Here is a 230686-nt window from a genome sequence, read left to right on the forward strand (position 1 = left end):
GTAATAACGTGTAAGGTGACTGGAAACCAGCCGGGAGATGAGCGGGATCGTCAACTAATCCAATGACAACGGAATGCGTTTTGTCATTAGCTGTGTAGTTCGTGAAACTATCACCTAACGCAAACGCCTGCGGCAATTGTTGGATCGTACAAAGAGTTATCAGCACAACAGAGTCAGAACTAGTTATTCAAGCACATCGCCGAAAGCGGCCAGATAAGGAGCATACCAGTTAGCGGCAGCGTCGGCATAGCGGTTATAGTTACCCTGTCTAAGGCTATCCAGAACCGGTTTCAATCGTCGCAGCCGATCATGTGGTAAGCAACTACGCATTGTATAGTGAGAAAGCCGTCGATGGAGCTGTTGAAGTCCAGGGGTATCCGGCGATACACGCTCGGCCAGCAGTTGACTGATGGCGGCTAATTTAGCTTGCTTTTCGCGTAAAGGAGCCAGCTTTATGGTCCGATTCCGGATAAACCGATCACGGACCCGCACCCGTTCACCGGGCTCCTCCTGCCGCACACCGACCTGCTGCTTGATATGGGTTCGGTACAACTGCAAAGGCTGATCAATGAATTGGATCGTATTGTAAGCGGCTGCTACCAGACCAATCCAGCCATCATAAATATAACCGGGTACGTCATCAGGAAAGGGTAACACTTTACTCAAAAACGAACGGCGAATGGCGGTGGCACAGCCCATAACGCGATTTCCGTCAAGCATTATCTCCATCATTTCGCCTTCCCGCCAGCGTCTCTGAGCCTCTTCATCGAATCGAATCCAGGTCCAGAATCGATTCTGTCGACCCTGTAAGTGCTCGTCCGTTACCCACGAATCGCAGAAAGCAAGTTGATCATCAGGGTGATTGCCCATATACTCAACCATTGTACTGATCTTGTTGGGAAACCAGTAGTCGTCCTGATCGCAAATGAAAATCAGGTCGCCTGTGCATTCTGACAGAACACGTTCAAAATTTTTATTGGAGCCCAACTGAGTTTCATTAACCAGAATCCGCACAGGGAACGGTGCTTCGGCTGCTAACCGTTCAAGCAACGAAACCGTGCCATCTGTCGAGCGGTCATCGCATACGACCAACTCATCGGGTAGCTGTTGCTGGTCGAGTAGACTTTGCCACTGTGCAGGCAGGTAAGCTTCCCCGTTGTATGTACACAAGGCAACGGATACAGTCGGTCGAACCGGATTTTTCATTCTTAACAATCAAATTTGGTAACCATACTGAGCAAAAATCGGTCGCCAGTAATCCGTGCCATGGATATCCCAGGCATGACATCCAAACGGCAGCTGTCCGTTATTATAATGTTCAACGGCTCGTTTTGGGTAGAATTCGATGGCAAACCGCATGGCTATCTGGTAATCAGGAATACGCAGCAGAGGCCAATACCGATTTATTTCGATGCCCCAAAAGATATCTTCGTTGTAGTGATAATTAGGAATCCGCTCGTATCGTTCAATGCGACGCTCGAAACGATGTAACCAGCGAAGCATAGCAGGAATTCGCCTAAGCGAAAGTCCACCGTTTCCAACCCCGTTTAGACTGATTATTTCTTTCGGTGTCACGCCGTCTGGCTTTTTTAGGTCAAGCAGCGTTGCCACCTTTTTTTTTAGGTTGAACCATAATTCGTCTGACCGGCTGGTGAAGTCCCGGTCGCGAAGCCACGGCGCTCCAATATAATCGTATCCTTTTTTACACCAGTCAGCCAACTCATCGCGGAATACAAACGCGTCTAATTGATGAATAAGAATATACTCAACGTCCGTAAATGCTTTGTAAAACTCTTCGGAAAGCATCAGCTTATTGTAAGCCTGAATATCAGTAAAAAAGCGATCGGCAAACGTTCTAACCTGCAAAATTGGATATAATTTCCGATAAAGCGAAATGTCGAGCGATTCAGGTGCCGCCAACCATACCGGATAAGTACCCAACACCCGCATGCATTGCGTTAGCGCAATGTGCTCATACTCAGTTAGGGTCGGTTTATATACAGGAATGACTATGCCAGCGCTTACTATTGCTGTGTTCTTCATACAAGTTTAGGTTGGCCTAATCGCTGAGCAGCAGCTTCCTGCACCCAGCCGTATGGAAGCTCAGAGCATGGATGACCAAAATTATTCAAAATGGTGATATCTTCTCCGCGCTTGTACCGGCCGGAGTAGGGCAGGTAGTCGACAAAGTCGAACAGTTGACCAAGTAAAAGAATGCTGGTTGCTCCTGTTGCGTTGGCCATATGAGCCGGTCCACTATCGATACCGATAAACAAATGAGATTGCCGAATAACCTCCGCTGTTTCCAGCAGACTTAACTGGCCGCACAGGTTTCTGAAACCGGGGTGTTTTTCGGTAATTACGGACTCCAACCCAACCTCGATAACTGGATACGGATAGGTGTCGAGCAGCCACCTGACGAGCCTGTTCCAATTTTCGGGTGGCCAGTCTCGCATAACATGACTGGACTGACAATGGATAACAATGGGGGCTTCGCTGATGTTCAGCGATGATACGCGCTGACGGACTTTCTCCGGGATGTACATTTTCGGATCTGCGGTCAAAGCTGGCAAGCCCGCAGCCTGTGAAAACATATAGAGCAGATCACCACGATTGTAATAATTATCGAACGTGAGATCGATTTGGTCGGCAGTGGGGTTGATGGGGTCTTCGGGGCAGTATTTGCACTTGCGATGCGAAATATGCATGTTGTAAACGGTATCGAATATACCCGTTCGTAGCAGATACACCCGTTCGCTAGGGCACTTCTCAACAAGGTAATTATCCAGATCAGGATGGTATTTGACCAGTTCGACGTACTGTTTGCGCACGAGCCAGATGAGATAGGCATCTGGATGACGCTGGCGCACTTCGCGCACTACGGGTTCACAGGCAATGATATCGCCCATTTGCTCCGACAAAATAATGGCTACCAATGGCCGATTTCCCGCCTTATATTTCAGCCAGCGCAGATAAATGTATTTCCATACGAATGACCGGAACTTGCCCACAATATGGGTGTATTTGTTGTACCGGTGAATCCAAAGTGCTCGCTGTTTCGACCATGAAGCCATATTATTGAGTTTCTAACAGCGCAATTAGTTGGTTGAAGGGCGCTTTCAACACCTTCCTGACCCGTTTGTATCGCAATACTTTTGGGGGCTTTATGTAAACACACGGAAATTTCCGGTATTGTTCATTGTGGTTTGCCAGTAACCGATTTCGATATAAATCAAAGAGCGGCTTGGCATCTGGCCTTTCTCTGCCGGGTGTTTCCGAAGGAGCAAAACTATAACGTGTCTGATACTTAGAGACATCGTCTGGCTTATCCGGATTGTAGCCGCTGTAATGAAAAAACTGTAAAAATTCGGTCTGGTTTACGCGCCATTGTCCGTTCTCATCGGTAGACATATATCGTTCATGCAGATTCCAATACGCCGTATTATAACCTACATGTTTATCGATCAAAACATTGTCGTAATAAACCGGTGCAAAGTTAACCCAATGCTGGTCTACAAAGAGACCATTGCATAAATCAATCCGACATTCATACACCAACCGATCTTTCCACCAGTCTACAAATTCCTGAGCGGTCGAGTCCTTTCGCAGGCCAATGAACCCAAGGTTGAAAATGCCGGTGCTTAAATGATGCTGTTCATTCGGCCGTTCCCAGTCTGGCGTTGGCGAACAGGTATGCGGGGTCAACACCAGACTATGTTTCTGTAAATCCTGATTCAGTTTCTGAAGCGGCTGATAAATAATGATGTCCGGGTCGAAATAAATGACTTCGGTGGCGTCAGGATTATTCTTGAAGAAAAAGTCGATGTAAAAGGGCTTGACGGCTGTATTCAGTTCTGTAATATCGTACCGATCACACATGGCTGCGAAATCGGGAATGCCAATCTGATCGACCTCAAGCATCGGGTAAACGGGCATGAGTTCGTCGGGCAAATTAGCTTCGCTGAGTTTATCGACCAGACCAATTATGTAGTAATAGTCAGGGTTCGTCGCCTTTAATGAATCACCCAGCGTTCGGGCTTGAGCCAGATAGTTTATAGAGCAGATAGTGAAAGCAAGTGTCATAAGTACGGGTAAGAAGCTGGTCAGTTAACGAACGGTGTAAGCAAAGACGTCTATCCCTGCCCGACCGATTGACCAACTGGCTTACTGGCTGATTTGGTGTACGAAAAATACCGTTTTAAGTCGTTAATCGGCTTTTCAAAGAGATACCAGGATAGCGAAGCGATAATCAGTAACGCAGCCAGACTAACGAGTCTGTGAGACCAGTAGCCGAGTGTTATGGTAAGGCCAACCCGGTTGGCAACGCGCATCAGAAACGGGGTAACGAAACCGGGCACGATCATGTGAAAAACATAGATACCATAACTGATGCGACCTACGTATTGCAGCGCCTTACTGTCGAGCACCTGACCGACCACTCCTTGTATACCCAGGCTGGCCCGAACGATGATGAACAGAGCCAGGATCGAGATAAATAAACGCTGTAACAGGACGACCAATATACTGTTTCCGGGCAGAAACAGAAACGTGACGAAACCAAGGAGAGCCAACCCCGAGGCCGTTGTCAGCTTTTTCAGGAAATCGGGAAGCGTGTCCGGACGTTCGCTGACGATGTAAGCCCATAAGGCACCCAAACCGAAAGCATCGAAGCTGGCCGGTGTCAGTACCCCGTCCAGATCACCGACCGAATAGCCGTAACCCCGGAATAAAACACCACAAACAACCATTCCGATAATAACCCATCGAAAGGAAGCCTTTGGCGTCAGGAGCACAATCCAGGGCCAGACGAAGTACAGCTGTTCTTCGACACCAAGCGTCCAGAAGGGGGAAAGAATATCGGCCCAGTTGCCAGTCTTATGCAGTAAAATGTTGTAGCCGTAGAAGTAATAATAGAGTGGGTGATCGTCAATGTCCGATGTATCGGGGAAGGCCAGCCATACGACCGTGATGGCCAGATAATACAGCGGAAAAATCCGTAGAGCACGCCGTACGAAGAAATTACGATACGTGTCGGTCAGCCTGGATTGCCCTGCTTCTATGCGATTCCGGTTGTCAATAAGAATCCGGGTGATCAGAAAACCACTGATCACAAAAAAGACCATCACACCAATCGTGCCGTTGGGTAACCGGTTGACACCTTCGCCGGTCGGAAACCAGTGGTATACGATCACCAACAGCACGGCAACGGTGCGCAGGGAATCTAACTGGGGCATGTGACCGGTCGGGACCTTGGGCATCGGTAATGGGTTACGTTAGTTTCGCGAACAAAGTTACGAGAGTTTCAACGCTTTGATGGGCAGGATGTCGTTCGAGAATCTTCTCGCTGAGTCGTTTCCCCATCGTCCGACGCTGGTCTGGTTGATTGAGCAAGTCTACGACACGACTGCTCATGGCATCTAGGTCGAGGTAAGGGACCACAAATCCACCATCATCCTCAACCAGTTCGGGCGAACCTCCCGCATTGTCAAAACACACGACGGGTACTTCACTCAAACCGGCCTCAAAGACAACAAGCGGATACGGATCTTCGCGCGAGCAGAGCACGAACACATCGAACCGGCTCATATAACGCAGCACGTCCGGCGTTGGTGAGATCAGATGAACCTGTTTTTCCATACCTGCCTTCCGAATATCCAGCAGCAGGTCGTCGCGTAACGAACTGGGTGGAACGCCAACCCAAACAAAATGGACTGGTGCTCCGGCTGTCCGGCCAATGACCTGCCGGGCCAGCAGAATAAACAAATCGTTACCCTTGCGCCATTCTGCATTTCCACAACCTCCAACAATCAAGGCGTTATCGGGCAACCCCAGTCTCTCATAGATACTGGGTTGCTGACGAGCCTGCTGGACAGTACGCTCCAGCGTTGGGGTGTCAATGAGTGTAAACAGTGTTATTCGCGCCGGATCAAAGCCGTGTTCCTCCTGATAATACCGGGCCGTTGCCTGTGATACGGCCAGCAAATGATTCGTTCGGTGCAGTAGTTGAGCCAGCTCCGCCGGGCGGGTGTAGATGCGAACCGACATGTCCAACTCGTGAACAAATGTGACAATGGGCGTTTTGTCCGGAACACCGATTTGGCTAAACCAACGGCTGCTGGTAACCGTATTGACCAGTACCAGATCTACCGAATCCAGATCCAGCAATGCGCGAATCGCCTGCTGGCGTTCCCGCATCTGACGCTGGTAAAATTGATTCCACAAGCCTAGTTTTCCCAGCACCTTATCGGCTAGAACCCCGACAACGTAGCGATCCGGCGTTGGCCAAAGCGTAACGGGGCATATTGACCGATAGTCGTCCAGCAACGGGCCACCTTCACCCAGCAGCAGATGCATCTGAAAGCCTTCCTCTTTCAGAAGGCGCATGATGTTCAGCAGTACAAGTGGCGCTCCGGCTCGATTGGCGTCATGGCCGATTAATAGTAGCTTTTTCAGAAGACAATGTACGGTTTGTAAGGCTGTTTACCGTTCCTGGTTACCGGCACTACAACTTGTGATGACGGTAACCAGGAACGATAGCCCTAGTAAGTTTCGTGACTTGGCTTGGGCAGCTTCTTGGCCGGATTGCCAATATAAACGCCCCACTCATCCGTGTCTTTATAGATCGCGGTGGCCATACCAACTAGGGTGCCCGTTCCAATGTGCAGAAAATCACGAATGGTAGCGTTCACGCCGAAGAAGCAATACGGTTCAATCACACAATGGCCCGACATAACGACGTGCGACGTGAAAAAGACGTGGTCTTTAATTTCCCCGTGGTGGCCGATGTGGTTACCGCTCCAGAGCACAACGTTATTGCCGATCGTGGTGAAGGGCTGAATCGTGTTGTCTTCGAGGATAAAGCAATTTTCGCCAATTTTATTACCAAAGAGCGTAGCTTTCGAGCTGATGTACGAAATGAATTCATACCCCTTTGCTTTCGCTTCTAGATAGACGCGTTCGCGATTGCGGTTCATATTGCGACCCGTCATCGGCGCAAAAAATTTGTGATCCTGCGGAGGGAAGAGGGTTTCCACGTCTTCGAAGGCTACCAGCGGCAATCCCTTATAATCCGTGCCGGTCAGGTACTCCCGGCTAACGGTGAACGCCACTACCTCATGGTCTGAATCGTTGGTCAGATAGAAGTGTGCCAACTCGGCGGTATCCATCACACCGAAAATGATAACTTTTGCCATTTTTCTAGAGTGAAAAAGTGAAAGACCAATCTGGTAACTAGTCCAGTCGTTCGCTCTTTGGTTAAACTAGCTCATACTCGCCTAGCATCGTCCGAACGGCAGCCACGTCGTTGAACATAAGGGCATCCAATACCGACAGCCAGGGAATGAACTCATTGCCGCTCCGATTAAACTGCGGGTATTCGACCCGTTTCGCTTTTATGAAATTCAGTTCGATGGAAGCCGCTGTAAAGGTTGGCTTGTCATACAGCTCGGTTCCACCAATGGGGTTAATGTAACGCGATGCATTTTCCTGCCGACAAATATCCAGAATCCGTTCCTGTGCCCTCAAATGGCCGTTGTTGTAGACGGTGGAGGAGGCAACCAACCGGGTTGTCAGGCCTAGATACTGATTTAATTCGACTAAGCTGAAATGAATTAGATCCGCGATTGAATCGGTCGCAAAATTGATGATTTTTTCGGTCAGCGGCATTACCGTTCCGTAATAGGGTGCTTTCCGATAGCCCTGCTCGATCGTTTTCAGCAGCTTACTGCGCCATTTAGGATCATCGGCCAGATGAACTTCGTTGATACGTTTGTTCTGGCTGGCATCTTTCAGCGGGACCGTAAATAGGTGTTCCTGCCCGTTGATGAGCAGTTTATTTCGATTGATCCAACCCCGATTGATAAAGGCTACATCGTCGTACAACACGAACGTATCGACAGCACTCATTAGCTGCATATAGCCGATGTAGGGCAAAAAATAGGGCTGCATGATCGCTAAGGTCATAATAAAATCGGGTATGGCCGTATTGGCGGGCTGGTCGCTACTTGAGTTTTCGTAAATAATAATCTTCACCCGGCACGATGACCTCCCTACGCATAGTCGTGTCAGTGCCTAGCCGTATATCGCCGGGTTGGGGCGTAATGACACTTTTATCGAAAAAGAGATAATCGGCATCTTTCGGGATTGGCTTTAATCCCTGCTCAAATGGATTGATCGCGATAAGCCGTCGCGATAAGTGCTGACCGTAGAGCGGGTACTCGTAATCATCATTTATGGTGCCAAGAGCAACCGTGGCTGTAGCTGGTACAAGTTCGTCAAATCGCTTGTAAGGCGCGTAAACGTCCGGTCGTCCAAGCGTCATTTGCTGGATGCGTTCTGATTTGAAAGCCGAGGGAAATGTTTTGCCATCGGGTGCAGTCCAACCGAACGGTAAGGCACGCGTATTCAGAAACACGGTCAAAAGGGCGGAAACGCAACCCAAGATTGTAACGAAGCCGACGTAGCCTTTCCAGACCGCGCGCTTTGGCGTAGCTACGGTTGTTCGGGGATGCAAGAACAGCAGGGCCAGAAACGTAACGCCAAACAGGCCCGTTTCGATGAAATAACGGCCTTTGAATGGATCGTAGGGGGCTGAATAGGAGAGGGCCGCAAAATGGAGCAGTAAGGCTATTCCCAGGAAAACATGGGCGGTCGATCGAATGTAGCCTATCAATACCAGAAACAGTAGGGGGAAAATCAGGCCAAAACCGAATACACCCCAATAAGGGTTGGCATTGTAGAAAACGAAACGCCGGTCGAAGGCAAACGGCTGAATCGAGAAATCGGTTTCTTCGTCCAGACGCATGTGTAGTTTGTCTTCCAGCATAACGAGCGGTTTCCGCATCGTGTGATTCAACGAAGCACCAGCCTTAAGGTTACGAATACCGTCCAGGTTGACGTGATCGTACCCATAGCGAACCACGTTGCGGCTACCCTGTTCAATCAAGTTTTTAAAGGAACCCGCTCGCTCCACCGACTGGTGTTTCAGCGCCGTTGGTGGTCCGATGGGGTGACCGAAGACTTCAATGTTTTTCAGATAGCCGGTTGGTAGCGTCCACAGGCAAACCGATAGGCCAATGGCAATGGCCAATCGCCAGGTGCGACCAAACGTAATAGCCAGTGATGGCGACAGAAAAACGGTGTAGATCATGATCACGAACACCGACGGCAGGAGCAGGGCAAACGTGATTTTGTGCCCGAATGCGATACCAAACGCCATACCAGCCAGCCAGAGGTACCGATTGTCCGGGTGACCTTCCGACACGGTCTGCCGGTATGTGAACAGCATATACAAGAGCACGCTCAGGTATGCTGTCAGAACAATGTCGGTTTCCGTTGTAATGGCCTGCATCAGAAAGTCAGGCAACAGGGCATAAGCCAGGGCACAGAAAAAGCTGGCAGATAACCGAACGCCTGCCGGGCGATTGGCACCGATTCGCTGCACAATCCCAAAAATGGAAACGATGGCAGTCCAGTAGCTCAAGTGATGAATGAACTTGAACCCATTCTCGAAGCGGCCTGTCATCAGAAAGGCATAGATCTGAAGCGTACAAACGCTCTTTGGATAGGTATCTATGTTCCAGTTCGTACCACCAAAATGCCGCATCGTTCCACGCTGCACGTACTGCATGACCCGGTTCAGGTGGCCAGTCATGCTATCCCATTCATTGGGTACTGTGAAGAGTACAATCAGTATGTTCGTAAACGCGATGATGAGCAGCGTTCCGAAAAGAAGGGAGAACAGAAATTTTGGGAACAGCGATAACTCGCCAAACCAGCCGACGAACGTTTTCCAACGTTCCTGGATAAGCTGCAAGGCAGAAAATCGCTGCTGCCGGGGATGATCGTTGGTTGCTGTCAGCCGATGCAGAAGCTGCCCGATGATCGTTGCGATGATAAACGTTGACCCTGTCCAGGCTAGCGGATTTGCTGTCTGATACAGAGCGGACAGAATAAACCCGCTCAGTATGACGCTGCCAGCACCCAGCAAAAACGTTATTAACAGCCACTCCGTCAACGACTTACGACAGATTCCGGTTGCAAGTCGCCCGACGTAAACGAGAAATAGAAAAAAAGGAATAAGATAGAAAACAGTCATGATAACGAATGAAAGATTGACGAAAGTGGCCAGTCACTTCATTACACAGGTTCGCTCAGGACAGAAACGATCTCGTTTACAATGGCTGCAATTCGATCGACGTCTTCTTCTTCCAGGCTCGGATATAAGGGTAAGCAAAGTACGCGCAGGGATACATCTTCAGAAACCGGGCAGGGCTGGTGGCCAACCGAAAAAGGTAGCGTGTTGAGCGAGGGGAAAAAATACCGCCGGGGTACGATATCCTGCGCTTTCAATGCATCGACTACGCGTAATAATGTCGATTCTGAATCGAATACGACAGGGTAATAGGCATAGTTGTAGTCCACACCGGGGGTCAGTGCTGGTCGGGTAATTCGCTCAGTGTTCAGGCGGCTGTCATACCAGCTAAACACCTGTTTTCTGGCGGCAATCAGCGCTGGAACTTTGGGAAGAACACACAGGCCCATTGCGGCATGAAATTCCGAGTTTTTTGCGTTGATACCTATGCTGTAGTAGTCATCATTGCGGTGACCGAACGAGCGGTAGAATTGCAGCTTTTCGGCCAGCGCATCATCGTCCGTAACGATACAACCCCCTTCGACGGTATGAAACACTTTCGTTGCGTGGAAACTACAGGTGCTTACATCACCGTAGCTCAGAATCGAACGACCATTATAAGACGCCCCAAATGTGTGGGCGGCATCGTAAATAACTTTTAAATTGTGTTTTTCGGCAATCGCCTGGATCTGTTCAATCCGGCAGGCGTTTCCATAGACGTGCGTGGCCATAATGGCCTGCGTGTTTTCGGTGATAAGCGACTCGATCTTATCTGGGTCGATGTTGTAATCGTCGGGTCGAATGTCAGCAAAAACAGGCGTACAACCTTCCCAAAGTAACGCATTGGTGGTGGCCACATAGGAGAACGGCGTCGTAATCACTTCCTTCGTAATGTCCATAGCCTTAAGAGCCATTTGAAGGACGATTGTGCCATTTGTGCAGAATTTCAGGTGTTTTACGCCCAGAAATTCCCTCATTTTTTCCTCCAGTTCACGCAGCAGGGGGCCATCATTGGTTAGATGTACACGTTCCCAGATACCTTTGAGATAGTTCGTGTACTCGTCAAGATCGGGCAGGTATGATTTTGTGACGTTAATCATCGGTCAGGTTTTCAGTGTTCAACAGTCAACTGGTGAACACTCATTTTAAGGATGCTGGCTCCAGCATACCCATCTCGAACGGAAACTGTGGACGGACATAGCCCGGCCATTTGCCGTACCAGGCAATGCCTTCGCGGAAATCTTCCACATCGAAGGTAATGCCTTCTTCCATAACATACAGGGGTGTAACGGTATCTTTTACAACCATGATAGAGATGGTGTATGAACCGTCATTCAGAAAAAAGCCCGGAATAGTACACTCCCCGGCGATCAATCCTTTTTCGTACGACTTCGACTGTGTTCCGACGTTGAAAATACATTCCCCCGTCAGTGAATTCAGGTGCATGGACAGATTCAGGTTGGCCCGATCCATCATGTTCCAGAACTCGAACCGGAATTTCATGGGCGTCCGTACATCAATGTGCGTCAACTCATCCTGATAATCCGGAATCAACTCGATGCGTTTGATGCGTACGAGGTCGTTGCCCGGTGCTTCTTCCGGCGTATCCCAACTCCGGAGCAGTCGGGTTTTGGAGACTTTGCTCAGATAGGTGGCAATGACCTGATTGGTTTCGCCCTGCTCCAGCAATTGCCCTTTTTCGAAATAGAGCGTTTTGTTACATAGGGCCTGAACTGCCGTCAGGTTATGACTCACAAAAAGAATGGTCCGGCCACTGGCTGAATTGTCACGCATTTTGCCAAGACTTTTCTTCTGGAATTCAGCGTCACCAACGGCCAGTACCTCATCCACGATCATAATTTCGGGATCAAGGTGAGCCGAAATGGCAAAACCTAAGCGGACGTACATACCAGATGAGTAGCGCTTAACGGGCGTATCAAGGAATTTTTCAACACCGGCAAAGGCAACGATCTCATCGAACTGCTTCTTGATCTCACCACGGCTCATGCCCAAGAGTGAACCGTTCAAATATATGTTTTCGCGACCCGTAAGTTCCGGGTGGAAACCAGTACCTACCTCAAGCAGGGAGGCAACCCGTCCACGAATGCGTACAGACCCGCTACTAGGCTCAATGATTTTACTCAGAATTTTTAAGAGGGTCGATTTCCCCGCACCGTTATGCCCAACAATACCAACGCGATCACCTTGCTCGATCGAAAAACTTACGTCCCGTAATGCCCAGAATTCTTCCCGCGTCTTCGTTTCCTCTGCTTTTTTATTGCCGAAGAATTGCCGGAAGTTTTCAGTTAATACATCACGCAGGGTATTCACACCCTTGCCCTTCTGGTGGTCAATGATGTAGTGCTTACTTATATTTTCGACAGTAATGACGGACATAGCTTGTAGGTATTAGTCATGAGTATCGGTCGTTGGTCGTTTGCTTTACGTGAGCATGGGACTAGTGACCGATACCGATGACTATTATATATCATCAACAAATGTGTTTTCGCGTTTCCGGAAAAAGTAAAGAGACAAAAATAAGCAAACGCCTACAATTGTGGCTGATACCAGGAGACTCTGTGGGTTAAAATACGCTCGTTCGCCAAGCAGCGACCAGCGAAAACCATCGATAATACCAACTAGCGGATTGCACCAGTAAAAGGGGGCCCACCATTCATTGGATTTCTCAGCGACCAGCCGGCTGCTGTAAGCAATCGGACAAACGTAAAAACCGACCTGAACAATGAACGGAATCAACTGACCAATATCGCGGAATTTGACATTGACAACGGCAAAAAATAGTCCAAAAGCGAAAGATGCCAGCAGAGCCATTACAATAAACGCCGGTAAAAGCAACAGATGCCAGTCAGGAACAAACCGATACCAGATTGCCAGCAGAATAAATAAACCCAATGATACTAAAAAATCCAGAAAACTGACAGCCACCGAGCTGAGTGGCATAAGCAATCGGGGGAAGTATACTTTGGTGACAAGGTTCGAATTCAGGGTCACGCTGTTACTGATCTGCGTAAAAGCCGTGGAGAAAAACGTCCAGACCGTGATCCCGCCCAGTACCATAAGCGGATAGGGAACGCCCGGATCGGCAGGAAGTTTGGCAATTTTACTGAAAACGAATACCATGATAAGCATCGTTGTCAGAGGACGAATCAACCCCCAGGCCGTGCCGAGAGCGGTTTGCTTATAACGAACCGATACGTCACGCATCGACAGAATATAGAGCAATTCACGATTGCGCCATAAATCGCGCCAATAATGCCGCTCTGCGCGACCGGGTTCTATAATTACTTCCTGTGTTTTCATTGTATTGGTTATAGTGACTAGCAGGTGGATTTCCTAGTTACTATTCTTCCCGCATGACTGACCGATAAGCCTCCCGTAAAAATATAGCGATAAATGCCAGTATCAAACCGAGCGCAATACCGGCCTGCATCCCAATGGGTGTGATCGTTTCTTTGTAAAGCGGCAGCTCGACTGGTTCAATGATCGTAAACAGGGGCGCTTCGCGAATAAGCGACAAACGCATGTTATCCGCACTCTGAAGCGCCTGGTAATAGATGGTGCTCAGAAAGGACGAATTACGGGTTAGTTTGGTCTGATTGATCTGTCCCTGTGCCACAACCATTTGCTGGTTCTGGTCCATGTATTGAGCCAGCTTGTTTTCAGTTCCAGCCAGCATACCGGCAATAGAGTCGGCGCGGGTTCTGAGCAGCTGATACATCTCGCTCGTTTTCTTGGTCTGTTTCTGCCGGTAATCTTGCTCGATCGTTTCCAGATGGTTTTCCAGAAAACTCGCTGCCAGCATCTCATCCTGCATGGCGGAGCGCAACTCCATGAACGACGATTTGCGTTCTGGCTGAGTCACGCTCATTTCGCCCTTGATGCGCGTATAGATCTGCGACATCGCTATGCGCTCCAGCTTGCTATACTCTTCGGGTTTTTTACTCTTCCCGAATCTAAAAGACTGTAACGTATCGCTTGCCTCCCAATCTTCATCGAGGATACCGCTGTGGCGAATGTAATAATCGACTAGTAAGGTATCAACGCCGTTGATCTTAACGGTTTTCATCAGTGTCTTTTCGACAACTGGTCTTGACTTGGCGTAGATCAGAAAGTTGTCCCCTACGAAAATACTGGCATCCGGCGCACCCTGACTCAAGCCAAATGCACCAGCCAGCGAACTTAACTCGCCAAATGAATTACTGCTGCCACCGCCACCGAGATTGAAGGTCATCGTCGCATTGTAAACAGGCTGTTTCTTATGGGTTATGTCATAGATGAACCCAATTACTCCGCCAATAGCGGTCAAAATCAGGAGAAGCTTCCAGTTACGGCGCGCTATATCTTTAATCTTAGACAGGCGAAGAACAACGGCCTTCGGTGAAATTTGGTCGGGTGGTAATGGGCGGCCAGCCATACCCGTTTGGTTCGTATTCGGAGTAATAGGTTGCATTGAGTATGTTGTCAAAACCAAATAGGACTCTACCTAACGCTACGGAAGGCTAACACGCCCAGAATCAGTGTCAACACTGATGACGTAATTGCTGTTGCCTGACTCAGCACCTGTTGAGGAGTAAGCGGAGTACTGGTCTTTCTTGGAATAATAACCTCAGAGCCGGGCTCAACACGGGGGTATATGTTGAAGAACATAAACTTCCGCGTCCGATCCACGGATCCGTTAGCGTAGACAATAAACGATTTCTTGCGTTGCGACCGGGCCGTAAAACCACCCGACTGCGATATGTAATCCTGAAAGCTTTGACTGGAACGGAATTTTACGGTCGTTGGCAGCAGCACTTCACCCTGAATCCGAACCGTCTCCAGAATTTTAGGAATACGAAGGATGTCCCCTTCCTGAACCAGAATATCCTCAGAAGACCCCGGTTTAGACAGAATTTTCTTCAGATTAATACCGATCGATTCGGGCTGATCCGGCGACAGCGTTTCTGTCTCTACCACAGATCGGCCTGATGTCGTCGCCTGAGCTAGGTCATCGACTGACTTCTGCCGGCGAGATAGTTCGTCAGCACTCAGTTGCACGCGACGAATAAGCGTAGCCCCTTCAACATAAGCCTGTGGGGTCAGACCGCCTGATAAACTCACTAGATCCGAAATCTTCTGATCTTTGCTACGAATCGGGTATGCACCCGGAATGATAACTTCCCCTTCGACATTTGCGTAGGTCTGTATGCGGTAATTGGGCGACCGGCGCACCATAACCTGGTCGAAAGGCTGCAGGATAAATTTGTTTTCGTCGACGCCGAGCGACAAGTCACGATTGACATTGAAGCGGAATGTCTCGGCTACCTGAGCTGACGTTGAGCGGGGATCGGCGTCTTTTTTCCGGCGAACGACTTCGACCAGCGATGCGGCTGCGGATTCTTTCAGACCACCAGCACGCAGCAACGCATCTTCAAGCGTCATGTTCGCCAGATACGGAATGCCTTCTATCGGCTGATTCACTTCGCCCTGTACCGATACGCCAGCCTGTTCGGCCAGATCGAAGCGGGACGTAATGATAATTTGATCTTCGCGTTGAAGCGTTACGTCAGGATCTGTTCCGGCCTGAATGTTGGTCAGATTAACGGTTATGTTCTCCATCGCCAGATCCTCGCGGGTACGAACAATACTGACGCGACCCGTGAACGCATCACCTTTAAGACCTTCAGCAGAACTAATAAGCTGCTTAAGCGTCTTGTTCTGATCCAGCGAATACTGACCCGGACGATATACCGCACCTTCTATAGTAACCTGGTTTTCAAAACGCTCAAGTAGCTGTTCTACAGTAACGATGTCACCATCCTGCATCACGAACGTTTTGAACTCCGGGGCCGTTACATCGATCACTTTTAGCTCGCGATCCGTCAGGCGTCTTACTTTAATCCGGCCTTTATAGGCATTGGCCGCAAAATCACCAGCGTAGAATAACAGACGATCAAAGGTTTCGCCAGGCAACATCTCGAAAATGTTGTTACGTTTCACGGTTCCGATAATCTCAACGCGTTCCAGATACGTCGTAAAGCGAATGTTGTCGTTGTCCTGTAGGCGGAAATCATTCCGTTGTGTGCCGTTCAGTAGGTAATCGTATAAATCGAGGGTAGCGATAACCTTGTTGTTCCGAATCAACTGCACTTTCCGGAACGAACCCAATTCATTCGGACCACCCGCCTGATAGATGGCGTTCATTGCCGTTGACAGGGACGACATCGTGTATGTACCGGGTCGGATGGCATCACCCGTTACCGTTACCCGAATGCTCCGGATACTACCCAGTGACACTTCCAGAAAGGTATTGGCCGGACCATACGAGGAATTGCGTAAGCCAACAAATTTAGAGGCCAGCCGACTGATCATGCGGGCTCTGGCCTGCTCAACTGTCAGACCGGATACCGAAATTGGTCCGACACCCGTTTGATTCGCGAAGTAAACGGCACCTTCCGGCGATACTTTCTGAGAAAAGTCAAATTCAGAAAATCCGTACAGGCGGATGTTTAGTTGATCACCCGGTCCGACAATATAGTTTCGGGGGGTTGCCATGCTGATGTTCGGCTGAAAAGCGCCTTGCATAGCCGGATCGTTGAAGAGGGCATAGCCAAATATTTTCTGGCGAATTTCTTCCCGCTCCTGACGGCGGGCCGCTGCGTAGCCACTCTCGGTAGCCTCCGTAGTAGGGGTCTTTTCGACGCCAGTGCCCGCTGAATCAACGTTGGCGGTCCGTTCTGACTGACCGGGCGACTGATCGGCCGTGCCATTCGTATTGGTCGCTTTGCCCGGCGTTCCCTTGCCTTGCTGTAATTGTCTAAGCTGTTGTTGTTGGGCGGGGGAAAGATTATTGACATTGACCCCGGCTGGTAACGCAACGCCCTGACCAGCGGTAGCTGCGGGTGTTGCCGCAGGTGATGTGCCACCGGAACGAACGGCTCCGGGCGAACTTGTAGAGCCGTTACCGGCGGCTGGAGCAACGACCTGTGCCTGTACAGAAAGGCTAACTAAACCTAAACACATCACGGCCACACTGGCGCTCATCTGGCGCGAGAATTGAGCTGTAATGTCATAAAAATATTTTACCACGAAGTTGTGATTATTTCGGATTTTTTGCATATTTTTAAGATGTCGGAGCCTACTAACTGACCAGTTATTAGGGCCTTTATGTAACGACATAATTGCCTGCGTAGTACGTTTCTTCTATTCAGTCGGCAAAGTAAATGAACTTTTGCCGGATTATGAACGATTTCTTACTGTGCGGAAACTTTTATTGCCATGCCCGCCTAAGGTATGATTTTTCTAATGTTTTGATTTGACCCAATGGTATTGAAACCGTTTGTCTAATCACAAAATGCCCATAAACCATCCATGACAGAACAGGTAAATCCGCCCGTACAGTACAACGAAGATAGTATCCGATCACTCGATTGGCGTGAGCACATACGTCTTCGGCCGGGCATGTACATTGGTAAACTCGGGGACGGAGCTGCCGCTGATGATGGCATTTACGTCCTGATAAAAGAAACGATCGACAACTGCATCGACGAACACGTGATGGGCTTTGGCAAAAACATCGACGTGCGCGTAACGGATCATCGTGTTGAAGTACGCGACTACGGCCGGGGTATTCCACTGGGTAAAGTGGTTGAAGTTGTTTCCAAAATTAATACTGGCGGTAAATACGACTCCGGGGCGTTTCAGAAATCGGTTGGCCTCAACGGTGTCGGTACGAAAGCGGTCAACGCCTTGTCGAGCTATTTTCGGGTGCAGGCCTTCCGGGAGGGACGAACCGTATGGGCCGAATTTGAGCGGGGTGAGTTTACCGCTCAGGGTGATGAAACCACCAATGAGCGGAACGGAACGCTGATCTGCTTCGAACCGGATGACACTGTGTTTAAGCATTTTCATTATATACCGCAGTTTCTGGAAAACATGATCTGGAATTACTGCTATTTGAATGCGGGTCTGACCATTACGTTTAACAAACAGAAATACGTTTCGCAAAATGGGTTGCTCGACCTGCTGCGCGACAAGACAAAGAAGGACGAAGATTCGTTGCGGTATCCGATTATTCACCTGAAAGGGAGCGATCTGGAAATCGCTATGACCCACGGTAACCAATATGGCGAAGAGTATTATTCATTCGTTAACGGGCAGTACACGACGCAGGGCGGAACACACCTCCAGGCCCTGCGCGAAGCGGTTGTTGAAACCATCCGCAAGCACTTCGACAAGAACTACGAGGTAGCCGATGTGCGGGCATCGATCATTGCCGCCATCAGTATCCGCGTTCAGGAGCCAGTGTTCGAATCTCAGACCAAAACCAAACTGGGCTCGATCAATATGTCGCCCGAGCCCAATGCACAGTCGGTCAACTCGTTCGTCAAGGATTTCGTGAAAGAACGGCTGGACGATTTCCTGCACATGAACCCTGCGGTTCGGGATGCGCTCAAAAAACGGATCGAACAGTCGGAGCGGGAGCGGAAAGAACTGGCCGGTATCAAAAAACTGGCGAATGATCGGGCTAAAAAAGCGAGTCTTCATAACAAAAAACTTCGTGACTGCCGTAATCACCTGCCCGATTCGAAAGCCGAAGATCGCTATCAGTCGACACTGTTTATTACGGAAGGCGATTCGGCCAGCGGTTCGATTACAAAATCACGGAACGTTCAGTCGCAGGCGGTATTCAGTTTGCGCGGTAAGCCACTGAACTGCTTCGGCCTGACCAAAAAAGTAGTGTACGAGAACGAGGAGTTCAATCTGCTTCAGCACGCGCTTGACGTAGAAGATGGACTGGATGGTCTTCGCTACAATCGAATTGTGATCGCCACCGATGCTGATGTCGATGGGATGCACATCCGGCTACTGATGCTCACGTTCTTCCTGCAATTTTTTCCCGATCTGGTTCGTAATGGTCACCTCTATATTCTTGAGACGCCATTATTCCGGGTGCGTAACCCGAAAAACCACAAAGAGACGAACTATTGCTATTCGGAAGAGGAGAAACAGACGGCCACTAACAAGTTGATGAAAGGGGGAAAAAAAGTCGAAATCACCCGGTTTAAAGGATTAGGTGAAATCTCTCCCGAAGAGTTCGGTCTGTTCATCGGCGAAAATATGCGGCTGGAACCTGTGATCATGGAAAAAGAGACCTCGGTTCCGAAATTGCTCAGTTACTATATGGGTAAGAATACACCCGACCGTCAGCGGTTTATTATCGACAATCTGCGTGTCGAGAAAGATATCGAAGATGCGGCTTTAGTTTAGCCGGAAGTTTGCAGTAGGCAGTAGGTGATGTACTTTTGCGGTATACTGCCTACTGCTTTTTTATTGTGCTGACTGACGACGGCACGCTACTGACAAAAAATGACTCTTGAATCCCTCCGTAATGACATCGACACGCTTGATGATCAAATTCTGACGCTCCTCAATCAGCGAATGGAGCTTGTGCGTCGGGTAGGCGAACTCAAACGTTCGACCAACACCGTTATTTATCGGCCTGAGCGCGAAAAGCAAATCATTGAGCGGTTATACGCCCAGAATAAGGGCTTGATGAACCGCACCGCCATTGAAGCCATTTTTCTGGAAATCTTCGCGGTATCCCGGAATCTTGAGCTACCCGAACGGATCGCCTTCCTGGGCCCCGAAGGGAGCTTCACGCACCAGGCCGCCGAAAGCCGGTTCGGTGCGATGAGCGCTTACATGGCCCTGCCAACGATCCGGTCAGTGTTTGAGAGCGTCGAAACGGGGCGGGTTCGGTTTGGGGTCATACCCATCGAAAACAACCAGGAGGGAATCGTTGAGGAAGCAATTGATCTGCTGCTTGAGAAGGATCTCTCCATTGCCGCTGAGGTTCAAATTCCGGTGCACTTTACGTTTGCTACCCAAACCGAGAATCTGGCCGATATCACGCATATTTATTCCAAAGACATCGCGTTCCGGCAGTGTAGTAAATTTCTGAATGATTCTTTTGAAGGGCTAAAAGCGGAACTGGTCCCGGTTGAATCCACATCGAGAGCGGCTAAGATGGCGGCTCAGCAACCGAACACGGCAGCCATCTGTTCGCACATTGCCGCCAAGCTATTCGATGTGCCTGTCCTGTTTGATAACATTGAAGACAGCGATCTGAACCGAACCCGTTTTCTGATTTTGGCCAAAGATTTCAAGAATCAACCGAGTGGCAGTGATAAGACGACGATCATTGCCAAGCTGTCGAATACGCAATCGCCGGGGGTGCTGGCCGAATTTCTACAGGAGTTCAATGCCCGACAGATCAACCTGACCAAAATCGAAAGCCGACCCTTACGTGATGGCGCAACCTTCCGCTATTGGTTCCTGATCGAATGCGAGGGACATTCGAACGAACCGGCGTTGCAGGAAATCCTGAATCACCATGCCGCCGAAGTAAAACTGCTGGGCAGTTACGTGCGGGGAACCTAAACAGGGCTTCATCGTTGTTGTTCTAGTAAAAACAGTGCTCGTATGGAAGCCAACACATCAGCCGAAAATCCCGATAAGCTCGACCGTATCATTGACGCGCGCATGAAGCTCAAGCGTCGGTTCGAAGAGAAAATGGCGCAGACGCCATCTATGACCGATGAAAAACCGCGTGGCTCCGGCCCGCAAAATCGGCATGGTATGCCAGCGGTACCGGTTGGGCAAACAGTAACGACAAAATGGCCGGTGCTGGATTTGGGGTATCAACCCAACATTCCACTCGATAAATGGCAGCTCAACATCGACGGCGAGGTAGAGAATCCGGTTCGATTGAAATGGGACGATTTAATGGCTTTGCCGCAGGTCGAAGACACCAGCGATTTTCACTGCGTCACAACCTGGTCTCGGCTGGACGTACCGTGGGTGGGCGTACGCTTTATGGACCTGGCAGCTTTGGTCGATCCGAAAGCAACCGCAACGCATGTGATGTGCTACGGTTACGACGGGTATTCAACCAATCTCTCATTGGAAGAAGCGCTGAAACCTGATGTATTGCTTGTTCATACGGCCGACGGTCAGCCATTAACACTCGAACACGGCGGTCCGTTACGTATGGTCACTCCCCAACTGTACGCTTGGAAAGGATCGAAATGGATCAAGCGAATTGAGTTTCTAACTAAAAATCAACTCGGCTTCTGGGAAGAACGCGGTTATTCCAATACGGCCTATCCGTGGCGTAACGATCGGTATTCGTGATTGTGAGTGTATTGTAGAGACGCATGGGAATGCGTCTCTACAATACACTTATGACTCAATAAAGCCATAACACAACATGTGGCAAATCGTCATCTGGGCGTCTTCGACCCGACCGTAGTGTTCGTCCTGAACAATAATGACCTCGTCGGCAATGGCCGCTAACCGACCCCCCTTGCCGCCAACCAGTGCGACGGTTGTCAGTCCGTTTTCGTTCGCCCAATGCACAGCCTTCACGACGTTTGGTGAGTTGCCGCTGACACTTAGCGTCAAGACAAGGTCACCGGGTTGCGCGTAGTTATGCAGTTGCTGCACATACACATCCTCGTAGGCGTAATCATTGCCGAGGGCCGTGATCCACGAAATACTTTCATTGAGCGACAGGCAACGAAACCGCTTTCCCATCCGGTCGGAGGCACTTTTGCCCAGGTCGGTGATGAAGTGCGACACGTTCGACGCACTCCCACCGTTCCCGAAAGCGAAGAGTTGCCGATCTTCTTCCCAGCATTTTTTGATCAGGTTGATGATTCGTTCAACCTGATCAATTGGGATCGCATCGTAAACGGCTTTCTGCCGTTCCAGATACGCATCAAAATAGGCTTTATTCATCTATATGCAGAGCGATTAGCTCATGATCTTGCCTAACGCATTGCCGTGCAAATTCTTTGCTTCAGCAAGTGTCAGAACCGCCGTATCGTCAACGACAAACCCGCCGGGCGTTACCGTACCCAACGCGAAGAACGGAAGAATCGTATCTTTCAGGTAGGCTTCAACGTGTTGCTGGTTATCAGGCGAAACGGAAACGACAACTCGGCTCTGGCTTTCCCCAAAAAGGAACGCATCCGTGCGATACCGGTCGTCCGTTGCGATCTGGAAGCCTGTGTCACCCGCCATCGCTGATTCAGCCAGGGTCACAAATAGACCGCCATCCGATACATCGTGTGCCGACTGAATCCAGCCGTTGCGAATCATGGTTTTGATCGACTCCTGAACGCGCCATTCGGTCTCGAACTCAAAATTTGGCGCAGGAGACCCTTTGATACCCCGGAAGGAATACAAATATTCCGACGAGGCTATGTCATCCGTTGACGGTCCAACCAGATACAGTAAATCACCTTCGTTTTTAAAGTCGAGCGTCATCCGGTGGTCCGGATGTTCCATTAATCCCAGCATACCGATGGTTGGTGTCGGGAATACCGGTCCGTCATCGGAGCTTTGGTTGTAGAAACTGACGTTACCGCCCGTAACCGGTGTGCTGAACCGACGGCAGGCTTCACCCATGCCCTGAACAGCCTCCACAAACTGCCAGTAAACTTCCGGTACGTATGGATTCCCGAAATTCAGGTTGTTGGTCACGGCAATCGGCTCACCACCCGAGCAAACGATGTTACGGGCCGCTTCGGCTACCGCAATCATGGCACCCTGGCGTGGGTTGGCATTGACGTATCGGCTATTGCAATCGACGGTAATGACGATTGATTTGTCCGAGCCTTTTACCCGTACAACTGCGGCATCCGAAGGGGCATTCGTACTCCGGTTTGCCGTACCAACCATGGAGTCGTACTGTTCGTACACCCATTTACGGGAACAGATATTGGGGTGAGCCAATAAATGCGCTGCTACTTCCTTAAGCTCGTCGTTTTCCAGATCGTCGACATCCGACGGATCGAATTTGGCAAACTCCTGTATATAAGCGGGCTCGCGGTATTCACGGTGGTATTGAGGAGCACCGCCACCCAGCACGAGGTCATAGGCAGGAACGTCGGCAACGAGTTCACCGTAGCGATAAAAATGCAATCGACCGGTATCGCCTTCGCCGGGGGGCGTCACCTCACCGATCTGGGCGCAGTTCAAATCCCACTTATCGAAAATTCCCTGGATGATATGCTCTTTTCCTTTTTCGATAACAACCAGCATCCGCTCCTGTGATTCAGAGAGAAGAATCTCGAACGGAGCCATGTTGGGTTGGCGCGTGGGTACTTTATCGAGGTCGATAATCATGCCATGTTCACCCTTCGCGCTCATTTCGGAGGTTGAGCAGATGATACCAGCCGCGCCCATATCCTGAATACCGACCACGTAGCCAGTCGCGATGATTTCGAGCGTAGCTTCGAGGAGTAGTTTCTCCATGAACGGATCGCCAACCTGTACCGCCGGTAGTTTGTCGGTCGAAGCGGCCGAAATATCTTCTGATGCAAACGTTGCTCCGTGAATACCATCTTTGCCCGTTGCCGAACCAACAATAAACACCGGATTGCCGACACCATACGAAGTCGCCTTAGCCACTTTGCCCACTTCAACGATCCCCGCCGAGAAGGCATTCACGAGTGGGTTGGTGTTGTAGCACTCATCGAAGTAAAGCTCCCCGCCAACGGTCGGTATGCCGAATGCATTGCCGTAGTCACCGATTCCTTTAACCACGCCCCGCAGCAACCGCTTGGTCTTGGGCAGATCAAGACTACCGAAACGAAGCGAGTTCAGTTGCGCAATAGGGCGTGCGCCCATCGTAAAAATATCGCGGTTGATACCGCCAACGCCGGTTGCTGCGCCCTGGTAAGGCTCAAGGGCCGACGGGTGATTGTGCGATTCGATTTTGAAGGAGCAGGCTAGTCCATCGCCAATGTCAACCAGTCCGGCGTTTTCATCTCCGGCTTTAGCCAGCATCCGATCCGAATCGCGGGGAAGCGTCTTAAGCCAGATGATCGAATTTTTGTAGGAGCAGTGTTCCGACCACATCACCGAGAAGATACTCAGTTCAGTAAAATTTGGCCGACGACCCAAAATCTGAGCGATGCGGTCAAATTCATCGGGTAGGAGACCCAGTTTACGGGCGGTTTCAAGCGAGGGTAGCGATTCTGTAGCGTCCACGGGAAGATGAATTGTTGAACGATTGAGGTATTGACTACAAGCTGTTTAGCCTTGAATCAATCGACCTGGAGGCCGTTCGTGTAGTAAAATGACTCCCAAAATTACGGTTTTTTGCCTGAATACGACCCGCTATGGGTTGACAAATCTCAAAACGTTCGTATATTTGCACCCAGAAAGAGAGATGGCAGAGTGGTCGATTGCGGTGGTCTTGAAAACCACTGACTGTAACAGGTCCGGGGGTTCGAATCCCTCTCTCTCTGCAAGAGAACAAAAAAGCACTCCTAATCAATGATTTGAGTGCTTTTTTGTTGGTGCTTACTACAACGTACAGCCTATCAATTAAGGTAGACTTTACCATAACAAGGAGTTGAACTGAAAGACATTTCAGTTCAACTCCTTGTTTCATTTATGCCCTGATCTACTGCTTGATCAGCTTAATCGTTTTACGCTCGGTTGGGGTGCTTACCGTTAGCAGTAACAAGCCCTGACGGCCTCTGATGGGTAGATTGACCCGTTCTACAGCAGCCGCTTCTGTAATCTGGTGTTCGTGCATAACCCGTCCCCCGGCATCCAGTAGACTGATTGCAACAGGAACACCAGTCGTGCCCTTGATCTCTATTTCGGCTACCTCGCACGGTACAGGATTACCTAATACCCGCACTGATAAACCACCTTCGGCACTTACACCGATACGCGCTGCGCTGGTTGAACTGCCGCAAGCGGCAAACCAGTTGTACGTATAACTGGCAACCGTGGCTGTACCTGTTTGTGCTGCTTTCAGAACGATGACCGGGTTGTCGGTATACAAATTCAGTGTGTAAGGGCCTGGAGCAGTCGTGGGCAGCAACTCATTGACTACTGAGAAACTGATGGGCTGACCCGTTGTACCGGAATATTGTGGTGTGAAACTGACCGAGCGTTGACCGGCGCTGATGGTAGTGCAACTCACCGTAGTCACGCCAACAATGGTAAAGTCCGTGGAGGGGGGCGGAGTAGGTCCGCCACAAGCGCCCAGCCAGTTGTAGTTGAAACTAGCTTCACCCGCCGTACCCGTTTGGGTAGCTCTAAGGATGATGACTGGGTTATCAGTGTACAGATTCAGGGTGTAAGGTCCCGGAGCCGTGGTTGGCAAAGACTCATTGGCGACCGAGAAGCTGATTGGTTGTCCGTTTACACCCGAATACTGGGGATTGAAGGTCAAGGTCCGCTGTCCGGCGCTGATGGTGGTACAACTCACCGTAGTCACGCCAACAATGGCGAAGGAGCCCGATGGTGGCGTTGAAGCTGCTGGATTAACGGTGAAGGTAAAGGTGGTGCTGGCCGACAAATTGCCCGGATCGGTGGCCTTTACCATCACCGTAAAGGGTGATCCGGCCGTTGTGGAGGGTGTACCACTGATCGTTGTCGGAGCGGTAAAGCTCAATCCCGCCGGTAGACCACTCACCGAAAGGGTCAGCGAGTTTGGTGTTTCGGCATCGGTGAAGGTGTTGTCGGGAATGTTGTAGGTGAAAGCCACACCCACCGTTGCTGACTGGGGCGGGACGGCATTGGCTACCATCGGTGGTGTATTGACAGGAGCAATAGCCTGTAGCGCCCGGTCGGCCTGGATAAAACCAAATCCCGTGCCATAGTCAAACCCTGTATCGAAGCCTGCTGTCGAGGGGTCATCCATATCCAGAGCGGTCGACTTCAAGGTAGAGAGAATGGTGGCCGCCGTAATGCCAGGGACTTTCTGTTTCATCAAAGCACCTACCGCAGCGGCATGGGGAGCTGCTGCTGATGTACCGAAGAAATTAGGCTTGCCATTACCATCAATATCTGAGCCGAAGAATGTATTGTCTCCCCCATCGACTGAGGTAATCTCCGGCTTTTGGTACACGGTGCCGGTAATGCCATTGATCCGCGTACCCGAAGTCGTAAAAAGAACAGGTGTACCACCCGCCGAGGAGAAACCCTCAATGGTAGCCGTAGCTGCACCATTAAAGGCGGGTGTGTTAAAGTAAGGAGCCGCTCCTACACTGATAGCTTTGGCTGAATTAGAATGGCCTACTAAGGTGCTACTCTGTGTATCGTACTCGACGGTGGGTCTAGGGGCACCATTGCCAAAATTTACCCATTTGATAAAGCCCGGGTCTGGCCCTGACCGTTTGACGATAACCAGATCGACACTGGCTGCTACAGGATTAGTGTTGGTAAGTTGTCCAAAATATTCTACTGGGTCGCCACCATTAGCCTGAGAGGTTGTCCCAGCGGCTAGCACGGTACCCGATGTGCTGAGAATATAATAGTCTAGATCCGTTGTTGCTCCCGTTCCGCCACTGACCGATTGAAAAGGGTTATCCCATTGTAATACCAGTCGAAGTATACTGCCTGCCGGAATGGTCAGTCGTTGTTTGTTGTCAACGGTGCCGTTGCCAAAATCATGGGTTGGAAACCCATTGTATGTTCCGCCACTTTTGTAAGGAGCCTGGTAGGAAGAGCGGGCATGATTACCCGCTAATGAAAAATAAGTTACGCTATTGTTGTTGGCTACCTGAGTAATGGCCTGGGCAATGGGGCCATCCTGAAAAAAGGGCTCTAAATAATAAAAGACATCATCGACAATGATCTGACAACCAGCCGCAGCTAGATTGATAATGCCTTGGGCAAAGCCTGCCTGCCCTGTGAAGGCCGTATTGAAGGCGATGGCCGATCCAGGTGCTAAATCATGCACGATTTCGGCCATTGCCCGCCCTTCATCCGATCCTCCGGAAGTCAAGTCCTGAAGCACCTGTACGCCGGCAGCGGGCAGATCATTCGTGCTTACACCCGTTGCTGCTCCGCCCAGGTTATTATACGAATCAGAGAGTACACCTACCTTGACGCCTGCACCTGTAACACTGTATGTCGAACGGGCGGTATTCGCTCTTAACGATACATCACCCTGTGAGGTGACCGATCCCGTATTTGTCAGGGGTTTGTAAGATGAGCGGGCAAAACTCAGTGACTGCACATTTTTTAGTTCATTGATCTTGTCGATTGGTAGGTAACCAAAGACAATTCGCTTATAGGCTACCCCATCGGTTAAGCCCAATGCTTTTAGCTGATTAAGCAGCTCTTCTCCATCCTCATTGTTAGCAATAGCCTCGATCGCGATCTTGTTGTCAACAAAAACCTGGTTAGTTTCTAGTAAGAAACCCTCAATCAGAGCCGGAGCCGCCTGCCCTCTGTTTTGCATGACCTGGTAGAGATCAGGAGTCACTTTGGCCGCCAGTGCTGCTTCTTTGGTCGTTGTCTGCGCCATCGCGCTAAAACAGAAGCACAGTAGGGCCGCAGTCATTAGGATAAATGACCTGCTTGTTTGTAATAGTTGTACCATAATTTAAGTAGATAGTAAAGTTGGGATAATAGGTAAATGAAGATTCTAGTTATGTAGTAGACGAAAAGCCTCAGCAGGTTGCTGATGGTCAGCTAATTAATACGATAAATAGATGGGGTTAAAGTAGAATGAATAAAAAGATTTAACCTATAATTATTCTTATGTTTTATTAATCGGATATAATGATTAGTCAATGTGTTTGTTAACGTAGCACTATGTGAAAATGTGTATTGTTGCTGCAAGACAAACGAGGTAGCAAAGCAGGTAAAGCAAAGACTGTTGAGACCGCTTGTTGACGAGAGTTCGCCGGCAGTAGTAGCGTTGGTGAACTCTCGTCAGTAGACTTCTGAATCCATTAACTTCTAATGAAGACTTCGTAGCTCGCCATTGTTATGAGTGTAACGCACGGATATTTATTGCAAAAACGCAAAATAGGTGAACACGGAATAGTATAAACGAAAAATGCCCTCACGAGTTCGTGAGGGCATCATAACTTTGTATTATACAAGGTAGTGGAGAATATCGGAGTCGAACCGATGACCTCTTCCATGCCATGGAAGCGCTCTAGCCAGCTGAGCTAATCCCCCTTAAACACGCTCATCTGCGCGTTTGTGGATGCAAAGGTGCGAAAAAAAACAGACCATCCCAAATCATCATCTAAAAAAAATGAGGTGTAACTCAAATCGCGACGCTCCCTCAAACAATGTTTGTTTTATGTTAACAATTAACTAGTTTTGATACTAGTCTACGACATCGTATGCATACAGTTTATATAATCTACAGCCCCTCAACTGACCAGTACTTTATTGGTCAGACTAAAGATCTGAAAATCACGTTGTGGCAGCACAACGCCAAAACAAATCCAGCTACGGCGGGGGGCAAACCGTGGGAAGTGAAATTTACCCGACCGTTTGCTACGCGAAACGAAGCACTGAGCCTGGAAATGAAACTGAAAAAAAAGGATCGGGCCTTTTGGGAAGAACTGATCGGTAATCCTGAGCCGACGATCTGATAACGATGCACTCAAAACGAAGAAGCCGTTCCCGACAGGAACGGCTTCTTCGTTTTATAGTAGCGCGGACATCCTGTTCGCATAAGTATACTCGTAACCACTGGCGAACAGGATGGCTACGTTGCCTGTTCAGAATGGTCTCAGTGCTTTGACGAACCTGCCTTTGAAATAATCGGTAAATAGATTATCCTCGCGAACACCCCGCGACGACGATGCGTGAATGAAGCGAATGTTGGTCGTGCCATTTACTTCCGTGACAATGCCCGTATGCGAAACGTAACCCGCCTGTCCTTTGTCTGGTACGAAAAAAATTAGATCGCCCGGCAGAATCTCCTTTACTTCCACTTCCCGGCCTACTTCTGATTGCTGCCACGAAATCCGGGGCATTTTCAGGCCAACCGTACTGAAAACGGTGTAAACCAGGCCCGAGCAGTCAATACCATCGGACGTGTTCCCTCCTGATCGATAGGGCGTTCCTGTATAAGTACGGGCGATTTTGACGACTTCGGGGACGTAGCGATTTTCGTACGTCCGGCTATCGACTACTTTGCCCGTTGTTTTTGCCGGAACCGCTGGTGTGCGGGCAGATACTCTACCCGTTGGTGACCGACGGGCAGTTGAACTTGACGAAGCTGGACGACGGCTGACCGACGGTCCGGATGAACGGAGGACTTCGCAGGAGGTAAGGAGTGAAAGCAGGCAAGTGCTTAGCAGAACGGAGCGCCATAAGCCCCGTGAGCAGCATTGTTGCATACGGATGGGATTAGGGTTGCACTTGTGACAAATGTTTTTGAACAGAAATAGACATGCAACCTATTAAATTTTCATTGATAACGCAATTCGTTTGCGGGTCGTATCCACTTCCAGCACTTTTACTTTTACTTTCTGGTACACTTTCACGACCGTTTTCGGATCGGAGACGTATTGGTGCGCCAGTTGCGAAACGTGAACGAGACCATCCTGCTTGACGCCAATATCGACAAATGCCCCGAAGGCGGTAATATTGGTGACGACGCCATTGAGCACCATTCCTTCGTGTAGATCGGTTACAGACCGAACACGGCTGTCGTATTCAAATACCGAAAGCTGTTCCCGTGGATCACGACCCGGTTTTTCCAACTCAGCGATAATGTCGCGCAGGGTAGGCAAACCCACCGTCCCGGAAACGTACCGCTCGGGTTGGATTTGTTTGCGCAGTTCGGGTTTCTGAACCAGATCAGCGACGGTGCTCTTCACATCAGCCGCCATCCGCTCAACCACCGTGTACCGTTCGGGATGAACGGCGCTATTATCCAGCGGATTTTTTGCCCCTTCGATCCGAAGAAAACCTGCGCACTGTTCGAACGCTTTCGGACCGAGCCGGGGCACTTTTTTGAGCTGCTCACGCGAGGTAAACGCGCCGTTCTGTGCCCGATAAGCCACAATATTGCCGGCCAGTTGCGGTCCTAAACCCGATACATAGCGCAGCAGATAAGCACTAGCCGTATTGAGCGATACGCCAACCTGGTTAACGCAACTTTCCACAACCGTATCCAGGCTGTTCTTCAGATCGGTCTGGTCAACGTCGTGCTGGTATTGGCCAACGCCAATCGACTTGGGATCAATCTTGACCAGTTCGGCCAGTGGGTCCATCAACCGGCGACCAATGCTAACTGCTCCCCGCACCGTCACATCGCGGTCGGGAAATTCTTCCCGAGCCACCTCCGACGCTGAATAGATGGATGCCCCCTGTTCGCTGACCATAAAAACAGGTTTCCCTAGGTTCACGCTCTGAACAAATTCCTCCGTTTCGCGTCCGGCTGTACCGTTGCCGATAGCGATGGCGTCGATCTTGTACTGGGTAACTAGCTTCTGAATCTGTTGAACGGCCTGTTGTTTCTGGCTTTCAGATTGAAACAGGTATAGAACGGTATCGGTCAATAAGTTGCCCTGCGCATCCAGACAAACAGTTTTGCAACCCGTGCGATAGCCGGGATCGATAGCCAATACACGTTGCTGACCGAGGGGCGAACTGAGCAGGAGCTGGCGCAGGTTGTCCGCAAAAATGACGATAGCTTCCGTATCCGCTTTTTCTTTCGATCGATTGGCAAACTCGGTTTCGAGCGATGGTTTGAGCAGCCGTTTGTAGCCGTCCCGGATTGCCAGGTTAACCTGCTCTTTGCAGTCGGCAGCCGCTGACTGGTTGTAGACAAACTGCCGTTCGAGCCGTTCGATAGCGGCTTCTTCGTCGGGACTAACGCTGACGTTCAGAAAGCCTTCGGTTTCGCCCCGACGGAGCGCCAACAAGCGGTGGGAGGGTACGCGCCGAAGTGGTTCCGCAAAGTCAAAATAGTCTTTAAATTTCGCACCGTCTACGTCTTTGCCTTTTTTGACAACGGAGCGAATAATAGCTTCCCGCTCAAATAGATTGCGAATACGCTGGCGGGCGTCGGCATCTTCACTGATCCGTTCGGCCAGAATATCGCGGGCACCCTGCAAGGCATCTTCCAGGGTTGGAACGGCATCGGTCAGATAGCGTTGCGCTGATCGTTGCAGATTCGTTTCCCGCTGGATTAGAATGAGGTTAGCGAGTGGTTCGAGTCCCCGTTCAATCGCAATGGTTGCTCTGGTTTTGCGTTTTTGTTTGTAAGGAAGATAAAGGTCTTCAAGTTCGGTCAGGGAGGCTGTGGCTTCAAGCTTCTTGCGCAGGTCGTCCGTTAGTTTTCCCTGCTCTTCAATGGATTTTAGAACCGCATCCCGGCGTTTATCGAGTTCCAGTAATTTCTGGTACGTATCTTTAATTTGTCCGATCTGAATTTCGTCGAGCTGTCCGGTGGCTTCTTTCCGGTAGCGGGCAATGAACGGGACAGTAGCTCCACCGGTAAGAAGCTCAATCGTAACCGCTACTGACTTGGGGTTCAAACCAAGACGCGCGGCTGTACGCTGTTCGGGTGATTGGGGCATTGGTGATTAGGTAAAGCGGTACTTGGTTGAGTGAGCAATTTTGCGAAAAAACTAGTTTTCCTGTGCTTCGGTCGCCCAATTTATGACGTTCGTTCACGGTGGGCTGCCTCAAACAGGGCTCGTGCTGGCGGGAATGAACAAAACCAAGTGGCTGGTTCGGGTACTGTTTTATCGAAACTATAGAGCAAAAAAAAACATGCCGAGTGGCATGTTTTTAACAACTTTTTGTCTTTATATCTTACAATTAAGCTATTTCGACATTAACGGCGTTCAAGCCTTTCTTACCGCGTTCGACATTGAACTTAACTTTGTCGTTCTCACGGATTTGATCGATGAGGCCAGAAGCGTGTACAAAAATGTCTTCGCCACCTTCATCGGGTTTAATGAAGCCAAACCCTTTGGTTTCATTAAAGAATTTTACAGTTCCTGTTTGCATTGCTTGTGTTAAAAAATTTAAGCGAAGGACGGCACAATAATATTTATTTCCAAATGTAAATGAGGTTTTTCAGCATCATTTCGGAAAAATATTTTTGAAAACGTCAGTTTATGCTTGTTTTAGGGGTAAGCAGCCTCTCAGAGCCGTTTTTTCGCTTCCGTTAGGCGCTAAAACACCAATAAAAATGAACCGATTTAGGCCAGATAGGGCAGATAAGGCTCTAGCTTGTCGGTGTTGCGGAAAGCGGTAACCTGATTCAGATGGCTGTTGTAGGCATCGTAGCAAAGCTCGACGTAAAAATCCCGAAAGTTGTAAAGCAGAAAGATGGAATCACCCTCGTATCGGTTCGCCAGAATGTCACCGGCAAAGTAAAGAGTGTCTAGTTGCTGCTGAGCAGGAAGTTTGGTGAAGTCGGCAGGTTGCATAAAGAACGGGGTTGACAGGCGAAGTACGCAAAAACCCGAAGGTTAGGCAAATCGTCGCTCCGACTTTATGTGTGACAACTAAAATATAGCTAATGTACAGGTAAAATAGGTTGCTGTCTAACTGTCTACAAGACAAGACTATTTTCAGGATCGACAGAACGCATCGATCCTGAAAATTTTTAGCTGATTTTTACCTCCCGGCCAGAGTGGGCAGCGGCATAGATCGCTTCGACAATTTTGATGTCGCGAAGACCTTCCTCGCCCGGAGCCAGAACCGGTTTGTTCGCCATGATGGCGGCAGCATCGTCATCCATTTGCATCGTTTGCTGCGATGGAACCTCATACGGGTGCTCAATGGTGTTTTTACCCCCCCACAAACCCTTCTGCCCGTTATAGGCCGAGTAGGGCTCTATACGCATAGTGCCTTTCGAGCCGATCACATCCAGAAAATTCATGTTCATGCCGTAACTGGTCTGAACGGCTGCCCGCGCTCCACTCGGAAACAGTAACTGGGCCATCGTTGTCTCGTCAAGGCCGTTCTTGTACACATCAGGCCGGGTGGTATATTGCTGGGCTGTCACGGCGATCGGTTCTTCGCCGGTTGCCAGGCGAGCGCCCTGTAATACATAGACGCCCATATCATACATGACGCCACCACCCATTTCTTTTTTCTGTTTCCAGTGCGTTGTCCGTGCGTCGTAGTAGCCCGCCGAGCAGCTTACCATCAGGATCTTGCCAATTTTTCCGTCGCGTAATACCTTCACATACTCCTGCGTATTCGGTTCGTGATGGAGCCGGTACCCCACAGCCAGCGATCGTTTGTTTTTGGCGCAAGCATCAATCATGTTCTGGCACTCTTTCGCGGTTACAGCCATCGGTTTTTCCACCCAGACGTGCTTACCCGCTTTGGCCGCTCTGATCACATACTCCTCGTGCATGGACGGCGGCAGAACGACATAGACAACATCAATATCGGGGTTATTAGCGATCTGGTCGAATGTCTGGTACGAATAGATATTCTTGTCCGGAATATTGTACTGTTTCTTCCACTTCTCGGCTTTCTCCGGCGTACCGGTTACGATGCCGGCGAGGTAACAATTTTTGGTTTTCTGGAGGGCCGGGGCCAGTAGATCCGTGCTGTAATAGCCGAGGCCGACCAGTGCCACGCCAAGTTTGTCTTTGGCAGGACGGGTTGCCGACCAGAGTGCATTCGGTGCGATCGTTGCAGCCACGCCACTAAGGGTAGCCGTATGCAGGAAGTTTCTGCGAGAGGTCATAGGTACTGCGTTTGCGGGTCAAGAATTAAGTGGTTAAACTACGAACATCCAGCTACAAACTCTTACTTTTTTACCGAACCCGCCGGATAAGAGTTTTGTTGGATGTTGGCGTTGACACTAAAGAACGTCCTACTTTTGTATCATGTCTAAAAAAGTCAATATTGGTTTAGTGCAGATGAGTTGCTCGGCCGACGTCGAAGCAAACGTTCAGAAGGCGATCAACGGGATTCGGGAGGCCGCTCAGAAAGGTGCTCAAATCGTTTGTCTTCAGGAGTTATTCACCTCGCTGTACTTCTGTGACGTAGAAGATCACCACAATTTTAGTTTGGCCGAAGCCATTCCCGGACCCACGACCGAGCGGTTGGGTAAGCTGGCGGGGGAGTTAGGCGTCGTCATTGTCGCTTCCCTGTTCGAAAAGCGGGCGCAAGGGCTCTATCACAATACTACAGCTGTTTTGGATGCCGACGGTGCCTATCTGGGAAAATACCGGAAAATGCACATTCCTGACGATCCGGGGTATTACGAAAAGTTCTACTTTACACCCGGTGACTTGGGCTACAAAGTATTTGATACAAAATTCGCCCGTGTTGGCGTTCTGATCTGCTGGGATCAATGGTATCCCGAAGCGGCTCGTATTACGGCCCTGATGGGTGCCGACCTACTGGTTTATCCGACGGCTATTGGCTGGGATACCAACGAACCCGATCCGGCTCAGAACACCGAACAGTACAACGCCTGGCAAACCATTCAGCGCAGTCATGCCATTGCCAATGGTATTCCGGTAGTGGCTGTCAACCGCGTTGGGCGGGAGGCTGATCAGCAATTCTGGGGTGGTTCTTTCGTGTCGAACCCATTTGGCTCGTTGCTCTATCTGGCCCCACACGATCAGGAGGTCGTGCACGTGCAGGAACTGGATCTGGAGTTATCGGAAAAATACCGGACGACATGGCCTTACTTCCGCGATCGGCGTATCGACTCATACCAGCCAATTACAAAACGCTATATTGACGAATAAACGGAGCCTTAATTCCCGTCGTCATGCTGCCGTTCGTAGCTATAGACTGCCGCTCGGCCTAACCGATAATCTGGCTATAGCCATGAACAAGTTTCTCTCTATAAAACGATCGTGAAGCTACCTATGAAAATAGCTGCCTCTTTTTTAGTAGCCAGTATGGCTGGTTTAGGCTTTTGGTACGCGCGTCCAGCCCGGCCCGCTGATCCGGTTGCCGTTGCGTTCAAAGGCCAGCTACCCGCTCAAACGCCCATTGCCCCCACGCCACGCGCCCGGTTCACCCCAACTACCCGCAAAGGCTACTACAATATTGATGTTGTCGGCGATTTCTCATTACCCGCTACGAAGACAGTTACGTTTTGTGGGGCTGGTCGTAATTTGCACGTTCAGCAGGATCGCACGAAGCTGTTTCGTCGTGGTTTTTCCGCCGTTGATCAAACGCGGATGGTGCCTAACGTCGAAATCTGGACCGAGGGCGATCCGCCAAGAAACTGGAAAAGTACGTTGCAGCAAAGTCAGCGGTCATTGATCGTTTACCAGGCTTATTTTGCTAATTCCTTTGGGCTGCCGTGGGCGAGCAACAGCGAACTGGCCCGTGATGTCACGTACCGCACACCACCCGGTGCCCGTGCTTCGCGAAACACACTCTTTCAGGCATCGACGGAACTGGGCGGTGGCTGTTACGGCTTTGGTGACTGCGCACCGGGTGCGATGAAAAGTACGTTCGGAAAGATCTTTCTCGACATTGAAAACGAAGGTACGAGCCGCGGCAATCAGCAGGAACAGGCCAATCTGTACACGTTTATGGCAAAAACGCTGAAAGATAACGTTAGTCCACAGACCGAGATTGGTTCCATCGCACCCGTACCGCACAACAGTTTTGGCAATTCGAAAGCGGAACATTACATGGCTCAGCCAGACTGGCTCTGGAACACGCCCGCCCGCCAGACCGCTACCAGCAAACAGCGCGGCATGCCCGACAATATTGTGGGAAAGTCGTTTGCCGATTACGTAGATTTTCAGATGCCCGGCACGTATTATTTATACCCGGATTTCGATTATGCTGCCCAGCATACGGGCGATGGTGACCGCCACTGGTTAGCGTCGCTGCTAGCCGAACAGGAAGTCAACCGGAAATTATCGCCGAAGAAACGAATCGCCTGGCACTGGACATTCAACACCCAAAGCGGAGATTACCCGAATAGCGCCAAAGCCGAGCATCCGGCTCCCCCTGCCGTCGCCGAGGGCATGGCCGTTTTTTACTGGTTTACCGGTGCGTATGGTGTCTTATTCTGGGATGATCACACGAATCTGGTTCCCGATCAGCCGTCGCCCGCCGATCCGCAGCAGAAAGGGCTTGGTAACGACCGCAACTACGCCTGTTATGAGCATTATATTCACGGCCTCTGGCGTCTGTTCAAACACCACGGCGATCTGTTCAATGGTCGCGAAACGTACCTCAATGAAGCCACCGAGTGCTCGTATGACGGCGGGAAGACGTGGGTGAGTTATAATGCCAACCAGATCAAAACCCGTGACTTACCGTTTGTTCGGGCTATTGTCAACGGCGATCAGATTCTGATAGCGGCCACCAAAGCTTATGCCCGCCCTAACCAAACGACTCAGGTAATGGTGCGGTATATCCAGAACGGCTACACGTTTTATACGACCGTTTCGCTCAAAGGCGATGAGATATTTCTGGGACGATCCACTATGAAGCCGGGAACTGGGAGTCGGGGATAAGCCGGATCAGAAAAGCGGTTTTAGAGTGACAAAACAACCGCAACGCTAAAGTAACGCTAAGCAGCACGTCGGATGAATCTTGGTATTGAAATTGGAGGAACGAAGCTACAGGTCGTAACGGGTGATTCGACGGGTCGGATCGATGCGCGGTTTCGCTATACCGTTGATCCGATACAGGGGGCTGCCGGTATTCTGGCGCAGATCGATGCTACCCTAGCGCAATTGACCGAACAACCGCAAACGATCGGCGTAGGCTTTGGCGGACCCGTAGATTGGAAAACGGGGCGTATTGCCACATCGCACCAGATTGGTGGTTGGTCCGGAGTCAATCTGGCGGGCTGGCTGCGTGAACGGGTTCCGGGAGCAACGGTCCATATCGATAACGATGCCAACGTAGCGGCTCTTGGTGAAGCGGGTAGGGGTGTTGCTACCGGATTCGATACGGTATTTTACATAACGCTTGGTAGTGGTGTTGGCGGAGGGTTGATTCAGAACGGACAGATCTATCACGGTGCTACGCCCGGCGAAGCGGAGATCGGGCATTTGTGGCTTGTTCCACCTGACGAATCAGGTTCGCCCGGTCAGACCATTGAGCAGACCATTTCGGGCTGGGCTGTCGACGGGCAAATCCGGATGCTGTTACCCCAGTTGCCCGACGATTCTGTCTTGAAAGCCCTTGTTCAACAAGCCCATTCGACTGGTTTTACCGGCGGAGAAGCCCGCTTTCTGCACCCTGCCTACGAAGCCAGTGACCCCGTTGCCCGGATGTTGATCGAACAGATCGGCTCGGTAGTGGCCCTGGGATTGTCGCATGTCGTGCATCTGTTTCACCCCGACGCTATCGTACTTGGGGGCGGACTGTCGCTCATTGGCGAACCGCTTCGGGCGGCTGTCCGGCAGGCATTGCCCCGGTTTATCATGAACTCATTCCAGCCAGCCCCGCTACTGCTACTGGCGAAACTTGGCGAAGATGCGGTTCCGGTTGGCGCGTTACAGCTGGGAGCCGCCGACTAAGTGCGGGCGCGGATGATTGTTGATGCCGTAGTATGAGTCGTAGGCCGCTGCTGAACGTCAATTCGATTTGTATATGGAACAGGGGCTTCGGTAAACAAACTTGCTTTTGCCGTGCTTACTTGTATTTTTGGCCTTATCAACGTGCTGGCTATAGGGTGATTTCTGCACGCGCACCATCAGACGCCCGGAAAACGCTCGCTGCTTAATTGTTAATATTATGTTCGCCAACAAAACTCCCTGGATAGTCCTGCTGGTATTGTGGATGATCAGTTCGACCTGGTGGCATCTCTGCAAAATCAAACAGATATGCGCAGATAATACCCAACCTTCCTCGTCCGAGGTTACCCCCGTCGAGTCATCCCCTGTTGCAACGCCCACCGAAACGCCCCCCGGCGCGGATGGCTACACAATTGCCGATGGCAATCTGTTTCGACTAGACTTTCCCGGTAACTTTCGCTTTGCCAAATCGGGCAGCAATGCCGACATGAATACATTGGGTGGCTCATTGGAACCGCTGGTGAGTTACCTTAAGGCTAATCCTGGTCGAACGCTTTCGATAATAGGGTACTATTCCTCGACAGAGACGAACTCCAGCACATTCACGAACTTGGGGCTAGCTCGCGCTGAAGGAATGAAACAATACCTGATTCAGCAGGGGATACCAGCCACGTCGCTGACTATCGAAGGCATTGAACGGTCGATACCGATTACGGCTAAGGGAGACTCGCTCGAGGGTGGTCTTGATTTTGCATTTACGGGAAAACGAGTTGTTACGCCAACCGATACACAGCCTGCTGTTCTCACGCTGACCGCTCCCAAGACGGAAACTGAATTGGCGGAGTCCGAAAAGTATACGTCCGTTTTTGAACCGATCGATCTGTACTTTTCGCTTGGCGGGTCTAACTACATAAAAACGGATGCTACCCGGAAGTTTTTTAGTGAAGCGACAACGTATCTCCGTGCGCACAAAGACAAAAAACTCCGGCTCACAGGCCATACGGATAACTCCGGCCCCGATGCTACGAATATGCGGCTCTCCCGCGACCGGGCCAGTGATGTGAAAGCAAAACTGCGGCAGTCGGGCATCAGTTCAGACCAGATCCTTGTAGAGGCTAAAGGAGAAACGAACCCTAAAGCGGATAACAGCACGCTATCAGGTCGTAAGGCCAATCGGCGCGTAACCGTAGTCGTGGTACAGTAACGTAGGCCAACCTGTTTGGGCTTGGCCAAGACCCGATAATTCCAGCGATAAACTTCCTGAATCATGTTTGAACTGAATCCCCTTAACCTCCCCGACGCTGCGCTTCAACACCTGATCATGGGTGTTGTAACGCTGATTCTCGGCTTTATTGTTGGCTATTCATCCCGGCAACGACTCGTTCGTTCTCTTGAAAGTACGCTCAATAGCACCCAGCAGGACGTGGACGATTGCCTGCGGAAGCCCGTTAGAGTAACCGGTACCGATGAAGAGAGTGTGCTCAACCGGATTCGGTCCCGCGCGAACGAAATAGCGTTCACCCGGATTGGTTATGCCACGGCTGCCGAAGCCGATGATCTGAAAGCCATTGCTGGTATTGGACCATTTCTGGAAAAGAAGCTCCATGCGGTTGACATCTACACGTTCCGGCAAATTGCCAATTTCACCCGTGAGGATGTAGATCAGGTGAACGATATTATCGAATTTTTTCCCGGTCGTATCGAACGCGACAGATGGGTTGATCAGGCCAGAGAGTTAGCAAAGAAGAAATAAGGTTCAGCTGTTCCGGTTGCAGTCGTTTACCAACGCGGTAGCTGCAACGGTAGCCCTACACTATAAATTACAACCCTATCATGTTTGGATTAGATCCCTTTAGTCGTCCGGTAGCTATCGCAGAAATAGTGCTGCTACTGGCATTTATAGCGTTCGTTGGCTGGTTGCTGGGTCGGTTGGCACTGAGCGGACGCATTAGCACGCTTCGTAGTGCCGTTGCGGATAAAAAAGCTGAACTGGAAGAATGCCGTCACGCCAAAGCGACGGGTGGCGTTCCGGGAACAGTTACCCGGAAGACGATTGTGCCGGATGATTTGCCCGCTTTCGTTCATGCCGACCCATTGTTGCCCGCCATTGCTCCCGACGATACCCCCGAGTTTATTGATGCCGATCCGTATCCGCTTGCCTCTGGCACAGACGGAACACCACCAAGATCGATGCTGGAGGCTGACCTGCCCGTAACGGAACAATCGGAAGCTGGCGTACTGAGCCGAATTGCGGCTCGTTCGGGTGAACTGAACTTCGACCGTATTGGCCGCGCTGTGGCTCTTGATGCCGATGACTTGAAGGATATTCTTGGCGTTGGCCCGTTTCTGGAGCGTAAGCTGCAAAGTCTGGGAATTTTCACGTACCGTCAGATCGCCAATTTTACCAAAGAAGACATCGACAAAGTAAACGAAATTGTTGAATTCTTCCCTGGCCGTATCGAACGCGATAATTGGGTACAACAGGCCAAAGAGTTTCACAAACGAAAATACGGAGCAGGAAGCTGATCGGGCTTAACACCACGTATCCAGTGAATCAAAGTAGGCTAGTTTCGTCACTATCGACGTAGACTAGCCTATTTCGGTTTTGGTCTGGTTGGGGTGCTGCTGAGTACCATTTTCCCGTCCGCATGGTAGAAATCGCACTGATCCTGTAAAACACATTCCGAACATTTCGGATAATACCACGTACAGGTTCGTTGGCCGTGCCAGTAGAAATGTTTATGGAAATTGAAGAGCACACCGGCATCCTGCGGCAAATAAGCCAATAAAATAGCGTGGGCTTTTTCGGCGCTCACTTTCGGGCCAATCACGCCCAGTCGCTGCGTCACCCGATAGACGTGGGTATCGACCGGTAAAACGGGTTTCTTGAAGTTGAAGAGCAAGACCAGTGTGGCGGTTTTCAGGCCGATGCCCGGCAGATCAGTGAGCCACTTCATCGCGTCTTCCGTAGAAAGCCCGTCCAGAAAATCGATGTTGGCGGCTCCCGTCTCACTAATCAGTTTCGTCAATAAATTCTGAATATACGGAGCTTTGACTTCCGGGTAATTCGCGGTCTTGATCGCGTCCGTCAAGTCTGGCAGCGGTGCATCGCGGACGGCTTCCCAGGTTGGAAATCGTTCACGCATGGTTCGGTAAGCGGTTACTTCGTTGGCGTGGGTGGTTCGATGCGACAGAATGGTACCGACGAGTTCGTGCATTGGATCGGCCCGTCCGTAGACAGCCTGTACGCCGTATAATTCGTTCAGCCGATCATGGGCCGCGAGGGTTTTGGTGGCTAGGTCAGAAAGGGGTTGCATAGGAACACAAACGTTGAGCGTTCGTGTTGAACCTGATGTGCCGGGAAATGTTGGACCGATCGTCAATTACTTCCACCTGAGTGAGCAAAAATTGGGGGGCTTTTAGGAGGCAAGTGCAGTGCTTATGAGCTGATCCGCTAGCTTGGTGAGCCCTGTCGTGGCTGGTTCGGCCAGAAACGTCACGTTCGCGCGACTATGTACAGTTGGACTGTTGGGGTCCACAACGTAGATCGGCACACCTTTTCGAACGGCATACACCAACCCCGCTGCGGGATACACATTCAGCGATGTACCGACAACGATAAATAGATCGGCCTGATCCGTTACCTCCAGCGCAACATCCATCATCGGAACAGCCTCCCCAAACCAGACGATATGCGGGCGTAACTGAAACCCTTTCTCGCAAAGGTCACCCCGCTTGAGTTCCCATCCTTCGATGTCGTAAATCAGTTCCGGATTACTGGTACTACGGGATTTAAACAACTCCCCGTGAAGATGAAGAACTGTCGATGATCCCGCTTTCTCATGAAGATTATCGACGTTCTGGGTAATGATCGTCACATCAAAAAACTGTTCCAGCTTCACCAACGCAAGATGACCCGCGTTGGGCTGAACGCTGAGGGCTTGTTTTCGGCGCTGATTATAAAAATCCTGAACCAGATCGGGGTTGCGTTCCCAGGCTTCGGGTGTGGCCACGTCTTCGATACGGTGGTTTTCCCACAGCCCGTCTGAGGCACGAAACGTAGGAATTCCGCTTTCTGCGCTGATTCCAGCACCGGATAAAACGACTATTTTCTGACGTGGTTTCATATAGACAAGATACGAAAAGTTCTTCAGTTTACACCGCTAAACCGACGCGTAGACTTGGTTAGCTTAGCATATAGTCAAGAAAAAGTGGTGCCACGGTTCGTCTGGATTGATCCTGAACCGGGGCACCACTTTCTATGGACCACTTATTCGACTACTATTTCGTCCGTCGAAAAATACGTTTTCTGGCCAGCGTCGGGATGATCAGCCGGGCAGACACCCGCGTTTTTGGCCCGAATTCGAACGTAGCGTGCCCGTGCCGTTTTGAAGTCAGCGACGACGGGCAAAATATCCCACGGTCCGGTTAATTCGTAGGTGATAGGCTGATCAATCGCTTCTTTGTAGTCCTTGCCGTCGCGGGAAATAGCAATGGACACGGAGGTTGGTGGGAAGTTCTTATCTAGAATTACTTTCAGGAAATTCAACGAGACTTTCGTTACGCTCGTCACATCGCCAAGGTCAAGTGTGACGTCCATATTCCCGAAAAAATTCGCCCATTCCCGACGACTGCGTGGCGTGTCACCCCGAACGCCATCCGTCAGTTTGTTGGTTTTGGCGTCGCTGTCATTACCCAGTTCCGTAGCGTAGGTATAGGGTTTATTTTTGCCTTTGTGCAGGGTGAATGTTTGCGTCAGGTTGCCGCCGGTAGGCGTCATGGCGCGAATCGTGGTCGTTTTGGTCAGCGTAATTGGCCCAATGTATTCGGTCGTACGTTCGCTAGGTTCCTTGCCATTGGTTGTATAGAAAATCTGGCTGTCGCTGTCCAGTTTGGTCAGGCGCACCTGAATCTGTCCCTGCTCGTTCGGTTGGGTAGTGGCCGTAATATCGAACAGGCGTTTGGCATAATTGACCGGAACCGTGTTCAGGCGTGGCAAGTGGTTCTTGAGCCGCTGCGCAAAATCCTCGAAATTACGGGGACCTTTTGGTATCCAGGCGATTTCGGCGAGGGCAAGGGCACGCGGGAAGACCATGTACTCCACGTGGTCGGACGTAGGCATGTACTCGGTCCACACATTTCCCTGCACCCCCAGAATGTAGTTTTGCTCAGCGGGCGACAACTCGGCGGGTGTTGGTTCGTAGGCATACACCTGATCGAGCGGGAGGTAACCACCAATGGCTAGCGGTTCCGTTGCCGGATTGCCCTGGTAATGATCCAGGTAGCAGGTTGCGCCGGGTGTCATGATAACCGGGTGTTTCTGCTTCGCAGCCGCAATGCCACCCGCCGTACCGCGCCAACTCATTACGGTTGCATTAGGCGCTAAACCACCTTCCAGAATTTCGTCCCAGCCGATGATCGCGCGTCCTTTGCTATTGACGAATTTTTCGATGCGACGAATAAAATAGCTTTGTAGCTCGTGTTCGTCCTTGAGCTTATTTTTCTTCATCAAATCCTGACAAAACGCGCTATTCTTCCAGGCCGTTTTGGGGCATTCGTCGCCCCCAATGTGAATGTATTTTCCGGGGAAAAGCGTCATTACCTCGGCCAGCACGTCCTGTAAAAAGCCGAACGTTTTATCCGATGGGCAAAATACGTCATCGAAAACGCCCCACTTGGTCGCTACCTGATAGGCTTTTGTTGGTTCGCAGCCGAGTTCAGGGTACGCGGTCAGGGCCGCCAGCGCATGACCGGGCATTTCAATTTCAGGAACGATGGTTACAAACCGGCTTTGCGCGTAACGCACCACATCCCGAATCTCGTCCTGCGTGTAGAACCCGCCATGGGGCTTACCATCAAACTGCTGTGGGTAGTTCTGGCTATACTGGCCAATCAGCGTTTCCGCCCGTTTGCTGCCAATCTGCGTTAGTCTTGGGTACTTTTTGATCTCGATGCGCCAGCCCTGATCGTCGGTCAGGTGCCAGTGAAACGTATTTTGTTTATGCATCGCCATCAGGTCGATGTATTTCTTGACGAATGCTACTGGCATAAAATGGCGCGACACGTCGAGGTTAAGGCCCCGGTAACCGTAGCGCGGTTTGTCCGTAATGGCACAGGCGGGCATCGTCACCGGTGTTGACTGAGCAACGGGAAGCAATTGCCGCATGGTTTGCGTGGCATAAAACAATCCCTTGGGCGTCGCTGCTTCGGCAATGACACGGGCAGGGGTAACGGTTAGTTTGTACCCTTCGTCACCCAGTGCTAGTTTTTTGTTGATGGATAACGTGATGTTCGCCCCCTTTGCCAGCGCAGGACTGGTTGTGACAACAGGTAAGGCTAATCCGTTCGTTGTTTTAACCTGACTAACAAATATTTGCGCTACTGACCGGGCGGCTGCATCTGTGCCGGGAGACACTAAAACGCGGGTACTGGCGGAAAGCGTAAACTGCCCATCCTGACCGACGAAACGCGCCGGAAACGGAATCAGATTGTATTGATTAGTGGTTTGGGCAAACGTGGAGAAGGAAACTAGAAGACAAAAAAGCAGATACTTCATGCGTTAGAGATAGTTCAGACGGCAAAATAACGATGATTTCGCAAAGGGCGTAAAACAAACGACCTTCCGGTAAGGGAAGGTCGCTGGAAGAACCGTCGTTAAAGCATTGACCAGTTGGTGGTCAATACAGGGTTTCTGGTATTCTCGCTGCGGATAATTCTGGGCTTAAAGTGAGCGATTCTATGATCGGACGGATGCTGGTATAGGAAAACCGATCAGTCACGTTTTGGCTCGTAGACGAGTAGAACGATGCCGCAGCTAAACGATTGACATTTGACCAGGTTCAGAGTCAGTCTGTTCTCCGGATTTTTAAAAATCGCCATTCCATTTCCCAGCGCAACCGGATTCATAAAAAGGTGATACTCATCAATTAAGTTATGCTGGATAAAATAGGATGCTAGTCCAGCGCCACCATAAAACATTAAATCACCGCCGGATCGCTGTTTCAATGCGTTCACGTCTTCCCGAAGGTCGCCATTCGCCAGTGTAGTATTTTTCCAGTCAGTATTGGTAAGCGTTTTCGAGAAAACAACTTTGGGTAGCTCGCTCATTCTCCGGGCACTAACATCGGCTGTCTCCGGATTTTCAGCTCTGGATGCCCACGTAGGAATGAAGCCCTCGGCCAGCACACGACCAAGCAAAAGGCAATCGACAGGTTCAGTCAGCTCCGTTACGTATTTTTTAAGTTCATCATCCCAATTCCAGACCAGCCAGTCCATTTCGCCGTTTGGCCCCGCTACGAAGCCATCCAGACTCACCTGCATTTGCAATTTTACTTTTCTCATGTCCGTCCAGTGCTGTTTGCTTATTAATGATGACTTCTACATACCAAGCTATTGCTGTTGATCGTAACTTACCATCCACTGGACACCAAATTTATCCGTGAACATTCCGAAGTAGGCACCCCAGAATGTTTTATCCAGGGGCATCATTACCTGCCCACCAGCCGATAGGTCGTTGACTAGTTTTGTTGCTTCTTCTTCACTTTCTGCGTTGATTGGAACATAGACATTCGTGCCTAAAATTGTCTTGCCAAACGCCGATGGAACCTCACTACCCATCAGTGAACCGCCTTTGCCAACAGGTAAGGAAATATTGATTAGTTTATCGGCTTCACTTGCTGAAACGGGTTGGTCAGACGGCCCATCTTTGAAGCGCATGATACCGGAAAATTCGCCACCAAATACAGATTTATAGAAGTCAAACGCTTCTTCACAATTACCATTAAAATTTAAATAAGGGGGAGTTAGCGTTGCCATGTTTTCTGATGTTAAATTGTTGGTTTGATCGTGAAATTTATAGCGATAACCGAGTGTATTTTTCGCTATGTTGACTAGACAAAATTACGCTCGACTGCACGGACGAACCAGGGTAAATGCGGCAATATAAGGGTTGATTGCGACATAGATTTTCGCTAGTTTTAACTTATGAAACATGTATCGATTATTGTTCCGCGCGGGCATACCAGCCTGACTAATATTGAAGGTGCCTACCAGATACTCGCCGAAGTGAACGACCTTCAGGTAGCAATGGGGCAGCCTCCTTCGTTTGTCATTCAACTGGTGGGACTGGCTAAGGAAACAAGTCAACGAAACGGGCTTTTTACGATCAATCCGGATGCATTGATTGAGGATGTGCAGAAAACGGACCTGATCATTATTCCCGCTTTATTTGGGGATCAGCAGCAGGCTCAAGCCTTGAATCAGGACCTGGCTCCCTGGCTCATAAAACAGTATAATGACGGAGCCGAGATTGCCAGTTTTTGCGTGGGAGCCTTTTTTCTTGCATCGACGGGCCTATTGGCAGGTAAGCAGTGTGCAACGCACTGGCGGCTTGCCAACGAGTTTAGGGCTATGTTTCCGGACGTGAATCTGGTCGATGATAAGATCATGACCGAAGAAGATGGTATCTATACCAGCGGTGGAGCTTATTCATACCTGAACCTGCTGTTGTATCTGGTCGAGAAGCAGGCTGGCCGTGACATTGCTGTTCTCATCGCTAAAGCATTCATGATCGACATCGACCGAACCAGCCAATCGCCCTTTATTATATTTCAGGGCCAGAAAGCACACGAAGACGATTCTGTGCGAAAAGCGCAGGAGTTTATCGAGACTAATTTTCAGGATAAAATCACCGTCGATCAACTGGCCGATTTATTGGCTCTAGGACGGAGAAGTCTGGAGCGACGGTTCAAGAGTGCTACGGCCAATACGGTAACAGAATACATTCAGCGCGTAAAGATAGAAGTGGCAAAAAAAGACCTGGAAAATGGTCGAAAAAATGTCAACGAAGTTATGTTTGATGTAGGGTATTCGGACACGAAGTCGTTCAGAACAATATTTAAAAAAGTGACCGGATTATCGCCAATTGACTATAGAAATAAATACAATAAAGAAGCTATAGCTTTACATTATAATTAACGATTAAATTCAGGTGATCAGAAGCCGTCTTCGTTGAGCCATGATCACCTGAATTTGTGCTAACTAGGCGTTGACTGCTTCTTCCCATTGGATCGTTACTGCCTGCTCAATATCAGGGTGCAGACTAATCGCTACCGGGCAGGTATGTGCTATTTTTTCCAGTTTGGCGCGGGTGTCATCATCGGGAAGGACTTCAGCCCGGATTGTTAACGCAACCTCAATGCGGGCAATCCGTCGGGGCGGTTGGGTCGTCATTATCTTTGTTACGTCCAGCTCGCTGCCTTTCAGTTCGATGCCGTCGCGCCGGGCAAAAATTGCCATTGTTGTGATGATACAGGTGCCCAGCGCATTGGCGACCAGATCGGTTGGTGAAAACGCTTCGCCCCGGCCCTGATTGTCGGTCGGTGCATCGGTATTGATATGCGTACCCGATTGCAGATGGGTGCAGTCAGTTCGTAATTCGCCCAGATAATCAATGTGAATCGTAGCCATAAATTAATGTCTGTTGTGTGCCGGTAGGCCGATAAAATGAGAGTATGGTAAGTAAGCAGCTAATTTACAGCCTAATCGGCCTAAACATAAAAAATCTCAGTTGGTTAGACTAATGTGCCTGATGGTTTAGCAGGAATTGGTGGAAATTTTGTAGTTTTAGTCAAGAATTAGACGAAATGCGAACAATATACAAATTGAAAGCAATCGCTCTAACGAGCTGGTTGTTAGTGAGTGGCAACGCCTGGGCGCAAAACGCTGATTCGGACGATGAAACGTATCGAACCATCACGACTTATGGCATTACATCAAATACCAATTCAGGAGTGCTGGGTGGTTTGTCATTCCGGCAGGCAAAGCTTCTCTCGGGCGATTTTTTCGGAATGCCTCAGTATCGCTATCTGAGTGTCGAACTTGTCAACGTGAAGCATCCCAAAGAGCTTCAGACGACCAGCAATTTTGCCAGTTCCCGCTATATCTACGGGAAAGAAAATTACCTGTTCGCACTTCGGGGGCAGTATGGCCGCGAAATTAAATTGTTTGATCGCAATACCGATGAGGGTATTGCGGTGAGCGGAATTTTTGCTGCCGGCCCTACGCTCGGTATCATCAAGCCCTATTACGTAAAAATTCAGGAAGGCAATCAGACACGTTCCGTAGCCTATAGCTCACTGAATCAGGGGTCGGGTAGTCCGCAGGGTGCGCCCATTGGCTCCGGCGGTTTTTTCCAGGGGCTTGGTGAATCGCAACTAACGGTGGGTTTGAACGTGAAAGCGGCTTTAAGCTTCGAGCTGAGCACCTTTCGCAATAATACCACAGGAATAGAAGTTGGCTTTTTGGCCGAGGCTTTCCCAAATAAAATCATCATCATTCCTAATCCCGGTCCCAATGGAGTCAGGGAGGACGGGAACCGTAGTTTCTTCACATCGGCTTACGTGACGTTGTTTTTCGGTAATAAGAAATAAAAAGACAAAAAAGGGAGAAACTGGAAGTGAGAAAAATGATGGATTGATCCATTGATTTCCTGCTTCCGGTTTCTCCCTTTTTTACTGAACTTTACGCGCAAAAAACGAATTCTGTTGAAAAGGATTGAGGAGCCATGATTGAACTACCCGTAATACCCTCCGAACAACAACGGAAAAAACGTCCCGACTGGCTGCGCGTGAAATTACCAATTGGTCCAGAATACGCCAAAGTCCGTAAACTAGTCGATGAACATAAACTTCATACAATTTGCGAAAGTGGTAACTGTCCTAACATGGGCGAGTGCTGGGGCGCAGGTACGGCTACGTTTATGATTCTGGGGAACGTTTGTACCCGAAGCTGCACGTTTTGCGCCGTGGCAACGGGGCGTCCGAACGAATATGATACCGATGAGCCTCGTCGTGTTGCCGAAGCCATTGTGCTGATGAAGGTTAAACATGCCGTTATCACATCTGTTAACCGGGATGAACTGAAAGATCGGGGTGCCGAAATCTGGTACCAGACAGTACGCCTGATCAAAGAAGCATCGCCAACGACAACCATCGAAACGCTGATTCCTGACACCAAAGGGAACTGGGAATCACTCGAACGAATGATTTCGGCCGGGCAGGAAGTGGTTTCACATAACATGGAAACGGTGGAGCGGCTTTACCGCCGGGTTCGGCCACAGGCTCGCTACGAACGCAGTCTGGAGCAGATTCGCCGGACGAAGGAGTACGGCCAACGTACAAAATCAGGTATTATGCTTGGTTTAGGTGAAACGCAGGATGAAGTTTTCAAAGCCATGGACGATCTGGCCGTGAACGGACTGGATGTGTTGACACTGGGCCAGTACCTGCAACCGACCAAAATGCACCACGAAGTGATCGAGTGGATTCATCCCGAAACCTTTGCGATGTATAAGGAAGAAGGGTTGCAACGGGGTTTGAAATACGTGGAATCGGGTCCGCTGGTCCGGTCTAGTTACCACGCCGAAAAGCACGTGAACGTATAAAGTTTATAAATAGAGTTGCAAACAATTCAGTATTCTTGCTATTTACTATAAAGGTCCGGGCGGCTCGTCCGGACTTTTTGTTTACTGCATGAAAAAATACGACTTCATCATTGCGGGGGGAGGCATGGCGGGTTTAAGCCTGGCCTATTATCTGACACAATCTACTCTACGTGACCGATCTATATTAATTCTGGACCGTGATACCAAAGATCGCAACGATCGAACGTGGTGTTTCTGGGAACCTAATGCCGGGCCATTCGAGTCGATTGTATTTCGGAAATGGGATCAGGTTAGCTTTCATGGAACAACGCACGCCAAGCCACTGGATATGGGCGGGTATCAGTACAAAATGCTGCGTGGTATTGATTTTTATGACTTTATCCAGAAAGAGCTCGCCAAACACCCGACGGTTGAGCGCAAACAGGCAACAATCAATCGCATTAAAGAGACACCACAGGGCGGGTTTGTGATCGCCGACGATGAACCGTACATCGCCGATTACGTTTTCGACAGCACCTTTGCGTTAAAGCTCGACCAGCCCGAAAACCACAACCTGCTTCAACATTTTAAAGGCTGGGTCATCAGTACCGAAAAAGCCTGTTTCGATCCGAAAATGCCTGAAATCATGGACTTTCGGGTTGAGCAACACGGCGATTGCCGGTTTTTATACGTGTTGCCGTTCGATGAAAAAACGGCGCTGGTGGAGTTTACCCTGTTCAATGACAAACTCCTCACCGACAGTGAATACGAGGCTGATCTGCGTCAATATATCGATCAGTTTCTGGACACCGGTTCGTATCAGATCGCCGAAACGGAATACGGTGTTATTCCCATGTCGGACGAATCGACTCAGGAGAATCCAACTGAACACATCATTCGGATTGGTACGTCAGGTGGGTTTACCAAGCCCTCGACCGGATATACATTTCAACGAACGCAGCGGTACCTGCAAGGGATCGTTACGAATCTGGCCGAGACGGGTAAGCCGAACCGGACGCAATCCTGGTTCAAAGGGCGTTTCAAACTCTACGACAGTATCTTCTTGAACGTACTCGAAAAGCACCGCTACCCTGCCGATGACATGTTCACACGGCTGTATACGGACAATCGACCGGCTAAAGTCTTTAAGTTTCTAGACGAAGATACCCGATTGACGGAAGAGTTGCGCATATTCTGGAACATGCCCTGGGGGCCATTTACGGTGGCGTTTTTCGATGTTTTACGACGAAAAATGTTTGGCTAGAGAACCGTTACTAAACAGAGTACAGGGAGTCATAACAGCCACTAAACAGAATGACGCAGACCGCCCCTAGCGGAGGTAGTTGTGGCCCTGTATCTCTAACGTCTATTTTTACTATCGTGAATCAATACATACAACCGTATACCTTCTACCTGATCGTTTGGTTGATTACGCTTTCACTGACGCTGGGAGCGGGTTTCTTGCTTGGCTTTCTTATGCGTGACAGGCGATCCGCAAAACTAGCCCCAAAATCCGGACCATCTGCTGGTCGACATGCGCTCATTCAGGCGCGTAAATCGTTCTTCTCGTACCGGTAGATACAGTGGGCGCGGGTCATATGCGCTTCGTTTGTTGCCCCTTGTAAAATATCTCGTAGATTTGCATATACAAACCAAGTCATACGAAGCCGTAATGCCTTATCTTTTCACTTCCGAGTCTGTTTCTGAGGGACATCCCGATAAAGTCGCTGATCAAATCTCCGACGCACTTATTGATAATTTTCTGGCTTTCGATCCATCCAGTAAAGTAGCCTGTGAAACGTTGGTTACGACAGGACAGGTTGTCCTGGCGGGCGAAATCAAGACTGATACCTATTTAGACGTTCAGAAAATCACGCGCGACGTGATTCGCAAGATTGGCTACACCAAGAGCGAATACATGTTCGAAGCCAATTCCTGCGGTATTTTTTCAGCTCTTCACGATCAATCAGCGGACATCAATCAGGGTGTTGACCGGAAGTCCGATAATCAGGATTTCGAATCACTTGCCAATGCCCAGGGTGCGGGTGATCAGGGGATGATGTTTGGCTATGCAACCAACGAAACGGACAATTACATGCCGTTGCCGCTGGATCTGGCCCATGCCATCCTGCGTGAAATGTCGAACATCCGTAATAACGAAGTTCATTTGATGCCGTATCTGCGGCCGGACGCGAAGTCGCAGGTGACGATTGAATACTCAGACGATCACCAGCCGATTCGGATCGATACGATCGTTGTGTCGACGCAGCATGATGATTTCGCTGACGATGCCACAATGCTGGCTAAAATCAAAGAAGACATCATCAATATCGTGCTTCCCCGGGTTAAAGCTGCTCAGAAAGCGGAGCTACAGGGTTTATTTACGAATGACATCACTTACTATATCAACCCAACGGGTAAGTTTGTCATTGGTGGTCCGCACGGCGACACCGGCCTGACGGGTCGTAAGATCATCGTCGATACGTACGGTGGTAAAGGGGCTCACGGCGGTGGTGCTTTTTCGGGTAAAGATCCGTCGAAGGTAGACCGGTCAGCAGCCTATGCTACTCGCCATATCGCCAAGAATTTAGTCGCGGCTGGGCTTTGCGATCAGGTTCTGGTACAGGTTTCGTACGCCATTGGTGTTGCTCAGCCCTGTGGTCTTTACGTGAACACTTATGGCACGGCCAAAGTAGAGCTGCATGACGGTGATATTGCCCGCAAAGTTGAAGAACTGTTCGACATGCGCCCGTATGCGATTGAACAACGACTTAAACTCCGTAATCCCATCTATTCGGAGACGGCTGCTTACGGACATATGGGCCGTAAAAATGAAGTCGTAACGAAAACGTTTGGATCGAACGGTCAGACAAAAGAAGTTGAAGTTGAACTGTTTACCTGGGAGAAACTTGATTTTGTTGACAAAGTGAAAGAAGCTTTCAAGTTATAATAAGCAGTACTTCCCTTACAAAGCGAAAGCCACTCGAACAGGAGTGGCTTTCGCTTTTTCAATAGATTACAATCTATAACTCATCGGGTTCGTAAACCTCGTCTTCTTCTTCGCTCATCCGGGATTTGGCCTCGGTGATGGCCGGACTAAAAATATCGTTCCTTTTTTCTTTGAAGCGAACGAGTTTGTCTTTCAATACCTCAAGCACCTTATCGGTTGCGCTCTCGAAACTTTTGTCGTGTTCTTTCACGAACAGTTCCTTTCCGGGGATTGTGAGTCGTACTTCGACCACTTTTTCTTTGACTTTGTTCGAGTCGGCCCCATCTAACTTGAGGAACACCTCCGCGCCAATGATACGGTCGTGGAATGTGTCTAATTTGTTCAGTTTAGCCTGGACAAAGTCTAACAGGCTCTGATCTGCTGTGAACCTCACAGCGTGAATTTGTAGTCTCATTGTGTCGCTTTTAAAAGTGAACTGAAACAGAACATCAATGGACTGATCAAGTTTGGGCATAAAGACCGTAATGTCAATACCTGCTACGAAAGATGCAATCGTGTTCCACGGACTATGCACGCTGAATACCGGTACTGCTTTTACGTGAGCGATTTACAGCTGTCCGTGGAACGGTTCCATACGAAGATTCTTCAGAAAGTATAATTTCCGGGTTTTAGGCCAAATAAATGGCTACTGCCTGCTTTGGTCGCAGAGTAATTAGCGGCTGGGTGGTTATTTTCTGACCCAATACTGGGCGCAACTCAAAACGGTGGAGCAAGACGCTCAGTAAGGCCTGCATTTCCAGAAGAGCGAACTGATTCCCGATGCATAAGCGTGGTCCGCCACCGAAGGGGAGAAACGCGTATGGATGACGATCGCTACCAGATTCAGGAGCGAACCGATCGGGGTCGAATCGTTCCGGATCAGGCCAGCTGGCAGGATCGTGATGAAGTACATAGGGGCTAATCAGTACACCCTGATTTGCTTCGAGCGCGTAGTCACCGAACCGGTCGGGTCCGAGCGACAGACGACTCATGACCCAGGCTGGCGGGTACAGCCGCATCGACTCATTGATGATTTGCGAGAGGTAGGGCATGGCTCGTAAATCATCGGTCGAGGGACGATCGCGCTGGCCGAGCGTGGCATTTATCTCGGTTTTGGCCCGTTTGACGACATCGGGATGCTGCGCCAGTAGATATAGTGTCCAAGCCATTGAGGTAGCTGTCGTTTCGTGGCCAGCGGTGAACAGCGTCACCATTTCATCGCGAAGCTGCGCGTCTGACATGCCTTCGCCCGTTTCTTCGTCGGTAGCGCGGAGCAGCATATCCAGCAGATCATCGCGGGACTCGCTGGTCTGGCGTCTCGTGTTAATAATACCGAAAATCAGGTTGTTGACCCGGTTAGTAGCATCGACAAACGCTCGGTTATCGGGCGTGGGGACCCATCTTGGGAAGCGAATGGGATTGATAACTGCATTATTGGCGACGTGATTTAAGTTCGACAAGGCACTGGACAAACCATCTACCTGATCGCCCAAACTACTGCCGAATAAAGTTCTTGTTACAATTCTTAACGTAACGTCGATGGTGGCAGCGGAAATGTTTACCGGTTTATCTGTCAGCGATTTTTCCAATCGATCGACCCAGGCTACGGCTTCGTCAATCATTGTTTCGGCCAGAACAACCAGCTTTTGCCGGTGAAAGGCCGGTTGCGCCAACCGACGCTGACGACGCCAGAAATCGCCTTCGCTCGTCAGCAGACCATTGCCTAGAAATTCGCGCAGAATAGCAAATGACTTACCTCGGCCATAGTTGCGGTTATTTTCCTGAATGACGTGTTTCGCTTCTTCGGGCTTGAGCATCAACGTTGTCGTGCGCCCGCCGACGCTAATGCGAACCATGCGTTGATGGCCATACTGCTGCTGAAGCCGGCGAAGAAAGGCCAGTGGGTCGCGCAGGTATTCGAACGAGTTGCCCACCAGGGGTAAACCCGGATGTACCGGAATAGGACGAGTAGGAGAGGTGATAGTTTCCATACACTAACTCGGTTGAGTTGTGCAAAGATGCCGAATTTACGCCGTTTCGCCCTGTTAGCATGGCGAGTTTTCTACCGAAGCAATTTGTAGTTTCGATATTCGCCCATCCGCCATCCGGTCAGACGTTCGACAAATGTCTTTAGCTGATTTTTGGCCGAATATCTTTTTTCCCGAATGTCGAAGTCAAACTGCCAGTTCTGCGCCTTTATTCGGGGCTGCATCACCGCCGGTTGCGTATCCTTGAACTCGGCCAGTGCATCAATGGTGCTGTAGTCAAAATCGCTGAGCGTCTGGTGCGCCTGTTCGATTTGCTGATCGCCGTTCCAGAAGCGTTGTGTACCGGCCAGCTTATGCTTTTGAACCTCAGGTGGTTTTACCCAGCCATAATGATAGATGTAGGCATCGATCAGTTTGACGCGTAATTTCTGGTTATCGATTGTTCGGAATCCCTGCGCATCCCGATAGGCTGTAACATGTCCGGTGTTACGAATGACCCGGATTTCGTGTCGATACCACCGGGGAGAATCGCCAATGTAGCGGTATGATCCGTAAAAATGAAGGTAGTTGAACAGAAGTCCTTCTACTATAGGCTGGTCCAGGTACTGCTCCATAGCCTGCCGGACAACCGGTATATAGCGTTCATGGAGCACCTCATCCCCCTGGATGTAAAAGGCCCAGTCGGTATCTGCCGAAACAGCGGCCAGCGCCTTGTTGGTTTCTACCGCCAGTACCTGCCCACCGGTCCGAAGTGAATCGTCCCAGACGGTTTCGATGATCCGGATTTTGTCTGAACCTATACCCTGAATCAGCGCCAGCGTGTCATCATCCGACTTACCAACGGCCACAACAAACTCGTCGCAGAGGGGTAGAACGGATTGAATGGCTTCGACGATGGGATAATCGAATGTAAGGGCGTTTCTGACGATGCTGAACCCGGTAACTTTCATGAGCTATAAATAACGACGGATGCAAAGATACAAGCCCTGCACTGGTCTGTTATATTGACCTTACATATTCCGGATAAACTCTTCCAGCGCGTTGAGGTGGTCGGCAAAGGCCTGTCGCCCCGTGTCGGTAGTGGAGTAAGTCGTATTTGGTTTACGCCCGATAAATTGTTTCTGCACGGATACATAGCCCGATTCTTCCAGCGCCCGCAGATGGGTAGCCAGATTGCCATCCGTGAGACCGAGCAGTTCTTTAAACGCGTTGAAACTCATGGAGTCATTGACCATCAGGACCGACATGATATTCAGCCGCGCTTTACTCTCAAATGCTTTATTAAACTGAGCAAGCAGGTCTTTCATGCGGTATTGCGTTCGTATTTGAAGTACATGGCCAACCCATAAACGATGTGCAGGACACCGAAACCAATGGACCAGGTCAGTAAATTATACCCCGGCCGGAAGAGCGAGAGAAGGCCGAGGGCAATTTCACAGTAAGCCAGTGATTCAACGTCCCGAACGGTATACTTACTACCATTGAGCAACGCCAAGCCGTAAAAAATAAGGGTCGCCGGAAAGGCCAGCCAGATGAGGTTATACTGAAGCAGTGCCAGACAAAATACGCCCCCGGCTGCCAACGGTACGGCCAAAGCCCACCACAGCCGTTGCGATGATCTGTTCCAGACGCTCAGTCCTTGCCGCCGGGCTTTGCGAATCGTAAAATAACTTCCGGCCAGTAAAGCGGATACCAGGACAACGATGGCCACTGTGATCAGAAATTCACGAATAGACTGGTGCGCGGCATTGTCATAGAGTTCGAGCCGCTGGTAATTCAGTGCCTGAAAAGTGTCCGTTCGCAGACGAGCGTAAATAACGCCTGCCCCAAGCAACGCGATGATACCGGCCGATACGCCTGATAAACCACTCAGGGACAAGAATTTGGAGGAGCGTTCCATCAGGCTTCGGATCTCCGTCAGCGTCTGTAGATGTTCGCGGGATTCGTACATGAAAAGAGTATATCGTTTATTGATTATACGAATTGATTGTAACGCTACCAGCATAACAGCCCGTCATTACGGTTGTTTGGTACCGACTGGTGTTAACTAATGATATGAATGCCAAAAATAGCCAGTAGTTTACTGCCGAGAATAAGCAGTCCGACAACGACGGCTGCGATGGCCAGAATAAGCACCGCTCCCGACGAAAGATCCTTGATCGCTTTGATCTGCGGATGTAGTCCGGGGGAAACAAAATCGCATAATTTTTCGATGGCCGTGTTGAACGCTTCGGCAGCCCAGACCAGCCCAATCTGAGTAAGCAGAATCGACCACTCCACAAGACTAAGGTGTAGCCAACATCCCGCCAGAAGCACCAATCCGGCGATGAGCAGATGGACCCTGGCGTTGTTTTCGTAGCGAAACAGAGCAACAATACCTTGTCCTGCAAATCCGAAACTACGCCAGACCTTACGAACATTAATCATGTGGCAAACTTACTATTAAAATAGAAGTGAATTCCACCGTGCCATCAGTTAGCGTGATCGGCCTCGTAGTCGACATACCACCAGAAGGCTACGTACAGAACCACCAGCACAAAGCCGTACGCTAAAGTAAGCTTTATGCTCAGGTGATTATGGGTAGCATCGGCAATCGCGCTGAACAGATTCAGCGGGTTTGTCAGCACATCCCAGCTGTTCCACCGGCCAAATCGACCCAGATAAATACCGAAACCCGATAGCAACTGACCGGTCAGCAAGACGAGCCAGGTTAGCTTGGCACCAATAAGCGGACGAACTAGACGATGAACGATCAGAATCGAGTACAAACCGATCAATAGACCCGTTTGCGCAAACAGGAAAATGGTCATGGTGTCGAACCAGAGCAATGGATTGTCGACGTTCTTGATGTGGTACAGGTCGGTGATGATGTAGGGGGCATTAGGTAAAAACGCGAGCCAGATTGCCAGGCAGGATCCAAACAACCAGCGACTTAGAAAACCACTTCGTCGCAAATCGCGCAGGATGAGGACAACGCCCAGTGGAAAAAAGGCTAGAAAGAGGTTCCAGGTTAACATGATGAAAAACCACCAGTTACCGGTGAGGAGACCACGCGTGATGACTAGACATAATCCGGCTGCCGTCATTGCGGCTATTGCCTGTAAGCCCTTGCCCGTCTTGGGCTGGCCCGTTCGATTAACCAACCCACGTTGGGGGAAGTATACTATCTGTTGCATATATAAAAGTACTTTGTTTTACAAAGTAAAACAAAAAGATACAGAGTTGCCCAACGCTACCACAAATTATTTATGGCGGTAACGCGCTTTACTTAACGTCAAGGAGCCTAAATACGAATTTCGTCCCCAAACCAGTGAACAAATTGGTTCGGGGACGAAATGAATGCCTGAGTTTCAGGTAGCCGATCAAGAGGCTGTATGATGGGTAGTATCAACTGGATAAAACAGACGAATGAGCTGTCTAACCTTGTCCGTTGGTTTGGTCACATCGTCAAGTTTGTCAAAAGCCGCTGTTTTATCCGGCTGGTCGTAATAAATATCCTTCAGGTTTTCGCTTGTAATGAGGTGAATGGGCGAATTTGCCTCCCGACTGAAGTAATACAGCGTTGCCGAAGAAGCAGACCCGCCACTGGCTAACCACGTATTGGCTGGCTTGCTGTAGATGACTATACGATCGGTGTGCTCAACGCGAAAGAGATCGTTGTTAAAACTCCGGTAATCGACACCTTCTTTGCGCTCTCCCCACAAGTTTGAGAGTGGTATTTTAGCTTCCGGCGCATTGGGCTGATCGACCTTTATCGCGTTCCCGAAGGCTTCATCGCGCAACCGATAGCCCGGCTGGTCGTCATTGAAACCATCTGTCAATTGGTGTGTCGAAAAATCGGTGGCTGACAAATAGATACCATTGTCGGGAAACAACGTGAACTGATCAGCCTGTTGAGCTACAACAGAAAGGGGCAACGCGGCTACGAAGGCCAGCATTATAGTTTTCATAACAGTCGAACGAATTAGTGAAACAACATTAAAAGATCTGTGCAGCCAAACGGGGTACTGATTCGTTGTAGCTGACTGTGTTCCTGTACTTGTGTTTCATCTGTGTAATTCGCGTTGCGTTGTTAGGCGCTGTAAACCTCGCTGGATGATATTATAATGAGATGATTTTCAGGTTAATAAGCTGTTAAAAAAAGAGTCAAGCACAGCAAGGACCGAAATCCTTGCTGTGCTTGACTAAAGAGTAAAGTCAGGGCTACATTAGAGGGCTGCTTTGGCGACTTCGGGTTCGAGCCAGCCATCTTTCAGCCGGATTATGCGCGAACCGTATTGGGCATTTACTTCCGAGTGGGTCACCTGAACAATAGTTACGCCGTCTTTCTTATTTAACTCACTGAAAATTTCCATGATGTCGCGCGCCTGATCGGAATGCAGATTTCCGGTCGGCTCATCGGCGAAAATAACGGACGGTTCAGCCGCCAATGCACGGGCAATACCCACTAGTTGCTGCTGCCCCCCTGATAGTTGGGCGGGAAATAAATCCTTTTTGGCGACAATATTGAAGCGATCCAGGAGTTCAGCCACGCGGCTTTTGCGTTCTGACCCGCTCAGTCCTTTATAGAGCAGTGGCGTTTCAATGTTCTCATAAACCGTCAGTTCGTCGATCAGGTGATACGCCTGAAATACGAAGCCGATCTGAGTTCGGTGGAGTTCGGTTCGTCTCTTCTCCGATAATTTTTGAACGGGCTGATCTTCGAACAAATACTCACCATCCGATGGCTCTTCGAGCAAGCCCAGAATATGCAGTAACGTTGATTTTCCCGACCCCGATGGACCCATGATCGACACGAACTCGCCCTGCGAAATGTCGAGGCTTATGTTCCGCAACACATAGATTCGGCCAAAGCCAGCCGGGTAGTATTTAGAGACGTTGTTAAGATGAATCATAATCGGTTATCGTAGAAAGACGTTCGTCGAGGTTTAAAGAAGCAATGCGTTCTTCACCGGCTTTTAGCCTGCACCGGGTGAATTTGTTTCGGTCTATCGCGCTCAAGTGTCGTGCCAGACTTATAATGCATTGTTTACTAGCTAATTACTCTAAACTAATTCCGGTTCGTCGTCCGTTAGCGGACAAAGCCACCCCCGAAACCGGACAGAATTTTTGGACCGTTATGCAACATAATAACCTTTTCGTGCATCTTCACATAAATCAACTCATTTTGTAAACTATGAAAACTATAGCTTTATCGATCCTGGTAATGACGGCTGGCATGAACTCGGCCAGTACCGATTGGAAAAAAGATCGTTCGGTGTCGGGCTTTACAAGCCTAAGCGTCAGCAGTGGCATTGATGTTTATTTGACGCAGGGCGGTTCGGAAAAGCTGTCACTTGAAGCCAAAGGGATCGACGAAGAAGATGTCAAGTCGGAGATAAAGAACGGTGTCCTGAAACTCTACATTGACCGTAAAGGCGTTATGAACTGGTCTTTCGGTCGCAGTAGTTATGTAAAAGCGTATCTAACCTTCAGGCAGTTGACCAACCTTCAGGCATCAGGTGGTGCCGACGTGTTTGGACAGGGCCGACTGTCGTTTAACGATTTAAATCTTGAGGCATCGGGTGGTTCGGATGTGAAACTGGATCTTAAAGCCGATGACCTGAATGTATCTGCGTCGGGCGGTGCTGATGCTATTCTGGAGGGTTCGGCGCGGTCGCTCAACGCCAAAGGTTCCGGAGGAGCCGATCTCGATGCGCGTGAACTAACGGTTGAAGTCTGTAATGCCAGTTCATCGGGTGGCTCAGATGTATACGTTAACGCAACCAAAGAATTGAGTATGAAGGCATCCGGTGGTTCCGATATTTATTATTACGGCTCGGCTAAAGTGCTGTCAAAGAGTGAGTCTGGCGGATCAGACATCAAGCACAAAAATTAACTACATTGTCCGTCTCCTAATTAAGCGGCATGAGTTAGTAGGGTAATTGGTTGATTGAGGTAATTTTACAGCCTAGTTGCTGACGCAGCTAATACTCAGGTACGATTCAACCAATTACCCTCTTGACACCGACTATTGGTATTCTTGGCGGGGGCCAGCTTGGTCTGATGCTGCTGCAAGCCGCTATAGACTGGAACCTCCGCGTTCATATTCTCGACCCCGATGCGGAAGCACCCTGCCGACATCTGTGTACGCAATTTACGCAGGGCGCGCTTACGGATTACGACACCGTATATCAGTTTGGACAAACGGTCGACGTACTGACCATCGAAATTGAACGGGTCAATGTTGAAGCGCTCGAAGCGCTGGAACGGGAAGGAAAGAAGGTATTTCCGCAACCAGCCGTTATTCGTGTTATTCAGGACAAACGGCTTCAGAAACAGTTCTACCGCGATCATAACCTCCCCACCGCCGATTTTGTGCTCACCGACAACCGGGCGGATGTTGCACTCCTGGAAATACATCAGCCCGATTTTTTTCCGGCTTTTCACAAACTGGGTCGGGATGGTTACGATGGGCGGGGCGTTCAGCGAATCGCATCGGTCGCCGATGTTGGTAAGGCATTCGATGCGCCGGGCGTACTGGAAAAAGCCGTTGATTTCGAGAAAGAGCTGGCCGTTATCGTTGCTCGTAACGAACGGGGCGAGGTACAGACGTTTCCAACGGTTGAAATGGTCTTCCATCCTGAACTGAATCTGGTCGAATATTTATTCGCTCCGGCACAGATTTCAGCAGCGATCGACAAGCAGGCGCAGGACATTGCCCGTCGTACTGCCGATGCCTTCGGTATTGTTGGTGTGCTCGCTGTTGAGCTATTTCTGGATAAGATGGGAAACGTACTGATCAACGAAGTAGCTCCGCGTCCGCACAACAGTGGTCACCAATCGATTCGGGCGAATGTTACGTCGCAGTTCGAACAGCACTGGCGGGCTATTCTCAATTATCCTCTTGGCGACACAACGGCCTACCAGCCAGCCGCTATGGTGAACTTGCTTGGTGAGGATGGCCATACCGGTCCGGCGATATACGAGGGGCTGGAAAATCTGTTGGCTATGCCGGGTGTATTTCCGTTTTTTTATGGGAAAGCGATCACCAAACCATTCCGCAAGATGGGCCACGTAACCGTTATGGATGATTCACTGGAACGACTACGCGAGAAAGTGTCGGAGGTTAAAGCAGGAATTCGTGTCGTGACTTGATGAAGTGAACCGATGTACTAGCCCAAAAAAGCCCCACCTTTTCAGGTGAGGCTTTTTTTTAGTTGATTTTCAGAACGGCCATAAACGCTTCCTGTGGAATTTCGACGTTGCCAACCTGGCGCATCCGTTTCTTCCCCTTTTTCTGTTTGTCGAGCAGTTTGCGTTTACGCGATATATCACCGCCATAACACTTCGCCAGTACGTCTTTACGCAAGGCGCTTAGGGTTTCTCGGGCAATAATCTTCTGTCCAATGGCAGCCTGAATCGCTATCTCGAATTGTTGACGGGGAATCAATTCCCGGAGCTTTTCGCACAGTTTTTTACCCCACTCATACGACTTTGACCGGTGAACGATGGCCGACAACGCATCAACTTTGTCGCCGTTGAGCATTACATCCAGCTTTACCATGTCGGATTCACGGTTGTCCATGAACTCGTAGTCAAGCGATGCGTAGCCGCGCGAAATTGTCTTGAGTTTATCGAAGAAGTCGAATACAACCTCGGCCAACGGCATCTCAAACTGAAGTTCGACCCGATCGGCGGTCAGGTAAACCTGGTTTTTGAGAATGCTTCGCTTGTCCATACACAGGCTCATAATGCCGCCAACGTACTCGGATTTTGAGATGATCTGCGCCCGAATAAACGGTTCTTCAATATAATCGATCAGGTTTGGTTCGGGCATTTCGGCTGGTGCCGATACCTGAAGTTCCTCCCCTTTTGTGGTCAATACCTCGAAGCGAACCGATGGAACAGTGGTAATAACGGTCATATCGAACTCGCGTTCCAGCCGCTCCTGCACAATCTCCATGTGGAGCATTCCCAGAAAACCGCAGCGAAAGCCAAAACCCAGCGCTGCCGATGTTTCAGGCTCCCAGACCAGAGCCGCATCGTTCAGTTGCAGCTTTTCCATCGCGTCACGCAGGTCTTCAAATTCGCTGGTCTCCACCGGATAAATACCGGCGAATACCATTGGCTTAACCTCCGAAAAGCCCTGAATGGCAGCACTGGCGGGATTATCGATAGTGGTAACGGTATCGCCCACCTTGACTTCTTTCGCTACCTTAATACCTGAGATCAGGTAGCCTACGTCGCCACATTCAATGACATCTTTGGGCTCCTGCGACAGGCGTAACGTTCCAATCTCGTCGGCAGTGTACTCTTTGCCGGTATTCATGAACTTTACTTTGTCACCTTTGCGAATGCGGCCATTCTTTACTCGGAAAATAACCTCAATACCCCGGTAGGAGTTGAAGTGTGAGTCAAAAATCAGGGCTTGCAGAGAACCGTTTGGATCGCCTTTCGGTGCGGGAATCCGCTCGACAATGGCCGCCAGGATTTCGGGAACGCCAATGCCTTCTTTGCCCGATGCGGGAATGATGTCGTCGCGCTTACAGCCTAGCAGATCGACCATCTCATCCTTGATCTCTTCGGGCATGGCACCGGGCAGGTCAATTTTATTCAGCACGGGAATAATGACCAGATCGTTGTTGAGCGCCAGATAGAGGTTGGAAATGGTCTGCGCTTCGGTGCCCTGCGAGGCATCAACGAGTAGTAACGCACCCTCACAGGCCGCAATCGACCGCGACACTTCATAGCTAAAATCGACGTGACCTGGCGTGTCAATCAGGTTTAGCGTGTACAACTCACCGTTGTACATATAATCCATTTGAATCGCGTGACTCTTAATGGTGATGCCCCGCTCGCGCTCCAGATCCATGTCGTCGAGCAACTGAGCCTGCATATCGCGTGACCCTACAGTCTTGGTGAATTCTAACAGTCGGTCGGCCAGGGTACTCTTGCCGTGGTCGATATGAGCAATAATGCAAAAATTACGGATATGTTTCACGTTGGAAAACGGAGGAGTCTTTACTACTAAACGGCAAAAATAGGTAAAAAAGTCCGCGTTTGGGCTAGATAAGAACGGCTACAAAAAAACAAACGCCGGACTCATCAGGGAGCCGGCGTGTTCAATTACACTTCATCAACAAACTAAAATCGTATCGGCGAACCGCCGGGCCGCCGAAGCGGCAAAATGCTGTAGGAGGGGGACTCGAACCGCCCACGGTGCAGTTAGCTACAGTACAACTCTGGTGGTCAACCCCAGTCGCCTTAGCAGATGAATCCACATCGGGCGGCATTATGCTGCGTTTATCCCTTATCACCACCCCCGAGACAGGAGGGCACGTCTGCCAATTTCGACATCCTACAGTGTGAGAAAAAGAATCAAGAGGATCGGCGTGTGACCCCGCTCGATCAACTTGACAATACAAAGGTAATGGATTAAGGTATTTTATTGCAAATTTTACATGAAAATTTCTTAAAATTTACATCCTATTCAAAAAAAGGCTATTTTTGTTGATACTTCTGAAAAATAAACTAAAAATGACCGAGAAAAATTTAGAAATTGATAATGCCGATCTAAAGAAGGTTGATAAAACGGATCTTAAGATCTTGAAATTACTGATGAAGGACGCTAACATGCCTTTCACCGAGATCGGTAAGGAAATTAGTGTATCGGGTGGGACGGTTCACGTCCGAATGAACAAATTAAAGCAGATGGGCATAGTTCGGGGCTCTCAACTGGTTATTGATCACGCCAAACTTGGCTGGGACATCAGTGCTTTTCTGGGGATTTATCTCGATAAGAGTTCACTCTATAGCGAAGTCTCCGAGCAACTGGAAAAGATTCCGGAAATTGTTAATGTCCATTACACGACAGGCATCTACAGTATTTTCGCTAAAATAGTCTGTCGCGATACGCAGCATCTGCGTGAGGTGCTGCACGACAAAATTCAGAAAGTTGCTGGTATTCAACGGACCGAAACGTTTATCTCGCTGGAAGAAAGCGTCAACCGGCCCATTCCCTTTGCCGAAGTCCGGGAGTGAATAGTCTGCCCGTCGCTGATGAGCGAATCCCCGGCTTTAGTGTCCGCCACCGACAATGATGAACCGTAAACGAATGTTTGTACGTTATAGGGGCTGACAATTTTTATTCCATGCAACCCACAATTCATGCCACTACGGTGGTCGGTATCCGGCATAATGGCCACGTCGCACTTGGTGCTGATGGCCAGGCTACAATGGGCAACACTGTTGCCAAAAGTAATGTTCGTAAAGTTCGCGTGCTGATGGGCGGCAAGGTGCTGGCCGGTTTCGCCGGTTCAACGGCCGATGCCTTTACGCTGATTGAGCGATTTGAAGAAAAACTGAATGCTTACGGCGGTAATTTAAAGCGAGCCGCTATTGAACTGGCGAAGGACTGGCGCACGGATCGTTACCTGCGTAAGCTGGAAGCCATGCTGATTGTGGCTTCCAAAGAGGACTTGCTGATGATTTCGGGCACGGGTGATGTGCTCGAACCCGACAACGATGTCGCGGCCATTGGGTCGGGGGGTGTTTATGCGCAGTCGGCGGCTATTGCCCTGAAAAAGCACGCTACGTCCCTGTCGGCGGAGGAAATGGTTCGCGAAAGCTTGCATATAGCCGCCGATGTCTGCATCTACACCAACCACAACCTGGTTGTTGAAACACTGTAACAAGTAGAAGTACTGGCTTATGGCTCGGCATGCTGACGGAAATAAGTTTGCCCATTCTTTAGTTATATTTGCGCAGTAGAGAACTCTCCGGCGTTTATGAAATTTCTTAACCAGTCAGCTCCGAAGATTATGAACCGACGCATTGCGTTAGGCTTCTTCGTGGCAATGGTTTTGATGGCTTCAGGGTTTACGCTGTCTTTTTACAGCTATAACCAATACGGAAACGATACGGAACGGGTCCGGCACACGTACGAGGCCGTTAGCTCGCTCGAAACGGTTCTGTCGCTGGTCAAAGACGTTGAAACGGGCTCACGAGGCTATATTCTGACAAACGATACCGCCTATCTGGCTCCTTATAAAGAAGCGCTGAGGCTCCTGCCTGCCGAACGTAAGCAACTGGATACGCTTATGAACGAAAATGCCCTACAGATTCAGCGGGTGGCAACACTGAACGAACTTGTCAAGGCAAAACTGGCGATTTCGCAGATGCGGGTAAAAAACCGGGCCAGTAACGTACCGGTGACGCTGAAGCTAAGCGACGAGGGTCGGATTCGAATGGAAGCGCTCCGGCGACACGTGGCCATCATGGTCGATACCGAACGGACGCTGATGGAAGCGCGAAACCGACAGGCAGGGCGATCGTTTCGGAACACACTTATTATTATTTTTGCGCTCTCGTTACTCACGTTTCTAGCCCTGGTTGTATCCTACCGATTGCTGGAGCAGGAACTGATCAGTCGACAGCGGAACGAAGACCAGCTCCGCGGGTACGAAGCCCGTTTAAGGGAGCAGATTCGACAACTGGAAGCCTCTAATGAGGAATTGGAGCGATTTGCGTTCGTGGCCAGCCATGATTTGCAGGAACCCCTTCGGAAAATCCAGTCGTTCGCTAATCTGATCACCGATCGGTATGGCAATCTGTTCGATGGCGATAGTTTGCTGTTTATGGACAAAATTGTTAATTCGGCGGGGCGAATGTCGAAGTTGATCAAGGATCTCCTGAATTTTTCCCGAATTTCGAATCATCAGGAAGCGTTCAAAAGTATACCCCTGAACACGATTATTCAGCGGATACTGGATGATCAGGAACTACGCATCAATGGATTGGACGTTCGGGTGGAAGTCGGTGATTTGCCCGTCATTCAGGCGATAGGGAGCCAGATGGATCACTTGTTTACGAACTTGATTTCTAACGCGCTGAAATTTACGCGGGCCGATGTGCAGCCATTACTTCGCATACAGGCAAAACCCGTAGACGGTTCGTCGTATCCCGAGTTAATCGCCGGCCGACCTTACTTCGAAATTAATGTAGAAGATAACGGTATCGGTTTTGACGAAAAATATTTAGAGCATATTTTTAAAGTTTTTCAACGCTTGCACGGTAAGAGTGAATTTGAAGGTACTGGCATCGGACTCGCCATTTGTAAGCGGGTTGCGGTTTCCCACCAGGGCCACATCACAGCCCGAAGCCAGCCGGGGTCAGGCACAACGTTTATTGTGGTCTTACCCGAAAGCCAATCACTACAAGACTATGACCGATCAAATCCAACAGAGAGCTATTCATATTCTGCTAGTTGACGATGATGAGGACGATCGTTACCTCACACGTGAAGCCTTCCATCAGCATTATCCGGCAAGTCGTATTTCGTTTGCCGAAGACGGCGAAGATCTGCTCGATTTTTTGAATTATCAGGGCCGTTACAGCAATTCGGGGCATACATTACCGGAGTTGATTTTGCTGGATCTGAACATGCCCCGTAAGGACGGGCGCGAAGCGTTGCGCGAGATAAAATCCAGCGAGCAGCTTCGTCATATTCCAATTGTAGTGTTGACAACCTCTGATGCCAAAGACGATATTGAAACCTCCTATTTCAATGGTGCCAACAGCTTCATTACCAAGCCGCCAACGTTCCAGCGGCTCAGCGAAGTGACGAAAGCCATTGGCCAGTATTGGTTCAATGTCGTTACGGTTTGTGATAACGAACTGGGAGAGTAGTTGTATAGACTACTTCCCAGGCAGACCCACCAGCCCGACAAATATTTTCTCTAGTTCAGCCGTAACCGCACGATTCTGGCCGGGGGTAAACTTATTGACAAGTACGCAGAAGCTCAGAAGCTCGCCATCTGCCGTTCTGAAGTAGCCAGCATACGCCCTGACCCCTTCGATTGAACCACTTTTTGCCCGGATTTTTCCCGCTGCAACAGTCCCTCGTGCCAGACTTCTGACGGTTCCCGTTTGTCCGACGATCGGAATGGTTTCGTAGAATTGTGGAAATGCCTTATCGCGACTCATCGCGCTCAGAATGCCCGTCATGTTATCGGCGGTAAGCGCTCCCACGGCTGACAGACCACTGCCGTCCCGAATGCGAAACCCATCTAAAGTCACCCCTTTGCTCTTCCAGAAGGTGGTGATCGCGTCAATACTGCTGCTGGTCGATCGAACGGTTTTGTTCAGCGCCAGCGCCGTGGTTCGGAGGAGGGCTTCTGCATAGAGATTGATACTCTGGAAATTCGTTTGCTGGACCAGTTCGACCAGCGTGGGCGAACGGTGTTGATTCAAAAGAGTTCGTTTGCCCAGGGCAGAAACGGTGTTTGGCAGCCCACCACCTACCGATAAGGGTGATCCAGTAACAACTATTTTATCTTGTTTTAATTTTTCCTGGAGCGCAAAAGCAGTAAAAAAAGCCGGATCGGGCATAGAGCCTTTCACGCTAAATTCATTCGCTGGTTCACCGATCGGCACCTTGCCTGTCAGCCATTGCTGGTTCATAAAAGGCGTGCCATAAATGTTGACATGATCACCCGTATTAGGCGCATCGGTTACGACCATGTTGCGAAACGTAAGGTAGGGGAGGACGGGATCGGTTCGTAAAACACTGGCTGGAACATTGACCGATTTGCCAGTTTTGAAAAAAACGCGGTACAGATTCTCATTAATAGTCAGTGCGCTCAGACTGGCTCCGTAGTAATTGCCCAGGTCACCAAACGGCCATGTATCGGGTGTTGTCAGGTCATCGTACAGGCTGGCATCACCGACAACGGCCCCTTCAATTCGACGAATGCCTGCGGCCTTAACGGCTGTAGACCAGTACGTAAGCAACGCGTTGAGGTCAAAGTAATTCGGAAATCGCCAGCTTCCCAGCGAAGGATCTCCTGAACCCCGGATATAAACGTTACCCGTTAAAACGCTGTCTTTAATCGTCCCATCATATTCCAGTGTTGTTGTGTACGTATAGTTGCTACCCAGCACGGATAGGGCTGTCGCTGTAGTGATAAGCTTGAGCGTCGACGCTGATGGCAGGCTCTGGTGGGCATTGAAACCAATAAGTTCGAGCCCATCACTGGCCCGCCGAACAGACAGGGCTACTGTACCAAATCGAGCGGCCGGTCCCGACTGAAAAGCTTCCACGCTGGCCAGCAACCGCTGGGTTGCCAGCGAATCGACGGCGGGTTGCCGGGTCGCCGGGGTGTTCCCCCGTGTATAAAAACAAACTGAATAAGTGATTAACGAAACGAATAAGAGCAAGCGGGGCATAAAGAGCATTCGGAGACGGTTAGGCGATTCGGGGTCTATTTCGTACTTTTGCAAACTTACATAATACGCACCACCTAGCTTGTGTTAAGTCCCACCCATTACGAGACATCAAACAAACGACATTGGTTTTTTTTAAGCTGTACGCATGAAATTATCGTTTATGGGGGCGGCCCGGCAGGTAACAGGCAGCATGTACCTGCTGGAACTGGAGGATGATTACCGCATCCTAATTGACTGTGGGTCGGATATGGAGCGGCCCAGCGCTAACGGTCAGGCCGGATCGCACGAGATCGCCCCAACTACTCCTCACCTGGGCTTTTTCCCGTTTGAGGCTTCAAGTATAAATTTAGTGTTGCTGACCCACGCCCATGTGGATCACTCCGGCAATCTGCCTAACCTATTCCGGGAGGGCTACGAAGGTCAGATTCTGTGTACGGAACCGACCTTTTCACTCACCAATGTGCTGCTGAAAGATGCCGCTTCGCTGAACCAAAAGCGGATAAACGAGCTGAATGCCAGTAAAAAACAGCGTGTACGGGATCGACAGGCGCAAATGCAGAAAGATCTTTTTCTGGATCGGCAGGTGCGTGAAACGATGGAGAGCGTGGTTCCAATTGCGTTTAACCGGAAATTTCGCGTGGCTGACGGCGTCGACGTTACGTTCTTTCCCGCTGGTCACTTACTCGGTGCGGCTCACATTGTGATCAATGTGATCGAGAACGGGGTGAAGAAAAGCATCTGTTTCTCCGGCGATATTGGTCGTAAAAACTACCCGTTGCTGGTTGACCCCGCGCCCGTTCCACAGGTCGATTACCTCATCTGCGAAAGCACGTACGGCAATCGGCTGCATGAGAACATGCAGTCGCCCGAAGACGCGCTGGCCGATGTTATCCAGCGGACCTGTATCGATATTCCGGGACGACTCATCATTCCTTCGTTTAGCGTTGGCCGAACGCAGGCGCTGCTATATACACTGAATCGACTCTATACCGAGCGTGATTTCCCGCCTATCCGGGTATTCTCGGATAGCCCAATGGCTTTCGAAAGCTCTAAAATCTATAATCAGCACATTAGTATGCTGAACAAAGAAGCCAGAGAGTTCTACAAAGAGAACGAAGCGTTGTTCGATTTCCAGAATTTCCAGTTTCTGGAATCGTCGAAAGCCAGTAAAGCCGTTTCAAATTATGGTGAACCCTGCATCATTATCTCGTCATCGGGTATGGTTCAGGGTGGTCGGGTTGAATACCACGTTGCCGAAAATATCAGCAATCCTTATTCAACAATCCTGATGATTGGCTACTGCGCCGAGGGAACCCTTGGCTGGCGGTTATTGAACGGTCAGCAAACGCTCAGCATCAAAGGAAAGGACCACCAGGTACTGGCCAGTATCGAAAAGATTGATGTGTTCAGCGGCCACGGTGACCGGAATGATCTGATCAATTTTGTCAGTATGCAGTCGCCCGAACTCCTTAAAAATATTTTTCTCGTCCACGGTGAATATGGTAGTATGGAAACGTTCAAAGCCACGCTGGCCGAAGAAGGGTATCCGCAGGTCATAATCCCGAAGAAAGGCGAAAGCTTTGACTTATAAATGATGACTGATGACGACTCAATGGACCCTAAACAAGCCGTTTGGCCGCCATCAGCCAACTCACTCATTCCATGAGAACATACCTCGATTTTGAAAAGCCCATTGCCGACCTCGAAGCGCGGCTGGAAGAAACCAAACGATTGGCTCAAACCAGCAACGTAGACGTCAGCGAAGCGGTCAAGGTACTAGAGCAGAGCATTGACAAGCTACGTCGGGAAATATTTCAGAACCTTACGCGCTGGCAACGGGTTCAACTGTCGCGCCATCCCGACCGGCCCTACACGCTCGACTATATTTCGCTCATGTGCGATCAGTTCATCGAGTTGCACGGTGACCGGACTGTCCGTGACGATCCGGCGATGGTTGGCGGCTTTTGCGATCTGGGCCGCAACGGCGGACCGGACCAGACGGTCATGATCATTGGTCAGCAGAAAGGCCGTAACACCAAGCAACGTCAGCACCGCAACTTCGGTATGCCAAACCCCGAGGGCTACCGGAAAGCACTGCGGCTGATGAAACTGGCCGAAAAATTCAACAAGCCAATCATTACACTGATCGATACGCCGGGCGCATTTCCTGGCCTCGAAGCTGAAGAACGCGGACAGGGAGAAGCCATTGCGCGCAACCTGAAGGAGATGTTCATGCTGACCGTACCCGTCATTTGCATCGTCATCGGTGAAGGCGCATCGGGTGGTGCCTTAGGTATTGCCATCGGTGATCGGGTGCTAATGCTCGAAAACACCTGGTATTCCGTTATTTCGCCCGAAAACTGCTCGACAATCCTCTGGCGAAGCTGGGATTTTAAAGAACAAGCTGCCGAAGCCATGAAGCTCACGGCCCGCGATATGGAGATGTACAAATTGGTGGATGGTATTGTGGAAGAGCCGCTTGGTGGTGCCCACAACGATCACCAGGAAATGGCGTATATCCTCAAAAACGTTATTCTTGATGCACTAGCTCAACTGAACGCGTTAGAACCGCAGGAACGTATCAACCAGCGAATTGATAAATTCTGTTCGATGGGCGTCGTGCTGGAGTAGCCGGTTGAACCACCCCGATACACATAAACAAGCCGCTGGGTTGGTCTCAGCGGCTTGTTTATGTGTAAACAAACCGCCAGTTGTCTAGTGATAGATCAGTAAATGATTCTCCTAATCAGTTTGTCTGCAAATCTAACCTTATCTTTGATTTCCGGTTAATAGAACGTTTAACGATCCGGTTTTGAATGGATTCTGCAACTACGACAACGACGCTTAAAAATCTCATTTTTGACCTCGGTGATGTCATTATTCCGATTGATCTGACGGCTCCGATCCGCAACTTTGCCAATCTGGCTAACCTGCCCGAAGCGGACGTTGCGGCTATGTGGAAACAATTCGATATTCTGAACCAGTACGAAACTGGTCTGATCGACGACGATGCCTTTCGAAACCACGTTCGGAAACTGTTAAAGAGTGACAGTTGGGCCGATGAGGTTATCGATACCGCCTGGAATACGGTACTGCTCGATCTACCCCTCGAACGTATTGAGCGAATTAAAGAACTGAAACAGAACCACCGGCTTTTCCTGCTCAGCAACACCAGTCCGATTCATATCCGGAAGGTCAATTATGTGCTTCAGACTATGAACCAGCCTACGCTGGAGGAACTCTTTGAACGCGTATTTTATTCCTATGAAGTCCGGCTGGCCAAGCCCTCGCCCGAAATCTATCAGCATGTGTTGAGCGAAGCCGGACTGGAGGCAAAGGAAACCGCTTTTTTTGATGATAATGCTGCTAACATCCGGGCTGCTGCCGGGCTAGGTATTCAGGCCGTTCATGTCCAGCCGCCCAAAACGATTTTAGATTATCTAAACGACGTGGTTTAAACGACACGTTCACAAGTTGTTAATAAAGCGCGGGACTGGTCCCACGTTACTCCGGATGAATCAACGTACCAAAACATACCTCCTCCACGGAGGTCTTTTTTTAGTTACCCTCATCACCACCACCATGGCCGGGGCCGAGTGGATGTTTGGCCGGTTGTTCATACCGATCGAAGGGATGGAAACGCTGGGATGGAAGGAGTTTGTTGCGGGTTTTCAGTTTTCGGTGCCATTCCTGGCGATCCTGACCGTGCATGAATTTGGTCATTATTTCACCGCCAAAGCTAATCGGGTCCGCGTATCGTTACCGTATTATATCCCACTCTGGCTGGGAATCGGGCAAAGCATTGGCACACTGGGAGCGTTTATCCGGATTCAAGACTATATCAACAGTCGTAAAAAGTATTTCGATATCGGGATTGCCGGACCATTGGCCGGCTTTGCGCTTGCTCTGGTCGTGCTTTGGTACGCGTTTACGCACCTGCCACCGCCCGAATTTATCTTCACCATTCACCCGGAGTATCAAAAGTGGGGGCTGGATTATGGACAGTATGCGTACCGTAATATGCCAGCGGGCGGGGCTGTAGGGCTTGGGGATAATCTGCTGTTTACCTTTTTCAAAACGTACGTGGCCGATCCCGCCCGAGTGCCGCATCCGTATGAGATGATTCATTATCCGTATGTGCTGGCTGGCTATCTGGCGCTATTTTTTACCTCGCTCAACCTGATTCCGATCGGGCAACTGGATGGTGGCCATATTCTTTATGCACTGATTGGCCGGGAGCGTTTCCGCTGGGTAGCACCGGCCTTGTTCATTTTGTTTGCTTTCTATGCCGGGCTAGGTGTTTTCAAGCCAGCTGATTTTGCCATACCCAGCGACGACGCCTTCTTCTCCGAATTGGGTTCCTTCGGCTTATATATCGGTTTCCTGTATCTGGCTTTCTCTCGTATCAGCGAGAATCGCATGACGTCTTTGCTTATTACACTCAGCGTTGTGGTGACCCAGCTGGCTTTTTCCTGGATTCGGCCAGATTGGGAGGGCTACTCTGGTTTTCTTGTTTTTGTATTCGTCCTGGGCCGTTTTCTCGGCATCTATCATCCGGAAACAGAATTACAGGAGCCTCTTGATGCGAAACGGAAGATACTGGGCTGGTTCGCGCTGGTCGTTTTCGTCCTGTGCTTTAGCCTGAAACCTTTCCTGATTTCCTGATAAATACAGCCGGATCGCACTGGAAGAAATACAATCTGAATCAGTACGTTTCACTACAGGGATCGAATTTGTCAACCAACTTTTAAAGGAAAGACTACTATCTGTATGTCATGATCTGAAAAATGTTTGGCCAATTCCTGTTTGCATAGGTTCCTTTCCAAAGCTACCATAGCGACGAAATTTTTTCCAGCTTGCCTGCTGGCTGCACAATTACCGTCATCCGTCTTTTATCGCTAAGAATAGACGTGTAAAACTGGCTATCAGTTGTGCCCAAGACTATCCGCGTAAGCAAACGTATTCGTGGGATGACTAAAAAAAGTCATCTCATGAATACGTTTGATCAGTCACATCAATAATTTTCAAAAATCTTTATTTCGCAGCACCAGACAGGGGCACAAACTGGGCTGATAAGTCCGGGGTTTTCATGTTGGCGTCAAAAGGGAACATAGGCCGTTTGATCCGCTTGTAAGGTAAGCGGGCTAAATCCTGATTGACTCCACCCGGTGTCAGCGCCATGATCCAGTCGGCTTGCATTGCATACAGTTCAGGTTCGAGGTAACCAATTTTCACCACGACAATATCGGACTTTCTGGGATTGAGGCCCAGTCTGGTAAAGTCCTTTTCTTTGTGATAGGGTTTGCGCTTTTGGGTAACGATGACATGAACGCTGCCTACTTTCACAACGACTTCAACCTTGGCATCTTTGTCGCCATATTCGATAGACTCGACCATGCCCTTGAGCCGGATCGGTGGTGAGAAACGAGCATCTACACTCGCCCCGGCATTACCGTCAACCTGGCCGCCAACGCCAGCCGCTATGGCTTTTTTGACCAGTTCCGGACCGGGGATAGACGCATAAATCAACGAAGGGCCATCTGCCCGCTGAAACTCCGGACGAGCCAATATCTGCGTGAGTGTCCAGGTCACATCACCTGCGCCACCAGCAGTGGGGTTATCGCCCGTGTCGCTGATGAAAAATGGGTGTTTCTTACTAGCCAGTGCATTGGCCAGACATTTTTCCAATGTGCCGGTAGGTGCCACGAAGTCAAACTGTTTGCGTACGTTCCAGAAATTGAGAGCCAGTTTCTCCGCTGCCTGAGTCACTTTTTGCTTGTCATCGCCCGTTACCATCACAACCGCCTGATTGCGTGGCTCGTCGGCCCAGGCATACCCGATCCAGATGGCCGCATCAACGATACCGTCCTGGTGATCGGCAATGGGTTCAACCTGTTGATAAAGGCTCTTGCCCGGTTCAATGCGCGTACTTGTTTTCTCCCCCGGTAATAGTATGGGTATGGGTATCCAGGCTTTGTAGGCTGGTTTGCCTTTCCCGTTTTTGATGCGCTCGAGTAAGTTTGTTACTGCTCTTTCTTTTGTTTGCATTGCATCTTCATGGGGTGCCATCCGGTAGCAGGTTATCAGATCAGAATTTTGAGCCAACCGCCAGGATACGTTGCCATGCAAATCCATTGATGTGGAAACCAGCGTTTTGTAGCCGATCACGTTTCGAATTCGGGTGATGAAATCGCCTTCGGGATCATCCAGACCGATGACGCTCATGGCCCCGTGAATATCAAAATATAGACCATCGTAGGGGCCGTACTTCCTGAGTGAGTCCAGCGTTTTATTGACCAGCGATTCGTAGGCTTCTCTGGTTACCGCTCCTCCCGGTAGCGATTTACCCACGATAGCAGGGAGCCATACGGCCTGTTTCCGAAGGGGCGATATCGCCATCATGAATGGGTAAGCGTTGAACACTTCGGGCCCGTAGCGGGCATGGAACGCTTCTTCACGCGTAACGGCGGGAGAGAACGTACTTGATTCGATACCCAGACCTGCTATACCAATGCGAGGTAATTTTGCTGCTTCGCTATGGCTGTTCGACTGGGCAAAGCTTCCTCCAAGGGCTAAAAAACAGGCGGTGAATCCTAAAATAATCTGTTTCATGCCCCAATTTAAGGCATTCAGTAGATTGGGCAACTATTCATGAGCATTCTGATTGATAGGGTCGTGTCCGTTTTTTCGCCGATCAGCCAGTCGAGTCGATAAATCAGTCGAGTTTGCGGGTACAAACGCAAATTCTCGGAAAACAAAAAAGCAGATTAACAAAGTCAATCTGCTTTTCGCTTCTATCCACACCATAAGGGAATCGTTAAACTCCCTTTGATGAACGAATGTAATTCATTTCGACGCGTATACAAAGTATAGTGCCATAATTCTATTATAAGAATAGTCCAACTGAAAACTTGCCTCTATTTTATCGGTATTCTGTTCCTTTATGTAGTCTTAATTAGCCAGCAGAAGACCTGATTCTGTGTGGACAGTGTAAATGGGCCATCAATACTCCTGCCCAATGCTTGCTCAACTGATTGTAAGCTGGTCAAAGACCTATACTAAAAATTATATTTCAGTCTCTGCGCACAGCGCATCAATATGCAGACATTAGATAGCATTATAACAACCCTTCGTCGGCAAAGCTAAAATAGGCTTTGTCCGTAAAAATCAGATGATCGAGCACCGGAATTTCCAACAACCGTCCGGCTTCTTTAAGTTTTCGGGTCATGTCCTTGTCGGCTTGCGAAGGCGTAAGATTACCGGACGGATGGTTATGGATCAGAATGATCGATGATGCCAGGTGCTCGATAGCCTGCTTGAAAATAAGTTTGGTGTCGGCTACCGTGCCCGATACGCCCCCTGAACTGATCTGCACGGGCCGAAGAACTTCGTTGGCCCGGTTCAGCAGTAAAATCCAGAATTCTTCGTGGGGTTTATCGAGCAGGTGCGGCAACAGTTCGTTATAGGCATCGCGCGAGCAGGTAATCCGTGCCCGCTGCGGTCGGTCCTGCTCTTTCCGACGGCGACCCAATTCGAGAGCGGCTACAATAGTAATGGCTTTTGCTTCACCGATACCGCGAAATTTAGAGAGGTCTTTGATGCTCAGCTTCGCCAGTTCGTTTAAGTTATTACCAATACTTTTGAGAATAATCTTCGCTACATCGACGGCTGTCATGTCAACGGTACCCGAGTTGATCAGGATGGCAATCAATTCGGCCTCGGAAAGGGCGGCCTTGCCTTTCAGCATCAATTTTTCGCGTGGGCGGTCTTCTTCAGCCCAGCTTTGGATAGTACCGGAGGTTTCGTAAGTCATGGAAATGGGTGCGTTACGGAAGCATTTTCATTTCCAAGGTGCATAAAAAAACCTTATCCGCAAAAAGATAAGGTTTCATAAACAGTAAATTCGTTACTACATAATGAGTAACCTACCGCGCACTAAGCCGAAGCGACTTTCAATCCGTTTACCAGACGAGCCAGTTTCGATTTGTTGTTAGCAGCCTTGTTTTTGTGGATGATGTTGCGTTTCGCAAGTTTATCCAGTGCCGAAGCTACTGTTTTGAACAACTCAACGGCCATTGCGTGGTCGGTAGTGGTACGTAGTTTTTTTACCATGTTCCGTGTTGTTACGTTCTGATAACGGTTCATTAACCGCTTCTTTGCGCTAGACCGGATTGCTTTTTTTGCTGACTTATGGTTTGCCATTTGTATGTGATATAAAAATCGTTGTCGCGATAAGAGGGCGCAAAAATAAGAAATTCGGTTGGGAAAACCAATAGCTCCCACCGAATTTCTCTAAGTTTATGCCAATTATGGACGAATGTCAGCGTTGACGATCAAGGTTTTATCCCAAACGCCCTTGTTCTGGTTGATGAACTGTTTGTAGGCTGCGCTCTGCTCAAAGGTGTGGATATCCGATTCGCTCTGAAACGTCAGATAATGGACAACATCGTAGTCTGCAATGGCTTGATTCGGCAAAATTGTCTTTCCCGACGTGTAACCTACGATCTGTGGAATTTCGTGCTTTAGGGCTGCGAAACCGTTCATATGCTGTTCAACAGCTCCCATTTCCACCCCTTTTTTGAATTTTACGCATACAATTTGCTGTTTTTGGGCTTTTCTTGCAGGTGAATACGCACCGTAGATTGTCAAAGCAAAAGCGCACATTAGCACAACGATGAGAGCATAGCCCCGTGATTTAGCATTCATGATTATTTGTGTTTTACTCGTTATTTAAAATTATGTTTTGTTTGACATGGCGATTTATGTAAATAGTTAAAAACATTAACTGTAAAGTACCATGATTAATCAAAGCTACCATCGTTTTATTTGGTTAAGCCTTATCGTATCTATTTTTATTGGAAGTTTATTAAACGGTAGGTACAGTCGTGCAGAAAAAGGCCCTGGTTGTGCTATTGATAATCAGAAAGCATCCCGGAAAAATCATATTTGTGGAAGAAATGCGGTGAGGCTACGACCAGTGTGGGGTTTTTTCGCGCATCAGCAGATTAACCGGCTGGCCGTATTTACACTCCCGGTCGAGATGATGCCTTTCTTTAAAAAACACATCAGTTTTCTGACCGATAACGCCGTAAATCCAGACAAACGACGGTATGCAGTAGTAGGGGAGGCTCCACGGCATTTTATCGATCTTGATGCGTACCCGGATACGTCAGCTGCCACGCTTCCCCGGTATTATAAGGATGCTACCAGTCGCTATGGTGCGGATTCGTTGGCCCTACATGGACTGGTACCCTGGCAAATTCAGCTGACGAAGTACCAGTTGACGGAAGCGTTCAAACAGCGAAATGTTCGACAGATTCTCCGCGTTGCTGCTGATTTGGGGCACTACATTGCCGATGCGAACGTACCGCTGCATACAACACGTAATTATAACGGCCAGTTAACGAATCAACAGGGAATTCACGGATTTTGGGAGTCGCGCCTGCCCGAACTGTTTAGTACCGACTACGATTTTCTGACGGGACAGGCTGAATACATCTATTCTCCTCAGAAAGCCGCCTGGCGGGCCGTATTTACTGCCAATGCTGCTCTCGATTCGGTTATACGCTTTGAAGAGAAACTTACGGAGGAAGTAGGAGAAACGCGTAAATTCGGTTTTGAAGAACGCAATGGGCTGACTACGAAAGTTTATTCGGTCAGTTTTTCGCAGCAGTATCACGAGCGACTGCACGGGCAGGTTGAACGGCAAATGCGGGCGTCGATTAAAATGGTTGGTGATTTCTGGTACACCTGCTGGGTAGACGCCGGACAACCCGATCTGCGCGCGCTGGCCGATTATGAATTTACCGAACAGGAAAAGAAAGAAGAAGTGACTGAACAGACAAGCTGGCTAAAACGTCTCTTCTCCGTTCGATCCGAAAATTGACGCGTCCTTCATCGACCCGTCGGTGAGGGAAATAACACACAAGAAAAGCCACCTGAGAGGGTGGCTTTTCTTGTATATCGATGATAATCGAGTCTTACCGTGCGACTTCAATATTTACCCGGCGTCCTTTGATCGTGTTGCCTTCCATAACGTCGAGGACGCGGTTAGCTACCTCTTTCGGTACGTCAACGTAGGTGAACTTATCGAAGATATCAATGCTGCCAATGGTATTGCCTGGAATGTTGGCTTCGCCGGCAATGGCACCAACAATATCACCCGGACGAACATAGTCTTTGCGGCCAATGCTCACCATCAGGCGAGTCATGTTCGCGTCACGTTCCCGTGGGGTACGTTGTTCATCCCGATCAAAGTATGGCTTACGCTCGCGGTCTGGTCCGTCAGAACGTCTGGCCCGATCACCGAACGCTGGCCGGTCGCGGTTGCCACCGCGATCACCAAAGGCTGGCCGATCTCGGTCACCAAAACGGCTACCACCCCGATCACCGCCCCGACGGTCTTCGAAACGACCCGATGAATCACCACGACCATTCCGATCGGCATAGCGATCTTTTCCTTCGCTACGTTCACGACGGCGATCGTCTTCAAGACCAAGGTTCTGATCGGCAAATTCGTTTTTCTCAAGACCCATGCTACGTTTTACCAGTGCAGCCACGATCTGTTCGGTCGACAGACCAGCGTGTTGCAACTGAGTAAGCATATCGGCATACAGGTTAAGGTCCTGGCTATCCTGGATTGTTTGTTGGATCTGTTCGATAAAGCGAGCTTTCCGAACACCAACGATATCTTCAAACGATGGGATTACGCCTTTTTCAACCTTCACTTTCGTGTACGACTGAATTTCGCGGAACCGGTATTTTTCATCACGACCGACCATTGAGAACGCCCGGCCTGATTTGCCAGCGCGGCCCGTCCGGCCAATACGGTGTACATAATATTCTTCGTCGAGCGGAATGTCGAAGTTGATAACGGCGTCAACATCGTCAACGTCGATACCACGAGCGGCTACGTCCGTGGCGACCAGAATGCTGGTCGTACCGGCGCGGAACTTGCTCATGACGTTGTTCCGTTGTGCCTGCCGCAAATCACCATGTAACCCTTCGGCCTGATAGCCCCGGATTTGCAGGTCTTCAACGATTTCGTCAACCTTGCGTTTCGTGTTACAGAAAACCAGCAGCAGTTTCAGGTCATACATGTCGATCAGACGGCACATTACCTCAACTTTTGCTTTTGGCTTCACTTCGAAATAAACCTGTTCGATGTTCGTGTTTGTCAACTCACGTTTGACAACTTTCACCAATACAGGATCTTTCTGGAATTTCTGGGTGATCTGCATGATCGGCTTTGACATCGTAGCCGAGAACAGAATCGTCTGCCGCTCTTCGGGCATTTCGGCCAGAATGCTCTCAATGTCTTCACGGAAGCCCATATCCAGCATTTCATCAGCTTCGTCAAGAATCATCATCTTAACACGCTCGAGTTTCAGCGTGTTACGCTCCATGTGGTCCATTACGCGACCGGGCGTACCGATTACGATATGCACACCACTTTTAAGCGAACGGATCTGCCGCTCAATCGAGTCACCACCGTAAATAGCTTCGATGCGAACACCACGCTTGTATTTAGCCAGTTTCTTGATCTCTTCGGCTACCTGTAAGGCCAGTTCGCGGGTTGGACACAGAATAAGCGCCTGCACCGAACGGTCCTGCACATCAATCAGATCAAGGGCAGGAATACCAAAAGCGGCTGTTTTACCAGTACCGGTTTGGGCCTGACCAATCACATCGCGACCGGCAAGGATTGGTGGAATAGCTTCGGCCTGAATTGGGGATGGACTAACAAAGCCCATATCCGTAACAGCCCGGAGTACATCTTCCGAAATATCGAGACTGGAGAATAAGATTTGATTAGGATCAACTTTAGGAGCACTGGGTGCTTCTGGGGTGCTGTCTGCTACAGGCGTAGGCTCGACAACCGTTACTACTTCGGCTACTAGTTCTTCAACTTCGGTGTTGGATACAGGAGTTTCCAGATCGTCGGCGTCGCTTTCGGCACGTTCCACTACAGGTTGATCCATTGTCAGGGTTTCATCCTGAATGTCGGTGTTTGTTTGTTTCGTTTTCATTAACTTGGGAAAAAGATTGTAAAAATCATCCAAGCGAAGACGAGTCAGTGCCAGTGAACGGCGCGATAATGCGAGAATTGCCCAACGAACGATTGCCCCAACGACCCAACAAGGACCACACTCCCGACCTATCTATAGGGAGAAGACAACAGACCAACAACTGGCCCGAACAATTAGACGATTAGCCCACGCGCAAGTGCCCCACCCGGGAGCGTCCACACAGAAACCCATCCTGTACATCCATACTGGACTCTGTCAGACCTAACTCAGCGTGTAAAAGGAGAGAAACAGAGATACGACGGATGTCGCTTGTAAATTCTAGTGCAAAAGTAAGGAATGATTACGTAAAAAGCAAGCCAGCCCGTAAAGTAATTGTATTTAAGTCAGAAATACGCCACACCAGCTTCTACTTCACCAAGCTAGTTCACGCCTATCTGCACGATAGACAGGCTGGAGTTGATGCCCCCTTTTTATGTACTGTTGGTCAAAGGCAACAGGCGGCCTAACTTTGTTCTGGCTCTATACTATAGCGAACAACCCCAAATAGCACCCGATGAACTCAACGATTGGTAAATACATCATAGTAACCGGACTGGCGCTGGTTGTGATTGGCGCTGCTGTCTACTTTCTGGGTGATCGGCTGAACTGGCTTGGCCGCCTGCCCGGTGACATTCGGATCGAGAACAAGGCCGGTGGAGGCTTCTATTTCCCCATCGTTACCTGTATTGTCGTCAGTATTGTACTGAACCTGATCATCGTTTTGATCCGTCGTTTTTTCGGGTAGTTGCTTCTGCCGAGCCAGAAGGTGAGGTGTCGTGCGTATACGTTAGCTTGTTGAGGTAGAACACTTCCCGCTGGCTCGTGTAATTTCGTGAAGGCGCAATCTTCTGAAAACCGTAGGCCAGAAAATGCCGATCATACCAGGCCATCAGGTTCTCCTGCGCCGAAAACGTCACGCGTTCGTCCTGTGTATTAGTCTGGAGTTTGAACTTCTCCGTTTCCTTTAAGACTTTGTTTTTCTGAATAACTTCCGTGTTTATTTCGCCATCGTTGGGGTAAGCCAGCACCATTCGGTCGCCCTGCTGCGATACCTGTACCATCTCGGTCAGCTCAGGACTAAGCAGCTCTTTGATGGGCAGGCAATTGTCCCAAAGCAGTTTTCCCTCAATATCGAAGCCACAGATGAACGCATGCGTATAACGGAACCCTTCATACCGGTCGGCCCCGCGCAAATAACCCCCATACGCCAGCGTATTACCCCGGTATTGTGGATAATACACTTCGGCAACCAGCGTCAGACCATCGGGCGTCGGCTGAAGATCGTGGACGAGCAGCCGGTAATGAAACTTATAATCTTTCCCTTCTTCCTTCTTTTTCATCGCTCGCGCCAACAGTTTCTGCTGCCGGTGCGGTTTCATATAATTAAAGAAGTTCTGAAGCTGCGAAAACTCGATATATTGGATGTTGCTGACCGCTTCGGCTGACGCATCGACCTGATCGCCGTGATGAATTCGGGATACGTAGATACCCTGCGAGTAAGGCGTGCAATCGGTGGAATAGTTGCCTACCAACAGCGATTCGTTTTTATTGACGGGAAGTAACTTACCGGATATCAGCGTGTATTTGGCTTTGTCGAAATCGACGGTCCGGAGCAGTTTTGTGTCGTATGCATACGTTCGGACCGAGAACCGGCAATTGCGTTTGGTCGAATGAACCAGCACATTGACCTCCTGGCGGACTTCGTCAACTTCCAGGCTGCTGATTTCCATGTGATTGACGTACATGCCGGGAAGTACTTTAGCCGAACTGTCAAAAAACGAGAAGGCCATCACAACCGGTCTTCCATGGTGGTAACCGCCTACATACGCTTGCCCACCCATGACCTTAAATTGACGTATATCAAACTGATCGAGCAAGATGCCGTCAAATAGTTCAACAACACCGTCGTCGAGATGCAGCCGCAAGAACTGAAATTTATCGGTATCGTACTCCCGGAAGAGGTGATAAGCGTACCGGTCGTTGTTGTAGGTCTGTATGAGACGAAATTTGATATCCAGCTTAAACTCGGTTCGCCAGATCTGTTTCAGGTCGGTGTTATACCGCTGAAAGCTGAATACCTTGGGCGCATTGTCGTAATAGCTGCCCGTCCGAATGGTCATCAGCACACCGCGCTCCGCCAGCGGAGTTACATCGAAAGCCTCGGACGCGTTGGGATCAGACGGAATCTCAAGGCGTAATGCCTGCGCCAACTGAGCCCGCACGGGCAAGGCCGCGGTTCCGAAAACGAGCAGGCAGAGTATGTATTGAATCCGAAGCATACTATCAAATTTACAAAGTATGACACATGGTTTAGGCGATAACACAAAAACCATACAGTATGGTTTACTGGCCGTCAGCCCTCATACCTGCCACCGTTTTTTCAGGTAATCCTTCATGAACACATTGATGTCCCATTGACTTGCTACCGGCTGTTGCGTGAAGGGTAGCGTTGGCAGATAGCCCGCTGGTCCAAACTCGCAGGTGACCGTTAAGGTAGGGGCATTAGCTTTCTGCTGCCGCGCCCGGATGGCATCCCACCACCTGGCATGGCTTTCGAGTGCGTCCTTCCACTCCGGTGCGCGCGGGTCGTTCACCTGCGGTCCTTCCGGATGCCCCACCCGGCAATGGATATGATCGCTGACGGCGATAGCCCGGTTGACATTCTCGGCCTGATCGCTCAGGTACGATTCAGCAACGTTGACCCAGTGCGAATAATCAGCGGTCAGGCGAAGTTCCGGTAGTTTGAGCAGGTAATACTGAATGGCCGGAGCGCTGTAGGAGAAACGGCCCCGGTGGGTTTCGTGTAAAATCCGGACGCCCGTTTGCTTCTGAACATCGATTGCCACCTGGATTAGCTCCGTATTTTGCTCGAACGTAAAAAAGTCGTGTCCGGTATGTGCGTTGATAAACAGAGGTTTATAGGAAGCAATGTCGAGCAGGTCGTCACGGTATTTTTTCTTGTGCTCCACAAAATTGCTACCGCCCCCAAAAGCCATCAGAATCAGGTCAAGGCCATTGTCGTGGGTGACCTGAACGGCTTCGTTGCGTTTGTCGGCCCCCGCCGAAATTTCCATACCGTCGTAGCCCGCGGCTTTTACGCGCCTGGCAGCTTCAGAATACGGTAGACTTTCCATGCCCCAGAGTGGACAGAAAAAAAGAGTTTTCACGAGTGTAAGGGCTTAGTTTAGTAATCTAAAGTTGGCAGAAAAAATGCATTGGAAAAAGGGGGCTTACCAATATTCGAACAACCGGATAGAAACCGCTGTCTGGTGAGCTATAAGTAATACTAGCAATATTTCCAGAATATCCCCAACTTTACCCCTCGAAATTAGATAGGTTAGCCGGTCGCCTTTTCGGTAAACTATTTCTTGAAAGAATCTAAAAAAACATCCCAATTATGAGCGAAGTAGCCACTCGTTTTGCCCCCGGCGTTGTGACCGGCGAAGGCGTTACCGAACTTTTCCGTCACGCCAACGAAAATGATTACGCCCTGCCCGCCGTCAATGTTGTCGGTACGGATTCTGTGAACGCTGTGTTGGAAACGGCTAAAGCCGTTAACTCACCGGTTATTGTCCAGTTCTCGAACGGTGGTGGTATTTTCTACGCTGGTAAAAGCCTGCCCAATGATAAGCAGCAAGCTGCCATTGCGGGCTCGATCTCAGGGGCTTTGCACGTTCATCGCGTTGCTGAACTGTATGGTGTTCCGGTTATTTTGCACACCGATCACTGCGCCAAAAAACTGTTGCCTTGGATTGATGGTCTGCTGACGGCGGGCGAAAAACACTTCGACCAAACGGGTAAGCCCCTGTACTCGTCGCACATGCTCGACCTGTCGGAAGAGCCAATCGAAGAGAATATCGAAATTTGCTCGAAGTACTTTGAGCGGATGGCCAAAATCGGCATGACGCTGGAAATCGAACTTGGTGTAACGGGTGGCGAAGAAGATGGCGTCGATAACACCGACGTTGACGATTCGAAACTATACACCCAACCGTCGGAAGTTGCATATGCTTACGAAGAGCTGAGCAAAATTTCGCCGAACTTCACCATTGCCGCTGCTTTCGGAAACGTACACGGTGTGTATAAGCCCGGCAACGTGAAGCTGTCCCCAATCATTCTGGACAACTCGCAGAAATATATCCAGGAAAAATACGCTACGGGGCCTCTGCCGGTAAACTTCGTTTTCCACGGTGGCTCGGGATCAAGCCGTGAGGAAATTCGCGAAGCAATCCGGTACGGAGCGGTGAAAATGAACCTCGATACGGATATGCAATGGGCGATGTGGGAAGGTATTCTGAAGTACTACAAAGCGAAAGAAGGCTACCTGCAATCGCAGCTGGGTAACCCCGAAGGAGCCGATTCGCCGAACAAAAAATACTACGATCCACGCGTGTGGCTTCGCAAAGGTGAAGAAAGCATGGTACAGCGCCTGAAAATTGCTTTCGAAGATCTGAATTGCATCAACCGGTTAGCGTAACCGTTTACGGAATACGTTATTCAGAAGTATCGGACTTGCGGGTCCGATACTTTTTTTATGCCTTTTCGGTGAGTACACGAGTCGTGCTCTGGTTAGTTCACTCGGAAAAATACTAAGTGCCTGCTGGTTTATAGGTTGATTAGAAGCCCGTAGCGCTTTGGGGAACTCCCGTTGATATAAATGGTGTAAGGTAAAGGAAGGCGATTCATAAGCAGACTGAACTGGTAGTTGATCAGTAGGCATTTATACGGGCAACCGATCGTAAGTAGATCATGCATAAGGCTTTGCCGCGGTGTTTGGCTCGATTAATTCTCTCTTAAAACCGGTCGGGCAAAGGCCGGAAAGTATCGGACAAATTCGTAACTTTTAGGATTGAACAACGCCAGATGTAACGTATTCCGGAAAAAGTTGGGCAAAATCCGATTAAGTATTCAGATCTAGCAACGTCTGAAAGTAAAACCATCTAACTAGTTTTAGTCGAGTAATGAATTTAATACGATCCGCGTTACGAAAGCCAATTACGATTCTGGTTCTAGTGGCTAGCTTGTTCTTCTTCGGTATAAATGCAGTCCGTAATATCAAGATTGACATTTTCCCGAATTTGAATTTGCCGGTCATTTACATATCACAACCGTTTGGTGGCTACACGCCCAACCAGATGGAAGCCTTTTTCGGGAAGCAATACGTCAATCTGCTGCTTTACGTATCGGGAGTGAAGAGTATTGAAACCAAAAACATTCAGGGGATAACCTTACTGAAGTTATCGTTTTACGAGGGTACTAACATGGCCCAGGCCGCTGCCGAAGTATCTGCCTATTCAAACCGTGCGCAGGCGCAGTTTCCGCCAGGGTCGCAGCCCCCGTTCATCCTGCGCTTCGATGCATCTACGCTGCCGGTCGGCCAACTGGTTTTGAGTAGTCCGAAACGAACCAACAATGAATTGCAGGATTTAGCCAACGTTTATATCCGCTCTGGGTTTACCTCCATTCCCGGCCTGGTATCTCCGGCACCGTTCGGTGGAAACTCGCGTTCCATTGTCATCAAGGCGGATCCGGAACTGCTGCGAGCCCACAACCTGACGCCCGATCAGCTGGTGGCTGCGCTACGTATCAACAACCAGGCAACGCCCGCCGGAAACGTGCGGGTTGGGGACTTAAACTATTTTACGCCTGCCAATACCACGATCCTGAACATTGCGGATTTTGGCAACATTCCGCTCTATACCGGAACGGTGCAAAACCTGACACTGAAAGATGTGGCAACGATCGAAGACGGAGCTGATATTACCCAGGGGTACGTACTCGTCAACGGAAAACGATCCGTATATCTGCCCATTACGAAGTCGGCGGATGCCTCCACATGGGAAGTCGTACAAAATCTGAAAGCGGCTCTGCCTCGTTTTCAGGCGCTTCTGCCGGAGGATGTAACCCTCACGTATACGTTCGATCAGTCGGTGTATGTAATCAATGCCGTAAAGAGCCTGATGACCGAAGGTGCCATTGGTGCCATTCTGACGGGGCTGATGGTCTTGTTGTTTCTGGGCGACGTGCGGGGCGCATTGATCGTTATCATTACGATTCCGACCTGTATTATTTCGGGCGTTCTGTTCCTGTCGTTATTCGGGCAGACGATCAATATTATGACGTTGAGCGGCCTTTCGCTGGCGATCGGGATTCTGGTCGATGAGAGTACGGTAACGATCGAAAATATTCACCAGCACATGGATATGGGTAAACCTAAGGCCCTCGCCATCTGGGATGCCTGTAAAGAGATCGCGTTTTCTAAACTCCTGATTCTGTTCTGTATTCTGGCCGTTTTTGCGCCCGCGTTCACGATGACGGGTATCCCCGGAGCCTTGTTCCTGCCGCTGGCGTTAGCCATTGGTTTTTCGATGGTCACGTCGTACCTGATGGCTCAAACGCTGGTGCCGGTACTGGCCAACTGGATGATGAAAGAACACCATCCGACCAGTAACGGGAAGGCCCATAAGCAGGAAAGTACGAATCTGGATCTGCTAAAGGCCAACGGTAAAAACGGTAATGGAAGCGTTAATGGGAAACATGAGCCCGACGACATACTCCGCCAGAAAGAAGAACTCGCCCACCAAATTGACCTCAACAAGGACGGAAAGATCAGCTTTTTTGAGCGGGTGCGGGCGCGGTTTGTTCGCTTTATCGACCGGACGCTTCCCTACCGGAGACCCATTGTTCTGATCTACGTCCTCGGTTCGCTCGCCATTGCTGGCCTGTTGATTACCACGATTGGACGGGATGTTCTGCCTAAAGTCGAAGGAGAGCAGTTTCAGGTTCGGTTGCGCAATCCCGACGGCACCCGACTGGAGAAGACTGAATCCACAATGCTCAAAACCATCGATGTGTTGAACAAACTGGTTGGCAAGGAAAACGTCGAGATAACGTCCGCTATGGTCGGCATGCACGGCGCTCAGTTTTCTACCAGCCCTATCTACCTGTTCATGGCCGGTCCTCAGGAGGGGGTTTTGCAGGTGAGTCTGAAAGAAGGCTATGATGTCGATATGGACGAGTTAAAAGACAAGTTTCGGGCCAGTATGAAACAGGCGCTGCCTGATGTGAAGCTGTCGTTTGAACCTATCGAACTAACGGATAAAATTCTGAGCCAGGGGTCGCCGACGCCAATTGAAGTGAAACTATCGGGTAAGAATAAAAAACAGAACGAAGAGTACGCCAACAAGGTAATTGCCAAGTTGAATAAGATTCCGTACCTGCGTGATGTTCAAATTGGCCAGTCGACCAAGTATCCGACCATCAACGTGACGATCGATCGCGTTCGGGCGGCTCAGTTAGGAACTGACATATCGGCTATTTCGCGCTCGCTGATTGCCTCTACGTCATCGTCGCGTTACACGGAGAAAAGCGTCTGGATTGATCCGAAATCGAGTCAAAGCTACAGCGTTCAGGTGCAAGTGCCGGAAAACCGGATGACGACCGTAAACGATCTGGGTGAGATTCCCGTGTTGCCAAACACAAACCGTCCGGTACTGAGTGATGTCGCTACCATTCAAAAGGGCACGACCTACGGCGAAAACGACAACATTGGGGCTATTCCGGTGCTGTCGGTAACGGCCAATCTGAACGATATGGATCTGGGAACCGCTGCCAGGGATGTGCAAAAAGCGATTGACTCGCTAGGCGAACTACCGCGCGGATTAACCGTGAAAATGCAGGGACTGACGCAGGTGCTGATCGATACACTCGATAGTCTGCAAACGGGTCTGCTGACGGCAATCGTGGTTATTTTCCTGATGCTGGCGGCTAACTTCCAGTCGTTCAAAGTATCGCTGGTCGTTTTGTGTACGGTGCCGGCCGTATTGGTCGGTTCATTGGTTCTGCTGATGATTACGGGCTCAACGCTCAATTTGCAATCGTATATGGGCATGATCATGTCGGTGGGCGTATCCATTTCCAACGCCGTTCTAATGGTCACCAACGCCGAAGAACTACGAATGCGAAACGGTGATGCACTCAAATCAGCTCGCGAGGCTGCGTCGGTGCGGATGCGCCCCATTGTGATGACCAGCGTTGCGATGGTGGTCGGTATGATTCCGATGGCATCCGGTCTGGGCGAAGGGGGATCGCAATCGGCTCCACTGGGCCGCGCCGTCATTGGTGGGCTGATCGCATCGACATTTGCCGCGCTGTTTATTCTGCCGCTGGTATTTGCCTGGGTGCAGGGCAAAACATCGACGGACTCCGTGTCGCTCGATCCTGAAGACAAAGAAAGTAAGTTCTATATTCCAACCTCCTATGAATCGGTTAATTAATAAGCCATACCACACGCTGTTTGTCCTTGCCGGAGGATTATTCCTGTTCAGTTCGCTCACCAGTTGTCATTCGTCGGAAGGCAAAGAAGAAGTGGCGGAAAAAGCCGAAGCACCGGCAGCTACGGAGGTATTTACCCTCACGAAAGGCAAGCTGTCTTCGACACTACAGATACCGGGCGAACTGGTGGCGTTTCGTGACGTTGATATTTACGCTAAAGTGAGCGGCTTTATTAAAACGCTGAACGTTGATGTCGGTTCCGAAGTGCGGCAGGGTCAGTTGCTGGCCCTGGCCGAAGCGCCGGAGCTGAGCGCCCAGTTATCGTCGGCGCAGTCAAAGCTTAAAGGACAGGAAGCGGTTTCTATCGGTAGTAAGGCCAACTACGAGCGGATTCTGGAAGCCAGTAAATTCTCCGGGGCCGTTTCGAAAAATGATGTCGATCAGGCACTGGCAAAGCGGAATGCTGATCTGGCCCAGTTAGAGGCCGCAAAATCGGCTTATCGGGAGGTGGCCGATTTGAAAAAGTACCTGGAGATTCGCGCACCGTTCGACGGAATCATCAGCGCGCGGAACGCCAGTACGGGTGCGTACATTGGCCCGTCGGGTAAAGGGTCTGAATTTCCATTGTTCGTACTGACCGAGCAGAAAAAGCTACGTCTGGTCATTTCCGTTCCTGAAGCCTACACGGGCTATGTGGACCAGAATGATGCAGTGAGTTTCAGCGTCAAGGCATTTCCGGATAAGAAATTTACGGGACAGGTGAAACGGCAGGCCGGTGCACTAGACAAACGACTGCGTTCGGAGCGGGTAGAGATCGATGTGGCCAATACTGACAAAAAACTGCTGCCCGGTATGATTGCCGAAGTGACCGTTCCGCTGCCTACCAAAAATAATACGTTTATCGTGCCTAAATCGGCCATTGTCAATTCAACGACAGGAGTCTTTATCATTAAGAATAGTAATGGTAAAGCCGAATGGGTTCCAGTAAAACGAGGACTGGAGGCTGACGAAAAGGTCGAAATATTTGGACAATTAACCGAAGGAGATCAGTTCGTTAAAGCCGCCAACGAAGAGATCAGAGACGGATCTTCGCTGAAAGCCAAATAACTGTAGAGACGCAAGGGATTGCGTCTCTACAGACGACATTGATTATTTGACGTAACCCAATTTTCTGGGGATGGTGTAGATTTCGGTTTGGCGACCGTCGATGTAGCGAAACGTCTTCCCGTCGAAAAAGCCATCTTCTTCGAGCATGATCCGGACCACTTTCTTCCATTCCGGTATTTCGACGGCTGCGTTGAGTTCAATTGAATAAGCCGTGTTCGCTAACAACGGATAGTCACCGGGGCCGGGAACGCCTTTTTGCTGATCCCATAGGCCGATCGTCGGGCCCGCTGCATGCCCGTGAACACCAATTGGGTGCGAGTAAATTGTGCCTTTGATACCCTCTTTTTTCGATTGTTCCAACGCTGCGAGCAGCATCTGATTTCCCGTTTTTCCCGCGCTGAACTGTTCCGTCAGAATATCCTGTAACCGGTTGCCCTGCTTGAAGGCCGCTTTAATCGATTCGGGAACATCGGTTTCGCCGGGGCGCAGCACGTAGGCGTGTTGTTGCTGGTCGGTGTTCAGGCGCAGGTAAGTAATCCCAAAGTCAACATGAAGCAGATCGCCCGGCATGATGACCTGCTTGTCGGGTCGTTTGGCAAACGTGCGGAGGTGATTGAAGTCCTGATCGTCGGCCCGTTGCACATCGACGGTTGGGTGAAACCACGTGTCTAAACCTAGATTGGTGATGCGTTGCCGAAACCACCAAACCACATCGTCGGTCGTGGTAACGCCCGGCTGAATCACTTGTTCTGAAAAGCCTTCCTGAATGATCTGGTGCGATAACCGGCAGATGAGCGGATAAATTGCCATCTCTTTTTCCGTTCGGGTTTCGAGCCAGCCTACGGCCAGCTTCTCCGCTGAAACGATGCGTTTCTGATAGTCAGCTGGTAATTTTTTTATGAACTCTTCGTGTTCCGAGAACGACAGACCATCTGCATGACCATAATTGGTTGACATATTCAGGCCAATCTTCTTGGGCTTGCGGTCTTCGATAATCTTCGCCAGTGCTTCCCACTGGTTCGGGCGAACGTCAATATCCCAAGCTCCCTTGAGCAGGTTACCCACGTCATAGCGGGCAATGGCCAGCTTCTCAATGCCTTTGTCATCACCCTTCGCACCAGCGGACTGATTAGGATCGTAGAAAACGATGATCGTACGCCGACGCGCCGATAACCAGGTTGACGGTAGCATGGTCCGCAGCACCGGATCTTCGTTGTACTCACGGGAAATGATGATCCACATATCGACCCCTTCCCGGCGCATGAGCTGGGGGAGAAAATTAGTGAACCGGTCATCCAAAATATCGTCGATCACCCGAGCCCGGTCGCGTTCGGGTAAAACCGTTGAGGGCGGAATGGATTGGGCCGTTGCCGTTGAAATGAACAAGGAGACTATAACTAATTTGAGGAGAAGATGTACTGATTTAAACATACGGGGCAGGTTGTGAGCTGTTTGAAGCAAGATACGCAAAGACGTTATAGTTTTTTAACAATGCCCTGGACAACCTTTTACTTCATAGTTGCATCTACCTACTTGTGTGGAACACGCTACCAACTACTCGAAATCCGTTTTTGGGTATAAAATGCTGAAAGACGTTCGTTGGTTTAGATAAGTGCGTCACAAGGGCTCCCCGCAGAGGTACAGAGGCCACAAAGAAGTACATCTCTACCATTTTGATGATCATCCTCTGTGTTCTTTGTGCCTCTGTGGGACTAATACAGTTTATCTTTGCCTGATCACTGACCACAATCTGACAGTGAATACAACCTATTCGTTTATGAAGTCTACGTTACTCGTTCTGTTTGTTTTTCTTCAGTCAACCATAAGTTTTGCGCAATCGGGCGGTACAGGTCTGCGGGGGACCATAAAAAATGCGCAGGGTGAAGCGCTGCCCTATGCTGCCGTTGTTGTGAAGGGAACGCCAAGCGGAACAATTACCAATGCCGAGGGTCGCTATGAGATCGCACTGGCACCGGGTAAATACACGATCGTTTTTCAATACCTGGGCTTCCAGACCGTGCAGAAATCGGTGGACATTGAAACCGGGTTTACAACGCTGGATGCAACCTTGGAAGAGCAGGCGTTGCGACTGGCCGAGGTGGAAGCCAAAGCAGGCAATGAGGACCCGGCCTATACCATCATGCGTCGCGCTATTGCCAAGAGTCGGTTTCACCAGCTACAGGTGCAGCGGTTCAAGGCGCGGGTCTATACCAAGTCGTCGTTCACCGTAACCGATCTGCCTAATCTGGCCGAGATGGCGTTTCGCAAGCAACTGAAAGAGGCCGAAAAAGAAGCTAATTTTAAGGTTGGTGTGCCACTGTTGAATGAAACGGTGGCCGAAGTCTCATTCAGTCAGCCCAATACCTACCGCCAGCGGATTATCGCCAATCGAAACTCGCAGGGCGATTTCCTGAGTCCGAATCAATTCTATAACGCGAGTTTTTACAACCCTACCATTGCCAATACGGTATCTCCGCTGTCGCCCAAAGCGTTTGCTTATTACAAATTCGAGTATAAGGGCACCTTTCGGGAGACGGGTCCGGATGGCAAAGCGATCGAAATCAGTAAGATTCAGGTCATACCACGGCAATACGGTGAAGGTGTTTTTCGGGGCAGTATCTACATCATCGAAAACACATGGGCTATCCATAGCCTGCAACTGGAGACAATCAACAACATTGGTGTTTCATTTACGATCCGGCACGTATGCACACCGATACAGGGCGTCTGGATGCCAACGAACCAACGCTACAACGGCAGCGGGTCCTATCTGGGCGTGAAAGCAACGGGCTATTACATTCGTAATCTTACGTTTACTGAGTTCGTTGTTAACCCGGCTTTCGTAGAAGATATTGAGGTGGCCGACGAGAAAAAAGGACCGCCCACAACGACGCTGTCGAAAGGGGATATTAAAGGAAAACAATTCGATGAGCTGGTAAAAAAACAGAAAGAATTTTCGACCAAGAATTTGAAACAGTTGGTCAAAGAATACGAAAAGCAGGAGAAACAGGCCCGCAAGAGCCGCAAGGAGGACGTAACGGTTATGCGTGATGATTCACTGGTGGTCGATTCGCTGGCGCGCAAACGCTCGAACACGTTCTGGGATTCGCTGCGATCGGTACCCCTGACCTCTGCCGAAGTGAAAAGCTACCGCAAGGCCGATAGCCTTGGGCTGGTTCGTGAAATTAAAGCGCCCGGTACAGATACCACCAAACGCGACACTACGAAGAAAAAGAACCCAAACCGGTTTTCGCCGGGACAACTCATCAGTGGCAATACGTGGCGATTGAGCAAACAAAGCTCGCTGATTTACACCAGCCCAATAACCCGAATCGAATACAACACCGTGGAAGGCTATTCGTTGGAAGGGGCGCTGACTTTTCGCTACCGGGCCCGGGTCGATTCTGTAAATAGGTTCCGGCAGATTCCGCTGGGTGAATGGACACTTGGGGGAACGGGTCGTTATCAGTTTGGGCGAAAGCAGTTTGTGGGCTACGGGCAGGCAGGCTACCAGTACAAAAATACGCGCGTCAACCTGTCGGGAGGGCGGTATCTTTACCAGTTCAATCCGGACAACCCGATCAGCCCGTTTCTGAACTCGCTGACGACGCTCCTGTTCGAACAGAATTTTGCGAAACTCTATCAGAAAGATTTCCTGAATCTGACCATCAGCGCCACGCCGTTCAGACAGCGCCTGAACCTGTCGAGTAGTCTTGAATACGCCCAACGCTCGGAACTGGCCAATTATAAAGAAGACCTGAAACCCTGGATCAACTGGCGCAATCGGGTCTACACGGCCAATCGGCCCGAGAATGCCGAATTGGTGAATACGGGTTTCCTGACACACAACGCACTCGTCTTCAATCTGACTGCATCGGCGCGGTTAGGGGCTACGCAGTACACGATACGGAACGGACGGCGGACGGCCCTGCGCGACAACGATAGCCCGTTGCTGACCGTCAACTACCGGAAAGGTATCAATGGCTTGGCTGGTTCGGATGTCGATTATGATTTTTTGCAAGCAACGATCAGTCATTCATTCGAGACCGGAATCCGCAGCCGGTTGAACTACCAGATCGGTGCCGGTGCTTTCCTGACGGATAAGCAGCTCTATTTTCCTGATTTCAAACATTTCGCAGGCAATCAATTCTTCTTCCAGCAGGGCGACGTGGTATCTACGTTCCGTCTGTTGCCCTATTACCAGTACAGTACGGGTAAACGGTTCGTTGAGGGGCATGTGCTTGGTGAGTTTCGTAAGTTGCTGGTTACGCAGTTAACGTTGGTTCGACTTATTGGTCTGAAAGAGAACCTGTTTGTTCACTACCTCTACACACCCAATTCACAGCATTACACCGAAATTGGGTACGGGCTGGACGGACTGATTCCGCAGGTTTTTCCGTTTTTTCGGGTAGAAGTTATTTCCCAATGGCAGGACGCCAAGTATCAGGGGTTGGGTTTCCGGATCGGCACGACGCTGAAATTTGGCCGTTAGATTGACGTACGCTCTCTAATTTCAGCGGTATGAAAGCCTATTTTTGACTGGAATCGTTTACTACCTAGTTAATAATATGCATTCTACACAAACTGTCTATGCAGCGTCGCTTATTTCTGCAAACATCGCTAACCGCAGCCGCCGGACTAAGCCAGCTTACGCCAGTCGTGACGGAAGCCGATCCTCTGCTTCTGCCCGATCCTAAACCGGGTAAGTTGCCCCGCTGGCGAGGTTTTAACCTACTGGAAAAATTCGTGGCTGGTACAACCGGACCAACACCAGCCGGGCCGTATCAGGAGCGTGATTTCGAGTGGATCGCCAAGTGGGGGTTTAATTTTGTGCGGCTGCCCATGTCGTACCATTGCTGGTCTACCCCCGATCCGGCTCATTGGACCGAGCTGAACGAGCGTGTGCTGAAAGAAGTCGATCAGGCGGTTGATTTTGGAAAACAGCACAAAATTCACGTCAATCTGAACCTGCATCGTATTCCCGGTTATTGCGTAAATCCGCCCGCCGAACCGCTAAATCTCTGGACTGACGAACAAGCTCTTGAGGCTGCCGTTTTTCACTGGAAACATTTGGCCGAACGATACAAAGGGCGCCCAAACCGGGAGGTTTCGTTTGATCTGATCAATGAGCCCAATACCGACGAAGCGAGTTATGTCCGGGTTATTACGGCGCTGGTGACCGGTATTCGCTCGGTCGATCCCGACCGGCTGATCATTGCCGATGGCTTGCAGTATGGGAACCAACCTGTACCAAAACTGGCAACGCTTGAGGTTGGACAGAGTACCCGCGGTTATTTGCCCATGAATGTCAGCCACTACAAAGCCGAATGGGTGCCAATGCTGAACGATTCGCCCCCACCGACCTGGCCCGCTACCTGGATGAATGTGGCCTGGAACGCCGAGACGTTACAGAAAATTACCATTGACCCGTGGAAGAAGCTACAAAAACAAGGCGTTGGGGTGCACGTGGGGGAGTGGGGCTGTTATAATAAAACGCCACACGACATTGCCCTGCGTTACATGGAAGATCACCTCAAACTCTGGAAAAACGCGGGTTGGGGGTGGTCCCTCTGGAATTTTCGGGGCGCGTTCGGTATCCTTGCTAGCGATCGGGCCGATGTGACCTACAAAGACTACCAAGGTGTTCCACTGGATGAAAAGATGCTGGCCCTGCTCCGAAAGTATTGACGCACTGTGAACAAACCAACCGGAACAGGCCTGCCTGCTAACAGAAGCATAAAACGCACGTAATCAACAGTTCATATACCAAACCGTACTTTGCGCAAACCAATGTACGCATGAATCGTCGGGATGTTGTCAGGAGTATGAGTATGGGCTTAGCGGCTCTTTCCTCAACAAAATTGACGGCTGCTCAGCCAGTAGCAGCGAAGCAACGGGTATTGAGGATCGCGCATTTGACTGACATACATATGCAGCCGCTGGTGGGAGCGGCCAAAGGCTTCGAAAAGTGCTTGCACCACGTACAGAACCTGCCCGATAAACCCGATTTGATCATCAACGGTGGTGATGCCATCATGGAAGCGCATGGCCGGGGGCAGAACAGTGTTCGGCGGCAATGGCAGCTTTACCAGGACGTGCTTCGCAACGAAAATGCAATGCCGATACTCAGTTGCATCGGCAATCACGACATCTGGTGTAAGCAGGAAACAAAAACACACTTTGAGGACGGGCGTAACTGGGCGATGGACGAGTTGCAACTAACGACCCGGTATTTCAGCCTGGATCGGAACGGCTGGCACATCATTGTACTGGATAGTGTTCAGCCAAAACCCGATGGAAGCTGGTACACGGCCCATTTGGACGATGAGCAATACCATTGGCTCGAAGCGGATCTGAAAGCTGTATCGCCAGAAACACCAATACTGATCGTCTCACATGTGCCGATTCTGGCGGCCTGCGTTTTTTTCGACGGACAGCGCTTTACGGGTGAGAACTGGAACATACCGGCCCGCTGGATGCACAGCGATACGATTCGGCTGACCTCGCTGTTTCATACTTATCCAAACATAAAGTCGGCTTTGAGCGGTCACATTCATCTGGTGGACCGGGTCGATTATAATGGCATCTCGTATTTCTGCAATGGCGCTGTCAGTGGCGCGTGGTGGTTCGGCAAATACCATCATACTGCTGCCGGCTATGCGCTTGTTGATTTATACGACGACGGTTCTGTAACTAACACGTACGTCAACTATTAGGAGACAGAGCCAACCGAATTGCTGGTGCATCGGTTGGCTCTGTCTGATTTTACTGCTTTACAACTTTCCAACTGGCTTGCTGGCCATCGCTGGTTTCAATGAAAAGAATGTATTGGCCAGTCGGTAATGTGCTGATATCCCACTCATCCCGACGGGTGCGCTGCACAGGTTGTCTACTCCCGACCTCACGTCCCTGACTGTCGCGTAATCGAAGCCAGGCAAGGGGAGCCCTCGCCGGACTTACGTCAATGGTCAGCCGGGACGTGACCGGATTGGGATAGACCGAAATACCGTCGGCGGCAACAGGCTCATTGGCCAGCGCCAACGCACTAACGACCACCGAATTTTTTATCGTACCAGTTGCACAGTTGGCATCGCTAAGGCCGCTCAGGGCAATGCTATAATTAGTGGGTTGGGTCGCTCGAATCACAAATTGATACGGCGATGCGCTGGTCTGAATAGCCAGCCCATCCCAGCGCGTGAATTTCCAGGGAGCCAGCCCGGTTAACGCTACTGAAATGCGGGCACTGTCGCCGAGTGGAAAGGTTAGCTTATTGCTGCTTAATTCAGCTGTTGGCAGGGCTGACACGTTAACCTGAATGGAGTCACGGGCGCGAACAACCGGCTGGGTCGTTTCAACGTAAACTGTGTAGCGACCTGGGGCCAACGTGCCGGGTAGCAAGGCCGACAGACCCGCTCCCCGTACCGTGGCTGGTAGCGCAGTCAGCTGATTGCCGGACTTAAAGACAAATGAAAACTGATTGGTGGTTGATACTTTTCCCTGCAAGCTGTAGGTGGCCGTAAGCGAATCGCCCAGGCAATAAGCCGTTTTGCCCGGTTTAGTAAAGGTAAGTTTCGGTAGTACCATTACCGTCAGGGTCGTTTCGTCGCCTGAACAGCCACTCGTATAACAGCGGCTGCTATAAGTGATGTTTGTCTCGGGCTTAATGATCAATTGATTCGTGCCCTTGATGAGCCTGTTCGTAACAGTTTCCGATTCACTGGCCCAGGACCATACCACATCCGAACAGCCAGCCGCCTGTAACGTTACGCTTTCCCCGATCTCAATCGTTTGTTTAGAAGCTGTCAGGGTAGGGATTGGGACATTGGCACAGGCTGCGTATCGGATCAGTTGATAGGGACCATTAAACCATACATTGCCCTGATAATCAGCGGTCATTGTGCCCATGTTGGCATAGATAGACATGTCGGTAAGTTTTTTCCAGGTTTGTCCATCATACTTGTAAAGAACACGGGGGGAGGAATTATCGATGACATACAAATTTCCGACTGGATCATTCGCCATATTGAGCACATACGAGACAGGCATCGTCGCACTTTTGTCGATGCTGGTCCAGGTCGTCCCGTTAAATTTGGCCAGCGGTGGAAACGGAAATGTTGAACTCGATTGAGAAACCCACAGATTGCCGAGTCCATCCGTGGCCATATAATTGAGGTATTTTCCCAATTGGGGTGTGTTGTCGGCACTAAACACCTGTGTAGCGCGGGTGATTGTATTTACCTGAACCAGTTCATAGGGTGCCGTACTGCTTGCCGAATTATACTGGATCATCCAGACAACGCCCGGTCGGGTCAGGGTTTGATTGATAAAGTGATTGGTCGGTAGCGAATAGATTTTGTCCAGACTGTCGGCTTTTGGCTGATAAATGCTGTTGTAGGAGTAAAACAAGCGCTGGCTGGCATTGAACTCCGAAAAGCTGTTCGTAGCGTAAAAACTGGTTCGGTCGGTTAAGGTATTCGTTTGCTCCGAAATTTTGCCCAGCTGATAATACGGAACAGCGAAGCCAGCTTTAAAAACATTGACCGATGTTCGGTTTGTTACCCATATAATCCCAGTACCGTCGCCACTGAGTGCCGCACCGAAGTTACCAATTGCTCCTTTCGTCGTTTCCCGGTTAAATACCCGGATCTTCAGACTGTCCTGACTTATTCGGGTGGGTCCATCGGTATTAGCATACCAGGCCGCTTCTTTACTGAGTTCTAGTGTGCCACTGGCATACCCCTGTGGCCATTCCGGGTAGGTCGTATTGTTAATTAACGACCAGCGCGGAGAGAGTGAGGCACTACCCGTTTTGAAGGATTGAACGAGTCTGGAGAGTATACCCGTCGGGAGGCCATAGTCCTTACTTGTTTCGTCGAATTTTATGTAATACTGCGTATTTGGCGATAAATCAGTCAGCGTACCGGTATAAAATCCGCCATCCCGGAACGTGCGGGTGTAAACAGGTTTCGTAAAAAGTGAGTCGGTTGCTACAGTAACCTGAACAATAGCGGAAGAGATCGTTGGGTAATAGGAATAGGGAAACGTGAGCGGGGCCGTATCATAAAAGGGACGGTAAAAATAGCCGGGAAGCTGATTGACGAAAAAGCGTCCTACCGCTGACCAGGGCCCGTTTTGCGTGCCAAACACGGCCCGTACCCGCCAACGGACAATACCAAATGAAGACGATGCGACGGTGAACGAAGCCGTAGGGCTAATCTTCGTGGTAAATGGCGTCTTGAATGACTCGTCGTAGCTGCTGGTCAGTTGGATCTCGTAGGCCGTTGCTCCGCTCACTGGCTGCACCGAAAAATGACGGCTGGTATTCGTGTAGGGAACCTGCGTCTGATCGGGCGTGGGTGAGAGCAGTACGGGGGCCGCCAGACTGCCAGCCGGTGCTATCTTTAGCTGACTAACGCCAGACCAGTTCGATACGCCGAATTTATTGGTTGACCGAACCCGTACATAATACACCTGTCCGGTTACGAGTTTGCTCATATCGTACCCGTTGATAAGGGTCGTATCGCTGATAACTTTCTGCGCAAAGCCAGCGTCTGTTGCTACATCAATGTCGTAGCGTTCGGCTTGTGGCTGACCGTTCCAATACAAAAACGGTGTTCCTGAGACGGTTAGTTGAGGGGCCAGAACCGGCGCTTTATCCGGTGTTGTCAGCGTGGTGAAATTCTTGACCGCGTGGTCGGTCATAAGCGTCTGACACAGCGGGTGGAACGACAGTGAGCTCTTGCCACAGTAACTCATGATCGTACCCGTAATGTTCTGAAGTGACTCTGTATAACACCCACCTTCCGTGGTAGAGCAGAAGTCAATCGGACCACCCGGCCATGTGCAGCTATGTGTGTGAGGAGAGCCGAAGCAATGGCCAATTTCGTGAGCGAGCGTATTTAGGTCAGTCTGATTGCCCGATATTGCCTGAACGCCCCCGCCCAATCCACCTGCACCGTAAATGGCTTTTGTTGGAAAATAAACTCGTTTGTCGTACGCTATCTGGTTGAACTTGCTTAACCATGCGTTTGAAAAAATAGGATAGAGTTTATATATATCCAGTTCACCTCGATATGGGTCGGGCTCAGAGTCCTTCCATATGTGAAAATAGACAACAACAAGTTGCGTATTGATTTCACGCTCATAAATTTTTGATGCCTGCTCAATACGATTTAGGAAAAAACTGCGGATTCGGTTTGTGTCTTTCTCAAATTCCAGGTAGGTGTCAGAATCGATCTCGACCGCTACCCGACAGATTCTGCGTTCACCGGCTGTTTTCCGGGCGCGCTGGTCGGCCATCAACCGGGGAAGTTGCCCCATAAGCCGAACAGTGCTATCCGGCAACTGACGATCATCGACTCCGCATTGAAGCGGAGTCTGTGCGTGCGTTAATAGGGAAAATAGAAGGAGGCAACCCAGTAACGTTGCTACGGAGAGATTTTTCATGTATATGGTGCGGTTAAAATAAAGCCGCAACCAACTAAAAAATCGACGACTAAGAGCAGAGAAATAGAGCCATGTTAGTTATCGGTATCTATATAAACGAATACGGCAGCTAATTCAGAATTAGCTGCCGTATTCGTTCGTAAGTGACTGGCATTACAACTGTTGCCGGATCTTGTCGGCTGTCTCGGCCAGTTCATCCTGACTAGGTTTCAGCTTGTTATTGAAGTTCATGTCGGCCATCGAATTGAGTGGAATCAGGTGGATGTGGGCATGAGGCACTTCCAGACCAACGACCGCCACACCAATGCGAAGACAGGGAATCGCCTTCTCAATGGCGGGAGCTACTTTTTTGGCAAAAGCCATCAGTCCTCCATATAGATCATCGTCCAGGTCAAAAATGTAATCGACCTCTTTTTTTGGAATAACCAGCGTGTGGCCCATTGTGGTGGGCATTACGTCCAGAAACGCCAGATAATCGTCAGTTTCAGCGATCTTATGCGCCGGGATTTCGCCAGCGACGATTCGGGAAAAGATGGAAGGCATAAATCAAGGTCGATTAAAATCGAAGACGATAGCCCTGGAACCGTGTTGCCACGATCGCGAAGTCCATCGTCTTCATACTGTATTACCGGGCAATGTCAACAACTTCAAACTCCACGATTCCAGCGGGAACTTTGATTTCTGCCGTGTCGCCGACGCGCTTGCCCAGAAGGCCCTTACCAATAGGAGAACCCACCGAAATACGGCCCGCTTTCAGATCGGCTTCTTCTTCTGAAACAAGCGTATAGAGCATCTCTACGCCGTTTTTCTTATTCTTGATTTTCACTTTCGACAAGACCGATACCTGAGACGCATCAATCGTCGACTCGTCGAGGATGCGGGCGTTGGACAATACTTCCTCAAGTTTCGATATCTTCAGTTCATGAAGCCCCTGCGCATCCTTGGCGGCATCATACTCGGCGTTTTCACTAAGGTCACCCTTGTCGCGGGCTTCTGCAATCTGGTGAGCAATGGCGGTCCGGCCTTTCGTTTTCAAGTCATTCAGCTCACTCTTGAGCCGATTGAGACCTTCTTCAGTATAATAAGAAATCTTTGCCATAATGATATGTACGTACTTACTTTTTCACATTGGTTTGGGTTGCCGTAAAACAAAAAGAACGGTACACCGACCGTTCTGCAACCAAATTGGTTTTCTTTGCAGCCGTGTCAGCGTCGCCGTCGGATTTCCGAAGCGAGCGGTTTTGTACTATGGTAATTTGTTCGTCGCATGGGCAGGCAGTTTGCCGGTCAATTCGTTTTACTATGACATGTAAAGCAATGCATCGTTGATACAAAAATAGAAATACTTCCCGGCTATATCAACAATTTACGCATCTGCCGGGTCAAAAACTGAGTTAGTGATTCATGAATAATTCGCTACGTATTGTGTTTATGGGTACGCCTGATTTCGCCGTTGCCACGCTACAGCGGCTTCTGGGCGGTGGTTGTACCGTCGTGGCTGTCGTAACCGCCCCTGACCGACCATCGGGCCGGGGTTTACAGCTTACGCCTTCGGCAGTAAAGAAAGCAGCAGAAGCCGCTAACATACCGGTCCTGCAACCTGAAAAACTTCGTGACCCGGCGTTTCTGGAACAATTGGCGAGTTACAACGCTGATTTACAGGTTGTCGTCGCCTTCCGGATGCTGCCTGAAGTTGTCTGGGCCATGCCCACTATTGGAACGTTCAACCTGCATGGCTCCCTGCTTCCGCACTATCGGGGGGCGGCACCGATCAACTGGGCCATCATCAACGGCGAAACGCAGACGGGTGTCACCACATTTTTTATTGAGAAAGAAATCGACACCGGGCAGATGATTTTTCAGGATTACGAACCTATCTACCCGGACGATACGGCCGGAACCGTCCATGATCGATTGATGGAACGGGGTGCCGACCTGGTATTAAAAACGGTTCGTGCCATTGAAGCCGGTGACTATCCCCGCACACCACAACCCACTGCCGATGATCTGAAGCCTGCCCCGAAATTAAGCCGGGAAACCACCGAAATCAACTGGAACCAGCCTGTGCTGACCATCCGGAATTTCGTGCGGGGCCTGTCGCCTTATCCTACGGCCTGGACAATGATCAACGGGAAGTTTTTTAAAGTCTATCAGGTTACGGTAACCAATGAATCTCCCTTCGCGGCTGAAATTGGTGAGGCTTACAGCGACAATAAAAAGATAATTATGGTTCGGGCGGCTGATGGCTGGCTGAGTCTTGATCTCATACAGGCCGAAGGAAAACGACGTATGACCGCCGAGGAGTTTTTGCGGGGAAACCGTATTTGATCCTATCTGCCGAACGGCGGTAGCGGTAGCGATGCGTGATGAAAGAAAGCACAGTTACCTACCACACAATCCTCAATTACATCGTATGAAAATTAGTCTGATCGCTGCCGTGGCGCAGAATGGCGTTATTGGTAATAACAATGATATGCCCTGGCATTTACCGGATGATTTTGCCTTTTTTAAGCGTAAAACGCTTCATCATCCGATCATTATGGGTCGTAAGTCGCTCGACGCACTTGGCAAGCCACTACCAAAACGCACGAACATAGTCATTACCCGCAATCCTGATTTCTCCGCTAGTGGCGTAACGGTCGTGCATACACTCGACGATGCCCTTGCTGAAGCGAAAGGCGCTATGCAAACCGATTCGGACTTACTGTCCGATGAGATCTTCGTGATTGGTGGAGCCGAAATTTACACGATTGCGTTACCTCTTGCGACAACGCTATACCTGACCGAGATTCATAAAGCGTATGAAGGCGACGCTGTTTTCCCATCGTTCGATAAAGATGAGTGGCAGGAGGTGAGCCGACAGCCGCACCCCTCTGATGAACGTCATGCGGTAAGTTTCGACTTTGTTGAATACGATCGAAAACCCGTCTAGCCGACACGCCGAAGTACTATACATTGAACGTAGTCCCGCTTCCTTGGGAAGTAACAGCACAAAAAAACGTCGGTTCGACTCGCAACGAATGAGAGTCGAACCGACGTTTCGCCTAAAAAAGGGAAGGGGTTCCCTGATTGAGAGGCAGTAGTTTAGCCTTTCATAAACCGGACCAATCCAACTTCAACCAGCAGGAAGGCCAGAGCTGCCAGCAGGAAGTACTTCCAGAGACTGCGTCCTAGGTTTTCCTGCTCAAGCACCTGAACGAAATCGTTGTCCTGAATGCTGTCAAACACCTCAACATTAGGCTGACTGGCAAAGGCCCGCCGTAGTTCATCGGCCGGATAAAAGTCCATGACCGATTCTTTATTACCGTGATTGAATGCTAACAGACGCTCGGTTTTGCCGTCAAGCTGCAATTCGTAGTAACCGGCTTCCACTTCCTGACCAGCACTCAATTCGTTGCTTTTTGGCATTTCGAGTAGTAGCTGATTCCCAACCGTGCGCTGCACCGGAATGATTTCCAGCTTATCGTGTTTCAATTTGTAAACCGACCGTTCTGATGGATTTTTGACCGGAATGGTAATCAAATTATCGTCGAATGAGTAGGCGGTCCGTTGCGCCCGGACACTAAGAGCGGCCATTTTATACATTACCGGCACAAAAAGAGCATGTTCGGCCAAGTTTCCGTAAGCACCTGACAACGGGTTCGCCAATATGTAAACATTGCCCTGACCCGCCTTCGACTGCGTTAGCAATGGGCTTCCGTCGCGCAGGCTGAGCAGCCGTTCGCCTGCGTTCCACCGCCAGACAGGGGCTGAACTGGGCATGTTCAACGACTCCGACTGATAACTCTGCTGAAACACATCCCGGAAAAATGGATTTCGTCGGTCTGGATCGGCAACGGGCAGGAGGGAAGGTATAGTGCCTACCGCAACGGCTGTGCTCTGTACGCCACCTACGCCCAGCGTGTTCAGAAAGGGTCCGTAAGAAGCCAAATCCGGGTTGGTGGGGGGAATAATCGTCAGACTACCGCCCTGCTGAACAAACCGTTCGAGTTCGCTTCGTAAGGTGCCGCTTATCTGCGAAACACCTTCCAGTACAATCAGATCAGTCTCTTTCAGCTGACCGACATCGAAATTCTGCGCATTGAAACTCCGCCGGACAAACAGACTGTCATTTGAGTAAACGGCATCGATATAATCCGTTGAGCGACCAGGCGAACTGCTTTTTTGCTCAAATAAATGCAGCACCCGAACAGCGGGAGAGGCTTCGATGACAAAAAAAGACTGATTGTCGAACGTGATCGGAAAATCTTCAAACACAATGCGTCCCCGGTGGTAGCCCTTTTTCGTTACATTGAAGTTGAGTGATACCGTTACCGAACCGCCGGGTGGCAGGGTTGCCGAGGCCGTCGACGTCTGCGTATCATCTAGGTACAAGCGCACCGGGAGATTCTTTACGTTTTCGCGCCCGCCGTTGTTTAGCTTGACATTCAGGCTATTATTCTGCATTTCGCGGATAAAGGGCGTACTGAGCCAGACAGAATCGACGTATACATTTTTGGTCGCCTGAGCGTTTAGGGGCACGATGAATAGCCGATCGGTCGTGTCGATTTGCAGACGGGACAAATCACCAACTGTACTTTTCTGAAAATCAGAGAACCAGAAAATCTGGTTGCGTCCGCCCGGATTTAAACTCGACAGCAGGTTTCGCTGTCGTCGGTAAACGGTTTCCAGCGTTCTTGGCGTATGTGCAAAACGAATGGATGTAACGCGGTCGCGTACCGACTCAGCGCTTCCTGTTTGCTGTTCAGCCGCTGAAAAATCGTTCGTAAGCAACTGTAGCGACGTTGCGTTGCGGAATAACGTTAGTAGTTCATCTAGTTTAGTCGTCGCTATATCCAGGTAACGCTTGGTGTTCAGCTCGTTCTGCATACTAAATGAGTTATCCAGATACAGACTTGTAACACCTTGCCGCGAGAGGCCCAGCTTATTCTTACTTGGAATGAACGGCTGGGCAAAAGCCAGCACCAGACAGATCAGAAACAGGCAACGCGCAACCAGAATAAGCCAGTGCTTCAGCCGCCTGAACGACTTGGTCTCGGTCTGAACCGTACGCAGAAGGGCTACATTGGTGAAGAACACCCGACGCGTTCTACGGAAATTAAACAGATGAATGGCAATCGGGACCGACACCGCCAACAGACCGAAGAGAAAAGAGGGATATAGGAAATTCATTCAGGATGGTTTCGACGAAATTAGGGCTGCGAACGAATAAAGGTCATTGTATTAACGACTCAACTCCGAACTTTGGTTTCTACACCCTAAGTTAATCAGGGATTATGAGTTCATAAAATGCTGTTTTTGTTTGTAATACATCTATGTACGTAATTGAACCGCTGCTGGTGCCAACCGTTTTAAACTTTTCGACTGGTGTATGGCCTACCGTCTGGTGAAACCCAAGCAGATAATCTACCTTACTTTCGGACTGATCAGCCCAGATGGGGCCACTGAACGGATCATAACCACCTCGCCTTGGGCCAACTTCGAACAAAATACGCTGTGTTTGGACAGGCCGCTTGTGAACGGAATTGAGTAAATCAGCGAGCGCATAACCGGACGTGATCGACACTGGATTTCGGTCCGTTTTAGCCAACAGTCGTGCCAGCCATTTGTTGGTCACACCAGCATGGCTGAATAGATAAGCACCAATCTGATGGGCTATCTGAAAGTAATCGGCATACGTCTCAAACAACGTGCTTAATTCGGGTTGTGCCCGAGGCCGAAAACCAGAGCACCGGTAATTTGGATAATGGAGATACTGAGCGTCGTGATTACCAACGAGCAAAACAAATTTATCGGGTTGTTGCTGTTTTAACTCTATGATCGACAGCAGATTAGCGTAGATAGTTTCGTCATCTGCACCATAACCGTCTGTATAGTCGCCCAGAAAAATGATCTGATCATACGCATTGAAATCCGCTTCCCGCCAGACGGTTCGACCGTGTAAATCACTGACGGTAAGAATGTTCATAGGCTTACTGTGAGTTCGGGATTGGACGCAATTTCCAGCAATGGTAACGCGCGGACTTCCTTCAAACCAATACTAAACAAAAAGCCCCAACCGGAAACCGATTGGGGCTAAATTCTGATCGAAGAGTCAGACTTACAACGTCCGTTTCACTTCTTTGATTTCAAATGCTTCGATGGTATCGCCAACCTCGATATCGTTGAAGTTCCGGACACTCAAACCACATTCGTAGCTCGAACGAACTTCACTGACATCGTCTTTGAACCGTTTCAAGGCACTGATTTCACCCGTGTGGATCACGATAAAGTCGCGGATAACACGAATCTTATTATTTCGTTTGATAACACCTTCTGTCACATAGCAACCCGCTACTGTTCCGACTTTGCTGATCTTGAACACGTCACGGACCTCTATGTTACCCGTTACAACTTCTTCCGATGTTGGTGCTAACAGACCTTCCATAGCATCCTTCACTTCGTTGATCGCGTCGTAAATGATCGAGTACAGACGAATCTCAATTTGTTCCTGTTCTGCCAGTTTACGGGCATTCGCTGATGGCCGGACCTGGAAACCAACGACAACCGCATCCGAAGCTGAGGCAAGCAGAATATCTGATTCAGAGATCTGCCCGACCGCTTTATGAATGATGTTGACCTGAACCTCTTCCGTCGAAAGCTGTAGCAGCGAATCAGAAAGGGCTTCGACCGAACCGTCCACGTCACCTTTTACAATCACATTCAGCTCTTTGAAGGTACCAATCGCTTTTCGGCGACCAATTTCTTCAAGCGTAATGTGCTTGCGGGTACGCAGTGTCTGTTCGCGCAGGAGTTGCTCACGTTTGTTCGCGATCTCGCGGGCTTCACGCTCCGTTTCCATCACGTTGAACTTGTCACCAGCCTGCGGAGCGCCCGGAAGACCAAGAATCTGAACCGGTGTTGCTGGCCCTGCTTCTTTGATCCGTTCGCCACGGTCGTTTGTCATAGCCCGGATGCGACCGTAGTGCGCACCAACAAGCATGATATCACCCTGCCGCAACGTTCCATTCTCAACCAGTACGGTCGAAATGTAACCCCGGCCTTTGTCGAGCGAGGCTTCGATGACGGTACCAAACGAACGACGGTCTGGATTGGCCTTCAGTTCGAGAAGTTCTGCCTCAAGCAGTACTTTCTCGAGCAGGTCATCGACACCCATACCGGATTTCGACGAGATTTCCTGTGCCTGATATTTACCTCCCCATTCTTCAACGAGCATATTCATCGATGCCAGCTCAGACCGGATTTTCTCCGCATCGGCACCTGGTTTATCTACTTTCGAGAAGGCAAATACGATAGGAACACCAGCTACCTGAGCATGGTTGATCGCTTCGCGTGTTTGTGGCATGATGCTGTCATCGGCAGCGATCACAATAATAACAACGTCTGTTACCTTGGCTCCCCGTGCACGCATGGCCGTAAAGGCTTCGTGACCCGGTGTATCAAGGAAGGTAATCATCCGATCATCCGACGTTTTTACACTGTATGCCCCGATGTGCTGCGTAATACCCCCGGCTTCACCCGCTGCTACTTTCGCACGACGAATGTAATCAAGCAACGACGTTTTACCGTGGTCAACGTGACCCATGATCGTTACGATCGGAGCCCGTGGCTGCAATTCGTCGGGTTCATCCTCATCAACATCGATACCTGCCTCGGTTTCATCTTCAGCCGATACAAACTGTACATCGTAACCAAACTCATCGGCGATAACTGTAATTGCTTCAGCATCTAACCGCTGGTTGATCGAGACGAACATGCCCAGGTTCAAACAGACCGAAATTACTTCGTTGATCGAAACGTCCATGAGCGAGGCCAGGTCGTTTGCGGATACGAACTCGGTAACTTTCAGGATTTTTGCTTCCAGTTCCTCCTGTTCGCTGGCTAAACGATCGCGCTCAACACGGTCGGCACGACGGTCACGACGGCGGTCGGCACCACGATTAGGCGTGTTACCCTGCATCCGGGCGTTGGTCTGCTGGATAGACTTCCGAACGTCGGCCTGCGTAGGTGCTTCACGGCGGTTACCACCTCCGCGATTGGCTGTACTGCCTCCCCGGTTCGCATTGTTGCCTCCCCGGTTCGCATTGTTGCCTGCACCTCCACCACCTGTTCGGTTGTTAGGCGTTGCATTCGCATTGCCCTGTCCACCGCGGTTAGCTGTGTTGTTGCCTCCCTGACCTTGTGACTGGCCGCTTCCTGCCGGAGCGGCTGCCGGACGATTTGCATCGCGCTGACCACCGGCCGGACGATCACCCTGTGGGCGTTGACCATCCCGCTGCTGGCCGGGTTGAGTACGATCGCCCGCTACCCGATTTGCCGGGCCTCGGTCGCTTTGGGCATCCCGTGGTCCACGATCGTTACGTGGCGCATTCTGTCCACCCTGGCCTTGTGGTTGATTGCCACTCTGGTTTGGCTGAACACTGCCACCGACTGCACCTTCGCGACCTCCGCGAATACGCTTACGTTTCTTCTTATCCGCATTACTGTTTCCTCCCCCCTGACGAGGGTTGTTAACAGGTAATTCGATTTTACCAAGAATTTTCAACCCGCCAAGCTGGTGACTGCCAGCCGCCCGAATTGTTTCGGTAGTGGCCGTTGGTTCGCTAGCGTTTGCATCCTCCGCAACTGGCGAAGTCGGCTGTGGCGTGGCTGGTTTTGGCTGATTACTCGTGTTTTTGGAGCGATCGTCCTGACGTGGTTGTTCTGCCTTAGGTGCTGTGCTACTCGCTGGTTCAACGGGTTTAGGCGTTTCTACGCGAGGTGCTTCGACTGGTTTCACTTCCTGTGGAGCGGGCGCTTTGGCAACTGGGGTAGGTTCCGGCTGTGCCTGAACGGGTTCTACTTTTGGCTGAACAACCGCTTGTGGCGTTTCTACTTTTGGTGTCTGTACGGGAGCAACCGGCTGAACCGGAGCTTCTGCAACCACCGGTGGCGTAGCGACTACCTTCACCTCAGCAGGTGGCTGTACGGGCTTCGGTGCTTCGACAGGCGGCTGAACAGCAACAGGCTGTGGCACAACAGGTTTTGGTACTTCTGCCTTAGGCGTTTCTACACGAGGTGCTTCGACTGGTTTCACCTCCTGTGGAGCGGGTGCTTTTGCAGCCGGAGCAGGTTGTGGAACTGGTTTCGCATTAAGATCAATTTTGCCGATCACTTTTAGCCCTGGCAAACCGGTTGATGCGGTTTGTGGGGATGGTTTTGACTCGGTTGGCGCTGGAATAGGCGCGTCAGCCCGAGGGACGTCTGTCTTAGGAACGTCCGCCTTCGCGTCCACAATGGGACGACCTGCGTCATCACGACGGTACAAAATGACATCTTCCTCCCGACGACGCGGTGGCTCGGCGACCGCAACCGACGGTTCGGATCGGCGAGCTCCGTTCAGGAGTTCCGTTGATTTATACTCCTTCGCTAACACTTCCAACTGTTCTGTGTTGATTTTGGTGTTAGGATTAATTTCAACCTTAAACCCTTTGGCAGACAGACTATTCGCAACAGAGGAAAGCCCTTTGTTGAGAATTTTTGCCACTTGGCTTAGGCGCATTGACTTATCTTCTGCCATACGTTAGGTCTATATTCGGCAAATTTAATGGTTGTTGATATAGTATGAACAACACTTACCGCAATAAAAATCCCTCATTTTGATAATGAGGAATGAAAAGTGCAAAGTGAAGAATAGTTGAACTCCACTTTGCCTGAAAACTTACTCAAATTCCTGTTTGAGGATATTCAAAATTTCCTCCACTGTATCTTCTTCCAGATCGGTTCGTCGAACAAGTTCTTCCTTGTTGAGGGCCAATACGCTTTTGGCAGTATCGAGGCCAACCTTACGAAGCTCATTGATCATCCATTCGTCGATCTCATCGGAGAACTCCATCAGGTCAACGTCTTCATCGTCTTCGTGTCCTTCGTTATCGCGGAAAACGTCAATTTCCATGTCCACCAACCGGCCGGCCAGTTTGATGTTTTGACCACCTTTACCGATCGCCAGTGAAACTTGGTCTGGTTTGAGGTAAACAGAGACACGCTTAGTTTCACGGTCAATCTGCATCGAACTGATCTTAGCCGGACTCAGAGCCCTGCTGATCAGCAATTCGAGGTTTTCCGTGTAGTTAATGACGTCTATGTTCTCATTGCCCAGCTCCCGGACAATACCGTGTATACGTGACCCCTTCATACCGACACAGGCACCAACCGGGTCAATGCGATCGTCGTATGATTCGACAGCGACTTTGGCCCGCTCTCCCGGCTCCCGAACGATCTTACGGATCGAAATGAGGCCGTCATAAATTTCCGGTACTTCAATTTCAAACAACCGCTCAAGAAAGACGGGCGATGTGCGGGACAACACAATTTTGGGTGTGCCATTCAGCATGTCGACGCGACTTACGACCGCTTTCACGGCTTCACCTTTGCGATAACGGTCTTTCGAGATCTGTTCCGTACGGGGCAGGCTCAACTCGTTACCCTCCGAATCGACCAGAATGATTTCGTGCTTCAGCAGTTGATAGACTTCTGCCGTGAGCAGGTCGCCAACCTGATCCTTGTATTTCTGATAAAGGAGTTCTTTCTCCATATCCTTTATCTTCTGAATCAGCGTTTGGCGAGCGGTTTGCACAACCCGACGGCCAAAATCTTCCAACTTCACTTCTTCAGCAACTTGTTCGCCTACTTCAAAGTCGTCCTGGATTTTGTGCGCTTCCGTGAGCGGGATTTTGTCATAATCCCAAATATCTTCAGAATCGTCGTCCACGATTTCGCGTGTGCGCCACATTTCCAGATCACCGCTTTCCGCGTTGATAATAACATCAAAATTTTCGTCGGTGCCGTATTTTTTACGAATCATTGTCCGGAAGACTTCTTCCAGAATAGCGATCATGGTTGGCCGGTCAATATTCTTCGACCGGGCGAAATCGGCAAACGATTCGATTAATAATCCACTGGTCATTGTCAAATTAGTAGTTTATAGTTCACAGATCACGGTCCATTTAGTGCACTTGGTACTAGCTGGTAATTACCTGCTGACTACTATTTAAATGATATTTCTACATTAGCAGTTTTAATCTGTTCGAACGGGACGACCGTGGGGCCACTAACCGGAACTTTTATAGACAAATCCGCTTCTTTCTTCTTTTTACTCTTCGACTTCTTTTCTGGTTCGATCAGCAGCATAATGCCGTTCTCATCAACAGACTCCAACTGGCCCTTATAGATTGTGCCATCGAGTAAGGTAACACTAAGACTCCTGCCTATGTTGCGAACATATTGACGCGGGAGCGTCAGTGGATAATCTACGCCCGGTGAAGAAACTTCAAGTATGAAGGGAGATTCACCGAAGAAATTTGACTCATCCATCTCCAGACCAAGTCGGCGGCTAATATCAGCGCATTCGTCAATCTGAATACCGGTGTCGCTGTCTACTAAAATTGTGACTTTGATTCGGCCACCCTGTCGACCAACTACCTGAACGTCAATGATATAAAGCTGGCCGTCGTTCAGATAGGGTTGCAGCAGTTCGGTGATTTTTGCTTTGTCGTCCATAAGGTAGGGCTAACAAAAAAGGGAGTCCGACTCCCTTTTTTTACTAACGCCATACGGTAATTATGACACAAACATACAATATACTTCGGTGCTTTGCAACTCCTGTTGTCCAGTCGTATAGCAGGTTTATACTCTTAAAGCTTTATTTTTAGCCCGAAAACAAACTTTGGGCTGCTCAACGATATTATGAATGTAGGCTTCCAGATCAGGCGCTTCACTACTTTTTTCTTTCGTTCTTTATTTTGGTCGCTGAATTTACTGCTCGCTTTATATACGCTGTTAAGCTACTGGCTATTATATAGTTTGCCCAGTCAGCATTGGTCGGCGGGTATGGTAATGATCTCGATCCCGATTGTCTGGTTGTTCAACCTAGTGTGCCTGGTCCTGTGGCTTTTTACGCGTCCTTGGCGGAGCTGGCTGTCGGGGGTAGTGCTTCTTATTGGCGTTGTGCTATTTGGCCAGCGTACGTTCGTCTGGAATTCACCCAGAAATACACCGGGAGGTGGTACATCCGTAAAAGTGTTTAGTTACAATGTTCAATCGTTTGGACTGGACAATGACTGGGCGCGGGTTCACAGCTCGCCTAAAGTTCGGCGCATCGTTAATTACGCACTTCGCTACGATGCGCCCGTAAAATGCTTTCAGGAATTTCATACGTCAACGGCGAATCCCGATTATGACGTAGTTCGGCGATTTCGGCAGGCAGGCTACAGCTATTCTGCGCTGCTGCATCCCGAACTGGCCAGTGTTACGGATGGTAGCGTTGGTGTCGCTATTTTTTCGATCTACCCAATCATTCACTCGGGTAGGGAGGTATTCAGTCGGGGGAATGGCTTGGTTTGGGCCAACATAAAAGTCGGACAGGACACAATCCGAGTCATTAACGTCCATCTACAATCGATGGGCATCCGGGTTGGAAAAGTATTCAAGCAGGATAAATTAACGGGTGTTCGGCACGAGACGAGAGGTGTGCTGAGTGCGTTGCGGTACGGATTTATTGAACGCCGTGAACAGGTCAAGCGGGTGGAGCGGCACATTCGCGAAAGCGAGTTTCCAGTCATTATCACAGGCGATCATAACGACACACCGTACAGTGTTGTCTACGAAGAAATGCGCCGGGTACTGCCGAACAGTTTTGAGGATGCCGGACGCGGCTTCGGCTTCACGTATAACCGCTTACCAGGCTACATTCGCATCGATCATCAGTTCCATGATCCGAAATTGCCACCCCTCAATTTCGAGACAATCAATTACGTCAGTTATTCCGACCATTATCCAATTGCCGGCACGTATCTAATTGGTGGTGCAAGGAAGAAAAAATAAGGTGTTAACAGTCTTTTCTCAATTCACCAAGTACTGTTTTGCCATTATGGATGGGCATTTACCCACACTTCGCCATCCGTAAATACTTCTTTTTTCCAGATAGGGACCGTCTGTTTGATGGTATCGATGATGTAGCGACAGGCCTCGAACGCATCAGCGCGGTGGGCTGTGGCCACACCAATCAGTACTGCAATTTCGCCCGTACCCAGTACGCCCTTTCGGTGAATGATCGCATACCGAAGAATAGGCCACCGTTCGTGGGCCTGATCGGCAATTTTCTGCATTTCGCTGATCGCCATTCGATCGTAGGCTTCATACTCAAGTCGATCGACGGGACGATCCTGCGTATTGTCACGCACGACACCCAGAAAGAGGTCAAGTGCTCCCGCCTGTTCAGATTGAAGGTATTGAAGTGCCGCCGTAACATCAATGGGATCGGTGGTAAGCGTAATCATAAGCTAATTGAATTTAACCACCACTAACGGGAGGAATCAGAGCAATTTCATCTTTACTGCCAAGCACTTGGTCGGTTTCGGCATATTCACCATTGACCGCCACTAAAAGTGATTTGATGCCAGCTAGTGGGGGATAGGCCTGATACAGCTGGTCGAGCAGATCGCAAACACGAGCGCCTTCGCCAACCGGTACCGATAGTGCCGATTGACCCGTAAGGTCGCGAGTGATGCCAAAAAGAAGTACTGAGACGGGGGTGTTCATCAAGCAAAAAAAGGCTATATACGAGTAGTACACAATGCTACTTGATTGGTTAACGTCGTATCTACAGCGTGAAGTTTCTTCATGGAGCAATAAAAAACGGTGCCATCACTCATCGAGCAGTGTCACCGTTTTCTGGTTAAAAGAGAAAGCTGTTGATTACTTGGAGTTATCCATTTTCCGTTCAGCTTTTTTCATTTTCCGGTCCGCTTTATCAAGCGTTTTGTTCGTACCTTCTTTTACGTCTTCTTTCGTATTTTTAGCGGCAGTCGATATTTTCCGACCCGCCTTTTTTGTTTCGCGACCTGCTTTGTCGGCAGCTGCGTCAACGGTTTGTCCAGCCTGTTTAGCTGTTTCTTTTACTTTAGAATCCTGAGCCGAAGCAACACCGATTGTAAAAACCAGTGCGGCAGCTACCATCATTACCTTTTTCATTGCCTTTGAGTGATTGTGTATGATAGTATCATAACTGCTCAAAGCACAGATTGTTTGCCGACAGCTTACTCTTTATGCTTGAAAACTTTTACCTGGTAAACATACGCCTGCATCCGTTTGATTTGCAGCTTACGCGGCAGATGAGCCAGGGTATTTTTTCGATTCAGTCGCAACGGCAGGCCTTTCAATGAGTCGGTGGGAATATTGTTGAGGGCTTTTAGCAGGTAATTCGTTTTTACAGCGAAACTTACCCCTTCCGATGTAGTTTGCTTACCGCTGATTATGCCAATTACGTTACCTTTTTCGTCCAGCAATGGTCCACCCGAGTTACCGGGATTCACACCAATTGCTACCTGATAGGCGGTTGTGTCGCCACCGTAGCCGGTCCCGGAACTGAGATAACCTTCACCGTAGACAATCTCTTCCCGTGGGTAACCGAGTGTATAAACCCGCTCACCTAAATCGGACTGTTGCTCGTCGAAACTATAGGGGAGGGGCGTCAGCGTACGAAAGGCGCTATCGTCGCAAAGTTGCAAAAAAGCCAGGTCATACGTCTGGTCGGCATGAACAACCCGCGCCTTGTAAACTTCACCGGTTGGGCTTTGTACATATACCGAATCGGCATCCCGAACAATATGATTGTTGGTAACCATATACCCATCAGCCGTCAGCATAAATCCGGAACCTGACACCTGCGCGGGATTTACAAAAAGGGAGCGCCCACGACCGTTAAGATCACTGAGCAATTTTCGCTGTGATGATTTAACCGCCTGAATTTCTTTGCTTAACAGGCTATATTGCTGTTCCTGCTGCCGGTGGCCCTGCTGGTAGGAACGGTACAGGAAAATTGACCCGAATGTGGTAATAACGGCAACGGAGGCTGCAACTGCCAGCGTAGTACGGTAGGTATTCCAGAGCGAACGGACCTTACCTGATTGCTGATATAGACCAGCCTCATCACGCACGGCGTTCATGTCAAGATCGGCATGGATAGCCGCCAGTTTCTGCTGAAGCCGGCTGCGTTCACCATACGCTACTAAGGTGTTCTCAACGTCTCTTTCGTCATTAATATCCATTGTCGTAGTGCAGATTTACATTAGTATGTTGAAAGACCGAAACCGCTGTAGTCTCTCTTAGGTTGGTTTATACTCAGAAAAAAACAATCGCTTCAATCGCATAAGGCACTTGTATTTCTGCGTTTTCGCGTTGTCGGTATTCGTATAGCCAAACTTGTCGGTTATCGCCTGCATGCTCAGATGCTGAATGTAAAAATCGTCCAGCAGTGTCCGACAGGGTTCGCCAAGTCGATCGAGTGAGTCGGCCATCAGATCAAACTGCCGGTCTCGCTCTTCGTGTTCGGTCAGATCAGAATCAAGCTGCTGGCCGGCAAAGTCATCAGCAACGGGTGCTTCAATATCGCGTACCATGTACCGATTTCGTTGCGCTAACTGCTTCAGCCAAAGTCGCCGGCTAACAGAATACAAGTATGTTTTTAGCTGACAGTGCAGTTCCAGTGAACCGCTTTGCGCCTTCTCATACACGATGACGATGGTCTCCTGATAAATATCTTTGGCGTCGTCTTCATTCCCGTTGTTAGTGGTAATGAAATGCAATACCATTGGAAAATACCGTCGGTACAGTTGGTTCAGCGCATCGTCGGAACCAGTGGCCAGGCCCGCCAGTAATTCATCATCAGTCAATACGGCCCGCCTACTTTCCTTCATTGCATGGACTCATTACTTAATACGAAATCACTTTAAACGTAACCCAAAAAAAAGTTAAAAAAAGTTGGGTTACCTTTTTTCCTATAGGGTATTAACGTTGACATTGTTCTAATAATCACAACTAAACAAAAACACTCCAAATCTATGAAAGCAATCACGAAATCTGCCTTCTTTTTCATGGCTATGATCGCCCTTGCAACCTCTTGCAGCTCGAAAAAGACTGAAACTGAGACGACTTCGACCGATTCTACTTCAACCATGATGTCTGATTCATCGTCTACGATGGCTACTGACTCTACGATGGCTGGTGATTCGGCTTCGACGATGTCGTCAGATAGCGCGAAGTAATTTTTACTAAGGCACAACTGCCGGTACTAAATACCGACAACGCTATAAACGTTTGGGAGCCCTTCAATTAGTTGAGGGGCTTCTGTTTTTTATACTGGTCGTACTGCCAGGGAGCGCCTACCAAAAGAATAAACAGGCTATCTGTCAAGTGATACGTCTTTTAGTAAGCGTTTCTCGTGTTGGTATGGACTCGTTTGTACGATCACCGTTGCTTAAGAACGATGCACAGGCCATTATGATTTCACATTCTGGCATTTTCTAGTAGCCCTTTCCCCTTCCCGCTTGACTGCCACTGTGTTGTCAATGACTGTGTCTATTTGTATGCCAATTTCGTTTCACCCTTCTGACCTTACCAAAAATCCTTTTAAACGAAAATAGCCTCCTGGTCGATCCAGGAGGCTATTTTCGTTTAAAACACTATAAACCAGGAATCAATAACCAGGATTCTGCTTAAGAATGTCTTTACCCTGGTAATCAATCTGCGTTTGCGGAATCGGGAAATACTCATCCTTATTCGCGGTGAATTTAGCCCCTGCGTAACCCGTCGGTAGCTTCACGCTCTCGTAGGCCAGGAAGGCATTCAATACCGTTGCTGCATTACCCCAACGAACGAGATCGTAGAAGCGGTGACCTTCGCCGGATAACTCCAGTTTACGTTCGAACTGAACAGCCGTACGAGCTGCGTCTTTACTAGCAAACGCAGTTGTATAGTTGCTGATCACATAATTCGCAGCATTTTTGCCATCAGACCCTTTTACCCACGTGTCTGCATTGGCAGCCCGGGTTCTGATCTGATTAATGTAGGTACGAGCCACTTCCAAACTACCCACTTCGATTTCGGCTTCAGCTGCCATCAGCAACACATCGGCATAGCGAATAATGTTGTAATTGATAGCCGAATACCCATCTGTCCAGGAACTACCATCCGTTAGGCTCTTATCCTGCGCACGATAGAAGATGAACTTCTTGGGTGAAAACGGACCTGCATAACTTTGGTCACGAATCCAGTCAAGACCTGGGTGAACCTGCCAATCCAGATAAGGAATTCCCCGACGGCCTATCGACCAATCCAAACGTGGGTCAACTGGTCCGGAATCAGGCGTGAAGTCTGCTTTTGAGGCAATACCCTGATCGTTTTTCAACTGGTTGGAGCCTGAATTATACGAACCATCCAATAAAGGTAAACCCGTAGAACTAACCCGGAATGAGTTCGCTAGCTCAAAGCTAGGTGCGAAAAATCCGCAGCAACCGGCAGGACCATTCGATCCCGTGTTGTAAGGAAAGTTCAGGTCCAATTCCTGCGCTGAGTTGCTAACGTCACCCGTGTTAACGGCGGCCTGAATCGCGAAAATAGACTCCTGGCTATTGTCTTTGGCCGCATTGAACAGATCCGTGTAGTTCGTTACTAAACCATACTTCTTACCATCCGATGTTGTACCGCTGGCAATAACCTGGTCAAACAGAGTTTTCGCGTCTGAGTACTTCTTCTGATAGAGATAGGTCTTAGCCAGGTAAGCTGTCGCTGCCCATTTATTGGCCCGGCCTACTGCACCCTGCGTAGCGGGGAGGTTATCAACGGCATATTTAAAGTCAGTTTCAATTTTTGACCAGATGTCCGTAGCGTTCGTAACCTTCTCAATGCCTGATCCGTAATCAAGCGTCTCGTCTATATACGGAACCATGTTGAACGAGCGCTTCAATTCAAAATGGTAGTGAGCCCGCAGAAAACGAGCTTCCGCCGTTATACGTGTCTTGTCGGATGAGGTAACGTCAGAACCGGCAGAAGCAAGCGCGCGAATGGCTGCATTGGCCCGGCTGATCCCTTCATACATACCCCGCCATTTGTCATTGATATCACCATTTGTTGGTAATATTTCGTAACGCTGAAAGGTATTGAAGTTGGTGTTACCGCCACCATCACCGGAGTTCGAACCTTTGTTGGCTTCCCCCCCTGAAACGCTACCCCGCACCCAGTTGTAGGAGCTGGTAGCTCTGGAGAATCCCCGTCCATTCAATTGAGCGTAGGAAGAGAGCAACAGTGCCTCGAGTCCAGCTTTTGATGTGGTCTGGCTCAGGGCCAGCTGACCAGTAGCCGGTACATCTAGAAACTTGTCTTTACAGGCAAACGTAACCAGCGTAAGCATTGCCGTTACCGTTACACCCTTTATAATGGTCTTTTTCATAATGGAATTTACCTAAGATTAGATAATTAATGGTTAGTAGTAGCGAGTTTATCTAGTCGTAAACCCGCTACTTATTATCTATTCAGTTTAGAAACCAAAGCTCAAACCAACGTTGTAGCCACGCGTAACTGGGTAGTTACCGATGTCAATCCCAAAGTTCTGGTCAGCTGATCCACCAACGGCAGGATCTAAACCGGTGTACTTCGTGATCGTGAACAAGTTAGTTGCCGATGCCGAAAGCCGTAACCGACTTAGCTTGATGCGATCCAACAGAGCTTGCGGGAACGTGTAGCCCAGCGTCAGGTACTGTAACCGGCCATACGAACCGTTTTCTACGTAATACGAGTTAGCCACCTGGTTTGTGCTGAAGTTCGATGTGTTCTCGAAAATAGGCACATTCGTGTCTGTATGCGTTGGCAACCACGAATCTTTCACCCGAGCACTAACAGCCGCTCCTGGGAAGGATGGGTAGAAGTCGGTATACCATTTCGAGTTGTTAAAGATTTTGTTGCCAAGCGACGCATAAAGCTGCGTGTTCAGGTCAAATCCTTTGTACTTCAACGTCAGCGTGACACTACCGGTGAATTTCGGAATCGGGCTGCCCAGATACACACGGTCGTCATCATTGATAACTTTATCGCCGTTCGTGTCCTGATACCGGAAACGACCTGGGGCCGCTCCACTCTGCGTAGCCGCAGCGGCTACTTGCTCTTTGCTTTCGAATAGGCCAACAACTTTGTACCCGTAGAAGGACGAAAGGTCATGGCCGGGCTCATTCCGAATAACGGGTGTGCTCAAACGCTGTCCATTCGCGGTGAAGAACGGTACGGATGGAGCAATGGCCGTGATCTTGTTGTCCAAGATACTACCAACCGCTGTAACCTCGTAACCCAGTTCTCCCGTAACGTTACCGCGTGTCGTAACCAACAGGTCAATCCCTTTATTACGCATACTAGCAACGTTTACGTAAGGCGCATTGGCACGCACACCTACAACGCCAGGAAGGGCTAATGGATACAGCAGATCTTTCGTATCCTTCTGCCAGAAGTCAAGCACTACTTCTAACCGGTTGTTGAAAAACGCGCCGTCAATACCGATGTTCGATGTGATACTGGTTTCCCATTTCGCATCGGGGTTACCAATCTGACTGCGGTAGTTTCCGGACTGTACAGACGTGTTGGCTCCCGTAATGTCGTAGCTATTTGCTGCGTTGGTGCCGTACAAAGTAAGCTGGTTCGTTGCACTCAGGTAGTTGGAGTTACCCATTAGCCCGTAACCACCACGAACTTTCAGGTCAGATACCCACGAGAGGTTTTTCATGAAATCCTCCGACGAAAGTCTCCACGCTGCCGAAACGGCGGGGAATACACCATACCGGTTAGATGGCCCGAATTGCGAAGAACCATCACGACGAACAACACCCGTCAGGATATACTTGTCGTTGTAAGTGTACCGAGCCTGGCCGAATATTGAGTAGAAATTATTACCCTTTCCGTAGTAACTGTTTACGTTACGGGTAGCACCAGGCGTAGTCGTACCGATCGTCACGTAGTTTGGATCGGTCGTGAATGGGTTCAGACCCGAGCCGTTGATACCCCGACCGCTACCTGTGTTCAGGGCTTCGATACCCGCCAATACGCTAATGTCGTGAATACCGAACTTCTGCTTATACTGCGCCGTGTTAGTGAAGGTCCAGGTTAAACCAACGTTCGCCCCTTCGTTATACACGTAGTTCGTATTGTTCTCCGAGTTCTCGTACTGAGCCCGGTTGTACGAGTTGTTGTAGTTGCTGAAGTAAGTGCCACCTAAGCTACTACGCAGGGTCAACGCAGGAATAACATCGTATTCCAGATAAGCGTTACCGAAAGCGAACAGGTTGTAGTTAAGGTTATCCTTAGCGCCTATCCGGTTGGCCACTGGGTTACGGGCATTGTTGAAGCCAGGTGCAGCCGTTCCCGCATAGCCACCAAACACGTTGTAGACCGGAACGATCGGTGCCTGACGGAAAGCGAGCAGAATGTCATTCTCGTCAGCGGCAACGCTGGAGTTGTTGTTCGTGCTGTTACCGAGCGTGCTACCCGTGCTACCCTGTAGTCCCGTTGTTGATACATACGCTAACTGGATATTTTCGCCAAACCGTAATTTTTTCGTGATATCAAACTCCGTATTGACCCGGAATGTGTAACGAGAAAAATTGTTGTAGGTGATAATACCGGCCTGATTCTGCATTCCCAAGCTGAGGTAATACCGGCTTGATTCCGTACCACCCGAAAAGCCCAGCGTATGACGCATCAATGGTGCAACGCGCGTAATCTCTTTGTACCAGTCTGTACCCTGTTTGTTGGCCGCAATCACGTTGTAGATAGCACCGTTTGCAGGGTTGATGTTGTATTTCAGCTGCTCAGCGGCTAAGTCCACTGCCGATGCTGCCAGGCCACTCCGGCTTCCGACCAGCAGGTAGTCCGGAAGAACAGGTGTCTGTCCCGTGCCATACTGCCCATTGGCGATACCGGTGAAGCTGTCAGGTCCAACGGCTGTACCAAGTTGATACAGGTCATTCTTGCGTGCCTGCCAAGTCCAGTCAGCCTGCTCCTGTGGATTCAGGATCTTCTGGCCACGACCTGGGTCCGTTGCGCCGTACAAACCGTCGTAGCTAATGCTCAGTTTCTGAGCCCGACGTTGTCCTTTTTTCGTTGTCAGAACGATAACGCCCGAGGCAGCCCGTGCTCCATAAACGGAAGCCGAAGCCGCATCTTTCAGAACCGTTGTCGTTTCGATGTCATCAGGTGCGATGTACTGAATGCTCTGCGTAGGCACTCCGTCAACGACGTACAAAGGCTGGTTACCACCGAATGAACCGAAGCCCCGAACCCGAACCTGGCTGGTCGTACCTGGCTGACCATTCGTGATAACGGTCAGACCAGCAACCCGACCCTGTAATTGCTGCTCAACGTTGGTCGAAGGCACAACTTTCAACTGGGCTGGTTTTACGGTCGATACCGCTCCTGTTACGTCCCGGCGATTCTCAGTCGAATACCCCGTTACAACGACTTCGCTCAGAGCGGTTGCATCATCCTGCAATAGTACGTCTACTGCCGTACGGTTGCCAACGGTTACTTCCTGCGTTTTAAATCCAATAGCCGAAATGACAAGCACTGGACTGGCGCCCCGAAGATTCAGGGCATATTCTCCATTGGCATCGGTGGCTGTACCTGTAGTTGTTCCTTTTAGAACAACGTTGGCACCCGGAACTGGTCCATCTGCGCCGGTGACCTTACCAGTCACGCGACGGTCCTGAGCGGAAGCATTCAAGCTCCACAGCAGCATAACTGCACCTAAAAAAGAGGTATGCAGAAGTCTGTAAAGTGTTGACTTCATAGGTTGGTGAAAAAATTGGTTTGAGGTATTGTACTTATTCTATAGATAAATTAATCATACAAATATTATAGCTGTTTAATCATATTCCAAAGTAGAATCCGAATAAAATTCAGCACATTGGTCTTAGTGAAGTACAAAATCTAGGTAAAATCACTCAATGTAACTGTGCAATCGATTGTATTTCAATTAATTACTGGCTAACAAGCTGATTAATATGCCATCAGTATTTTCTTAAAATTTCTTAAAAAATTTCTGAAAACATTGAAGACAAGCCATTCAAAGGCTATTACTAAGGTTTATCTTTGCTTACATATGCATACTAATTACTACTTTCTTCGTCAGCTTGCGCCCGCTCTCGAAATGCAGTTGACCGGGCTCCGATTTGTTGAATGTTTCAGCCAGGATCGGGATGAAGTTGTGCTTGTTTTTGCACAGGCGAAGGGAAAACAGAATTATTATAAGCCGTTTTATATCAAAGCAACGCTGCGTCCGGACTTCTCGGGTATACTGTTTCCGGAGTCGGTCCAACGGGCCCGAATAAACAGTGTCGATCTGTTCGATGAAGTAACGAGCCTGATACCAGATGAGGAAGCTGCTCTACTGGAACATGGTACTGGCGACACGACAATCAACCATCGACCCGGCCGGGCTGTGGTGGGTGTGCGATCTTTTCTGAACGAGCGCTGTCTGGCGATTTTGCTCGACGATAACTACACGATGTTGTTCAAGTTTTTCGGTAACCGGCCCAACCTGCTCGCCTTTCGCGAAAATACCGTCATTGACCTGTTCAACCAGAAACTGGTAACCGACCAGCAATTGGTTCTCGATGCGCTCGATCGACCAATCGACCAATCGTGGGATGCGTTCGTCCGAGCAGGGTTCGACCACCGAAAATTATTCCCGACGTTTGGTAAGGTTGTTAATGAGTATATCCAGAAGCAGAACGTAGCTGGGGGAGAGCAGCAGTGGGCCTTGATACAGGACATAGTACGCCAGCTCGAGAATCCGCGCTATCATCTGATTCAATTTCATCATAAGCCAACGCTCAGTTTGCTGCCGTTGGACGATCAGCCGACGGGTGATGAGGCTGGCCAGTCACGTTACCGGGTGTTCGACGATCCAATTGAAGCGGCCAATCGCTTTTTCATCGCTTATAACGGCCTGAATACGTTTGAGCGCGAGAAGGGCGATATTCTCCGGTTATTGGAGAAACGGCGAAAACGGGCTGAAGTCCTGATCGACGTGAACCTTCAGCGGATGATGGATCGGGAAGAAGGAGCCAGCCATGAAGAAATCGGGCATATCCTGATGGCGAATCTACACGATATTCCTGCCGGGCCTGGGACAAAATCGCCCGAAACAGTCACCCTGACAGATTTTTACCGCGATCAACCGATAACGATCAGGCTAAAACCGGATCTAAGTCCGCAGAAAAATGCGGAGAATTATTACCGGAAAGCCAAAAATGAAAAGCTGGAAGAGGATTATCTGACTGCGCAGATTAAGTCTCGCGAGGAGGAAATGTCGACCATCGATCGGCAGAAGATCGATCTGGAGGCTATTCAGACATTAAAAGCACTACGTCGGTACAGCAAGCTGCATAGCCTGTTACAGGACCAGCCGGGAGGTCAGGGATCAAGTGAGGGTAGTTCGGCACCGATCTTTAAGGAAGTAATTGTCGATAAGTTTAAGATACTGATTGGCCGAAATGCAAAAAATAACGATCTGCTGACTCAGAAATACGCCTTTAAAGACGACCTGTGGCTTCACGCCCGCGATGTGTCGGGCTCGCATGTCATCATTAAATACCAGGCGGGTAAGCCATTTCCGAAAAATGTAATCAAGAGGGCCGCCGAGCTGGCTGCCTGGAATTCAAAACGTCGTACAGATAGTTTGTGTCCCGTGATCGTGACGCCTAAAAAGTTTGTACGCAAGCCGAAAGGACTGGCTGAGGGGCAGGTTATCGTCGAGAAAGAAAGCAGTATACTGGTTGTGCCAAGAGAATAAAAACGGGTCAGTGCGCAACTGAAAGCAGAAGCGCACTGACCCGATTTACTATTGTTCCATTGTAACGCTCATGGCAGCTACCATAAGGCGGTTCATTTCGTTCCAGGTATGATTCCAGGAATTTTCCTTTAAAAACGCGTCAATCGCTTCCCAATCGGTTGGATGTTGGCCATTGAGGGCTTTCTCGATCGCCACCTCAAAAGCTTCGGCTGAATCGGCAATCTGAACGAAATCGGCATTACCATACGTGCGCACAACGTCGCGGATAGGCGTAGACACGACTGGCAAACCAGCTGCCAGGTATTCAGGCGTTTTGGTTGGGCTAATAAACTCGGTAGAATTATTGAGCGCGAAAGGAAGCATACCGATCGTCCAGTTGCTGAAATAAGCGGGCAGATCTTTATACGCTTTCATCCCCAGGTAGTGAATATTGGCCCCTTGCGGTAATAGCGCCCGATCAATCTTAACGATCGGTCCAAGTAAAATAAACTGCCACTCAGGTCTCCGCGTGGCTAGCTCACCGAGGAGTTTATAATCGAACCGCTCATCGATAACACCACTGAAACCGATGCGTGGATTGGACAATGCCCGTTGATCGGCCGGGTCTGGTTGGGGCTGGCGAGCTACCGAAAAGTGAGGGAAATCGATGCTGCTTGGGAACGCAAATACTTTTGGATGCCGATTCCGTTTGGCTTCGTAGAGGCTATATCCACCCGTGAATACCACGTCGGCCCGATCGATAAGCCGCTTTTCCTCCGCCAGCAGTTGCGGTGGTGCTCCCCAGAAGGCCGATAGTTCATCCATGCAGTCGTAAACGGTCAGACTTGGCTGAAGGTGATCGCTGAACAACAGGGACATGGGCGTATAGTACCAGGCTATAAAAGATTCAACGTGCTCTTTCTGGATAAACTCATCGATAAGTTGACGTTGCAGACGAATGGCTTCATCAGGCTTGGTGCCGTGGGGCAAATGAGGTACCAGCACTGTTAGCCCGTCGGCTTGCTTGCAGTAGTCGAGCCGCAGTTCTGTATCCCAGATCGGTTCTTCCAGAAACCAGACGCGGTAATTCTTCATTGCCCGGTTCATTAGATGCTGGGGCCGCTGGTAAACGAAATTCCATCGAAGGTGCGAAAAACAAATCAGGTCATGGACGTCATCGGCTGGAAACGAAGGAAGGTGATTGGCACCAGCCGTCATGGCTGGGCGACCAGGCAGATTGACAGCATTGGCTGAATCAGGCGTTGAGTCCGTAATTTTCATAAACAGTTTTCAGGGGAGAGTTAATAAATCAGTCCAATCATTAATTAACTGGACTTGTAATCCTCTAAATTAAAAAACCTGACCGTATATGAAATGTTGATCCGCAAAATAATTAATTGAGCGAGTGGCCATTGTTTCCGCCATCATGCTACGTCATTGGCAGGAAAACGCAGAATGTAGCACCGTTCCCTTCCCGGCTGATTGCGGTGATGTGCCCGTTGTGAATCTCCACAACTTTCTTGCAAATGGCCAGGCCTATCCCCGTGCCGGCATAATTCATCCGGCCATGAAGCCGCTGAAAAATGGTAAAAATCCGATCCAGGTAGCGTTCGTCGAAGCCTATACCATTATCCGTAATAGTTATAACCGCGAAACGACGGCCAGCCTGTGACACATCAGCTGCGATCAGCGCGTCGGGTAGGTCGGCATTCGTAGCGACACGACCGCTGATCACAACGCGGGGGGCAATAAGAACACCAGTCGCGCTGAGTTGCTGAAATTTGAGGGCATTACTCAGTAAGTTTTGGAAGAGTTGCCGAAGCAGAGAGGCATCGCCCCACACGGCTGGTAAAGCATCGATCTGGAGTTCGGCTTTTCGATCGTAGATCATCAGCTCCAGATCGTCGGCTACGGCTGCAACCAACTGGTTGAGGTCTACCAAGCTGAAGGTATCGGCGTTGCCCGATAGTCGGGAGAACGCCAGCAAGTCTTGCACCAGCGACCGCATGCGTCCGGCTGAGGTCTGCATACGCCGGACCAGGTCAGACGCCGATTCGCTCAGTTCAGCCGCAAACTGTTCTGTCAGCACATCGCCGAACGAAACAATTTTGCGCAATGGCTCCTGCAAATCGTGCGAAGCCACATAGGCAAACTGCTCTAAATTATGGTTGGAACGATGCAATTCCTGCACCGTAGTCTCAAGTTGCTGGCGCATTTGCTTGGCCTCCGTAATATCCTGCGCGGTGGCGACGAAGCCGTCATTCAGGTGATTCAACGTGATGTCGAACCACCGATCAAGAACGGGTACAAATTCTTCCAGACGTATGATCTCGTCGGTGTGAAGCAGTTGCCGCAACTGGTCCATACGGTCCGGCTTGAGCGGATAAATATCCGTAAGTAACAAACCCGTAAACCCCATATCGAGATGACTAACCAGCTTGTCGAACCGACGATTGGTGAGCGTAACCTGAAAATTGATAAGTTGCTGCTGCGTATTTCGAACCGCTTCGAACACGACAATGGCGTTCGGTGATGAATTAAGAATGCCATTGAGCAGCATGGTCTGCCGGGCAAGCCGACGGGCGGTTTGGTGTAGACCGCTGGTTTCCGTATACGAGAGTAGCAACCCATCGCGACCAAATGGGGCTGCTGACTGGACTACCCAAATATCCTGTTCGTCAATCTTAAAACTCTGTTCAATGCGCTGTGCTTCACCGGATTCTACGACCTTAATGTAGGTGTGCCACAGTTTTGTTTCACAGATCGAGGGGAAAAAGTCGGTCAGTAGTCGCCCAGTGATGTCGTCTGTTCCGTCGTAGTCGCCATATAAGGTGTCTTTTAAGGCCGTCTGATTGGCAAATCGATAGCGAAAATTGATGATTGATCCATCCGGCGAATCATTTTCCCGAACGGCTACCAACCCGACTAATCCATTGATCGAATACGTTAAAACCTGTTGCCAAAGGAGAGCTTGTTCTACGGTAGATAGTTCAATGCCAGGCGGGGCTGCCTGCGACAGTGGTGAAGAATTCATGAAGGTTACGGTACATTGTTGGACAGAGATACGTATCAGTACAACTTTAAGATTCTGTGTTTCGTATAAAAAACTTCATAAACGGATAAAAAAAACGGTGTACCGTCGATCGTTACGTTTATACGAAGTGGATGACTCGTTGTACCGCTTTTCTCGTAAAAGAGTGAAAACAGATCAGCTCGTATGTATAAATTAATTGGCAGGAGTAGCTACAAGAATAGCGTAGTCAGGATAGATAGATAAGATTGGCTAAACCGGAAACGTAAGGGGTACGCTACCGATTAAGAAGTACAGATGCGCCTTAATTAGGCCTATTCGGTTGCTTGCCGCTACCTGGAACCAGTACGGGTAAACAGGCTTCGGGACGATGAGATCAGTATTAACCACAGCGTTCCGAAGCCCGTTTCAGTGATGTATCAGTATGCTTTTGTTGACTTTGGGCTTTCGTTCAACTCGAAAAGATAGCCATCGAGGTCAGAAAAATAAATTTGGACAACCCCATCGAATCGTACCTGGCGGTGCATGGGAATGTTCTGAGCCTTCAGGTATTGCTCGGCTTTGGCAATGTCAGCTACGAAAAGTGCAAAATGGCTGCCATTCTTGTCATGCGCAATTTGCGCCGTGCGTCCATCCATTAAGTGAATCTGTTGCCCATCGCCAAGGTCGAACCAGGCCCGAATGGCTTTGAGATTATCAGGGACCGGAATCGGTTTCAAGCCCATCACATCCCGGTAGAAGACCGCACTTTTGGCTACGTCTTGCACGTGAATAGCCAGGTGATTATGCCGGACAATGCCAAGCTTATCCTGCGCGAAAAGTGTGCCGGACGTTAGTGCACAACAGACCAGCAAAACTAAACTGAATTGATCTTTCATACTCAACCAAAGAGGTTAACGGATCAAAACTACCCGATTCGTTTGCCCGTTTTGTTCGTCAACAGTGAGGATGTAGCGTCCGGCAGCGAGACCGTGGATGGAGAGCGTTCGGGTGTAATCCCCAGCCCGGAGAATTGACTCCGTCAGTAGTCGGACCTGTTGCCCGAGCGCATTGGTCAGGCGTAGCGAAATCGGTCCTGCCAACCGGGTTGAAAAATCGACGGTCAATGTTTCAGCGGTCGGGTTCGGATACACGCGAAGGGTAGTTGCTGCCGGTTCGCTGAGTGCAGTGATGGGCGATAGTATAACGCTTTCCACCGTTTTTAGCAGTAAATTGTTCGGGTCGACCAACACGCCCGTTACGGTTCCTTTGGTGGGCACAACAAAGGTTTGATTTGCCTGATCATTGAAAACAGTTACTATCGTATCACCCGCAGCCGATTGTATCTGTAGTTGAACAGGCATCGTAAACGAAGCCGGATTGGTAGCAGTCGTGATCGCATTCTGTTGCTCAAGTCGAATCGCTACCGTCTTGGCACCGTTGATGGGTGATGCCGTTGCTTTGTAGACAGGATACCCCTGGCCATAGATCCACTGCTGGAAGAAGTAATCTAACTTTCGTCCGGACACTTGCTCGGCAATAGCCTGAAAATCGTCCGTCACCGCTGATTTATAAGCAACCGTGGGCGAGGCCGCGTACGTGCGTAGAATAGCGAAAAAGGTCTCGTCGCCAACGATTCCCCGAAGCATGTGCAGAACCGTAGCGCCCTTTGCATACGTCCGATTGTAACTGAAAATGTTGGCTGTATTCGTGATATTCTGAACGTAGACCGAGCCGACGGCGAGCCGGGCGGGGGTCATAAAATCTGCTATGGCCGTTTGGTAACCCGCCTGACCATCGACCGATTCGGCATAGATTGCTTCAGCGTAGGAGGCAAACCCCTCATTGAGCCATATATGCTGCCACTCCCGACAGGTAATTTTATCGCCAAACCATTGGTGGGTTAATTCGTGGGCAATCACCGATGGCGTAAGCGCCCGTTCCTCCATTGATGAGATTGTCTGGTGCTCCATGCCACCCGTATTTACCCCGATTTGCGCATGGCCGTATTTTTCTCGTAAGAAGGGATAAGGCCCGAATCGATCGGTCAACAATTGAAGTATAGCCGGAGTCTGATCCAGCGAACCTTTGACTCGTGCCAGTGTCTCCGGATAAATGTAGTGCATTATAGGCAGGTTGACCCCGTCTAGGGCGACCCCGCCCGTTGTGAGTGATACAGGCGTATCGTAGCGCATATAGTTTGTCAATGCGATCGAGATCAGGTACTGCGCAATTGGGTAGCTGTTACGCCAGTGATAGGTCCGGGTGCCGTTGGGATTATCGATGGTGCGCGTAAGCAGCCCGTTTGAAACGGAAACAAACTGGGTTGGTGCTGTAACACTGACAGCCGACGAATCGGCTTTATCGCCGGGGGAGTCTTTGCAGGGGAACCAGTCGGGGGCACCGTAGGGTTCACTTAGACTCCAGATCACCGGATCATTGGTTATTTCATGTTTACCAAAGACAAACGAGCCCTGATTACGACTATTGGGAATTCCCTGGTAATAGACCGTCAACGTAATTGCCTGGCCTGTGGTTAGCGTCTGAGCCGGATTGATCGTCAACTGATTTTGTGCATGCTGAAACGATAGTTTCTGAGCGCCCGCTTTCACCGAATCAACCCGTAGTCCCTCACCAGTCGTAGCGGTCGTGGAGTTCAGATCGAGAAAGAAACTACTGATGGTCGTCGTACTTTTCAGGGTAATGGTTGCTGCGCCACGCAGGTAGTTGGGGGTATGCGTTAGTGAAAGATCCAGGCCGTAGTACGTGACGTCTATGGTTGGATCACCAGCGTAAGCGATTCGAGCTTTGGGACTGGCAGCCAGCCGATCTGCGTAGCGAACCTTACTCAACTGACAGGCTGCGCCACCGTCGGAGGCTGCATCGAGCTGCGCCTTCGCGATGACGGGCAGCAACAGAAAAAGAATGTAAAGTGAGCGCATACATGAATCACGCTTGTCGACGGGACGGGTGATACCAGAAAAACGGTGAAGTACGCGGAAAGTTATTGACCAGGCGGAAGCCGTTTTGTACTATCCAACTCCCGTTCAGTTTGCGCTTTCAATGCGTCGAGCTGACGTTGCTCGGCGTCGGGTAGCTGAAGCTGCCAGCCCATTGAGCCGGCTAGCTGATACATCATGTACTGGATCTGGTTATTGGCAATTTTAGGCAAGTCGCTCTGAAGGGCCCGTTCGTTCATCGCCTGCTTGGCGTCGTCCAGAATTTTCGTATAGTCTTCGCTATGGAAGTGGTTGAGGTAACCAGCCTGGATGTCGTAAAATTTATAGTCTGTATCGATGGACAGTACCTCCGGTTCCGGAAACGATTCGATTGCCAGTATTTTGGCACCGTTTTCATCGGTTCTGAAGCGAACCTTAGCAAAGTCGAAGCCTACCAACACCTTGGACTTGGCAATGATCATTGCCTTTTTCGGATCGTTGAGGACGTAGAGAATTTTCTTCTGATCCTGGTAATTATAAATTTCGGAGAAATACCCTTCGGCCATAACAACTTTGAACACTTTCTCGATGCGTTCGAGCAACAGTGTCGATTCACGTCGAGCGTCCGTTTGACCGGATCGTTTACGGAGCACATTGGCGAAGGCAACACCGCCCCCGGCACCGACAAGCAGTAATAACGCAGTTGTGAAAAAATCCATCAGGGCAAAGTCAGGTTATGGTTTGGCCGCTTCCGTTCGACGCTGTTCAATGACCATCTGACCAGCGTTGGCAACGTAGGCTGAAGTGGTGTGTGGGTCATGGATTGGCAAAGAAACAGATTTTGTGCGGCTTTGTTGACAACAAAAAAAGGGCCATCACTGACCCTTTCTTATCTATAGAATTCACGCCGTATAGCTATTTGGCGTAGGCGACTGCCCGCATTTCCCGAATAACCGTTACTTTGATCTGGCCGGGGTACTGCATCTCTTTCTCGATTTTCTGCGAAATCTCATAGGACAGAACACCGGCCCGCTCATCGGAAACGTGGTCGGCATCCACCATGATACGTAATTCACGACCCGCCTGAATCGCGTAGCATTTGGTTACGCCGGGGAAATTACCCGCCAGTTCTTCCAGTTCTTTAAGCCGTTTGATATACGATTCCATCATCTCCCGACGGGCACCTGGCCGCGAACCGGAAACGGCATCACAGACCTGTACGATTGGCGAGATCATGCTGGTCATCTCGATTTCGTCATGGTGGGCACCAATGGCGTTGATGACTTCGGGATTCTCTTTGTATTTCTTGGCTAATTCCATGCCCAGAATAGCATGGGGTAGTTCGGCCTCTTCGGGCCATACTTTACCAATGTCGTGGAGTAAACCAGCACGTTTTGCCAGCTTGGCGTTCAGGCCCAGTTCAGCGGCCATCGTCGCGCAGAGCTTGGCTACTTCGCGGGAGTGCTGGAGCAGGTTCTGGCCGTAGCTGGAGCGGAAACGCATCCGACCGATCATCTTGATCAGTTCGGGGTGGAGGCCGTGAATACCAAGATCGATGACCGTACGCTCACCAATTTCCACGATTTCATCTTCGATGTTCTTGCGGGTCTTGGCAACGATTTCTTCAATGCGGGCCGGGTGAATACGACCGTCCTGTACAAGCCGGTGCAACGATAGCCGGGCGATTTCGCGTCGAACCGGATCGAAACCGGAAATAATGATGGCTTCGGGCGTGTCGTCGACAATGATCTCGACGCCGGTTGCTGCTTCCAGCGCACGAATGTTGCGACCTTCGCGACCAATAACTTTGCCTTTCACATCGTCAGATTCGATGTTGAACACCGACACGCAGTTTTCAATGGCATGCTCGGTAGCCGTCCGCTGAATGGTCTCGATGACAACCTTTTTCGCTTCTTTGGTTGCAGTCAATTTTGCTTCTTCAACAATGTTCTTGATAAAGGACGAAGCTCGGGTTTCGGCTTCGGCTTTCAGATTGTCGATAAGCTGCTCCCGCGCCTGGTCGGCAGAGAGACCGGCTATTTTTTCAAGCTGAGCGACCTGATCCGCCAACATACGATCGGCCTCCTGCTGACGCCGGTCAACGTCTTCCCGACGTTTATTGAGCGCATCGACTTGCTGCGTCAGGCTGTTTTTCTGCTGACCGAGTTCGTTCCGTTGCTGATTCAGCTCATTCTCCCGGTTTCGTTGCTGGTCGGCCTGCTGGTTGAGCTGTTGCTCGCGCTGTTTGAGTTTAGTTTCGTTCTGAAGGAGTAGATTTCGTTTTTGATTCGTTGTCTCTTCAAATTCGGTTTTTAACTTCAGGTACTTTTCTTTTGCCTCCAGCATCCGGTCTTTCTTAATGGTCTCGGCCTGCAATTCAGCATTTTTCACTATAGACGCTGCTTTTTCTTCAGCTTCCTGTTCGCGTTTGGCATGATCGCCCGCCATTGTCCGGCGGCCAATCAGTAGCCCAATCCCTCCACCCGCCAGGGCGGCAAAGACGGCTAACCAAAGTGGGATATCCATTGTACTTATATCGTTTGGGGTGAACAAATAAACCATTCAACCTGCCCTGATACGAGTGCCCTGTGTATGCCCGGAGCATTGTGGGGTGGGTGACCCGCCGTTTTTATGTTGTTATGGCCGGCGTGACGACCTGATCTAACTGAGTTATTTTGTCAAACACCATTTGTTGTAATCGTTGCACTTGTCGTTCTCCTCTGAGCTTGGTAATGAGGCAATCGAAAGCTATCCGCGCCAGAGCATCCTGCGTATCACTAATGCCCAGCTCTCGATAATGCTTCAGTTCATCCTGAAGCATTTTAGCGGCTTCGCGCACGATTGCTTCCGACTCCGACTCCACGAAGAGTCTGTAGTATCGGTCGGCAATTTTTACGCGAATAGACAGTTCTTCCATCGCAGCGGTCGGCTCAGAATAGGCAAAAGCCCGGAGCCAATTTGGGTTTATGACAAACTACTCAAGTGAGCTATACACCGTTCTAGTTCCCGGATATACTCGTCGAGTTGTTTTTTTAATTCGGCATTCGTATCTGTCTGTGACAGATTGGTACTTACAATAATACCAAAGTCTTTTGACTTTAGTACCTTTTTCTCTGAATTATCTAATTTTTTCTGTAACTCTTTTGTGGCCGTTTGTTCTTTTTTCAGGCTCTCATTTAGGTCGTTATTGGTGCTTTCCAGTTGAGCTATCCGCCTTTTTGCATCGTCACATACACCTTTCAACAACACGACTTTACGCTCGAGTTGCTCAACCAAGGCCACGATTTGATGCTCACTGATCACGTTTTTCTGAGTGATGATGTGCCTGCGTAAATGAGTCGGTAATCACCTGAAAACCACCAGCCGCGCACGCACAGATTATTTACGAATAACGGCCCCTAAATCCCGCTCGAAACCCGCCATAAGCCGTTGCATCGTTTTTTCGATGGCAGCATCGGTCAGGGTCTGAGTCGGATCTTGCAGCGTAAAGCTCACGGAATACGATTTTTTACCCGCGCCGAGATTATCGCCTTCGTACACGTCAAAGACATTTATCGAACGGAGCAGTTTCCGCTCTGTCTGGTGGGCCATTCGGCTGATCTGTTCGAAGGTAACACCTTTATCGATCACGAGTGACAAGTCACGCCGTACTTCTGGAAAACGTGGCACTTCTTCATACTTCGCTTTACTGTTGGCTAACTTGAGCAACGCGCTCCAGTCAAAATCAGCATAAAAAACGGGTTGTTTCAGATCGACCAGTTTTGTTAGTTTCGGATGGACAAGCCCCAGGCTCACCAGCGGCTTTTTGTTGACTAAATAAGTTAAGCCATACTGGAATAAAGCTGGGTCAGCGGGTTGGGTATCAATCTGTTTGACCCGGAACAAGTTCAGTACGCGCTGCACCGCCGTTGCCATATCGTGATAAACGACGGATTGACCCTTCTGCAACCAGCTTTCCGATTCCTGATTACCAACCAGAGCCAGACTTAGCCGCATTCGTTCGGCGTATTTACTTACCCCTTCTTCACTTTGCGTCCGGGAATAAACCTTGCCAAACTCAAACGTCCGGAGGTCTTTCTGCCGGCGATTGAGGTTATAGACCAGCGTTTCGAGCGCCGAAAAGAGCAGCGTTTGTCGCATCACCGATAATTCGTCGCTCAGCGGATTTAACAGTGTTACATCCGAACCCGTCAACGTAGACCGGATCGCGTCATTATAAGCTGGCCGGGTAAGCGATAAGGTCAGAATTTCGTAAAATCCATTGGCCGCCAGCAACTGACCCACGCGGCTTTGCCACTGATTGGGATCGGTTTTGGGAAATTCAGACAGCGAGTCGGCGGCAAGATTGACCGATAATGGCACGTTATCGAGTCCGTAGATACGCAGTATCTCTTCGATAACGTCGGCTTCGCGGGTGACGTCCACCCGATAAGGAGGAACGACCGCAACAAAACTGTCGGCGCTCATCTCATCTGCCTGAATGTCGAGTGCGTTCAGAATACGGTGAATTTCCGTCCGGTCGATCTGTATACCGATCAGGCGATCTATGTTCCGGTAGCGGACCAGCACCCGGAATGGCTGAATCGGTGCCGGGTACAAATCCGTTATCTCGGAGCTGACCACACCACCGCCTACTTCCTGAATCAGCAGAGCGGCCCGTTTCAGCGCAAAAATGGGCATGTCAGGATCTGTACCCCGCTCGAATCGGAATGATGCGTCGGTTTTCAACCCATGATGCTGCGCCGTTTTTCGAACGGACGTGGGTGCGAAATACGCCGACTCCAGAAAGATGCTGGTCGTTTGGGCACTCACTCCCGAATTTTGCCCGCCAAACACACCGGCAATGCACATCGGCTTTTCAGCGTCACAGATCATCAGGTCGGTCGCGCTCAGTTTGCGCTCAACACCATCGAGCGTAACAAACGGAGTACCTTCCGGCAGTGTTTTCACAACGACCTGATTGCCGGTAATCTTATCGGCATCGAAGGCGTGAAGCGGCTGTCCCAGATCATGGCAAACGAAGTTGGTGATGTCAACAATGTTGTTGATCGGGTTAAGGCCAATGCTCAAAAGTCGCTGTTTCAACCAGTCGGGCGATTCTGAAACGGTCAGGCCCGTGATCGTTAGTCCGGTGTAGCGCGGGCAGGCTGCCAGGTCATCCACCTGTACTACAAGCGTACGGTCTTGGTTGCTGACCGCAAAGGCATCGACTGACGGCATCGTCAACGGACGGTTTAGTACAGCTTTCAGATCGCGGGCTGTACCGAAATGAGAGGCCGCATCGATACGGTTTGGTGTCAGACCGATAGCGATCTGGTAATCAGCTTCGAGGTTGAAATAACGGGCGGCCGGTGTTCCGTTGGGCAGGTCAGTACTCAAGATCATGATTCCGGCGTGCGAAGTGCCCAGGCCAATTTCGTCTTCGGCGCAGATCATACCTTCCGACGCAGCTCCACGGATTTTAGCTTTCTTAATCTGGAATGGCTCACCAGCTGCCGGATGCAGGGTTGCCCCCACCGTGGCTACTACCACCCGCTGACCAGCGGCAACGTTCGGAGCTCCGCAGACAATAGACAGTGGCTGTGCGCCACCGACATCTACCGTTGTCAGGCTCAATTTGTCGGCGTCGGGGTGAGGGATGCAGGTCAGTACTTCGCCCAGCACCACCCCTTCCAGACCGCCGGGTATGGCGTCAATTTTCTCGACTCCTTCAACTTCAAGACCGGTTCCGGTCAGTATTTTGCCTACTTCTTCGGGTAATTCGGGTAAATCAATGTACTCTCGTAACCATTTATAGGAAATCTCCATACGATGCCAATGCAGTAAATGGTGCAAAGGTAAGGAGAAATGAGAAGAAGGGGAGGGGAGAGTAGTGAACAATTTACCAATGCTCTGGTCGCTACCGGTAGTCTCCGTTTCCGTACGTTTCGCAGGACTTAATGGTAACGTTCACCCGCTTTTATGCTGATCGGAAGCTTATTTTCGGCGGGTGGTAATGGACAGGCGAAGGTTGGATTATAGACGCAATACGGATTGTATGCGGCATTGAAATCCAGTAAGACTTGTGAATCTGTTAGTTGTGCAGGGGAAATCTCCAGGTAACGACCGCCACCATACGTGTCTTTACCGGACGTGGCGTCGCGGAAAAGTATAGAATACGTATCTTGTACTTTGACAATGAGTAGCTTGCACGTTTCACCATTGAGGTTGAACACAGCGTGCGCAAACTTATCGTACACCTCTTCTGAGCCGTCACTCATTCGCACGACGAGTTTCTGCGTTTTGTCCGCAAAGGGCTCAAGACGGGCCGTGAGTCGATAGGTCGGGTCAGCAGGGAAATACGATAATCCCTTGAATGTCGTCTTATCGGTAATGGGTGAATCAGCACCAGTTTTGAACAACTGATCCTTTTTTTTGCGATCTTGCTCTAGTTGCTGACTATACGCTTCGGGTTTGACCGTTGCATCCAATCCTGACGAGCCAGACGATTTATCATCGAAAAAGCTGAAATACATAACAATCAGGACAATGAGAGCGAGGCCAGTCAGTAAATATTTATTCGTTAACATACTTACAAACGTCCGAAATTTTAGCTGAAATGTGCTAAAGCGATGCGCAAAAATCGCAAAAACTGACTTTGGTGTGATATATAGATAGCACTGCGCTTAAATTGCGGTAATTACTTAAATTAGTTTTTAAGCCGGTTTTAATATCTTTGGAGGAATTGACCCTCTAATTGATCGATGTTGTCAGTTTAATCAATGGCTAAACTTCACGAGCTTCAAACATTTAATTCAGATAACGGAAGCCTTACTGTATTCGAAAAAGTGATTCCGGGCACAATCCAGCGGGTCTTTTATATCTACGGAGCCGGGCAGAACCCACGCGCTGGTCACCGGCATCATAAGGCTTGGAATGCGCTTATTTGTCTAAATGGTAGTTGTCATGTTTATAACCACAATGGGTATGCAGAGACTACTTATTTATTGGATGATCCGAAGAAGTGCCTGGTGCTGGAACCTGAAGACTGGCACACGATGTATGAATTCTCGGAAGATGCGATCCTGCTTGTCGTATCCAACGAGTTATACGACAAAGAAGATTACATTTACGAACCCTATCCGAATAACCGACGGAGCGATGAATCGGTGCTAGCTGATTCCGAATGATCCCTTTTCTGGATTTAAAGCAGATCAACCAACCGCATCTGGACCGCATACGTAAGGCTAGTGAGCGGGTTTTGCAGTCGGGCTGGTACATTCTGGGCAGTGAAGTCGAAAACTTCGAGAATCAATTTGCCACTTTCTGTGGTACCCGTCATTGTGTTGGTGTTGCCAATGGGCTTGATGCCTTGACACTTGTTTTGAAAGCCTGGGGGTTTGAGACCAATGCCGAAGTGATCGTACCGTCGAATGCGTATATTGCATCCGTGCTGAGCGTTACGCTGGCTAACCTTACGCCGGTTTGGGTTGAACCCGATCCGTGTACTTACCTGATTGACCCGGCCCGTATCGAAGCGGCTATCACTCCCCGAACCAAAGCCATTTTGCCCGTTCATTTATACGGTCGGTGCTGCGACATGGACCCCATTTGTGAACTGGCCACGCGCTACGGGCTGGTCATTCTGGAAGATGCGGCTCAGGCGCACGGTGCTCTTTACAAGGGAAAACAAGCCGGAAATCTCGGTGATGCGGCTGGCTGGAGCTTCTACCCGAGCAAAAATCTGGGTGCTTTGGGCGATGCCGGGGCCATCACAACCAATGACGACGAACTGGCCAGCCGATTGAGGGCGTTGCGAAATTACGGTTCGGTGCAGAAATACGTAAATGACTATATTGGCCACAACAGTCGTCTGGATGAATTGCAGGCGGCTATTCTGTCGGCAAAGCTGCCCTCTCTGACTACTGAAAACGAACGAAGAAAAGGGTTGGCCCGACTGTATCTGGACGGGATCACGAATCCTGATGTGATGCTACCGCCGACCGATCAGATGGATCAGGATGTCTGGCATCTGTTTGTCGTTCGGCACGCCCGGCGCGACCAGTTCCGGGCTTTCCTTCATGAACGCGGTATCGGAACCGACGTGCATTATCCCGTTCCGCCCCATAAACAACTGGCTTACAGCGAACACGCACAATGCGTATTACCCATCTCCGAACAGCTTCACCGTGATGTGATCAGTCTGCCGCTTAACCCAACGCTGACGAATGACGAGGTGAACTATATAATTGATACCATAAACCAATTCACCTGAGTGAGCGAAGCCGACGTTTGTCGATAAATGGCTCATTACCAAAGACCTGTTATGGAGTTAAGCGTTGTCATACCCGTTTACAACAGCGAAAAAACGATTGGGCCACTCATCGAGCGGTTACAGACGTGCATGACAAACCGGGCCTTTGAGGTGGTGTTGGTAAACGATGGGAGTGCCGATGGCTCGGAAGCGGTGTGCCAACGAATTGCTGAAGCGAACGCCAACGTTCAGTTCAGGTCATTGCGTCGCAATTTCGGTGAGTTCAATGCGGTGCTATGTGGTCTGAACCACGCCAAAGGGCAGTACGTCGCGATTATTGACGATGACTTTCAAAATCCCCCCGAAGCCATATTGACACTGTTGGATGAAGCCGAATCGGGTGATTATGATGTTGTTTATAGCTTCTATGCGCAGAAGCAGCATCATTGGTTTCGAAACCTGGGCAGCTGGCTGGTCAACACGCTGACGACATATTCGCTGGGTAAACCGCATGACCTGTATCTGTCCAGTTTTAAGCTGATCCGCCGGGAAGTTGTCGACGAGATTTGTAACTATACTGGGCCATATCCTTACATTGACGGGCTGATTTTTCGTGTGACGCGCAACGTTGGTCGTGTCGAAGTGCCCCATCATAGCCGCACCGAAGGCCGTTCGAACTATACGGTCAAAAAACTGATCGCTTTGTTTCTCAACGTGTTTATTGGGTATTCGTTATGGCCTATTCGTCTTTTCACCGTTGTCGGTGCTGTCTTGTTTTTGGTGGGTATGGTAACGGGTACGGGAATGGGAATTGGCTGGCTGGCCAGCCTGATCCGTCCGCCAGGCTGGGTCGTCGTTTGCTGGGCCATCGTCACCGCCACCGGATTACAGCTTCTATTTCTGGGTGTGCTGGGCGAATATCTGGGTAAGCTATTTATGGCGTATAGTGGCTTGCCGCCTTATGTCGAGAAAGAACGGAAAAGTCGACAATCAACTCAAGAGAAACGATGATTGGACTTTCGGAGGAGTACGAAAAAATGTTCCGCCTGGAAGGGCAGTTGTGGTGGTACCGGATTCTGCACGAACGCGTCGAAACGGCCGTTAAGCAACAATTCGGCGAGCGTCGGGATATTCAGCTACTGGACGCGGGCTGCGGAACGGGCGGCTTACTGGACTTTCTACGAAAACACGACTATTCGCACCTGAAAGGGATCGACGGGTCAACGGATGGCGTTGCCTTCTGTCGCGCACGGGGTTTGTCCGTTACCCTGCTGAATCTGACTGACCTGGCTGACTATGAACCGGCTGTTCGCTACGATGTCATTGTCTGCAACGATGTGTTCTGCTATTTTACGGATAATGAGCTGTCAACCTTACTGCATGAACTGGCCCGCCGACTTAAACCCGGTGGTATCCTGATCAGCAACAACAATGCGTTTGCCGTTTTTCGAGGACAGCACGATCTGGCGGTTGGTAGTGGCCGACGATTTGTCCGGGCCGATTTTGAACAGCGGATGCCCCGCGCCGGACTGACTATCAATACCGCAACCTACTGGAGTTTTGTGCTGTCCCCGCTGATTCTGGCCATGCGGCAGTGGCAGGACTGGCAGCTTCGACTAGGCTGGCGAAAGCCCGAACATGCGCAGTCGGACGTATATTTGCCCAGTTCGTGGCTGAATGAAACGCTCTATACCCTTGTTCGGATCGAAGAGAAGGTACTTCCCCGAACCCCATTTGGCAGTTCGCTGTTCATAGTATCGAAGCCAACTGCTACGCATTGACGGTTTTCTGACGAACAGAACGGGTCAGGCAGCGTAAGACTGGTACCGACGTAATTGATAATCACACATGTTTACTGGAATCATAGAAACGACTGGCCTGGTGGCTGGTATTGAGGCTGAAGGTACTAACCTGACGTTTCGTATTGAGTCAGCAATGGCTTCTGAATTGAAAATTGATCAGAGCGTTAGTCATAATGGTATCTGCCTGACCGTTACGAGTGTAGCCGATGGTAGTTATACGGTCACGGCGGTTGATGAAACGCTCAAAAAAACGAACCTGGGGCAGATTCAGATCGGTGAGCGGGTCAATCTGGAGCGTTGTATGCCCGCCACGGGTCGCTTCGACGGGCATATCGTGCAGGGACATGTGGATCAGACGGGCATCTGCACGAACGTACAGGATCTGGACGGAAGCTGGCTTTTCGATTTTCAGTATGACCCCGATCAGGCGGGTAACGTGACGGTCGAGAAAGGGTCGATCTGCATCAACGGCGTGAGCTTAACGGTGTTCAATTCGCACGATGACGGTTTTCGGGTGACGATTATCCCGTACACGTATGACCACACGAGTTTTCGTGATCTGAAACCCGGTGATATTGTTAATCTTGAGTTTGACGTTGTAGGGAAGTATATTAAAAAAATGCTGGCAGGCTATCGGTAAGCAGTTTCAGATTCTGCTACTTTTGTATTTAGTACTACCGATCGTACGTATAGTTCTGGATAACTCATCCGTTCACAATTACCCCCGTTTACGCAATTAATCAACTGAATGGCTAAAATCAGCACCCGCTCCCTTCCTGACCTGCTGATTCAAATTGGCATTATCCTGGCTTTTGTAGCCGTTCTGTTTCTGGGCTTTTTCTTCGTCTATCTGCCATTTACAACCAATCACGGCCAAACGATTACGGTGCCGGATGTCGCTAAACTGAGCCTCGACGAGATGAAAAATATCCTGGACGACCGCAATCTGCGCTACGAAGTTAGCGATTGCACGTTCGTGGCCGGGGCTCAGCCATTAACCGTCGTTCAGCAGTATCCGCGAGCCAATGCGAAAGTGAAGGAAGGGCGAAAAATCTACATCACCGTTACCAAACGGGTAGCGCCAATGGTGTCGATGCCTAACCTCGTTGATATGATCGACCGCAGTGCGGCCCGGACGCTGGAATCGCTTGGACTCGTTGAGGGCGAACGAACCTACGTGCCCGACGTGGCCAAAAATTCGGTACTTCGTCAGCTTTACAATGGCAAGGAAATTGCACCGGGTACGCCGGTTCCGAAAGGGGCGAGGATCGATCTTGAGGTAGGGGATGGTCTAGGAAATACGATGTTTGAGGTTCCAAACGTTGTAGGGTTGCAACTCGATGAGGCAGAAGCGGCTATTCGCGGTTCGAACCTGAAAGTTGGTACTAAAATTTCCGTTGAAGACCCCGAAAAAGAGGTTGGCACCGTCGTTCGGCAGCGGCCTGAAGCCCGGACGGGTGAGCGAATTCGCGTTGGTGAGACGATGGATTTGTGGGTTGTAGGGCCGATTGAACCAAATCAGGAATAATCCGTTTCGGGAACCGATCATACATGGATATTGCGCTACCTGTTCGTCCGCGACAACCCGTTCGACGGCTGTTTTTGTGGAGTTTTCTCTGCTTCATCTACATCATATCCGCTTCGGCTGGCTTCGCCCAAACGTCGTTGACGTTGCCCTTTTTCGACGATTTTGCGAAACCATCCGGCACGACCGGGGAACAACCCAATACGTCACTCTGGCAGCCGGGTAGTGGCGTTTACATCAACAACACGATGGGGCTCAACCAGCCAACGGTCAACGTTGCAACGTTCGATGGGTTGAAGGCAAATGGGCTTCCTTACGTTCAGAATAACCAGTTTGCGCAGGATTATACCGATACACTAACATCCCGGCCAATCAATCTGGCTGGCATGACGACTGCCAGTGGCGTTTACCTGAGCTTCTTTTACCAGATCAAAGGACTGGGCGAATTACCGGATGGGGGTAGTACCAGCGTGATCATTAGCGGGCAACCCAGCACGACCGTGGTCGTTGTCAACCAGCCTGCCGACTCGCTGATTCTTCAATTCCTGGGTAGCGATAATGTGTGGCGAAACGTGTGGACAGCAGCCGGGGGCGTTCCTAACGATCAGTTTATTCAGACGTTCGTGCCCGTAACGAATGCCCTGTATTTTCATGCCGGGTTCGCGTTTCGATTTCGCTCGTTCGGGCGCGCTTCAGGACCGTTCGACACCTGGAACATCGATTACGTGTACCTGAACAAAGGGCGAACGTCAGCGGATGCCTATGTAAAGGATGCTGCGATGCGACAGGCACTGACTCCTTTTTTGAAACGATACACGGCCATGCCACTGGCACAGTATCTGGTCAGACCCGAGGCCGAAACCGCCGATACGATTGCGACGGACATCAGGAATTTAAACAATGTCATTAATAATCTGAAATACAATTTCATCGTCCGGGACGAAGTCTCCGGGCGTTTTTTACAGGTCGATACGTTGAGTGCCACCAATCAATTTCTTATTGGTGAATCGGCTCTGGTACGCAAATTCGTTAAGCCGCTTGCTGCCCGAAGTCTGAGTGGTGCGTCTCGGGCGGTGTTGCGCTATACGTACAGCATAACAACGTCTGACGAGCAAAACTTAACCATTCCGGGCGGAGTGCTCAAGCAGAATGATACCCTTTCGGCGCGGGCGGTGCTCGATAATTATTACGCTTACGATGATGGCACCTGGGAGTATGGTCTGCAACTGGGTCCACGCGAACGGGTTGCTGTGCGCTTTGTTCTGAACAAGTCCGATACGATGGCCGGAATTCGGGCGTGTATTGTGCCGTTCCGAACGAATCAAAGTGGTCAGTCGTTCGTCGTTACGGTGTATGGCAACACAGCCCGAACGGTTGGTGGTCGGGCCGATGGCCAGCCGGGAACTGTGCTGTACCAGAAAGCATTTTCGATGCAGTATCCCGCTTCACGCAACGGTTTCATCGACTTCCCGTTTGATCGGGGAATCGCCGTCAAAGACACGTTTTACATTGGTTATCAGCAGTTAAGCAGTACGGATACAACTTTTTTGCGGTTGGGGTTCGACAAGAACAGCCCCTTTGGCTCGCAGATCTTCTACAATGGCGGAAGCCTCTGGGAACAGAATCTGGCACAGGCTGGTAATCCCAACGGTGCCGGTTTGAATCTGCCCGGTGCGTTCATGCTTCGTCCCGTGATGGGCGGCAAAGGAAGCGGTCTGGTCACGGCCATCGACGATGCCGAACCGTTGGCTCCCCTCCACGCCTACCCGAACCCGACGACGGGTCTGATCCGTTGGGAAAGCCAGCGTCTTACCCGACTGGAAGTGATAAACCTGACCGGTCGAATCCTGCATGCCATCGAACCAAGTCGGGGACAGCAAACGTTAGATCTGAGTTATCTGCCCGATGGTCTTTATCTGCTTCGATTCGTTGAAGGAGAGCGAGCCGCTGTTCAGAAGCTAATCATTCAACACTAATCGTACCTGGTTTACTGAAAAGTCTAACCGAAACTGAAAATCGAACTGATCATGGACATTACCGTACAGGAATTAAAAGAGCGGCTTGACAAAGGCGAGAAACTGAATCTTATTGATGTGCGTGAGCCTGCCGAATACGATGCCGACAACATTGGTGCCCGGCTTATTCCACTGGGCGATTTGCCGTACCAGCTCGACGAACTCGATGGTCTACAGGATGAGGAAGTAATCGTTCATTGCCGGTCTGGTAAGCGTAGTGAAATGGCACAGCAAATTCTGGAGCAGAACGGCTTTAATAATGTCCGTAATGTGATTGGCGGGATGCTGGCTTACCGGGCTTAGAGCCAGTTTTTGCGCTAACGGGCCGTTCTCATAGACAAACTGGGAGCGGCCTGTTAGTTGGTAGTCGAAAGGAGCGTATAAATTGCCTGATCGTCGTCGGGTCCGATCCAGTGGTAATCGCCCTGATTATGAAACCACGTAAGCTGGCGTTTGGCGTAGCGTCGGGAGTTTCGCTTTAGCAGGCGTACCATTTCATCGTATTCATACGATCCATCCAGATACGGAAAAATTTCCTGATAGCCCACCGTTTGCAGGGCCGACAAATGACGATAAGGCAGTAACGACCGCGCTTCTTCTATCAGCCCCCCGGCAAGCATGGCATCCATTCGGGTATCGATTCGGTTATATAATTCATCGCGCGGCCGATCAAGCGCAACAAACACAGACTGGAATGGTCGCTGAGCGGGTTGCTTCTGGCGAAACGACGAATAAGGCTGACCGGTCGTAAGGCATACTTCCAGCGCACGTAATACCCTCGCCGGGTTTTGCATGTCGGCCGTCTGTACGTAAACCGGATCCAGCTGACGCAGTTCCTGTTGGAGAATGTTCAACCCTTCGGTTTCCCAGCGATCCCGTAAATTTTGCCGCAGGTCAGCATCGACGGGCGGCATATCATCGAGTCCAAAACAGACAGCATTGATATACAGACCCGTTCCACCAGATAGAATCACCGTGTCTTTCGTTTGAAACAGCTTGTCCAATACGGCAAGACACTCCCGCTCATAACGCCCTGCATTCACCGCATCGGTTATCGAATGGGAATCGATAAAATGGTGTGGTACGTCCTGCATCTCCGATAGCGTGGGCTTGGCCGTACCAATGGTCAGTTCTCGGTATAACTGCCGGGAGTCGGCGGAGACAACATCGGTTTGCAGGGCCTTTGCCAGCCGGATGCAAAGTGCCGTTTTGCCAACAGCTGTGGGCCCGGCTATGATAAGTAAGGTCTTCAATGAACGGGATGACTGGACGCTGAAAGGGACAAAAGTAGCAGCTTTTGCCATTGGGGCACTGCCTAATCGGGTCCTATTTTTCTGGAATCGGTCGTTGAGGTCAGGCTATTTGGTTGCGCTGGTTTTCACCTGATCGTTGGTCGCAATGCACACGTTTCCGAACGAAAAGAATGACCGACGTTCTTTGCCAAAATGGACCCTGCTCTGAATCGCACAACTCTTTTTGCAAACTACCAGTAGCCTAACTGGATTTTAACTGTTCTGCCAGATATCCAGTCCGGACCAGGGCAATTTCAGGTCAATTTTAAAGTCATGCCGCAAAAATTATTTAATGGAACGCCAATTTTGCTACTGATCATTAAGTAGTTATACTCTTTTTTTTAGTCAGTTTCGACTTAGCTTTAGGCGGGTATAATAAATTTATTACAATGATTTATATTTGCTTTAGTTGGTGCAAAGGTCTACAAATCAGTAGATTACATACCAAAAGGTTAGTGTAAATATTTCTTATGAACGGTAATACCCATACACAACGAATTTCGGACGTCAATCAACTGTTTCTAAAAAAAACACTAGACATTATCTGTGGTAAATGGCGGCTTTTTATTATTTTTCAGTTGAGTGAGCAAGACCGCCGATATGGTGAATTGCGCCGAATGATTCCGGATGTCAGCGAAAAAGTATTGATCCAGGAGTTGAAAGCGCTGGTCGAGTTGGGTGTGTTACAGAAAAAATCGTACAACGAAGTTCCCCCTCGTGTCGAATACGGACTCACCGAAAAGACACGGACCATTTTGCCCGTTCTAAATCAGATCATGGTGATTGGCCACACGTTTCTTGCACCCTAAGTTTGGGTCAGTAATTGTTTGTGACCTCGTACCGTTATTCGGTCTGAATTGATGGATACGAAGGGCTCATGAAACTATTGATCAGCGGTTTACTGGTATGGATAGCGTGGCGACTAACCCCCTGTATCGCTCCTGTTCGGGTCAATGCCGGTAGCATTTCTCCAGCAACTGTAGCAGCCTACGAAAAAACGTTGCGGTTCAATATCTATTCGTTTACTGTTACGTCAGCAGACAGTGGAGTTGTTCGCGATGTAGCCGTAAAAGCCTATCGGGGCTCGTTGCTGCTAACGAACTTTCGCGTACGTATAGATGGAGCGGTAGCTGGTGTGGAAGTAGGTGATCTAGATACGAACCGATTGCCTGAACTATATATCTACAGCACTAGCGGTGGCAGCGGCTCCTTTGGGCATGTATATGGCTGGCAGTTTCTGCCCGAACGCATCGCTACAATTCAGACTACCAGTTGGTTGACAGGCCATGACGGCTACATGGGGCATGACAGCCTGTGGGTCGAGCGTGATGTGTTGTGCCGCACGTTTCCGACGTATAACGCGGGTGATGCCAATGCGCAACCCACCGGTAAGACCAGGCTGGTGCGCTATCGGTTACGGCCCGCTGGGGAGTCGTTCGTGCTCATTGCCGACCCCCAAACGGAGCAATCGACAGATCGATAAAAACAAAACGTGCGACCCCACACGCAGTCAGCATGTCTGGTCGCACGTATAGCAGCAACTGCATTACTCGTCAAAACAGGCGGATTCCCAGCGATAGTGTAGCGATGCCGAGATAGCCTTTGATGTCCTTGTTTTTATAGATGCCCCCCACCGGAACGGCATACCGGGCGTCGAGATCCAGGCGATTGAAGAACGTATAGCCCACTCCAATTTCGGCTGCGTAGGTAAACGGCTTCACTTCCAGAATCGCTTCCGTTGGGCTTTGTGGGTTCGGATTCTTCAGGTCCGACGTTGTTTCCGGCGTTGGGATGCTGAGGGACAGAATCGTAGCGGTTGAGGTCCGTGTCGCCTGCGCTTTGGACGTGAACAGTAAATTAGGGCCAATGAACGCCCGCACCTTACCATCTGCCCACTTCTTACCGAACAGGATCGGAATATTGACCGACTCAAGAACTGACTGCGAAACGGTATTGATCGTTGCGGGCGTTGCAGCAGGTATTTGTGCCGGAAGCGTTTGTCCTGCCAGCGCAGCCGCGATCACAGCGGGTACGGAAAAATCAGTTTTTTGCTTGAGAACGAACCGGTTGTAATCTACTTCGACCTGGATGAAAAATTTGTTGAAATTCTGGCGTCCCCAGATACCCGCTGAGTAACCCGTTCCAACACCATTGCTCTTGTTATCCAGTTGAGGGATAGATAGCGTAGCCGAAAGGGGGACGGGTGGGATTGTCGTATAACCGCTGGTAAACGTAGCTCCTCCTTTGATACCTCCTTCAAAATTGCCCTGGGCCATTGCCGATACTGTACCCGCCAGCAATACCAGGGAGGTAAGCGCTAATCGTTTCATAAGTGAGTTGTGAGGAAAACGGTGAATGTTAAAAAATGGAGAAGTAATAGACTTAAAAACGTAAAAATAGGCATTTCAGCGTCTAAAATGGGCTTTATGCTGTAAAAGTTATTCACCTTTTTTGGTAACGAAGTAAACATTAACCAGGGAAGAGGGTTGTTTGACATAGATTTATTGGCATACTTGCCAGTCATCTAGTTGATGTTTCACTAAATAATCACGCCGAACAAATGGGTCTTTTATCATTTTTCAAGGGAGTTGGAGAGAAAATCTTTCACAAAGAAGAAACCGCAGCACCTGCTGATCCTGCACAAGCCGAAAAGGTTGAACCAGTACGCGCACAGGCACTGCTTGATCACGTGAAGCAGTTAGGACTTGCTTATAAAACGTTGACGGTTAAAACGAAAGGTGACACGGTAACGCTGTCCGGCTCGGTCAAATCGCAGGAGGACTCCGAAAAAATTGCGCTGGCTGTTGGTAACGTAGAAGGCGTAAGCGCTGTCGACAATCAACTGACCGTTGACGAGCCAACGCCGGAAGGAAAATATTATACCGTAAAATCCGGCGATTCGCTGTCGAAAATTGCGAAAGAAGTATATGGTGATCCAATGAAATACGGTGTTATTTTCGAGGCTAACAAGCCTATGTTGAAAGACCCCGATCTGATCTATCCTGACCAGGTATTGCGCATTCCGCAATTATAATCCCCATTTTTGTCTATACAAAGAAGGCGGTTGAGCAGCTTCGTAGTTGCTTAACCGCCTTTTTGCGTGCGTGATTTTTTAAGAGTGGTGTTACGAGTTCGTGGCACCACTCTTGATATATTCTTCTACTAGTCTCATATTGAGTGGTCCTTCCGAACATTCAACAGAACAGACCAGTTTACCCGGTAGACTCAACCGAGAAGAAACCCATGGCTGTTCATTTATTATCATACCTCAACGATCAATTTACGCCGGGCGTCATTGATCAGCTCAGTGCCGACCTTTCTGAAACACCGGCCGGGACACTCAAAGCGGTTAAAGGTTCTTTACCCATTCTGTTGGGTGCATTGACCAGGCGTATTCAGCAAACGGGCGGTGCCTCGTCAGTTATTACTTTTCTGGATAAAGGCGACTATGGAGCTACCCCGCTTGACGTATCGCAGGTTAGCGACTCACAGCAGAAAGTAGCCGGTACGGCCACCGCCGGACACGCTTTTCTCGATGTACTTTTTGATGACAAACTGACCCGGACAACAGAACTTATCAGTACCTATAGCGGGCTAAAACCAGCGTCTTCGCTGACTATTCTGGAGCTGGCCGGGACGATACTGATGGGTGTTCTGGGTCGCCAGGATCAGGAAAAAGGGCTGACCGCTCATAGTTTAACAGCTTTACTAATGGGCCAGGCTTCTGAGTTCAGAACGGCTGTTCCCAGTGGTCTTGATGCGGTTGGCAGTCTGTTGGGATTCGATGAACTTGTGAGCAAAACGGGCCCCACAACTCAGGTTCAGGGGGAAGACAACTTCAGTGGTACGGTAATCAATCCAAACATTCCCAAGAGTGATGAAGGCGATCGCCGGCGGGAAAACGTCCGCTGGTTGCGCTGGGCGCTGATCGCTATTGCCATACTGATTGTGGCATTGCTTGTGCAAAAGTGCAGTGAGAACCAGAATAGTGTGGATGGTGTCAGTACCGACTCGACCAGCCGCGTAGAGTCGAACGCAGTTGAAGACACATCAGCATCGACGAAACGAAGTATAGAAGAGGCTCACGGACAATCGGCAGACTCGACCGCTCCCGGTGCGCTCGGAACGCGTGATTCGTCGGAGAAAAGACCTTAGACAATGAATTCATAAGGCTTCAAACGCTATCTGACCGAAAGCCGGTTTTCGTCAATACTGACGAACAGACTAATCGACTGCGCGTTGTACGGCTATCACTCAACGCTTAGTAGCCATGATAGATAACCGCAAACGAGGAACGGTTCGTAACTGGATCGCCATTGGACTGATGGTCAGTTCGAGCTTTCTGTTCATGAATTGCTCCGGAGAAAAAAAGGACTCAACGGCCGAATCGAAAGCGGCTTCGACCGGAAGTGACAGCTCTGTCTTTGGACGGCAGGGCGATACGTCGGGTTCTAGCATGAACGTGCCCATACAGGCTCCGCCCGACAGTGCCGATGCACGTGGCGCTGTCGTTCCGGCGGAGATTAACGTAAAGGTCAAGAAATAAGCCCGGCGAGTCGGTGAGTCAACCTGAACATGGCCTATATTGCCGTCTGATTGACTTACCGACTTTGTTATGTTTGTTGACGCCATCGAGCGCATTGATCTTTTTACCCGGCCCCTCCATTCGATTGTTCGGCTTTATGGCCATAATGAAGTGGTGCCGGGTAGTGCCACACTTTTCTTCGTAAACGACCAGGGGTGTGCCATTACCTGCAAACACGTTGCCGAACTGGTTGCTAAAGCGGATTCGATCTACCATAATTACCGCGATTTTCAGGGTGCCCGCCGGGATGTGATACGGGAAAAGGATGCGGCCCAGCGTATCAGTAAACTGGAGGTAAAATTCAAACTTCAGTCGGAAACGATCATTCGGGTTCGCAACAGCTTCGTGGGATGTGTCGATCAATACAAGGAGTTGTCCATTGACATGCATCCCACTCAGGATCTGGCGCTGGTGCAGTTCAAAGGCTATAATCGATTACTGTATGGATCGCATGCTACGTTTTTGGGCGATAGCAGCCGAATCAAACCGGGACGAAGCCTGTGCCGTTTGGGGTATCCATTTCCTGAATTTACGAATTTTCGGTACAACGCATCCGTCGACGACATTGAGTGGACGGCTGAAGGTCGGGTGACATCACCCCGGTTTCCAATCGATGGTATCGTCACCCGATTGCTCAGCGAGAGCAACGACATTACGGGGATCGAAATGAGCACGCCCGGTTTGCGGGGGCAGAGTGGAGGGCCTTTGTTCGATACGAACGGGCTAATTTATGGAATGCAGTCGGCTACCCGTCACTTGCACCTCGGGTTTGATATCGAAGACCGCGAAGTACTGGTTAATGGGCGAAAAAGCCGGGTGTCGAATTACCCCTTCTTAAATGTTGGTCAGTGCGTTCACGTGGATGTAATCAAGGCATTCCTGCGCGAACGGGGTGTCACGTATCACGAAGGATAAAGCCGCTCAGATAGTGATCCTAATAAATTGGCTTTGCCGATTCAGTGGCGACCAGGTGACCATCATTACCAAATACAGCCACTACGGGTTTACCATGCTGGGTAAAATGGGCAAACGTGTAGTCGGAATTTTCGGTCCAGTTAATTTCAGCCGTACTCCCAAATTTCTCGATAAAGGCCTTCTCTACAGTTGGGCTGGGTTTATTGGCGGAAGAGCAGCTGATGAACCAGCCGCCGATCAGTATCCCAATAACTCCCTGTTTGATTCGATTCATAGTACTTGGCACGTCGATTCACACATGCGTTGTTTTACCAGACCAAAAATCGGATAACGAGTTTAAATAGCGTTAAAAATAGTGTTAAAAAGTGCTTAAAATAAGTAACTTACTAGCGGTTGAACGATGAACACGCTCGTCTCTTTTGAGAGTTAGTAGGTAACACAGGACGCATAAAAAAACTCTGAGCCTAAACCAGCCGTTACTCGGAATGATGTCTTTAATACGCATTCACTCTAGCATGCCGATTATCGTATCGGGTATCAATCCTGCTGGCAAAGTGGCAAAACATGTAATACAGAAAGCATAATGAAAAAAGTACTGTCTATAATTGGCGTCGGACCGGGTATAAGCCTGTCTGTAGCCCGGCGATTCGCCCGCGAAGGCTTTGCGGTTGCACTCGTTTCACGTGATCTTGACAAGTTGCAGGGATACGTCAACGAACTGACCGCCAATAATGTTGAAGCGGCAGCTTTTCAATACGATTCAGCGGATTCGGCCTCGCTCGAATCTGCACTGAAGCAGGTAGAAACGCAACTTGGCCCCACATCGGTTTTACACTACAACGCGGCATCTCTACACAACGGACGTCTCGAAAAAGAAACCGCCGACTCGCTCATCGCCGACTTTCGGGTCAATACGGCCAATGTCATCACGGCTGTCAATGCCGTGCGTGAACAGATGGTTTCCGGGGAAGGCTCTATCCTGTTGACGGGTGGTGGACTGGCTTACATGATTGCGCCTGACTATCTATCGCTGACACTCGGAAAAGTGGCAACGGTAACGCTGGCAAAAATGCTGAGTAGAACGCTGCGAAGTGCTGGCATATACGTCGGGACCGTAACCGTCAGCGGACACGTAGAACCCACGGCAGAGAAACTGACGCCCGATAACATCGCTGAAGAGTTCTGGAAACTTAATGCCGACCGGAGCACCGTAGAAGTGCGGTTCTGATCGACTATTGACCAAACAACCGGGTGTTGGCTGTATCTTTGAGCGGCCAACACTTTTTTTATGTCGGAACAAACCGCTCAGAGTTCAAACCAGATTTCCCTCGCTGCCGACGCCCTGGCATTGCTGAAACGCCTGATCAACACGCCCTCCTTCAGTCGGGAAGAAGAGCAAACCGCCGATCTGATAATCGATTTTTTTCGCGGGAAACAGATTCCCGTCGAGCGGTTGGCAAACAACATCTGGGCCAAAAACCGTCACTTCGACGAACGGAAGCCGACGATCCTGCTGAATTCGCACCACGATACCGTCAAACCGAACAAATCATGGACGCTCGATCCGTTCGAGCCACTCGAACGCGATGGCAAACTGTTTGGGCTAGGGTCCAATGATGCCGGTGGTTGTTTGGTTTCTCTATTGACGACCTTCATCTATTTCTACGATCGGGCCGACATGGCTTACAACATCGTGATGGCGGCTTCGGCGGAAGAGGAAATTTCGGGTCGCGGTGGGCTGGAACTGCTGTTGCCCGAACTGCCGCCGATCAGCTTTGCTATCGTGGGAGAACCAACCGAAATGCAGCTGGCAATAGCCGAAAAAGGATTACTGGTGCTGGACTGCACCGCGCACGGCATCAGTGGTCATGCCGCTCGTGAGGAAGGTGATAATGCCATTTACAAGGCAATTCGGGACATTAACTGGATTACCACGTATCAATTCCCAAAGGTATCGCCCACACTGGGACCCATCAAACTATCCGTGACGATCATCAATGCCGGCTCGCAGCACAACGTCGTGCCCGACACCTGTACGTTCACGATTGACGCGCGCGTAACCGAGCAGTACACCCTACAGGAGGTCATTGAAACGATTCAGGCGAACGTAGCGTCTGACGTAAAACCGCGTTCCATTCGCCTGAAACCATCCAGCATTCCGTCCGACCATCCCATTGTCAACGCTGGTCTCGCGCTGGGTCGGCATACCTACGGCTCACCCACAACGTCCGATCAGGCTGTGCTGGATTGCCCATCGCTCAAATGTGGCCCCGGTCATTCGGGACGGTCCCATTCGGCGGATGAGTTTATCTATCTTCGGGAAATTGAGGAGGGGATTGACGGCTACATTCGAATGCTGGAACAGGTGGTATAGGCGATAGATTACCCGGCTCCGGCCGTTGATCAGGCAGCGCCCAGGTTAGACGGGTCTGTTTAGGACCAAAAGGAAACGCTTACCGAATGAGTAGACGCAGCGGCAGCCTTTTCTTTCTCTGAGAAACCGGCTATCGACAATGAACAAGTTGCTGAGTGCGAAGGGTATAGTACTTGGATTCCTGAGCGTACTACTGCTGGGTGGAACAGGCTTCGGCAATACACCACCGGCAAAAGGAAAAAAAGTAGCTACGGCGAACCGGGATGAAGTTTTCTCAGCGAAATACATCAAGGATGTGCTCCTGAAAACGACCCAATGGCAGTTGCAACATCCCAAGCACAGCCCCACCGACTGGACAAACGGGGCGTTTTATGCCGGTGTTTTTGCGGCTTATGAGACAACCAAATCACCCCTGATTCTTGATTCGCTGATGGCCATCGGCGAGCGAAATCAATGGCGTCCCGGCAAGCGTTTTGACCATGCCGACGACATCGCCGTTTCGCAGCTGTACATCGACTTGTATCGGATCAAAAAAGACCGGCGCATGATCCAACCAACGATCGATACGGTCCAGAAGATGCGTACCGTACCCGGTAACGAACTCGCCAAACACGGCCTGACCTGGTGGTGGTGCGACGCCTTATTCATGGCTCCGCCCGTGCTGGCTAAGTTGAGCACAACCCTGAACGACCCAACGTACAACGCTTTTTCTGACTCCCTGTTCAGGCAGACCTACAAGCTACTGTACAACCAGCAAGAACACCTGTATGCCCGCGACGCCAATTATCTGGTTGATGCCAATGGGGCCGGAAAGAAAGAAGCCAACGGACAAAAAATCTTCTGGTCGCGGGGTAACGGCTGGGTCATGGGCGGACTCGTGCGCGTGTTGAAAGAACTTCCTGCCAAACACCCCAGCCGGGCGTTTTACCTGACCATGTATCGGCAAATGAGCGAACGTCTGCTGGCTCTTCAACAGGCCGACGGATTATGGCGAGCCAGTTTGCTGGACCCCGAAGCGTATCCGGGTGGGGAGGCTAGTGGGTCGGGCTTCGATTGTTACGCCTTGGCCTGGGGAATCAACCAGGGTATTTTGCCAAAAAAAACCTATCAGCCTGTCGTCGAAAAAGCCTGGGTTGCCTTAACGAAACTGGTCTCGCCCGAAGGTCGGGTAGGCTGGGTACAACCCATTGGGGGCGATCCCCGGCGGAATTTTAGCGAAGACAGCTGGGAGGTCTACGGAACGGGCGCTTTCCTCTTAGCGGGCTCACAGGTGATCAAGCTGAAGCCGTAACGATCGCCTGCTTTACCTGTCAGCCTACCTATTGTTTCCAGTTAAATCGCAGACGGTTACGATCTTCCCCAATCCATTACTAGCGCGATGAAACAGCTGCTTTCTGCTGCACTGACCCTTAGCATGGCTGGTCTTTTGTCAGGGATTCAGGGTCAGATCGAACCTGTGCCGGATACCAATTGGGCCGAGTACAACGGAGATGGTGCGCGTAGTCATTACTCAGCTCTGACCCAGATCAATCAGCAAAACGTTAATCAGTTACGGATAGCCTGGACCTATGCGTCGGGGGGAGCCGATACCATGCAGAATCGAACTCAGATGCAGTGCAATCCAATCGTCATCAATGGAGTGCTGTATGGTGTTTCGGCAAGCACACAGGCGTTTGCGCTCGATGCGGCAACGGGTAAGGAACGCTGGAAAACGGCCATTCGCGACAATGGTGGAACGACCAGCCGGGGGGTGACCTACTGGCGCAGCGAATCCCGGACTGACAAACCTGATGAGCGTATCTTTTTTGGTGCGGGAAAGTGGCTCTACGCGCTCGATGCGCATACTGGCGTTCCTATCGAGTCGTTCGGCGAGCGAGGGCGTATCGATTTGAAAAAAGGGTTGGAGCGGCCCGGTGCCGATGAGTATGTGGTGGCTAACACGCCCAATACAATTTATAAGAATCTGATTATCGTTGGGGTTCGGGTGGCCGAAAGTGAAACGGCTCTGCTCGGCGATATTCGGGCTTACGATGCGAAAACGGGACGGCTCGTCTGGACATTCCACACCATTCCGCAGGCGGGTGAATATGGGTATAATACGTGGTCGCCCAAGCCCGCCCGCAAACACAGTGGCGGAGCTAACGCCTGGGCGGGAATGGCCATTGACCGCCAGCGGGGCATCGTTTACATTCCGACGGGTTCGGCGGCTTACGATTTTTATGGCGGTAACCGCAAGGGTAATAATCTGTTTGCCAATTGCCTGCTGGCGCTTGATGCCAGCACGGGCAGGCGACGTTGGCACTACCAACTGGTCCATCACGATGTTTGGGATCGTGATCCGCCCGCTCCGCCGAACTTACTAACGGTTGTCCAGAACGGCCCCGATGGTCGGCCCCGACGCATTGACGCCGTAGCGCAGATCACGAAACAAGGCTACGTGTTTATTTTTGATCGGGTAACCGGTCAATCGTTATTTCCGGTTCACGAAGAGCCTGTTTCACAAGAGGTCGTGCCGGGTGAAAACGTCAGCGCAACGCAACCCATTCCGGTCAAGCCGTACTTTTCGCGGCAGGGATTCACGGAGAACGACCTGAATCCATTTGCCGCGAATCGGGATTCGCTGGCTGCGCTGATTCGAGCCGCCCGAACCGGCAGGGTTTATATTCCGCTTACCGATAAAATGACCATTTTCTTTCCGGGAACCGATGGGGGCGGGCAATGGGGTGGCGCGGCTACCGATCCGAAGGGTATATTGTATGTGCCAGCGAAAGAAATTCCGGTTTACACCTCGCTCGTGAAACGGGAGTCGAAAGCCAGCGGTGCCGCCGTAACCGGCGCTAACTTATACAACCTTCATTGCGCGCCCTGTCACGGAGCCGACCGGCGCGGGAATCACGACGGTTCCTATCCGTCGCTGGTGGCAGTTGACAAACGCCTGACAGATGGGCATATCCATCAGATTTTGCTCAAAGGGCGCGGTATGATGCCTTCATTCGCTCATTTGTCCGAAGCAGAGCGGAAAGCCATTATCGATTTTCTGGTCCAAAAAACGGTTCAGACGACGGTTACGGCGACTCGACAGACTAACGTTCCCTATCAGCACACGGGTTATAATCGATGGTACGACACGAATGGTTATCCCGTCAGTAAACCACCGTGGGGAACGTTGACGGCCATTGACATAAATACGGGTGAACGTCGCTGGCGGGTGCCCCTGGGTGAGTATCCGGCGTTGACGAAACAGGGTATTCCCATCACTGGGACCGATAACTATGGTGGGCCAATGGTGACGGCGAGCAACCTGGTATTCATTGCGGCCAGTCGTGACGAACAGTTTCGGGCATTTGATGCGCAAACCGGAAGGCAACTGTGGCAGACGGCCTTGCCAGCTGCTGGGTACGCGTCGGCGAGTACCTACGCGATCAACGGGAAGCAATACGTTGTGATTGCCTGCGGAGGAGGGAAACTGAACACAAAGTCGGGTGACAAGTATGTCGCTTTTGCGTTACCGTGATCCCTCACCCGTTTTGGGAGAGGAGCAGGCCGCCGGGCGGTTGGGTTGAGGGCATTCATAACTAGAATTTTTTCGCAACCCTACCCGCCACACTGATTTTATTGGCTTCTTTGCAATACTATAAACGATTTCCATTTCTGATCGCATGAAATTATTTTGGCGTGTGAAAGCAGGCTTGTTGCTTACCGGGTTGCTCACCGCAAGCTTGAGCCAGGCGCAATCGAATGCCGGATTACCCAAGCCAACACCCCGACAACTGGCCTGGCAATCGCTCGAAACCACGGCGTTTCTCCATTTTACGGTGAATACCTACACGGATAAAGAGTGGGGAGATGGCACCGAAAGTCCACAGATTTTCAACCCGACCAAACTCGATGCCCGGCAGTGGATTAAGTCTCTAAAAGAGGCTGGTTTTAAATTGGCCATTATCACGGCTAAACACCACGACGGGTTTTGCCTGTGGCCATCCAAAATGACGGAACATTCAGTTAAGAACAGCCCCTGGAAAAACGGCAAAGGGGATGTTGTAAAAGAAGTGGCCGATGCCTGCCGCGAGTTTGGCTTGAAATTTGGCGTTTACCTGTCGCCCTGGGATCGCCACGAAGCGCGCTACGGCACCGCTGCTTACAATGACTATTACAAAGCACAACTGCGTGAATTGCTCACCAACTACGGCCCCATTTCGGAGGTCTGGTTCGATGGTGCGAAGGGTGACAATGCCAAAGACATGACCTACGATTTCGCTGGCTACTGGGCGTTGGTTCGGGAGTTACAGCCTGCTGCTGTGATGTTCTCGGATGCGGGGCCAGATGTGCGTTGGGTAGGGAACGAAGCGGGTAACGCGGGCGAGACCTGTTGGTCGACGATCAATACGGCAGGACTGGCTCCGGGCAAAGCTGACCCGAAATACCTCAACCGGGGCGATCCGACGGGTAAACAATGGGTGCCGGCAGAAACCGATGTGTCGATTCGGCCGGGCTGGTTCTACCATGCTGCCGAAGATTCAAAAGTACGGTCGGGTAAAAATCTGGTTGATCTGTATTACCAATCCGTCGGTCGAAACAGTTTGCTGTTGCTCAATGTGCCGCCAAACCGGGAGGGATTGTTTGCCGAATCAGATATCGCCAGTCTAAGCGACTTTCGGCGTATTCTGGACGAGACGTTTAAAACTAATCTGGTGGCCAGGCAGCCAAAGCTAACGGATAAACAACTCGCGACGTTCACGACCGTAGCCGCCAACCAGCCTGTGACGATTGACTTGACGGGCGAGCAGTCGTTCGACCGTATTTCGATCCAGGAGAACATTGCAAACGGCCAGCGCATTGCCAGCGGGCGGGTCGAATACTGGAACGGCTCGGACTGGCGACCGATTCAGAGCTTCACGACCGTTGGGTATAAGCGACTGTTGCGTTTTCCGGCGGTAAAATCCTCGAAGCTGCGTCTGTTCATTACAAACGCGAACGGTCCGGTAGAACTAGCCGAGGTTGGGGTATACAAAGCGTCATCGGGGGAAGAAAACTGATGACCATACTGGTTTGGTAGTCATTCCATCGAAATGGCCTTATGTTTGCTGAGACGCTGTATGTACCTACGCAAACGAGCTAACAAATACCGTATTTTACGGTTTTCCTACCAACTACTACACAATCTTCGTTGACATTATGCTGTATCCGCTTACATTCGAGACCATTTTTAAAGACAAAATCTGGGGTGGTCAAAAAATAAATACCATTCTCGGTAAAGATTTCTCTCCGTTGCCAAACTGTGGCGAAACCTGGGAGGTATCTGACGTAGAAGGCAACGTTTCGGTGGTGAAAGAGGGGTCTTTGCAGGGAAAAACACTCCGCGATCTGGTAGCACAATACAAAGGTGAACTGGTCGGTGAGCACGTCTACGCAAAATACGGTGACCGTTTTCCCTTGTTGATCAAGTTCATCGATGCAAATGATGACCTGTCGATACAGGTTCACCCAGACGACGAACTGGCCGCAAAACGGAAAAGTGGCTTCGGAAAGACCGAGATGTGGTACATCATGCAGGCCGACGAAGGAGCCAAGCTTAATGCGGGTTTCAACCGTGAGGTGACGAAAGAGGAATACGTCAAAGCGGTGGCCGACAATACGATTCAGGATATTTTAAACATCGAACCGGCAAAACCCGGCGACGTATTTTTTCTGCCAGCGGGGCGAGTGCACTACATCGGAAAAGGTCTTTTGCTCGCCGAAATTCAACAAACGTCCGACACAACATATCGAATTTACGATTTTGATCGGGTAGATGCCACGACGGGGCAAAAACGCGAACTTCACACTGAACTAGCCGTTGATGCCATCGACTATCACCACTACGATCACTATAAAACACAGTACGAATCGACACTAAACGAGAGTGTGAACACGGTAACGAGCGATTATTTCGTGACCAACGTGCTCAATTTCGACGAAGAGGTGGAGCATGATTATACGCACATCGACTCGTTCGTTGTTCTGATTTGCGTGAGTGGTTCCCTGACGATTGAAGCCAAAGGCGGCTACAGTGTGCCACTCAAGATGGGCCAATGCGCGCTGATTCCTGCTTCAGTCGATAACGTTACGCTCGTGCCGGATGGGGCAATGACGGTGCTGGAAACGTACGTGCCGTAGGGTACGTTACCATTAGAACAGAAAGGGGAGCTTCATGGGCTCCCCTTTCTGTTTTTGGCAGTTTGCTCTGTTCTCTCTTGAGCGATATAGTACAAATTTAGCTGACATCGATTTTGATTTTACCCCGAATTACTTCTCTCAGGAACGCTGTCAGTTCGGCTCCTATTGACCTGAATTGCTTACATGAGTGGGCTTTTTTCATAATCCAGTGATTTTATGAGTAGCTGGTTAATGGGTACTAATGTATCGTTTTTTGGGATGATCACTACGGTGTTATTTAGTTTTTAGCGTGTTTTTCAACAGAAGAACGCCCGTACCGGGTTTGCGCCAGCTGCTCATTACGTCGACATGTTCGGGGCCGGTTGGTCTGAAGAACGAGCCTAGCAGAATATCATCGTCACCATCCTGATCGACATCACCCGCGTCTAGAGTCAGCCAGCGCCCCCGTTCGGCATTGGGGAAGGTTCGGGGCAGGAAACGCAGCGTACCCTGATTCTCGAAATAGATGAAACTTTCGTTGGGGCGGTGCGAAAAATCGGGGAAGTGAGCAATAGCCGCTATATCCTCGTCACCATCCTGATCGAAATCGCGAATGATCGTTTGCGTAGCTCCATGCATCGGATAAAACCACGCTTGTCGAAAACGAAAATGCCCGTCATTCAGGAAGATACGGATGCCATGATACGGCTTCAGGACAATGGAGTAGTCGGCATTGTCGCCATTCGCATAAACCAGATCGGGGTCGCCATCGTGATCAATGTCCATTAGTTCGATAAAACTGGACCCATATACCGGTGGGAAGCGCAGCACGGTTTCTTTTCTGAATTGACCGTTATGCTGGTTGTAATAGACGGCCACCTGCTCATTGCCCTGTGTTAATAACGCGACCACATCGGGCCACTGATCTTTGTTGATGTCCTGAACGATCACGCGTCTGGCACCGGGAAGGCTATCGAGAACATGCTCTTTGTAGCCCGATGACAACCGTTCGTGCCAGGTTAGTTTGCCCAGATGATTGCCAAACTGACAGATAAGTACATCCTCCCGCCCGTCGCGATTCAGGTCTATCGGGACCGCCTGAACGGGACGCTGTAGACCGGTTAGCAGGGCCGGGGCCGTTTTTTCCTGTCGGGTTCGTTGGGTCCAGGTGCCTGCTTTTCGATCGTTGGGGTTCAGAACACCTACCATCAGCAGGTCAAAGCGACCATTGGGCTTTGGAACTAGATCAGTTGCCGGACTATCCAGTTGCAGGGAGTCAATTCGATTTAGTTTGTGATCGAGCGCGTACACATTGTTTCGCCCATCGCCAACCCAGATTCTATGCGCCAGTGAATCATACCGAAGCATCGTCACAAAGGCGTCGACGGCGTGGTTTGATTGCTGGATGCGGAACAGCGGTAAGCCAACTGTTACGGAAGTGTGCGGAGATTGCGGGGGTAATTTTGTCGGCGCTTCGGACGTGTAATAATCCACGATTTTCTGCCAGTCGGTGGGATGCAGCATCGGCGCTTCGGGAAAGACCTTCGCTTCCATAAGCTGCGTCATTTCGTCCATATTGCTGATGCGCATGTACTCGGCCATTGCGTTGCCCGACTGACCCATGCGTAAAGCCATCTGCGGTAAAACGCCTTTCTGCCAGGTCGTCTTATCGAGTAGGGCCGGTTCCGGAAACTGGTGGCAACTGCTGCAATAACTCTGGCTAAGTTGTTTGCCTGTGAGCTGAGTCGCAACCGGAAGGGTAGGGGAATTGGTCGTTTCGGTTGACGTGGAAGAACGGCAGGAGACAAAGAAAACGAACGCGCTAAAAACAACCGCCAACCGCAGACAAGGCATACCAACCAGTTTGTTTGTACCAGACTCCCACCATACAGCAGGAGCCTGATACAAATATACCCTAAACCAGGCAGAGCCGAAGAGTAACTCTGAATTGGGCCGTTATTTTTCCAGCCCGCTAACGAGTTTGTTCAATAACTTCTGTTGCCGCAAATCGTAGATGTATTCCCAGAACATTACTCCGGCGAGGTGCTTGGATTTGACGTACTCGACCTTGTGATCAAACGATTCTTCATCGGCGTAGGAAATAAACATGCGCGAGGTTGGGTTCCACAGATAAGGAGCCTGCGCGTCGGCATCCCAATACCGTGTAAAGCCGTTTTTGCTGATGTATTTATCCGCCAGCTCGTCATAACTGATAAAGGAGTGCTTCCCCGTGGCGGGCTGATACAAGCCGTTATCCTGCGGGTTAACGTCGGCCCAGCCGCGCCCGTAGAAGGGGATGCCCAACACGATCTTATTGGCCGGAACACCCGCTTTAATGTGGCCATCAACGCCATCGGCTGAACTGTTGCGCGACTGGTTTCCTTTTTTCGACTGGTACAGGTTACTATGATGACCGGTCACTTTGTCGTTGCCGTGGTAAATATCGTAAGTCATGATGTTGACGTAGTCGAGGTACTTCTGCGCCTTGCCCAGTTCGGTGTGATTGACAAACGCCGTATCGACACCCGTTGCCGTAGTGAGCAGATAGTGATTGGCTCCGGCGCGTTTGTCCTGACGTCCCTGTTTGTCCAGTTGCTCACGTAGCGCCTTGAACAGAAGGGTGTAGTTCTGTTTGTCAGCTGGCCGGAAAATGTTGTTGTCGCCCGGCTGATCGGGGTATTCCCAGTCGATATCGACCCCATCGAGTTTATTCTTTTTGAGCAGATCGACAGCACTGGCGGCAAACTTCCGTCGCGACGCTTCGGTCAGTGCGGCATCTGAAAAGTATTTGCAGCCGCCCCACCCACCAATTGAGATCAGAATTTTTAAGTTTTTATTATCGGCCTTGAGCGCATTAAGCTTGGCCAGGTTTTCCACATCCTTTGCCTTCAGCGGGGCTAGCTCACCATTGGCGGCCGGAACGGCAAACGCGTAGTTAATGTGCGTCAGTTTTTGGGCGTCGATCTGGCTTTTCGTCCAGCCGTCTCCGCTGATATAACCGATGATAACGTAGGGTTTCGCCCGTGACGCTGACTGAGCGTATGTTGTGAGAATAGACCCGGTGATAAGGGCGAGCGTGATGAAAAACGCATTAAAAAAAAGGTTGATTTTCATGAAATCAGTGTTAACTGAATAAGTATGAAACTGCTTGAATCGGCAAGAGTAAGAAATTTTTCTATGACTTTTCCGGCTTCGCCCAAATTGGGAAGCTGCCCATTTACATAAGTTTTAATCGGAAATCTAGGAGGTATCCAATATCATGGGTTGAACTCAGTAAGGAAGTACACAAAAATTGTATTAATTAATTATTTATTAGTATGACTCATACTGCGTTGATTATTTTATAAAGGTAAGCTTGATTGTAAAATATTTTAAAATATAGGATATATTTGCCAGCAACGGTCATTCACCAAATACTATACGAGTTCAATAGGCAATAGCATCTTATAAGCAGCTAAGTTCGTCAGTAGTTGACACGTTATAAAGTAGAAAGTGTCTCTCGTACACCTAGTTCAGTACTGATTTTAACCCAAGACAAGCGGCTCATTATTGAGGAAAGTGCCTATGATTGTCAATTAGTTAGTAAGTATCTCCGTTCATTGACTCCTAAGCGGAAGTGAGTTAACCAAATTACGAGTATAACCTAAAAAGTAAATTTCATGAAACAGAAGCTACAGAAAGCCTTTCGAGAGGTTTTGTTATGCCTGGGAACCTTAGTTTTCCTAGCGTCATCACTCGCTATGGCAGCGGACAGGGACGTTACGGGTAGCGTCCTCGATGAAAAAGGGAATGGTCTGGCTGGCGCAACGGTCACCATCAAGGGAACGACGAAAGGGACAAATACGGATTCGAATGGTGGCTTCCGGCTATCGGTACCCGAGGGTAATACGGTACTGGTGTTTTCGTACATCGGCTACACAAAACAGGAAATTACTGTTGGCAACCAGACCGTCTTTAACGTAAAACTGCTTCCGGGCGATGCTTCTCTGGATGAAGTGGTCGTTACGGCGCTTGGTATCAAGAAAGATACACGGGCCATTGGCTACGCGGTGACAACGATCGATGGTTCGTCGTTGAACGTAGCGCGCGAAACCAACGTCATCAACTCGTTGCAGGGTCGTGTTGCCGGTCTGAACATTGCGCCTGCCAGTGGTGGCCCAGGTACTGCTTCCCGCATCAACCTGCGTGGCGTCAGTAACTTCACCGGTGGTAGCCCCTTATTTGTCATCAACGGTATTCCGATGGACAACACCTCGCGCGGTAATTCGGGTGAGTGGGGTGGTACAACCAATGGCGATGGTATTTCGAACATCAACCCGGACGACATCGAAACGATGACTGTCTTGAAAGGCGCTTCGGCGGCTGCTCTGTACGGTACACGGGCTGCTAATGGGGTCATTCAGATTACGACCAAGAGTGGCAGCAAAAACTCGGCTCTATCGGTTGAATACAACCTGAACCAGCAGTTCGATAAAATTATCAACTTCACCGATTACCAATACGAATACGGTCAGGGAACGCAGAACAAACGCCCAACTGACGTCACCAGTGCCCGCAACTCGGGTATTTACAGCTGGGGCGAAAAGATGGACGGGGCGCAGTTCACCCAAATCGACGGGAAGCAATATGCGTACTCGCCGGTGAAGGACAACATGGAGAAATTCTACCGGACCGCGTCGACGTTGACGAATACCGTTGCCGTATCGGGTGGAAGTGAGATGACCAGCTTCCGGATGTCACTGTCGTCGATGAACGCACAGTCGGTGTTGCGCAACAGCGGACTGAAACGGAAAACGATCAGTCTGAACGTCAATCAGAAAATCACCAGCAAACTCGATGCGAGCGTGATGGCCAATTACATCGACCAGCAGGACGAGAACCGGGCGCAGCTGATGGATGGACCGCTCAATGCCAACTACGGCATCAAACTGATGGCTACCTCGTTCAACCAGGAAGCCCTGAAACCAGGCTACAACACAACGACCGGCGATGAGACGGTATGGAGTGATGATTCGTACAAATCGAACCCTTGGTTTGTGGTCAATCAGTACAAGAACAACTACGATCGGAAACGGCTGATTTCGGCCATTACGAGTAAATACCAGTTTGCGGATTGGATTTACCTGCAAGGCCGGATTGGATATGACTTCATCAACGACGGTCTGTTCAACACAACGCCTTATGGTACAGCGTATTCGCGCTTAGGTAGCTTAACCCAGCGCAAAACGCAAACCAGCGAATTGAACGTAGATGCCTTGCTGGGTATCAACCGCAATATCACGACCGATCTGAACGTCAGTGTCGCACTGGGGGCTAACCTGCGGAAAAATAAGTCTGATTACATTCAGATTGCTGGCAATCAGCTGAGCATTCCGTATCTGTACACGATCTCCAATACGTTGTCGCGAAGCCAGGAATATGGTTACAACGAGCGCCAGGTGCAGTCGGGTTACTATACCGCTGACTTCAATTTCAAAAACTACCTGATCTTGTCGACAACGGGTCGGTACGATGTGTACTCAACACTGCCAGCCGCCAACCGGGGTATTTTCGCGCCTTCGGTATCCGGTAGCTTCGTGTTCTCGGAACTGTGGAAACCGTCAATCCTGAACTTCGGCAAACTGCGCGCTTCGTACGCCCAAACGAGCGGTGAAGCGTACGACGCTTACCTGACGAGCCAATATTATGTGCTGGGTAATACCTACAACGGTTTCCCACAAGGTGGTTTTTCCAATAATGGCGATGCGACGACCATGCCAAACATCAATCTGCGGCCGTTCCGTCTGAAAGAGTTTGAAGTTGGTTTCGAGACAAAATTCCTGAACAACCGTCTGGGACTTGACGTGGCTTATTTCCACCGGCAGACAACCGACGAAATCGTAAGTGCTCCGTTGACCATTGCGTCGGGCTTTACGTCGGCCGTATTGAACCTGGGTTCAACGCGCAATGCCGGTCTGGAAGTATTGCTGACGGGTACACCGGTTGTTAGCTCGGGCTTCAAATGGGATGTGTCGTTCAACCTGACCAGCGTTAAAAACACGATCGTAAGCATCACAGGGGCTGAAGGTCCTGAAACCTTACTGTTGGGTAGCTACCGGCCAAACAACGGTCGGGTTGCGCACGTGAAAGGATTGGCGGCTTCGCAGATCATGGCTTACGATTACCAGTACAATAGCGCCGGTAGAATTATCGTTGGTTCAGATGGTGTTCCACTACGGGGCGAACTGAAACCGATGGGATCGGCACTACCTAACTTGTACGGTGGTTTGAATAACAGCTTCAATTACAAAGATTTCTCGTTCTCGTTCCTGTTCGATTATAAGTTCGGTGGCAAAGTGCTGTCGGCTACCAACCACTACTCGATCGTTGACGGTCTGAACAAAATGACGCTGGTCGGTCGTGAGACGGGTGTTGTGGCCGATGGTGTGTTAGCGACGGGCGAAACCAACTCGAAAAATGTGCCTGCATACACGTACTATCCATCACTGGTGAACAACGTATCGGCACTGAACGTATTTAGCTCAGACTTCATCAAGCTTCGTCAGGTTACGCTTGGTTATCACCTGCCCGCTCGCTGGTTCAGCAACAGCCGGTTCCCCTTCGAAGCGGTGTCGCTCTCGCTGGTTGGCCGTAACCTCGCTACCCTGCTGAAACACACAGACAATTTCGATCCAGAAGCCGGTATCTCGACCGATATCCGGTATGCCGGTATCGAAGGTCTGCAATTGCCCTCGACCAGAACGTTCGGTTTTACACTAAACGCCCGATTCAAGAAATAAGCCATGAAAATTAACTATAAAGCGATCTGTATTGCTTCGATGGCCCTTTGGCTGACAACGAGCTGTACGGGGGATTTTGACCAGATCAACACGGACCCTACCAAAGCCAGTGAAGCGGTATGGGACCCTAATTACTTCCTGCCACAGGCGCAGAACCGGTACATCAACGTTGGCTACGATGCCATGCTGTATCAGAGTACGGCTATGCAGGTTCTGGCCTCCACAGTAGGCTATTATGGGAACGGTGATAAATACGTAAATACATCGGGGTCAACGGGTTATCAGGGTGCCATCTTCAACCGGACGTACGAAACGGGGGCTGATTTAGCCGAGATGATTCGCCTGACCGCTGGCAAAGACCAGTACGTAAACCTGTACAACATTGGCCGGATCATGCAGGCGCTGAATTTCCAGCGCGGTACCGATGTATACGGTGATATTCCGTACTCACAGGCTTTCAGTGCCAAGACGGGAATCACAACGCCTAAGTATGACACCCAGCAGTCGATCTATATGTCGCTGCTAACCGAACTGGAACAGGCTACTGCCGCTTTGGACGCGTCGAAAGCGAAGCCAACGGGTGATCTGTTTTACGGTGGTGACATTACCAAATGGAAAAAGTTTGGGTATTCCGTCATGCTGCGTATTGCCATGCGAATGACCAAAGTAGATCCGACAACGGCTAAAACCTGGGCCGAAAAAGCGGCTGCGGGTGGTGTATTTACGTCGATCGATGATAACGCAAAGGAAATTGCCGATGCGAATAATGCGACGTCTGCCATCTACAACGTCTATCAGGTATCGGACGATTTCCGGGAGCTACGCTGGTCGAAAACGTTCATCGATATGCTGAAAACAACCAGCGATCCCCGGTTAAGCGCCATTGCCGAAGTACCACAGGCCGGAGCCGCTAACAACGCCAGTCAGACACTGGTAGGTAACAATGCGGCTTCTGTGCAGGTAGGTCTGCCGAACGGTTTCGACCTGAACGGCGGGGCTACGGATATTCGCCAGCAGGCTGGTTATCCGGGGGCTACCGGTTCGGGTACGGACATTGCGCCACTCGGTAACTACTCTCGGCCACGGATTTCGGTCTATCTGAAACGGGCCGGTACGCTGATGGTTCTGACCTATCCTGAAACGGAACTGTTGCTGGCCGAAGCTAAAGTACGCGGCTGGAACGTGTCGGGTACGGCTGCCGACCATTACAAAAATGCGTTGATTGGTGCAATGACTTCACTGTCGCAACTGGATGCCACGGCAACCATTGCTACCGAAACCGCCACTGCATTCGCCACGGCTCACCCGCTGGACGTATCGTCCACGGATGCTTCGCTGAAGGCAATCAATACGGAGTACTGGAAAACGACCGGATCGATGTTTAACTTCATCGAGACCTGGAACAACTGGCGTCGGTCAGGGTATCCGACGCTGACCCCGGTCAACTATCCCGGTAACGTAACTAACGCGACCATCCCACGCCGGATGATCTACCTCTCGACTGAAAACGTAACTAATGCCGCGAACTATGCGTCGGCAGTAACGACGCTGACGGGTGGTGATCTGCTTACCAGCCGGGTTTGGTGGGATAAATAGCATTAACGGTGTCAAAAAAGGTAAGGTAGCTTTCGTAGCTCCTTACCTTTTTTGCTTTGTTTCCGAGCATAATAATCCTACTGGTAAGCATCTCCGAGTATCCTGTGCTATGACTATACTGCGATGACCAGCCCACTTTATACGATCAAATTTATTCTGTTCCATTATCCGAAAAGCTATATTATCTGCTTCGTCAGTCTATTTCTATACGTAGTCAATTCGACTGCTAACGCCCAATCTCCGCTCTTTCAGCTGCTCCCCGCCAAACAGACAAACATCGATTTTAACAACGAAATCGACGAGAACGAGAGCCTGAATGTACTTTCTTACGAATATTTCTACAATGGTGGTGGCGTCGCCGTCGGCGATGTAAATAATGATGGCTTACAGGATGTATTCTTTACGGCCAATCTAAAAGCTAACAAGCTGTACCTGAACTTGGGTGGGCTGAAATTCAAAGACATTACGAACGAAACGGGGGCTGAACTGGCTGGTCGGCGCGGAGGCTGGAAAACCGGCGTCAGCATGGCCGACGTAAACGGCGATGGACTGCTGGATATCTACCTCTGTTATTCCGGGAAAGGCGATAATGATAAACGCCGGAATCAGCTTTTTATCAATCAGGGGACCAATGGCGGCACCGTTCGGTTTGTCGAACAGGCAAAGCAATACGGGCTGGATGATCCGGGCTATACGACGCAGGCCACATTTTTCGATTACGACAAAGACGGCGATCTCGACGTGTTTCTGCTGCACCATAATGTAAAGAAATATGACAACATGGAGCTGGCCAAACTCCACAACGAAACCGACGAACTGGCTGGTAACAAACTACTAGAGAACCAGAACGGACACTTTGTGGATGTATCGAAAAAAGCGGGTATCCATCAATACCCGCTAACGTTCGGACTGGGTATGGCTGTGGCCGATATCGACAAGGATGGCTGGCCGGATATTTACGTAACCAACGATTACAACGAGCCGGACTACCTCTACATCAACAACAAAGACGGTACCTTTCGCGACGATACGCAAACCTGTTTTCGGCACCTGGCGCACTTCTCAATGGGCATCGACATTGCCGATTTCAACAACGACGGGTTGCCGGATGTGATGTCGCTCGATATGCTGCCGGAGGATAACCGGCGTCAGAAACTGCTGCAACTTCAGGAGAATTACGAATCGTTTGAATTGATGCAGCAGCAAAATCTGTTCAAGCAGTATATGCGCAATATGCTGCAACTCAACAACGGCAACGGCACGTTCAGTGAAATTGGCCAACTCGCCGGTGTCTCGAATACCGATTGGAGCTGGTCACCGTTGCTGGCGGATTTCGACAATGATGGCTACAAAGATCTCTTCATTACCAACGGCTATCTGCGCGATTATACCAACAAAGATTTTCTGAAATACTGGGGTGACTATAAGATAAAAAAGGCGATCGACCGCCAGCCCATTCAATTGATGGACCTGGTTCGGGCCATGCCATCGACCAAAATACGAAGCTACTTATTTCGTAATAACCACGATCTGACCTTCGCCAATAAACAAACGGACTGGGGTATCCAAACGCCTGCTGTTTCGAGTGGGGCTGCCTACGCCGACCTCGATAATGATGGTGATCTCGAACTGATCGTCAACAACATCAACGATCCTGCTTTTGTGTACCAGAATATGAGCCGCGAACAATCGAAGCAGGGCTACATTCAGCTAAAACTAGTCCCCACAACCGGCAATAAACAGGCCATTGGTGCGAAAGTGATGGTATATGCTGGTGGAAATTCCCAATACCAGGAATTGAATCCCGTTCGGGGTTATTTGTCGAGTCAGCCGTTGACGCTTCATTTTGGGCTCGGCACCGCGCCTATCATCGATTCCATCACGGTTAGCTGGCCGGATCAATCAATGCAGAAACTGACCCGCGTTTCGGTCAATCAGCAACTCGTTATTCAGCAACAGGCGATGGCGCCGAAAGCCAGTTCATCATTGGCACAACAGCCATTGGCTACCATTTTTACGAAGGTCGAGCCGGTATTGGCGCACACGCACGAGGGCTATAACGAAAATGATTTCAAACGCCAGCCGCTTATGTTGTGGATGTATTCGCACACGGGGCCGGTATTGGCAAAGGGCGACGTTAACAAAGATGGACTGGACGATATTTTCGTCAGTGGCGATCAGAACAAGACCGGCAGTATTTCGATCCAGCAGAAAAATGGATCGTTCAGCAAGATTGCCGACTTGGTAATCGGCGATGAAGCGGTATCAGCCATTACAGCGGCTGCTTTTTTCGACGCGAACGGCGATGGCTACGACGATCTATACATTGCCAAAGGTGGGTATTCGCTGTTTGAGCCCAATACCGAGTCCTTGCAGGATGAACTGTATATCAACAACGGGCAGGGCAAATTGCTGGTAGCCAAGAATCTGTTGCCGAGTGTAAATGCGAGCAGTAAATCCTGCGTCCGTCCTTTCGATTACGATGGCGACGGCGACATTGATCTGTTTGTTGGCGGTCGGGTCATTCCGGGTCGATATCCTGAGGCACCGGTTTCGTATCTGCTGGAAAATACAGGAAAGGGGCAGTTTCGACGCGTAGAAGCGCCATTTACCAGGGTCGGTATGGTGACGGATGCGCAGTGGGTCGATCTGAACGCCGATGGCCGTGCTGATCTGGTACTTTGTGGTGAGTTCATGCCCGTGACCGTTTACCTGAATACGAAAACCGGATTTGTCGATCAAACGAAGCAGTATTTTCCGGATGAAGAAAAAGGGTTCTGGTTTTCGCTGACGGTGACTGATGTAAACGGTGATGGTCAGAAAGACATTGTTGCGGGAAATCTGGGCGATAATTCGCAAATCCGCTTTTCGAAGAAGGAGCCCGCCGAATTAGTCTACGCCGATTTCGATAACAACGGCTCGATTGATCCTTTCTTTACGTTTTACGTTCAGGGAACTGCCTATCCCTTCGTTAGCCGCGATGAATTAAACGATCAGATTTATGCCATGCGTAAAAAGTTTGCGTTCTACAAAGACTACGCCAACGCTAACTTAACGAATATCTTCTCGACCGAAGAGTTGGCGAAAGCGCAGAAACTAACGGTTACGGAGAGTAATTCGGTGTGTTTTCTCCAGAAGAATGGCCGCTTTGACAAGCACGTGTTGCCTATACAGGCGCAGTTTTCGCCGGTTACCAGCACCATTGCGGACGATTTCGACCACGATGGCCACCTGGATTTATTGCTTCTGGGCAACAAAACGGACAATCGTCTGAAGCTTGGCAGTATGGATGCAAACTATGGCTGTCTGCTGCTCGGGAACGGAAAAGGCGACTTTTCGTATGTCAACCAGACGCGTTCCGGCCTGTCGGTAACGGGTGATGTTAAATCCGTGATCAGTGTGAACAGTAAGCAGCAGAACTTACTGATGATCGGGGCATTCAATCAGCCCATTCAGGTTTATAAAAAGCAGAAGCCATGAAGAAGGCATTACTCGTTTGTCTGCTTCTGGTCCGGGTAGGGCAGGCCGAAGCTAGTAAGCCGGATTTGAGCAAGCGGCTCCAACCAACGCTCTTTGCGGTGACGATGGTGATGATTCACGATGTGGTCAATCCACCGGCGGCCAGTCGATTTTATACCTATTGCCTGTTGGGGGCGCACGAACTCGTTGCCCAGCATCAGAAAACAATTGTTTCGCCAACCGCTTTCGCCCGCGACTTTACTAAACCGGCCATAGAAACGAAGGAGCCGTATGATTACCACATAGCGGCTCTGTACTGCATTCTCGAAGCGGGTCGATTGATTCTGCCGTCGGGCTATATGCTCGAGGAGGAACAGAAAAAGTTGCTTGACGAGCTTAAGCGCGAAAAATACAGCGATCCGCTCATTCAGCAGTCGGTGCAGGTCGGGCAGGAGGTAGCCAAAAAAGTGATGGCTTATGCTGCAACGGACAACTACCGAAATCTGAGCGCCCGAACCCGCTATCGGCCCAGTAAAGCAGACGGGTTCTGGTTTCCAACGCCACCGGGCTACATTGAAGCTATTGAACCACACTGGCGCATCATTCGCCCGATGCTGATCGATTCCTGTAGCCAGTTCAAGCCCGCTCCCCCCGTTGCATTTAGTAAGGATACCACCAGCGCGTTTTACAAACTGGCCTATGAAGTCTATTCGGTGGGCAAGAATCTGACCGACAACCAGCGGTTCATTGCCTCTTACTGGGATTGCAACCCTTTCGCCATCAACACCTCCGGGCACATGTCGATTGGTTTCAAGAAGATAAGCCCCGGAGGACACTGGATGAACATAACAAGCATCGCCACCAGCAAAGCCCACCTGAATTTTGACAAAGCGGTGATGATTCATTCGCTGGTTGCCATGACGCTGATGGATGCCTTTATCAGCTGTTGGGACGAGAAATACCGAAGCAGCCGGATTCGGCCCGAAACAGTGATCAACCGGTCGATCAGTGCGCGCTGGCAACCGTTGTTGCAGACGCCCCCGTTCCCGGAGTACACGAGTGGGCACAGCGTTATTTCGACCGCCGTTGCCGAAGTGCTGACATATTTGATTGGCGACAATTTTTCATTTACTGACAACACCGAAGTACTTTTCGATCTGCCGGAGCGATCGTTTGATTCGTTCCGGAAAGCGGCTGCTGAAGCCGCTATCTCACGCTTATACGGAGGTATTCACTACCGGGATGCCATCGAGAATGGCCAGACCCAGGGAAGAGCCATTGGCGTGTTCATTGTCGATAAACTAAAAAGCAAAGGAGTTAGGTCAACTTTATAGCCTGTCTTACAGTGTGTTAACGGATATTCGTTAAGAAAATGAGTTATTATCCGGATTTGTTGCGTTCTGGCGTGGTAAATAACCGTTAAAAAACACCTTTATTGGTAAGAGGTCTTACCATCACCCAACCTGGCTTTTGCCGCAAGAACTGATTCGTAACTATACATGCATGATCACATCGTCTTTTCCGTTATAGACGCGAAGAAAAACAAACTCAAACGACAGATTATTAACGAATTGTATCGGTTAGAGTCGCGTACTATTTCGCAGTTGGCCAGCCGGTTGCATACCAGCATACCATCGACAACATCGCTGATTGATGAATTGAGCATGACACAATGGGTGCAGGGCATTGGAACCGGAACCGCTCAATATGGCCGGAAACCATCGCTGTTTGCGCTGGATGCTAGCCGGTACGTTACCGTCGTCGTCGATATCAACGTTCACGACACCAAGCTGCTGGTTTTTAATCTGGCCAATCAGGTTGTTCACCAGCTCGATGTTGATCTGCGACTGGACAAATCGCCGACCTTATTGCGCATACTCGCGGAGCCGCTGGAACAGCTTGCCCAGCGGATCAAAGCCGACCAGCTGCAGGTGGTTGGCGTGGGCGCGGTGTTGCCCGGTCTGGTGAACCCGTGGGAAGCGGTCAATCACACGTATCCGAGTGTAAACAGTCCTGAACAGCCTCTGGATCAGCTGTTGCAATCAATATTCGATGCGCCGGTTTATCTGATCAACGATACCAAAGCCACCATTTTTGGCGAACACCGGTTTGGGCTGGCTCAGAACAAAAAACACGTGCTGTCCGTCAACATCGACTGGGGTATCGGGCTGGGTGTTATCACGAATGGGGAGATTTTGCAGGGGTCTGCCGGATTCGCGGGCGAATTGGGCCACATCCAGATGAAAACGGATGGTGAACTGTGCAGCTGCGGTAAAGTCGGGTGTCTGGAAACGCTGGCGTCGGCCTCTTCATTGATCCGACGGGCCAGGATCGGACTGGATGAGGGTCGGGTGTCGCTACTAACCGAACTCGATAGCAGTGCCATCGATATTGAGCGTATTATCGGTAAAGCGAATGCTGGCGACGCGTTCTCTATCGATCTGCTTAGCGACGTTGGCAGTGCACTGGGAAAGGCATTATCAACCGCCGTTCACCTGTTCAACCCCGAACTGATTATTGTCAACGGCGTTTTGGCAAAAGCCGAGAAGTCGATCACACGACCTATTGAACAAGCTATCGATAAATACTGTCTACCTAACTATCGGGATAATCTATCCATTGAACTATCTAAATTGGGCGAGATGGCTAAGTTCTATGGTACACAGGCTTACGTTGTTCAGAAATTACTGGAGCACGAGTTAGTGCCCTAGCGAAAATTGACAGATCGGTTAATCAATGACAGTCTTTTCTGGTTAAATGATAGACTTATTTTCTATCATTTTGCAGGGACAACGCTGAAAATTCCGTTGTTTTGGCGTCCTGTATCTTATTTTGTTGCTTTATGAATTGTCTGCTCGGTGTGGATCTAGGCACCACCAACGTTAAAATCCTTGCCGTAACACCCCACGACTGGAAGATCATTGCGCAAACATCGTTGCCACTAAAAACGTTGTCTCCTCAACCCGATTTTGCAGAACAGGACCCCGAAGCCGTTTGGCAGGCCGTTCGGCAGGGATTGAGTGAAGTGGTGATCGGCGCAAAAAGACAACAGGCAACGATCTCCGGTGTAAGCTTCAGCGCCGGTATGCATAGTGTGCTGGCCGTTGACGCTACAGGAAAGCCATTGACCCATGCGGTGCTTTGGTCCGATAACCGGGCCGAACCGCAGGCGACTGAACTGCATACGGATCAGGCTTCGCTGGGTGATGCCATCTACGCGCATACGGGTACACCGATTCATCCGATGATTCCGCTCTGCAAACTGGCCTGGTTCCGGGAGAACCAACCCGATTTGCTAACACAGGCTGCCCGGTTTATCTCACTGAAAGAATACGTCTGGTGGAAACTGACCGCTCGCTACGATATTGACTACTCGATGGCTACGGCCACCGGATTGTTTGAGGCCGAAAAGCGAACCTGGTATCAGCCCGCACTCGATTTCGCCGGTATTCGACCCGAACAACTATCAGAACCGCAACCGACAACATTGGCCGTGACGTACAATCCCGATCAGGAGGGGGTCGCGAAAACCGCTCTACCATCGGGCGTGATGTTGTACCCCGGTGCATCGGATGGCTGTCTGGCCAATCTGGGAGCGGGTTGTATCGAACCCGGTATTACCACCATAACCATCGGCACAAGCGGAGCGGTGCGCCAGACCGTTAGTAAACCGCAGCGAGATCCGCATGGCCGACTGTTTTGTTATTACCTCGATGAGCGAAACAAAACACCGTACTACGTCGTCGGTGGACCGACGAACAACGGAGCTAATGTGTTGCAGTGGCTGGCCGAAAAGCTCACGCAACAAGAGACGGAAGCCGTATTGACCGAAGCGAGCACCGTATCAGCCGGTGCTGACGATCTATTGTTCCTGCCGTACCTGCACGGCGAACGGGCACCGCTCTGGGATGCGTCTGCGCGGGGCGCTTACCTGAACGTGGACTACCGACACACCCGAGCGCATTTTGTTCGGGCTGCGCTGGAAGGCGTCATGTTCAACCTGCTAAGCATCGAGCGGTTGCTGGCTAAACAGACTGGCCCCACGCGGAAAATCTACGCGAACGGCGGATTTGCTCAATCAACGTTCTGGGTTCAGATGATGGCCGATATATTTGGCGTTCCGGTTCGGCTCAACGACAGCAATGAAAGTAGCGCAATGGGAGCCATACTGTTGATTTCGAACGTAACGACGCCGTTGGAAAAGTTGGCCGACGAAGTGCAGTTCGGTCAGGCATTCGAGCCGGATGCAGCTTGTCACGAGCATTATCAGACCGTGTTTGACCGCTGGGAGGCCGCCTTACAAAAACGCTGACCCTACCACCGCACTTGTCCATCGCCCACAACGATCCATTTTTCCGTTACCAGCTTTTCGAGCGCGAATGGGCCACGGGCGTGAAGTTTCTGCGTCGAAATACCAATCTCGGCCCCCAGTCCGAAAACGCCCCCATCCGTGAAGCGCGTTGAGGCATTTGCGTAAACCGCAGCCGCATCGACTTCGAACAGAAAGCGGTCGATAATTGACTGATCCTGTGACAAAATTGCTTCGGAATGCCGCGACGAATACGCCTGAATGTGAGACAACGCTTCATCGAATCCGGCAACCACTTTCACTGCGCATTTGTAATCCAGAAATTCACGTCCGAAATCGTCAGCGCGGGCGTGCTGGAGGTTTTCATACCCGGCGTTCTCAAAAATCCGGTACGCTTCGTCGTCGGCAAAAACCTCAACGTTCCATTTTTTGAAATCAGCCGTCAGCATGGGTAGAAACTGCTCCGCAACGGTTTCGTCGACGAGAATGCAATCGAGCGAGTTGCAAACCGACGGACGGGAAACGCGCGCATTGACGACAATGGCAGTGGCTTTTTTCAGGTCCGCCGTTTGTTCGACGTACGCATGACATACGCCAGCGCCCGTTTCGATAGTGGGCACCAGCGAATTCTTACGCACAAACTGTATGAGCGATTCGGAGCCGCGTGGAATAATAATGTCTACGTAGCGCGTAGCCGTCAGCAACTCATTGACAACGGCCCGATCAGGAGGCAGCAATGTTACCGCAGCTTTGGGAATCTGAAAATCGTCGAGAACCCGCTGAATCAGGTCAACCAGATAGCGGTTGGAAAAATCGGCTTCTTTGCCACCTTTCAATACACAGGCATTGCCGGAACGCAGACAAAGCGATGCCACATCGACCGTTACGTTGGGCCGGGATTCGTAGATGACGCCGACAACACCCAAAGGCACCGCGATTTTTTTGAGTTGCAGGTTTTGCTCAATCGTGCGCTCAAAAATGACGGTTCCCGCCGGATCAGGTAATACCGCCACCGCGCGCAGACTTGTGGACAGATCGGCTATCCGGGCTTCCGTTAACTTAAGCCGGTCGTATTTTGGGTCCGATTCCGGCATCCGATCCAGATCTTTCTGATTTTCGGTGATGATCTCAGCTGTGTGCGCGGCCAACACATCGGCAAGCCGGTTCAGTAAGTCCGTTTTTTGCTCAGAACTAAGCCGTCTGACAACGGCGGACGCCTGTTGCGTGGCCTGAAGGAGTGGAGTGATCGGTGTCATACAAGTCGTCCGGATGGCCACATCCGGGTAAGAAATAACAAGAACTCGCAATCTAATACCCGGACGTGGCCGTCCGGGATAGTGTCACAAAAGTACAATATCATTCGCATTTGCCACCTCAACGTTCTGTTGATTGAGTTGCTGCGACAGGGCAGCCGACGAAATTCGGGCGCGGGCAACGGCAATCGTTTCGTCCTGCTCGTCAATGATTTCGACCATTTCGCCAACGGTAAACTCGCCAATCAGCGCGCTGACGCCGACGGCCAGTAAACTCCGACGTTGCTGCAAGGCCCGAACCGCCCCCGCATCGACCCGTATCTGCCCCACGGCAAGACTGCCGCTGCCCAGCCAGCGATTTCGTGCGGACAGCGTTGTGGGTTGCGGGCTGAATTCTGTACCCAGTTCTCCCTGTAAAGCCCGACGCATACTATCCGGTTCGTTGAGCCCAAAGATGACGACCCGAATGCCCATGCGGGTTGCCAGTTTGGCGAAGGTCAGTTTAGAGGCCATACCACCGAGTCCCAGCGACGACTTCTCCGTTCTGACGACGCCGAACAGCTGTTCATCGAACCGGGTTACCTGTCGAATGATGTGTCCGTCGGCATCGAGCAATCCACCGACCGACGTGCAGAGCATGAGCGCTTCGGCTCCGAAACCTACGGCGATCAACGTAGCCAGTTCGTCGTTGTCCGAAAACTTAAGTTCGCGGTTACTAACAACGTCGTTTTCGTTGGCAATGGGAATAATATCGTTGGCCCAAAGTTCCTCATAGGTTTGTTTCAGTTGCAGAAACTGATCGCGGCTGGCAAAATGATGACGTTCGCAAAGGCTTTGGGCAATCGAGATTCCGTAAATGGAAAAGAAGCGGGAGTACTGATTCAACAACAGCAAATTACCGACGGCAGCAGCGGCTTTTCGCTGGCTGATGTCGCCCCGGTAATCCCGGATTTGTGCTTTCCCGGCACCTACCGCGCCTGACGATACCAGAACGACTTTGTAGTGTGGATGCAGAGCCGCCACTTGCCGGGCAATGTCCACCATAACGGGTTCATTGGGTTCGCCCGTTGATTTTGTAATGGATGCCGTCCCGAATTTAAGGACAAGAACAGGTTTTGACATGTAAAGTGTCCCTTCCGTCAGCGAAGATGATCCTGAACAAAAGGGGCACAAAACTAATCATTGCCGGCAAGATGTTCCGTATTTCAGATCATTCGGTGCCTGAATCTTCCACCTGATCGTTGAACAAATGCGCTAACACGGGCTCTGTAAAACGGGCTTTTTTGCGCAAAGCTGCTTTAAGTTGCTTCATGTAGGCTGACTTGGGAATTTCAATGGCACCGTATCGTTTTACATTATCATTGATAAACTGGGTGTCGAGAAGGTCGAATTTTTGTTGCCGGAGTGTAAGAATCAGGTAGTGGAAGGCGACCTTGGATGCGTTGCTGACGTGATGAAACATAGACTCACCGAAGAAGGCAGTACCCAGCGATACGCCGTACAAGCCGCCAACTAAACGATTGTCTATATACGTTTCGACGCTATGGGCAAGCCCCATGTGGTGTAATTCGGTATACGCGTTAATAATTTCTTCCGAGATCCAGGTGCTGTCCGTTTCGGAACGGGGCAGTGAACAGTAGCGCATAACCTGCTCAAAATCAGTATTTATACGAACGTCAAACTGTTTTTTATTTAAAATGGGCCGTAGGGAATGGGCTGGCTTGTAGGTGTCAATGGGAATTACCGCACGCGGATCGGGGGCGTACCAGTACAGTGTACCGTCTGCGTCGGCCATCGGAAAAATACCGTGAATGTACCCATAAATCAGGTCGTCGGCGGTTAGCTTATTCATTACTTTTTCCGGTGCGTTACCGGGCAAATATAGAAAATTGTTGATTGGTTTTGGCTTGCAGGAAGCGAAAACTTAAACTTGTGGTTAAGCAAGTACCTTAGTTTCCTGAGTAACCGATTGAGTACTTTCCTTATTGTAACCAATGTGTTAGAATATGGTTTAATTTCGCGTTCTCCAACGCATCGACTGGTTATGCTGAAGCGAAGCCGTTAGTCACCGACTTCGCACCACCAATCAGGTACGGAGGATGCTTGATCAACTGTGATTAAACCAAACTCTTTCCGCGCTGTCGAACGTTACGTGTGAAATGAATTAACGATCAACCATGAAAAAAGGACTCATTATACTAGTGGCTATAATGCCATTTCTACTCAGCCGGTGCAGCGTGAATCAACAAATTTCCCAGGCAAAAGCCCTCGGTGATTGCCGGTATTCGATCGTATCGGCAGATAGCGTATTTCTGGCAGGAACGGATATTCGTCAGTTTCGCAAGCTGGAAGACCTCAATCCAGCCCGTTACCCACGACTGGCTACGGGACTGCTGACCCGCAATATACCACTGGATGCCCGGATCAACCTGGCTATAACGAATCCGACCGGTAAACTGGCGGGAATCAATCAGCTGGAATACAAGGTTTTACTGGCAGGACAGGAGATGTTCAACGGCTTTCTTAACCAGCGGATTGAGGTGCAACCTGGTGGTAAAACGCAAATTCCCGTTCGGTTGAGTACGAATGCCTACCAGCTCTTCACGGATTCGAAAACCCGCGATGCGTTTACGCAACTGGTGCAAAACCTGGCTGGTTCAGCCAATACGACTCCGTCTAAGCTGACAATTAAAATCAAGCCGACGCTTGCTCTGGGTAACAAGGCCGTTAACTATCCCGGCTACATTACGATCGATCAGGAATTGACCAACAAGATCTTACTGGGTAATTAAGGGCATTAATTTACGCCGTTACCTGACTACTAATTTGTACGAATTACCAGTAGCATTTGGTTAGCCCCCGCTTTTTAAGCCGGGGCTTTTTTTGTCCCGGCTACGCCTGATTTTCTAAACCGATCTATTCCGATGCAAAAACTCCTTTTAGCCTTGTCCCTGGCTGCGGTATTCACACGAACGCAGGCGCAAACGAACCGAATCCAACTGACGCATAATGAAGCCAAGAAGCAGATAGAGGTGTCGATAGAGGGTAAGCCATTCACGGCTTATATCTATCCGGGTCCAAGCGTTCTGAAAAAACCGGTTCTGTACCCAATCCGAACGGCGGGTGGCAACTTCATTACACGGGGATGGCCATTGGACCCGCGTCCCGGCGAACGGATCGACCACCCGCACCACGTAGGGATGTGGTTCAATTATGGCGACGTGAATGGACACGACTTCTGGAATAATTCTACCGCCATCGGGCCGGAACACAAAGGTCCGTTTGGGACGATCGTGCACACGGGCGTCAAATCAATGAAAAGTGGCAAGGACAAGGCGGAGTTAGTCGTTACAGCCAACTGGCTTGATAAAGACAACAAGGTAATGCTTCAGGAAACGACAACGTTCGAATTCAAAGGTACCGCCGATAGTCGGACCATTGATCGGATCACCACGCTGAAAGCAGCTGATAAAGATGTACTGTTCAAGGATAACAAAGAAGGTATGATCGCACTTCGGATGGCCCGCCAACTCGAACAGCCATCGACCAAACCCGAAGTTTTTACCGACGCGCAGGGAGTAGCGACTAAGGTGCCCGTCCTCGATAATGCGGGCGTAACGGGACAGTATCACAGCAGTGAAGGCGTTGAAGGGGATGCCGTCTGGGGAACCCGTGGTAAATGGATGAACCTGACCGGAACCATCGACGGAGAGGCTGTCTCGGTTGTCTTGTTAGACCATCCTCAGAATGTTGGCTACCCAACCTACTGGCATGCGAGAGGCTATGGTTTATTTGCAGCCAATCCATTGGGGCCAGCCGTTTTTACGGACGGAAAATCACCTGCACTGAACTACACGCTCCCCGCCGGAAAGTCGGTTACATTCCGCTATCGATTGCTGATTCAGTCAGGGAATCCAACTAACGCATCTATAAACGAGCAAGTGTCGACATTTACTCGGTAAAAAAAAGTATCTTGCGCATTAGGGTCGGCACACTTTTCGTCAATTATACTGCTACTACATGCTGATTAACAGCGTGTATGTTCCGTAAACCTATGCGTAACTTATACTTAGTAATCTATTTTATCGGTATCCTATGGCTGACAACAAGTGAAGGCATTTTTGCCCAGTCACGAACGCTGCCCTCGTTGGCAAGAGCTCGCCAGTCAGTATACACTCCGCGTAATCCACCTGTATCGGCCTTTAGTGGTCTGGAAACAATTCAGAATGATCAGATAAAGGTTGGCGTCGATTCGCGATACGGCGGTGCCATTACGTATCTCGCGCCTGTCAACGGGACGAACATGGTCAATAATTTCGACCTTGGCCGCCAGATTCAGATCGGTCTCTACAGCGGTCCAAACCCGTACAGCGAGAATGGCAAACAACCTGATCCAAACTGGGTTGGCTTAGGCTGGGACCCCATTCAGGCGGGGGACGTGTTTGGCAATCCATCCAACGTGCTGGACTTTCGGAAAGAAGCAAACCTACTCTATGTCAAGACGCATCCACGTCAGTTTCCGCTTGATGATGTTCTGGGTGAGTCGTATATAGAACATTGGGTGCGGCTGGACAAAAATGTGGTAAAAGTTCATGCGAAAGTGACTCTCTTTCGAGCGGATAAAACTCAGTACGAAGGCCGTCAGCAGGAGATGCCCTGTGTTTATCTGAACGCAAATTACCACAACATCCAGGCCTACATCGGTAGTAATCCCTTTACCAATGAGAAGCTTACACAGATTCGTCCACCCATTGAGTTTGGCGATATTTTTCCAACCGAACCCTGGATGGCTTCGACGGATGACAACGGGTTCGGCGTAGGGCTGTATTCCGAAAATTCCTATGATTGGAAAAAAGGCTATTTTGGCCGCGATCTGGCCGGCGATGAATTTATGGTGGATGCGTCGTACATCGCCAATACGCCGTTTGTCGTTCTCGATCATAACAGCACCTACGAGTGGGATTATGAACTGGTAGTCGGTCAGATCGCAGACATTCGGACGTATATGTACGCGAAGCCACGGGCCTCATCCGGTCCAAATTATCGGTTTGATACGTCGCGGAAAGGATGGCATTACTTCAATGCGGTCGATACAGGGTTACCCATTCAGGGCGCTTTATCGGTGCAGTTGACCAACAGTCAGCGCGATCTGATTCAGTCGCCCGGTGTTTTCTGGAAGGGACGAAGTAACCCGAACGTGTACGTACGGGCTGCGTTTCAGACCCAGCATAACAACTTTCGCTTTTCCTGGAAAAACGCCGATGACCATACGATCGCTCGCGACGAACGTGGCTATTTTGATTTCCCGATCATTAACGATGGTCAATTTCATACGTACAAACTGGACCTCAGTAACAAAGCGAGCTGGCTTGAATCCCATATTGGACAGATTGAATTTCGACCACCCCCCAATGGGCCTGCCGTTAATGGCTGGGTGAAAATCGAATGGATAGCTACGAACGAGAGCGGACCTACAGCGGATGGCGTTTCTAAACCGGGGACAAGTTTGGTCGATACTCCACAGACACCGGCAACCCCCTGTCCGACCTATTGTATCCCTGTGACTGTGCAAAAAACGCAGTCAGCGAGCGGAATCGTGCGAAAGTAGCCAGGCAGTACGTCGCTTGGTTACTATCCACTGATCTGCCCCGCTACGGATGGGCACTCTGTGCAGTCGTAGCGGGGCAGATCAGCCATAAAATTGATGTATTAGTTGAGGTGTACGAGTGCTGACCGATAAACACGGCCCTCCAGCGTATCCATCCACGACCGGAGCGTATTATTCTCGTGGCTGGCGCGGTTGAGTTCAGCGTCTATCTGGCGAAGCAGAAAAAACAGCTGATGAACGTGTAACCATTGTTGATGCAGGCGCTTCGTGTCTTCAATCGTCCGAGCCTGTTGCCGGGCTTCATGCGTTAGTGTACGCAGGCTCATCTTCAGGTGATAACGCAGCATCATCAACCGGCTGGCCATGGGTAGCTCAGTCGGACTGCGTTCCATGTGTGATATTCCTTTGGCGAGCACATTGTTGCGCTGCTGTAATTGATCTGAAACGATCATCCATGCATGTTCTGCCTGAAGCGCTTCGTATGAGACGGTTTTCATAGCAATAAGTACAATACGGTTTACAAACAAATATACCAATTGAGCCGACTTTTCAATGCGTTGATTCTTAGTTTCGTAAAATTTTAATTTGTTAAACGGTATTTCGGCCAATGATTAGACAAGAATAGTGCAATTCGGTTTAATCGCTGTCTGAAAAAAGTCTGCGAATTAACGGCATCTCTACAAAGGTTATTCTACCTTGTTACATTCAACTTGACTCAACCATTAAAATGCTGCAACGACTTGGCCTCGTTTTGTTTGTTATTGGATTTCTCAGCTGGCTATTCACCCTGACGCTAAGTGAATATCGGCTTACCAATGCCAGTATTGATAACGCTGTAAAATCCGAACATAGAGCGATCATACACGAACGAACGGCGTTTATGAAGGACAAATTGTATGCAAACAATTGGCTGTTCATTCGTGATTTTCGGGGGGCGATCGACACGTACAATGCAGCCATGAACGCCGAAAAAAACTGGAAGGCTGTTATCTACGACAACTATACGTTCGATGTAGCGAAGAACGCATCCCTTGGTATACTGACGACGGGTTCTGTTTGGCTCTTTTTCTGGTTGAGCTTTGGGGTAGCTATATTGGGAGGTTTGCTTTACTCACTAGCGGGGAGCAACCGATTACCCGGCGTTCGAAATGACAACAAGTTCCGAAACCCGGCCACCAACCGGGGTTGGATTGGCATTGCCGTTGGTTTCTTTCTGATCGGGTTTTATATTGCACTTTATTTTTATCCGGAATACCTGACCAACTGGGTCTTATTAGTCGATCCGATCAGTCGCGCGCTCAATGCCGGACCGGCGAGCCGCTGGTTTCTGTACGGATTTCTCTACACACTGGTTATCTTGGTTATGGGCGTTCGGATGCTGATCAACTATCGGCACAGTCGTTACCAGCAACTCCGCACCGTATCGGTCATGTTTTTTCAGGTTGCGTTTGCCTTTTTGATTCCCGAAATTATGCAGCGGCTAAACCAACCGTATCAGGATCTGAAAAATATCTGGCCGCTTGACTACACGTTTTTCTTCGATTATAAGCTGAACGAAAAAATGCAGGCGGGTTCGCTCGGCATCTTTATGCTGGTATGGGGCATCGCACTGGCGCTGGTTGCTGTACCGGTCATGACCTATTTTTTTGGCAAGCGGTGGTATTGCTCGTGGGTGTGTGGCTGCGGAGGACTGGCTGAAACACTGGGCGACCCGTACCGGCAGTTGTCGGACAAGAGCCTGAAAGCCTGGAAATTCGAGCGCGTCATCGTTCACGGGGTTCTGGTCTTCGCGGTGGGAATGACCGTGTTGGTGCTTTACACGTATTTTACCGGACAATCGACCATACTGGGCTTTCTGGATAGTTACAGCATCCGTTCAACCTACGGTTTGTACGTAGGGTCTATTTTTGCGGGTGTTGTTGGCACTGGCTTTTATCCGCTGATGGGCAACCGCGTCTGGTGTCGGTTTGGGTGTCCACTGGCGGCTTACTTAGGAATAGTACAGCGATTTAAGTCACGGTTCCGGGTCACAACGAATGGCGGTCAGTGTATTTCCTGTGGCAACTGTTCGGCCTACTGCGAAATGGGTATCGACGTTCGGGCCTATGCCCAGCGTGGTCAGGACATTGTTCGGTCGTCGTGCGTTGGTTGCGGCATTTGTTCGGCGGTTTGCCCGCGTGGTGTTCTTAATCTCGAAGTTGGCCCTATATCGTCGCGGAAGGTTTGACGGTTGGTGATCGGTTGCCCTAAGCTGTTGGGGAACCGAGCCTTGTTTCGTAGCGGATAGATTACCGGAAAACCTTTTATCTTCGTAGCACCTTTGGACAATTTTTTTAGCGAAAATCGTCTATTTTCTTTTGCCCTGTTGACAAATGGACCCTATTTATAAAGCCCTGTTTGTTTGTACGAGCCATACAGACTATCCCACTAAGCCGTATAAAACCGGACTCTGGTTGAGCGAAGCCACTCATTTCTATGACGAGCTCGATGATCGCAAGCTACCTTACGATATAGCCAGTCCGTCTGGCGGACCAGTACCCATCGACGAACGAAGCGTTGACCGACGCGACACGGTGAACGAAAAGTGGTATAATGACCCTACATTCAGACACAAGCTCGAACACTCGACACGGCTGGATGAGATCGATCCGGCTAGCTACCAGATTTTATATTTGACGGGTGGACACGGTGCCATGTGGGACTTCCCCGATAACCAGACACTCCAAACGATTGTCCGGTATATTTACGAAAATGGCGGGCTGGTCGCTGCCGTTGGTCATGGGGTGAGCGGCTTATTGAACGTCCGGCTTTCCGATGGTTCGCTACTCCTCGATAATCGGCAGGTCGCGGGCTTCTCAACGATGGAGGAGAAGCTGGTCAGGCTTGATGAAGAAGTGCCGTTTTTACTCGAAGATGCGCTGAAACAGAAAAAAGCGCTATACGGCAAGGGATTCATTCCGTTCCTGCCCTACATTGAGGTTGATGAACGGCTTGTAACGGGGCAGAATCCGCTATCGGCCAGAAAAGTTGGCCGGAAGGTCATGGAGGAGATGTACGAAAAATAGGAAGGTCGATCTGGTGAACGGTGCCTGATACGCCATATCTCGAAGATACAGCGTATCAGGCACCGTTCACCAGATCGACTGGATAATCGCTTAAACGACAACATCCGGGAAAACCTCGCGGAGAGTTTTCAACTCAATATCTTTTTCCGAAACGATTGGATTAGTAATACCCCAGTCGATGTTCAGGTCAGGGTCGTTCCAAATGATTCCGGATTCAGCAGCTTTGTTGTATACGTTCGTGCACTTATAGCTGAAAACACTATCAGCCAGCGCGACAAATCCATGCCCAAATCCTTCCGGAATGTAGGCCATATTAGCCAGTTTGGCATCCAGCAGAAACGTTTCATATTGCCCGAATGTAGGTGAGTCAGGGCGCAGATCGACGGCTACGTCGAGTACCTGACCCGTAATAACGCGGACAAGCTTCCCCTGGGCGAATGGGGCGTTTTGCATGTGCAAGCCGCGTAGGACACCTTTCACCGAAAAGGACTGGTTATCCTGGACAAACTCCATCGGCAAACCAAGCGACGTAAAAAGTGTCTTGTTGTAAGACTCGAAGAAATGGCCACGTTCGTCTTCAAACACGCGAGGGATCAGTTCAATGAGGCCGCTAATAGCCGTTTCGCGAACTTGCATAGAGTAAGGTTGATTGGTAAAAAATGTGCTTAGTAAGTCACAAAGCTACAAAACCGTAACCATACTTTGTACCTTTGCACGAACCCTATTTACTGACTGGGGCTATCTTATTGGCATGACCTACAAGGAATTAAGCGAGCAAATCTTCAGAAAAAAATCATATTTGTGCGTCGGACTCGACACTGATCCGCACAAAATTCCGCCCCATCTGGCCAACGAAAAAGATCCGGTATTTGCGTTTAACCGGGCTATTATTGATGCAACTGCCGATCTTGCCGTTGCCTACAAGCCAAATATCGCTTTTTATGAAGCTCAGGGACCGCGCGGATGGGAAAGTTTACAACGAACGCTGGCGTATATTCCTGCCGATTGCTTTACTATTGCTGACGCCAAACGCGGAGACATTGGCAACACGTCGAATTTATATGCACGTACGTTCTTCGATCCGGAAGCCGCTGGTCTGAACTTTGATTCGGTAACGGTGGCGCCGTATATGGGTCGCGATTCAGTTACACCCTTTCTGGAGTATGAAGGCAAATGGGTGATTCTACTGGCGTTGACATCTAATCTGGGCAGCGCCGATTTTCAGCGTCGGCGCGTTTCTAGTGAGTCATCGGATGAGCAGCCGTTGTTCGAGATTGTGATCAAAACGGCGCAAACATGGGCTAACTCTGAGCAGCTTATGTTTGTGGTAGGAGCAACCCAGGCCGACGAGTTAGGTCGGATTCGAGAACTGGCCCCGGATAATTTTTTGCTTGTTCCTGGGGTAGGTGCCCAGGGTGGTTCGCTGGCCGATGTATCGCGTCGTGGTCTGACGGCTGCCGGTGGACTATTGGTCAATGCGTCGCGAAGTATTCTGTACGCATCCAGTGGGACGGATTTTGCGGATCGGGCCCGTGCTGAAGCGCAGGCGTTGCAAACGGAGATGGCTGGCTATCTGGCAACGATATAATTAGATGGAGGGGAGTTGAGCAATAACTCTATTGCTCAACTCCCGATCACTGTTCGGTCAGAACAATCCTGCACCCAGGCCCCGAAACGGCCAGGGAATCAGCGCCAGAATGAGGAGCAGACCGAGGCCATAGAAGATCGCGACCAGACGTTGTTTGGTGATTGCATCAGAAGCTCGTTTGGAACGAGAGTACCCGATGGTAATCAGGACAATGGCGACCAGCATTCCCGTCAAATGCTCGACAGTATAGAAGCGATACACTTTGTCGCTGAGAAGGCTAAAATTCACTTTGGGGCTGATAAAATACAGGATCAGGCCAATAATTAATTGAGTGTGAACACTAATCAACGTAAAGAGATACAACTTACGGTTACCATCGGTGTAGCCGCTACGTCCCTGCCATTTGCTAATAGCAATAACTACGGAAGCAACTAATAAAACAAGGGCAATCCAGCGCAGGCCGGAGTGGGTGTGAACTAAGCCGGTATACATAAAACAATGATTTTGTCGCAAAGAAACAACCAAAACGCCAACTTACGGTAGCCATTGGTTGTTTGATGAACATGATTCTTTACAACACGACCTATAGCGTTGCCATCGAAGTTGAGCAGGAGTGGCTTCGGTGGATGAAAACGAGCCACATTCCGGCTATTCTGGCAACGGGACTGCCGGCCAGTCACAAATTACTTCGGCTTCTGACGGAAATCGACAACGGTGCCGCAACCTATTCCGTACAACTTGATTTCCACGCTATGGAAGATTACTTCACCTACCAAAGTCTCCACGCTGACGACATGCAGCAGCGCATTTACCACCGCTTTACCAATCAATTCGTTTCGTTCGATACGTTGTTAGAGGACGTTTAGTGTCTGGCCGGTTGACGAATCAACGCTGGTAAATAGGGAGGACTGAGGGGCCATCGTATAGACGTTGGCTCTACCCAATCGTCCGCACAAATTACGAGCTACGTTCCGGATAGCACTCTGCTGATGAATAACTCCCCTTTGTTGATTGGTGTAACTAAAGTAGGCTACTCGTCTGTGTAGAAGCATCTCCTTTGAACAAACGGATAACTTGTATTTTTCCGTATTCCGGATCTTGACTACACAAGTGAATGATGACCTGGTATAGGCTGTAGATACGGGTGCTGATTTGCGGTTAACCAGAAATTCCTCTCTTATCAATTAACTGATAAATAAAAAAAGACGTGTCATACTAGTCGTGGAATGATGTTTGTCTGCTAAGTTGGTAGATTTGCTTAAAAGAGACCTAATCTGCTGATAGTATGCGTACTATATACCGTCTACACAACATTGACCTGTTTTTTTTGCTGTTCTGCTGCCTTTCGTTCATCATACCGACCGCAGCGCAGGTTCCTATCACAGCGTCTGGTGTACCCATCACACAGAATTTTGACGCACTCCTCACCAACAGTGTGATCCCGTTCAGTCAGAATAGTACGATTCCCGGTATTTATGCCGAACGCACCGGAAATGGTACCACAATTGTTGCCAGCGATGGGTCATCCGGTACGGGTGGGTTGTATAGTTTTGGATCAGCCCTGGCGACCGATCGTGCTTTAGGATCGATTGGTTCTGCCGAGGCTACCGCCGGCAGTTTCGTTCACGGAATACGTTTGCAGAATGGGACCGGATCGACCATTACCGCGTTGCAAGTGACCTACACCGGTGAGCAGTGGCGTAATAGCCAGGCGGCTGCGCAGACAATCAGTTTTTCCTATCGGGTATCGACAACGCCCGTGACAAGCCTAAGCGCAGCGGCTGTTCTGCCGGTTGGTTACACGGCAGTTTCGGCATTGGACTTTACCGGACCCATCTCAGGTTCTACCGTAGCAGCGGGAGCGCTCAACGGCAATGCCGCCAGTAATCGTACAACAGAAACGGCTCTCATCAGTGGTCTGTCCGTTCCACCGGGGGCGGAAGTAATGTTACGCTGGTATGATGCTGACCAGACCGGGAATGATCACGGTTTAGCGATCGATGACGTATCGGTAATCGCAACAACGTCCCGAACGGCTGCCAATCCAACCTTATCAATCGCCCCGGCTACCATTAGCGGATTGACAACAAATGTCGGAATGACGTCGGCATCGGGTTCGTATACTATAACCGGACGAAATCTGACCGGCCCCGTTACGCTGTCGGTGACTGCGGGCATTGAAATCAGCAATGATCCGAGCGGCAGTATTTATACCCCGGCCTTGTCAATCACACCTACGGCTGGTACGATCGATGCCGTTGTTCGGGTTCGGCTGACAGGGGCAGCCGCCGGTCCGGTCAGCGCTACCGTGACCAACGCAACCAGCACAACGGCGGGCGCGCTTTCGGGGCGGGTAGTTGTGACGGGTACGGTTGGCAACGCAGCCGCTGTCGCAACTACGATTGCCCAAGCCAGAAGCCAGCCCAATGGTACATCAACGGCAATGCTTCCGGGCCGGAAAATCGGGGGACGGGTTACGGTGAGCAGCCAGTTTGGCGGTAATCTGTTTTATATTCAGGATGCTACGGGTGGTATCTCCGCTTTTAACAGCACAACAGCTGTTGGGAGCCTGGTTCAGCTGGGCGACTCGATACTGGTTTCGGGTATCATCAATACCTATCAGGGAGCGCGGGAAATCGACATTTCGAGCTACACGATCGTTGCGGGTGCTGCCGTAATTCCAGCGCCTAGAGTAGTAACGATTAACCAGCTTTCAGCTTATGAAGGTCAGCTGGTGCAAGTCCAGAATACAACCATTGGCGGAGTCGGGGCAACGCTGGCCAGCACGACCTATCCACTTTCCTCTACATCCGGAACGGGTACGCTGTCTATCCGGGTCGCATCGGCATTGAACGGAGCCGCGCGGCCCACGGGTGCGGTAAACATCATTGGTGTCTCGGATCATGTAACCAGCACCACCGCCAATACTACCGCGCTTTTCCCCCGGGTGCTAACCGACATATCGGGGGCAAACTTGGCCGATCAGCTCTGTGGAGGAACCGGTGGGGCGGGGCTGACCGCCGATCAGACGTTTGATATCAGTACCTGGAATCTCGACTTTTTCGGGGCCGCTGCCGGGTCTATACTCTGTCCAACTGCCCCCACTAATCGGCCTTACGTCGATCAGGGACCGGCGGATAATGACAAACAGGCGCGTAATGTCAGTGTCATTCTGCAAAAACTCAATGCCGACGTTATCGTCAATGAAGAGGTCAGCGATGAGGCCCGGTATGCCCGTGTTGTCCAATCGTTGCCCGGAAGTTACAGTTATGTTTGTTCGGATAAGTTCTCGAATTATTTCCAGAACGACTGCGATCTGCCCGTCGGTAGCAACGGAACCGTTTCGGGTCCTGCCAAATTCGCTCAGAAAGTATGCGTCATCTATAATACGGCTACGGTTACGCCCATTTTGGCCGAGAGTCAGCCACTGTTAACAAGTTTATATAGCTATCCAAGCAGTACAGGCTGGTCTTCCGGTCGACTGCCGTACCTGTTCGTCGCGAATGTGACGATAAACGGGCAAACCCGTAAAATGCATCTGGTTGGCATTCACGCACGGACAGGAACCGCAGCGGCTGACTACGATCGCCGGAAACAGGATTTTGCCGACCTGAAAGCGGAACTGGATCGCAGTTACCCGACTGCCAATCTGATCATGCTGGGCGATTATAATGATCAGGTTACTACATCGACGACAGTGGGGCAGCCATCGTCGTTCACGGCCTTTGATCAGGACGCGGCCAGATACCAGATCATCACCAAGCCGCTGGAAGTGACGGGCTGCGTGACCGCTAATTCGTCGGCGCGCTTCGTCGATCACATCACGATCTCCAATGAACTGGTTCCGGCTTACGTGGGAAATTCATCCGTCGTGTTGCGGCCGGCAACGGGTATCGAAGGCCCTTACGCCAGTACGACCTCAGACCACAATCCCGTATCGGCCCGGTTCAACCTGGCTGCGTTACAGGCGTCTCTAACCGTTACGTTCTCGGCCGCCCCTGCGCGCGTTACGGCGGGTACAACCAGTTTATCGGCCGTAGTTTCGGGGGGGACAACTCCCTTCAGCTATACGTTCACTGGACCGGGTCGCATCACGCCAAGTGGCAGTACAGCCAACGTTGCCAGTTTGACGGCCACTGGTGTGCAGTCGTTCACGGTGCGGGTTTCCGATGCCAGGAACCAGACGGCCACCGCCATCACATCGGTGACGGTAACCAGCGGCACGAGTACCGTAGGAAATTGCGATAACCTGTTTGTGGGAACAAATGCGGGGGCGGCCAATACGACGGGCTGTAATAACGTAGCGCTCGGTCCGCAGGCCCTAGCTGCGAATCGGACGGGACGTAATAATGTGGCCGTGGGTGAGTCGGCCGGTTTTTCGAGCACGGGTATCGAAAACACCTTTGTTGGGTATAAGAGCGGTCTCGCTACGACCGTTGGTAACTTCAATACCTACTTTGGTTCGCAGGCCGGTATGAGCAATACGACTGGCGACTATAACCTGTTTATGGGGGCCTCAACGGGCTACGCGAACACGTCAGGTATTTATAACACGTTCGTAGGGAACGGCGCTGGTTATTCGAATCAGATAGGCAGTAACAATACCCTGCTTGGCCTGAACAGCGGGTTTAAAACGACGGGTTCTGACAATGTTATGGTAGGCGGAACGACCGGTTTTGAGAACACGGGCGGTAGCCAGAACACCTTTGTTGGCAGTGGGGCCGGCGTGAGTGCGTCCAATCAAAATCTGGTTAATGCAACAGCCTTGGGATTCCGGGCACTGGTGTCGACCAGTAACAGCGTTGTGCTCGGTAATGCCGCCAATGTAGGGATTGGTACCTCGGCACCAACGGCTAAACTCGAACTCGTCAGTGGCAGCGTGGGAACATCGGGCCTGAAATTAACGAACCTGACCAGTCTATCACCCGCCACGCTGAGAGCCAGTAAGTTTCTTTCCGTTGATGATGCCGGGAATGTTGTGCTGGCTTCGACTGCCAGTGGCGCGCGTGAAGGGGATACCGATACGACCGAAGCCCTGTGGCAACGCAGCGGTCAGTTTCTTCGAAGTAGCGATGGCAACGCCGTTGTGATCGGGAACCGCATCAGTAAAACCCCATCGGGTTATAAGCTTTTCGTCGAGGAGGGCATTCTGACTGAAAAGGTGAAGGTAGCGCTCAAAAATGCCTCGGACTGGTCGGATTACGTATTCGCACCGGGCTATCGCCTGAAACCACTGGCTGAGGTCGCTGCCTACATTCGGGCCAATAAGCACCTACCCGGTATTCCTTCCGCTGACCAAGTCGTTCAGGAAGGGCTTGATCTGGGTAAGATGAATGCGAAGTTGTTGGAGAAGGTTGAAGAACTCACCCTCTATACCATTCAACTGGAACAGACGAACCAAAAACAGCAACAGGAACTGGAATTGCTGAAACAGAAGCAGGCTCAGGTAGAGCAACTTCTTCAGGAGCTTATCAAGCGTAAATGACGCTGTTCACACAAATGAAGTTAAATAGTCGATTTTGGAATTTCGGTGACCTTGTGCTATCTGTTCGTATCGTGCCAGATTGCATGAGAGCCAAATTTACTAGAAACGACGCGACTCATTTGTTACCGTAAATTGGCATTGCTTTCTTGATGAAATTTATTGGTTATTGATTAAGTTTAAATGGTTTACTAGAGGGCGAGAACGCAAAAAAAGTTCTGAGTAAGAAGGGGTTTGGCATACTATATGGTATAAGTAGATAAGATACGCAAAACTATCTCATCACCCAACCTATATAAACGACCAAACGCCCCAAACTATGACTCCCCAATCGCAAAATCAGTTTTTAACGCTTATTGGTACCGCCATAACAGATCATCGGGTTATTCAGATTAAGCACAAAAATATTTGGCGAACTGTAGAGCCGTATATGGCTGGATTAAGTCGCGAGACGCAAACACCAGGTCTGTATGGATTTTGCCGGGATGTAATTCCTGCTCGCTATCAAAATGTTGACAACCGCTGGCAGGTTTTTCCGTTCGATGATATCGAAGCAATTGAATTAACGTATTACGAGTTTCGTCCTCATCTCGAATACACGGGTAACTTCGATCGTATGCAGCCCGTCTATATAAAGTTGACACCCGCTTTAGTTGGCAGTCGATAGTCAATAAAGGAAGAAACCCGCTTTACACATATAGTTTAAAAATTGCGTTCGGCGTTTACTGCTAAGGTAGATGTCGAACGTTTTTTTATAGTCTCCAGCTGAGCCGTTTTATGGTAAAAGCTATGTTATATTGTATAATATTCGTTTACGACGCTCAATTACCAGTTCAAATGATAAAAAGGTTTCGTTGGGCCAAACAAAAACGCTCTTATGTCTATTCTACTATAGAACTGTGCTCGATTGACCTCTCGGTCAGGTAAATGAGCCAGCAGAAATTCCCCAATGGCTATGACAACACATATGAATGATTCGACGGTATGGGCGCATAATCCAAAAAATGTAGCGTTTATTGGCGATTATCTACCTCGCCAGTGCGGTATTGCTACGTTCACGTCTGATTTATATAAGTCGTACAACTCGTTCATTCCCGATTCCAGGGCAATGGTCGTTTCGGTTAACGATACGCCCGATGGATATGATTACCCTAGTGAAGTTCGCTACGATTTTTACCAGCATGATCAGGAAGCCTATCGCAAGGCGGCTGAATTTCTGAATGCAAAAGATACGGAAGTTGTTTGTTTACAGCACGAATACGGCATTTTTGGCGGCCCCGCCGGTAGCTACATTCTGACGTTGCTGCGGAATCTTACCATGCCTGTTGTTACAACCTTTCATACGATTCTTAAAAACCCGAATGAGGAACAGTTACTGGTACTGAAAAGCATTGCCGATCTCTCGTCGCGCGTAATCTGCATGTCGGAGAAAGGGCGTGATTTTCTGATCAATATTTACGAAATACCCGCCGAGAAAATCGATTTGATCCCACACGGTATTCCTGATATGCCCTTTGTCGATCCTCATTTCTACAAGGATCGGTTTGGAATGGAAGGCAAACAGACCCTGCTGACGTTTGGACTACTATCGCCAAATAAAGGCATCGAAAACGTAATTCGCGCTTTGCCACGTATTGTAAAGCAGTTTCCGAACGTGGTCTACATGGTGTTGGGCGCAACGCATCCACACCTGATCCGGCATGAAGGGGAAACGTATCGGGATAGCCTAAAGACATTGGCCGCCGACTGTGGCGTACGCGATAACGTGCGTTTCTACAATCAGTTCGTTGAACTCGATGATCTGCTCGAATACCTTGGCGCAGCCGATATATACATTACACCTTATCTGAATCCGGCCCAGATCACATCGGGTACGCTTTCGTACGCATTCGGATGCGGAAAAGCCGTGGTATCAACACCATACTGGCACGCTGAAGAACTCCTGGCCGACGGTCGTGGCGTTCTGGTTCCGTTCGGCGATTCCGAAGCCATTGCCGATCAGATCATAAAATTGCTTACTGATGAGCCCACACGTCACGCCATGCGCAAGAAAGCGTACATCATGGGTCGTGACATGATCTGGGAACACGCGATTAAAGAATACGCCGGATCCTTCGCCAAAGCCCGTCGGGAGCGGATGAGCACGATCAACAGCCAGACCCCCTACGACATGGGTGGCAACGGTAGTGCTGCGTTTAAACTGCCAACACTTCGCCTTGATCACCTGTTCCGACTTACTGATTCAACCGGTATCGCACAACACGCCCGCTTCCATCTCCCTTTTTATGAGGAAGGTTATTGCACGGACGATAACGCGCGGGCGCTCATTCTGGCGGTCACACTCCAGGAAACGGGTCTGGGCGAGCGTAAATTGAGTCAGGCTGCCGATAATTATTGCGCTTTCCTGAATCATGCGTATACGGATGATCACAAGCGGTTCCGCAATTTTATGAGCTATGATCGTCGCTGGCTCGAGGATTTTGGTTCCGATGACAGTACCGGTCGGACCATATGGGCATTAGGCGTTTGTATTGGCCGAGCAACGGACCGCAACACCGTTACCTGGGCCATGGGCCTGATGGAAAAAGTGCTGCCTACGATAGCCGATATGCCATCGCCACGGGCATGGGCCTTTGCATTGCTCGGCATATATGAATACCAGAAACGATTCAACGACGACCGGTTAGCCAAAACGATTCAGCGTCAGTTGCTCGACAAACTGATGTTCCGCTACACCGAAACGGCAACGCCCGAATGGCCCTGGTTCGAAAATACGCTATCCTACGACAATGCCGTGCTCGCGCATGTGCTGGTTCGTTCGGGTGAGCAGCGACTCGTGGAAATAGGACTTCGGTCGCTGCGTTGGCTGGTTACGCTACAAACAGCGGAACGGGGCCATTTCCAGCCTATCGGATCGAATGGATTTTATACGAAAGGTCAGGCACGCGCTTACTTCGATCAGCAGCCATTGGAAGTTCAGAGCACCGTATCGGCTTGTCTGGCCGCCTTTGAGATAACCGGTGATGAATACTGGCATCGTTCGTCAATCCGGATTTTTAAATGGTTCGGCGGCCTCAACGATCTGGGACTTCCAATCTACGATCAGCAGACAGGCGGTTGCCGTGATGGTCTGCATATTGATCGCGTCAACCAGAATCAGGGAGCCGAATCGACGCTGTCGTACCTGTTAGCACTAACCGAATTATACAATACGCAGAAGCAGCGTACGGACAAGAAAACCGTCAACGTTACTATTCCTTCGCTGGTAAACGGATAATGATTGAGTAAACGAATCGTTGATCAATTGGGTTTAAGCAAAACCGCTTACATTCGATTGATCAACGATTCGTTTAGTTAGTAAATTAACGTACATGAGTATCAAAGCAACCCGAACAGGTATTGTACTACGACCTGATCCTACCCGCGTTTTATTCCGGCCTTTCGAGCTGGGGAGTACCCGCACGCTGAAAAGTATTGCAAGGGTTGGTAGCATGACCGACGAGGAAGCCGAACGAAAACTGGATGAAGTAATCCGCGAATTTGGCGGACGTCACTATAAACTCGAACGCTTCCTGCTCCAGCGTTTCGAGCAGATTAAGCCCCAGTTGTTAACCGATGAGCCGCTGACGCTTGAACGCAAGCTGTTGCTGGGTGCTTACTTCACGATGGAATATTCGCTGGAATCGGCGGCTCTGTTTAACCCGTCGATGATCTGGCACCCCGACCAAACGAATGTGCCGCCGGGCTACAAACGCTTTATTTTGAGTCTCCGGGCAACGGGGGAGGGGCACGTTTCGTCGATCTCGTTCCGCATGGGCTACATCGACGAGGAAGGCAAAATTGTCTTGCGTAAACCGTCGCGTTATGTTACGTCTCCTGAAATCGTGTCGAATCACCGGTTTAATCGGTCCCAGTTTGAGCGTAAACTATACGAGCTTCGATTGGAGAACAGCATTCAGGAAAAAATGATGGCCGGACTCGGTGATGAATTTAGCCTTACCGAACTGGAAGCGCAGATCAAACGCGTATCGGCACAGTTTCGCTACAATGCGGAATACGAGACCATTGCCAGTGGCTTGCTGGCACTTGCCAAGTCGAACTACGAAATTCATTTTGAGGATGACCAGAGTTTAGACGAGCGCTGTATCTTCCCGACGTCGCCCAATGAAACGAACGGTATCGAAGATGCTCGCTTCGTGCAGTTCACTGATGATAACGGCGAAATAACTTACTATGCTACCTACACGGCCTACAACGGTAGAGTGACGTTTCCACAGCTGCTCGAAACAAAAGATTTCACCCATTTCAGTATCAGCACACTGAACGGTGCTGAAGTATCGAACAAAGGGATGGCGCTGTTCCCTCGTAAGATCGGTGGACGCTACGCCATGATTTCGAGGCAGGACGGCGAGAATATCTACCTGATGTACTCCGATGATCTCTACTTCTGGCAGACGAAAGAGTTGATTCTGAAGCCAACCTACCATTGGGAGTACGTGCAACTCGGCAACTGCGGTTCGCCTATCGAGACCGAAGCGGGCTGGCTGGTACTGAGTCATGGCGTTGGGCCGATGCGAAAATATGCGATAGGTGCATTTTTGCTTGACCTCAACGATCCGAGCAAAGTGATTGGCCGTACGACCGAGCCGATTCTGAGCCCTGATGAAAACGAACGGGAAGGGTATGTGCCAAACGTCGTCTACAGTTGCGGAGGGCTATTGAACGGACGGGAATTAATCATTCCCTACGCTATGTCTGACTATGCGAGTAGTTTCGCAACTGTCAACGTGGACGAGCTATTAGCCGAGTTGGTTAGCCAGAGCAAAACCGAAACTGTCGATTCGGAGGAGGTTGTTTCCTAGCCTTGCCCTAAATACATCGTTTATATTTCAGTAAATAGTACCCAGCAATACGCTGCACAAGGGATGACTATGTTCGTTCACCCTTGTGCAGCGTATTTTGCTGTAAGATTGAGCATAGTATTACTCTATTGTTTCTCTGTTTTTGAAGAGCTGCTAGTAGCTATATCAGGCTGAAATAGTGACAGTTATGGTATAATTTTGTTGAGTATAAATACTTACTATGGTTAAGTAGATACATTGTTTTAAGTAAATGTAACTAATCTAATTTTTTGCTAAGATTTAGGGCTTATTAATCAATTTTTAATGTATAAAAAAAACAATATAATTACTTATTTTGTTGCTGTTTTCTTTTCGTTCTAGTAAAATATATATCATAAAAAAAGAAGAGATCTTACTCATTGATTATCAAATTATTACTTAGTGGAGCGCGTTAATGTATGCTCGTTAGCAATAAGTAGGCAACTTTATACTGTCAGATATAAATAAAACGAAATTTTGTTGTGAATAAAATTTTGTACAATTTTGATATAAGTTTCAGTGTAAACTTACTATTAACCTAGCTTATTTAACTTCATGAGAAAACTTCTAGTTGCACAGTTTCTGCTGTGTTTCCTCAGTTTACCATTGCTGGCTCAGGACATAGCGATCAGTGGTAAGGTTACGTCGACAGAGGATGGCTCACCGCTTCCCGGCGTCAATATTGCCGTTAAAGGTACCTCCCGAGGTACGAGCACAAACGCTACTGGTGATTACCAGTTGAATGCACCAGCCGGCACTACGCTGGTTTTTAGCTTTATAGGCTTCATCACACAAGAGGTTAAGGTCGGAAATCAAACGACCGTTAATGTAAGCATGGTTTCCGATGCGGCACAGCTTCAGGAAGTTGTCGTAACTGCTCTGGGTATCAAACGGGATGCAAAATCAATATCCTTCGCGTCACAGCAGATCAACGCAGATCAACTGACTGTTACCCGTCAGCCGGATGCCGGTAACGCACTGGCCGGTAAAATTGCCGGTTTGCAGGTGCTTAGCCAGGCGGGTTCAAAACTTGGTTCGGGCGCTGTGGTACGTATTCGCGGAGCCGCTTCGCTGGTCGATAAGAACCCACTCTACGTAATCGACGGAACGCCGTTGACGAGTGATAGCGACACACCGGGTTCGCTGGACATTAACTCGGACGATATCGAGAACGTTTCGGTATTGAAAGGACCAAACGCGACGGCTCTTTACGGCCAGCGTGGCGATGCGGGTGTTATTGTCATTACTACCAAAAAAGGGCTCAACCGTAAAGGGATCGGGGTTGATATCAACAGTACGACCACGTTCGAGCAGGTAAACATCATTCCAAAATACCAGAACGAGTACGGTGGCGGTGGCGAGTCGGATTGGCGGACGTTCACCTGGGCGTCCGGTAACCCAACAGAGTGGCAGGCACTCAATGGCAAACGGTATCACGATTATTCGGATGATGCATCGTGGGGTCCACGAATCGACGGTGGCGAATACATCCCTTGGTATGCCTGGTATCCGAACAATCCGTATTCATTCAAAACGGCAAACTATACCGCGCAACCCAATAACGTTCGTCAGTATTACAACACAGGCCGTACGTACAACAACAGCATCAGCCTGAAAGGGGGCGGTGCGGGTTACACACTTCGTATGTCGTATACGAATCTTGACCAGACTGGTGTTTTACCGAACACTGCGCTGAAACGCAATTACATCACAGCGGCCAGCACGTTTGATCTGGGTCAGCATTTGACGGCAGGCGTTAACCTGAACTTCACCACGGAGCGGTTGAACGGTAACTTTGGTGATGGGTATGGTAACTACTCGGGAGCGGGTTCGTTCAACCAATGGTTCCACCGCGATCTGGACATGGGTATCATCAAAGAACTTCAGGATTTTCGGACGCCTATCGGTGCATTCGCCAGCTGGAACCATACCAACCCAACGTCTACGACCAACTTCAATTCGGCTACGTTCAACAAAGGAAATTACTGGTATAACTGGTATTCGTATCAGAACTCGATCAGTAATATCAGCAACCGTGACCGGCTTTTTGGTGACGTGAATCTGACCTATAAACTGAATGATCACTTCCGGGTTCAGGGATGGTTGCGTCGGAACCAGCGTAACTCGAACTACGAGAACAAGCTGCCAACGATCATCGAGCTTAGTGGTGCCCAGACGGGTCAGAAAGCGTCTTACTCAACCGGACAAATCACCGAGCGGGAAGATAACTATGAATTCCTGACTACGTATGAAAACCATTTTGGTGACTTTGACCTGAATGCCAACGTAGGGGGTAATATCCGCGATAACCTTTATACACGCGTTGACCTGGCAACAAATGGTGGCTTATTCGTACCTGATCTGTTCACGATTGGTAACTCATTGCAGGCGTTTACGCAGACCAACAACCGCTACCGCAAAACGGTCCGCAGTGTATACGGACGGGCTTCGCTGGGCTGGCGTAGTCTGGTTTATCTGGAAGTGACGGGTCGTAATGACTGGAGTTCGGCGTTGCCGTCAAACAACAATTCTTACTTCTATCCGTCGGTAGGGGGTAGCTTTGTATTCTCTGAACTGACGCGTGAGGCTCTGCCCTTCCTGTCATTCGGTAAATTGCGGGCTAGCTGGGCGCAGGTCGGTTCTGACCTGAACCCGTATCAGTTAGGACTCACCTATGCCGTCGATCAGGCGAAATACAACGGTACGAACAGTTTGATGACGACGCCGAACCTGTTGCCCAATGCAGGTATTATTCCGTCGCTCTCGTCGGCCTACGAAGCGGGTATCGATCTGCGTTTCCTGAAAAATCGCGTTGGCCTGGCCCTGACCTATTATCACGAGAACAAGATCAACGAAATTCTGAACGTCGACGTAACCACCGCCAGCGGGTTTACCCAAAAAGTGATCAACGCGGGGCGGATCGAGCGCGATGGGGTTGAGATTCAGTTAGATGGCAAACCTGTTGTCGGTAAGAATTTTAACTGGGACATGACACTGAATTTCGCCGTAAATACCTCGCGGATTATCAGCCTTGCACCTGGCGTAAACTCGATTCAGGCAACATCGGCCGTACCATTCGGCCAGACAGCTCAGTCGTATGGTACCAATGATGCGTTTGGGTATGCCTATATTATTCACTCGACAGGCGTTGATAACGGTGGTAACAACCGGTGGGGTCAGCTTCGTGGTAATGGTATCGTGTATCAGAACGGTCAGCCCGTGCTGAATGCTGACGGAACCTATCAGTTTGCTGCCAATCAGTACTTTGGATCGGTACTGCCAACGTTCACGGGTGGTTTTGTGAATACACTCCGGTATAAAGATCTGTCGCTTGCCTTCAGCATCGATTATCAGAAAGGGGGCAAATACTTCTCGCTATCGAACTACTGGGGCACCTACTCCGGTCTGTACGCTGAGACAGCAGCTACCAACGACAAGGGCAAAAACGTTCGTGATGACGTTGCCGACGGCGGTGGTGTACACGTGAAAGGCGTAAGCGCAACGGGTGAAGCGATTGATACCTACGTTGGGGCTTATGATTATTACCACCAGTTTGGTAATAACTCGATCATCGACCACTCGGTGTTCGATGCTTCGTACGTGAAACTGCGTGAAGTGAGTGTGGGCTATCGCCTGCCGATCAAAGCGAACAAGTTCGTTCAGTCGATCAATCTCTCGGTAGTGGCCCGTAATCCCTGGCTAATCTACGCCACGAATCGCAACATCGACCCATCTGAACTGTCGCAACGGTTTGGTGAGAACGGTCAGCAGCCTGGTACGCGCTCACTTGGGTTCAACATTCGGTTAGGTCTCTAAAAACAAGTTGAGCTATCGCTGATGGCTCAACCTATCTATCAGCTTTCAAATGACAACGATAACAACTAAAGTTCTGGCCTTCAGCCTGCTCACGTCACTGGGTGTAATGACCAGTTGCAGTGACTTCGGGAACGAAAACTTGAACCCAAACGCGGCAACAACACCGGTTACGTCGGCCTTGTTGACGGAAGCGATCACGGGTGTGCCGCCAACGACCGCAACGGGCGCTTTGCTGGATGGCGTTGCCGGTCGCCTGACCAGTCTGGCCCCTGAGCCCCGGCTGTTTGCGCAATACTGGTCGCAGACGCAGTATCCGGAAAACTCACTTTACTCGACAACGTTTTCCGACTGGAGCCGTTATTATGCCGTTACGTTGCAGGATCTGCAAACGATTATCAACTACAATACAGATGCGGCCACAAAGGGGTACGTCGCACAATTCGGCTCGAACAACAACCAATTGGCTATTGCTCGTATCCTGAAAGCCTACATGTTCTGGGTAACAACGGATCGTTGGGGCGATATTCCTTACTTCAATGCGTTGAAGCAGGATACGCAGGTAACGTATGACGCACAGCAGTCCATCTACGCGGATTTGTTCAAGGAGTTGAAAGCAGCGTCTGCTCAGTTTGATGGTGGCACCACCGTCAGTGGCGACATTATTTACAGCGGTAGCGCAACCAAGTGGAAGAAGTTTGCCAACTCGATGCGGATGCTGATGGCCCTGCGTCTCTCGAAGGTAGACCCCACCACAGGTAAAACTGAATTCGCAGCTGCTTACACCGATGCGGCTGGTTATATCAGCACGAACGCCGACAATGGACTGGTACAATTCACGGAAGCGAACCAGTTCCGTAACCCCGATAACGCCTTGTTCGACGGACGGGATGATTACGGCGTCAGCGACGTACTGGTCAATAAACTGAAAGATCTGAGCGATCCCCGGCTGCCGGTTTATGCAGCACCAACCACGGCGGGTACTTATTCTGGCTTGCCTTATGGGCTGAACCGTAACCTGTTGATTCAGTATACGGGAGCCAATGAGTTTTCGCGGCCGGGCACCAAGATTATTGCCAAAACACAACCGGGCTACATTATTACGGCTTCTCAGATGCTGTTGGCAAAATCGGAAGCCGCCGTTCGGGGCTGGATTACCGACGATGCGACAACGGCTTACAATGCCGCTATCCGGGCTTCCTGGGAGCAGTATGGTGTTTATGATGCCGCTAAGTTTACGGCTTATACCACCAGCACCAAAGTGGCGCCAACGACTGCTGATTTTCTGGCGAAAATTGGTGATCAGCGCTGGATTTCGCTCTACCCAAATGGAAACGAAGCCTGGATCGAATGGCGTCGTACGGGCTACCCTGATCTGAAGCCAACACAATATGCGGTGAATGAAAGCAAACAGATTCCGCGCCGGTATGGCTATCCAAACACGGAGCCTACCCTGAATACAGCAGCTTATACGGCTGCCGTTGCCAAGCTGACAAATGGTGACAAAACAAGCTCGCGCGTTTGGTGGGATAAGTAATCGTCACAATAGTAAGTAATCTAAAAACGGAGGCTCAGCGAGCCTCCGTTTTTTTGTATATAACCTTGATTGGGGATTGAGTATTTTTCCGCCGGCACCACTGATTAGTACAAATGCCAACTTTTTCAACTATTCGTTCCTCTATTATAGAATATTGGTATCTATCCCTATTGCCTATTATTCTTCTGACTATACGGCTAAAGGGCATATTTACATCGTTTGAGTAAAATCATACTGGTTTAAGTATAAATGTGGTGACTTTCCGAATCGAATTTAACATTTTTTAATATCTTTGAAGGTTGCGTTCTTGGTAGAGATACTAGACTAGCAAACGATCACTTCTTAACTTAAACGATGTTCTATGCGTAAATTTTTACTAGCGCAGCTTCTGCTGTGTTTATTCGCTATTCCATTGCTGGCCCAGGATCGGGCAATTTCCGGCAAGGTTACTGCACAGGAAGACGGTACGCCCCTACCAGGCGTTAACATTACCATAAAAGGTACCAGTCGTGGCACAACAACGAACGCTGACGGAGCCTATCAGGTCAATGCGTCGAAGGGTGATGTTTTACTGGTTAGCTTTATCGGCTTCACGACAGAGACCGTTAAGGTCGAAAATCAAACGACAATCAACCTTGCTCTGAAAGCTGATGCGTCGAACCTTCAGGAGATCGTTGTCACAGCGCAGGGTATCCGCAAGAGTCAGCGGGAAATTGGTTATGCTATCTCTAAAGTAGCAACAGAAGACGTAACGGTTGGTCGTTCGCCACAGTTGGCCCAGGCTCTGTCGGGGAAAGTAACGGGCTTGGCGGTTTATAACGTTAACAACAGCGTTGACCCTGCCGTGAAAATCGTTTTACGTGGGTATCGTTCCTTAACCGGTAACAACGAAGCCCTGGTTGTACTGGACGGGATGCAGACGACCTCGACCATTTTATCGACAATCAACCCCAACGATATCGAGAGCGTATCCATTCTGAAAGGTGGTCAGGCGGCCACGTTGTATGGGTCGGCGGGTATCAACGGAGCCCTTATCATTACAACGAAAAGAGGATCAAAAGGCAAGCTGAAAGTAAATTATTCAAACAGTACGAACTTCGAACAGATTAGCTTTCTGCCCAAGATTCAGGATAAGTACGGTTCGGGTTCGCACTATGCAACGGCGTTCGGTACAACAGGCTACAAGACGGATTATCTGGCTCGTATGGCCGACAACTGGCGTTCGTACGAAAACCAGCAGTATGGCGACATGTTTGACGGCTCGATGCGGATTCAGGGACGGACTGCCGAAGATGGTAGCCAGCTTATTATCCCATACTCAGCCATAAAAGATGCTCGTCGGAAAGCCTTCAATACGGGTGTTTCGGTGAATAACCAAATCAATTTCCAGGGTGGCGACGAAACCAGTTCGTTCTACATGTCGATTGAAAATCAGTCGGTGAATGGCATTGTTCCGAATGATAAAAGCGTCCGGACCGGTACGCGTCTGTCGGCTACCAAGGAATATGGTAAATTGACGGCCAGCTTCAATGCAGGGTACGTGCAGGGTGTTTATAACCGGACATCGGCTGATTTTTACAGTGGCGTATTGAACCAGCCTGCCAACTTACCACTAGGCGATCTACGCGATTGGCAGAACAATCCACTCGCAAACCCAAACGGATTTTATAATGACTACATCCAGAATCCGTATTTCGATGCCGATAACAACCGCCTGAACTACAAGGATGCCAACATCAATGGTAACCTGAGCCTGACCTTCAAAGCGACGGACTGGCTATCGCTGACCAACCGGGTGGGTATTATGAACAATTCCCGGACGGGCAAAAATACGACCGGTAAATTCACGTACTCAGACTGGGCCAAAACGAAATCATTTATTCCATCTCCTTTCTTCCGGGATGGTGATGGCACGGGTATTTACCGCGCGCTTAGCGATATTCCAGGTTCTGTAGAAGATTACTCGGGTACGGAAAATGTAATTAACAACGAATTTCAGATTCAGTTAGCGAAAGATTTCGGTCCGGTATCGAACCGACTGATCTTGGGTAACAGCCTGTACCAGCGCACGACGAACAACATGCTGATTGGTTCAAGTGCTATTGTCGTACCTGACGTATACAATGTATCGAACCGTCAGGGTATCCTGAGAGGTGGGCAGATTTTTACGCAGGAGCGCCGGCTGGGTTATTATGCTGACTATACTGCGAATTACAAGAACTTCCTGATCCTGAACGGGTCGTTCCGCTTCGATCAGACGTCTAAGTTCTACAAGCCTGATCGTCCGGCCAACTATTGGTCATATCCGTACTATGGAGCGGCCGTTTCGTTCATCGCCACCGATGCTTTCCCCGCTATCAAAAGCGAGTTCCTGAACTACTTCAAACTGCGGGCGAATTACAACAAAAACGCCAACGACAACATTCCGTTGTATGGATTGGACCTAATCTATCCAAATGGCACGAGCTTTCCTTATGGTAGCACTGTTGGTCTAACCGTTGGCAATACCTTGCCCGATCCTAACCTGAAACCTGAGCAGGTCTACTCGTCTGAAATCGGTGCTGAGTTTCAATTGCTGAACAATCGCATCAACGTCGATGTGTCGGCGTATACGCAGAATTCCAAAGGGCAGGTAATTACAGTTCGGGTGCCAAACTCGACGGGTTTCCAGAACCTGCTGATCAACGTAGGCGAGACGAAGAACTGGGGTTACGAAGCTGAGCTGAAATACCTGATCGCGCGGGGTAGTAAATTCTCCTGGGATGCCAGCGTCCGTTATTCATACAACGACAACAAGGTCGTTGATCTCTATCCAGGAATCAATGAATTCCAGATCGGTGGTTACTCCTACGCCAATACGAACGTAATCAAAGGAGAACGCTTCCCAATCCTGAAAACGGATGGTTACCAATATGCGCCGGATAACTCAGGACGTGTTTTGGTTAATGCAACGACAGGGTATCCAATACGCAACACGTCGTTAGTCTCTCGGGGTGGCGTATTACCCCGGCATATTGCCGGATTGGGTTCGAAGGTAGAGTACGGAAATTTCGGCTTCACGTTTAACTTCGAGTATCGCGGTGGCAACGTCATGTTCAGTGATCTGGGTCGTCAGATGACCTTCACCGGTACGGGTAAATGGACCGAAGATCGTGCTCCGCATATCTACCCGAATTCCGCTATTCTGAACGCCGACGGCAGCGTATCGGCGAACACTACTCTCGTCCGAGAAGCAGAGTATTCACTATGGGTAGACAACTACCGGTTGATCTCGGAGAACTTCGTTGCGCCAGCCTGGTTCATCAAACTCAGGGACATCAACCTGTCATATCGGGTGCCCCAAAGCCTGCTTACCAAGACGAAGATTTTCTCCGGAGCCAGCATTGCCATATATGGACGGAATTTGCTGACCATCGTGGATAAGCTGAACTACTATACCGATCCAGAATTTAGCTACCAGGGTAATCCAACGCCAGGTAACCAGGCTACTCAAACGCCTACGACGAACTCATCGGTTGGTATCGGGATCAACTCAACGGGCCAAACGCCACCCGTGCGCCAGTACGGTGTCAACATCAACCTTACGTTTTAGTAACCTGCAACACAGAACTTGATATGAAATTTAAGCTAGTAATTGTCGCAGCTTTAGTGACCTTGGGTGGTAGCAGTTGCGAAACCAAACAGTTTCTGAACATCAACACCAACCCGAACCAGTTGCCCACTGCATTGCCCAACTATGTGTTGACCAATGCATTGAACATTACGGCAACGAACCTGGCTGGTAACACGATCGGAAACCCCGGTCAGAATGCCAATGAACTTGGTTTTTACTGGGCGGGTCAGTGGACGCAGGGGAACGGATACATCATCAATACATCCCAGTTTGCCTACCAGTTTACCAATGGTGATTTTAATTATTGGGACACGTTTTACGATAACCTGGAAGACTACCAGTTCGTGATCAACAATGCCGATGCCAACAATCAGAAGTTCCTGAAAGGCCCGGCTAAAGTGATGAAGGCGATGCTGTTTCAGCAACTGGTCGATATGTATGGCAATATTCCTTACACGGATGCCTTGAAAGGGGCTGCTACGCTGGCGCCTAAATTCGATGATCAGAAAACCGTTTATGAGTCGCTGATTACTTCGCTGGACGAAGCGATCGTCGACCTGAAAGCGAACGCATTTGCGGGTGGTTTTGGCACATCTGATATTGTCTTTGGGGGTAACACAACGAAGTGGATTCAATTCGCCAACTCGTTGAAGATGCGAATCCTGATTCGTCAGTCGAGAGTCTCGGGTCGCGAATCGTACATCAAGACCGAGATCAACAAGATCGTAACTGAAGGATCGGGCTTTATTACGGGATCGGACGTTGGTATCGGTGGGCCATCGTTCTTCCAACCAGCAGCCGGGCAGTTAAATCCCGTCTATGATCGGTGGGGCTACAACGAAACGGGTGCTAAACGGGCGTTGAACAATTACCCCCGTCCAACGCAATTCCTGATCAATAGCCTCAAAGCGGCTGGTGATACCTTACGCCTGAAACGGATTGCGTACGCTACTGGTGGCGAGAGTAGCAGCACGCCGGGTGTGAGTACCAAAGCGGAAATTGCAGCGAACTATTCGGGTACGCCTTTTGGGGCCAGTTCGGGGTACTTACCTGCCAACACTAGTTCAATAGGGCCAAGTCTGATCGTTAAAGGTGATTACAATCGCGCCTACATTATCATGACTGGATCAGAAGTTCAATTCCTACTGGCCGAAGCTAAACAACGGTATTCGGATGTCACTTTACCGAATACGGCTAAAGCCTATTTCGAAGAAGGCATTGTCCAGTCGTTCCGCGTGTTGGGCGCTAACACCGCCGGCGCTGCAGCGTTTAAAGGCAGTAAAATTCAGAACTATGACTGGGATGCATCAACAGACAAACTGGCTGCTATTGCTATTCAGAAATGGGTGGCATTGACCAACTTCAGTGGTTTGGAAGCGTGGGCTGAATACAGACGGACGAATCTTCCAGTTACGCCACAAAGTGGTCAGGTTCCTGATGCAAGACGCCCGCTACGGCTGTTTTATCCGAATACGGAAGCTGGTTCAAACGTAGCCAATGTGTCTGCGCAGGGTACGATCGATGTATTTGCTACTAAACTGTTCTGGGATGTAGACTAAACAATTCTCAGTAGAGTATAAAAGGAGGTCCTCATAACGAGGGCCTCCTTTTTTTGTGAGCAATTGGCTGCGTAATGGGTCGGGGAGCGGAGTGAAAACAAAAAAACGAGCCGACAAGGTCAACCCGTTTTTCGCATTACGCTTTATCCAACTATTAAAATAATTCTTGATCGAAAGGCACTACCCTGCTCATTGTGGGTTATGTCGTGTACACATCGGGTAATTGCGAATACAAAGGAACCTATCGTTTTGGTCAGACACACCTACCGATAAATAAATAAATCTGTTATTAATCCGATTTGTCGGTTAATAGGCTCCAAAACATAATTATTTTAATTTTATATAAGACTAAAGACATGATATTTTGTATTGATACTTTTGTATTTATTATTCGGTGAATTAGGTATTTAGGGGCTTTTATTATACCAATGATTAAAAAGTTATAACTTGTTAAGTATAACTATGAACTAATTAGTATAAAACACAATCGATAGAAGCCGTATGTGACTTAAACTTTTTGCGGGAACAGCAGTTAGATTAGGTAATAAAAGCACTCGACGATATGGAAAATAAATCAGAGGACGTAGAACGGGATGACGCGCAGATCAATGGTCGTACAAATGGACCGTTCGGCACAGACGATACGGATGTTGATCGCCCCGCAGAGGATAATAAACATCGGTATGACCAGGAAAACTCGGCCAACGGCTTAGATAGCCTACAGGTTCGGGGCGGACAGGATGGCCGGAACAACCGGGGCATTGGTAGCACCGATATGGATGGTAAGAACGGTATCCTTCGTATGGGTGATCAGGACAACAGCACGATGGAAGTCACGGAAGCAGGTGAAGAGAGCGCCGTTGGTGACCAGACGAAAACGTCAACGGTCGACGTAACGACCCAGGGTCCCGACGACTATGCATCGGCTGATCAGGTGGGCGTTCCCAGCGCACAGGAGGAAGCAAAGAAGCAGGACGATCTTGAGGAAGAAGAGGTAGCGGACTCTGAGCCAGAATCTGAAGAAGACATCGCTCAGACAGGTACCGACCTAAACAACAAGCCGACTTATTGAAAAAAGTCAATCGTGCTTGCCATGTGTAGATAAACTTGCCTTTATTTAATCAGTCTATAAACTCAACACTAAACCGACAACGTTATGAGCGTAAGTAGCAACAGCCGCAAAGAGAGCACCGAATCGCATGCTGCTCAACAAATGCACAGTACAATGGGTATTGCTCCCGAACTGGCGCAACTGAACGATAAAAATCTTGATAACGAACTTCCTTCGCGGGTGGCGTCCAACAACGATACGGACGTACCCGGTGATGTGGAAGAAGCCCAGGCACTAGCATCGACCGAAGGCGATCAGCCAACCGATGCAGACCTGGAAGAAGCCAAACGCGCATCTTGGGGACAACCACCCGTAGCCGCCGGTGCTGATGACGCATCAACCGATAAAAACAATCCAATGACAGCCTATCTGCAGCCAACGAACGAAGCTGGACTGTCTGATTCGGATACAGTAGCTAACGCTGACCGGACCCGGAGTATGTCTGAAGGGGCCATACCCGCGACCCGTACTGACGAACCCGACCGCACGCTGGGTAACTCGTAGGAATAAAATTTTAAGAAAAAGAGAGGGCGAACCAGTGGTTCGCCTTTTTTTGTGGTAGAAACGTAAAGTCAATGTATCCGTGGATTCTACTACAGTAACGCATTCTTCGTGGCTTCGCTCCCTTATTGGCTGGCCTGCATTGACAGTGGGGCTTCTACTGATCGCGCTGATTTCGCATCTGGGCTACCTGCCACTCGATACAAGTTCCGATGAACCGCGCCGGGCTTTGGTCGCGCTCGAAATGATCCTCTCCGGCGATTATATTACCCCCACACTAAACGGTGAATTGTACTTCAATAAACCCCCGCTGTATAACTGGCTGATCATCGGATTCTATAAGCTAGCTGGCAATTACTCGTCGTTTGCCCTGCGATTACCAATGGTCATTTCACTGCTGTTGTTTGGCCTGACCATATACGGTTTTGTGCGTCGATACATGCCCGTTCGAAAGAGCCCGCCCGCTATGGTTTCGTTTGTCGTCGCGATGATGGTGTTGACCAACGGGCGGGTCTTGATTTACGATTCACTCTGGAGTTCGATTGACATTCCCTTTGGCTGGCTGACGTATTCGGCCATGATGCTCGTTTATCATTTTGATCAGCGTCGTAATTACTGGGCCTTGTTCCTGTGTACGTATGCCCTGACGGCACTCGGTTTTCTGACGAAAGGGTTACCGTCAGTCGTCTTTCAAGCCCTGACTTTAGTAAGCTGGTTTAGTTATACCCGGCAGTTTCGACGCTTGTTTCACCCGGCTCACGTTGTTGGTGTCAGCTTATTTCTGCTCATTATCGGCAGTTACTACATTGCTTATTTCAGCCGAAATCACATTCCACTGGCTAACGTCGCGAGCGTACTTTTTGATGAAAGTGCAAAACGAACCGTTTCTACATTCGGCATTTGGGAGACGCTGCTGCATCTGCTGACGTTTCCGTTCGAGATGATCTATCATTTTGTGCCGTACCTGCTCTTACTTGTCCTGCTGTTCAGTCGAACTAGTATCAAAACGATCAAGCGCGAACCCTTTATCGCGTTCAATGCGCTTGTATTTAGCGTCAATGTGCTCGTATACTGGACATCACCGCAGGTGTATGCCCGGTATTTGATTGGCTTATTACCGCTTCTGTTTACCGTGTTGGCTTATTTTTATTATGAGCACAGTGTGCCCGATACGCCGGCGCGGAAATGGATCGAGTGGCTATGGCTTGGCCTGACAGCCATCGTCACGATTGGTGTCTGGGTTGCTGTTTTTCACCCTAAAACCCGGATCGTAGACGGCATCGTCTGGAAAACTGCCCTGGTTTTTTTCCTTCTGTCGGTTTGTGCTTGGTGGCTGTGGCAGGATACGCAAAACAGACTCGGGCGAATGTTGCTGGTGATGGTCGTCATACGAATTGGTATGAATTGGATAACCCTACCTGGGCGACTGGCATCCCGGCAGTTTTACAAAGATGAATCAGAGCGCATTGCCCGCGAAACAAGGAGAAGACCTTTGTATGGCTACCGGGAAACGATTGGCAGCACCGGGGCAACCGACGTGAATTCTTTTCATATTGCCGCCTTCAGAGGCCAGATTCTACGCAAAACTGACACCAGAATACCCAACGCATACTACATCGCCGACTCGACAAGTCTTGTAGGAAACCAATACCAGCCAATCGATACCGTACGTCTGTTCGACCGCCATCCAGCCCGGCTGGTGAAGTTTTAGGGTGACTCCTTATCCCGGCCCCTCTCCGACGGGTCAGTGGGGAAAATTACCGAACAAGCCGATTCAGCGTGTAGCAAATCAGTTTGTTGGCCAGTTTCTTTTGCCCGTTGTTGGCCAGTAGATTGCCCAGGTTTAGTTCGTAAATGCGACCGGCCTTTAAATCGGGGAGTGTTAACGACACCGTTTTGCGGTCAGTCGAAAGTGTGGCTCCCGAAACGGCTACCGGTTGAACGTCCATCTGGGGCGAACCATACGCCTGGTGGTACTCGTAATAATAGCTTTTGAATCGATAACTGGCTAGATCACGGGCAGCTGCTTCGTCAAGCGGTTGCGTGAACGTCAGGTCAAAACCAGTAGGCGTCAGCTTCATGTTCAGAATATCTAGTGGAACGCCAGCAGAGGCACCTTTGTAGCGAATGCGCTGGATACCCCGGTCACCGAGCCAGCCGTGATCAGTCTGTCCCAGCCATAAACTACCATCGGGAGCAAACGCGAGTCGGTTATTGCCGATATGAAGCGGATTTTTGCCGCCAGCCTTGTCATAAAAAGGAATACAGGCACCCTGTATCTGCCCGTCAACTTCGTCGGGTAATACCCGAATTAGGCGCGAGAAATCCATTTCACCCAAAAAAAGCTGTCCGGAGAAGGGCCCAAATTTACCACCGGTATTGTCAACGACCAGCTGCGTTGGCGAGTGGGCCATCACCTCATGCGGAAACGCAATCGATTCGACGGTTCGCATACTGTCGAGGGTGTGGGGGGAGAGGGTAAGCGGGTCAACATCAGGGAAACCGGGTCGCCAGACCAGACTGGCCGGATGGCCGTAAAACTTGCCTTCTTCAACATGGTAGAGCTTACTCGTTCCTAACCAGTCACCCTGATTATCCGTAACGAAGAGTCGTCCCTGCGCATCGAAGCCCATGCCATTGGGTGACCGGAACCCGCTGGCATAGGGTTTTACGTTTCCATCGGGTGTGATTTGCAGGATCCACCCCCGGTAGGGAACACAGGCATACATCCGTCCCTGCCGACCAAGCGCATCGTACTGGCCCCGAACCTCATCGCGAATACCCGCACCGTTAGAGGCTGTGTTCAGGCTGATGTACAAATTTCCTTTTCCATCGCGTACCGGCCCAAACGCAAACTCGTGGTAGTTGCCCGACATCCCGAACTGATCCGTTACCGTTTCGTACTGGTCAGCGATACCGTCACCATTCGTGTCCGTGATCCGGGTTAGTTCCGGCCGTTGTATCACTAATAATTCCCGATTGCTGATCGCGACGACGCCCAACGGATCGTGGAGCCCCTCGGCAAAGAGTTTCCAGACTTTCGTTTTTGGATTATACAGCATCACCTCGCCCCGGTGGAAGCAAGCGGCCAGTCGCCCGTCAGGTAAAAAGGATAACCCGCCCGTTTCGGCTACCAGACCGGGTGGCGTCGCAATCGTTTCGACCTCGTAATAATCGGTTATGGTATCCGACGGAGCAGCACAAACCAATAGGGCAGACAGGAGCAGAGAAGCAAGCATGAGTTACAATGTGTAGAAGGCTAATAATAGCCGTAGGAGCGATTTGAATGCGGGTATAGTAGATATAGAGCCGGTTCACAGTGTTAAGACCGTCAGCGAGAACTGGCGCGTACCAGCCGGTAATCGGATCGCACCTTGCTGGATTGAACCAACCGACGGTTTAAGGCGAATGCCGGGTTGTGCTGTCGCAACGAACGTAATCGGCTGTTTCGTCGGACTGAGCGTGAAGGTTCGAATCAGACCGCGTCCGCGCGCAAGTGGCTTGACCATTTCCCGTACTTCAACGCCGTTCACGACATACCGAAACTCAGGATACCGGTTGATAAGTCGATACCCTTTAAACTGCGGTGGTCCCTGCTTGGCATTCCCGACCTTCCACGGAAAGCCGCCCGTATCCCGAAAGTAGATCTCACCAACCAATTTCGTAAATCGCTGCCCTTTCCCATCCCATTGCTCCGTATTATCCACGAACCCACCTGACCAGGCATACCGTAGCCGACACTGACCCGCATCGAACACATAGGATTGACCGCCCTCCGGACCGGGTAAACCCACCGCAATAGCTGCCGGACCACAATCGGGCATGAACGTGCGATAGACCGCCGGAAGTTGCAGTGCGTATGGGTGCCCCGAGTCAGTGGTGTGATGATGAGCGGCCTCCGCTGTCCGTTCTGGATTCGGTAGGTTACGGTCTGTTTCGGGAGATGGGAGACGATCGGGTGCACTGGTTGCGTAAATGACCCCGTACATGATCGAACCATGCCCCGGATACGTACAGACAAACGGATAAGCCCCTTCGGTAAGCGTAACTGTTAATGAATCGGTATTGCCAGGTTCTACACTGGTCGTATGCGCCAGCACGTCATCCATGGTCGGTACGTGATGCTGCGCCGGCCCCTTTGCGCCGAGAGCCAGCGCAAACTCAACCACCCGCAGTCGCGAGTTAGGACGCGTCACGACAAGGTTATGCGCCATATCGTCCTTGTTCTGAAAAATGAGTCGTAAACGGGTGTTTGGTTTGATGATGAGTCGCTTCTGGTCAAACTGCAACCCGCCCGATGAGGTGATAGTGATGAGCGTATCTCGTTGAGCGTATGCGGTCAGGGTAGCCAGCATAAAACCCACAAGAGAGAGAAATCTATACATACTGGTAAAAATAAAAAAGAAGTCGGTATCGTGCGCAGGCTGCCAGTAAGCAACTTTTTACCAGGCTATAGTGCGAATGGAAAAATTGATTCACTACCAGTAAATTAGGTGTTTAATCATTCTGTTTATCGTTCGTTTAACGACTGTCTACGCCTTGGTAAAGTGGGGTAACATCGGTTGACGTTAAGCCGCTTCGTGTAGCAATTGCTGTACTGCCGGGACAGGAAGTAATGTACCCGTCTGGACCTGTTCTTCAATGGCTGTTAAGCGGTCGCGCATGCCCGGTTGCGTATAAAATCGATTGGCTAGTTCATACTGCAACAGCGAACGGAACCAGGCTAATTGCTGAGCCTGTCTGTGCCGTTGACGGTGCCCATTCGACGTGGTTTGTTGCTGGTGGTCAAGGATGGTTTGCCAGACCGTTTCCATACCATCGCCGGTTAGCGCCGAACAGGTGAGTACGGGTGGAAACCAGCCGGTTCCGGTAGGCGGAAACAGGTGTAAGGCGTTGCGGTATTCGACCTGTGCACGACGGGCGTGCAGCGCATTGTCCCGATCCGCTTTCGTGATGGCCAGCGCATCCGCCAGTTCCATAATGCCTCGTTTCATGCCCTGAAGTTCGTCGCCCGCTCCGGCCAGCATCAACAGTAGAAAGAAATCGACCATGCCATGAACAACCGTCTCCGATTGACCCACACCGACTGTCTCGACCAGAATGATGTCAAATCCGGCGGCTTCGCAGAGAAGCATAGTCTCGCGGGTGCGTTGCCCAACACCACCGAGTGAATCGCCCGCTGGCGAAGGCCGGATGTAGGCATTGGGATTCATCGACAGCGTTTCCATGCGCGTCTTGTCGCCCAACAAACTACCCCCCGAACGTTGACTGGTCGGATCGACGGCCAGCACCGCGAGTTTGTGCCCCAGTCCGGTAAGGTATTGGCCCAGCGTTTCGATGAACGTGCTTTTACCAACACCCGGCACGCCCGTAATACCGACGCGAATGGAGGAGTCGGAGCGAAAACTGCCGGTTTGCGACAACACGGTTGCCAACACTTCCTGCGCCAGTATCTGATCGTCAGGATGTCGACTTTCGATGAGCGTAATGGCCCGGCTCAGAATCAGCCGATCACCAGCCAGAATGCCGTTCGTGTATTGATCGGTAGACAGTCGGTTACGCATAGGTTTAACTGGTTTACTTAGTTACCCTCACCCCAATAGGGGACAGACCCCACTCTTTGACGTTTCTCTCCCGTTTTGGAGCCGGGGGTGAGTATTCGGGACTTTAAAAGCCTCGTAGATCGTCGGGTGTCGTGATTTTGATATTGTCGTATGAGCCTTCAATAAGCGTAATCGGAAAACCCGCGTATTCCAGCACACTGGCGCAGTCGGTAAAAAACGGCTGCTCGTCAGTCAGGAAGGCTTGCCGGAATATAGCCAGCCGGAAGGTCTGCGGTGTTTGAATGAGTCGGTACAGACTGCGGTCCACGGCTTGACTATGACCATCGGCGTCGACAACCCGAACCGAATCTTTAACCGATACGCAGGTCACGGCGGATCCTGTCTGAGCGGCCGTCTCAAAACTAGTTCTGATGATGTCTGGTGAAACGAACGGTCGAACCCCATCGTGAACCGCCACCAGTCCGTCGAGCGCTGAGATCATACCAAGACCATTTCGAACCGACTGAAAACGGCTGGCACCACCCGTAACGGTTTGAATAGCCGGATGGAAATTATGCTCGTTGCAAAGAGATGACCAGATGAGCTGATCACGGGCAGGTAGCACCAGAATAAGCTGAGCCGCCGGCAGAACACTCAGAAATTGCTCAAGTGTATGCTGGAGAATCGGCTTTCCACGCAACAGAAGAAATTGCTTCGGCACATCGGATTTCATGCGACTACCGCTTCCCCCGGCGACGATAATCGCGTAGGAAGTTGCTATGTCGGCCAATGAAAAAGTCGGTAGGTAACTTGACATGAGCCAAAATTACGTACCGACTTACTGACTTACTAACGAGTTGACTTATAAAATCAGCATCGCATCGCCATAGCTAAAGAAACGATATTTTTCTTTAATGGCTGTTTCGTAGGCTTGTTTAATGAGTTCGTGACCACCAAACGCACTTGTCATCATAATCAGAATAGACTCCGGCAGGTGCAGACTGGTCAGCAACGTATTGGCAATTTTGAAGTCGTAGGGAGGGAAGATAAACTTATCGGTCCAGCCTTCAACGGGCTTCAAACGGCTATTGGCCGATACCGATGATTCGATAGCTTTGAGCGAAGTTGTACCAACGGCACAAACGCGTTTACCCGCATCAAGAGCGGTATTAACGATCTGCGACGCATCTTCCGGAATACGATAATTTTCCGAATCAGTTTTATGCTTCGTCAGGTCTTCAACGTCTACCTGACGGAAGGTGCCGAGACCAACGTGCAGTGTGATCGGCGCAAAGTGAATGCCTTTGATCTCCATCCGCTTCATCATCGCACGGGTGAAGTGAAGGCCAGCCGTTGGCGCAGCTACCGCACCGACATGCTGAGCAAAAACGGTTTGATACAGGTCGCGGTCAGACAGTTCGGCCTCCCGGTTGATTTCGCGGGGCAGGGGCGTTTCTCCCAGTTCGTCCACCGCTTTCATGAACTCCTCGTGACTACCGTCAAACAGGAACCGAATCGTCCGGCCACGGGAGGTTGTGTTATCGATAACTTCGGCTACCAGATCACTGTCGCCGAAATAAAGTTTATTACCAACGCGGATTTTACGGGCGGGATCAACCAGAACGTCCCATAGCTTCATTTCCCGGTTGAGTTCGCGCAACAGGAATACTTCGATCTTCGCGCCGGTTTTTTCTTTATTGCCGTATAGCCGGGCCGGAAAAACCTTCGTGTTGTTGATGACCATTACGTCACCGTCACTGAAATAGCTCAGGATATCCGAAAACTGCTTGTGCTCAATGGTTTTGGCTTTACGGTCAACCACCATTAATCGTGATTCACCCCGTTCAACTGGGTATTTGGCAATTAAACTTTCGGGCAGATCAAATTTAAATTCGGATAACTTCATGGCGTTTCAGTACGAAAAAAAACAGCGCGTTTTTTTGTAAAGGGCGCAAAGATAGCGAAAAACCCGGAAAATTTTACATGTTCCGGGTCATTTTCTTGCAAAATTCAGTAAAAAAGTCTATCAGTTGGCCGACACAGGTGTAATTGGCTCTACAGATCCGGTTGTATCTACTTCGGGACGGTCAGATACGTTGAACTTGGCCATCAGCTCCGGCGATACTTCATTCGAATAAGTACCTTGTGCGGATACAAATACGCCTTTTAAACCATTGACGGTCGTGATCGCATACAGGGTCATCTCATCGCCGGGGTCTGACGTACCCTCGAACCGGTGAAATTCGTCTACCGTAAATTCCTCACCGCGCAGTTTGGTTTCGGTGCTCTGTTCAACCAGAAAGTCTTTTTTAGGCGCGAAGTCGTGCGTGTAGCCACGGCTACGCAGATCCTCCATCGCTTCCGTAAGGGTTTCAAAATGCGTCATAGTGTTGTAATGAGTTGTGTAGAGCTAAAACCAGAAAAAGGATGGATAGTTTAGCAGAATGTACAGACGTAGTCCGTTGGGTTTATGCACTTTTACTATTATTCGATTAGGATAGACAGCGTTCTTGCCCGAAAAAAAACAATTCACACCTCGAAGAAGTACAAATAGACGTAAACCAATGGTCCGAACGACCCTATACCCATGAATGTATCGCCTAAAAACGCATACTGTCTCGCTGTATTGGCCGGTACGCTGGCTGCCTGTAATACGCCTGATCCTGAGTTCGATGCACCGATCTTTCCTGAGCGAATTGCCTTCTCCGCTGCCCGGCAATACCCGGAAGGAATCACGTACGCGCCTTCACTGGACAAATTTCTGGTCAGCTCCATTACGCAGGGAAAAATTGGAACGGTAGATCAGAACGGTCGGTATGCGGACCTGATTGCCCAAGACAGTGCGCTTATCAGTTCGATTGGAATGAAAGTGCGCGATGGTAAACTGTACGTCTGCAACGGCGATCAGGGCGTTTCCAGCAAAAGTACGTCGGCAACGACATTAAAAACGGCGGGGCTATTCATTTATGATCTGGCCACCCGTACGAACCTGAGACGTGTCAATCTGGCGGCATTGCTTCCGGGCTCCAACCACTATGCCAATGATCTGGCGTTCGATTCTGAGGGCAATGCCTACGTAACTGACTCGTTTGCCCCGGTCATTTATAAGGTGCCTGCCGATACGACCAAGCCAAGTATTCTGGTCAATTCGCCTTTGTTCGCGGGCACTGAAGGCATCAACCTGAACGGTATCGTCTACCATCCCGACAAATTCCTGATTGTCGCCAAAGCGAACGAGGGTAGTCTGTACAAAGTCAGCCTGAGTGCACCGACGCTACCGAAGCAGATAACCGGTCCGGCGCTGCCCAACGGTGACGGCATGGTGTTGGTTGGCGACGATTTATACGTGGTCAATAACCGGAATCGGGTTTCGCGGGTGCGTAGTTCGGATGGCTGGAACACGTTCACCATTGTCGAGTCGGATGCCAGCGGTTACGATCAGGCTACCACTTGCGTAGACGTGAACGGAAAAATTTTCACGCTCAACGCCCGAATCAGCGAAGTGAGTGCAGCGGTGGCTGCCAAAAATCCGGCTCAGCTACAAGCCAGCGACTACAGCATCAAACAATTCAAGTCGACCGGCGCGGGTAACTAGACCAGTCATCGGATAACTAATTATCCGATGACTCTGCACCTAATCTGGTAAAACCTTCAGTTGGATGTCTTTGAAATAAACTTTGCTTTTAGGATCGTGGCCTTGCAGGGCAACGGTTCCACTGCTGAGTTTTTTCATAGACTTGCCCTGGCTGATACTGTCGGGCTCCATATACTCGTTGATAGTCTTATCGTTGAGCTTGATGGTTACTTTTTTGCCCTGCACAATGATGTGTTCGGTATACCACTCATCGTCTTTCACGAACACCTCTTTCACGTCCTGAAGGGCGTACACGCTGCCCGTTTTACGCCAGTCGGTGTGTGTTTGGTTTACCTGAATCTCGTAGCCTTTCGAGGGCCAGCCCGATGGTTGATAGGCGGTGTGAATAAACATGCCCGAATTGGAGCCCGGCATTGTTTTGACCTGCGCCTTCCATTCGAAATTTCTGAAATTATGGTTGCCTACCGGGCCTTCGTAGAACAGATGGGCACGGGGACCCGCGACGACGATAGCACCATCCTGCACCGTGAAGGTACCCGGACTTTCTTCGGTGACTTTCCAGCCATCGAAATTTTTGCCGTTAAAAATGCTAACCCACCCATCGGCCTTCGGGCGGATCGTTAGATTCATAAACAGACCAGCTAACGCGATAGCCAGAACGATCGAACGTTTTTTCATGTGATTCAGACTGTGATTTTACGTAGTTAGGTAAGAAGAAAAGCAGAGTTCTTTACTCTTTGAACAATTAAAAAAGAGTACGGATAGATGATGGTGTCTATTCTGCACGAAACAGTCTGACTATAACCACCGTTACAACGTCTTACGATACACGTACGACACGTCATGAAAAAAGGAGGGGTAATTGCTTTGGTCGTTTTGCTGTTGGGAGCAATCGGCGCCTATGTCTGGTACAGCAGGCTCAAACAAAATGCTTCAGCCGAAAACGGCCCTTACGATAATACACTCAAACCCCGGCTCGAACTCAGCCGGTTCGATTTTACTGACATCAGCGACGACGCGATTACGATGAACATGTACATGCTCGTCGATAATCCGCTGCCGGTGGGCTTCAAGGCGCACCAGGTCGATTACACATTTTATATCGCCGATACACCGGTCATGGTCGATTCTTACAGGAAGCCGATCGAGGTTAAATCCGGCGATAGCACGTTGATTATGATGCCCGCCAAACTGTTCAGCAAGAAGCTGACGAAGGTGCTGGAAACGCTGGAACGGAAAGGAATCGACAGTACAACCTACAAAATGCGGACGACGTTTGCGCTCGATGTCCCCATTCTGGGTGAAAAGACGTTTTCGGCCACCACCGAACGACGGATGCCGACGTATTACATGCCGAAGATCAAAATTGAAGATATCGACTTTGGGAAGCTTGGCCTCAAACGAGCCGACGTAGCCGCAAAAGTGAGCATAACCAATAAGAACAAGTTTCCCTACAACATCACCGATACGCATTATACAGTCACGATCGACGGGGAGCAAATCGCGGAAGGGGAGCAGCCAGAACCGATTCTGATCAAAGCGCAGGCCACTACGCCCGTTGTCTTCCCGGTGACGGGCAAGCCGGGGAAAACACTGAGTGTATTGCCAAAGCTGCTGTTCGACAAAAAAGATACGCCCTACGTGATTGATTTCCGGTGTAAGATTATCGACAAAAACGACAATCCGACCTTTAAAAACAGCAAGTTTATCGCCACGATAAAGGGAACGATGGACGATTTTAAGAAGCTCAAACAGAGTAAGTAACCTTCGTCAAAAAAAGCCTTATGAAATCGCACTACGATCTTATTGCTATTGGAGCGGGTTCGGCTGGCCTTGGTATAGCCATTGCCATGAAGCGGCTCGGTTTTAGTGTGCTGCTCGTTGATCGCTATGATCATCGGATTGGGGGCGATTGCCTGAACGATGGCTGCGTACCCAGCAAAGCACTGATCCACGTGAGTCGCCTGATCCATAACGCCAAACGTACACAACCCTTCGGCTGGAAAACGGAAGGCAAAACCGATCTGGCCGCTGTGATGCAGTACGTGCGTGAGCGACAGGACATTATTCGTGTCCACGAGAACGCGGACTATCTACGCCAAACCGAGGGCCTGGATGTTGAGTTGGGTACGGCGAAATTCGTGGGTAGCCAGGAAATAGAGATCAGTCGGGATAATCAGCCGGGTCGATTGGTGTCCGCCCGGAATATCGTGCTGTGTACGGGCTCGAAACCACAGACGTTGACCGTGGATGGTATTGAACAGGTGAACATTCATACGAACGAAACGCTGTTCTCACTCGAAACGCTTCCCGAACGACTGCTTATTGTTGGATCCGGACCCGTTGGTATCGAACTCGGTCAGGCATTTCAGCGGCTGGGTAGCCAGGTAACGGTGGTGGGAGCCGAGGACCGGATTTTGTCGAAAGAACTCCCCGACGTGTCCGATATTCTGCAAAAGCGGCTGACCGAGGAAGGAATCGAGTTTAAGCTTAGTCGCACGGTAAAATCCTTTCCCCATCCGAATTCTGCTGAACTAGTACTGGAAAATGGCTCAACGGAGCTGGTTGAATTCGATGTGGTCCTGGTCGCTATTGGCCGGACGTTCAACTTCGACGAGCTGAATCTTTCCGCAGCGGGAATCGATCTGGACGACAAAGGGCGTATCAAACTGAACGACTATCTGCAAACAACCAATGAACACGTTTTTGCCGCTGGTGATGCAGCCGCCGGGTTGCCCGCCGGACAACGTTATTTCTCTCACGCGGCCGAACTGCACGTGTCTACGCTGATCACGAACTTCATTACGCCCGGTCAGATCCTCGACAAGAAACTGAGCTACGATTATTTCTCATGGGTAACGTTTACGGACCCCGAAGTAGCTACGTTTGGTCTGTCGGAAGATGATCTGAAGAAGCGTACGATCAGCTACGAACGTGTTGCGTATGATTTCGCGCATGACGATCGGGCAGTGATCGAAGACTATGCCTACGCCAAACTGATTTTATTCACCGAACCATCCGGCATTAACCCCTTCGGTACCAGAATTCTGGGTGGCACCATGATTGCGCCTAACGCGGGTGAACTGGCCCAGGAGTTAATTCTGGCCATTCAGAAAAAGCTGACCGCGGGCGATTTCTTCAACAAAATTTATCCCTATCCGACGGCCAGCCGCATCAACAAATCAGTCTGGGTCGACCATATCTCCGACAACCTGCCGGATGTGGTCAAAAAGGCCGTGAACTGGTTGTATTGATCCTGCCCGCCGGGTAACTCCGCGATTCGGATCAACGCGCTACCAACAGGCGTTTGGTGAGTGCCCCCTGCCTCGTGGCAACGTGAACGACGTAGGTTCCGGTGGGTAATGTGCCAACATTGAACCGGACCGATGTTGCTGTTAGCTGCGATGCATTAAGCTGGATCATGCGCCCTTGTGCGTCCGTCAGCGCGACAGATTGCAGACCCGGATTGATGGCGTCAGCTTCCAGCACCACCTCCGATGAAGCAGGGTTGGGGTACAATCGCGCATCAGCCAGCGGGGTGAATTCAGTACTCGTAACGGTTGACCTGAACACCGGAGCGACGGGGAAGTCGCGGAAGAGCGTGTTCGATTCGGTGGTGGTATCAGTGCCGAACCAGTCGGTCAAAATAGCCGCGTACACCTGCCGGAAATCCGTCTGCATTTTCAGGTTGTTATTGTCCAGATCACTCAGGTTCGGGTTCTTACCAACCATCGATGATTTGATCGCGTTGCCGAATACGAACATCGGCGCTGAAGTTCCGTGATCGGTGCCGCGACTACCATTCGATATGGCGCGTCGGCCAAATTCAGAAAACGTCATGCCAACAACCCGGTCGTCAATTTTCAGCTTCCCCAGATCCGTTTGGAAAGCCAGAACAGCGTCGGAAAGCGTTTTCAGCAGATTAGCGTGGGGGCCAACGGTCGTGTCGGTGGCATCGACCTGACTGGCGTGGGTATCGAAACCGCCCAGCGTGACGTAATAGACTTTGGTTTGCAGACCACCGCTGATAAGCCTCGCAATAATTTTCAGCTGATCGCTCAGTGCATTACCGGTTGGGTAGGTTGCCAGATTTTTACCTTTGCTCGCTGCCGTTTTGATCTGCCCCGCGTAACTGACCGAACTGGCCTGTTGCTGCCGGATGTAGTCAATCTGCCGACCGGCGTAGCCCGAAACCGTACTCACCGGGTCATTGGGTTTGTCGCCAACCAGCCGGGCGAATGTGTCGGGGTCCTGAAGGACAATCGCCATCGAGTCAGTAGGGCCTAACAGAGTCGTAGCGGCTACGTACCCAATCTGAATAGCGGGTGGATCAGGTGTTTCGGCGGTGGGGTAAGCCTTCGGATAGTTGGGGAATCGCTTATCCAGATAACGACCTGCCCAACCGGATGTGGCCGTCTGGCTGGAATCGACGGCGGTCATCCAGATGTCGCTCGCCCGAAAATGGGAAAAGTTAGGCGTTGGATACGACACCCCCTGAATGATGCTTAGCTTACCGTCGTTAAAAAGCTGTTGCATCCCCGTCATGGATGGATGAAGACCCGTTGCTGCATAGTTCTTCAGTTTCAGTGCTTTGGTTTCGGGGATAGCGATGTTGCCCCGAAAATTCGACGCGGTGTAGACGCTCATCTGATCGAGTGGAATCACCGTATTCAGGCCGTCGTTACCGCCCTGCAATTGAATAATAACCAGAACCCGATCGCTCTGCTCGGCCAGTTCGATCAGCGACCGCACAAACGAAGAGGGCCGGGCAAACGCCTTCGCACCATAGCCATCAATCAAAACCGGCAGCACCAGCGACGAAGCCGCATACTGTAGAAAATTACGACGTTTCATAGGTAAGGAATAATTGAGCGGGTTAGTGAATGAGCGATTGAGTGAATAGTGATACAAAAAGAATTTACTCAATCACTAAGGATTTCAGTCACAATTAATTCACCTGGTATTCAGCCATGCGGAAAATGTACTGTAAAAAGTTCGTTAGCTTCAATTGGACTGCCTGTTTCTTGGCGGCATCGGTCGGGCTTCTAACGTAGTCGTTCCATTCACTGGTCCATTCGTAGCGTGGAATCGAGTTGAGCAGAATCGTGTCGGTCAGAAAATCGGTCTGCGTTTGGGTGAGTGGAATGGCCAGTAGCTGTGCGGTCATATCCGTAACCAGTTTGGCGGCATTGCTCGGGTCTGACAGCGTTTTAGCGTAGACCAGCACATCAATAACGGGTTTTCCAGCCAGCTTCAGCGCGCCATTGGTAAGGGTATCGCCGAAGCTGCCCCGTAACCCCAGCGTGGTTGAATTGACCCATTGCTGATAATAGCCCGTTTGGTAGTAAGCCGTCCAGCCGAACACCGTTGGCGGATCGAGCAGGTCTTGCTGCTGTTCTTTGAGCCGGGCATACGCGTAATTACCGACCTGATAAAAGTTTGTTATGTTCTGAGTGGCATCGGGAGCCTGTAGTCCCCAGAAACGCAGCGTACCAATCACCAGATCGGTCGGGGATTTGATAATCGCTCCACGCAAACTCTCGTCGAAGAAATGCTGACTTTGCAGGAGGGCTGTCAACACGGGCTTTAGTTCGAAATTGCTTTTCCGAAACAGATCCCCAAGTGGTTGAATAACACCCGTTTCAATCGCGGGGGTGATGTCTGAATTGACAAACCAGCGGTACAGCCGTCGGCAGATGTAGCGGGGCGTTTCGGTGTTGCGCAGGATCATATCGAGCAGATCGTTCAACTCGTCTAGCCCGCCACTGGCTGTCGATCGCCCTTTGATGACGGTATTCTGGTACGTTGCCGAAAATGATTTGTCGCTCGTATCGTGCTTTGCCGGTCGGAATGAACTGCTAATGGTTGCATTTACCGCATCGCGATAACCCGTGTCGGCCCAGCCCGTCAGTGCCTTTGCCGCCATACGAACATCGTCTTCGGTGTAACCGCCATTCCGTCCGATGGTAAACAATTCCTGAAGTTCGCGGGCGTAGTTTTCATTGGCTGTACCGACCACATTCTGGTTGCCGTTCAGAAAGCGAAGCATGGCCGGGTCCTGCGTGATCGCCACCGCAAATGCCTTGAAGTTACCCAGTGCCTGCTGCCGAAGTAACGCATTGTAGCGGTACATGTACCGATAATCGTTAACAGTGGCGGTATTGGTAACGAAATGATTCGACCAGAACAGGGTCATTTTTTCGAGCAGCGATATGGGCTGATTGAGCATCAGGTTCGCCCACCAGGCTTTGAGGTAGGCGTTCAGTTTCCCCGTATTGGTTGTGTCGAATGGCTGATCGTGAAAAGTTTTCCCCGTGGTAAGGTCCAGCGGAGGAGCCGGAGCCGGTTGATCAGCCAGGAGTTTCAGGAGGATTTGACTAGCCGTTTGTCCGGTCAGCATTTTGATCTGGTCGGCGGTAGGGCCAAATGTCGTTCGTCGAAGCAGATGACCCACCTGAGCCGCTGTCAGAGGTTGCGTGTAAGCATCGAGTAGCGCCACAACGTAGAAGATTAAAGTCTGTCGAATAGGTTTACTATGCAATTGACAAAAACTAATTGACGAAGTTCAGCACTACGTGTTTAATTAATTGATTTTTAACGATTTGATTTAATTTTCGTTAAATTTTGTTACTACTTTACGTTAAGTAATTATACTTAGTTTTTTCGCACAGAAAAATGGAAATAGACGTTGTCGCTATAACCGTGATTGGCTAAGCCGGCGAAGTGATACGAAGTGACCGAATAAAACAACCGGAACAACAAAGCCGGGCAACCAGATAAAGGGGAATTTAAGAATACCGACATTCGGTTGCTCAAACGAAAATTGCTGGAAGGGCAACGGTGCCGATAGAATAGCGTTCGTGACGATGTTGAGCAGTAGCAACAGCGCCATCACGTTCCAGATAAACAGCCACCGTTTCGACAGGGTAGGTCGATTGAAGGAAAAGTAAGCAATTATAGGTGCCGTCAATCCGGCCAGTATATCAAAATTTCGCCCTTCGAACGTCATTAATTCAGGAACCTGATGATGGACGTATAAACCAAACAGCACCAACTCAACAAATACCCGGACGCTGTTCAGATACGTAAGTGTAGCCAGCGGTAGAGCGTCCACAAACCGGCGGCCCCCCGCAGACATAAACAGGCCGGAGATGAACAGAAGCGGGGGTAAAAGGCCCAGCATCAGCCGGGTAGGGACCGTGTTGAGGGTTGTAAAAAAATCCTGTGAGGCCAGCACGCCCAGCAAAGTCAGCCAGAGGAGTAAACCCAGCAGAACAGGACGCGCTAGTTTAGGGCTGGATCGATGAACGGCCAGCAGGAAGCCACCTAACGTCAGCGTAGTTATGACGACAAAAGCGACAGCCAGCCAGACGGGCGGCTCAATAAGGAGGTAAGTTAGATTCGGTTGCATGGTTTCGATTGCCTGTTGAGCGGGTCAGTTGCCCGATGCCGCAAAGAAAACAAGGCACATCTGCTGTTGATGGGAGCCATCAGGGATTAATAAACGAATGGTAGCTAGCTGACCGATGAATGGTTACGCCACCGTCGTTTGACGAAACCACTTTTTAAACTCGGCACGTCGATACCGGCTAACGATCACGTGTTCGCTGTGGTGACTTTTATGAAGAGCCGGGACCAGTTCGACCATCAGCTTCTGGTTGACATCGTCCTGCACCGACCGGATGGCATTCAGATTAACGATAAACTGACGATTCAGCTGAAAAAAGAACGCTGATGCCAACTGATTCTCTAGTTTACTGAACGAATTATACGTAGTCGTTACCTGCTGGCCGTCGGTTTTAACGAGCAGGACCATACCGCCGGAGGAGTAGACATAAGCGATCTCGTCTGGCGACAGGCGAAGCTGCCGACTTCCGGCCTCGATAACAATCCATACCGATGAGGGAGGAAGCGCGAGGTGCTTTAACTGATCATTGACCTGAACAGTGGGTTGTTGCTTTTCGGCGTAAATTGTTTGGATAAGGTATAAACCGACATACGCTCCATTGATAAGGGTGGCTATCGTGGCGCAAACGAAAACGCCTGATGTAACGGTAGGTAGTGAGGGCCAGTCACCCGAATAGAGCCGGATTGCCAGTGGAAAGACTACGGAAAATGTCAACATGGTCGCCGTTCCACCGAGCAACATCTGTTGCTGAATGCGTTTCACCGGATTTCTGTGAAAGGGTATGTGCTGGTCCAAATAAGTGAAGATCCGTAGATTCACCTCCCAGCAGCAAAGCATCACCGTCGATACCGTCAGAAAATAAGCTATTGGAAACTGATAGCGGTCTTCGTAAGGGAAGTGCCGATAAAACACCAGGTGAGACGCGACAAAGGCGGCTACGGGCACTGCAATGAGTCGGGCGTAACGGTGTTGCCGATGAGTGAGCGGAGCCATAGGGTCGGAGTAGAACTATATCTTGTAGACGGTTTACAAAAAAATCCCCGTAACGACTGTGCTACGGGGATTTCTGTAAAAGCATATTGCTTGGTTTGGCTTACAACTGAGGTTGCTCCAGGGAAACCGTTTCGTCAACGTGCTTCCGGTTACGCATAAAGAAGTACAAGCCACCGAAAGCAAAAATCAGAATGACCGGGAAAATAACCATGTGGGCCAGCGTTGCCTGACCAGCGGCCAGTTCCACCGCGTCACCCGACAGTCCACGGGTTTTAGCCTCGGCTGTTTCCGTATCAATCCAGCCCCCAATGATCGGCTGGAATATAGACGTGGCAAACATGCCCATACCGCCCATGATCGACATACCGAATGCGCCCGCACGAGGAATGTATTCGGCAACAAAACCAATCATTGTCGGCCAGAAGTAGCACACGCCAATGGCGAAGATCACGGCAGAAACGTAAACCATTGGGCCCGTTGCGGTACTCATCAGGTAAACGCCCAAAGCAGCAAAAATAGCGGAACCCAGCAAAACGCCCGTTGGATTCAGGCTGTGTACGACCGGACCAGCGAAGTAGCGACCTACGGCCATCAAGCCCGTTACCAGCGCCAGAATAAGCATTGGACTGGCACCCGCTTTGCCCAGAATCGGACCAACCCACTGCTCAGGGCCGAATTCCGAAATTGCGGTCAGGGCCATGCAGGCCAGCATGAACAGATACAGGGGTGACAACATCGATCTGATATTTTCACCGGTCGATGCCGCGCCTTCTACTTTACTGGCCGGAAACTGTTGCCCCAAAAACATAAACGCATAGATCACCGCTGGAATCAGAATAGCGCCGATTTGCAGCTGCCAGCCCAAGCCGGCGTCGGTCATGAATTTCGAAACCAGCGTGCCGAGTACGATGCCACCGGGAAACCACATGTGGAAACGACTAAGCATTTTGATCTTCACGTTGCCATCATACATGTCGGCAATCATTGGGTTACAGGCCGCTTCGACTGTGCCGTTACCGAATCCAACGAAAAAGGTCGATAAAAGGAGTGTCCAATAGCCACCAGCAAAAATGGTCATGACCAGGCCCAGAACGTGAGTTATGAAGGCTACCCACACGATGCGCTTAGGGCCAATGCTGTTATAAAGCGGCCCGCCGATGATCATGGCAATTGGGAAGCCCAAAAATGCCATGGCGTTGACATAGCCTAATTGTTCAGCCGTCAGTTTAAACTCATCGCCCAGCTGGGTCAGAACGCCAGCCCGGATAGCGAAAGCCATGGCGGTGGTGATGAGCGAAAAGCAACTGGCGTTGAACAGTCGCGAACGATTAATGGTTAGGTTCATTTCCTGTAAGAAGGGGATTTAGTGGTTAGTTATCTGTTTGATTCGTAAAAGGGTATTATTGGCTAGTCGAAGAGAACACAAATACGGGACTGTACGATCGATTTATGGCAAGGTCACCTGCCTTCGCGCTTGTTCCAACTAGTGTGCTAAAGACAGCGAGCGGGCTAAACTCCCCGCTGTTTAGCTGTATTTATGTAAAATTCCCGAAAAATAATAGAAAACAGCTAATTTTCGGTCTCAAAAACAAGAGTAGGTTCATCCTTTTTTCGTCTTGACATAGTGTTGATTCACCCGAAAATAGGGCATTCTGTTGTGACCTAGTCTGTTGGCGTCTGGCTGGCAGCGCCACGGTCTACCAAAAACGCTCGTGGTCGATCATAAATTATTCTTTACATACACTCAACAGTAAGCTAATGCACAGAAAATTGCGAATGGGTATGGTTGGCGGAGGGCTTGATGCCTTTATTGGTGCCGTTCATCGCCGGGCGGCTGGTTTTGACAACGAAATCGAACTGGTGTGTGGCGTCTTCAGTGCATCGGCTGACAAATCGAAAGCAACCGGCCTCGCTCTTTACCTGCCCGAAGACCGCGTTTACACGTCGTTCGCCGACATGATCGAGCGCGAGAAAACGCTGCCGGAAGGAGAGCGCATGGATTTCGTATCGATCGTAACGCCTAATCACCTCCATTTTCCTCCCGCCAAAATGGCGCTCGAAAATGGTTTCCACGTAATGTGCGATAAGCCGATGACGCTGAATCTGGAAGAGGCTAAGGAACTGGCAAAAATCGTTGAAAAATCGGGTCTGGTTTTTGGCCTGACGCATAACTATACGGGCTATCCGATGGTAAAAGAAGCCCGCGATATGATCCGAAACGGTAAGCTCGGCAAGATCCGGAAGGTGGTGGTCGAGTACCCGCAGGGATGGCTGTCGAAAGACGAAGAACACAACGACTATAAGCAGGCCATCTGGCGCACCGACCCATCAAAATCGGGTGCGGCTGGTTGCATGGGCGACATCGGAACCCACGCCGAAAATCTGGCTGAATACGTTACTGGCTTAAAGATAAGCGAGTTATGTGCTGATTTGACGTCTTTCGTACCCGGTCGTCAACTCGATGACGATGGAAACGTGCTACTGCGGTTCGAAGGCGGTGCCAAAGGTGTGCTGCACGCCAGTCAGATTGCGAACGGTGAAGAAAATTCCCTCAAAATTTACGTCTGGGGTGAACTCGGTGGCTTAGAGTGGCACCAGATGGAGCCCAACACGCTGAAATACAAAACACAGGAAGGGCAGCGGATCATCCGGACAAACATCGGTGATCTGTCGGCATCGGCTAAAGCGCACTGGCGACTTCCGGCGGGCCATCCCGAAGGGTTTTTCGAGGCCTTTGCCAACCTGTACCGCAATTTCGCTTACGCCGTAAAAGCGCACATGGAAGGTCGTCCGGCTGATCCGCTCTACGATTTCCCTGGTGTTGAAGACGGCGTTCGTGGCCTGGCATTTATCGACACCGTCATTGCTTCGAATGATACCGAAACGAAGTGGATGAAGTTTGTTGAGTAAAATTCAAAAGAGCGAAAGAATGAAAGAGTGAACGAGCGAAGCCGTTCGATAATAAGCACTCTTTCGCACATTCACTCTTTAAAATAGAAACGCTGATCTCCCACAATTTTAGCGGAGCATCGGCTACTAGGTTTTAAAATTATCTAAATCCCGTAAACCAGTGAGCGACTGAAATAAAGAGTGAATGAGCGAAAAAGTAAGAGAGCGATTGCTGCGAAATCACTTCGCTCATTCATTCGTTTACGCTTTCGCTCCTTGTAACGCTCTTTCGCTCGTTTAACCCTTATGCAAAAAATCAACATCGGTGTTGTTGGCACCGGATTTATCGGCCCCGCACACATCGAGGCTCTCCGTCGCTTACCCAATACGAATGTCCTTGCTCTTTGCGAGGTTACGACTGAACTAGCCCGGCAGAAAGCAGATCAACTTGGCATCGAACGGTCCTGTACTTTCGACGAATTGCTTAAGATGGACGACATTAAGGTAGTTCATATCTGTACGCCTAACTTTCTGCACTATTCGCAGTCGAAAGCGGCCCTGCTGGCGGGAAAGCACGTTGTCTGCGAGAAACCACTGGCGAAAGATCTTCACGAGGCCGAAGAATTGGTGCAGTTAGCAAAGGAAACCGGGCTGGTCAACGCGGTTCATTTCAACCTGCGGTATTACCCGCTGGTTCGGCAGATGAAGGTGATGCGGGAACGGGACGAACTGGGCGATGTTTATTCTATTATCGGTTCATATCTACAGGACTGGCTTTTCTACGATACTGATTACAACTGGCGTCTCGAACCGGATAAGTCGGGCGATTCACGGGCGATTGCCGATATTGGTTCTCACCTGATGGATAGTCTGGAATACATTACGGGGCTGAAAACCGTAGCCGTAATGGCCGACTTCAACACAGTGCATAAGGTGCGGAAGAAGCCGCTTAAACCCGTTGAAACCTACTCGGGTAAGATGCTCCAACCGGAAGATTACGCCGATGTTCCCATCAATACCGAAGATCATGCCAACGTGTTGCTGCGTTTCGACAATGGTAACCGGGGTGTCATTACAGTGTCGCAGGTCGCAGCTGGTCGTAAAAACCAGATGAAACTGGAAATTGCCGGATCGAAGAAAACGTTTGCCTGGAACTCCGAAGCGCCCAACGAAATGTGGATCGGTAACCGCGACGGGGCCAATGAGTCGTTCCTGCGTGATCCTTCGCTGGCGCACCCCGAAGCACGGTCGGTCATTAGTTTCCCCGGCGGTCACAACGAAGGGTTCCCGGATACATCGAAGCAGTTATTTAAGGAGGTGTACGACGCGATCACGGCCGGGAAACAGCCCGAAAACCCGACCTACCCAACCTTTGCCGACGGCTACCGCGAGCTGCTCATCTGCGAAAAAATCCTGGAATCTAACCGCAAACAAGCGTGGGTGGAAATTTAAAAGAGTGAAAGAGCAACAGAGCGAATGGGCTATGGATGAACCAGACGACAACTTAGTAGGTGAAGCATTTGTCAATTACACGAATCATACGAAAGGCCAGTTTCTGGATGATATCGAACGTCGTCTAAAACAATTTATGATTCGTTGCGTAAATGTGTATCGCATATTGTCGAAGGCATATGATGCTCAGCATTTCGGGCGTCAACTTATACGATCGTCGTCATCAGCGGCTGCAAATTTCCGGGCTGTTCGCCGAGCAAGAAGTCAGAAGGAATATTTTGCCAAGC

184 protein-coding genes and 2 tRNA genes (2 of these 186 cut by a window edge) are annotated in these 230686 nt (G+C 50.1%); 89 read left to right on the forward strand and 97 right to left on the reverse strand.

Translation table 11 applies throughout. From position 1 onward, the window contains the following. The 15 genes from GK091_RS05940 to GK091_RS06010 all read right to left on the reverse strand — a co-directional run. Window positions 1–166, reverse strand: the 5' end (the start) of a protein-coding gene (locus tag GK091_RS05940; RefSeq protein ID WP_164035680.1) for a hypothetical protein. 851 nt of this gene lie to the left of the window's left edge; the window shows 166 of its 1017 coding nt (coding positions 1–166); it begins with the start codon at window positions 164–166; the stop codon falls past the left edge of the window. 17 nt (window positions 167–183) lie between these two features. Further along, window positions 184–1206 carry a glycosyltransferase family 2 protein gene (locus GK091_RS05945; RefSeq protein WP_164035681.1) on the reverse strand — a complete coding sequence of 341 codons (1023 nt, stop codon included), beginning with the start codon at window positions 1204–1206 and terminating at the stop codon, window positions 184–186. 9 nt (window positions 1207–1215) lie between these two features. Then, window positions 1216–2043, reverse strand: coding sequence for a DUF5672 family protein (locus GK091_RS05950; protein ID WP_164035682.1), 828 nt, complete (start codon window positions 2041–2043; stop codon window positions 1216–1218). Then, window positions 2040–3074 carry a glycosyltransferase family 9 protein gene (locus GK091_RS05955; protein ID WP_164035683.1) on the reverse strand — a complete coding sequence of 345 codons (1035 nt, stop codon included), beginning with the start codon at window positions 3072–3074 and terminating at the stop codon, window positions 2040–2042. Before GK091_RS05955 ends, GK091_RS05950 begins: the two co-directional genes overlap by 4 nt. A 1-nt stretch (window position 3075) precedes the next feature. Further along, on the reverse strand, window positions 3076–4083 hold the full coding sequence (locus tag GK091_RS05960; RefSeq protein WP_164035684.1) for a glycosyltransferase family protein: 1008 nt from the start codon (window positions 4081–4083) through the stop codon (window positions 3076–3078). A 50-nt stretch (window positions 4084–4133) separates the two neighbouring features. Continuing rightward, complete coding sequence (locus GK091_RS05965; RefSeq protein WP_246202150.1) at window positions 4134–5258, reverse strand: acyltransferase family protein; 1125 nt, start codon at window positions 5256–5258, stop codon at window positions 4134–4136. Between the two features lie 10 nt (window positions 5259–5268). Next, on the reverse strand, window positions 5269–6453 hold the full coding sequence (locus GK091_RS05970) for a glycosyltransferase family 4 protein (RefSeq protein WP_164040589.1): 1185 nt from the start codon (window positions 6451–6453) through the stop codon (window positions 5269–5271). A gap of 86 nt (window positions 6454–6539) precedes the next feature. Further along, window positions 6540–7193, reverse strand: a complete 654-nt coding sequence (locus GK091_RS05975) for an acetyltransferase (RefSeq protein ID WP_164035685.1) — start codon at window positions 7191–7193, stop codon at window positions 6540–6542. 61 nt (window positions 7194–7254) lie between these two features. Beyond that, window positions 7255–7962, reverse strand: coding sequence for a WbqC family protein (locus GK091_RS05980; protein WP_164035686.1), 708 nt, complete (start codon window positions 7960–7962; stop codon window positions 7255–7257). A gap of 37 nt (window positions 7963–7999) precedes the next feature. Then, on the reverse strand, window positions 8000–10096 hold the full coding sequence (locus GK091_RS05985) for an ArnT family glycosyltransferase (protein WP_164035687.1): 2097 nt from the start codon (window positions 10094–10096) through the stop codon (window positions 8000–8002). 41 nt (window positions 10097–10137) lie between these two features. Then, window positions 10138–11232 (reverse strand): DegT/DnrJ/EryC1/StrS family aminotransferase, encoded by a 1095-nt coding sequence (locus GK091_RS05990; RefSeq protein WP_164035688.1) that lies wholly within the window; start codon window positions 11230–11232, stop codon window positions 10138–10140. A 40-nt stretch (window positions 11233–11272) separates the two neighbouring features. Further along, entirely contained in the window at window positions 11273–12529 is a 1257-nt protein-coding gene (locus tag GK091_RS05995) for an ABC transporter ATP-binding protein (RefSeq protein ID WP_164035689.1), read from the reverse strand. Window positions 12530–12613: 84 nt separating this feature from the next. Next, entirely contained in the window at window positions 12614–13453 is an 840-nt protein-coding gene (locus GK091_RS06000) for an ABC transporter permease (protein ID WP_164035690.1), read from the reverse strand. 40 nt (window positions 13454–13493) lie between these two features. Then, the gene (locus GK091_RS06005) at window positions 13494–14603 is read right to left on the reverse strand and encodes a GumC domain-containing protein (RefSeq protein ID WP_164035691.1); all 1110 of its coding nucleotides are present in this window, start codon (window positions 14601–14603) and stop codon (window positions 13494–13496) included. Window positions 14604–14632: 29 nt separating this feature from the next. After that, on the reverse strand, window positions 14633–17251 hold the full coding sequence (locus GK091_RS06010) for a polysaccharide biosynthesis/export family protein (RefSeq protein WP_164035692.1): 2619 nt from the start codon (window positions 17249–17251) through the stop codon (window positions 14633–14635). A 252-nt stretch (window positions 17252–17503) separates the two neighbouring features. On the opposite strand from GK091_RS06010, the gene GK091_RS06015 reads away from it, so the two are divergent. The 3 genes from GK091_RS06015 to GK091_RS06025 all read left to right on the forward strand — a co-directional run bounded on the left by GK091_RS06015 (window position 17504) and on the right by GK091_RS06025 (window position 21328). Continuing rightward, entirely contained in the window at window positions 17504–19402 is a 1899-nt protein-coding gene (locus tag GK091_RS06015) for a DNA topoisomerase IV subunit B (RefSeq protein ID WP_164035693.1), read from the forward strand. A gap of 99 nt (window positions 19403–19501) precedes the next feature. Further along, window positions 19502–20575 carry a prephenate dehydratase gene (gene pheA, locus GK091_RS06020; protein WP_164035694.1) on the forward strand — a complete coding sequence of 358 codons (1074 nt, stop codon included), beginning with the start codon at window positions 19502–19504 and terminating at the stop codon, window positions 20573–20575. 42 nt (window positions 20576–20617) lie between these two features. Further along, entirely contained in the window at window positions 20618–21328 is a 711-nt protein-coding gene (locus GK091_RS06025) for a sulfite oxidase-like oxidoreductase (RefSeq protein ID WP_164035695.1), read from the forward strand. 48 nt (window positions 21329–21376) lie between these two features. Here GK091_RS06025 and GK091_RS06030 read toward each other — a convergent pair whose 3' ends face one another. Beyond that, the gene (locus GK091_RS06030; protein WP_164035696.1) at window positions 21377–21934 is read right to left on the reverse strand and encodes a D-sedoheptulose-7-phosphate isomerase; all 558 of its coding nucleotides are present in this window, start codon (window positions 21932–21934) and stop codon (window positions 21377–21379) included. Between the two features lie 15 nt (window positions 21935–21949). After that, the gene (gene purL / locus GK091_RS06035) at window positions 21950–24193 is read right to left on the reverse strand and encodes a phosphoribosylformylglycinamidine synthase subunit PurL (protein WP_164035697.1); all 2244 of its coding nucleotides are present in this window, start codon (window positions 24191–24193) and stop codon (window positions 21950–21952) included. 175 nt (window positions 24194–24368) lie between these two features. On the opposite strand from purL, the gene GK091_RS06040 reads away from it, so the two are divergent. Further along, window positions 24369–24453 (forward strand) — tRNA-Ser (locus GK091_RS06040). Window positions 24454–24611: 158 nt separating this feature from the next. On the opposite strand, the gene GK091_RS06045 is transcribed toward GK091_RS06040, so the two are convergent. Beyond that, on the reverse strand, window positions 24612–27512 hold the full coding sequence (locus tag GK091_RS06045; RefSeq protein WP_246202151.1) for a putative Ig domain-containing protein: 2901 nt from the start codon (window positions 27510–27512) through the stop codon (window positions 24612–24614). 552 nt (window positions 27513–28064) lie between these two features. After that, a tRNA-Ala gene (locus tag GK091_RS06050) sits at window positions 28065–28138 on the reverse strand. A gap of 170 nt (window positions 28139–28308) precedes the next feature. On the opposite strand from GK091_RS06050, the gene GK091_RS06055 reads away from it, so the two are divergent. Further along, the gene (locus tag GK091_RS06055; RefSeq protein ID WP_164035699.1) at window positions 28309–28563 is read left to right on the forward strand and encodes a GIY-YIG nuclease family protein; all 255 of its coding nucleotides are present in this window, start codon (window positions 28309–28311) and stop codon (window positions 28561–28563) included. 129 nt (window positions 28564–28692) lie between these two features. Here GK091_RS06055 and GK091_RS06060 read toward each other — a convergent pair whose 3' ends face one another. The 5 genes from GK091_RS06060 to GK091_RS06080 all read right to left on the reverse strand — a co-directional run bounded on the left by GK091_RS06060 (window position 28693) and on the right by GK091_RS06080 (window position 33644). After that, window positions 28693–29316 carry a C40 family peptidase gene (locus GK091_RS06060; protein WP_164035700.1) on the reverse strand — a complete coding sequence of 208 codons (624 nt, stop codon included), beginning with the start codon at window positions 29314–29316 and terminating at the stop codon, window positions 28693–28695. A gap of 63 nt (window positions 29317–29379) precedes the next feature. Beyond that, entirely contained in the window at window positions 29380–31506 is a 2127-nt protein-coding gene (locus GK091_RS06065; protein ID WP_164035701.1) for a Tex family protein, read from the reverse strand. 244 nt (window positions 31507–31750) lie between these two features. Further along, window positions 31751–31942, reverse strand: a complete 192-nt coding sequence (locus GK091_RS06070) for a cold-shock protein (protein WP_018620078.1) — start codon at window positions 31940–31942, stop codon at window positions 31751–31753. A gap of 194 nt (window positions 31943–32136) precedes the next feature. Next, complete coding sequence (locus GK091_RS06075) at window positions 32137–32367, reverse strand: hypothetical protein (RefSeq protein ID WP_164035702.1); 231 nt, start codon at window positions 32365–32367, stop codon at window positions 32137–32139. Window positions 32368–32546: 179 nt separating this feature from the next. Then, a complete protein-coding gene (locus tag GK091_RS06080; RefSeq protein WP_164035703.1) occupies window positions 32547–33644 on the reverse strand; it encodes a Gfo/Idh/MocA family protein in 1098 nt (365 codons plus the stop codon). A 142-nt stretch (window positions 33645–33786) separates the two neighbouring features. Here GK091_RS06080 and GK091_RS06085 point away from each other — a divergent pair, with 142 nt between their 5' ends. The 6 genes from GK091_RS06085 (at window position 33787) to GK091_RS06110 (ending at window position 39936) form a co-directional block, all read left to right on the forward strand. Then, entirely contained in the window at window positions 33787–34659 is an 873-nt protein-coding gene (locus GK091_RS06085; protein WP_164035704.1) for a carbon-nitrogen hydrolase, read from the forward strand. A gap of 123 nt (window positions 34660–34782) precedes the next feature. Continuing rightward, window positions 34783–36399, forward strand: a complete 1617-nt coding sequence (locus GK091_RS06090; protein WP_164035705.1) for a hypothetical protein — start codon at window positions 34783–34785, stop codon at window positions 36397–36399. Window positions 36400–36471: 72 nt separating this feature from the next. After that, a complete protein-coding gene (locus GK091_RS06095; RefSeq protein WP_164035706.1) occupies window positions 36472–37413 on the forward strand; it encodes an ROK family protein in 942 nt (313 codons plus the stop codon). A 217-nt stretch (window positions 37414–37630) separates the two neighbouring features. Then, window positions 37631–38614: an OmpA family protein gene (locus GK091_RS06100; RefSeq protein ID WP_164035707.1), complete on the forward strand. Its 984-nt coding sequence runs from the start codon at window positions 37631–37633 to the stop codon at window positions 38612–38614. A gap of 63 nt (window positions 38615–38677) precedes the next feature. Continuing rightward, window positions 38678–39163 carry a hypothetical protein gene (locus tag GK091_RS06105; protein WP_164035708.1) on the forward strand — a complete coding sequence of 162 codons (486 nt, stop codon included), beginning with the start codon at window positions 38678–38680 and terminating at the stop codon, window positions 39161–39163. Between the two features lie 80 nt (window positions 39164–39243). Next, a complete protein-coding gene (locus tag GK091_RS06110) occupies window positions 39244–39936 on the forward strand; it encodes a hypothetical protein (protein WP_164035709.1) in 693 nt (230 codons plus the stop codon). A gap of 68 nt (window positions 39937–40004) precedes the next feature. Here the strand turns inward: GK091_RS06110 and GK091_RS06115 are convergent, their stop codons facing one another. From GK091_RS06115 to GK091_RS06135, 5 genes are all read right to left on the reverse strand, one after another. Then, window positions 40005–40727, reverse strand: coding sequence for an endonuclease III domain-containing protein (locus GK091_RS06115; RefSeq protein ID WP_164035710.1), 723 nt, complete (start codon window positions 40725–40727; stop codon window positions 40005–40007). A 102-nt stretch (window positions 40728–40829) separates the two neighbouring features. Then, window positions 40830–41537: an SIR2 family NAD-dependent protein deacylase gene (locus tag GK091_RS06120; protein ID WP_164035711.1), complete on the reverse strand. Its 708-nt coding sequence runs from the start codon at window positions 41535–41537 to the stop codon at window positions 40830–40832. 143 nt (window positions 41538–41680) lie between these two features. After that, a complete protein-coding gene (locus tag GK091_RS06125; protein ID WP_164035712.1) occupies window positions 41681–43966 on the reverse strand; it encodes a glycoside hydrolase family 20 protein in 2286 nt (761 codons plus the stop codon). 215 nt (window positions 43967–44181) lie between these two features. Further along, window positions 44182–44751: a dihydrofolate reductase family protein gene (locus GK091_RS06130; protein ID WP_164035713.1), complete on the reverse strand. Its 570-nt coding sequence runs from the start codon at window positions 44749–44751 to the stop codon at window positions 44182–44184. A 48-nt stretch (window positions 44752–44799) separates the two neighbouring features. Continuing rightward, a complete protein-coding gene (locus GK091_RS06135) occupies window positions 44800–45225 on the reverse strand; it encodes a VOC family protein (protein ID WP_164035714.1) in 426 nt (141 codons plus the stop codon). A gap of 168 nt (window positions 45226–45393) precedes the next feature. Here GK091_RS06135 and GK091_RS06140 point away from each other — a divergent pair, with 168 nt between their 5' ends. Then, window positions 45394–46386, forward strand: a complete 993-nt coding sequence (locus tag GK091_RS06140) for a GlxA family transcriptional regulator (protein WP_164035715.1) — start codon at window positions 45394–45396, stop codon at window positions 46384–46386. Window positions 46387–46449: 63 nt separating this feature from the next. On the opposite strand, the gene GK091_RS06145 is transcribed toward GK091_RS06140, so the two are convergent. Continuing rightward, window positions 46450–46878, reverse strand: coding sequence for an OsmC family protein (locus GK091_RS06145; RefSeq protein ID WP_164035716.1), 429 nt, complete (start codon window positions 46876–46878; stop codon window positions 46450–46452). 176 nt (window positions 46879–47054) lie between these two features. Here GK091_RS06145 and GK091_RS06150 point away from each other — a divergent pair, with 176 nt between their 5' ends. The 5 genes from GK091_RS06150 (at window position 47055) to metK (ending at window position 51782) form a co-directional block, all read left to right on the forward strand. After that, window positions 47055–47840 (forward strand): hypothetical protein, encoded by a 786-nt coding sequence (locus tag GK091_RS06150; RefSeq protein ID WP_164035717.1) that lies wholly within the window; start codon window positions 47055–47057, stop codon window positions 47838–47840. 134 nt (window positions 47841–47974) lie between these two features. Further along, window positions 47975–48853: a lipoyl synthase gene (gene lipA / locus GK091_RS06155; RefSeq protein WP_164035718.1), complete on the forward strand. Its 879-nt coding sequence runs from the start codon at window positions 47975–47977 to the stop codon at window positions 48851–48853. Window positions 48854–48941: 88 nt separating this feature from the next. After that, window positions 48942–50096: a lycopene cyclase family protein gene (locus GK091_RS06160; RefSeq protein WP_164035719.1), complete on the forward strand. Its 1155-nt coding sequence runs from the start codon at window positions 48942–48944 to the stop codon at window positions 50094–50096. Window positions 50097–50212: 116 nt separating this feature from the next. Then, window positions 50213–50410 (forward strand): hypothetical protein, encoded by a 198-nt coding sequence (locus GK091_RS06165; RefSeq protein ID WP_164035720.1) that lies wholly within the window; start codon window positions 50213–50215, stop codon window positions 50408–50410. 94 nt (window positions 50411–50504) lie between these two features. Then, entirely contained in the window at window positions 50505–51782 is a 1278-nt protein-coding gene (gene metK / locus GK091_RS06170; RefSeq protein WP_164035721.1) for a methionine adenosyltransferase, read from the forward strand. A 73-nt stretch (window positions 51783–51855) separates the two neighbouring features. On the opposite strand, the gene hpf is transcribed toward metK, so the two are convergent. The 9 genes from hpf to GK091_RS06215 all read right to left on the reverse strand — a co-directional run bounded on the left by hpf (window position 51856) and on the right by GK091_RS06215 (window position 58704). Further along, window positions 51856–52236, reverse strand: a complete 381-nt coding sequence (gene hpf, locus GK091_RS06175; protein ID WP_164035722.1) for a ribosome hibernation-promoting factor, HPF/YfiA family — start codon at window positions 52234–52236, stop codon at window positions 51856–51858. Between the two features lie 214 nt (window positions 52237–52450). Continuing rightward, the gene (locus GK091_RS06180; protein WP_164035723.1) at window positions 52451–53812 is read right to left on the reverse strand and encodes a cytochrome P450; all 1362 of its coding nucleotides are present in this window, start codon (window positions 53810–53812) and stop codon (window positions 52451–52453) included. A gap of 71 nt (window positions 53813–53883) precedes the next feature. Next, complete coding sequence (locus tag GK091_RS06185; RefSeq protein ID WP_164035724.1) at window positions 53884–54759, reverse strand: glycosyltransferase family protein; 876 nt, start codon at window positions 54757–54759, stop codon at window positions 53884–53886. Window positions 54760–54819: 60 nt separating this feature from the next. Then, complete coding sequence (locus GK091_RS06190) at window positions 54820–55116, reverse strand: winged helix-turn-helix domain-containing protein (RefSeq protein WP_164035725.1); 297 nt, start codon at window positions 55114–55116, stop codon at window positions 54820–54822. Beyond that, entirely contained in the window at window positions 55113–55760 is a 648-nt protein-coding gene (locus GK091_RS06195; protein ID WP_164035726.1) for a hypothetical protein, read from the reverse strand. Before GK091_RS06195 ends, GK091_RS06190 begins: the two co-directional genes overlap by 4 nt. 92 nt (window positions 55761–55852) lie before the next feature. Beyond that, the gene (locus GK091_RS06200; protein ID WP_164035727.1) at window positions 55853–56236 is read right to left on the reverse strand and encodes a diacylglycerol kinase family protein; all 384 of its coding nucleotides are present in this window, start codon (window positions 56234–56236) and stop codon (window positions 55853–55855) included. 44 nt (window positions 56237–56280) lie between these two features. Further along, window positions 56281–56985 carry a DUF1361 domain-containing protein gene (locus GK091_RS06205; RefSeq protein ID WP_164035728.1) on the reverse strand — a complete coding sequence of 235 codons (705 nt, stop codon included), beginning with the start codon at window positions 56983–56985 and terminating at the stop codon, window positions 56281–56283. 186 nt (window positions 56986–57171) lie between these two features. Continuing rightward, window positions 57172–57759 carry a hypothetical protein gene (locus GK091_RS06210; protein ID WP_164035729.1) on the reverse strand — a complete coding sequence of 196 codons (588 nt, stop codon included), beginning with the start codon at window positions 57757–57759 and terminating at the stop codon, window positions 57172–57174. A 258-nt stretch (window positions 57760–58017) separates the two neighbouring features. Further along, window positions 58018–58704 carry an ABC transporter ATP-binding protein gene (locus tag GK091_RS06215; protein WP_164035730.1) on the reverse strand — a complete coding sequence of 229 codons (687 nt, stop codon included), beginning with the start codon at window positions 58702–58704 and terminating at the stop codon, window positions 58018–58020. Between the two features lie 281 nt (window positions 58705–58985). Between GK091_RS06215 and GK091_RS06220 the strand changes: the two genes are divergently transcribed. After that, window positions 58986–59687 carry a head GIN domain-containing protein gene (locus GK091_RS06220; RefSeq protein ID WP_164035731.1) on the forward strand — a complete coding sequence of 234 codons (702 nt, stop codon included), beginning with the start codon at window positions 58986–58988 and terminating at the stop codon, window positions 59685–59687. A gap of 122 nt (window positions 59688–59809) precedes the next feature. Next, a complete protein-coding gene (locus GK091_RS06225) occupies window positions 59810–60946 on the forward strand; it encodes a 5-(carboxyamino)imidazole ribonucleotide synthase (protein ID WP_164035732.1) in 1137 nt (378 codons plus the stop codon). 58 nt (window positions 60947–61004) lie between these two features. Here the strand turns inward: GK091_RS06225 and lepA are convergent, their stop codons facing one another. After that, a complete protein-coding gene (gene lepA, locus GK091_RS06230) occupies window positions 61005–62792 on the reverse strand; it encodes a translation elongation factor 4 (RefSeq protein ID WP_164035733.1) in 1788 nt (595 codons plus the stop codon). 536 nt (window positions 62793–63328) lie between these two features. Here lepA and GK091_RS06235 point away from each other — a divergent pair. The 4 genes from GK091_RS06235 to GK091_RS06250 all read left to right on the forward strand — a co-directional run bounded on the left by GK091_RS06235 (window position 63329) and on the right by GK091_RS06250 (window position 66478). Continuing rightward, complete coding sequence (locus GK091_RS06235) at window positions 63329–63832, forward strand: Lrp/AsnC ligand binding domain-containing protein (RefSeq protein WP_164035734.1); 504 nt, start codon at window positions 63329–63331, stop codon at window positions 63830–63832. A 110-nt stretch (window positions 63833–63942) separates the two neighbouring features. Further along, window positions 63943–64482 (forward strand): ATP-dependent protease subunit HslV, encoded by a 540-nt coding sequence (gene hslV / locus GK091_RS06240; RefSeq protein WP_164035735.1) that lies wholly within the window; start codon window positions 63943–63945, stop codon window positions 64480–64482. 96 nt (window positions 64483–64578) lie between these two features. Then, on the forward strand, window positions 64579–66060 hold the full coding sequence (locus GK091_RS06245) for a sensor histidine kinase (RefSeq protein WP_246202152.1): 1482 nt from the start codon (window positions 64579–64581) through the stop codon (window positions 66058–66060). Then, window positions 66014–66478 carry a response regulator gene (locus tag GK091_RS06250; RefSeq protein WP_164035736.1) on the forward strand — a complete coding sequence of 155 codons (465 nt, stop codon included), beginning with the start codon at window positions 66014–66016 and terminating at the stop codon, window positions 66476–66478. The genes GK091_RS06245 and GK091_RS06250 overlap by 47 nt, the downstream gene beginning before the upstream one ends. 9 nt (window positions 66479–66487) lie before the next feature. On the opposite strand, the gene dacB is transcribed toward GK091_RS06250, so the two are convergent. Further along, window positions 66488–68017, reverse strand: a complete 1530-nt coding sequence (gene dacB, locus GK091_RS06255; protein WP_317166275.1) for a D-alanyl-D-alanine carboxypeptidase/D-alanyl-D-alanine endopeptidase — start codon at window positions 68015–68017, stop codon at window positions 66488–66490. 145 nt (window positions 68018–68162) lie between these two features. On the opposite strand from dacB, the gene GK091_RS06260 reads away from it, so the two are divergent. From GK091_RS06260 to GK091_RS06275, 4 genes are all read left to right on the forward strand, one after another. Beyond that, window positions 68163–69608, forward strand: coding sequence for an MBL fold metallo-hydrolase RNA specificity domain-containing protein (locus GK091_RS06260; RefSeq protein WP_164035738.1), 1446 nt, complete (start codon window positions 68163–68165; stop codon window positions 69606–69608). A 71-nt stretch (window positions 69609–69679) separates the two neighbouring features. Beyond that, complete coding sequence (locus tag GK091_RS06265; protein ID WP_164035739.1) at window positions 69680–70648, forward strand: acetyl-CoA carboxylase carboxyltransferase subunit alpha; 969 nt, start codon at window positions 69680–69682, stop codon at window positions 70646–70648. Between the two features lie 185 nt (window positions 70649–70833). After that, on the forward strand, window positions 70834–71475 hold the full coding sequence (locus GK091_RS06270; RefSeq protein ID WP_164035740.1) for an HAD family hydrolase: 642 nt from the start codon (window positions 70834–70836) through the stop codon (window positions 71473–71475). A 55-nt stretch (window positions 71476–71530) separates the two neighbouring features. Continuing rightward, window positions 71531–72682, forward strand: a complete 1152-nt coding sequence (locus GK091_RS06275) for a site-2 protease family protein (RefSeq protein ID WP_164035741.1) — start codon at window positions 71531–71533, stop codon at window positions 72680–72682. A gap of 369 nt (window positions 72683–73051) precedes the next feature. Here the strand turns inward: GK091_RS06275 and GK091_RS06280 are convergent, their stop codons facing one another. From GK091_RS06280 to GK091_RS06295, 4 genes are all read right to left on the reverse strand, one after another. After that, complete coding sequence (locus GK091_RS06280) at window positions 73052–74629, reverse strand: M81 family metallopeptidase (protein ID WP_164035742.1); 1578 nt, start codon at window positions 74627–74629, stop codon at window positions 73052–73054. Window positions 74630–75134: 505 nt separating this feature from the next. Further along, window positions 75135–75830, reverse strand: a complete 696-nt coding sequence (gene radC / locus GK091_RS06285) for a RadC family protein (RefSeq protein ID WP_164035743.1) — start codon at window positions 75828–75830, stop codon at window positions 75135–75137. A 122-nt stretch (window positions 75831–75952) separates the two neighbouring features. Further along, window positions 75953–76219, reverse strand: a complete 267-nt coding sequence (rpsT, locus tag GK091_RS06290) for a 30S ribosomal protein S20 (RefSeq protein ID WP_164035744.1) — start codon at window positions 76217–76219, stop codon at window positions 75953–75955. A 105-nt stretch (window positions 76220–76324) separates the two neighbouring features. Continuing rightward, the gene (locus GK091_RS06295) at window positions 76325–76723 is read right to left on the reverse strand and encodes a Dabb family protein (protein WP_164035745.1); all 399 of its coding nucleotides are present in this window, start codon (window positions 76721–76723) and stop codon (window positions 76325–76327) included. A gap of 256 nt (window positions 76724–76979) precedes the next feature. On the opposite strand from GK091_RS06295, the gene GK091_RS06300 reads away from it, so the two are divergent. Continuing rightward, a complete protein-coding gene (locus tag GK091_RS06300) occupies window positions 76980–77903 on the forward strand; it encodes a zinc dependent phospholipase C family protein (protein WP_394351859.1) in 924 nt (307 codons plus the stop codon). 94 nt (window positions 77904–77997) lie between these two features. On the opposite strand, the gene GK091_RS06305 is transcribed toward GK091_RS06300, so the two are convergent. Next, window positions 77998–80046 carry a DEAD/DEAH box helicase gene (locus GK091_RS06305; protein WP_164035747.1) on the reverse strand — a complete coding sequence of 683 codons (2049 nt, stop codon included), beginning with the start codon at window positions 80044–80046 and terminating at the stop codon, window positions 77998–78000. 553 nt (window positions 80047–80599) lie between these two features. On the opposite strand from GK091_RS06305, the gene GK091_RS06310 reads away from it, so the two are divergent. Continuing rightward, the gene (locus GK091_RS06310) at window positions 80600–80830 is read left to right on the forward strand and encodes a DUF2905 domain-containing protein (RefSeq protein ID WP_164035748.1); all 231 of its coding nucleotides are present in this window, start codon (window positions 80600–80602) and stop codon (window positions 80828–80830) included. Here the strand turns inward: GK091_RS06310 and GK091_RS06315 are convergent. Further along, window positions 80799–82364: a hypothetical protein gene (locus tag GK091_RS06315; RefSeq protein WP_164035749.1), complete on the reverse strand. Its 1566-nt coding sequence runs from the start codon at window positions 82362–82364 to the stop codon at window positions 80799–80801. The two genes, GK091_RS06310 and GK091_RS06315, sit on opposite strands and share 32 nt — an antisense overlap. An 81-nt stretch (window positions 82365–82445) precedes the next feature. Beyond that, window positions 82446–83252, reverse strand: coding sequence for a sugar phosphate isomerase/epimerase (locus GK091_RS06320; protein WP_317166276.1), 807 nt, complete (start codon window positions 83250–83252; stop codon window positions 82446–82448). Between the two features lie 230 nt (window positions 83253–83482). On the opposite strand from GK091_RS06320, the gene fbaA reads away from it, so the two are divergent. From fbaA to GK091_RS06335, 3 genes are all read left to right on the forward strand, one after another. Continuing rightward, on the forward strand, window positions 83483–84562 hold the full coding sequence (fbaA, locus tag GK091_RS06325; RefSeq protein ID WP_164035750.1) for a class II fructose-bisphosphate aldolase: 1080 nt from the start codon (window positions 83483–83485) through the stop codon (window positions 84560–84562). 484 nt (window positions 84563–85046) lie between these two features. Further along, a complete protein-coding gene (locus GK091_RS06330; protein ID WP_164035751.1) occupies window positions 85047–88361 on the forward strand; it encodes an efflux RND transporter permease subunit in 3315 nt (1104 codons plus the stop codon). Continuing rightward, window positions 88345–89466, forward strand: a complete 1122-nt coding sequence (locus GK091_RS06335) for an efflux RND transporter periplasmic adaptor subunit (protein ID WP_164035752.1) — start codon at window positions 88345–88347, stop codon at window positions 89464–89466. Before GK091_RS06330 ends, GK091_RS06335 begins: the two co-directional genes overlap by 17 nt. A 42-nt stretch (window positions 89467–89508) precedes the next feature. Here the strand turns inward: GK091_RS06335 and GK091_RS06340 are convergent, their stop codons facing one another. After that, the gene (locus tag GK091_RS06340; protein ID WP_164035753.1) at window positions 89509–90897 is read right to left on the reverse strand and encodes a M24 family metallopeptidase; all 1389 of its coding nucleotides are present in this window, start codon (window positions 90895–90897) and stop codon (window positions 89509–89511) included. A 346-nt stretch (window positions 90898–91243) separates the two neighbouring features. Here GK091_RS06340 and GK091_RS06345 point away from each other — a divergent pair, with 346 nt between their 5' ends. The 3 genes from GK091_RS06345 to GK091_RS06355 all read left to right on the forward strand — a co-directional run bounded on the left by GK091_RS06345 (window position 91244) and on the right by GK091_RS06355 (window position 96182). Then, window positions 91244–93958, forward strand: a complete 2715-nt coding sequence (locus GK091_RS06345) for a DUF5686 and carboxypeptidase regulatory-like domain-containing protein (protein WP_164035754.1) — start codon at window positions 91244–91246, stop codon at window positions 93956–93958. Window positions 93959–94056: 98 nt separating this feature from the next. After that, window positions 94057–95154, forward strand: a complete 1098-nt coding sequence (locus GK091_RS06350; protein ID WP_164035755.1) for a glycoside hydrolase family 5 protein — start codon at window positions 94057–94059, stop codon at window positions 95152–95154. A 110-nt stretch (window positions 95155–95264) separates the two neighbouring features. Beyond that, a complete protein-coding gene (locus tag GK091_RS06355) occupies window positions 95265–96182 on the forward strand; it encodes a metallophosphoesterase family protein (protein WP_164035756.1) in 918 nt (305 codons plus the stop codon). A 49-nt stretch (window positions 96183–96231) separates the two neighbouring features. Here GK091_RS06355 and GK091_RS06360 read toward each other — a convergent pair whose 3' ends face one another. The 3 genes from GK091_RS06360 to greA all read right to left on the reverse strand — a co-directional run bounded on the left by GK091_RS06360 (window position 96232) and on the right by greA (window position 101011). Beyond that, entirely contained in the window at window positions 96232–99912 is a 3681-nt protein-coding gene (locus tag GK091_RS06360) for a M12 family metallo-peptidase (protein WP_164035757.1), read from the reverse strand. A 153-nt stretch (window positions 99913–100065) separates the two neighbouring features. Beyond that, window positions 100066–100455 (reverse strand): HIT family protein, encoded by a 390-nt coding sequence (locus tag GK091_RS06365; protein WP_164035758.1) that lies wholly within the window; start codon window positions 100453–100455, stop codon window positions 100066–100068. Window positions 100456–100537: 82 nt separating this feature from the next. Further along, window positions 100538–101011 carry a transcription elongation factor GreA gene (greA, locus tag GK091_RS06370; RefSeq protein ID WP_164035759.1) on the reverse strand — a complete coding sequence of 158 codons (474 nt, stop codon included), beginning with the start codon at window positions 101009–101011 and terminating at the stop codon, window positions 100538–100540. 305 nt (window positions 101012–101316) lie between these two features. On the opposite strand from greA, the gene fmt reads away from it, so the two are divergent. Together fmt and GK091_RS06380 are read left to right on the forward strand one after the other, a co-directional pair. Further along, window positions 101317–102240 carry a methionyl-tRNA formyltransferase gene (gene fmt / locus GK091_RS06375; protein ID WP_246202153.1) on the forward strand — a complete coding sequence of 308 codons (924 nt, stop codon included), beginning with the start codon at window positions 101317–101319 and terminating at the stop codon, window positions 102238–102240. Window positions 102241–102325: 85 nt separating this feature from the next. Continuing rightward, the gene (locus GK091_RS06380) at window positions 102326–102844 is read left to right on the forward strand and encodes a dihydrofolate reductase (protein ID WP_164035760.1); all 519 of its coding nucleotides are present in this window, start codon (window positions 102326–102328) and stop codon (window positions 102842–102844) included. 152 nt (window positions 102845–102996) lie between these two features. On the opposite strand, the gene GK091_RS06385 is transcribed toward GK091_RS06380, so the two are convergent. The 5 genes from GK091_RS06385 to GK091_RS06405 all read right to left on the reverse strand — a co-directional run bounded on the left by GK091_RS06385 (window position 102997) and on the right by GK091_RS06405 (window position 111450). Continuing rightward, window positions 102997–105084 (reverse strand): BatA domain-containing protein, encoded by a 2088-nt coding sequence (locus GK091_RS06385; protein WP_164035761.1) that lies wholly within the window; start codon window positions 105082–105084, stop codon window positions 102997–102999. Between the two features lie 91 nt (window positions 105085–105175). Then, a complete protein-coding gene (locus GK091_RS06390) occupies window positions 105176–105880 on the reverse strand; it encodes a metallophosphoesterase (protein WP_164035762.1) in 705 nt (234 codons plus the stop codon). 132 nt (window positions 105881–106012) lie between these two features. Further along, the gene (gene infB, locus GK091_RS06395; protein WP_164035763.1) at window positions 106013–109471 is read right to left on the reverse strand and encodes a translation initiation factor IF-2; all 3459 of its coding nucleotides are present in this window, start codon (window positions 109469–109471) and stop codon (window positions 106013–106015) included. Window positions 109472–109612: 141 nt separating this feature from the next. Further along, the gene (nusA, locus tag GK091_RS06400; RefSeq protein ID WP_164035764.1) at window positions 109613–110857 is read right to left on the reverse strand and encodes a transcription termination factor NusA; all 1245 of its coding nucleotides are present in this window, start codon (window positions 110855–110857) and stop codon (window positions 109613–109615) included. Window positions 110858–110937: 80 nt separating this feature from the next. After that, a complete protein-coding gene (locus tag GK091_RS06405) occupies window positions 110938–111450 on the reverse strand; it encodes a ribosome maturation factor RimP (protein ID WP_164035765.1) in 513 nt (170 codons plus the stop codon). A gap of 186 nt (window positions 111451–111636) precedes the next feature. Here GK091_RS06405 and GK091_RS06410 point away from each other — a divergent pair, with 186 nt between their 5' ends. Next, window positions 111637–112773, forward strand: a complete 1137-nt coding sequence (locus GK091_RS06410; protein ID WP_164035766.1) for an endonuclease/exonuclease/phosphatase family protein — start codon at window positions 111637–111639, stop codon at window positions 112771–112773. A gap of 44 nt (window positions 112774–112817) precedes the next feature. Here GK091_RS06410 and GK091_RS06415 read toward each other — a convergent pair whose 3' ends face one another. From GK091_RS06415 to GK091_RS06450, 7 genes are all read right to left on the reverse strand, one after another. Next, entirely contained in the window at window positions 112818–113228 is a 411-nt protein-coding gene (locus tag GK091_RS06415; RefSeq protein WP_164035767.1) for a molybdenum cofactor biosynthesis protein MoaE, read from the reverse strand. Between the two features lie 13 nt (window positions 113229–113241). Then, window positions 113242–113490, reverse strand: coding sequence for a MoaD/ThiS family protein (locus tag GK091_RS06420; protein ID WP_164035768.1), 249 nt, complete (start codon window positions 113488–113490; stop codon window positions 113242–113244). A 156-nt stretch (window positions 113491–113646) separates the two neighbouring features. Next, window positions 113647–113922: a hypothetical protein gene (locus tag GK091_RS06425; RefSeq protein ID WP_164035769.1), complete on the reverse strand. Its 276-nt coding sequence runs from the start codon at window positions 113920–113922 to the stop codon at window positions 113647–113649. Window positions 113923–113987: 65 nt separating this feature from the next. Continuing rightward, window positions 113988–114998, reverse strand: coding sequence for a S1C family serine protease (locus GK091_RS06430; protein ID WP_164035770.1), 1011 nt, complete (start codon window positions 114996–114998; stop codon window positions 113988–113990). Window positions 114999–115055: 57 nt separating this feature from the next. Continuing rightward, the gene (locus GK091_RS06435) at window positions 115056–115646 is read right to left on the reverse strand and encodes an RNA polymerase sigma factor (protein ID WP_164035771.1); all 591 of its coding nucleotides are present in this window, start codon (window positions 115644–115646) and stop codon (window positions 115056–115058) included. 779 nt (window positions 115647–116425) lie between these two features. Next, window positions 116426–118177 carry a RagB/SusD family nutrient uptake outer membrane protein gene (locus GK091_RS06445; RefSeq protein ID WP_164035772.1) on the reverse strand — a complete coding sequence of 584 codons (1752 nt, stop codon included), beginning with the start codon at window positions 118175–118177 and terminating at the stop codon, window positions 116426–116428. Between the two features lie 87 nt (window positions 118178–118264). Then, entirely contained in the window at window positions 118265–121555 is a 3291-nt protein-coding gene (locus GK091_RS06450) for a SusC/RagA family TonB-linked outer membrane protein (protein ID WP_164035773.1), read from the reverse strand. A 312-nt stretch (window positions 121556–121867) separates the two neighbouring features. Between GK091_RS06450 and GK091_RS06455 the strand changes: the two genes are divergently transcribed. Then, window positions 121868–123562 (forward strand): NFACT RNA binding domain-containing protein, encoded by a 1695-nt coding sequence (locus tag GK091_RS06455; protein WP_164035774.1) that lies wholly within the window; start codon window positions 121868–121870, stop codon window positions 123560–123562. 48 nt (window positions 123563–123610) lie between these two features. On the opposite strand, the gene GK091_RS06460 is transcribed toward GK091_RS06455, so the two are convergent. From GK091_RS06460 to GK091_RS06505, 10 genes are all read right to left on the reverse strand, one after another. Beyond that, window positions 123611–124822 carry a glycosyltransferase family 1 protein gene (locus tag GK091_RS06460; protein WP_164035775.1) on the reverse strand — a complete coding sequence of 404 codons (1212 nt, stop codon included), beginning with the start codon at window positions 124820–124822 and terminating at the stop codon, window positions 123611–123613. 148 nt (window positions 124823–124970) lie between these two features. Beyond that, entirely contained in the window at window positions 124971–126575 is a 1605-nt protein-coding gene (locus GK091_RS06465; RefSeq protein ID WP_164035776.1) for a sensor histidine kinase, read from the reverse strand. 416 nt (window positions 126576–126991) lie between these two features. Continuing rightward, window positions 126992–127450 carry a VOC family protein gene (locus tag GK091_RS06470; protein ID WP_164035777.1) on the reverse strand — a complete coding sequence of 153 codons (459 nt, stop codon included), beginning with the start codon at window positions 127448–127450 and terminating at the stop codon, window positions 126992–126994. 15 nt (window positions 127451–127465) lie between these two features. Then, the gene (locus GK091_RS06475; protein ID WP_164035778.1) at window positions 127466–129493 is read right to left on the reverse strand and encodes a M1 family aminopeptidase; all 2028 of its coding nucleotides are present in this window, start codon (window positions 129491–129493) and stop codon (window positions 127466–127468) included. Window positions 129494–129555: 62 nt separating this feature from the next. After that, entirely contained in the window at window positions 129556–130209 is a 654-nt protein-coding gene (locus GK091_RS06480) for a DUF4230 domain-containing protein (RefSeq protein WP_164035779.1), read from the reverse strand. Window positions 130210–130405: 196 nt separating this feature from the next. Then, entirely contained in the window at window positions 130406–132016 is a 1611-nt protein-coding gene (gene rny, locus GK091_RS06485) for a ribonuclease Y (protein ID WP_164035780.1), read from the reverse strand. Window positions 132017–132119: 103 nt separating this feature from the next. Further along, the gene (locus GK091_RS06490) at window positions 132120–132407 is read right to left on the reverse strand and encodes a cell division protein ZapA (protein ID WP_164035781.1); all 288 of its coding nucleotides are present in this window, start codon (window positions 132405–132407) and stop codon (window positions 132120–132122) included. Between the two features lie 47 nt (window positions 132408–132454). Then, on the reverse strand, window positions 132455–132793 hold the full coding sequence (locus tag GK091_RS06495; RefSeq protein ID WP_164035782.1) for a hypothetical protein: 339 nt from the start codon (window positions 132791–132793) through the stop codon (window positions 132455–132457). A 75-nt stretch (window positions 132794–132868) separates the two neighbouring features. Beyond that, window positions 132869–135298, reverse strand: a complete 2430-nt coding sequence (pheT, locus tag GK091_RS06500) for a phenylalanine--tRNA ligase subunit beta (RefSeq protein ID WP_164035783.1) — start codon at window positions 135296–135298, stop codon at window positions 132869–132871. A 128-nt stretch (window positions 135299–135426) separates the two neighbouring features. Next, window positions 135427–136059: a DUF1684 domain-containing protein gene (locus GK091_RS06505; protein WP_164035784.1), complete on the reverse strand. Its 633-nt coding sequence runs from the start codon at window positions 136057–136059 to the stop codon at window positions 135427–135429. Window positions 136060–136251: 192 nt separating this feature from the next. Between GK091_RS06505 and GK091_RS06510 the strand changes: the two genes are divergently transcribed. From GK091_RS06510 to GK091_RS06545, 8 genes are all read left to right on the forward strand, one after another. After that, entirely contained in the window at window positions 136252–136659 is a 408-nt protein-coding gene (locus tag GK091_RS06510; RefSeq protein ID WP_164035785.1) for a sugar 3,4-ketoisomerase, read from the forward strand. Further along, window positions 136656–137744 (forward strand): DegT/DnrJ/EryC1/StrS family aminotransferase, encoded by a 1089-nt coding sequence (locus GK091_RS06515; RefSeq protein ID WP_164035786.1) that lies wholly within the window; start codon window positions 136656–136658, stop codon window positions 137742–137744. Before GK091_RS06510 ends, GK091_RS06515 begins: the two co-directional genes overlap by 4 nt. 51 nt (window positions 137745–137795) lie before the next feature. Next, complete coding sequence (locus GK091_RS06520; protein ID WP_164035787.1) at window positions 137796–138734, forward strand: glycosyltransferase family 2 protein; 939 nt, start codon at window positions 137796–137798, stop codon at window positions 138732–138734. Then, entirely contained in the window at window positions 138731–139504 is a 774-nt protein-coding gene (locus GK091_RS06525; RefSeq protein ID WP_164035788.1) for a class I SAM-dependent DNA methyltransferase, read from the forward strand. Before GK091_RS06520 ends, GK091_RS06525 begins: the two co-directional genes overlap by 4 nt. A gap of 67 nt (window positions 139505–139571) precedes the next feature. After that, the gene (locus GK091_RS06530) at window positions 139572–140165 is read left to right on the forward strand and encodes a riboflavin synthase (protein WP_164035789.1); all 594 of its coding nucleotides are present in this window, start codon (window positions 139572–139574) and stop codon (window positions 140163–140165) included. A gap of 108 nt (window positions 140166–140273) precedes the next feature. Further along, complete coding sequence (locus GK091_RS06535; RefSeq protein WP_164035790.1) at window positions 140274–141053, forward strand: PASTA domain-containing protein; 780 nt, start codon at window positions 140274–140276, stop codon at window positions 141051–141053. A 23-nt stretch (window positions 141054–141076) separates the two neighbouring features. Further along, window positions 141077–143026 carry a T9SS type A sorting domain-containing protein gene (locus GK091_RS06540; protein WP_164035791.1) on the forward strand — a complete coding sequence of 650 codons (1950 nt, stop codon included), beginning with the start codon at window positions 141077–141079 and terminating at the stop codon, window positions 143024–143026. Window positions 143027–143077: 51 nt separating this feature from the next. Next, window positions 143078–143368: a rhodanese-like domain-containing protein gene (locus tag GK091_RS06545; RefSeq protein WP_164035792.1), complete on the forward strand. Its 291-nt coding sequence runs from the start codon at window positions 143078–143080 to the stop codon at window positions 143366–143368. Window positions 143369–143421: 53 nt separating this feature from the next. On the opposite strand, the gene miaA is transcribed toward GK091_RS06545, so the two are convergent. Continuing rightward, window positions 143422–144369, reverse strand: a complete 948-nt coding sequence (miaA, locus tag GK091_RS06550) for a tRNA (adenosine(37)-N6)-dimethylallyltransferase MiaA (protein WP_164035793.1) — start codon at window positions 144367–144369, stop codon at window positions 143422–143424. A gap of 458 nt (window positions 144370–144827) precedes the next feature. Here miaA and GK091_RS06555 point away from each other — a divergent pair, with 458 nt between their 5' ends. Both GK091_RS06555 and GK091_RS06560 read left to right on the forward strand, forming a co-directional pair. Then, the gene (locus tag GK091_RS06555; protein WP_164035794.1) at window positions 144828–145166 is read left to right on the forward strand and encodes a winged helix-turn-helix transcriptional regulator; all 339 of its coding nucleotides are present in this window, start codon (window positions 144828–144830) and stop codon (window positions 145164–145166) included. Between the two features lie 68 nt (window positions 145167–145234). Further along, complete coding sequence (locus GK091_RS06560) at window positions 145235–145840, forward strand: hypothetical protein (RefSeq protein WP_246202154.1); 606 nt, start codon at window positions 145235–145237, stop codon at window positions 145838–145840. Between the two features lie 70 nt (window positions 145841–145910). On the opposite strand, the gene GK091_RS06565 is transcribed toward GK091_RS06560, so the two are convergent. Further along, window positions 145911–146687 carry an outer membrane beta-barrel protein gene (locus tag GK091_RS06565; RefSeq protein ID WP_164035795.1) on the reverse strand — a complete coding sequence of 259 codons (777 nt, stop codon included), beginning with the start codon at window positions 146685–146687 and terminating at the stop codon, window positions 145911–145913. A 230-nt stretch (window positions 146688–146917) separates the two neighbouring features. Between GK091_RS06565 and lysM the strand changes: the two genes are divergently transcribed. The 4 genes from lysM (at window position 146918) to GK091_RS06585 (ending at window position 149857) form a co-directional block, all read left to right on the forward strand. After that, entirely contained in the window at window positions 146918–147391 is a 474-nt protein-coding gene (lysM, locus tag GK091_RS06570) for a peptidoglycan-binding protein LysM (RefSeq protein WP_164035796.1), read from the forward strand. A 209-nt stretch (window positions 147392–147600) separates the two neighbouring features. Then, window positions 147601–148512: a DUF937 domain-containing protein gene (locus GK091_RS06575; protein ID WP_164035797.1), complete on the forward strand. Its 912-nt coding sequence runs from the start codon at window positions 147601–147603 to the stop codon at window positions 148510–148512. A gap of 115 nt (window positions 148513–148627) precedes the next feature. Next, complete coding sequence (locus tag GK091_RS06580; RefSeq protein ID WP_164035798.1) at window positions 148628–148903, forward strand: hypothetical protein; 276 nt, start codon at window positions 148628–148630, stop codon at window positions 148901–148903. Between the two features lie 69 nt (window positions 148904–148972). Next, window positions 148973–149857, forward strand: a complete 885-nt coding sequence (locus GK091_RS06585; protein ID WP_164035799.1) for a S1 family peptidase — start codon at window positions 148973–148975, stop codon at window positions 149855–149857. A gap of 19 nt (window positions 149858–149876) precedes the next feature. Here GK091_RS06585 and GK091_RS06590 read toward each other — a convergent pair whose 3' ends face one another. Then, the gene (locus tag GK091_RS06590; protein ID WP_164035800.1) at window positions 149877–150131 is read right to left on the reverse strand and encodes a hypothetical protein; all 255 of its coding nucleotides are present in this window, start codon (window positions 150129–150131) and stop codon (window positions 149877–149879) included. Window positions 150132–150440: 309 nt separating this feature from the next. On the opposite strand from GK091_RS06590, the gene GK091_RS06595 reads away from it, so the two are divergent. The 6 genes from GK091_RS06595 (at window position 150441) to GK091_RS06620 (ending at window position 158387) form a co-directional block, all read left to right on the forward strand. Next, complete coding sequence (locus tag GK091_RS06595; protein WP_164035801.1) at window positions 150441–151085, forward strand: SDR family NAD(P)-dependent oxidoreductase; 645 nt, start codon at window positions 150441–150443, stop codon at window positions 151083–151085. Window positions 151086–151145: 60 nt separating this feature from the next. Beyond that, window positions 151146–152231 (forward strand): M20 family metallo-hydrolase, encoded by a 1086-nt coding sequence (locus GK091_RS06600; protein WP_164035802.1) that lies wholly within the window; start codon window positions 151146–151148, stop codon window positions 152229–152231. Window positions 152232–152370: 139 nt separating this feature from the next. Further along, window positions 152371–153522, forward strand: a complete 1152-nt coding sequence (locus tag GK091_RS06605; RefSeq protein ID WP_164035803.1) for a glycoside hydrolase family 88/105 protein — start codon at window positions 152371–152373, stop codon at window positions 153520–153522. Window positions 153523–153609: 87 nt separating this feature from the next. Further along, window positions 153610–155745, forward strand: a complete 2136-nt coding sequence (locus GK091_RS06610; protein WP_164035804.1) for an outer membrane protein assembly factor BamB family protein — start codon at window positions 153610–153612, stop codon at window positions 155743–155745. Between the two features lie 145 nt (window positions 155746–155890). Continuing rightward, a complete protein-coding gene (locus tag GK091_RS06615) occupies window positions 155891–157267 on the forward strand; it encodes an alpha-L-fucosidase (protein WP_164035805.1) in 1377 nt (458 codons plus the stop codon). 139 nt (window positions 157268–157406) lie between these two features. Next, window positions 157407–158387: a type I phosphomannose isomerase catalytic subunit gene (locus tag GK091_RS06620; RefSeq protein ID WP_164035806.1), complete on the forward strand. Its 981-nt coding sequence runs from the start codon at window positions 157407–157409 to the stop codon at window positions 158385–158387. A 273-nt stretch (window positions 158388–158660) separates the two neighbouring features. Here the strand turns inward: GK091_RS06620 and GK091_RS06625 are convergent, their stop codons facing one another. Both GK091_RS06625 and GK091_RS06630 read right to left on the reverse strand, forming a co-directional pair. Continuing rightward, complete coding sequence (locus GK091_RS06625; protein WP_164035807.1) at window positions 158661–160220, reverse strand: FG-GAP repeat domain-containing protein; 1560 nt, start codon at window positions 160218–160220, stop codon at window positions 158661–158663. Window positions 160221–160322: 102 nt separating this feature from the next. Next, window positions 160323–161480 (reverse strand): glycoside hydrolase family 18 protein, encoded by a 1158-nt coding sequence (locus tag GK091_RS06630; protein ID WP_164035808.1) that lies wholly within the window; start codon window positions 161478–161480, stop codon window positions 160323–160325. Window positions 161481–162106: 626 nt separating this feature from the next. Between GK091_RS06630 and GK091_RS06635 the strand changes: the two genes are divergently transcribed. The 6 genes from GK091_RS06635 to GK091_RS06660 all read left to right on the forward strand — a co-directional run bounded on the left by GK091_RS06635 (window position 162107) and on the right by GK091_RS06660 (window position 174512). Further along, window positions 162107–165145, forward strand: coding sequence for a SusC/RagA family TonB-linked outer membrane protein (locus GK091_RS06635; protein ID WP_317166277.1), 3039 nt, complete (start codon window positions 162107–162109; stop codon window positions 165143–165145). 3 nt (window positions 165146–165148) lie between these two features. Then, window positions 165149–166741 carry a SusD/RagB family nutrient-binding outer membrane lipoprotein gene (locus GK091_RS06640; protein ID WP_246202155.1) on the forward strand — a complete coding sequence of 531 codons (1593 nt, stop codon included), beginning with the start codon at window positions 165149–165151 and terminating at the stop codon, window positions 166739–166741. 123 nt (window positions 166742–166864) lie between these two features. Beyond that, the gene (locus GK091_RS06645) at window positions 166865–170221 is read left to right on the forward strand and encodes a VCBS repeat-containing protein (RefSeq protein ID WP_164035810.1); all 3357 of its coding nucleotides are present in this window, start codon (window positions 166865–166867) and stop codon (window positions 170219–170221) included. Next, window positions 170218–171534 (forward strand): vanadium-dependent haloperoxidase, encoded by a 1317-nt coding sequence (locus tag GK091_RS06650; RefSeq protein ID WP_164035811.1) that lies wholly within the window; start codon window positions 170218–170220, stop codon window positions 171532–171534. Before GK091_RS06645 ends, GK091_RS06650 begins: the two co-directional genes overlap by 4 nt. A gap of 165 nt (window positions 171535–171699) precedes the next feature. Further along, a complete protein-coding gene (locus tag GK091_RS06655; RefSeq protein WP_164035812.1) occupies window positions 171700–172911 on the forward strand; it encodes an ROK family transcriptional regulator in 1212 nt (403 codons plus the stop codon). Window positions 172912–173042: 131 nt separating this feature from the next. Further along, window positions 173043–174512, forward strand: coding sequence for a gluconokinase (locus GK091_RS06660; RefSeq protein ID WP_164035813.1), 1470 nt, complete (start codon window positions 173043–173045; stop codon window positions 174510–174512). 2 nt (window positions 174513–174514) lie between these two features. On the opposite strand, the gene GK091_RS06665 is transcribed toward GK091_RS06660, so the two are convergent. The 3 genes from GK091_RS06665 to aat all read right to left on the reverse strand — a co-directional run bounded on the left by GK091_RS06665 (window position 174515) and on the right by aat (window position 177614). Beyond that, window positions 174515–175765 carry a glutamate-5-semialdehyde dehydrogenase gene (locus GK091_RS06665; RefSeq protein WP_164035814.1) on the reverse strand — a complete coding sequence of 417 codons (1251 nt, stop codon included), beginning with the start codon at window positions 175763–175765 and terminating at the stop codon, window positions 174515–174517. A gap of 84 nt (window positions 175766–175849) precedes the next feature. Further along, complete coding sequence (gene proB, locus GK091_RS06670; protein ID WP_164035815.1) at window positions 175850–176884, reverse strand: glutamate 5-kinase; 1035 nt, start codon at window positions 176882–176884, stop codon at window positions 175850–175852. An 88-nt stretch (window positions 176885–176972) separates the two neighbouring features. Further along, complete coding sequence (aat, locus tag GK091_RS06675; protein WP_164035816.1) at window positions 176973–177614, reverse strand: leucyl/phenylalanyl-tRNA--protein transferase; 642 nt, start codon at window positions 177612–177614, stop codon at window positions 176973–176975. 325 nt (window positions 177615–177939) lie between these two features. Between aat and GK091_RS06680 the strand changes: the two genes are divergently transcribed. From GK091_RS06680 to GK091_RS06690, 3 genes are all read left to right on the forward strand, one after another. Continuing rightward, window positions 177940–178554, forward strand: coding sequence for a hypothetical protein (locus GK091_RS06680; RefSeq protein WP_164035817.1), 615 nt, complete (start codon window positions 177940–177942; stop codon window positions 178552–178554). Between the two features lie 132 nt (window positions 178555–178686). Further along, window positions 178687–179724 (forward strand): DUF6807 domain-containing protein, encoded by a 1038-nt coding sequence (locus GK091_RS06685; RefSeq protein ID WP_164035818.1) that lies wholly within the window; start codon window positions 178687–178689, stop codon window positions 179722–179724. A 92-nt stretch (window positions 179725–179816) separates the two neighbouring features. Beyond that, on the forward strand, window positions 179817–181370 hold the full coding sequence (locus GK091_RS06690) for a hypothetical protein (RefSeq protein WP_164035819.1): 1554 nt from the start codon (window positions 179817–179819) through the stop codon (window positions 181368–181370). Window positions 181371–181471: 101 nt separating this feature from the next. On the opposite strand, the gene GK091_RS06695 is transcribed toward GK091_RS06690, so the two are convergent. Beyond that, window positions 181472–181867 (reverse strand): hypothetical protein, encoded by a 396-nt coding sequence (locus GK091_RS06695; protein WP_164035820.1) that lies wholly within the window; start codon window positions 181865–181867, stop codon window positions 181472–181474. A 230-nt stretch (window positions 181868–182097) separates the two neighbouring features. Here GK091_RS06695 and GK091_RS06700 point away from each other — a divergent pair, with 230 nt between their 5' ends. Next, window positions 182098–183597, forward strand: a complete 1500-nt coding sequence (locus GK091_RS06700) for a 4Fe-4S binding protein (RefSeq protein ID WP_164035821.1) — start codon at window positions 182098–182100, stop codon at window positions 183595–183597. Between the two features lie 145 nt (window positions 183598–183742). Then, a complete protein-coding gene (locus tag GK091_RS06705) occupies window positions 183743–184435 on the forward strand; it encodes a type 1 glutamine amidotransferase domain-containing protein (protein ID WP_164035822.1) in 693 nt (230 codons plus the stop codon). A 90-nt stretch (window positions 184436–184525) separates the two neighbouring features. Here GK091_RS06705 and rfbC read toward each other — a convergent pair whose 3' ends face one another. Beyond that, entirely contained in the window at window positions 184526–185071 is a 546-nt protein-coding gene (gene rfbC, locus GK091_RS06710; RefSeq protein WP_164035823.1) for a dTDP-4-dehydrorhamnose 3,5-epimerase, read from the reverse strand. Between the two features lie 115 nt (window positions 185072–185186). Between rfbC and pyrF the strand changes: the two genes are divergently transcribed. Beyond that, window positions 185187–186023 (forward strand): orotidine-5'-phosphate decarboxylase, encoded by an 837-nt coding sequence (gene pyrF / locus GK091_RS06715; RefSeq protein WP_164035824.1) that lies wholly within the window; start codon window positions 185187–185189, stop codon window positions 186021–186023. Window positions 186024–186080: 57 nt separating this feature from the next. Here pyrF and GK091_RS06720 read toward each other — a convergent pair whose 3' ends face one another. Continuing rightward, entirely contained in the window at window positions 186081–186515 is a 435-nt protein-coding gene (locus GK091_RS06720; RefSeq protein WP_164035825.1) for a cytochrome B, read from the reverse strand. 71 nt (window positions 186516–186586) lie between these two features. Here GK091_RS06720 and GK091_RS06725 point away from each other — a divergent pair, with 71 nt between their 5' ends. The 12 genes from GK091_RS06725 (at window position 186587) to GK091_RS06780 (ending at window position 210230) form a co-directional block, all read left to right on the forward strand. Further along, window positions 186587–186889, forward strand: a complete 303-nt coding sequence (locus GK091_RS06725; RefSeq protein ID WP_164035826.1) for a DUF4286 family protein — start codon at window positions 186587–186589, stop codon at window positions 186887–186889. Window positions 186890–187308: 419 nt separating this feature from the next. Beyond that, window positions 187309–191508 carry a DUF5689 domain-containing protein gene (locus GK091_RS29525; protein ID WP_246202156.1) on the forward strand — a complete coding sequence of 1400 codons (4200 nt, stop codon included), beginning with the start codon at window positions 187309–187311 and terminating at the stop codon, window positions 191506–191508. 316 nt (window positions 191509–191824) lie between these two features. Beyond that, complete coding sequence (locus tag GK091_RS06735; RefSeq protein ID WP_164035827.1) at window positions 191825–192172, forward strand: WYL domain-containing protein; 348 nt, start codon at window positions 191825–191827, stop codon at window positions 192170–192172. A gap of 288 nt (window positions 192173–192460) precedes the next feature. Continuing rightward, entirely contained in the window at window positions 192461–194782 is a 2322-nt protein-coding gene (locus GK091_RS06740; RefSeq protein ID WP_164035828.1) for a glycosyltransferase family 4 protein, read from the forward strand. A gap of 94 nt (window positions 194783–194876) precedes the next feature. Next, on the forward strand, window positions 194877–196367 hold the full coding sequence (locus GK091_RS06745; RefSeq protein ID WP_164035829.1) for a glycoside hydrolase family 130 protein: 1491 nt from the start codon (window positions 194877–194879) through the stop codon (window positions 196365–196367). Between the two features lie 573 nt (window positions 196368–196940). Continuing rightward, window positions 196941–200201: a SusC/RagA family TonB-linked outer membrane protein gene (locus GK091_RS06750; protein ID WP_164035830.1), complete on the forward strand. Its 3261-nt coding sequence runs from the start codon at window positions 196941–196943 to the stop codon at window positions 200199–200201. Window positions 200202–200250: 49 nt separating this feature from the next. Then, window positions 200251–201735, forward strand: a complete 1485-nt coding sequence (locus tag GK091_RS06755) for a SusD/RagB family nutrient-binding outer membrane lipoprotein (protein ID WP_164035831.1) — start codon at window positions 200251–200253, stop codon at window positions 201733–201735. A 361-nt stretch (window positions 201736–202096) separates the two neighbouring features. Continuing rightward, window positions 202097–205327 (forward strand): SusC/RagA family TonB-linked outer membrane protein, encoded by a 3231-nt coding sequence (locus GK091_RS06760; RefSeq protein ID WP_164035832.1) that lies wholly within the window; start codon window positions 202097–202099, stop codon window positions 205325–205327. 23 nt (window positions 205328–205350) lie between these two features. Next, window positions 205351–206907: a SusD/RagB family nutrient-binding outer membrane lipoprotein gene (locus GK091_RS06765; RefSeq protein WP_164035833.1), complete on the forward strand. Its 1557-nt coding sequence runs from the start codon at window positions 205351–205353 to the stop codon at window positions 206905–206907. 562 nt (window positions 206908–207469) lie between these two features. Beyond that, on the forward strand, window positions 207470–207979 hold the full coding sequence (locus tag GK091_RS06770; RefSeq protein ID WP_164035834.1) for a hypothetical protein: 510 nt from the start codon (window positions 207470–207472) through the stop codon (window positions 207977–207979). An 84-nt stretch (window positions 207980–208063) separates the two neighbouring features. After that, entirely contained in the window at window positions 208064–208522 is a 459-nt protein-coding gene (locus GK091_RS06775; protein WP_164035835.1) for a hypothetical protein, read from the forward strand. Between the two features lie 79 nt (window positions 208523–208601). Next, window positions 208602–210230: an ArnT family glycosyltransferase gene (locus tag GK091_RS06780; RefSeq protein ID WP_317166278.1), complete on the forward strand. Its 1629-nt coding sequence runs from the start codon at window positions 208602–208604 to the stop codon at window positions 210228–210230. Window positions 210231–210276: 46 nt separating this feature from the next. Here the strand turns inward: GK091_RS06780 and GK091_RS06785 are convergent, their stop codons facing one another. From GK091_RS06785 to GK091_RS06810, 6 genes are all read right to left on the reverse strand, one after another. Further along, window positions 210277–211758, reverse strand: coding sequence for a PQQ-dependent sugar dehydrogenase (locus GK091_RS06785; protein WP_164035836.1), 1482 nt, complete (start codon window positions 211756–211758; stop codon window positions 210277–210279). 75 nt (window positions 211759–211833) lie between these two features. Beyond that, the gene (locus GK091_RS06790; RefSeq protein ID WP_164035837.1) at window positions 211834–212904 is read right to left on the reverse strand and encodes a plastocyanin/azurin family copper-binding protein; all 1071 of its coding nucleotides are present in this window, start codon (window positions 212902–212904) and stop codon (window positions 211834–211836) included. A 183-nt stretch (window positions 212905–213087) separates the two neighbouring features. Next, window positions 213088–214083 carry a methylmalonyl Co-A mutase-associated GTPase MeaB gene (gene meaB / locus GK091_RS06795; RefSeq protein WP_164035838.1) on the reverse strand — a complete coding sequence of 332 codons (996 nt, stop codon included), beginning with the start codon at window positions 214081–214083 and terminating at the stop codon, window positions 213088–213090. A 103-nt stretch (window positions 214084–214186) separates the two neighbouring features. Beyond that, window positions 214187–214879 (reverse strand): 2-C-methyl-D-erythritol 4-phosphate cytidylyltransferase, encoded by a 693-nt coding sequence (locus tag GK091_RS06800; RefSeq protein ID WP_164035839.1) that lies wholly within the window; start codon window positions 214877–214879, stop codon window positions 214187–214189. Window positions 214880–214924: 45 nt separating this feature from the next. After that, a complete protein-coding gene (gene queA / locus GK091_RS06805; RefSeq protein ID WP_164035840.1) occupies window positions 214925–215968 on the reverse strand; it encodes a tRNA preQ1(34) S-adenosylmethionine ribosyltransferase-isomerase QueA in 1044 nt (347 codons plus the stop codon). Window positions 215969–216088: 120 nt separating this feature from the next. After that, a complete protein-coding gene (locus tag GK091_RS06810; protein WP_164035841.1) occupies window positions 216089–216448 on the reverse strand; it encodes a hypothetical protein in 360 nt (119 codons plus the stop codon). A gap of 201 nt (window positions 216449–216649) precedes the next feature. Between GK091_RS06810 and GK091_RS06815 the strand changes: the two genes are divergently transcribed. Beyond that, window positions 216650–217657 carry an SMP-30/gluconolactonase/LRE family protein gene (locus tag GK091_RS06815; protein WP_164035842.1) on the forward strand — a complete coding sequence of 336 codons (1008 nt, stop codon included), beginning with the start codon at window positions 216650–216652 and terminating at the stop codon, window positions 217655–217657. Between the two features lie 39 nt (window positions 217658–217696). Here GK091_RS06815 and GK091_RS06820 read toward each other — a convergent pair whose 3' ends face one another. Beyond that, window positions 217697–218287 (reverse strand): 3-keto-disaccharide hydrolase, encoded by a 591-nt coding sequence (locus tag GK091_RS06820; RefSeq protein ID WP_394351875.1) that lies wholly within the window; start codon window positions 218285–218287, stop codon window positions 217697–217699. 213 nt (window positions 218288–218500) lie between these two features. On the opposite strand from GK091_RS06820, the gene GK091_RS06825 reads away from it, so the two are divergent. Next, on the forward strand, window positions 218501–219421 hold the full coding sequence (locus GK091_RS06825) for an LEA type 2 family protein (RefSeq protein WP_164035844.1): 921 nt from the start codon (window positions 218501–218503) through the stop codon (window positions 219419–219421). A 20-nt stretch (window positions 219422–219441) separates the two neighbouring features. Beyond that, a complete protein-coding gene (locus GK091_RS06830) occupies window positions 219442–220911 on the forward strand; it encodes a dihydrolipoyl dehydrogenase family protein (protein ID WP_164035845.1) in 1470 nt (489 codons plus the stop codon). Window positions 220912–220942: 31 nt separating this feature from the next. On the opposite strand, the gene GK091_RS06835 is transcribed toward GK091_RS06830, so the two are convergent. From GK091_RS06835 to GK091_RS06855, 5 genes are all read right to left on the reverse strand, one after another. Continuing rightward, complete coding sequence (locus tag GK091_RS06835; protein WP_164035846.1) at window positions 220943–222511, reverse strand: DUF1501 domain-containing protein; 1569 nt, start codon at window positions 222509–222511, stop codon at window positions 220943–220945. 94 nt (window positions 222512–222605) lie between these two features. Next, complete coding sequence (locus GK091_RS06840; RefSeq protein WP_164035847.1) at window positions 222606–224156, reverse strand: DUF1800 domain-containing protein; 1551 nt, start codon at window positions 224154–224156, stop codon at window positions 222606–222608. A gap of 195 nt (window positions 224157–224351) precedes the next feature. Further along, window positions 224352–225068: a hypothetical protein gene (locus GK091_RS06845; protein WP_164035848.1), complete on the reverse strand. Its 717-nt coding sequence runs from the start codon at window positions 225066–225068 to the stop codon at window positions 224352–224354. 123 nt (window positions 225069–225191) lie between these two features. Continuing rightward, window positions 225192–226058: a LytR/AlgR family response regulator transcription factor gene (locus GK091_RS06850; RefSeq protein ID WP_164035849.1), complete on the reverse strand. Its 867-nt coding sequence runs from the start codon at window positions 226056–226058 to the stop codon at window positions 225192–225194. Window positions 226059–226158: 100 nt separating this feature from the next. Next, complete coding sequence (locus GK091_RS06855; protein WP_164035850.1) at window positions 226159–227403, reverse strand: MFS transporter; 1245 nt, start codon at window positions 227401–227403, stop codon at window positions 226159–226161. A 431-nt stretch (window positions 227404–227834) separates the two neighbouring features. Here GK091_RS06855 and GK091_RS06860 point away from each other — a divergent pair, with 431 nt between their 5' ends. The 3 genes from GK091_RS06860 to GK091_RS06870 all read left to right on the forward strand — a co-directional run. Then, window positions 227835–228968 carry a Gfo/Idh/MocA family protein gene (locus GK091_RS06860; RefSeq protein ID WP_164040608.1) on the forward strand — a complete coding sequence of 378 codons (1134 nt, stop codon included), beginning with the start codon at window positions 227835–227837 and terminating at the stop codon, window positions 228966–228968. Between the two features lie 285 nt (window positions 228969–229253). Next, window positions 229254–230399 carry a Gfo/Idh/MocA family protein gene (locus GK091_RS06865; protein ID WP_164035851.1) on the forward strand — a complete coding sequence of 382 codons (1146 nt, stop codon included), beginning with the start codon at window positions 229254–229256 and terminating at the stop codon, window positions 230397–230399. Between the two features lie 4 nt (window positions 230400–230403). Then, window positions 230404–230686, forward strand: the 5' portion of a protein-coding gene (locus GK091_RS06870) for a four helix bundle protein (RefSeq protein ID WP_317166279.1). The gene runs 158 nt beyond the window's last position; the window shows 283 of its 441 coding nt (coding positions 1–283); its start codon is at window positions 230404–230406; its stop codon lies off the right edge, out of view.

The sequence above is a fragment of the Spirosoma agri genome (assembly GCF_010747415.1).
Lineage (GTDB): Bacteria > Bacteroidota > Bacteroidia > Cytophagales > Spirosomataceae > Spirosoma > Spirosoma agri.

Excerpts from the sequence above, each read along its gene's own strand:
- GK091_RS05980 (WP_164035686.1), bottom strand. The coding sequence starts at position 7,962 with ATGACCTTAGCGATCATGCAGCCCTATTTTTTGCCCTACATCGGCTAT.
- GK091_RS06075 (WP_164035702.1), bottom strand. The coding sequence starts at position 32,367 with ATGCAACCTGCCGACTTCACCAAACTTCCTGCTCAGCAGCAACTAGAC.
- GK091_RS06100 (WP_164035707.1), top strand. The coding sequence starts at position 37,631 with ATGTTCGCCAACAAAACTCCCTGGATAGTCCTGCTGGTATTGTGGATG.
- GK091_RS06055 (WP_164035699.1), top strand. The coding sequence starts at position 28,309 with ATGCATACAGTTTATATAATCTACAGCCCCTCAACTGACCAGTACTTT.
- GK091_RS06340 (WP_164035753.1), bottom strand. The coding sequence starts at position 90,897 with ATGTTTAAATCAGTACATCTTCTCCTCAAATTAGTTATAGTCTCCTTG.
- GK091_RS06745 (WP_164035829.1), top strand. The coding sequence starts at position 194,877 with ATGAGTATCAAAGCAACCCGAACAGGTATTGTACTACGACCTGATCCT.
- GK091_RS06590 (WP_164035800.1), bottom strand. The coding sequence starts at position 150,131 with ATGAATCGAATCAAACAGGGAGTTATTGGGATACTGATCGGCGGCTGG.
- GK091_RS06470 (WP_164035777.1), bottom strand. The coding sequence starts at position 127,450 with ATGAAAGATCAATTCAGTTTAGTTTTGCTGGTCTGTTGTGCACTAACG.
- metK (WP_164035721.1), top strand. The coding sequence starts at position 50,505 with ATGCCTTATCTTTTCACTTCCGAGTCTGTTTCTGAGGGACATCCCGAT.
- radC (WP_164035743.1), bottom strand. The coding sequence starts at position 75,830 with ATGACTTACGAAACCTCCGGTACTATCCAAAGCTGGGCTGAAGAAGAC.
- GK091_RS06665 (WP_164035814.1), bottom strand. The coding sequence starts at position 175,765 with ATGACACCGATCACTCCACTCCTTCAGGCCACGCAACAGGCGTCCGCC.
- GK091_RS06555 (WP_164035794.1), top strand. The coding sequence starts at position 144,828 with ATGAACGGTAATACCCATACACAACGAATTTCGGACGTCAATCAACTG.
- fbaA (WP_164035750.1), top strand. The coding sequence starts at position 83,483 with ATGAGCGAAGTAGCCACTCGTTTTGCCCCCGGCGTTGTGACCGGCGAA.
- GK091_RS06515 (WP_164035786.1), top strand. The coding sequence starts at position 136,656 with ATGATCCCTTTTCTGGATTTAAAGCAGATCAACCAACCGCATCTGGAC.
- GK091_RS06820 (WP_394351875.1), bottom strand. The coding sequence starts at position 218,287 with ATGAATCTAACGATCCGCCCGAAGGCCGATGGGTGGGTTAGCATTTTT.
- GK091_RS06630 (WP_164035808.1), bottom strand. The coding sequence starts at position 161,480 with ATGAAAATCAACCTTTTTTTTAATGCGTTTTTCATCACGCTCGCCCTT.
- GK091_RS06105 (WP_164035708.1), top strand. The coding sequence starts at position 38,678 with ATGTTTGAACTGAATCCCCTTAACCTCCCCGACGCTGCGCTTCAACAC.
- GK091_RS29525 (WP_246202156.1), top strand. The coding sequence starts at position 187,309 with ATGCGTACTATATACCGTCTACACAACATTGACCTGTTTTTTTTGCTG.
- GK091_RS06110 (WP_164035709.1), top strand. The coding sequence starts at position 39,244 with ATGTTTGGATTAGATCCCTTTAGTCGTCCGGTAGCTATCGCAGAAATA.
- GK091_RS06355 (WP_164035756.1), top strand. The coding sequence starts at position 95,265 with ATGAATCGTCGGGATGTTGTCAGGAGTATGAGTATGGGCTTAGCGGCT.
- GK091_RS06815 (WP_164035842.1), top strand. The coding sequence starts at position 216,650 with ATGAATGTATCGCCTAAAAACGCATACTGTCTCGCTGTATTGGCCGGT.
- GK091_RS06000 (WP_164035690.1), bottom strand. The coding sequence starts at position 13,453 with ATGAAAACACAGGAAGTAATTATAGAACCCGGTCGCGCAGAGCGGCAT.
- proB (WP_164035815.1), bottom strand. The coding sequence starts at position 176,884 with ATGTCAAAACCTGTTCTTGTCCTTAAATTCGGGACGGCATCCATTACA.
- GK091_RS06775 (WP_164035835.1), top strand. The coding sequence starts at position 208,064 with ATGAGCGTAAGTAGCAACAGCCGCAAAGAGAGCACCGAATCGCATGCT.
- GK091_RS06280 (WP_164035742.1), bottom strand. The coding sequence starts at position 74,629 with ATGAAACAGATTATTTTAGGATTCACCGCCTGTTTTTTAGCCCTTGGA.
- GK091_RS06430 (WP_164035770.1), bottom strand. The coding sequence starts at position 114,998 with ATGGATATTAATGACGAAAGAGACGTTGAGAACACCTTAGTAGCGTAT.
- GK091_RS05985 (WP_164035687.1), bottom strand. The coding sequence starts at position 10,096 with ATGACTGTTTTCTATCTTATTCCTTTTTTTCTATTTCTCGTTTACGTC.
- GK091_RS06525 (WP_164035788.1), top strand. The coding sequence starts at position 138,731 with ATGATTGGACTTTCGGAGGAGTACGAAAAAATGTTCCGCCTGGAAGGG.
- GK091_RS05975 (WP_164035685.1), bottom strand. The coding sequence starts at position 7,193 with ATGGCAAAAGTTATCATTTTCGGTGTGATGGATACCGCCGAGTTGGCA.
- dacB (WP_317166275.1), bottom strand. The coding sequence starts at position 68,017 with ATGCCCCGCTTGCTCTTATTCGTTTCGTTAATCACTTATTCAGTTTGT.
- rfbC (WP_164035823.1), bottom strand. The coding sequence starts at position 185,071 with ATGCAAGTTCGCGAAACGGCTATTAGCGGCCTCATTGAACTGATCCCT.
- GK091_RS06845 (WP_164035848.1), bottom strand. The coding sequence starts at position 225,068 with ATGCAACCGAATCTAACTTACCTCCTTATTGAGCCGCCCGTCTGGCTG.
- GK091_RS06195 (WP_164035726.1), bottom strand. The coding sequence starts at position 55,760 with ATGTACGAATCCCGCGAACATCTACAGACGCTGACGGAGATCCGAAGC.
- GK091_RS06765 (WP_164035833.1), top strand. The coding sequence starts at position 205,351 with ATGAAATTTAAGCTAGTAATTGTCGCAGCTTTAGTGACCTTGGGTGGT.
- GK091_RS06705 (WP_164035822.1), top strand. The coding sequence starts at position 183,743 with ATGGACCCTATTTATAAAGCCCTGTTTGTTTGTACGAGCCATACAGAC.
- GK091_RS06125 (WP_164035712.1), bottom strand. The coding sequence starts at position 43,966 with ATGAAGTATCTGCTTTTTTGTCTTCTAGTTTCCTTCTCCACGTTTGCC.
- infB (WP_164035763.1), bottom strand. The coding sequence starts at position 109,471 with ATGGCAGAAGATAAGTCAATGCGCCTAAGCCAAGTGGCAAAAATTCTC.
- GK091_RS06115 (WP_164035710.1), bottom strand. The coding sequence starts at position 40,727 with ATGCAACCCCTTTCTGACCTAGCCACCAAAACCCTCGCGGCCCATGAT.
- GK091_RS06215 (WP_164035730.1), bottom strand. The coding sequence starts at position 58,704 with ATGATTCATCTTAACAACGTCTCTAAATACTACCCGGCTGGCTTTGGC.
- GK091_RS05990 (WP_164035688.1), bottom strand. The coding sequence starts at position 11,232 with ATGATTAACGTCACAAAATCATACCTGCCCGATCTTGACGAGTACACG.
- GK091_RS06565 (WP_164035795.1), bottom strand. The coding sequence starts at position 146,687 with ATGAAACGATTAGCGCTTACCTCCCTGGTATTGCTGGCGGGTACAGTA.
- GK091_RS06445 (WP_164035772.1), bottom strand. The coding sequence starts at position 118,177 with ATGAAAAAGACCATTATAAAGGGTGTAACGGTAACGGCAATGCTTACG.
- GK091_RS06735 (WP_164035827.1), top strand. The coding sequence starts at position 191,825 with ATGACTCCCCAATCGCAAAATCAGTTTTTAACGCTTATTGGTACCGCC.
- GK091_RS06650 (WP_164035811.1), top strand. The coding sequence starts at position 170,218 with ATGAAGAAGGCATTACTCGTTTGTCTGCTTCTGGTCCGGGTAGGGCAG.
- GK091_RS06465 (WP_164035776.1), bottom strand. The coding sequence starts at position 126,575 with ATGAATTCTTCACCACTGTCGCAGGCAGCCCCGCCTGGCATTGAACTA.
- GK091_RS06365 (WP_164035758.1), bottom strand. The coding sequence starts at position 100,455 with ATGCCTTCCATCTTTTCCCGAATCGTCGCTGGCGAAATCCCGGCGCAT.
- GK091_RS06450 (WP_164035773.1), bottom strand. The coding sequence starts at position 121,555 with ATGAAGTCAACACTTTACAGACTTCTGCATACCTCTTTTTTAGGTGCA.
- GK091_RS06725 (WP_164035826.1), top strand. The coding sequence starts at position 186,587 with ATGATTCTTTACAACACGACCTATAGCGTTGCCATCGAAGTTGAGCAG.
- GK091_RS06405 (WP_164035765.1), bottom strand. The coding sequence starts at position 111,450 with ATGGACGACAAAGCAAAAATCACCGAACTGCTGCAACCCTATCTGAAC.
- GK091_RS06600 (WP_164035802.1), top strand. The coding sequence starts at position 151,146 with ATGTCGGAACAAACCGCTCAGAGTTCAAACCAGATTTCCCTCGCTGCC.
- GK091_RS06245 (WP_246202152.1), top strand. The coding sequence starts at position 64,579 with ATGAAATTTCTTAACCAGTCAGCTCCGAAGATTATGAACCGACGCATT.
- GK091_RS06785 (WP_164035836.1), bottom strand. The coding sequence starts at position 211,758 with ATGCTTGCTTCTCTGCTCCTGTCTGCCCTATTGGTTTGTGCTGCTCCG.
- GK091_RS06585 (WP_164035799.1), top strand. The coding sequence starts at position 148,973 with ATGTTTGTTGACGCCATCGAGCGCATTGATCTTTTTACCCGGCCCCTC.
- GK091_RS06770 (WP_164035834.1), top strand. The coding sequence starts at position 207,470 with ATGGAAAATAAATCAGAGGACGTAGAACGGGATGACGCGCAGATCAAT.
- pheA (WP_164035694.1), top strand. The coding sequence starts at position 19,502 with ATGACTCTTGAATCCCTCCGTAATGACATCGACACGCTTGATGATCAA.
- GK091_RS06540 (WP_164035791.1), top strand. The coding sequence starts at position 141,077 with ATGGATATTGCGCTACCTGTTCGTCCGCGACAACCCGTTCGACGGCTG.
- pyrF (WP_164035824.1), top strand. The coding sequence starts at position 185,187 with ATGACCTACAAGGAATTAAGCGAGCAAATCTTCAGAAAAAAATCATAT.
- GK091_RS06250 (WP_164035736.1), top strand. The coding sequence starts at position 66,014 with ATGACCGATCAAATCCAACAGAGAGCTATTCATATTCTGCTAGTTGAC.
- GK091_RS06680 (WP_164035817.1), top strand. The coding sequence starts at position 177,940 with ATGAAAAAAGGACTCATTATACTAGTGGCTATAATGCCATTTCTACTC.
- GK091_RS06030 (WP_164035696.1), bottom strand. The coding sequence starts at position 21,934 with ATGAATAAAGCCTATTTTGATGCGTATCTGGAACGGCAGAAAGCCGTT.
- GK091_RS06855 (WP_164035850.1), bottom strand. The coding sequence starts at position 227,403 with ATGAACCTAACCATTAATCGTTCGCGACTGTTCAACGCCAGTTGCTTT.
- GK091_RS06015 (WP_164035693.1), top strand. The coding sequence starts at position 17,504 with ATGACAGAACAGGTAAATCCGCCCGTACAGTACAACGAAGATAGTATC.
- lysM (WP_164035796.1), top strand. The coding sequence starts at position 146,918 with ATGGGTCTTTTATCATTTTTCAAGGGAGTTGGAGAGAAAATCTTTCAC.
- GK091_RS06130 (WP_164035713.1), bottom strand. The coding sequence starts at position 44,751 with ATGAGAAAAGTAAAATTGCAAATGCAGGTGAGTCTGGATGGCTTCGTA.
- GK091_RS06640 (WP_246202155.1), top strand. The coding sequence starts at position 165,149 with ATGAAAATTAACTATAAAGCGATCTGTATTGCTTCGATGGCCCTTTGG.
- GK091_RS06690 (WP_164035819.1), top strand. The coding sequence starts at position 179,817 with ATGCGTAACTTATACTTAGTAATCTATTTTATCGGTATCCTATGGCTG.
- GK091_RS06275 (WP_164035741.1), top strand. The coding sequence starts at position 71,531 with ATGAATCAACGTACCAAAACATACCTCCTCCACGGAGGTCTTTTTTTA.
- GK091_RS06160 (WP_164035719.1), top strand. The coding sequence starts at position 48,942 with ATGAAAAAATACGACTTCATCATTGCGGGGGGAGGCATGGCGGGTTTA.
- GK091_RS06185 (WP_164035724.1), bottom strand. The coding sequence starts at position 54,759 with ATGAAAGTTACCGGGTTCAGCATCGTCAGAAACGCCCTTACATTCGAT.
- GK091_RS06575 (WP_164035797.1), top strand. The coding sequence starts at position 147,601 with ATGGCTGTTCATTTATTATCATACCTCAACGATCAATTTACGCCGGGC.
- GK091_RS05950 (WP_164035682.1), bottom strand. The coding sequence starts at position 2,043 with ATGAAGAACACAGCAATAGTAAGCGCTGGCATAGTCATTCCTGTATAT.
- GK091_RS06560 (WP_246202154.1), top strand. The coding sequence starts at position 145,235 with ATGAAACTATTGATCAGCGGTTTACTGGTATGGATAGCGTGGCGACTA.
- GK091_RS06520 (WP_164035787.1), top strand. The coding sequence starts at position 137,796 with ATGGAGTTAAGCGTTGTCATACCCGTTTACAACAGCGAAAAAACGATT.
- GK091_RS06580 (WP_164035798.1), top strand. The coding sequence starts at position 148,628 with ATGATAGATAACCGCAAACGAGGAACGGTTCGTAACTGGATCGCCATT.
- GK091_RS06810 (WP_164035841.1), bottom strand. The coding sequence starts at position 216,448 with ATGACGCATTTTGAAACCCTTACGGAAGCGATGGAGGATCTGCGTAGC.
- GK091_RS06220 (WP_164035731.1), top strand. The coding sequence starts at position 58,986 with ATGAAAACTATAGCTTTATCGATCCTGGTAATGACGGCTGGCATGAAC.
- GK091_RS06475 (WP_164035778.1), bottom strand. The coding sequence starts at position 129,493 with ATGCGCTCACTTTACATTCTTTTTCTGTTGCTGCCCGTCATCGCGAAG.
- GK091_RS06655 (WP_164035812.1), top strand. The coding sequence starts at position 171,700 with ATGCATGATCACATCGTCTTTTCCGTTATAGACGCGAAGAAAAACAAA.
- GK091_RS06825 (WP_164035844.1), top strand. The coding sequence starts at position 218,501 with ATGAAAAAAGGAGGGGTAATTGCTTTGGTCGTTTTGCTGTTGGGAGCA.
- GK091_RS06145 (WP_164035716.1), bottom strand. The coding sequence starts at position 46,878 with ATGGCTACGATTCACATTGATTATCTGGGCGAATTACGAACTGACTGC.
- GK091_RS06860 (WP_164040608.1), top strand. The coding sequence starts at position 227,835 with ATGGGTATGGTTGGCGGAGGGCTTGATGCCTTTATTGGTGCCGTTCAT.
- GK091_RS06235 (WP_164035734.1), top strand. The coding sequence starts at position 63,329 with ATGACCGAGAAAAATTTAGAAATTGATAATGCCGATCTAAAGAAGGTT.
- GK091_RS06295 (WP_164035745.1), bottom strand. The coding sequence starts at position 76,723 with ATGAATGCTAAATCACGGGGCTATGCTCTCATCGTTGTGCTAATGTGC.
- GK091_RS06505 (WP_164035784.1), bottom strand. The coding sequence starts at position 136,059 with ATGTTAACGAATAAATATTTACTGACTGGCCTCGCTCTCATTGTCCTG.
- GK091_RS06150 (WP_164035717.1), top strand. The coding sequence starts at position 47,055 with ATGCGAACAATATACAAATTGAAAGCAATCGCTCTAACGAGCTGGTTG.
- GK091_RS06660 (WP_164035813.1), top strand. The coding sequence starts at position 173,043 with ATGAATTGTCTGCTCGGTGTGGATCTAGGCACCACCAACGTTAAAATC.
- rny (WP_164035780.1), bottom strand. The coding sequence starts at position 132,016 with ATGGATATCCCACTTTGGTTAGCCGTCTTTGCCGCCCTGGCGGGTGGA.
- GK091_RS06415 (WP_164035767.1), bottom strand. The coding sequence starts at position 113,228 with ATGATTACGCTTACCACCGATCCCATTGATGTTACGGCGGCACTTCAA.
- GK091_RS06360 (WP_164035757.1), bottom strand. The coding sequence starts at position 99,912 with ATGAAAAATCTCTCCGTAGCAACGTTACTGGGTTGCCTCCTTCTATTT.
- lipA (WP_164035718.1), top strand. The coding sequence starts at position 47,975 with ATGATTGAACTACCCGTAATACCCTCCGAACAACAACGGAAAAAACGT.
- GK091_RS06595 (WP_164035801.1), top strand. The coding sequence starts at position 150,441 with ATGAAAAAAGTACTGTCTATAATTGGCGTCGGACCGGGTATAAGCCTG.
- GK091_RS06410 (WP_164035766.1), top strand. The coding sequence starts at position 111,637 with ATGAATGTAGGCTTCCAGATCAGGCGCTTCACTACTTTTTTCTTTCGT.
- hslV (WP_164035735.1), top strand. The coding sequence starts at position 63,943 with ATGCAACCCACAATTCATGCCACTACGGTGGTCGGTATCCGGCATAAT.
- queA (WP_164035840.1), bottom strand. The coding sequence starts at position 215,968 with ATGAAGTTATCCGAATTTAAATTTGATCTGCCCGAAAGTTTAATTGCC.
- GK091_RS06060 (WP_164035700.1), bottom strand. The coding sequence starts at position 29,316 with ATGCAACAATGCTGCTCACGGGGCTTATGGCGCTCCGTTCTGCTAAGC.
- GK091_RS06270 (WP_164035740.1), top strand. The coding sequence starts at position 70,834 with ATGGATTCTGCAACTACGACAACGACGCTTAAAAATCTCATTTTTGAC.
- meaB (WP_164035838.1), bottom strand. The coding sequence starts at position 214,083 with ATGCGTAACCGACTGTCTACCGATCAATACACGAACGGCATTCTGGCT.
- GK091_RS06740 (WP_164035828.1), top strand. The coding sequence starts at position 192,461 with ATGACAACACATATGAATGATTCGACGGTATGGGCGCATAATCCAAAA.
- GK091_RS06345 (WP_164035754.1), top strand. The coding sequence starts at position 91,244 with ATGAAGTCTACGTTACTCGTTCTGTTTGTTTTTCTTCAGTCAACCATA.
- fmt (WP_246202153.1), top strand. The coding sequence starts at position 101,317 with ATGAATAATTCGCTACGTATTGTGTTTATGGGTACGCCTGATTTCGCC.
- GK091_RS06750 (WP_164035830.1), top strand. The coding sequence starts at position 196,941 with ATGAGAAAACTTCTAGTTGCACAGTTTCTGCTGTGTTTCCTCAGTTTA.
- GK091_RS06490 (WP_164035781.1), bottom strand. The coding sequence starts at position 132,407 with ATGGAAGAACTGTCTATTCGCGTAAAAATTGCCGACCGATACTACAGA.
- GK091_RS06610 (WP_164035804.1), top strand. The coding sequence starts at position 153,610 with ATGAAACAGCTGCTTTCTGCTGCACTGACCCTTAGCATGGCTGGTCTT.
- GK091_RS06620 (WP_164035806.1), top strand. The coding sequence starts at position 157,407 with ATGCTGTATCCGCTTACATTCGAGACCATTTTTAAAGACAAAATCTGG.
- GK091_RS06305 (WP_164035747.1), bottom strand. The coding sequence starts at position 80,046 with ATGAAAACGAAACAAACAAACACCGACATTCAGGATGAAACCCTGACA.
- GK091_RS06685 (WP_164035818.1), top strand. The coding sequence starts at position 178,687 with ATGCAAAAACTCCTTTTAGCCTTGTCCCTGGCTGCGGTATTCACACGA.
- GK091_RS06480 (WP_164035779.1), bottom strand. The coding sequence starts at position 130,209 with ATGGATTTTTTCACAACTGCGTTATTACTGCTTGTCGGTGCCGGGGGC.
- GK091_RS06545 (WP_164035792.1), top strand. The coding sequence starts at position 143,078 with ATGGACATTACCGTACAGGAATTAAAAGAGCGGCTTGACAAAGGCGAG.
- GK091_RS06085 (WP_164035704.1), top strand. The coding sequence starts at position 33,787 with ATGTCTAAAAAAGTCAATATTGGTTTAGTGCAGATGAGTTGCTCGGCC.
- GK091_RS05945 (WP_164035681.1), bottom strand. The coding sequence starts at position 1,206 with ATGAAAAATCCGGTTCGACCGACTGTATCCGTTGCCTTGTGTACATAC.
- GK091_RS06510 (WP_164035785.1), top strand. The coding sequence starts at position 136,252 with ATGGCTAAACTTCACGAGCTTCAAACATTTAATTCAGATAACGGAAGC.
- GK091_RS06455 (WP_164035774.1), top strand. The coding sequence starts at position 121,868 with ATGCATACTAATTACTACTTTCTTCGTCAGCTTGCGCCCGCTCTCGAA.
- GK091_RS06755 (WP_164035831.1), top strand. The coding sequence starts at position 200,251 with ATGACAACGATAACAACTAAAGTTCTGGCCTTCAGCCTGCTCACGTCA.
- GK091_RS06090 (WP_164035705.1), top strand. The coding sequence starts at position 34,783 with ATGAAAATAGCTGCCTCTTTTTTAGTAGCCAGTATGGCTGGTTTAGGC.
- GK091_RS06390 (WP_164035762.1), bottom strand. The coding sequence starts at position 105,880 with ATGAACATTCTTACCGTCAGTGATTTACACGGTCGAACCGTCTGGCGG.
- GK091_RS06315 (WP_164035749.1), bottom strand. The coding sequence starts at position 82,364 with ATGCTTCGGATTCAATACATACTCTGCCTGCTCGTTTTCGGAACCGCG.
- greA (WP_164035759.1), bottom strand. The coding sequence starts at position 101,011 with ATGGCAAAGATTTCTTATTATACTGAAGAAGGTCTCAATCGGCTCAAG.
- GK091_RS06800 (WP_164035839.1), bottom strand. The coding sequence starts at position 214,879 with ATGTCAAGTTACCTACCGACTTTTTCATTGGCCGACATAGCAACTTCC.
- GK091_RS05965 (WP_246202150.1), bottom strand. The coding sequence starts at position 5,258 with ATGCCCAAGGTCCCGACCGGTCACATGCCCCAGTTAGATTCCCTGCGC.
- GK091_RS05955 (WP_164035683.1), bottom strand. The coding sequence starts at position 3,074 with ATGGCTTCATGGTCGAAACAGCGAGCACTTTGGATTCACCGGTACAAC.
- GK091_RS06645 (WP_164035810.1), top strand. The coding sequence starts at position 166,865 with ATGACCAGCCCACTTTATACGATCAAATTTATTCTGTTCCATTATCCG.
- GK091_RS06335 (WP_164035752.1), top strand. The coding sequence starts at position 88,345 with ATGAATCGGTTAATTAATAAGCCATACCACACGCTGTTTGTCCTTGCC.
- miaA (WP_164035793.1), bottom strand. The coding sequence starts at position 144,369 with ATGGCAAAAGCTGCTACTTTTGTCCCTTTCAGCGTCCAGTCATCCCGT.
- GK091_RS06070 (WP_018620078.1), bottom strand. The coding sequence starts at position 31,942 with ATGCAAACAGGAACTGTAAAATTCTTTAATGAAACCAAAGGGTTTGGC.
- GK091_RS06835 (WP_164035846.1), bottom strand. The coding sequence starts at position 222,511 with ATGAAACGTCGTAATTTTCTACAGTATGCGGCTTCGTCGCTGGTGCTG.
- GK091_RS06605 (WP_164035803.1), top strand. The coding sequence starts at position 152,371 with ATGAACAAGTTGCTGAGTGCGAAGGGTATAGTACTTGGATTCCTGAGC.
- GK091_RS06350 (WP_164035755.1), top strand. The coding sequence starts at position 94,057 with ATGCAGCGTCGCTTATTTCTGCAAACATCGCTAACCGCAGCCGCCGGA.
- GK091_RS06385 (WP_164035761.1), bottom strand. The coding sequence starts at position 105,084 with ATGAATTTCCTATATCCCTCTTTTCTCTTCGGTCTGTTGGCGGTGTCG.
- GK091_RS06790 (WP_164035837.1), bottom strand. The coding sequence starts at position 212,904 with ATGTATAGATTTCTCTCTCTTGTGGGTTTTATGCTGGCTACCCTGACC.
- GK091_RS06210 (WP_164035729.1), bottom strand. The coding sequence starts at position 57,759 with ATGAAAACTATAATGCTGGCCTTCGTAGCCGCGTTGCCCCTTTCTGTT.
- GK091_RS06010 (WP_164035692.1), bottom strand. The coding sequence starts at position 17,251 with ATGCAAAAAATCCGAAATAATCACAACTTCGTGGTAAAATATTTTTAT.
- aat (WP_164035816.1), bottom strand. The coding sequence starts at position 177,614 with ATGAATAAGCTAACCGCCGACGACCTGATTTATGGGTACATTCACGGT.
- GK091_RS06260 (WP_164035738.1), top strand. The coding sequence starts at position 68,163 with ATGAAATTATCGTTTATGGGGGCGGCCCGGCAGGTAACAGGCAGCATG.
- GK091_RS06865 (WP_164035851.1), top strand. The coding sequence starts at position 229,254 with ATGCAAAAAATCAACATCGGTGTTGTTGGCACCGGATTTATCGGCCCC.
- GK091_RS06850 (WP_164035849.1), bottom strand. The coding sequence starts at position 226,058 with ATGGCTCCGCTCACTCATCGGCAACACCGTTACGCCCGACTCATTGCA.
- pheT (WP_164035783.1), bottom strand. The coding sequence starts at position 135,298 with ATGGAGATTTCCTATAAATGGTTACGAGAGTACATTGATTTACCCGAA.
- GK091_RS06005 (WP_164035691.1), bottom strand. The coding sequence starts at position 14,603 with ATGCAACCTATTACTCCGAATACGAACCAAACGGGTATGGCTGGCCGC.
- GK091_RS05960 (WP_164035684.1), bottom strand. The coding sequence starts at position 4,083 with ATGACACTTGCTTTCACTATCTGCTCTATAAACTATCTGGCTCAAGCC.
- GK091_RS06265 (WP_164035739.1), top strand. The coding sequence starts at position 69,680 with ATGAGAACATACCTCGATTTTGAAAAGCCCATTGCCGACCTCGAAGCG.
- GK091_RS06080 (WP_164035703.1), bottom strand. The coding sequence starts at position 33,644 with ATGACCTCTCGCAGAAACTTCCTGCATACGGCTACCCTTAGTGGCGTG.
- GK091_RS06025 (WP_164035695.1), top strand. The coding sequence starts at position 20,618 with ATGGAAGCCAACACATCAGCCGAAAATCCCGATAAGCTCGACCGTATC.
- GK091_RS06635 (WP_317166277.1), top strand. The coding sequence starts at position 162,107 with ATGGCAGCGGACAGGGACGTTACGGGTAGCGTCCTCGATGAAAAAGGG.
- GK091_RS06140 (WP_164035715.1), top strand. The coding sequence starts at position 45,394 with ATGAAACATGTATCGATTATTGTTCCGCGCGGGCATACCAGCCTGACT.
- GK091_RS06180 (WP_164035723.1), bottom strand. The coding sequence starts at position 53,812 with ATGGAAACTATCACCTCTCCTACTCGTCCTATTCCGGTACATCCGGGT.
- GK091_RS06530 (WP_164035789.1), top strand. The coding sequence starts at position 139,572 with ATGTTTACTGGAATCATAGAAACGACTGGCCTGGTGGCTGGTATTGAG.
- GK091_RS06045 (WP_246202151.1), bottom strand. The coding sequence starts at position 27,512 with ATGACTGCGGCCCTACTGTGCTTCTGTTTTAGCGCGATGGCGCAGACA.
- GK091_RS06205 (WP_164035728.1), bottom strand. The coding sequence starts at position 56,985 with ATGCAACAGATAGTATACTTCCCCCAACGTGGGTTGGTTAATCGAACG.
- GK091_RS06200 (WP_164035727.1), bottom strand. The coding sequence starts at position 56,236 with ATGATTAATGTTCGTAAGGTCTGGCGTAGTTTCGGATTTGCAGGACAA.
- GK091_RS06615 (WP_164035805.1), top strand. The coding sequence starts at position 155,891 with ATGAAATTATTTTGGCGTGTGAAAGCAGGCTTGTTGCTTACCGGGTTG.
- GK091_RS06330 (WP_164035751.1), top strand. The coding sequence starts at position 85,047 with ATGAATTTAATACGATCCGCGTTACGAAAGCCAATTACGATTCTGGTT.
- GK091_RS06065 (WP_164035701.1), bottom strand. The coding sequence starts at position 31,506 with ATGCCCCAATCACCCGAACAGCGTACAGCCGCGCGTCTTGGTTTGAAC.
- hpf (WP_164035722.1), bottom strand. The coding sequence starts at position 52,236 with ATGAGACTACAAATTCACGCTGTGAGGTTCACAGCAGATCAGAGCCTG.
- GK091_RS06435 (WP_164035771.1), bottom strand. The coding sequence starts at position 115,646 with ATGAAGGAAAGTAGGCGGGCCGTATTGACTGATGATGAATTACTGGCG.
- GK091_RS06460 (WP_164035775.1), bottom strand. The coding sequence starts at position 124,822 with ATGAAAATTACGGACTCAACGCCTGATTCAGCCAATGCTGTCAATCTG.
- GK091_RS06310 (WP_164035748.1), top strand. The coding sequence starts at position 80,600 with ATGAACTCAACGATTGGTAAATACATCATAGTAACCGGACTGGCGCTG.
- GK091_RS06695 (WP_164035820.1), bottom strand. The coding sequence starts at position 181,867 with ATGAAAACCGTCTCATACGAAGCGCTTCAGGCAGAACATGCATGGATG.
- GK091_RS06830 (WP_164035845.1), top strand. The coding sequence starts at position 219,442 with ATGAAATCGCACTACGATCTTATTGCTATTGGAGCGGGTTCGGCTGGC.
- GK091_RS06625 (WP_164035807.1), bottom strand. The coding sequence starts at position 160,220 with ATGCCTTGTCTGCGGTTGGCGGTTGTTTTTAGCGCGTTCGTTTTCTTT.
- GK091_RS06760 (WP_164035832.1), top strand. The coding sequence starts at position 202,097 with ATGCGTAAATTTTTACTAGCGCAGCTTCTGCTGTGTTTATTCGCTATT.
- GK091_RS06135 (WP_164035714.1), bottom strand. The coding sequence starts at position 45,225 with ATGGCAACGCTAACTCCCCCTTATTTAAATTTTAATGGTAATTGTGAA.
- GK091_RS06425 (WP_164035769.1), bottom strand. The coding sequence starts at position 113,922 with ATGAAAAAGGTAATGATGGTAGCTGCCGCACTGGTTTTTACAATCGGT.
- nusA (WP_164035764.1), bottom strand. The coding sequence starts at position 110,857 with ATGACCAGTGGATTATTAATCGAATCGTTTGCCGATTTCGCCCGGTCG.
- GK091_RS06120 (WP_164035711.1), bottom strand. The coding sequence starts at position 41,537 with ATGAAACCACGTCAGAAAATAGTCGTTTTATCCGGTGCTGGAATCAGC.
- GK091_RS06420 (WP_164035768.1), bottom strand. The coding sequence starts at position 113,490 with ATGAACACCCCCGTCTCAGTACTTCTTTTTGGCATCACTCGCGACCTT.
- GK091_RS06700 (WP_164035821.1), top strand. The coding sequence starts at position 182,098 with ATGCTGCAACGACTTGGCCTCGTTTTGTTTGTTATTGGATTTCTCAGC.
- GK091_RS06380 (WP_164035760.1), top strand. The coding sequence starts at position 102,326 with ATGAAAATTAGTCTGATCGCTGCCGTGGCGCAGAATGGCGTTATTGGT.
- GK091_RS06720 (WP_164035825.1), bottom strand. The coding sequence starts at position 186,515 with ATGTATACCGGCTTAGTTCACACCCACTCCGGCCTGCGCTGGATTGCC.
- GK091_RS05995 (WP_164035689.1), bottom strand. The coding sequence starts at position 12,529 with ATGTCCGTCATTACTGTCGAAAATATAAGTAAGCACTACATCATTGAC.
- GK091_RS06535 (WP_164035790.1), top strand. The coding sequence starts at position 140,274 with ATGGCTAAAATCAGCACCCGCTCCCTTCCTGACCTGCTGATTCAAATT.
- GK091_RS06190 (WP_164035725.1), bottom strand. The coding sequence starts at position 55,116 with ATGAAAGACCTGCTTGCTCAGTTTAATAAAGCATTTGAGAGTAAAGCG.
- GK091_RS06095 (WP_164035706.1), top strand. The coding sequence starts at position 36,472 with ATGAATCTTGGTATTGAAATTGGAGGAACGAAGCTACAGGTCGTAACG.
- rpsT (WP_164035744.1), bottom strand. The coding sequence starts at position 76,219 with ATGGCAAACCATAAGTCAGCAAAAAAAGCAATCCGGTCTAGCGCAAAG.